Raw genomic sequence first — 230,019 nt, 5'->3', positions numbered from 1 at the left:
AGCGCCGCGGCCGGCGGCAGAGCGCGACATCTGCTCCAGCCAGGCAAAGCCTTCATCCGGCTTATTGTCGGCAAACATCAGCTTAGCCAGCGCGGTTTGCAGGGTGACGTTGCCCGGCGAGCGGGCGTTAATTTTTTTAAGCTGGCCGACGGCTTCGTTATGCCGGGCCGGCAGACGCGCCACCAGCGACCAGTATTCAATGGCAAGCGTTTCATCCGGCGGGGCGCCGCCGAACAGCTTTTCGAACGCGGCCACCCCCTCTTCGACATGCCCCGAGATGCCCAGCAGGCGCGCCTGCTGCAGCGCCTGACGCCCGTCGCCGGTGCTGAGGTTCATTTCGCTACGCGAGGATTTCAGAGCGATCGAATCCGGGGCCAGCTTCGCCAGGCGATCGAGCTGTTTCTTTGCCCCTTCGGTATCGCCCTGGCGCAGCAGATAGCGCATCCGCGCGGAGATAACGTCCGGATTGTTCGGGTCAATCAGCTCCAGCCGGTACAGCGATTGACGCACCAGATCTTCACGATTGCTCGCTTCCCCCAGCCGCACCTGTTCCAGCAGATGGTCCTGAGCAGGCGTGGTCTCCGCCTGGGCCAGCGGCAGGAGCGCAACTCCCAAGGTCAGGGTGATAAACGTTAGTGAGAACTTGCGCATTCCTGGTTCCAGTCAGGTTGTAATTCGCCATCGGCGGTAAAGCGAAAGCGATGTTGATCCCATCCCTGGCCAAAAAGGGTCAGGACCGCGTTGTAGTACGCGTCCGCGCCGGGATAGTTGTCGCTGACCCGCTGGCGCTGAACGGCCCGGGCATCCTCATTTTGTAAAAACGGCAGCAGCGAGGCCGAGAACCCCACCGGACCGTTGCCGGTAGTCTTCGCCGCGGCGATATTCACTTTTTCCGGCGGCAGGCCCTGGCGAATGGTCTGTTCCGCCATCGGTTTAAAATGCGCCAGCAGCCGCGCTTTCTGCTTATCGGCGTCATTGAGCATGCCGACCCACAGATAGACGCGGATCGCGTCATAGCTGCCGATAATCGGTTTATCCGCCTTCAGCTGCCAGCCCTTCTCTTTCTCGTAGCGTACCCAGTCCGGGGAGAAGCCCTTTGGCGCCGTCTCCAGCAGCAGGCGGATATTGCCGTCGCGCAGCTTCGGCCAGGGCGCGCCGTAGCGGACAAAATAGTTCGCCAGCTGCGGCGGAAGATAGCTGGGATTGAAGCGCCAGCCTTTATCGTCGGCAAAGCCGACCTTCCCCGGCAGCACCAGCGGCCCCAGCCCCGGCACGTCCGCCACCTCTTCATCGGCAATGCGCGACAGCAGCGCTTTCCCCACCTCAACGTACTGCGGCATCTGCCACAGGCGCCCGGCCTCCAGCAGCGACCAGGCTATCCACAGATCCGAGTCGGAGGCCGAGTTGCTGTCCAGCATCGTCCACTCGCTATCGCTCTTTTTGCCCCACAGCCAGCCGGGCAGATGCGCGCGCAGATCGCCCTCGGCGAGGTTGTTCTGCGTCCACTGCAGCAGCTGGCCGAACGCATCGCGATCGTTGGCCGCCAGGGCGAAGAACAGGCCATAGCTTTGCCCTTCAGAAGTGGTGATTTTCCGCGGATCGCTGGGATCAACCACGCGACCTTCGGCGCTGACGTACTCTTTCCTGAACTGATCCCAGGCCGGCCACCGGCAGGCGGCGCTGGCCTGCGCCGCCGCCAGCATCAACAGCGATATCACCGCTCCGCGTAGCGCATTCATCATGGTCTACTCATCATCCAGGTGCAGGCGACGACGGCTGACGATACGCAGCATGCGCCACAGTACCCACGCCAGCAGCACGATGCTGACCGCCGCCAGAATAGCCAGCAGCACCGGATGGTTGGAGAGCGCAAACCAGATGCGCTCAAACCACGGCAGATGCCCGACATAATAGACATCGCCCACCCGCAGGCTGTTGACGCCGGATTCACGAACGACCACCGCCGAACCAAACATCGCCGCTCGTTTCCCGCTGTCGTTCAGCGCGTCATTGAGCAGTTCGTTGCCGCGCGCGCTGTCCGCCAGCAGCGCCACGACGCTACGCTGGTCGTGATACGGCGACTGGAAGCCAATAATGGCCGCCATCGGGCCGGAAGAGGTGATGTCCGCGCGCGTATTCGGCGTCCGGGCTTCATCGTCAGGATAAATGCTCGGCAGCTCGTAGTGGCGCATCGGCATTTTCACCCAGCTTTTCGTCGCCTCAACCAGCAGGCTAATCTGCGTATCGTCCTTCAGCGCAGGCGGAATTGAGCCGATCAGCAGCAGGTCGGCGTCTTTGCCCTTAATCTGGCTCCCGTCATCGGTTAGCTGGATATTAATCGCCGCCAGGCCGGTCTGGGCGCTGATGCCGCCGACGGATTCCAGCAGCGTTGCGACCTGCCCTGGGGTCGGCGTTTTCGGCACCACCACCAGGGTTTCGGCGAGGTCGGCCATCCGGCTATACGGGAAGCCCGAGTTGGCAAAGACCCGCAGGTCCGGCATGGTGATAAAGTGGTAATACTTCGAGAAATCAATCGTCGAATCGTCGCCAATCACCACGTGGTTCTGTACCGGCTGGAAGGTAATACAGTTATCAATTGAGCCACCCGGCATCGGGTTCATGTACTGGAAATCAAAGCGCAGCTGGTTCATGGCCCCCAGGCGCAGCGCCGGGATAGTCACCGCGGTGTTACCGTCCAGCAGCCCCTGCAGCACCGGCAGGCGGAGTAGCAGCTTGTTGACGTCCTGAGAGCTGTTGAGGCTGAACGACTGCAGGAACTGGTCATTCAGGCTGATATCCATGCGCGAGCTATCTTTGACCGGCGGCATGGTGTAGCGATATTTCAGATCCATATCGATGCCGTTGGCGCGCAGCAGATAGAGATCCGGCGGCAGGTTGAGCGCCACGTTAATCGAGTCTGGCACCAGCCCGCTGGACTGCAGCTGCTGTTCGTAGGTTTTCAGTTCAGCAAAGGTCACCGCGCGGTCGGTCCGCACCCAGTTTGGCGCATCGTAAGGTTTACGCGCCTGCAGCTGCTTAACGTCGTCCACCACCACGCTGCTGCCGCGGAACAGGATATTGCCCTGCGCAATGCCCTTCGCCGCCAGCAGCAGATCTTTATCGTCACGGCCCAGCACCACCAGCAGCTTGACGTACGGGTTGTCCGGATGGTCAATCATTTCGATAGTCGGCGCGTTAACCGGCGGGCGCTCGCGCAGGAAATCCGGGCGTCTGTCGTTGGTGGCAAAAACGATGGCATTGCGATCCGGCAGATCGTTGAAATAGACCGGGAACTGCTGGCCGCGCCAGCCGGCCTTGCTGCCAAACCAGGAGGCGACAATCGCCGCCGCCTGCTGCTGCCGCACGTCCGGCGCAGAGGCGAAAACCATCGGTAAAGTCAGCGGGCGGTTATCCCGGGAGTCGTAGAATGGCACCGGGAAATGGGACAGATCGTTGCGGACCTTCAGCGACTGATAGGTCAGGTCCAGGTTGCTGTCGCGCCCGACGTCCAGCCACAGCGTGCTGCTGGCCGGGTTCTCACAAACGTCGCGATAGTGGCCGACAAACTCCAGACGAACGCGGTTAAAGTCGGTGATATACAGCGGATCGATGGGGATCTGCGCGTGGACCTTTTTACCCAACTGCTCTTTAGTGACCGGCAGGACGCCCATCAGCTCATCGTTGAGGTAGACCTTCAGCTGCGACTGTACCGGCAGCAGCGACGGCGACGGCGTATAGTCGAGATTGAGCAGCGCTTTTGCCACCACCTCGTCGCTACGCATGCCAAACTCTACCGAGCCATCGGGACGCGCGCCGCGCAGTACCATGCTGCCCGGCGCCGGAGCGATTTTGGCAAAGCTCAGCTTGACGTCGCGGGTCGGGATATTTTCCGCCACCACCACCGGCGCGGCCGGGTCAACGACGGTCGCCGTTGGCTGACCTTCCGCGAGGGTGGGCTCCGGGGTGGGGAGCGTCACGGCGGCGGTCGGCGCCGCCGTAGGTTCCGGATAAGACGCGAAGGGGTACCAGCCAGCCATTCCCACCGCCACTGCACAAATCAAGGAGAGTTTTCTTTTCATCGCATTATCATCATTGTTGAGCCATTTCTGGTTCCAAAGTTAGTATCGCCGCGGCGCGTTCGGGACGACGGGGAATAAACGAGACTATCCAGGCAACCAGCAGGGTGAGCGAGCGGAAAATAACCTTCACCGACGGCGGCGAGAACTCCGCCAGGTGACGATATCCACGGAACCCCAGTTTCAGGATATCCAGCAGGCTTTCCATCGGTTTATCTTCCGGGAAGCTATCCTGCCAAAGCGCCCACGTATCAGCGCGGGCAAACGTACACTGCACAAAATCGATATGCTGCTTATTGGTCAACGGCAGCAGCTGCAGGCCGACTTCACTGTCGTTCACGCGGGCTACCCGCGTCGGAAAGACGTACTCCTGCTGGCCGCGTTTGAGCAGCAGGTTGACCTTCTGCCCTTCGAGGACCTGCGCTTTACCGTGAATTTTGATCCCGATCCCGCCGTCAGAATAGTCGTGGACGGTGCAGGAGAAGAGGTGGCCATCTTCGCGGGCAATCGCCGCCGGCATGTTCATTTCCACGCGGTGCGAGCGGCGGACCTGCTTACTTTCTACCGATACCGCCACCGCGCCGCCGAGAATAATCAGGTTATAAAACACCCAGACGATGCTGACCCAAACGGTCAGTATTTCGTTTTCCGGGCCGTAGAAGTGGCGCCAGATGCCGACCCCGACGCCAACCAGGTTAAGCAGCACGAGGTAGATGTAGGGACGAGAGATAACCCAGTCGACGTACTCGTCCTCCACCAGACCGCCCTTCGCCGTGACGTTGAACTTGCCCTTATGCGGGTTAATCAGCGCGACGAAGGTCGGCGGCGCAATATACCAGGCCAGCACAGTCTCGTAGATTTCGCTCCAGAAAGAGTGGCGATATTTACCCTGAATCTTCGAGTTAGTCAGGCTGGCGTGAATCATATGCGGCAGCACAAACAGCGCGATCATCAGCGCGGGAGCATAGATGATATAGGCGTGCAGCAGTAAAAAGGCCAGCGGCGCGGTCAGGAAGATCAGCCGCGGAATACCGGACAGGAAGTGCATCATCGCATTGACGTAGCAGAGCCGCTGCGCCAGCTTGAGCCCTTTACCGAACAGCGGGTTGTCGAGACGGAAAATCTGCACCATCCCGCGCGCCCAGCGGATACGCTGGCCGATATGCGCCGACAGGCTTTCGGTCGCCAGCCCGGCGGCCTGCGGAATACGCATATAGGCGGAAGTATGGCCCCGGCGGTGCAGGCGCAGGGAGGTATGCGCATCTTCGGTCACCGTTTCGACGGCAATACCGCCGATTTCATCGAGCGGCCCGCGGCGAATCACCGCGCAGGAGCCGCAGAAGAAGGTGGCGTCCCACATATCGTTGCCGTCCTGCACGAGGCCATAAAACAGGGTGCCCTCGTTCGGGGTTTTACGAAAACGCCCGAGGTTGCGTTCAAACGGGTCCGGCGAGAAAAAGTGGTGCGGCGTCTGCATCATCGCCAGCTCTTTCTCTTTCAGGAACCAGCCCATCGTCATCTGCAGGAAAGAGCGCGTCGGGACGTGGTCGCAGTCGAAAATGGAGACGAACTCGCCGTTGGCATATTTCAGCGCATTGTTGATGTTCCCGGCCTTCGCGTGCTCGTGCGTCTCGCGGGCGATGTAGTGCACCCCGACGTCCCTGGCGAACTGGCGAAACTCTTCGCGCCCGCCGTCATCGAGGATCCAGATATTCAGCTTATCTTTCGGCCAGTCGATGCCCTGCGAAGCGTAAATGGTATTTTTCACCACGTTCAGGTCTTCGTTATAGGTGGGCACGAAAATATCGACCGTCGGCCACTCGGCCATATCTTTGGGCAGCGGCACCGGCTGACGGTTGAGCGGCCATATCACCTGGAAATACCCCAGCACCAGCACCAGCCAGGCGTAGGTTTCGGCGAACAGCAGCACCAGCCCGCACACCAGGCTAACGGGATCGTCCCAGTTCAGCGTCGAGGTATAGCGCCACCAGATATAGCGGCAGGAGACGGTGAGCGAGAGCACGATGAGCATCAGCGCCGAGAAGCGCCCCGGAATGCGCCGCACCATCAGCGCCACGCCCCACAGCAGCAGCAGGAAGATAAACTGCGAAATCGGGTTAAACGGCTGGGTGATGCAGAGTAGCGCGAGGATCAGCGAGAAAAAAACCACCACGCTGAGGATCGCCTTGCGCAGCTTAGGATTGAGGTGCGCAAGCTCTTTGTATTTATCCAGATGACCGGTGCGGGTGTTCACCCGTTCGGGGAAGGTGTCCAACCACTGCGCATAGCGGCCGTGCACGCCTTCGAGGGCCGCCAGCGAGCGCCAGTTGACCTTTTTCTCCGGCTCAGGCACCCGGGTCGTCAGCAGCCACACGGATTGCAGCAGGTAGCGGAGCGGATCGAGCGGCCGCGGCCGATGGGGATTAATATGCGGGAAATAGTCGCCGTGCCTGGCGAGGATCGCCTGCCAGCGCGGAGTTTCCAGCGGCATCAGCGCCCACGCCAGCGCCGCCCACAGGCAGCCCAGCGTAGCCGCGAGCCACGACGCGCCGTGCTGGCGATAGTCGCCGTAGCGTTCGCTCAGGCGTTCGGCGACCGGGGGAGCCAGCAGCAGCGTGCTCAGGCGCATTATTACGCCCCCTTGCCGGAGTAGTGCAGCAGGCACCAGTTGGCAAGCGTCAGGATCTCTTCCGCCGCCAGAGAGTCCTGCCGATACTCACCCAGCGGCTGCTTCGCCGCCAGGCACTCCGCCATCGCCTCATCACGATGAATGGCGATCGGCAGAATGCGCCGCTGGCTCTCCAGCCAGAGCTGATATAAATCTTCCTGCAGCTGGCTGCCAACCCGCAGATCGTTGATCAGAATATCGCGGTTCGCCGCCAGCGCCTGCTGATGCAGGCGAATATGGCTGTTGCCGTCCGGGTGCACCACCACCAGCGTACGGTTGCAGACGTCGAGCAGCGAGCGGGTCAGCGGGGAAAAATCCGCGGGTAAATCGAGCAGCAGCCAGCGACGATCGCCCTGCTGGCTGAGCTGCTGCACGATATCGGCCAGCGGCTCCAGCGTCGGGTAGAGTCTGTCGAGATGCTCTCTTTCGCCCGGCGTCAGCTGACCGAAGGGTAAAATATCAATATGGGAGGTATAGCGCATGCCGGCGTCGCGCCAGTCGCCGCCGTCAATTAAGGACCGCGCCCACCCTTCGCGATGGCCGGCATCGACGTTGAAAAAAAAGCGCAGCATATTATCCGGGCTGGCATCAACCACCAGAACCGTTTCACCCAGCTGCTGTAGCGCCCAGGCGAGCGACGCGGCAATCGACGTTGTGCCCACGCCGCCACGGATGCCCTGTAATCCAAGAATAGCCATCGACGGCGTCCTTACTTGTTACTTTTTCTCTGCTAATTCTGCCAGTAATGGCCAGCGTTTCAGCGCCGCAGCTAGCTGCTCGCGTCGGGAAATGTCGTGGTAATCAATTTCAGGCAGAGAAAATGCCCGGCTTAATGCCAGGAAATCATTTTGAAAGGTATAACCCAGCGTTGCATCTGAGGGCACTACAGGCTCTTTTCCTGACATTTCTCTGTCCATTCAAACAACACATAAATAATAACTGAAGTGTACAAGGCCATTCTTAAATGGCCCTATATGCTAAGACTGATGCTCTTTAATTTCAATGTTAGGTTTACTCTGCCGCTTTCGCTAGTAAACTAATTCAGTGTAAATCAGGGCTCGCGAGGGGCGTCGTGGATATCGTATATACTTTGGGTATTTCGTCATTATGGGACGAGGTTAGCCATATGCCCGTTGGCGGGGTATGGTGGCTCAACGTTGACCGCTATGTTGATGCGGTCAGTCTGCTCAACCATACGCTGGCCGCGCAGGCTAAAGATGGCAAGGTTGCAGCGATCGTAATGGGTGAGAACCCGAGTAAAATCATTTCATTAGATAATAACAGCGGCCCGGAAAAAATTATGTTATTTACCCTACCGAACCTGACGGAAGGGTTAGAAGAAATGCACCGTGATATACTCTGCTCGCTTGAACCTGGCAATTATCTATTTATTCTGCTATGCGCTGAAAATGCCTGGCAAAATATAAAAAGTGCACAATTATGCAATTGGGTGGAAAAGTCATCGCGGTGGACCAAATACCACAACTGCTCTTTATTAGTACTTAATTCTGGTAACAATAATGATAAGCAGCTTTCACCGTTATTATACCAGTATCGTTCTCTTTCCGGTCTCGCCAGTATCCGCTATGAGGGCGATAGTTTCCTGTTTGATATAGCCTGGTGGGGCAGTGAAAAAGGAATGAGCGCGCAGCAACAGCTGGTTGTTTTACAAGACGAAGCCGGATGGCGACTGGCGCAGGACGAAGAAACGATCGTTCAGCCGCGCAGCGACGAAAAGGCCGTATTAAGCAATTTACGCGTCCTCGAAGGCGCCCCGGCGCTGTCGGAATACTGGACGCTGTTTGATACCAACGACGCCGTGTTTAACGCCGCCAGAACGGCACAGGCGGCAACGGTGCTGTTCAGCGTAACCCAAAATGTACAGATAGAGCAGCTGGGGCGCTATATTCATACCCTGCGCCGCCAGCGCGGGAGTGCATTAAAAATCATTGTCCGCGAACAGACTCCCAGCCTGCGCGCCACCGATGAACGACTGCTGCTCAGCAGCGGCGCGAATATGGTCATCCCCTGCGGCGCGCCGCTTTCTCGCTGCCTGACGCTAATTGAAAGCGTTCAGAAACAGAAGTTTAGCCGCCATATTCCGGAAGATTTCGCCACCCTTATCGCCTGGAGCCAGCCGCTAAAACTGCGCGGCTATCAGCGATGGGATGACTTTTGTTCCGCGGTGTATAACATCATGGCCAACACCATGCTGCCTGCGGACAGCAAAGGCGTCATGGTCGCGCTACGTCCGGCGCCGGGCCTGCGCGTTGAGCAGGCGCTAACGCTCTGCAAGCCCAACCGCATGGGCGATATCATGACCATCGGCAACAACCGGCTGGTGCTGTTTCTGTCATTTTGCCGCGTGAACGATCTGGATACCGCGTTAAACCATATTTTCCCGCTTCCTACCGGCGACATTTTCTCTAACCGCATGATTTGGTTCGAAGATAAGCAAATTACGGCTGAAATTTTGCTGATGCGCGGCATCGCTGCGGATAAGTGGAACACGCCGCTGCCCATTACGGTAGGCAAAAACGAGACTATCAATGCCGCCCACGACGGACGCAGCTGGCGCCGGATACCTGAGCCGCACCGGCTGTCTGGCGACGGGGAGCAAAAGTCATGATGTCTCTCAGCGATATTATTCAGCTGGTGGTGCTCTGCGCGCTGCTGTTTTTCCCGTTGGGCTACCTTACGCGCCACTACCAGCGCCGTATCCGCACCACCTTACGATTGATGTTCTTTAAACCCCGTTATGTTAAACCGGCTGGCGTACTGCGCCGGGAAGCGACGGCTAAGCAAGGCAAAGTGAATAAATGACCAATCCCAAAACTACCGCAACGCCGCTTCCGCTCTGGCAATACTGGCGCGGCCTTGCCGGGTGGAATTTCTACTTTCTGGTGAAGTTTGCTCTGCTATGGGCGGGATATCTTAATTTTCACCCGCTGCTTAACCTGGTGTTTCTCGCCTTTTTACTGGTACCGCTGCCGAAATATAAGCTGCACCGCCTGCGCCACTGGATCGCTATTCCCGTCGGCATTGCGCTGTTCTGGCACGATACCTGGCTGCCCGGCCCGGAGAGTATTTTCAGCCAGGGCTCCCAGCTTGCCGGCTTTAGCGCGGATTATATCCGGGACCTGGTGACCCGCTTTATTAACTGGAATATGGTCGGCGCCTTCTTTGTGCTGCTGGTACTGTGGCTGTTTATCAGCCAGTGGCTGCGCGTCACGGTGTTGGTCTCGGCGATGATGGTGTGGCTCGCCGTCAGCCCGCTGCTCCCGTCCTTCACCCTGTGGCCTGCCGGCCAGCCGACGACGGCGGCGGCAACCACCGCGGTCATTGCCGCCACCAACGCCGGAGGAACGGCGGCGGGCACCGCTGCCGCTAGCGGCGATATTCCGGCCCAGACCGAAGCGCCCACTTCCGCCAACCTCACCAACTGGCTGAATGCGTTCTATGCCTCGGAGCAGAAGCGCAAAACGCCGTTCCCGCAACAGCTGCCGGCGGATGCCCAGCCGTTTGATCTGCTGGTGATTAATATCTGCTCCCTGTCATGGTCCGATATTGAAGCCGCCGGGCTGATGGATCATCCGCTGTGGAAGCACTTTGATATCGTGTTCAAAAACTTTAACTCGGCGACCTCCTACAGCGGCCCGGCGGCGGTTCGCCTGCTCCGTGCCAGCTGCGGCCAGCTGTCGCATGCCAATCTGTATCAGCCGTCAGGCAGCGAATGCTACCTGTTTGAAAACCTGGAGAAGCTCGGCTTCAAACAGCAGCTGATGCTCGGCCACAACGGCCTGTTTGGCGACTTCCTGAAAGAGGTGCGCAGCCTGGGCGGCATGCAGAGCCCGCTGATGGACCAAAAAGGTCTGCCGGTCAGCCTGCAGGCCTTCGACGGCTCGCCGGTTTATGACGATCTGGCGACCCTCAACCGCTGGCTGGAAACGGAAAATAAACAGGGCGATGCGCGCACCGCGACCTTCTACAACATCCTGCCGCTCCACGATGGCAACCACTTCCCTGGTCAGAGCAAAACGGCTGATTACAAGGTGCGGGCGCAGAAGCTCTTTGACGAACTGGACAGCTTCTTTACCGGGCTGGAGAAGTCAGGCCGCAAGGTTATGGTGGTCGTCGTACCGGAGCACGGCGGGGCGCTGAAGGGCGATAAAATGCAGGTCTCCGGCCTGCGCGATATCCCAAGCCCGTCGATCACTAACGTTCCGGCAGCGGTGAAGTTCTTCGGCATGAAGGCGCCGCGCCAGGGCGCGCCGCTGGTTATCGACCAGCCGAGCAGCTATCTGGCGGTCTCTGAACTGGTGGTTCGCGCCATTGATGGCAAGATGTTTACCCAGGATAGCGTGAACTGGCCGCAGTACACCGCCAACCTGCCGCAGAGCGCCGCGGTATCGGAGAACGCCAACGCCATCGTCATTCAGTATCAGGGCAAACCTTATGTACAGCTGAATGGCGGAAGCTGGGTACCGTATCCGCAGTAAAAACGAAAAAGGCCGCAGGGTTTTACCCCCGCGGCCCGTTCAGATGCCGGTCGTTGCTTACCGGCGGTCGTTATTCGCCAGCCAGACCAGCATCTTCAGGCTGGCAGAATAATAATCATCCTGCGCGCTAAGCTGCGGATCGTCCTGCGCTTCACCGGTGGTCAGGTCGCGAACGGCCAGCAGGCCGCCGGTCATAAACCACGGAGCCACGTCGTTGGTATTGACGTTGACCCACGCCGGAGTCTGCAGCCGCGGATAGCTCTGAAACCAGCTTTTCCACGGCGTCAGCAGGGCGCTATGCGGATCGGCCCAGTAGAGATAAAGCGGGATGCGAATCGCGTCGTAGCTCATCCGCGGCGGCCACTCCTTTGCCGGCTCCATCCTGCCGTCCGCCCTCAGCGCGACCCAATCGCTGGGCAGCTGCGCCTTACCCCACGCCATTTTACCCAGCAGCGCCTGCCCATCGCTCTGCAGCTTACGCCACGCGGTCAGGTGGGTACGCGCGGCAAAGGCCTGCCATGCGGGGAAAATAAAGTAGGAGGGATTCAGGTTGATATGATCGTTGCGGTTGAAGCCCCTGGCGCCGGGCAGCATCACCTGATGACCGGCAAAGGAGATCACCGTCGACTTCAGCAGCGACGCGGTGATGGCATCTGAAGCGATGCCGTAGGATTTCTCCCCCCACTGCTGCTGCGCGCGCAGCAGCGCCCACGCGATCAGGGTATCGCCGTCGGTCGCATCGTTTTTATCCGCAATAGGGTCCGGCGCGACGGGGTTGTAGCGCCAGTAAAAAAGCCCGTTGTCTTTATTACGTAGCGTTTTATCCGTCCACTGCCACAGCTTATCAAAGGCAGGGCGATCGTTTTTGGCGACCGCCAGCAGCATAGCAAACCCCTGCCCTTCGGTATGAGAAACGTTGCCGTTGCCGGTATCAACGATTCGCCCATCGGCCATCATAAAACGGGATTTATAGCTTTCCCAGGCGGTATCTGCCCACGCGCGGGGAAGCACCATCATCGTCGTCGTAACCATGACTGCGACTAAAGCACGCAAGGACATAAGTGCACTCGTTATGGATGAAAGTAGAGAAACTGAACGTCAGACACAGAAAACAGCCGCTCACGCTGTAAAACAACGTGCGCACCGCCGCCCTGTCCCCTCAGCCAGCGGGAATAAAGCCCTTCGAGTATGGCACAGAATGCATTACACCAGCGCACGCGACGCGCTTCATCGCGGCTGATCGGCAGCGCCCGATGGCGGAGCCGCAGCCCATCGTCGCCGACATCGACGGTGACCACTCCCCACTGAAAGCGGCTCAGCAGCTGGTTGATATTGGCCTCCAGCTGACCGACCGTCTCCGAATCCGGCAGAGGATAGCTGTCCGCCAGCGCCTCGCCCATCTGGCGCAGAAAGGGCTGGCTCTCCAGCTCGCCCGCGTTGTTGACCATGCCATCCACCATAATGATCAGCAGATCGAACCATCCGGCGGGCGTCTGCTGCTGCTGAAACCAGGTCAGCACCTCCGCGTTATTATTTTCCGTCATGATCAGTTATCTCCTAACATATAGCGGATATAAAGACCGGCGGTGCTTTCGTTATAATCGCCGAAGGTGTCATAGCCTACCTGGCCGCCAAGTGTCATCTGTTTGTTTACCTTGTAATCCGCGCCGGCACGCAGGGTGTAGCCGATGCCGCTCTTCGAGGTTGCCGAATAGTAAGCTTCTTTGGCAAACCCGTTCGCTACGGCGGTTTCCAGGGTCTGCTGCCACCCGGAGTTGGTCGGGAAGTAGGCGCTCTTATCCTGGCTATAGGATTGATAGCCCACCGAGCCGCCCAGCTTCATCGTCCAGTTATCGTATTTCTCCGTCAGGTTGACCGGCAGCGAGACGCTCACGTAGTTTTGCGGGCTGAAATATCCCCCCTGACCATAGGTGAAGTAGCTCAGGTTTTTCGAGTAGTCCATGTAGCTCATGCTCAGGCCGGTCTGCAGCTGACGGTACTCGTCGCGGTAAGGCCGCAGATAGACCCCGGCGTTGGCGTTAACGCTGGTGTTGCTGGCAACGTTGTCGCCAATATAGCTGTAGCCCCCGCCGCCGACGTAGAAACCGGCGTCGCCGTCATCGTAGCTCAGCTGCAGGGTTCCGCCGTTTTTCGTCACCTGGCCCCAGCTTTTACCCGAGTAGGAGTCTTTAAGGCCGACGTAGGAGAGCAGGCTGTCGGTCAGCGAGCGGCGTTCGCCGGTGAAAATCAGCGACAGATAGTTAGTCAGCTTCGGCGACCACTTCACGCCCCCGACGACGGTATTCAGATCCTGGCCCAGCGGGGTGCTGCCGATGTCCACGCGGTAATTATCCCCGCTCAGCGCCAGCGCCAGCTCAACGCCGTTGGCCTTCTGCGCGTCCGTCGAGCCGCTGGCCTGGTCGACGTTCGGCTTCAGGTTGGATGAGGCCAGATAGCTGGCAACCTGTCCGGAATCATAGGTTCCCAGCTTCGCCAGGTTCTCCATGCCGCTGCTGGTCGTGGCGTTAAAGTCTGAGGCGTTCAGCGTCCCCAGCGAGCTCAGCGCCTCTGCCCCAGGATTGCTGGCAAAGTACGTCGTCTGCTCGGTAGCCGTCATCGCCGCAATCGCCGCCTGCTCGCTGGTCGCGGTACTGATCATATTAGAGACCGCGTTAGAGAGCGGGTTCGCGCCGTAGCGCCGCCACGCATCGCCGGTGGCGGTGCCGGCATTCAGCGTGATCGGCGTCACCGTGAAATCAAAGCGCGAATCGCCAAACGGCGACGAGGACCAGGTCAGCGGCGTTTTCATTTCCGTCAGCTTGCTGGTACCGGATTCGCCATCACGTCCGCGCACCTCCATCCCGCCCTGCAGCCAGCTGCCGGTCTTTTCCTGCAGCGACTCCATCATGGTATCCACCTGACGCAGCATGCGGGTCTGCGCGGTTTCTACCGGCAGATCGGGACGCTGGATCCCCGGCAGCGAGGTCCCGGCGCCTGCCGACACCTGCGAGACCTGCCACGGCATATACTGCCCGTAGGTCGAGGCCGTCCGCGTCGCCGTCGGGGTACGGGAGACGCCCACGAAGGGGTTATCCGCCGCCAGCACGCCGCCAACGGTCGGCGTTTGCGCGCTGTTGCTGCTCTGTAAGCCCAGCAGCTTGCCGCGCGCGCTGCGCAGATAGGTCATCGCCTGCTGATGATGTCCCTGCGCCTCTTCCACCCGCGCCAGCAGCAGCAGGCGGTCCGCCGAATTGTCCTGACGCAGCCCGCCGGCGAGCTGCTCCGCGCGGTCGCTGTCGCCGGACGAAAGCGCAACATCAATCGCCCCGCTGCGCGCCGCCTGATCCGGCGTATCGCGGGTCATCAGATAGTCGTAAACCACCCCGGCTTCTTTGTTCATTTTGCCGCTCTGGTAGAGACGCGCCATCGCGAACATCAGGTCGGTATTTTGCGGGTCGCTTTGCATCGCGCCCATCAGCTTGTCATACGCCGCGGCGTAGTTTCCCTGCTCGCGCAGATGATCCGCTTCGTTGATCACATAGCCGTTGCGAATGCTCGCCAGCTGCGTCGGCGTACTGCTGGCCTGCAGCTGCGGGTTGGTCAGCAGGTTCTGCGCTTCACGGGTCAGGCCCGCCTGGTTAAGCACCGTCACCTGATCGGCATAATCGCCGGCATTGCCCGAGATCCCGCCGCTGATATTGTTGCGTACCAGCGAGACGGCGGTCGTGACATCGCCGCTCTGCGCCAGCAGTCGCGCCAGCTTGCCGACGTCCGCCGGCGATTTCGGCGGCGTGGCGGCCATCGCCCGCAGGGTGTTGGAGGCGGCAACCGTATTGCCCTGCGCCAGATAGTTTTGTGCCGTCACCAGCTGCAGGTTGTAGTTTACCCGCTGATGGAGATCGCGCATCTGGCTGGTCTGGCTGGCGGCGGGAATACGCCCCAGCAGCGTTTGCGCCTGCTGCCAGCCGCCGTTTTCGCTGGCATAAAGCGCCGCGGCGTACAGCGAGCTGCTGCTGGCGCCGGGACGCCAGGCCGCCGCCATCGTCGAGGCGGCTTCGCTCTCGTTGCCCGATTTTTGCAGCAGCCGGGCTAAATCAAGCCGCATCCAGGCATCATCCGGGTAGCGGGATACGCCCTGGCGCAGCAGCGCGATGGCGCCGCTAACGTTACCGCTGCTGGCCTGCTCCTGCGCCTGCCGGCGCAGCGAGTCGCCCGGCATGCCGGTCACGACCCGCGGCTGCAGTTTTTGCTGTAGGTTTTCCGGCAGCGTGCGCAGCATCGCCTGCGCCTCCGCCGTTTTATTCTGCTCGCGCAGCACGTAATAGAGGCTCTCCCGCGCCGGGCCGTTTTGCGGCTGCTCGTTGAGCAGCGAACGCAGCGTCTGCTCGGCCTGCGGCAGGTCTTTGTTATGTCGCAGAACGTCGGCACGGAACAGTTTTGCCGAGGTGCCCCGCGCCCCGCTCTGCTGGGCCAGCGGGGCGGAAAGCGCCAGCGCCTGGCTGATATTGCCCTGCTTATAGGCCTGCTGCGCCTGGGCCAACTGGCCGTAGAACAGCGCATCGGCAGCCTGCTGGCGCCGGGCGGCGGAATCATCGCCGCCGAGATCCGCCGCCCGGGTCAAATACTGTGATGCCGCCTGAAAATCACCGTTACGCTGGGCGATATAGCCCATGCCGGCCAGCGCATCCGCGTCCTGCGGGTTGGTTTGCAGCACCTGTTCAAACTGCTGCTTCGCGGCGGCGGTGTTGCCGCTGTTGAGGTTGGCGTACCCCTCCCCGCGCGCCTGGCCGCTTAGCCGCTGGCGATAATAGTTCTGCACCTCGGTGTCCTGCGGGTGGCGCTGCATCCAGGTGTCGTAAAACTGCTGGTCTCCGGACTGCGGCCCCAGCCACAGCAGCGCCTGGCGCAGTCCGCTATCGGCATCTTTACTGCCGCTGGCCATCGGCTCCAGCATCGCGATCCCTTCCCGACGGGTATCTTCGCGCCAGGTCAGCGCTTTCCCCAGCGCCACCCGCGGCGCGTTCTCCTGCGGATGCTGCGCCACGTACTGCCGCAGTTCGCTGAGCGCCTGCGGATAGAGCGATTTATCGCTGGCCATCGTCATGTAGTATTCGGCCGCCAGCCCCGCCGGCGGGGTATTGCCGTTAAACATGCTGCGCCAGGTGGCGAGCGCGGCGGGCACGTTGCCGCTACGCGCCTGCTGCCTCGCGAGGCTCAGCTGCCCCTGCGGCACCTGGGTCATTTTCCTGGCATTATCGAGCTCCTGCAGGCTGGCGCTGTTCGGCGAGGTTTTCGCCAGCCGTGCCCGCCACTGCGCCGCCGCCTGAAGATCGCCGCCCTGCTGTGCCCAGAGCGCCATCAGGTACAGCGCCTGGGTGTTGTTGGCATCAACCAGCAGCACCTTTTGCAGCGACTCCATCGCCAGCTCGTCGTGGGATTTTTCATGCCAGTAGTTGGCCTGGGCAAAAAGCGCCTGCAGCGCGGCATCGTTGCTCGCGGCCAGGGCATCGCCGAATGCGCCCAGCGTCAGCGCGCCAGACAGGCAGAAGGTTGATAATCTGTGGGTTGCCCTGCTATTCATTTTGATCGCTCTTTTCATTGGCCATCCCCCGAACTCAAACGCTTGCGAGCATGCCGTTTAAACATGGCGGTTAACGCCAGACCGACTATCGATGTCGCGATCAGCCCAAGGATCGCCAGCAGGCCGGAGTGCTGGTTGGCGTACCAGATAGCCATCATGTACCAGGGCATCTGGCCGCTTGGGAACGGCGTGCTAACCTGGAAGCTGCGTACGCCGTTATCGCTGGTGATCACCGCCGTATCGCCCCGGATGCCGGCGTTGATCCGCGGCGAGTCGAGGTCGCTTTTCAGCCTCGCGAGCTGATCGTCATTGCTGGCCATCGCCACCACCACCGTACGCTGTGAATTCCACGGCGAACGGTAGCTGATAAAGCCGCGCCAGGCGCTGCTGGAAGAGAAGTAGCGGTCGGCATCGACGCTCGCGGAGGTCCAGTCGCCGGTCAGCCAGCGCTGCACCTTCGCCCAGCTTCCTGATTCACGAACGCTGAGCTGGTTATCCACCGGACTGTAGGGAGAATTCGCCAGCAGGCTCTGGTTAAACGTTTTCTGATCAAGGGCGCTGACCGCCAGCACGTCGCGATCCCGCAGATACTGCAGGCCCGCGCCGCCTTCAGGGATCCCCAGCACCACCCGGTTGTTGGCCAGCGCCGTGCCGGTTGCATTACCCGAACGCGCGGCCAGGTTCAACAGGGTAGCCACCTGCGTTTCCGAAGGCTGCTCCGGCAACAGCAGCACGGTTTGCGAGTAGTCCGCCAGCCGCGAGAACGGGAACGAAGCGCCGACGAAATAGGAGAGGTTCGGCAGCAGCGAGAAGTGCCGCGTGTTGCTCAAATCGATCCATGAGTCATCGGTAATGCGGCTCTTGATGTTGTTATTCAACAGCACCGAGCAGGGAGCGCTATCCTTCGGAACAACGTTGAAGTAGAGCGAAAGCTGGTTATCCCCGTAGATCAGGTAAGGCGCCAGCGGGATGGTAAAGCGCTCCTGGCGAGCATCGCCGCCCAGGTGACGCCAAAGCTTCTCCAGCGGCCCCTGTTTGTTCATCGGCAGATTGTGCAGGAAGGTGTTGTTCAGCGTAACGCTAAGCAGCGACTTATCTTCGTTGATCCAGCTTTCTGACGGGAAGCGGTAGCTAATTTGCAGGGGAATGGTTTCGCCATCCCACAGATAGAGATCCGGCGCCGCGCGGAAAGCAACGCGCAGCGGTTCGTGCCACACGCCGCTCACCGTCGGGCTTTGATCTTTACGCAGCAGCTCGCTGATTTTTACCGGCCGATCGGTGGGGATCCAGCGCGGAGCGTCGTACGGTTTACCCAGCGGAATGGCCTGCGGGTCCACCGTCATGCTCGCGGTCTGCGGCGCAATATCGCCGCGGGTCAGCCGCCAGGCCGCCGCGCGCAGCGCCGCATCGTTCTGGCCGACGATCAGCAGCAGCTTATAGGTCGGGTTGCCAGGATTATCAACAACCTGCAGCAGCGGCTTGTCGGTTTGCGGCAGGGTCAAGCCGCCCACCTGGTCGCCCGGGTGGCCGATGATAATGCCGTGTCGCTCCGGCAAACGGTCGCGCAGGGCATTAAAAGCAATCCCGCGATAATCCGCCTGGATGCCCAGCCATGACGACACCAGCGCCGCCGTACTGAAGATATCCGCGCCCGATTTCTGCGGGTAGGCGATGGCGATATCCGCCGGGGTCATCTGCATGCTGTCGAAGAACGGCCGCGGGAAGTAGCTCAGGTCGTTGCTGATATTCAGCGGCTGGCTTTCCCAGCTAAAGCGCGAGGCGGGCAACACGGTGATGCCGGAGGTGTCGCGCGTATTGAGCTGACACTGCATGGCGTCGCCGTCGTTCACCTTAAAGCTTAAATTATTGCTCGAAACCATCAGCGCCGCCGGGATATCGAGCTGGAAGTGCGAAATATCGGCGCCGTCCGTACCCAGCGGTACCGTGCCCAGCGGCTGGCCGTTGAGCATCAGCTGCAGGGTGGCGTTGCGGGCCGCCATCTCCGGCGAAACCCGGACGTCCAGCATCAGCTCAGCGTGGGTGACCACCTGATCGGAAGGCAGCGTAAAGCTCGCGCCGCCCTGCAGCTGGCCGCCGCTCAGCATAATGCCGTCCGGCATCCCCATTTGCGCCAGATTCAGGCTGCCGCCGACGATCGGCGTTAGCGGCACGACGTCAGGAGCAGGGTTGCTCACCGGCGGCATCGCGGGCAGAGAAGCCGGCGCCTCTGTCGATTCGGCTTCCGCCGCCGTCGGAGCAGGCGCGGCGCCTTCATCCGGCGCGCTATCGGTAGCCGCGTCCGGCAGCGGGAAGTTCAGCTGCGCCGAGCGGTCGGCCGGCGTCTCTTCGCCATGCAGCGCGGGGGCGGAGAGGATCCCCGCCAGCAGCGCAAAAGTCGTTAATCGCTTCATAGGTGGCCATCCTCCTGCGCGGTCTGCGCAGCAGGACGTTGCCGACGCCGGTCGCGTCGCGTTTTCCACGTCAGCCAGAACAGCTCAAATACGCAGCGCAGAATGGTGGCGAAAGAGCGGAACGGCTTATCCTGCGGACGCGCCGGATTAATCCACGCGTCGGCGCGGGCCAGCACCACGCGCACCAGCTCGCGGCGCAGGGAGAGCGGGATATTTTCATCAAACTTGAGGCGAATAAAGCGCGCATCCGCGGTGACCTGCTCGGCGGGGATACAGATCGCCCCGGACTGCAGAATCAGCTCAATCTCTTCAATTTTATCCTGCAGGTGGCGATCGTCAGGCACGGCGATACGGCAGCCGCCCATCGACAGGTCGGCGGTATGGCTGCGGGAGACAATGCCGCTCGCATAGTGGATGAGCACCGGGATATCCACGTCAATACGAATCGTTTTACGCACCTGGCGGGTTTCCCGCGCCACCGCAATCGCCGCCAGGAGGAAGATCAGGCTGTAAATCCCCCACCCGACGTTCAGCGCGATAACGTTGGGATCGGAGCCGAAATAGTCATGGCCGATGGCGCGCACGAGACCAACCACGACGCCGACGCCCAGCAGGCAGGCCACCACCAGATGCGGTCTGACAACGGTAAAGTCGAAGTAGCCTACGTCCAGCAGGCCGCCTTTATCGGTCACGTTGAATTTGCCGCGTTTGGGGAAAATCATCGTCACCAGCGTCGGCAGTACCAGGTGGAATGCCAGGACGATGTCGTAAATTTCGCCCCAGAAGCTGTAGCGATAGCGGCCGTTCATCCTGGAGCCAACGTAGATGGCCAGGAACAGGTGCGGCAGAGCATACGAGACGATCAGGCTCGCCGAGGAGTAGATAATATTCAGGTTAAACAGCAGGTAGGCCAGCGGCGCGGTAACAAAAACCACGCGCGGCAGCGCAAACTGGTAGTAAAGCATGGCGCTGAGATAGCACAGACGCTGCTGGATGGTCAGCCCGCGGCCAAATAGCGGGTTATCGAGGCGGAAGATTTGCGTCATACCGCGCGCCCAGCGGGTTCGCTGAATGACGTGCACCACTAAACGTTCGGTGGCTAAGCCTGCCGCCAGCGGGATATCGAGGAACGCCGATTTCCAGCCCAGGCGCTGAAACTTGAGCGCGGTGTGCGCATCTTCGGTGACGGTTTCTACCGCAAAACCGCCAATCTGCTCCAGCGCTTTACGGCGAATAACGGCGCAGGAGCCGCAGAAGAAGGTCGCGTTCCAGTTGTCGTTACCCTGCTGGATTGGGCCATAAAACAGCATCCCTTCATTGGGGATATTGCGCCCGACGGAGAGGTTGCGTTCAAACGGGTCCGGCGAGTAGAAGTAGTGCGGCGTCTGCACCAGCGCCAGCATCGGGTCCTTGAGGAAGCCGCCCACCGTGGCCTGCAGGAAGACGCGGGTTGCGACGTGGTCGCAGTCAAACACGCAAATAAGCTCCCCCTGGGTCAGGGTCATCGCGTGGTTCAGGTTGCCCGCTTTGGCATGCTTGTTGTCGTTACGGGTGATATATCCCACCCCAACATCGGCGGCAAAGACCGCAAACTCGCTGCGCTTACCGTCGTCCAGCAGATAAATTTTCATCTTATCCGCTGGATAATCAATACACTGGGCGGCCAGCACCGTATCGCGGACCACTTCGAGCGGTTCGTTATAGCTGGGGATATAAATATCGACCGTCGGCCAGGTGCTCATATCATCCGGTAGCGGGACAATTTCGCGCTTCAGCGGCCAGACCGTTTGCAGATAGTTCAGCAGCAGCATCACCCAGATATAGACTTCCGCCAAAAATAGCCCCATCCCCAGAATCGTTTCTATTCCGGAGTTAAAATGCAGGGTCTGCGTCAGGCGGAAATACATGTAACGGGTCGACATCAGCAGCGAAGTTACGACCATAATGACGGAAACGCTGCGATTCTTGCTAAACCCCATTAAGAACAGAATGCCGATACTCAGCAGACCAAAAATATACTGCTTTTGGCTGTCCATCGGCGTGATAACGACCAACACGGCAACCGGAGACAGCAGCAGTACCAGCAACCAGAAAAGTGACTTTTTCATTCAGCAGCCCTGCAATAAGTTAAAGCCCTGACATACGAGGCTGGCTGTGCACCGTGCCGTCGCCAATATTGATACCCAACAGCGCAGAGATTTTTTTTGCAATGATTTCAATATCAAAGGCGGCTGAAGAGGAAGAACTAAAGTCGAGAATCGACTTTTGGGAAGCATTTGCCTCTACGACGCTCTCATCCCGGTGGATAATGCCCAGCAGGCGGTCGCTCAGCTTATCTTCCATTAACGCAACCACGTCGCGGCTCACCTGACGGCGATTATCGCTCTGATTTATCACGAAAAAATGTCCAAGCTTATGATTGAGCGCACCGCCGGTTAGCCGCTGTTTTTCCACATGCGATAGCGTTGACATCGAGGCGGTATCCGCCAGCAGCGGCACCAGATGCAGGTCCGCCAGCGGCGTTAACGCCGTCAGCGCCGGAGAGGGGCCAGGAGGAAGGTCAGCGATAATAATCAGTCCCGGGTAATTGAGCAGCGCCGACAGCCCGCGAGTCAGGAAATGCGGATCGCTGGCGAGCCGTACGTCAAACGCCTGATGCTGCTCTTCGGTCACGTCGCCATAGGGCAGCACGAAGATATTGCTGCCCGCGCTTAGCACGCACTGGCTCCAGTCGTGCAGCTCCAGTGACTTCGCCACGTACCCGCGCTCATCGCTAAGCGGGACGCCAAAATGCAGGCGCAGCGCGTTCTGGACGTCAAAATCTAATGCCAGAACTTTGCTACCCGCTCGCGCCAGCGAGTAGGCCAGATTTGCTGCGAGGGTCGTTTTTCCTACGCCGCCTTTTGGGGAACACACGCAGATCAACGGCATGTCGCAATCCTTTCTAAAAGAGATTTAAGCGGCTGATCTTTATCTTTAGCCGCAGGTTCAGCGACTTTCGTCGCAAATAAGTGCGCATAGCCTTCCGCAGCCGGCATCGGTGCCGGCTGCGGACGAGGCGCAGCGGGTGGCGGCGGGCTCATCACCGGCGCGGGGGCGGATACCGGCGCGGCTGCGGGGATCGCCTGCACCGGCTCCGCTGGGGCAGAGACTTCGGCAACCGGTGTCGGCGCGACGGCAGCTGGCATGACGACAGGAGCCGCTGCGGCCGGTTCTGGCGTCAGGATCTGCGGAGATGGCTCAGGAGCGGCCTGTACTGGCGCAGCCTCAACCCACAGAAACGTATCCGCGGGGACCTGCTGCGGCAGAGGTAACGATACCGACCCCCCCATTGCCAGCGAGGATTCTTTTTCCCCAGGAGCGAGCTGATTGAGAATGACCCAATCTCCCTGTTCCCGGGCGGCTGATTGTGATGAAAGGTCCTTGAAATGAAGACTTTGTGTACGAGTCTTTTCCTTGAAGCGCTGCAAATCATCATAATGGTTCATAGATAACCCCATGATTTTAAATTCATTATATTTTAGCTGTTTTTATTTAGACCCTATACCTAGAGCATAGTGTATTTTATTGTTTTTCATAAAGTTAAGTTGATCAGGACGATCGGCTATACGATAGCTTTTATCTGGGTATAGGTCAGAGTGGCTTTAATTCACTGATAGTTATGCGGTTACCCTATCAGTTCTTATCTGAAATGATAGCTCCATTTTTTAGGAGGTATCTTAATGTACATCTCAGATTCACTCTACCGCTAAAAATAACCAGTTTTTTATCCCAATAATTCATGCCTGATAAGCATAACCGGCATTAAATATAATCTATATTATATATTTTAGCCTTTTTATAACTTTGTATATATAGACCGAATTACTGATTTATTAAAAAAACAGAAGGCGCATTTTTCGGCGGGGGAAAAGGGGAAGCAGGTAAATACGCTGCGACCGAAAAGCATTCGCCCTTCGGCAGCAGCGGGATTATCAGGCGGGGCGTTTTTCCTGATTTTCGTCCTGGTCAACGGCAAAGCAGGCCACCAGCTGACCACCGTACTCCTTCAGCTGCGGCTGCAGCTGGGTGCACGGTCCGAAGCGACGGCGGCAGCGGGCGTTAAACGCACAGCCCGGCGGCGGATTCAGCGGGCTTGGCAGCTCGCCGGTCAGCTTAATGCGCTCCCGGCGATCGTCCGGATTCAGACGCGGGGTTGCCGACAGCAGCGCCTGGGTGTACGGATGCTGCGGGTTGCTGAAGATCTGCTCTTTCGAGCCTTTCTCTACGCAGCGCCCGAGATACATCACCATCACTTCATCGGCGATGTGCTCAACAACCGACAGGTCGTGGGAGATAAACACATACGACAGCCCCATATCCTGCTGCAGGTCCATCATCAGGTTCAGCACCTGCGCGCGCACCGACACGTCCAGGGCGGAGACCGGCTCATCGGCAATCACCACGTCCGGGTCCAGCATCAAACCACGAGCGATGGCAATACGCTGGCGCTGGCCGCCGGAGAACATATGCGGATAGCGATCGTAGTGCTCGGTTTTCAGCCCCACCTTCGCCATCATCGCCAGCGCTTTCTCGCGACGCTGCGCTTTGCTCAGCGACGTGTTGATCTGCAGCGGCTCTTCCAGAATCTGCCCCACTTTTTTACGCGGGTTCAGCGAACCATACGGGTTCTGGAACACAATCTGGATTTTCTGCCGACGCAGGCTCTGCGCCTGCGGATCGTGCTTCAGCAGATCCTGTCCCTGGTAGTACAGCTCGCCGCCGGTTGGGATTTCAATCATCGTCAGCAGGCGGCCGAGGGTTGACTTACCGCAGCCGGACTCCCCTACCACCGCCAGCGTTTTGCCGCGTTCGAGGGTAAAAGAGACGCCGTCCAGCGCCTTTACCAGCCTTTCAGGGGAAAATAGCCCCTTCTTCACCGGGTAGTATTTTTTCAGATCGATGGCCTGCAACAGGAGCTGTTGCGCGGTGGCCTGTTCAGTGCTCATAGGGTTGGCCTCCCGGCATCATCGAGTGGGAAGTGGCATTTGGACTGACGTCCGTGGTCCACAACGTTCAGTTCTGGCTCTTCGCTGCGGCAGCGGTCTGTCGCATACGGGCAGCGCGGGTTAAGCAGGCAGCCGTTCGGGCGGTCGTATTTACCGGGAACCACGCCCGGCAGCGACGCCAGCCGCGCTTTATCCTGCGCAAACTCCGGCAGCGCGCGCAGCAGCGCCTGAGTATACGGATGGCGCGGCGCGCGGAAGATATCCTTCGCGTCGCCGGCCTCCACAACCTGACCGGCGTACATCACAATAATTTTGTGCGCCGCTTCGGCCACCAGCGCCAGATCGTGAGTAATCAGGACCAGCGCCATATTCTCTTTCTGCTGCAGATCCAGCAGCAGCTCGATGATCTGCGCCTGGATGGTGACATCCAGCGCGGTGGTTGGCTCATCGGCAATCAGCAGCTTCGGCCGACAGGCAATCGCCATCGCAATCATTACGCGCTGGCTCATCCCGCCGGAGAGCTGGTGCGGATAGACGTCAAGCCGCGATGCCGGGTCGGGAATGCCCACCAGCGTCAGCAGGTCAATCGCCCGCTGAACGCGCGTTTTTTTATTGCCGCCCTGATGCACCTTGATGGCTTCCATAATCTGATAGCCCACGGTATAGCACGGGTTGAGGCTGGTCATCGGGTCCTGGAAGATCATCGCCACTTCGGCGCCCACCAGCTGGCGGCGCTCTTTTTCTGAAATACGCTTCAGATCGCGGCCGTTAAACTCCAGCTTGTCCGCCATGACGCGGCCGGGGTAATCAATCAGCCCCATAATCGCCAGCGAGCTAACCGATTTACCAGAGCCGGATTCACCGACAATGCCCACAACTTCGCCCTGATTCACGCTGTAGCTCACGCGATCTACGGCGCGGAACGGCGTCCCTTCGTCGCCGAAGTGCACCGATAATTTATCAACATTCAATAACGCCATCTCGAACCTCTTACTGCTTCAGTTTGGGATCGAGCGCGTCACGCAGACCGTCGCCCATCAGGTTAAATGCCAGCACCGTCAGCAGGATCGCGACACCCGGGAAGGTGACGACCCACCAGGCGCTTTGCGCGAACTGCAGCACATCGGAGAGCATGGTGCCCCACTCCGGTGTCGGCGGCTGCGCACCCATGCCAAGGAAGCCAAGAGCAGCCATATCGAGAATGGCGTTAGAGAAGCCCAGCGAGGCCTGGACAATCAGCGGCGCAAGGCAGTTAGGCAGAATATTGACGAACATCTGACGCAGCGCTCCGGCCCCCGCCACGCGCGAAGCGGTGACGTAGTCGCGGTTCACCTCAACCATCACCGCCGCGCGGGTCAGGCGCACGTAGTGCGGCAGGGCGACAAAGGTGAGCGCCAGCGAAGCGTTAACGATCGACGGGCCGAAGATCGCCACCAGCACCAGAGCCAGCAGCAGGCTAGGCAGCGCCAGCATGATGTCGACGATGCGCATGATGACAGAATCCGCAACCCCGCCAAAATAGCCCGCAACCAGGCCAAGCACCACGCCGAGGATCAGCGACAGCACCACCACCAGGCAGCCGACCAGCAGCGACAGGCGCGCGCCGTACATCAGGCGCGACAGGATATCGCGGCCTACGTCATCGGTACCCAGCAGATGCGCGAAGCTCCCGCCTTCCTGCCAGGCCGGCGGCGCCAGCAGCACGTCGCGGAACTGATCCGCCGGGTTATACGGCGCCAGGAAGTTGGCGAATACGGCGATGATAATCATGATCGCCACGTACACCAGACCAACAACCGCGCCCTTATTGCGTTTGAAATAGTGCCAGAACTCCTGCAGCGGGGTCATTGGCACCGGTGCGGCGACAACTTTATTTTCAGTAACTTGTGACATGATGGCCCCTTACTTCCTATGCCGAATACGCGGGTTCACCACGCCGTACAGCAGATCGACCAGCAGGTTGACGAGGATAATCATCGTCGCTACCAGCAGAACGCCGCCCTGCACTACCGGATAATCGCGGCGCTGCAGCGCGTCGATAAGCCAGCGCCCCAGGCCGGGCCAGGAGAAGATGGTTTCGGTCAGAATAGCGCCCGCCAGCAGCGTGCCCACCTGCAGACCGATGACCGTGACGACCGGCAGCATCGCGTTACGCAGGGCGTGGACCACAATGACGCGCATCCGGGTCAACCCTTTGGCGCGTGCGGTGCGGATATAGTCCTCGCCCAGCACTTCCAGCATCGACGAACGGGTCATACGCACTATCACCGCCAGCGGAATGGTGCCCAGCACCACGGCGGGCAGGATCATATGCATCACGGCGTCGATAAAGTCGCCCGGCTCGCCCCAGATAGCGGTGTCGATCAGCATAAAGCCGGTCAGCGGCAGGGTATCGTCAAGGAATACGGTATCGCTGATACGCCCGGAGACCGGCGTCAGGTTAAGCTGCACCGAGACCAGCATAATCAGCATCATGCCCCACCAGAAGATAGGCATGGAGTAGCCGGTCAGCGCGAGGCCTACGGAGGTGTGATCGAAGATAGAACCGCGCTTTACCGCAGCCAGTACGCCAACCGGAATACCGACGACGACGGCGAAAATCATCGCGCAGACGCCCAGCTCCATCGTGGCCTTAAAGCGCGGTACAAATTCTTCCCATACCGGAATACGGCTTTTCAGCGAGATGCCTAAATCGCCGTGCAGCACGCCCCAGATGTAGTGGACATACTGCTGCCACATCGGCTTATCGAGGCCCATTTCGGCCAGCAGCTGAGCGTGACGTTCAGGGGAAATACCACGTTCGCCCGCCATAATCATCACCGGGTCACCGGGGATCATATGCACAAAGGCAAAGGTGAGAAGGGTAATACCGATAAATGTCGGGATGACAAGTCCCAAACGTCGGAGGATGAACTGCAACATAACCCGGATTCTCTATAGTGACGTTCTGCCTGGTGACAGGGCGTCTGCATTGCTCACAAATGTCAATTCCCTCTCCCGGTGAAGGGAGAGGGGGACCACACTGTTTTTATTCGATTGAGACGTTTTCGAAGTGGTGTTTACCTAACGGATCGACCACATAGCCTTTGACTTCTTTACGCACCGGCTCAAACACGGTGGAGTGGGCAATAATCAGCGCCGGAGCCTGATCGTGCATCACCACCTGGGCCTGTTTGTACAGTTCAATACGCTTGTTATGGTCGTCGGTTGCGCGAGCCGGCTGAATCAGATCTTCAAACGGCTTGTAGCACCAGCGGGAGTAGTTGGAGCCATCTTTCGCCGCTGCGCAGCTGAACAGGGTGGCGAAGAAGTTATCCGGGTCCCCGTTATCACCGGTCCAGCCCATCATAACGGTCTGATGCTCGCCCGCTTTCGCGCGCTTGAGGTATTCGCCCCACTCATAGGTCACGATCTTGGCCTGGACGCCAACTTTAGCCCAGTCAGCCTGAATCATCTCGGCCATACGGCGCGCGTTCGGGTTGTACGGACGCTGTACCGGCATTGCCCACAGATCGATAGAGAAACCTTTTTCCATGCCGGCTTCTTTCAGCAGCGCTTTCGCTTTTTCCGGATCGTAGCTGTAGTCTTTAACGTCGTCGTTATAGCCCCACATGGTCGGCGGAATCAGGTTTTTCGCCGACTGGCCTGCGCCCTGGTAAACGGCTTTAATGATCGCTTCTTTGTTGACCGCATAGGTCAGCGCCTGGCGAACTTTCACATTATCCAGCGGTTTCTTCTCGGTGTTGAACGAGAGGTAGCCGACGTTCAGGCCCGGCTGCTCCAGCAGGGTAATGCTTTTATCTTCTTTCATGCGCGCGATGTCTGCCGGATTCGGGTACGGCATGATCTGGCACTCATTTTTCTGCAGTTTCGCGTAGCGCACGGAAGCATCAGGCGTGATAGAGAAGACCAGACGGTCGATCTTCGGCTTGGTGCCCCAGTAGCCCGGGAACGCTTTGTAGAGGATGCGCGAATCTTTCTGGTACTGCAGCAGCTGGAACGGGCCGGTACCGATCGGGTTCAGGTCCACTTTTTCCGGCGAGCCGGCTTTCAGCATGTTGTCAGCATACTCTTTTGACAGAATAGAGGCGAAGTCCATCGCCAGGTCGGCGAGGAACGGAGATTCAGGACGGGTCAGCACGAACTGGACGGTATTGTCGTCCACTTTCTTCACTTCGCTAATCAGGTCCGGCAGGCCCATACCTTCGAAGTATTCATAGCTGCCGCCAGACACTTTATGGTACGGGTTTTGCGCGTTTTTCTGACGATCGAACGAGAACACCACGTCGTCGGCATTGAAGTCACGGGTCGGTTTAAAGTCTTTATTGTCCTGCCACTTCACGCCCTTACGCAGGTGGAAGGTATAGGTTTTACCGTCCTCGCTCACGTCCCATTTTTCAGCCAGGCCAGGAATAACTTCCGTGGTCCCGGTTTTGAATTCAACCAGGCGGTTATAGATTGGCACTGAGCTGGCGTCATAGGTGGTACCAGAGGTGAATAGCTGTGGGTTAAAGCCTTCCGGCGAACCTTCAGAACAGTAAACCAGGGTCTTAGCTTGTACGCTTGCGGCAACGGTCAGAGCGACCAGGCTCAGGCCAAGCTTCAGCATCCCTGACTTTTTCAAGGAAATACTCATTATTCTGCTCCAGATGTGATGTTGTTTGCATATTTCCGCCAGACCTTTATTTATTTTTTACCCGGTCTGGTCGGTTGTGCCCGAGGGCGCTGAGAGAGATGGGGATTCCTTTCACAAAAACGACTGAGTTGCAGTGCGGATTCTCCATGAAATGCCCCTCATGCCCTACAATCTGTCAACAGAATGGGGAAACGTCAATACAGCCAACCTGGTTTTACATCCGGGGTGAGAATCAGCAGGCAAAGATTAAAAAAACTCCATGAGGCTATTTTCAGCAGAGAAATTTATGCTACCGGCCATGAGCCAGCATAAACGCCTTAATACCTTTCAACATGTAGTGATAAGCAATTCTGGCAAATGGCCAAAATTTATTACTATGTGACCAATATGTGAGCGATTAATAGCGCGAACGTTAAAACGCACAGCGGAAAATGCTGCAGTTATCCATAAGCTTCGCGAAAAAAGATCGGTTCATATATAAAAAAATACAATGGAAGATGTCACAAAACGATAAACAGGCGGGTAGAAATGGGGATCAGCGCCTTTTTAACGAGTCGGCTGGGATAACGCACCCGCCGCGGCCTCAGTAACGTCCCCGGCATCGTTGCGCTCGGCCGGGCTACCTAGAGGATGACTTCGCCACTGCGTGGCTCGCCCTGCGGGCCGTTGCTGAAGCAACGTTCTCTCGCTGCGCTCGGGTCGAACCTCTGCCCCCGGAGGTTCTCACCCTCGTCGGCCGCAGGCGTAAAAAAGCCCGCTCAGAGAGCGGGCTTTTAAATTTGGTCGGTGATAGAGGATGACTTCGCCACTGCGTGGCTCGCCCTGCGGGCCGTTGCTGAAGCAACGTTCTCTCGCTGCGCTCGGGTCGAACCTCTGCCCCCGGAGGTTCTCATCCTCGTCGGCCGCAGACGTAAAAAAGCCCGCTCAGAGAGCGGGCTTTTAAATTTGGTCGGTGATAGAGGATTCGAACCTCCGACCCCTTCGTCCCGAACGAAGTGCGCTACCAGGCTGCGCCAATCACCGAATGCGGGCGCATCTTACTGCTGAGACCCACACCCGTCAATGCCTTATTATGAAAAAATCACTCAAGCGGCGAGAAACTCATCACTCTCGTTATTCCTTCGCCGCTTTGCCCGCATCGGGAACGCGGCACCAGTTGTTGTTCTCGTTAATCCCGCCGTCCGGCGAGGTATAGCCGAGACAGCCCATAATGGTATCGTACAGCTCAACGTGACGACGCGGGACCTTCATCGCCGCCTGCTGCTTGAGTCGGGCAAAGGAGGCTGCGTGGTCAGGCGCTTCCAGATACTTATCCGACATCCACACCATCATCGGCACGCGGAACTGCTCCGGCGGCGCCATCTTGCGCGGCGTCCCGTGCAGGTGTTCGTGCTCGTTGATCGACTCACCATGATCGGAGGCATAGAAGACAATCGCTTTCTTATCCCGCAGCTGATCCAGCACGCTAACAATAAAGTGATCGACATAGGTCACGCTGTTGTCGTAGGAGTTAATCAGCTCTGCCTTCGAACATTTGCTGTCCACGCCCACGCATTCCGGCTTCCACTGGGCGAAGCTGCGCGGGTAGCGCTGCGTATAGTTGAAGTGTGACCCCTTGGTATGCAGGATAATCAGGTGCTTGCCGCGGGTATTCTTCAGCATCGAGCGCTTCACCTCATCGATAAGCAGCATGTCATCGACGCTCTTACCGCGGTTACGCGGCTCGGCGCCAATCTGCTCGCGATAGGCAATCGTGTTCGCCATCGTATTGCTGTAGAACCACATTTCGCTCTGCATGGCGTAGAGATCGCCGGTAAAGCCCAGCTGGTGCAGAACGGAAAACACGTTTTGCTCTTTCAGCGTTCGCTGGGGGTTATCTTCCGCCCCGCCCTCGCGGACGAACATGCAGCGCAGGGATAGCTTGGTCGCGGTATCGCAGGAGTAGCCGCGGAAGGCCACGAGATTTTTCTCCTCGGCCAGCTTCGGCGTGGTGTTGCGGCTATATCCCAGAATCCCCATGTGATCCCAACGGGTCGTCTCGCCGATGATAAACACCACGTAGGTGTCATCCAGCCCCTGCGGCGCAACGTAGGTGAATTTCTTCACCGGGTTGATCAGGGAGCCGTTATCGGAAGATTCATCGACCTGCGCCCAGGCGTACAGCCCCAGCGCGGAGAGCCAGTTCGAGGGCAGGTAGGAGTTAGCAATCACCCCGCCGTAGCTCGGCATATCCACTTCCGAATTCCGCTCCACGTTCTTCTGGCGGACCTCCAGCAGACGAATGGGTCCCCAGACCATCAGCCCCGCCAGCAGGACAATAGCAATATTCTTCACCCGCTGACCCGGCGTGCGGATCTGCCGCAGCAGGGTATCGCGGCAGCGGTTATTCCAGATAAACAGCAGCGGCGGCGCGCTAACCAGCACCAGCCAAAGAATCAAATGCCAGCCGATGACTTCCTGGGAAAGATCGATATCGGTGGTCATCACCGAGGCGATAATACCGTAGCCAATGACCACGTTGAGGAAAGTCATGTAGTAGCTGGCAGCCGCGGAGAACAGCACCACCAGAGTGGCTAATATTCGCCATAACCGCCGTCCCGTCAGCGACAGAATCCGCAGCAGGAAGAAGGTCACCAGCACGGTTGCAACCAGTTCCACAAGCCCGGAAAGTCCTTTCCAGAAGGTAAATTCCTGAGCATAACCGTCGAAGCGACGGATAAAAACGGCAACGTTCATAAACCAGCCGATGTACAGCGCCAGCCATATACTGAGCGTCTGCTGCGTCATCGTTCTAATATATTTCATGCAAGAAAACCTGGAAAAAGATGAGATAAAGCCCCCTCACTTACGCGATATAAGCAAGCAGGTTAATAGAGTGCGTCAAGGTTGGTTATGAGAAACCTCTACAAAGCGCGGTAAGTAGACCACAGAGGAAGGGAAAAGTATCAGGAGGGAATGTGATCCGACCAAATATTTACAAAATATCTGGTCGGATTGGCATTATTCGCTTAGTGAATTGATGGTCTGTCGCGCGGTCAGGCGTGTGCCGCGCTATAAACTTCGCTTTTTGGCTGGCGAATGGTCGTGGAAAGCGCCAGAGAAAGAATCAGCAGCGCGAAGATAACGCAGAAGGTGACGTAGAACCCCCCGAACAGTGAGGCAATCAGCGACCCGCAGATGCTGCCGATACCGAAGCCCAGATAAATCACCCCGTAGTTTTTCGCCAGGTTGTTCAGGCCGAAGAATTCACTGATCAGGGACGGAAACACGGTGATCGTACCGCCGAAGTTAAAGGCGACGCAGGCAATCGCGGCAAAGAAAGTCGTGGCATTGAGCGGGGCAAACAGCAGTGCCGCCATACCGACCAGCGAAACGACCTGACCAATAGTAATCACGCGGATACGGGAAATTTTATCCGACAGGATACCCAGCACCAGGCGTCCGCTCAGGTTGGCGATAGAAATAATGGTTACCGCATTTGCCGCCGTCGCCACGTCCAGGTGCACCATCCCTTGCGCAATATCCTTCGCCACGCCGATAACGTACAGGCCGCTCATGCAGGCGGTCAGGAACATCACCGCGAGCATCCAGTACTGCGGTTTACGCATCGACTGCGCCAGCGTGAAGTCATTCTCCACCACCCCATTACTGGTGCTGGCGGCATGGTTCGGCGCATCTTTCATCAGCGTTGCGCCAAAAACAATCATCACCAGCACAATCGCGCCCCAGATAATAAAGGTTTTCTCCAGACCAACGGTCGCCAGCAGATGGCTATCAATAAATTTAAACCCGAGGCTGCCGAGGCCATAGGAGCCAATGGAGAAGGCGGAAATCAGCCCTTTACGCTCAGGGAACCACTTCACGCAGTTGGACAGCGTCAGCAGATAGCCCGCGCCGTCAGCCAGACCGACCAGCAGACCGGCGCTCAGCCACAGCATCATCAGGCTATTGGCGTGGGCGGTGAGGAAAAAGCCGAGCCCGAGCAGTACGCCGGATGCCATCGTCACGCGTTTTACGCCAAAGCGTTCCTGCAATTTACCGGCGACGGAGGAGGATAACGCCAGACCAAGACTCAGCAGGCCGAAGGAGAAAGCCACCTGGCTTACCGGCTCATCCAGCTTTGCGGAAAGAGAACTATTGAACAAACTCCATGTATAAATCGATCCCAGCGCGAATTGTGTCACGATCGTGCCGAACAGCGTGAGCCAGCGGGTATATTGAGTATTGGTAGCGTTCATAGCGGATGTCCTGAAGTATTAACTGCCGCCACAATAGCGAAGTCCCCTGAAGCCCAGGGGAGAAAAGGCATGAAATGCCGTCAGCAGGGAATGAAATGCATGAATGCCGGAATGAATGACATTGAGAAACGGGCGCGCGCTCGATAGCAGGAAATAAGTTAGTACCTGCTATCTCACGAAGACGCGCCAGTTCTGTGATCGTGAAGTTAAATAGTCGTATTAAGCATGCTACATATGGGCGACATAATTCACATTACAGAAGCAAAATACCCACAGCGAGGCTGAACGCCCCGCCCGACGATCTTAGGCCAGCAGCGTGCGCGCAGATGGCCGCAAGCCGGTCGGAGAAACGGCTTAAAAATTGGCGCTGACCCCCATCAGGTACTGATAGTTTGCCCCGGTTGGCAGGTTATCCGCCTGCGAGAGCGCCGCCCAGGCCGCAAGGTGTGAATTGAGCGACATATCCGCTCCGAAGGTCACATCCCGCCAGCCGCCGTCCTGGGTACGGGTTGGCCAGGGCAGCTCTGAAGAAAGCGCCTGGTTGTAGCTCACCTGCGCCCAGGGGTGAATGCCCCACAGCTGCTGGTAATCCACGCGCCAGCCGAGCGTATTCACGTAGCTACTTTCCGTCGCGCGGCGAACGGGAGGCGGAAGCAGCAGATCGCTGCGTAAACTTGCCACTGGCCCTGAAGTCACGCCGTTGGCTAAGGTAAAGTTCCAGCCCACGCTCATACCGTGGCCGGTATCCGGCGGCGCTACCGCCTGGTTGAGGGCGAATCCGGAAGCGTCGCCGGTCGATGAATTGATGCGCTCAGCCAGAATGTCCTCATAGCGCGGTTGGTGATCGCTATCCCACGTATAGCGTTCGGGTGTATTACTTTTTGTATCGATAGCGATATATTCCTGTTGCCAGGCATTCGCCCCGCAGACGCACGATACCCATACGGATACGCATGCCGGGAGGAAGTATCCCCGCAAGCCATTGCATTTCTTTATTATCATTAAAGCGACTCCATAAAGAGCCAAACCGGAAGTATTGCTGTGTTTTTTATGGGATCTGATACCCCTGTATTTGGGAGTGGTATCCCTGTATTAACTATTATCTTTATCTTTCAGCCGTCAAGGTGAAAGGGTAAGTTTTATTGCTAAGGGAGAAAGACATGCAGCGTTGCGGATGGGTTAGCCAGGACCCTCTCTATATCCAGTATCACGATACCGAATGGGGCGTAGAGCAAAGAGACGCCCGGAAGCTGTTCGAAATGATCTGCCTTGAGGGCCAGCAGGCCGGGCTTTCATGGATTACGGTGCTAAAAAAACGTGAGAACTATCGCCGGGCGTTTCATCAGTTCGACCCGGTTCGCGTCGCCGCGATGGACGAGGCCGACGTTGAGCGCCTGGTGCTGGACGCCGGTATTATTCGCCATCGCGGTAAAATTCAGGCCATTATCGGCAACGCGCGGGCTTTTCTTGCGATGGAAGAAAAAGGCGACTCCTTCGCTGATTTCGTCTGGTCCTTTGTCGATAATCATCCGCAGATATCGCACGCCGCTACGCTGGCGGAAATCCCAACGACGACCCCCGCCTCCGATGCGCTGTCGAAAGCGCTGAAAAAACTCGGCTTCAAGTTTGTCGGTTCGACCATCTGTTACTCCTTTATGCAGGCCTGTGGGCTGGTGAACGATCACGTCACGGGCTGCTTCTGTTACCCCGGAGGTGCGGATGATCCGCAAGTGGGACGCTAAAGAGGTCCGCCCGCTGCTCGCGCTATGGCTGAAAAGCACGATTCATGCGCATCCGTTTATCAAAGAGGAGTACTGGCATGAAAGCATCGCGGTCGTACGCGACGTTTACCTTCCCGCCGCCAGTACCTGGGTATGGGAGGAAGGCGGTGAGATAAAAGGCTTTATCAGCGTTCTGGAATCACGCTTTCTCGGCGCGCTTTTCGTTGCGCCGGAGGCCATCCGCCGGGGGATCGGCAGCGCGCTGGTGAACGAGGTCAAACGGCACTATGCCTGGCTAAGCCTCGAGGTGTACCAAAAAAACGTACAGGCGGTGAATTTCTACCATGCGCAGGGCTTCCGGATAGAAGACTGCGCATGGCAGGACGATACCCTGCAGCCGACGTGGATTATGCGTTGGCCGGTGGATCAAACGCCGTTAACGTAAGCGCCGGGCCAGCGTATTTTTCCAGCCACGCCAGCGCCGTGTTTCCGGCGCAGCCGTTACCGAGACGCGAGGTCGGAATATCTTTGGTCAAAACGTTCACCGCGCCATTTTTACAGATCCCCGCCTGCGGGTCGATATCAGGCCAGGCCCCCTCATGCAGGCAGATAACCCCGGGCCGGATCCCTTCCGTTACCACCGCTCCGGCCAGAACCTGACCGCGCGAATTCCATACCCGAACCAGATCGCCGTCGGCAATCTGCCGCGCCTCGGCATCCAGCGGATGAATGGTTAACGGCTCGCGGCCGGCAACCGCGTACTGCTCCCGCAGCGTCGTGTGATTCAGCTGGCTGTGCAGGCGATGGGCCGGATGGGCGGAAAGCACCTGCAGCTGGCCCGGCTGCGCGTTGCCGTGCCATTCGTCCGGCGCCAGCCACATCGGGTGCGGCGGGCAGTCGGGATAGGCAAAACCGGCAATCGTCGGCGAGTGGATCTCAATTTTTCCGCTCGCCGTTTTCAGCGGATTAGCCTGCGGATCGGCGCGGAAAGCGGCAAAGCGAGCGAAACGGGCGTTGTCGGGGTTTTCCGGCATCTCAATGAGCTGATTATCCTGCCAGAACTGTTCGAACGACGGCAGCGTAATCTGCTGGCTCGCTCCGCGCTGAGCCGCAATGCGGTAGAAGCTTTCCAGCCACTGGATGTCGCTTTTACCCTCGGTAAAACGGGCGCGGCCTCCCTCTTCCCAGCGCTCGCTAAGATCGGCAAACACCTCAAAGTCATCCCGGGCCTCGTCGCGCGGAGCAACCACGCGTTTCATCGGCACCAGGTGCTGGTTGCTGTAATCGCCGGTCATGGTCATATCGTTGCGTTCAAATGAGGTCGTTGCCGGCAGGACGATATCGGCATGGCGGGCCGCGGCGGTCCAGAAGCACTCCGAAATGACGATAAGCTCCGGCTTCTGCCAGGCGCGGATCAGCCGGTTGGTATCCTGATGATGGGTAAAATTGGCGCCGCCCGCCCACCAGATAAAGCGAATATCCGGGAAGCATCGGTCCATGCCGTTATGCTGATACGCCGCGCCCGGGTTTTCCAGCGCTTCGACAATGCGCGCCACCGGAATTTTTTCTACCGCCTCAATACCGTCCGCCACGCAGCCCTGCATCGAGGCCAGCACCGCCGCCCGGCGGGTCGGGTTGCCGCCGTTGGCGAAGTGGTAGGAGAGGCCAAAACCGCCGCCGGGGGTGCCAATCTGCCCCAGCATCGCGGCCAGAGTGACCAGCATCCAGTGCTTCTGCTCGCCGAACTGCTGACGCTGCATGCCCCAGCCGGACATCAGCATGGTGGTATTTTCGTGGAAAATTTTCGCCAGTTCGCGGATTTTATCCGCACTTACGCCGCAAATCTCCGCAGCCCACTCGGCGGTCTTCGCCACGCCGTCGCTCTCGCCGGTCAGGTAGCGGGAGAAGATCTCATAGCCGCTGGTATAGCGCGCCAGAAACGCATCGTCCTGCCAGCCGTTTTCAACCAGGGTACAGGCGATACCCAGCATCATCGCCACGTCCGTTCCCATATGCGGGGCCACCCAGTCGATATCCTGCCCAAAGAAATCAACGGTTTCCGATCGCATAGGATCGATGCAGATCACCCGCTTGCCGCTCTTGCGCAGCCGATCGAACCATGTCATTCCCTGCTCATCGGAGGCGTTCCAGGCAATTTTTAGCGTATTCAGCGGATTAGCGCTCCACAGCACCACCACCTCGCTATGTTCCAGCACCATTGGCCAGCTGGTTTGCTGCTGATAAACCTCATTTCCGCCCACCACGTACGGCATGATCGCCTGCGCCGCGCCGGTGGAGTAATCCCCGAGGTGGCCGGTATAGCCGCCGGCCAGGCTCATATAGCGCTGCAGCAGCGTCGCCGCTTTATGCAGTACGCCGTTTGAACGCCAGCCGTAGGAACCGGCAAAGATGGACGTCGGGCCGTAGCTTTCCCGGATCCGCCGATGCTGAGCATGAATAAGATCCAGCGCCTGCTCCCAGCTCACCCGGACAAACTCATCCTGCCCGCGTACGCCCTGCGGGCTATCCGGCGAGGCCAGAAAACCTTTACGCACCATCGGATAACGCACGCGGGTCTTGCTATGAACCTGGTCCCGCACGGCGGTTTGCAAAGAGTTGGCGAAGGGGGTTTCCAGCGCGCCGCGGGAAGAGAAGACATTTTCACCATCGGTTTCAACCAGCATCGGTCCCCAATGGGCCGCGGTGAGGATGGTTTCAGTTGCAGATGAGGTTGGCAAAGCGAGCTCCTGGTCAGCGAATGCAGGTGTGGTGACGGCCTGTTATTCGGCCGTTCAAGGTTACTTACAAATAGAGACGTTATCCGGGGAATTTTCTCCACATCCGGGCGTCATAATCAACCGTCACGCGCGCTGTGACAAAGAATAAAATGGATTAAGGAAATAATATGAAAAAACGCGTACTGATGATTGCGGCTTTGGTTAGCGGCACCCTGGCCATTTCTGGCTGTACGACCAACCCCTATACCGGCGAACGTGAAGCAGGAAAATCCGGCGTCGGCGCCGGTATCGGCTCCCTGGTCGGCGCGGGCATTGGCGCGCTCTCCTCTTCCAAACACGACCGAGGCAAAGGGGCGCTGATCGGCGCGGCGGCGGGCGCGGCGCTTGGCGGCGGCATCGGCTACTACATGGACGTACAGGAAGCAAAACTGCGCGAGAAAATGCAGGGAACCGGGGTCAGCGTGACGCGCAATGGCGATAACATCGTGCTGAATATGCCCAATAACGTCACCTTTGACAGCAGCAGCGCCAATCTCAAACCGGCAGGAGCCAATACGCTCTCCGGGGTCGCGATGGTGCTGAAAGAGTATGAAAAGACGGCGGTTAACGTTGTCGGCTATACCGACAGCACCGGCGGCCAGGACCTGAACATGCGTCTTTCGCAGCAGCGCGCGGATAGCGTTGCCAGCGCCCTTATCACCCAGGGCGTCGCGGCAAACCGTATCCGCACCAGCGGAATGGGCCCGGCCAATCCGATTGCCAGCAACGGCACTGCGGAAGGCAAAGCGCAGAACCGCCGCGTGGAAATTACCCTCAGTCCGCTGCAGTAACCCCGCCATCCTCCGCCCGGTAAGAGGCGCTTACCGGGCAAAATGCTTGATATAGCGAATTTTCGCGCTAAGGTGTTCTCCAGATTTCAGCAAAGGAAGCCATCATGGCGAAAGCGGCGCGAGCAACCATTAGCGATGTGGCAAAAGCCGCAAAGACCGGTAAAACCAGCATTTCACGCTACCTCAACGGCGAAAAGCATCTGCTTTCCGATGACCTGCTGGCGCGCATTGAAAAGGCGATTGCCGAACTTAACTATCGCCCCAGCCTGATGGCCCGCGGCCTAAAGCACGGCCGTACCCGGCTGATTGGCCTGATCATCGCCGATATTACCAATCCCTACTCGGTTAACGTGCTTAGCGGCATCGAGGCCGCCTGCCGCGAGAAAGGCTTCACCCTGCTGGTATGTAATACCAACAACGAGCTGGATCAGGAGCTGCACTATCTCGACCTGCTGCGCAGCTATCAGGTTGAGGGGATTGTGGTCAACGCCGTCGGGATGCGGGAAGAGGGGCTCAATCGCCTGCAGCAGTCGGCGCTGCCGATGGTGCTGATCGACCGAAAAATTCCGGATTTTGCCTGCGACGTGGTCGGACTGGATAACGCCCAGGCCGCCACCACCGCCACCGAACACCTGGTGGAAAAAGGCTTCGAGGCGCTGCTGTTTCTGAGCGAACCATTAGGCTCCGTCAACACGCGACGCGAGCGGCTGAGCGCCTTTCGCACCACCATCCAGCGCCACGCCGGGATCGTCGCGGAAAATGCCGAAGTCCCGCTCAACGACGGCGCGATGCTGGACAGCGTGCTGCGCCAGTTTCACTCCGGCCATCGCGGAATGCGCAAAGCGGTTATCTCCGCCAACGGCGCTCTGACGCTGCAGGTCGCGCGATCGCTGAAGCGAGTTGACCTGATTTGGGGGAGCGATATCGGCCTGCTCGGGTTTGATGAGCTGGAGTGGGCGGAGCTCGCGGGAGTCGGGATTACCACCCTCAAGCAGCCGACGTGGCAAATAGGCTACGCCGCCGTTGAACAGGTGGTGCGCCGCATCGAAGGCAGCCATGAGCCGATCTGTGAGCGGGTATTTTCCGGGGAGCTGATCGTCCGCGGATCGACCTCCCGTTAGCTCTCCTTCGTGATGGTGATCATAAATTAGACATCCTCCCCTTTTCTTTGGAACCGGTACCATCTAGCGTAATAGAGAGATTCGCTACAGAACCACCGGGAGTTTGTCAGATGGCCAGAAAAATCATTGTCGTGACCGCCGCTTATGGCAACGATCGCGTTAGAGAGCTTGGCGGGCAGTCCGCCGTACTGCCGTTCATTGCCGGTTCCGGCGCCGACGGCGTGGAGATCCGCCGCGAGCTATTCAGCCCCGGCGAGCTGAGCCGGCTGCCCGCGCTCGCCGCGGAGATAGAAAGCCACAATCTGCTGGTCTGCTACTCCGCGCCGCAGGCCCTGTTTGCCGCCGACGGCTCGCTTAACCCGAACCTCGCGGCGCTGCTGCAGGAAGCGCAAACCCTCAACGCCTTATGGTTAAAACTCTCGCTCGGCCACTTCATCCATAACAACCAGCTGGAGACCCTGCGCCGCACGCTGCAGGAGAGCGGTATGGCGCTGGTGGTGGAAAATGACCAGACCGATTGCGGGCAGCTGGCGCCGATGCAGCGGTTTAAAGCCACCTGCCGGGTCAATAACCTGCCGGTGACGCTGACGTTTGATATGGGCAACTGGCTGTGGGTCGGCGATTCGCCGGAAGAGGCCGCCCGCCATCTTGCGCCCGCCGTCAGCTATATTCACGTTAAGGCGGCCCAGCCGCATCGCGAGCAGTACCGCGCCGTTCCTCCCGATGAGGCCGCTCCGCGCTGGATGGCGCTGCTTGATAACCTGCCCGCCGATGCCCCACGCGGAATCGAATTTCCGCTGCTCGGCCATGACCTGACGGCCGTTACCCGCCGCTATGTCAATCTTTTACGCGAGGATTAAGCCATGGAAAACAACCTGGATGTCATTACCATCGGCGAAGCGATGGCTATGTTTGTGGCGACCCAAACCGGGGATCTCGCGGAGGTTGAATGCTTTATCAAGCGCGTCGCCGGCGCGGAGTTGAACGTCGCCACCGGCCTTGCTCGTCTGGGGCTGAAGGTCGGCTGGGTCAGCCGCGTCGGCGAGGATAGCTTCGGTCGCTTTGTTCTTAATTCGCTGGCAAAAGAGGGGATTGACGCCCGCGGCGTGAGCCGCGACAAGCGCTACGCAACCGGCTTCCAGATGAAATCTAAAGTCGAAAATGGAACCGATCCCATTGTGGAGTATTTCCGCAAAGGCTCGGCAGCCAGCCACCTGTCGCCGGATGATTTCCACCCCGATTACTTCGCCAGCGCCCGCCACCTGCATTTAAGCGGTGTCGCCGCCGCGCTGTCGGAGAGTTCATATGCGCTGCTGGATCGCGCCGCCGGCACGATGAAGGCCGAGGGAAAAACGATCTCTTTCGACCCCAACCTGCGGCCGGTGCTGTGGAAAAGCGAAGGTGAGATGGTGGAAAAGCTCAACCATCTCGCTTTCCATGCCGACTGGGTTTTACCCGGTCTGAAGGAGGGGATGATCCTGACGGGTCAGCAAACGCCGGAGGCTATCGCTGACTTCTATCTCAACCGCGGCGTGCGCGCCGTAATCATCAAAACCGGCTCCGACGGCGCCTGGTATAAAACGACCGCGGGTGAGCAGGGTGCCGTCGCGGCGATAAAAGTCGATAACGTCGTCGATACCGTCGGCGCAGGCGATGGCTTTGCGGTCGGGGTTATTAGCGCCCTGCTGGAAGGCAAAGCGCTGGATCAGGCGGTACGGCGCGGGAATAAAATCGGCTCGCTGGCTATTCAGGTTCAGGGCGATAGCGAAGGATTACCGACGCGTGAAGCGCTGGGCGAATAACGTTTAATGCAACGATCGTAGCCACTCTGTACCCTACATACAGCGCGGCATAAGACACCTTCTATCGGTGAGTGTTACCTCACATACAGAGGCAAGCCTATGAACAGCTTAACCAATGCAACAAAACGCTGGTGGTACATCATGCCTATCGTGTTTATCACGTATAGCCTGGCGTATCTCGACCGCGCTAACTTCAGCTTCGCCTCCGCGGCGGGCATTACCGAAGATTTAGGGATCACCAAAGGGGTCTCATCGCTACTGGGCGCTCTTTTCTTCCTCGGGTACTTCTTCTTCCAGATCCCTGGGGCAATTTATGCTGAACGCCGCAGCGTGCGAAAACTTATTTTTATCTGCCTGATCCTGTGGGGCGCCTGCGCCTCGCTGACCGGCATGGTGCACAATATTCCGGCGCTGGCCGCTATCCGCTTTATTCTCGGCGTCGTCGAAGCCGCGGTGATGCCCGCGATGCTGATTTACATCAGCAACTGGTTTACTAAATCCGAACGCTCGCGCGCCAATACCTTTTTAATCCTCGGCAATCCGGTCACGGTGCTGTGGATGTCGGTGGTTTCCGGCTATCTGATCCAGTCCTTTGGCTGGCGCGAGATGTTCATCATTGAAGGCGTTCCGGCGGTGATCTGGGCCTTCTGCTGGTGGGTACTGGTAAAAGATAAGCCGTCGCAGGTGAACTGGCTGTCGGAGAGCGAAAAAGCCGCGCTGCAGGAGCAGCTGGAACGCGAGCAGCAGGGCATCAAAGCCGTACGTAACTACAGCGAGGCCTTCCGCTCACGTAACGTCGTTCTGCTGTGCATGCAGTATTTTGCCTGGAGTATCGGGGTATACGGCTTCGTGCTGTGGCTGCCGTCAATCATCCGCAGCGGCGGTGAAAATATGGGCATGGTCGAGGTTGGCTGGCTCTCCTCGGTACCTTACCTGGCGGCGACTATTGCGATGATCGTCGTCTCCTGGGCCTCGGACAAAATGCAGAACCGTAAGCTGTTCGTCTGGCCGCTGCTGCTGATTGGCGGGCTGGCCTTTATCGGCTCCTGGGCCGTCGGCGCGAACCACTTCTGGACTTCTTATACCCTGCTGGTGATTGCCGGCGCGGCGATGTACGCCCCCTATGGCCCCTTCTTCGCCATCATCCCGGAGATGCTGCCGCGCAACGTAGCCGGCGGCGCGATGGCGCTGATTAACAGCATGGGCGCGCTAGGCTCATTCTTTGGCTCGTGGTTCGTCGGCTACCTGAACGGTTCGACCGGCAGCCCGTCCGCCTCGTACATTTTCATGGGAGTGGCGCTTTTCGTCGCGGTATGGCTTACTTTGATTGTTAAGCCTGCTAATAATCAAAAAATTCCGCTTGGCGCTCGTCACGCCTGACCCCTAAATACTACGGAGATCCGCATGAAGCCGTCCGTTATTCTCTATAAAACGCTTCCCGACGACCTGCAGCAACGTCTGGAAAAACACTTTGCCGTCACCCGGGTGAAAAACCTGAGTGCCGAAACCATCGCGCAGCACGCCGAGGCGTTTGCCCAGGCCGAAGGCCTGCTGGGCTCCAGCGAAAAAGTTGATGCCGCGTTACTGGAGAAAATGCCCAATCTTCGTGCGGCCTCAACGGTCTCCGTGGGCTACGACAACTTCGACGTTGGAGCGCTAAACGCGCGCAGGGTCCTGCTGATGCATACGCCCACCGTGTTGACCGAAACCGTTGCCGATACGGTGATGGCGCTGGTACTCAGCACCTCGCGCCGGGTGGTGGAAGTGGCCAATCGCGTGAAGGCGGGTGAATGGACCAAAAGCATCGGGCCGGACTGGTTCGGCAGCGATGTGCACCACAAAACGCTGGGCATCGTTGGGATGGGGCGCATCGGCATGGCGCTGGCCCAGCGCGCGCATGCCGGCTTCGGGATGCCGATTCTCTATAATGCGCGTAGCCAGCACCCGCAGGCGGAAGAGCGCTTCAACGCCCGCTACTGCGATCTGGATACGCTGCTTGAGGAAGCCGATTTTGTCTGCCTGATCCTGCCGCTGACCGCTGAGACTCATCATCTTTTCAATGCGGAGAAGTTCGCCAAAATGAAGCCATCCGCCATCTTTATTAACGCCGGACGCGGTCCGGTCGTCGATGAGAAGGCATTGATTGCCGCGTTGCAGAATGGCGAAATCCATGCCGCCGGTCTCGACGTGTTTGAGCAGGAGCCGCTGGCGCAGGACTCCCCGCTGCTCAGCATGCCGAACGTCGTCGCGCTCCCGCATATTGGTTCCGCTACCCATGAAACGCGCTACAACATGGCGGCCTGTGCGGTGGATAATCTGATTGATGCGCTACAGGGCAACGTCGATAAGAACTGCGTGAACCCGCAGGTGAAATAGGAAGGAAAGGGGCATTCTCACCCGGCTGAGCGTAGCGTCAGCCGGGAAGAAACCCGGGTGATGGCGCGATAAACGCCTTCCCCAGGCTCGGGCAGCGGCTATCGCGTAGCGTTAACTGCTGCAGTCCACGCCTGATTGAACGCCTGGTGCTGAGCCGCCAGCGGGCCAATCAATGCGTTGTACTGGCTGGCCTGCTGCGAGGTCGGGAACTGAATCCCGTTCGCCACGAAGCTCACCTGCGTACTTTGCTGAGCAACAAAATCACCGACCTGCACCAGCTGCTGTGTAAAGACCTGCGCCGCAGGGATCAGCGGCTGCAGGGCATTTGCCGGAGCGGTAACCACTTTGTTGTAAACCTGGTCAAAGACCGGCTTCAGATCGTCGCCCTGCTTCAGCGCGCTATGCGCACCATCGGCCTGCATTTTCGCATTTTCCAGCTGCTGGCTCAGTACGCCCAGAGCGCCGTTTGCCTGACGCAGCGGTTCACGCTGAGTGATATAGTCCTGCGGGACGCGGATCGCGTTCACGCTGTCTACCACCGGGCGCAGGCCCGCGTCCATCGCCTGACTTACCTGCTGCGAATAGCCGTAAATCACCGCATAATCGGACACAAAAGGACCGAACTGTTTTTTCTGATCGGCGGTCAGCGTCGGCAGACGTTCGCCGCTCCGCATAGCCGTATTTTGCAGGAAGTCGATGAACGCTTTGCGCTGATCGCCTTCTTTATCAAAACACCCACTCAGGCTAACCACCATTAATAAGGCCGCAACAGCCGCAAACCAGCGAGAGCAGGACTTTCCTGTCGCCATTTTTTTACTCCTTTCAGCCAAAAAAAGCGCAAACAGACACACACGTGCCAGACGCTGACAAGGATAGTCCAGGTCGGCCTCACAGGATACTCTTTCCTGACAATCTTCCGCAGGAAATAGTCCTCTGGCGGCGTTTTATCGACAACCGGTATCGTCTGTTAAGCACATCACAATTACCGCCATAAGCAAAACGCCAAAATCAATATTCAACAAGTTGATTTGTTTGCATTTTAATTTCATCCATCGCGATTAAATCCCTAAAAAGAACGATAATCGCACGCTTCCTGGCCGACCCGCGTTGCCTGCAGTCGGGTTCAGTGTTTTGATTAATGAGCGATTAACGGCATTACGTTCGATTATCGCACAAATAATATTAACGACAGCGAGGGAGACGTAAACCGCCGTTTTCGTCCCCCGCTCTGCCTGCCAGGAATGCCGTATGAATAAGACAACCATCGATATTCAGGCTTTTATCAATGAACATCCCTTCACGAAGTACCAGTGGATGATTCTGGCCTTATGTTTTATCACCGTCGCTATGGACGGTTTCGATACCGCGATAATCGGTTTCATCGCCTCAGACCTGGTGCAGGAGTGGGGCGTAGAAAAGTCGGCATTAGGCCCGGTAATGAGCGCTGCGCTGGTCGGCCTGGCGGTGGGCGCCTTGACCGCGGGGCCGCTGGCCGACCGCATTGGCCGCAAGAAGGTCCTGCTGATGTCGATCGTGGTTTTTGGCAGCTTTAGCCTGCTTACCGCTTTTGCTACCAGCCTGAACCAGCTGACGCTACTGCGCTTCCTGACGGGGCTGGGGCTGGGGGCCGCGATGCCGAACGCCGCGACGCTGATGAGCGAATACGCGCCGGAGCGCCGCCGGGCCTTAATGGTCAACCTGATGTTTGTCGGCTTCCCGATGGGATCGTCGCTGGGGGGCTTTCTCTCCGCCTGGATGATCCCGCATTACGGCTGGCAAAGCGTGCTGGTACTGGGCGGCGTGATGCCTCTGCTGCTCGCCGTGGCGCTGATCTTCCTGCTGCCGGAATCGGTGCGCTACATGGTCGTTAAGCGCCAGCCTGCGCAGCGCATTGCGACAATTCTCCGCCGCATTGCGCCGCTGCCGCAAGAGGTGGAGTTTGAGCTGCGTGAGGCCGGCCAGGTAAAAGAGAAATCGGCTCTGGCCGTCATTTTCTCTCCACGCTATATCGTCGGAACCGTAATGCTGTGCCTGACCTACTTTATGGGCCTGCTGATCTTCTATTTACTGACCAGCTGGCTGCCGCTGCTGATTCGTGAAACCGGCGCATCGATGAGCCAGGCGTCGATTATCACCGCGCTGTTCCCGCTGGGCGGCGGTATTGGCGTGCTGATCCTCGGCGCGCTGATGGATAAGATCAACCCCAATAAGGTCGTCGCCGTCGGCTGGCTGCTAACCGGTATTTTCGTCTGTCTCGTGGGCTTCTCCACCGACAGCCTGGTGCTGATGGGGATCATGGTATTTATCGCCGGCAGCATTATGAACGGCGCGCAGTCTTCCATGCCGGCGCTGGCAGCCGGATTTTACCCCACGCAGGGCCGCGCAACCGGCGTCGCCTGGATGCTGGGTATCGGGCGCTTTGGCGGCATTCTTGGCGCCTTCAGCGGCGTATTCCTGATGCAGGCGCAGCTCTCTTTTGCGACCATTTTCACCCTGCTGGCCATCCCGGCGTTTTTATCCGCCATCGCCCTGCTGGTAAAATACAAAATGAGCCAGCGTCAGCCTGCTCCGCCTCAGGCCGACGCTGAAAATCTGCAGAAAGCCTGATCGCAAGGCCAGCGGGGAGCCGCTGGCCTCGGTTTTTCTGTGCCGTTTACAAAAATTTTCCAAACCCGCGCGTATGATGATTAATCATCGGCTTACCCCCAACTCCCGCCGGGCTGTTCGGTCTCAAAAGAAGGGCTGCCGGCATATAATCACCCCCGTTACCGTTCTGCGCGTTTTTTTCTGACTATTCTTAATAAGCATCCACCAAACCTACCCTTTACTGTGCAGCAGGAAGGAGCTCTCTATGGAATATAAAGATCCAATATTCGAATTGCTTAGCAGCCTGGAACAAATTGTTTTTAAAGACATTCCCCGAGCGACCGCCCCAACCCGCAAGCCAACCGCCTTCAGCGAATTCGACCGGCTCCGTAAAGGGACCGGGCTGAAAATTGACGATTTCGCCGATGCGATGGGCGTCAGCGTGGCGATGGTGCAGGAGTGGGAGTCGAGACGCGTCAAGCCCTCTTCGACTGAGCTCAAGTTGATGCGCCTGATCCAGGCTAACTCAAAGCTTTCAAGGCAAATTCACGAGTGAAGTTCTATAATGTTATTGGACACTGATTACGGTCCTGATTAGGGACCGTTTTAATTTCTATGAAAAAAAACGTTTGCTATCGCATCTCAAAAATGAGTTAATGCTCGCAGGTTTGATGTACAGACCACAGAGCATTAGTATAGAGTAGTCCTTGAGCGGTTATCCTAGATACCCCGGTAGTGAACTTTCCCTTTATAGCTTCAAATCTGTAGTCCAGACCGTATCGCCGAAAGGTTCATTAATTTTTTAAAGGTATTTCGCTATGTCCGGTAAAATGACTGGTATCGTAAAATGGTTCAACGCTGATAAAGGTTTCGGCTTCATTACTCCTGATGACGGTTCTAAAGATGTGTTCGTACACTTCTCCGCTATCATGAACGATGGCTACAAATCTCTGGATGAAGGTCAGAAAGTTTCCTTCACCATCGAAAGCGGCGCTAAAGGCCCGGCAGCTGGCAACGTTACCAGCCTGTAAGCTTAAATAAGCTCAGAATTCAAGATCCCTGCCTTACGGCGGGGATTTTTTTATCTGAACATCAGGAAACCGCCACTTCACATGGCGGTTTTTTTAGTTTTAGCTCGCCTCAAAATGCCAGCCGCCGTCCCGCCACTCTAAAACGTGGGTGAGCTTCAGCCCCTGCAGGAACGCCTCATCATGCGACACAACCAGCATCGCACCGGGAAATCCCGCTAGCGCCGCTTCAATGGCCTGAGCGGAGGCTAAATCAAGGTGGTTAGTCGGCTCATCGAGCAGCAGCAGCTGGGTGGCGTCCCGCCGCCACAGCACGCAGGCAAGCGCCGCCTTCAGTCGTTCGCCGCCGCTCAGCGCCGCCAAAGGTAGATTGATTTTATCCGCTCCCAGCTGCAGCTGTGCAAGCCGGCTGCGCAGCACGCCCTCCTCCAGCGGCGTATCGTCAAGATTAAGATGCGTTAAAACCGATAGCGACAGGTCCAGCTGCGTCAGGTGCTGATCCAGCCAGGCCGCATGTACCGATAGTCGGCACTCTCCGCTAACCGGCTGCTCGAGGCCTATCAGCGTTTTCAATAAGGTGGTTTTTCCACAGCCATTAGGACCACGCAGCGCGACGCGCATCGGCCCGTCAAGGCGCCAGCTAAGCGGCGGCGCCGCCGAGTGGACCAGCCGTAAGCCCTCCAGCTCCAGAACCTGCTTACCGGCGGCAATATGACTTCCCGGCAGAGTAAACATCACCGACGCTTCATCTTCTACCCGCTCGTACGCCTGGGCAACGGCGGCGTTGAGGGCGCTGTTTTGTTCCCGATGCTGCCGCAGGAGCGTTCCAGGGCGCTCCTTCGCCGCGCCTTTGTACTTCACGCGTTCAAACGAGGCAATATTCAGGGTATCGACAACCCGCAGCGTCTGCGCAGATCGCCGCTGGCTGGCATCATGTTCTTTGTGCATACGCGCCCGGGTGCGACGGCGTTCGGTCGCGGCATGCTCCAGCGCGGATCGCGCAGCCTGCTGCTCGGCATCGCGCTGCTGCCGGTAGTCGGCGTAGCTCCCGCCATAGCTTCGCAGCGCCGTCGGAGTGAGCTCAAGGATGCGCGGCATCCGCGCCAGCAGTTCACGATCGTGGCTGGCGATAATTCCCCCGCCACGCCAGCGCTCAAGCTGCTGGTACAGCCATTCGCGTCCCTGCCTGTCGAGGTGGTTTGTCGGCTCATCCAGCAGCAAATAGTCTGAGCCTGAGAGAAAGGCCCCGCACAGCAGCGCTTTCACCCGCTCGCCGCCGCTCAGCGACGACGCGAGTCGATCGGGAGCAAACGTCGGCAGGCCGGCATCTGCGAACGCCGCGCTCAGACGCTCGCGCAGATCCCAGAAACCTTCCAGGCTCTCAACGTCGTCAGCGAATCCTTCACCACACTCAAGCCGCCGCAGGGCGGAGAATACGCAGCCATAGCCCAGCAGATCGGCCAGCGTAGCGCAGGGAGTCATAGCCGGCTGTTGGGCAACATAGGCCAGAGAGGTAAACCGTTCGATATGTCCACCGGAGGGAGAGTCAACGCCCGCCAGCAGCCGAAGCAGACGAGTTTTGCCGACGCCATTACGGCCGACCAGGCCGCAGAACGACGTTTCCAACGATAAATTTAGCGGGCCGAACAGCGTGTCTCCTGTCGCAAACTGACAGGAGAGCTGATGCAAAATAAAAGCGGGGGACCGGGCACAATGGGCCATAAGCACTCCTGAATGAAATCGATACTTCCCCTGCCGCACGTGGCGCTGGCAAGGAGTGAATTCAGCAGGCGTGGTTATCCATTTTCAGTGTGCTCTCAGTAAGACGAGGGATTCGTCGGGGCACAGAATAGCCACACCGACACCCACATTTCAAGATTATTTTTTCAGCGCCCACGCAGAGACAGGCAAAAGTTAGCCGCGCCGCCGGGCTAACTGACGGGCTTATTTATCGCCAGTCATGACGATTAACGCCCCCATAGTTATCGATCAAATATTATTCTATTTTTTTGAACAAGATGCGCAAATTGTTCCGATTTTAATCACCAGACGATCGGCCTATTATTTATCACATCAGGGCACAACGCCCTATTACAGACAAACAACCTTAGGAATATGACCATGAAATCCATCAAAACTTTCGTTGCAGTTACCGCACTTTCCCTGATGTCCTTCGGCGCATTCGCTCAGAGCATCAGCACCACTGCCTCCACCCTGGATCGCGCAGAAGCCAAAATTGCCGCCCAGGCCGCTGAGCAAGGTGCGTCCTACAAAATTACCAGCGCCCAGTTCAACAACCGCGTTCATATGACCGCAGAGCTGACTAAATAAATATCGTTGATGGCTCTCTTAGAGAGTGCCGGCCGCCGGAACCAGCTACGCAGGCGACAACAACAGCACGATGAAAAGGAATATAAGATGAAAAATATCAGCGTGATGACCGCCCTGTTTCTGGCAGCCTCACTGTCAACCGGCGTCATGGCGGCAGAACGCCATGCCGTACAGCCGGAAGCAGGCTCCAGCATCGATACGTCGGTGCATCAAAACCGCATTAACGTCAGCCATGCTTTCGATAAAGAGAGCCTGACGGCAGGCAACCTGCAGTAATTAAGGGCCAGCCTGCGGGCGACGAGATTGCTCCATGAGCGTCTTCGCGCCATAAAAAAACCTGCCAGAAGGCAGGTTTTTTTGTTGCCAAAAGGCGCTTACTGCAGCAGAGAAATATCCGCTACCTGCAGGAAAAGCTCGCGCAGTTTAGACAGCAGCGTCAGGCGGTTAACACGCACGCTTTGATCTTCCGCGTTGACCATTACGTTCTCGAAGAACTCGTCAACCGGCTCGCGCAGCGACGCTAGCTCGATCAAGGCGTCCTGATAGCGGCCTTCGGCGAAGTACGGCTGCAGCTTGTCGCGCAGGACGACTAAATTGCTGGCCAGCTTAATTTCAGCCGCTTCTTTCAGCACGGAGGCGTGGACGATATCGTTCAGCACTTCGTCAGACTTAGCCAGAATGTTGGAGACGCGCTTATTCGCCGCCGCCAGCGCCGAGGACTCTTCCAGCGTGCGGAAGTGCGAAACCGCCTTCATGCGCGCATCGAAATCAGCCGGACGGGTTGGGCGACGAGCCAGTACCGCCTGAATAGTATCAACGCCGTAGCCTTCGTCCTGGTACCAGGCGCGGAAGCGACCGAGCATAAAGTCGATAACATCATCAACCACCTTCGCGTTAGTCAGCTTGTCGCCATACAGACGTACCGCTTCTTCGGTGAGGGTTTGCAGATCCAGATTCAGGTTCTTCTCAACGATGATACGCAGCACGCCCAGCGCGGCACGGCGCAGCGCGAACGGGTCTTTGTCCCCTTTCGGGTGCTGACCAATGCCGAAGATACCGGCAAGCGTATCCATCTTATCGGCAATCGCCACCGCGCAGGCAACCGGGTTAGACGGCAGATCGTCACCGGCAAAACGCGGCTGATACTGCTCGTTCAGCGCCACGGCAACGTCTTCCGCTTCGCCATCATGACGCGCGTAGTGCATGCCCATAACGCCCTGGGTATCGGTGAACTCGAAGACCATATTGGTCATCAGGTCACACTTCGACAGCAGGCCCGCACGGGTCGCGTGGTTAACGTCTGCGCCAATCTGGCCGGCAATCCAGCCGGCAAGGGCCTGAATACGGTCGGTTTTATCGCGCAGGGTGCCCAGCTGCTGCTGGAACAGGACGGTCTGCAGACGCGGCAGATTGTCTTCCAGGCGCTTTTTGCGGTCAGTATTGAAGAAGAATTCGGCATCCGCCAGACGCGGGCGCACAACCTTCTCGTTACCGGAGATGATCTGCTGCGGGTCTTTGGATTCGATGTTGGCGACGAAGATGAAGTTCGGCAGCAGTTTGCCGTCGTCGGCATAAACCGGGAAATACTTCTGATCGCCTTTCATGGTGTAAACCAGGGCTTCAGAAGGCACCGCGAGGAATTTTTCTTCGAATTTCGCCGTCAGCACCACCGGCCATTCCACCAGCGAAGTCACCTCTTCCAGCAGGCTTTCGCTCAGGTCAGCGTTGCCGCCAATCTTGCGGGCCGCTTCTTCGGCGCCGGCTTTAATGATCGCCTTACGCGCGGCGTAATCGGCAACAACCTTCCCGCGCTCCAGCAGAATCTGCGGATACTGTTCGGCGTTATCGATGGTGAATTCCGGCTCGCCCATAAAGCGATGGCCGCGGATCACACGATCGGAGTCGATACCGAGAATGGTCGCCGGAACGACTTTGTCGCCGAGCAGCAGGGTCACGGTGTGAACCGGGCGCACGAACTGCACGTCTGACGCGCCCCAGCGCATCAGTTTAGGGATAGGCAGTTTGGAAAGCGACGTCGCGACCATGTTCGGCAGCAGCGCTTCTGCGCTTTCGCCTTTCACGTGGGCGCGATACAGCAGCCATTCGCCTTTATCGGTCGCCAGACGTTCGGCCTGCTCGACGGTGATGCCGCAGCCGCGCGCCCAGCCTTCGGCCGCTTTGCTCGGTTTACCTTCGGCGTCAAACGCCGCTGAAACCGCCGGACCGCGTTTTTCGATTTCACGATCCGGCTGGGAAGCGGCCAGATTGGCCACCTTCAGCGCCAGACGACGCGGGGCGGCAAACCATTCAACGGTGCCGTGGGCGAGGCCGGCGCTATCCAGCTCCGCGGTAAAGTTCGCAGCAAAAGACTCAGCCAGGCTGCGCAGGGCTTTTGGTGGCAGCTCTTCGGTGCCGATCTCCACCAGGAAAGTTTTCTCAGACATGGCCGCCTCTTATTTGTTTTTGTTGCACATCGGGAAGCCAAGGGCCTCACGAGAAGCGTAGTAAGCTTCTGCCACCGCTTTCGTCAGGGTGCGGATGCGCAGAATATAGCGCTGACGCTCGGTGACGGAGATGGCCTTACGCGCATCCAGCAGGTTGAAGCTATGGGCGGCCTTCAGAATACGCTCGTAGGCAGGCAGCGGCAGCGGATTTTCCAGCGCCAGCAGCTGCTGCGCTTCTTTCTCATACTGCTCAAAGCAGGAGAACAGGAAGTCCACGTCGGCGTATTCAAAGTTGTAGGTTGATTGCTCGACTTCGTTCTGATGGAACACGTCGCCGTAGGTCGTTTTACCCAGCGGGCCGTCGCTCCATACCAGGTCGTAAACGCTGTCTACGCCCTGAATGTACATCGCCAGACGCTCCAGGCCGTAGGTGATCTCGCCGGTTACCGGCTTACATTCCAGACCACCAACCTGCTGGAAGTAAGTGAACTGAGTCACTTCCATACCATTCAGCCACACTTCCCAGCCCAGACCCCAGGCGCCCAGCGTTGGGTTTTCCCAGTTGTCTTCCACGAAGCGGATATCATGAATAGTCGGGTCCATACCCAGCTCTTTCAGAGACCCAAGGTACAGCTCCTGGATGTTGTCCGGCGATGGCTTAATGACCACCTGGAACTGATAGTAGTGCTGCAAGCGGTTCGGGTTTTCGCCATAGCGACCGTCGGTCGGACGACGCGAAGGCTGCACATAGGCAGTCGCCATCGGCTCTGGCCCCAGCGCGCGCAGGCAGGTCATTGGGTGGGAGGTGCCGGCGCCAACTTCCATGTCCAGTGGTTGAACAATGGTGCAGCCCTGACGAGCCCAGTAATCCTGTAAGGTCAGGATCAGGCCCTGGAAGGTCCTGGTATCAAACTTTTGCATATTATTTCGTGCTGGATACGTGTGGATTTAAAGGAAGGGATCAGTATACCCGCTGGCTGCGAGATATACAGTACGAAACGGCGTTGTTTAAGCAAAATTGGGGAAATTCACGCCATCATGCGGCAGCTGCGGGCATTTAGCGCATAGAAAGATGTAAAAACTGCCCGTCTGGATCGAAAGAACAGATAAAGCGCTCATTCTGCTCGGTATGGCCCGACAGCTCATAGCTTCCCTGGAACTGTTCAAAATGGCTGACGTCAACCAGCCGGGCCCCGGTGCTGTAGCGTCTTGCCGCCTTATCCTTACACAGCTGCTCCATGTTCAGGGTGATTTGCGGCGTAATTCGCGCTCTTTGCGCTTTTTGTAACGGCTGGGACGGCGTCTGGCTGCAGCCGGCAAGCACAAGCAGCAGCACTCCAGAAAAGAAATATTTCATCACCATTATCCTCAACCGCCTTGTTAGCAAATTGTTATCGTGCAGATTACGTGAAATCGCCCGGACATTGTGCGAATCTCTCCACATCTCTACAAGCATGCGGCGGAAAACTCAGAATATTCCATTGAGACACCGCCGTATCAGGGAAGTCAGACCCTGTTTAAGAAGGAACCACTGAGGTACTGATGCAGGAAAAAATAAACTGGATTACGAGTTTGCGCGGTATCGCATGCATGATGGTGGTGATGATCCACAGCACAACCTGGTACATCACCCATCCCCACGCCATCAGCCTGGTGGAATGGGATATGGCCAACCTGCTCAACTCCGCCTCTCGCGTCAGCGTCCCGCTCTTCTTCATGATGTCAGGGTATCTGTTTTTCGGCGAACGCAGCGCCCAACCGCGGCACTTTCTGCGCATCGTGCTGTGCGTACTGTTCTACAGCGCCGTGTCGCTGCTCTACATCTCCCTGTTTACCCATATCAACGTCGAGCTCTCGCTAAGAAACTTGCTGCAAAAGCCGGTGTTCTATCACCTGTGGTTTTTCTTCGCGATTATCGTCATCTACCTGCTCTCGCCGCTCATTCAGGTTAAGCAGGTCAGCGGGAAGATGCTGCTGGCGCTGATGCTGGTCATCGGCATTCTCGCCAATCCCAATATGGTGAGCGTAAAAGCGGGCGGTATCGAATGGCTGCCGATCAATCTCTATATCAGCGGCGATGCCTTTTACTACGTGCTGTACGGCGTGCTTGGCCGGGCGATTGGCATGATGGAGACGGATAAAAAATGGCTGACTCTGCTGTGCGCCGCGCTGTTTGCCAGCGCCGTCTGGGTGATATCACGCGGTACGCTGCACGAGCTAAAGTGGCGCGGCGACTTCGGCGATACCTGGTATTTATACTGCGGTCCGGCGGTGTTTGTTTGCGCGGTAGCCCTGCTGACGCTGGCGAAAAATACCCTCGACGGGCGTCAGATCCCCGGCATCGCGCTTATCGCCCGCCACTCTCTGGGGATCTACGGTTTTCATGCGCTGATTATCCACGCGCTGCGGGCCAGCGGCCTGGAGCTCACGCGCTGGCCGCTGCTGGATATTCTGTGGATATTTAGCGCCGCGCTGCTGGGCAGCCTGCTGCTGTCGGCGCTGGTGCAGCGCATCGACACGCGTCGGCTGGTGAGCTAGCGCAACGGTAAAACCCGCCCCCGCGGCGGGAGCGGGTCGCCGCTATGACATCAGCGGGAGGAGCTGCTGATAAATCTGGCGGAACGTTTCGCGACGCGGGGCATAGAGCGCGAAGCGTTCGCTATCCGGAAGGTGAGCCTGTTCCAGCGGCAGCTGAGGCAGCAGGTCTGAATACGACGCGCCTTTATGCAGCGCCAGCTGCGCTAATCTCGCGGCGCCTAACGCCGGCCCGACGTCGCCGCCGGTACGGTAATCCAGCTGCTGTCCGCTGATGTCGGCCAGCATCTGCCGCCACCAGGGGCTGCGAGCGCCTCCGCCAATCAGGGTAATGCTCTCAGGCTTAATGCCGCAGGCGTGGACCACATCCATACCGTCCGCCAGCGCATATCCCACCCCTTCCAGCACCGCACGCGCCAGCTCCGCCGGGCCATGCTGATGGGTCAGGCCGAAAAAGACGCCTTTCGCCTGCGGATTGTTATGCGGCGTACGCTCGCCGGAAAGATACGGCAGAAACCACACCGGGCCCGCGCTCTCATGCGCTGACCCGGCGGCGGCGATCAGCGCCGGAACCGAACCAAGGCCGGTCAGCTTCGCCGCCCAGTCGAGGCAGGATGCCGCGCTGAGCATGACCGACATCAAATGCCAGCGCCCGGGAAGCGCATGGCAGAAACTGTGCACCGCGCTTTCGGGTTTGCTGAGAAAGCCATCGCTGACGGCAAAGTAAACGCCGGAGGTGCCCAGCGATAGCATCGCCTGTCCCGCGTCCGCCATGCCGACGCCAACGGCCCCGGCGGCATTATCGCCGCCGCCGGCAACCACCAGCGCCTGGGGCATATTCCACGCCTCGGCGATAGCCGGACGCAGCGTTCCCGTCACCTCGCTGCCCTCAAATAGCGCAGGCATGTTATCGCGGCTCAGGCCGCAGGCGGCGAGCATCTCGTCGCTCCAGTCGCGTTTTGCCACGTCCATCCACATCGTCCCGGCAGCGTCAGACATATCGCTGGCAAACTCGCCGGTCATGCGTAAACGGAGATAATCTTTCGGCAGCAGGACCTTATCAACCTGGCTGAACACGTCCGGCTCGTGCCGCTCAACCCATAGCAGTTTCGGCGCCGTAAAGCCGGGCATCATCAGGTTGCCGGTGATCTGCCGCGACCGCTCCACCCGCTCTTCCAGCAGGGCGCACTCTTCGCCGCAGCGCCCGTCATTCCATAAAATGGCCGGGCGCAGCACCTTCTGCTGCTTATCCAGCAGCGTGGCGCCATGCATCTGCCCGGCGATACCGATAGCCTTCACGTCGCGCAGGGAGTGCCGCTCTGCCAACGCTTTGATCGCGCCATCCGTTGCCTGCCACCAGTGCTCGGGATCTTGTTCGGACCATAGGGGGTGCGGGCGCGATACGCTGAGCTTTTCAGTATGCGAAGCCAGTACCTCACCTTGCTCATTGAGCAAAATGGCCTTCACGCCCGAGGTACCTAAATCAATCCCGATGTACATACAGACTCTCCTTAACAGCGCGCCACGGCTGAGCGTGGCGCGAAAAAGCGTGCTAAATAGCCTATGCCCGGACGCGCCGGGCACTATCATCACTTATCGAAAAGATAATGATTCACCAGATTTTCCAGCTGCTCCTGGTGGCCGCTCTGATGCTGCGGCGTCAGATTATTCTGCGCGGCATGCTGAGCAATTTCCGTCAGCGTCATCTGCCCCTTGAGGATTTGCTGGCCCAGGTCGCCGTTCCAGCCGGCATAACGTTTTGCTACGCGCTTATCCAGCTCGCCATCTTCAATCATGCGCGCCGCCACTTTCAGCGACAGAGCCATCGTATCCATCGCCCCAATATGACCATAGAACAGATCATACTTATCGGTGCTTTGACGACGAACTTTGGCATCAAAATTCAGCCCGCCGGTAGTGAAACCGCCGGCTTTGAGAATTTCATACATCACCAGCGCGTTTTCTTCCACGCTATTCGGGAACTGATCGGTATCCCAGCCCAGCTGCGGGTCGCCGCGGTTGGCATCGACAGAACCAAACAGGCCCAGCGCGATGGCGGTGGCAATCTCGTGGTGGAAACTGTGGCCTGCCAGGGTCGCGTGGTTCGCTTCAATATTAAGCTTGATCTCTTTTTCCAGACCGAACTGCTTGAGGAAGCCATAAACGGTGGAGGCGTCGTAGTCGTACTGGTGCTTGGTCGGCTCCTGCGGCTTCGGCTCAATCAGCAGCGTCCCCTGGAAGCCAATTTTATGTTTGTGCTCAACGACCAGCTGCATAAACCGGCCAATCTGCTCGCGCTCCTGGCGCAAATCGGTATTGAGCAGAGTTTCATACCCTTCACGGCCGCCCCACAGGACGTAGTTTTCCCCGCCCAGCTTGTGGGTAGCATCCATCGCGGTAACGACCTGAGTCGCCGCCCAGCTGAACACTTCCGGGTCCGGGTTGGTTGCCGCACCTGCGCCGTATCGCGGGTTAGTGAAGCAGTTCGCGGTGCCCCACAGCAGCTTCACGCCGCTATGCTCCTGTTTTGCCGCCAGCACATCGACCATTTGCGCGAAATTGTTCAGATACTCCTTCAACGACGCGCCTTCCGGCGAGACGTCAACGTCGTGGAAGCAGTAGTAAGGGACGTTCAGCTTGTGGAAAAACTCAAAGGCGACGTCAGCTTTACGTTTTGCCATTTCCAGGGCGTCGCCCGGCTGCTGCCACGGGCGGTTGAAGGAACCGACGCCAAACATGTCGGCTCCGTTCCAGCAGAACGTGTGCCAGTAGCAGGCCGCAAACCGCAGGTGTTCTTCCATGCGTTTACCCAGCACCAGCTCATCCGGGTTATAGTGACGGAAAGCCAGCGGGTTAGTAGATTTAGGGCCTTCATAACGAACGCGATCGAGTTGATCGAAATAGGTCTGCATAATGAACTCCATATTCAGGGATGCGGCGGGTAATAAGTCATAAGCCAATATAGAATTGCTGTTTTACTTTCCTCAATTACGTTATTTCACACCGCGGTTGAGAGAATCCGCAAACGTGCGCCAGATCGCAAAAATAACGGTCTAATTCGCTATTTACGCAGTATCTCAATGAAAGATCGGGACAATCCCTGAGGCCCTGACGATTAAAATAAGATCGCGGTCATAAATCAGCAAATAAACTAAATTTCATAACGCCAAAATAAGCACAGGTAATTGCCAGCGCCCTTTTCCACGTTAAGAATCTTCAGCGTATCAGGCCGTCTGCTTTTACCGCTCGTTTTATCCTGCACTTTACAAAAAGGTATTATTATTATGAAGATAAAGAACCTTTGCCTCACGCTCTGCGCTTCACTCATTCTTACCAGCATGGCGGGTATTGCTAAAGAAGTTAAAATTGGTATGGCCATTGACGATCTTCGTCTGGAACGCTGGCAGAAAGACCGCGATATTTTTGTCAACAAGGCCGAATCATTAGGTGCAAAAGTATTTGTTCAGTCTGCCAACGGCAATGAAGAAACGCAAATGTCGCAAATTGAAAATATGATAAATCGCGGCGTTGACGTTCTGGTTATTATTCCTTACAACGGTCAGGTTTTAAGTAATGTTATTAAAGAAGCGAAGCAGGAAGGGATCAAAGTTCTCGCCTATGACCGTATGATTAATAACGCAGATATTGATTTCTATATTTCATTCGATAACGAAAAAGTCGGCGAAATGCAGGCCCAAAGCCTGGTCAATAAAGTGCCCCAGGGTAATTATTTCCTGATGGGCGGCTCGCCTGTTGATAATAACGCCAAACTCTTCCGTGCCGGGCAAATGAAGGTGCTTAAGCCTTATATCGATCAGGGCAAAATCAAAATTGTCGGCGATCAGTGGGTCGACGGCTGGCTGCCGGAAAACGCGTTAAAAATTATGGAGAATGCGCTTACCGCCAACAATAACAAAATTGATGCGGTAGTGGCCTCAAACGACGCCACCGCCGGCGGGGCAATCCAGGCGTTAAGCGCCCAAGGGCTGGCGGGGAAAGTGGCGATCTCGGGTCAGGATGCCGACCTTGCGGGAGTGAAGCGCATTATCTCTGGTACCCAGACGATGACGGTTTACAAACCCATCGTGACGCTTGCCACCACGGCGGCAGAAATTGCCGTCGAGCTCGGTAACGATAAGGCGCCGCACGCCGACGCGACCTTAAACAACGGGCTGAAGGACGTCCCGTCGCGGCTGCTGACGCCAATTGAAGTCAATAAAGACAATATTGAACAAACGGTTGTTAAAGACGGTTTCCACAAAAAGAGCGAACTGTAATCCCCGACGCCCCTTAACGGGGGCGTTATTCTCGTCCAGCCGGATATCGCTTATGCGGAGCATCTATGTCCTGGTTACTTGAAATGAAGAACATTACCAAATCTTTCGGTGCGGTGAAGGCCGTTGATAATGTCAGCCTGCGGCTTAACGCCGGGGAAGTTGTCTCATTGTGTGGCGAAAATGGTTCCGGCAAATCCACCTTGATGAAGGTGCTGTGCGGCATTTATCCGCACGGCAGCTATGAAGGCGAGATTATCTTCTCTGGCGAAACCCTGCAGGCCGCCCATATTCGCGATACCGAGCGTAAGGGCATCGCCATCATTCACCAGGAGCTCGCGCTGGTAAAACACTTAACGGTGCTGGAGAATATTTTCCTCGGCGCAGAAATTTCCCGCCACGGCCTGCTGGATTATGAAACCATGACCCTACGCAGCCAGAAGCTGCTGGCTCAGGTCAATTTAGCGATATCACCCGATACGCGCGTCGGGGATTTAGGTCTTGGCCAGCAGCAGCTGGTTGAAATTGCCAAAGCGCTCAACAAACAGGTGCGCTTACTGATTCTCGATGAGCCCACCGCTTCATTAACCGAACAAGAAACGGCAATCCTGCTGAACATTATTCGCGATCTGCAAAATCACGGCATCGCCTGTATTTACATCTCCCACAAGCTCAACGAAGTAAAAGCGATCTCCGACACCATCTGCGTGATTCGCGACGGCCAGCATATTGGCACCCGCGACGCCAGCGGCATGAACGAAGATGATGTCATTACCATGATGGTCGGCCGCGAGCTTACCGCCCTTTACCCCAGCGAACCGCATACCCGCGGCGACGAGATTTTGCGCGTCGAAAATCTAACCGCATGGCATCCGGTCAATCGCCATATCAAACGGGTGAACGATATCTCCTTCTCGCTGCATCGCGGCGAAATCCTCGGCATTGCCGGACTGGTCGGCGCCGGGCGCACCGAGGCGGTCCAGTGCCTGTTTGGCGTCTGGCCGGGTCGCTGGGAGGGGAAAATCTATATTGACGGTCAGCAGGTGGCGATTCATCACTGCCAGCAGGCGATTGCTCACGGTATCGCCATGGTGCCGGAGGATCGCAAAAAAGACGGCATCGTGCCGGTGATGGCGGTCGGTAAGAATATCACCCTGGCCGCGCTGGACCAGTTTAGCGGCCCGCTAAGCAGCCTCGATGACGCCGGGGAGCAGCTGTGCATTCAGCAGTCTATCCAGCGGCTGAAAATCAAAACCTCGTCGCCGGATCTGGCCATCGGCCGACTCAGCGGCGGTAATCAGCAGAAAGCGATCCTCGCCCGCTGCCTGCTGCTGAACCCGCGCATTTTAATCCTTGATGAGCCCACCCGCGGCATTGATATCGGCGCGAAATACGAAATCTACAAGCTGATTAATCAGCTGGTGCAGCAGGGGATCGCCGTTATCGTTATCTCGTCGGAGCTTCCGGAGGTGCTCGGACTCAGCGATCGGGTGCTGGTCATGCACGAAGGCAAACTGAAAGCGAACTTAATCAACCAGGGTCTGACCCAGGAACAGGTAATGGAAGCCGCACTGAGGAGCGAACACCATGTCGAAAAACACGTCGTCTGAGATAAAACTGGCCCCATCAGCCTCCGCCACCCTGCCCGGATTAAAGGGCCTGAATCTTCAGGTTTTCGTCATGATCGCCGCCATCGTGGTCATCATGCTGTTCTTTACCTGGGTTACCGATGGCGCCTACTTAAGCGCGCGCAATATTTCGAACCTGCTGCGGCAGACGGCCATCACCGGCATCCTCGCTGTGGGGATGGTCTTTGTGATCATTTCCGCCGAGATTGACCTCTCCGTCGGCTCAATGATGGGGCTTCTCGGCGGCGCGGCGGCCATCTTCGACGTCTGGCTCGGCTGGCCGCTGCCGCTCACCATCGTGGTGACGCTGGCGATGGGGCTGCTGCTGGGCGCCTGGAACGGATGGTGGGTCGCCTATCGCAAGGTGCCCTCGTTTATCGTCACCCTTGCCGGCATGCTGGCGTTCCGCGGCATTCTGATCGGCATCACCAACGGCACCACGGTCTCCCCGACCAGCCCGGCGATGTCGCAAATCGGGCAGAGCTACCTGCCGGACGGCATTGGCTTCGGTATCGGCGTCGTCGGCATGGCCGCTTTTATTATCTGGCAGTGGCGCGGCCGCCTGCGCCGCCAGGCGTTGGGGTTAACCACCTCCGCCTCAACCGCTACCGTCGGCCGCCAGACCCTTACCGCCGTTTTTGTTCTCGGCGCAATCTGGCTGTTGAACGACTATCGCGGCGTCCCTACGCCGGTGCTGCTCCTCGCCGCGCTGCTGCTGGCCGGAATGTTTATGGCCACCCGCACCGCCTTTGGTCGACGGATTTACGCCATCGGCGGCAACCTTGAAGCGGCCCGCCTGTCGGGTATCAGCGTAGAGCGGACTAAGCTGGCGGTGTTCGCCATCAACGGCCTGATGGTCGCCATTGCCGGGCTGATCCTCAGCTCGCGGCTGGGGGCCGGCTCGCCGTCCGCGGGCAACATCGCCGAACTGGACGCCATCGCCGCCTGCGTTATCGGCGGCACCAGCCTTGCCGGCGGCGTAGGCAGCGTGGCCGGCGCGGTAATGGGGGCCTTTATCATGTCCGCGCTGGATAACGGCATGAGCATGATGGACGTCGCCACCTTCTGGCAATACATCGTTAAAGGCGCCATTTTGCTGCTGGCCGTGTGGATGGATTCCGCCACCAAGCGGCGCGCCTGACGCTCCGGGCAACAGAATGCCCGAATTATTTGCGCTACCGCCAGATTTACGCATAAGTAGCTTGTAATAGTTCGGGCATTGGCCGGTATTGTATGGCCAGCAAGAGAGACCAGGGAACGAGATTATGTTTGAAAAGCGCCACCGTATTACGCTGTTATTCAACGCCAACAAAGCCTACGATCGGCAGGTTGTGGAAGGCGTTGGCGAATATTTACAGGCGTCGCAGCTGGAGTGGGACATCTTTATCGAAGAGGATTTCCGCGCCCGGATAGAGAACATCAGAGAGTGGCTGGGAGACGGGGTGATCGCCGATTATGACGACCCCGAAATTGAAAAGCTGCTGGCCGGCGTCGAAGTACCGATCGTCGGCGTCGGCGGCTCCTACTATCGCCCCGAGGATTACCCGCCGGTTCACTATATCGCCACCGATAACGCAGCCCTGGTTGAGAGCGCCTTTCTGCATCTTAAAGAGAAAGGGGTTCACCGTTTCGCCTTTTACGGGCTGCCCACCTCCAGCGGCAAGCGCTGGGCCGTTGAACGCGAGCACGCATTTTGCCAGCTGGTAGCAAAAGAGAAGTATCGCGGCGTGGTTTACCAGGGGCTGGAGACGGCGCCGGAAAACTGGCAGCACGCGCAGAACCGCCTGGCGGACTGGCTGCAAACGCTGCCGCCGCAAACGGGGATCATCGCCGTTACCGACGCCCGCGCGCGCCACGTTTTGCAGGCCTGCGAGCTGCTGCATATTCCGGTACCGGAAAAGCTCTGCGTCATCGGCATTGATAACGAAGAGCTGACCCGCTACCTGTCGCGCGTTGCGCTATCGTCGGTGGCGCAGGGCACCCGCCAGATGGGCTATCAGGCGGCAAAGCTGCTGCACCGCCTGCTGGATAAAGAAGCGCTGCCGCTGCAGCGCAGGCTGGTTCCCCCCATGCGCGTCATTGAGCGACGCTCGACGGACTACCGCTCCCTCTCCGACCCTTCGGTTATCCAGGCCATGCACTACATCCGCAATCACGCCTGCAAAGGCATAAAGGTCGAGCAGGTGCTGGACGCCGTCGGGATCTCGCGATCGAACCTCGAAAAGCGCTTTAAAGAGGAGGTGGGCGAAACCATTCATACGGTCATTCACAGCGAGAAGTTAGAAAAGGCGCGCAGCCTGCTGGTTTCGACGACGCTGTCGATTAATGAAATCTCGCAGATGTGCGGCTATCCGTCGCTGCAATATTTCTATTCCGTGTTTAAGAAAGAGTACGACGTCACGCCGAAGGAGTACCGCGACCGGCACAGCGAAGTAATGATGTAGCGGGAAAAGAGCGAAAAAAATGCCCGGGCATGCGCGCCGGGCATTTTTCATTATAGGATTTGCATTACATATGTGCGGCAATCAGACGCTGATTATCCTGATACATCGCGAAGAGATAGTTGTTATAGCTCGACCCTTTGGTCGAATAGCCCTTCAGCTTATGAATCATCGTGCTGGCGGTCACTTCCTGGTCCGTTTTACGCAGCTGCGCACGGGAGGTGCGGAAGGATTTATACGCCGGATGCGTGTTCAGGTTGGTCACATAGGCCTGCACCGACTGTTCTACAGAATCAAACTGAGAATAGCCTTTCATCGCACCGCTGCAGTTGCCGCCGCCGCACTTCATACCAAACAAATTGTTGTTCATGCGCGCCAGCTTCGACGTACCCCAGCCGCTTTCGGCCGCCGCCATTGTGGCAACCATGCTGTTAGGAATAATGTCGACGCGATCCATCAGCGTGTTCCACGGAATACGGCGCGTGTTGCCGGACCATTTCACCTTATAGCGCGACGTTATATCTTTCAGACGCGTACGCTCGCTCGGCGACCAGCGGGAATCATACTGCTTGGTAACAAGCCAGTCACGATCGGCAGTAATCACCTGATTCTGCTTGGTAATATAAGGCATCACTGTCCGGAGAAACGCTTTTTTCCTTGGTGTTCCGGAAGGGTATTTTCGCAAATCAGGAAGTGAACTGCTCTTTACACTATTGCGAGAATACTCTTGTTTACCGCTGACCTTAACACTACTGCTTTTCTTTACTATCGGGGCTTTATGACTCGTTGTTGCCGTGTGGGTTGTTGCCAACGCACTACCTGAAAATATGCAGGTAAGTAACATGAGTATCGCGGCCCCATATCGTCGAATGGGAATCGATATCATTAGATCTCCTGGTCGGATATATGCATTCCAACACCTTGTTTTATGCGAAAAAACGTTAATTGAATCGCGAATAGTATCAAAAATACCCAGTGAGAGCACTAACAGAAATAGTCCAATTCCTAAAAGCTGTCATCTGAAATCGGTTTCTGCCCGCTGGAAACGTCGTAAAAATGCTAGCGCAGTCTCATTTTTTGGCTATTTTTTGAACTGAATCACTCACCCCTTTTCATCATCCCTGCAAAAGCGCAGGTGGGATGAGTTCATCCTGCGGTCAGACGGGCAAACTGAACAAAAAACCGCTTACAGGACTTCGGCATGAAACTCGCTGCTCTCGCGTCGCTACTGTTGCCTGGGATGGCCTTCGCCGCCTGGACCACCGCTAACTTTCCCACCTTCACCGAAGAAGGCACCGGCCGATTTATTAGCCAAAATGAGGTGACGAAGGGTACACGTCCGCTGCAAATAAACTTTGACCAACAGTGCTGGCAGCCCGTCGGGACCATAAAACTTAACCAAATGCTCTCCATGGAGCCCTGCCGCGGCGCGCCTGCGCAGTGGCGAGTTTTCCGTGAAGGCCTGTACACCCTTGATGTCGATACCCGCTCCGGCACGCCGACGCTGATGATCTCCCTCAAAGAGAACGAAACGGCGTCAGCGGCGACGCCCCAGCTGCGTCAGTGCCCGAAATGGCAGGGCGAGCCGCTGACAATCGCCGTCGGCCAGACTTTTGCCGAAGGCAGCAAGGTACGTGATTTTTACAGCGGCAACACCGCGACGGTGAGCGGCGGCAAAGTCACCCTACAGCCGGCCCCCAACAGCAACGGCCTGCTGCTGCTCGAACGCGCGGAAACCGACGCCGCCGCGCCGTTTAGCTGGCATAACGCGACGGTCTATTTCGTTCTCACCGACCGCTTTGTTAACGGCAACCCCGCGAACGACAATAGCTACGGGCGGCACAAAGACGGTATGCAGGAGATCGGCACGTTTCACGGCGGCGACCTGCAGGGCCTGACCAGCCGGCTCGACTATCTCCAGCAGCTGGGCGTCAACGCGCTGTGGATCAGCTCTCCGCTGGAGCAAATTCACGGCTGGGTTGGCGGCGGAACCAAGGGAGACTTCCCCCATTACGCCTATCACGGCTACTACGCGCAGGACTGGACGAAGCTGGATGCCAACATGGGTACCGAAGCCGACCTGCGTCGTCTCGTCGATGAGGCCCATAAGCGCGGCATGCGCATCCTGTTTGATGTCGTGATGAACCACACCGGCTACGCGACGCTCGCCGATATGCAGGAGTTCAAATTTGGCTCTCTCTATCTGCAAGGCGATGAGCTGAAAAAGACGTTCGGCGAACGCTGGACCGACTGGAAACCCGGCCCGGGGCAGAGCTGGCACAGCTTTAACGATTACATCAACTTCAGCGATAAGGCCGGCTGGGAAAAATGGTGGGGGAAAAAGTGGATCCGTACCGATATCGGTGACTACGACAACCCCGGCTTTGACGATCTGACCATGTCCCTGGCCTTCCTGCCGGACCTGAAAACGGAATCGACAACGCCTTCCGGCCTGCCGAACTTCTATCATCTGAAAGCGGATACCGCAGCCAAAGAGATCCCCGGCTTCACGCCGCGCGATTACCTGACCCACTGGCTCAGTCAGTGGGTGCGTGATTACGGTATTGACGGTTTCCGGGTCGATACCGCCAAGCACGTCGAGCAGGCCGCCTGGCAGCAGTTGAAAACGCAGGCGACGGCGGCGCTGGCGGAGTGGAAAAAGGCCAACCCCGATAAGGCGCTGGATAGCGCGCCGTTCTGGATGACCGGCGAGGCCTGGGGCCACGGCGTCATGCAGAGCGATTACTATCGCCACGGTTTTGACGCGATGATTAACTTCGATTATCAGGATCAGGCGGCGAAAGCGGCGGATTGTCTGGCAAATATGGACCTCACCTGGCAGCAAATGGCGGACAAGCTGCAGCAGTTTAACGTCCTGAGCTACCTCTCATCGCACGATACGCGCCTGTTCCGCGAAGGCGGCAGCTCGGCGGCCGAACTGCTGCTGCTCGCCCCTGGCGCGGTGCAAATCTTCTACGGCGATGAGTCCTCGCGGCCCTTTGGCCCGACCGGCTCAGATCCGCTGCAGGGCACGCGTTCGGATATGAACTGGCAGGACGTCACGGGCAAAGCCGCGCTTAGCGTGACGCACTGGCAGAAGCTCGGTCAGTTCCGCGCCCGCCACTCCGCCATCGGTATGGGTAAGCAAACCACCCTTTCCCTGCCGCAGGGCTACGGTTTTGTGCGCGAAAACGGCGATGATAAGGTCATGGTCGTGTGGGCAGGCCAGCGCTAACCAGCGGATAAGCGACGCCCTCGGCAGCCGAGGGCGTCATAACAGAATAAATATCTATAAAAAACAAATATCTCAGCATAATAACAAAATCCTCTCCGCATCCGCAGATTTGCACCTCGCCAACGCTGGCGTTATGGTTACCCACTTTCCAGACATACCGACAGATTATCCGCGATGACATTTTCACTTTTCGGCGACAAATTCACCCGCCATTCGGGCATTACCCGTTTGATGGAAGACCTTAATGACGGCCTGCGTACGCCGGGAGCAATCATGCTGGGTGGCGGTAATCCCGCACAAATCCCGGAAATGAATGACTACTTCCACGGCCTGCTTGCCGACATGCTGGCTAACGGTAAAGCCCTTGATGCGCTTTGTAATTACGACGGCCCGCAGGGTAAAAGCGAACTGCTGAGCCTGCTGGCGCAGATGCTGCGTGACGAACTCGGCTGGGAGATTGAACCACAGAATATTGCACTGACAAATGGCAGTCAGAGTGCATTTTTCTACTTATTTAACCTCTTTGCCGGACGCCGTGCGGATGGCACGACCCGTAAAGTGCTGTTCCCGCTGACCCCGGAATATATCGGTTACGCCGATTCGGGTCTCGAAGAGGATCTGTTCGTCGCCACCCGCCCGAATATCGAACTGCTGCCGGAAGGCCAGTTTAAATATCATGTGGATTTCGAACACCTGCAGGTGACGGAAGAGACGGGCATGATTTGCGTCTCCCGCCCGACCAACCCCACCGGTAACGTGATTACCGACGAAGAGTTAATCAAGCTGGATGCGTTGGCCAATCAACACGGCGTGCCGCTGGTCATTGATAACGCGTACGGCGTTCCCTTCCCGGGGATTATTTTCAGCGACGCCAGGCCGCTATGGAACCCCAATATCGTTCTGTGCATGAGTCTCTCCAAGCTGGGTCTGCCGGGCAGCCGCTGCGGAATTATCATCGCCAATGAGAAGATCGTTACCGCCATCAGCAATATGAACGGCATTATCAGCCTTGCTCCCGGCGGTATGGGCCCGGCGATGATGTGCGAAATGATTAAACGCAACGACCTGCTGCGCCTGTCGGAAACGGTTATTAAGCCGTTCTATTACCAGCGGGTTCAGGAAACCATCGCCATTATTCGCCGCTATCTGCCGGCAGAGCGCTGCCTGATCCATAAGCCGGAAGGCGCCATTTTCCTCTGGCTGTGGTTTAAGGATCTGCCTATTTCCACCGAGCTGCTCTATCAGCGCCTGAAGAAACGCGGCGTGCTGATGGTGCCGGGCGACTACTTCTTCCCGGGCCTTGATAAGCCCTGGCCGCACACCCACCAGTGCATGCGCATGAACTACGTACCGGACCCGGAGAAAATTGAAGCGGGCGTGAAGATTCTCGCCGAAGAGGTTGAACGCGCCTGGGGTGAACAGGGCGCGTAATCGCGCGTTTTGTCGCCCGCCTAAATCGCCAGCGCCGTCCGCCGACGGCGCTCGCCGCTTAATCTCTCCAGCCCCGCCGACGTCATGCAGTACAGCGCCTGGGTCGGACAGGCCGCCACGCAGGCCGGGCCGTCTTCGCGATGGCCGCACAAATCGCATTTCAACGCCTGTACGCCATCGTCGGTCATCATCACGGACATCGCGCCGTACGGACAGGCCAGCATGCAGCTTTTGCAGCCAATACAAAGGGATTGTTCAACGTACACCGCGCCGCTGACCCGGCTAATCGCCCCCACCGGGCAGACGTTGGCGCAGGGCGCATCTTCGCAATGATGGCAGGTCACGGCGGTTGTAAAAGACCCGCTCTTCACCACCCAAATGCGGGCGCTGAAGGCTTTTGGAGAAAGTGCGGCGCAATCCTGATTTGCCTGGTGTGACACCACGCAGGCGACTTCGCAGGTACGACAGCCAATGCATTTAGCCGAATCCGCAATGATAAAACGGTTCATTTTCCACCCCGCCTGACGTTGATTAGCGTCAGAGTGCCAGAAAACGAACCGCCTTCGCTTTGATCCTGGCGGGGATTGTTGCCAGATCTGTCATCTGCCTAACCGCATCTGGCTTTTTGCCTACACGCGTAAGGTAAATCCCAGTTCGTTAGAGATGGCCTGTGCCGTGTCGCGCAGTGGCTTGAGCAGATTTTTCTCACCAATCTGTTTCAGACGTGACGTCGAGAGTGAGATGGAGATGGCATACGGCACACGGTGTTGAATATCAAACACCGGAACGGCAATGCAGGAAACGCCAAGCTCATTCTCTTCGCGGTCCATCGCCATCACGCTTTCACGAATTTGCGCCAGCTCATCGTACATCGCAGGTAGCCCCGTAATGGTGTTGCGCGTCAGAGGCTGAATCTGCTCCTGATGCGTCTCCCAGTACTCTTTCACATATTCCTGCTGACCAAACGCCATGTAAATCTTACCCATTGCCGAACAGTACAGCGGCATATGTTGGCCGATATAAGCGCGGGTACGCAGCATCCCGGTCGTCGGTTCCAGCTTATAAATCAGAATGGCGTGATCGTCCTCACGGCTGGAGAAGTTGATGGTTTCCCCGGTAGAGAGGTTTAGCGCTTCCAGATGCGGCGCCGCCACGTGGATAATATTCAGCGACGTCAGGGCTTTTTGACCGACGGCGATAAATTTCGTGGTTAAACGGTAACTCCCGGCGGCGGGCGCGGGAGTGACGTAGCCACAGGATTGCAGCCCTTGTAGTAATCGGTGCACGGTGCTTTTGTTCAGCCCGGCCAGTTCTGAAAGATGCGCCAGCGGGCAACCGTTGGGGTAATTGCTTAAGATTTCTATCAACATCAAACCGCGAAACAAGCTTTGGCTTCCAGCCGGCCGCTCTTTCTCCTGCGTGTTTTCACTCTCTTTTGTGTTCATCGCTTCCGCTCTCCATTCTGTGGCGACCTGATGGTAGCGCAAAGTGTGTTTCACTTCACGATCTGAACAGAAATTTTGTAATTAACTGATTTTATTGAATTTCAAAAACATCCTCCCCGATTGCTTTGTGAAATCATGATCGATATATTTGAAATCAGATTTCGCATAGTGAAATTTATAGATTGTAAAACGTTCTTATTCCCTCAGCGGGAGGTCACCTTAAATGGCAGAAGCAGCAGTGTTGTCTCCGTTGTTATCCATGCGCCACATTATCAAGCGCTTTGGTGGAAATGTGGCGGTCAATAACGTCAGTCTGGATATTTATCCGGGCCAGGTTGTGGCGCTGCTGGGAGAAAACGGTGCCGGCAAATCGACGTTGATTAAGGTGCTGGCTGGCGTCTATTCCCGTGATGGTGGCGAGATCCTGTTTCGCGGTCAGCCGGTGGATTCTGCCGCCGCGTTACGTCAGGGCAACGAACAGCCTATCGCCTTTATTCATCAGGATTTAGGCCTGGTAGAGTGGATGACCATCGCCGAAAACATGGCTCTGGTGATGGGGTTTCCCCGTCGCTTCGGCCTGATTGACTGGGCGGCCACCAAACGCCAGGCGCAAAAAGCGCTGGAAGATATCGGCATTCAGCTCGACCCGGATGACCGCGTGTTTGACCTTTCCCGCACCGAAAAATCCCTGCTGGCGATTGCCCGCGCGGTGGCAGTTGACGCCTCGGTGCTGGTGCTCGATGAACCGACAGCCTCGCTGCCTGCCGACGATGTACGCCACCTGTTCCGCGTCATGAACATCCTGCGCGAGAAGCAGGTAGGCATGATTTACATCACCCACCGCCTGGATGAGGTGATGGAGATGGCTGATACCGTTTGCGCCATGCGCGACGGCTGCTACGCCGGGGGCGGCGATATCGGCCGCTACAGCCTGCGTGGTCTGGTCGAACTGATTGTGGGCGAAAGCCTGCGCGATGACCAGCGTCAGGCCTTACCCGATGCCAGCGCCCCGGTGCTGTTGAAAATGGACCACGTCAAAGTGGGCGATACCGGGCCGGTCTCCTTCGAGCTGCATGCCGGTGAGATGGTGGCACTCGCCGGTCTGCGTGGCGCCGGCCAGGAAGAGATTGGACGTTTACTGTTTGCCTGCCGGACGCAGGAAAGTGGACAAATCACTTTAAACGGCGTGCCGTTTACGGCGACAACACCAGGGGAGGCGATGTCCGCAGGCGTCTCTTTTGTCGCAGGCGACCGTCTTCATGAAAGTCTGATCCCGGGCATGATGGTGCGTGAAAACCTGTTTATGAACCCCTGTAAACACGGTCATGCGCTGCTTTCCCGCTATAACGAAAAAAGCGAAGCGCCGCTGAGCCGGGAGAAAATCCGCCAGTTCGACGTGCGCCCTTCGCAGATAAATATTGAAATCAGTGCACTGTCGGGCGGCAACCAGCAAAAAGTGGTAATGGCACGCTGGCTTTCGCTCAATGCCCCTCTGCTCATCCTGGAAGATCCTTCTGCTGGCGTCGACGTGGGCGCACGCGCAGAAATTTACGATTTACTCAATCAGGCGCTGCAAAACGGCGTTGCCATTCTGGTCATCTCCAACGACCTGGAAGAGGTGGCGCACATCTGTAACCGGGCGCTGGTGTTTAACCGCGGGCAGATCGTCGGCGAACTTCTCAACCAGGATGTCACCTTTGCCAGATTGCTTGAGCTGGCATCGGGCAGCGGCACCATACATTAAGTCGGAGTGCGTTATGGCTAAAACATCAATGAAATCGACGGCCCTGGAATCACGCGTATCACTTCATGAACACGGTGCGGCCACCTGGCTTGGACAATTGACCACCCGTTACGGTTTACCCGCGATCTGCGTGGTGCTGGTTATCGTTTTTTCACTGACAACGCCTTCGTTTGCCTCCCTGTTGACGTTGCAGGCGATTCTCGACAGCAAATCGAAAATCGCCCTGCTGGCGCTGGCAGCAACCATTCCGATGATTGTCGGCAAAATCGACCTGAACGTCGGCTTCGGCATCGTACTCTGGCACATCCTCGCCATCACTTTGCAGGTTGAATATGGTTTCTCCTGGCCCGCCGCGGTGGCGATCGTGCTGGTGCTCTCCGCGCTCTACGGGTTGCTGAACGGTATTCTGGTGGCGCTGGCGGATATCGACAGCTTTGTTGCGACCCTGGGTTCCGGTACGGTGCTGTACGCCGTCGCGCTCTGGCACTCTGGCGGTCGGCAGATCGTCGGTGACCTACCGGACGCCTTTATCGCCCTGCATCACTCCGACCTGTTCGGCATTCCGGTGGTGGCCTTCTACGTCCTTTTTGCCGCCGTGGTGCTGTGGATTATCACCGAACATACCCCGATTGGTCGCTGCATGTATGCGGTGGGCGGTAACCCGGTCGCCGCAGCGCTCAACGGCATTTCCGTTAATCGGTACATCATCGGGGCATTTATTACTTCCAGCACCTTAACCGGCTTTACCGGGGTGATCATCGCCGCCGAGCAGGGCGTGGGCCAGGCCAGCGTCGGTATGGATTATCTGCTCCCGGCTCTGGTGGGCGCGTTCCTCGGCAGCACCACCATTCGTCCCGGCCGGGTGAACGTCTGGGGCACGGTGGTAGGTATTGCGGTGCTGGCGATTGGTATTGCGGGCATCCAGCAGTTCGGCGGCGCGTTTTGGGTCGAACCGCTGTTTAACGGCGCGACGCTGCTGCTTTCGATTACCCTGGCAGGCTACGCCCAACGCCGTCGGGCATTAAATAAGAAACTGGTGCAGCGGGCACAATCGCCAGCATCAGGCTCCTCCGTTACCCAATGACTCTCGCGTAAGGAACTGAAAATGAATAACAAAATAGTTCAATACTGTCTGGCTGCCGGGTTGATGATGGCAAGTGGTTTCAGCCTCGCCGACGATACCTTTGTTCAGCAGGCGAAAACGGCGATTGCCAAAGCGACCGCGCCAGTCACCGCATGGGACGGCCCAACCCAGGGCCCGGTGCTGCAGCCTAATAAGAAGATCATTTTCATCGCCTCGGACATGAAAAACGGCGGCGTGCTGGGCGTTAAAGAGGGTCTGGAAGAAGCGGCGAAAACCGCAGGCTGGCAGCTGGATGTGCTGGATGGCGCAGGTTCGGTGAAAGATCAACTGGCGGCACTAAACCAGGCGATCGCCCGCAAACCGGACGGTATCGTCATTGGCGGCTGGAACCCGAACGTCGCCAAAATTCCGCTGAAAAAAGCGGTGAAAGAGGGCATCGTGCTGACCGCATGGCACGCGGTTCCCGCGCCTGGCCCGGTTCCAGCTTACAACATTTTCTACAACGTGACCTCCGACTCGAACGAAGTCTCGCGCATGGCGGCGCTGTATGCGGTGGCGAAATCCAACGGCACCGCCAAAGTGCTTATTTTCACCGACTCGCTGTACCAAATCGCGCTGGATAAAGCCAACGCGATGAAGAAGGTGATTGAGCAGTGCAGCGGCTGCCAGGTGGTGGAGTTTATCGATACCCCGCTTGCCGACACCTCCAACCGCATGCCGGGCATGACCTACAGCCTGATCCAAAAATATGGCGACAGGTTCGAATACTCGCTGGCGATTAACGACCTGTACTTCGACTTTATGGCCCCAGCCCTGCAAACCGCGGGCAAAGGCACCGGAGATAAACCGCCGTACAACATCTCCGCTGGCGATGGTTCCGTCACCGCCTACCAGCGCGTGCGTGAAGGCAAAGCGCAGATCGCAACCGTACCAGAGCCGTTGAAACTGCACGGCTGGCAGCTGCTGGATGAATTTAACCGCGCCTTCGCGGGCAAAGAGCCGTCTGGTTATGTCACCCCGGCACATCTGGTGACCAAAGAGAACATCGGCGCCGACGGCGGCCAGAACAACGAATTCGATCCGGACAACCATTATCGCGATCGCTACAAAGCCATCTGGGGCGTGAAGTGAGATGTTAGCCGTTACGGGAAGTTTTGAACGCCTGTGCTCACCGGCGATCTGGGCGGAAGGCCCGGTGTGGCTGGCAGACCAGCAGTGTCTGATTTTCAGCGATGTGAAGGGCAACAGGATGTTCCGTTGGGATGCGCAAAATGGAGTCAGCGTGTTTCGTGCCGAATCCCACTACGCCAACGGCAACGCGCTGGACAAGCAAGGGCGTTTGTTGACCTGCGAGCACGGTCGGCGCGGTATCAGCCGTACCGACGCCGCGGGCAATCACACCCTGCTGGTGGATAAAGTCGACGGGCTGCGTTTTAACTCCCCCAACGATATCGCGGTGCGCCAGGACGGGTCGATTTGGTTTACCGATCCGCCCTACGGCATCGTCGGTGACGAAGAGGGCTATCGCGCCGCAAGCCAGGTAATTGGCTGCTACGTCTACCGATTTAATGAAGCGCGTAACCAGGTCGCTATTGCCATCAGCGATACCCAGCGCCCCAACGGGCTGGCCTTTTCGCCGGATGATAACTGGCTATACGTGGCAGATATGTCGGTTATTGATTTTCCGAGCCAGGGCCGCCGGGAAATTCGCGCTTACCGTCTTGAAGGCGATAACGCGTTATTTTCCCACGTCGTAACCCAGGTCAAACCGGGTATTCCGGACGGATTCTGCGTCGACCAGGACGGGAATATTTACTGCAGCTGCGAGACAGGGATTTTGATTTTCTCCGCCGCAGGCGAATTACTGGAAACCATTGCGGTCCCCGAGCGCGTCTCTAACTGCACCTTTGGCGGCCCCGACGGGAATACGCTTTTTATTACGGCGACGACATCGCTGTACCGGGTGAGCCTCGCCCCATCCCGCCTTCAGGGATAAACCGGAGTAACACCGAAACGCACCGGTCCTGCCGGCGCGGTTTTGCAACCCAATACTATTTAGTGGAATAACATTCCACTATGTGAAATAAAAAGATGTAATGGAGAAAGCGTATGTTATTGAGTTTTTCTGACCTTAAAAATGAGTTTAACCGTGTCCTGCTGGCACGCGGCGTGGCGGCTGAAACCGCCGATGCCTGCGCGGAAATGTTCGCCCGCACCACCGAGTCAGGGGTCTATTCACACGGCGTAAACCGTTTCCCGCGCTTTATTCAGCAGCTGGAAAACGGCGATATCATCCCGGAGGCCCTGCCAAAACGCACCGCTTCGCTGGGGGCGATTGAACAGTGGGATGCCCGGCGATCCATCGGCAACCTGACCGCCAAAAAAATGATGGACCGGGCAATTGAACTGGCTTCTGACCACGGTATTGGCCTGGTTGCTGTGCGAAACGCCAACCACTGGATGCGCGGCGGCAGCTACGGCTGGCAGGCGGCGGAAAAAGGCTACATCGGCATCTGCTGGACCAACTCCATTGCCGTAATGCCGCCGTGGGGCGCCAAAGAGTGCCGCATCGGGACTAATCCGCTGATCGTCGCCATTCCGTCTACGCCGATCACCATGGTGGACATGTCCATGTCGATGTTCTCCTACGGCATGCTGGAAGTGAACCGTCTGGCAGGCCGCCAGCTGCCGGTTGACGGCGGCTTCGATGACGAAGGCAACCTGACCAAAGACCCGGCCCCCATCGAGAAAAACCGCCGTATTCTGCCGATGGGCTACTGGAAAGGTTCGGGCCTCTCCATTGTGCTGGATATGATCGCCACCCTGCTCTCCGATGGCTCTTCCGTTGCTGCGGTAACTGAAGACAACAGCGACGAGTTCAACATTTCGCAAGTCTTTATTGCTATCGAAGTGGACAAGCTGATCGACGGTGCCACCCGCGACGCCAAGCTGCAACGCATCATGGATTACATCACCAGCGCCGAACGTGCCGACGAAAACGTGCCGGTCCGTCTGCCCGGTCATGAGTTTTCCCGTCTGCTGGAAGAGAACCGCCGCAACGGAATCACCGTTGATGACAGCGTGTGGGCAAAAATCAAAGCGCTGTAAGGAATATCATCATGATTTATGGACATATTTCTCAACCCAACGCCTGCCGGTATCCGGCAGCGATTGAAAAAGCACTGGAATTTTTGCGCACCACGGACTTCAGCAATCTGGAGACCGGGGTGGTCGAAATTGAGGGGCGCACGATCTTCGCGCAGATCCTCGACCTGACCACCCGTCCGCACGATGAGCTGCGCCCGGAAGTGCACCGCCGCTACCTGGATATCCAGTTTTTATATTCCGGTGAAGAGCAGATCGGTGTCGCTATCGATACCGGCAATAATGCAGTAAGTGAAGAATTACTTGAGCAGCGGGATATTATTTTCTATCACGACAGCGAAAACGAATCGTTAATAGAAATGAGGCCGGGGAACTACGCCATATTTTTCCCGCAGGACGTTCACCGCCCCGCCTGTAATAAACACCGGGAAACGGCAATCAGGAAAATAGTGGTTAAAGTTGCTATTTCCGCTTTAGATTAATCCGTAATTTATTTGTCGAACACCGATAAATAAAAGGAGTGAAAAATGGAAAGAAATGACGCCGGTTATATCATCGGCGCATACCCTTGCGCGCCCTCATTTCACCAAAAGAGCGAACAGGAAGAGACGGAATTCTGGCGCTTACTCGCGGACACGCCCCACATCCGTGGCCTGGAGCAGCCATGCCATGAAAACTTTCACCCCTATGGCGATAAGTGGTTGCTCCAGCATACGCCGCAGGAGTGGAAGATGGTGGTGACTGCCATCCCGGAAACCATGCGTCGCCGTGGCGGCGGCAACACGGCTTTCGGCCTGGCCTCCAGCGATGAAGAACAGCGCCTGGCGTGCGTCGAATTCCATCGTCATTTACGCAACAAAATCAATGCGCTAAACAAACGCTTTGCCGGCAAGGTCATCTCCCTTGAACTGCAGGCGGCACCGCTTGCGGGCAATGCGAACGTAGAGCAGGCAGCCGATGCCTTCGCGCGCTCAATCAAAGAGATTGCGGGTTGGGACTGGTCATGCTCACTCGTACTGGAACATTGTGATGCCATGAACCAGCCCGCGCCACGCAAAGGCTTTCTGCCGCTGGAAAACGTGCTGGAGATCCTGGCAGGTTACAGCATTGATATCTGTATCAACTGGGCGCGTTCGGCGATTGAAGGGCGTAACGCCGCCCTGCCGCTGACGCACGCTCAGGCGGTACATGCCGCAGGCAAACTGGGGGCGCTGATGTTCTCTGGCACCGCGACCGAAGGGCCGTACGGCGAATGGACTGACCTGCACGCACCGTTCGCACCGTTCTGCCCGCAAAGCCTGTTAACGGCGGCTCACGCAAAAGAATTATTTAATGTGGCTGATTCAGCAAATTTACAGTTTTCCGGTATTAAGTTACTGGAAATTGATGAGAATGCTGATGCGAATCATCGCATAGCCATATTACGCGATGGCATTAACGCGTTAAACATAGCCCAACAATAAATATAAAGCGTCAATTTAATCGCAAGGTCAGTTAATTTAAACAAGAGATTAATATGAACACTTCCTCTTACGCTACAACCGCGGATATTCCGCGCCAACGCTGGTTAAGAATTATTCCTCCTATTCTTATCGCGTGTATTATTTCTTATATGGACCGCGTGAATATTGCCTTTGCCATGCCCGGCGGGATGGATCAGGATTTAGGCATCACCGCGACTATGGCAGGCCTGGCTGGCGGTATTTTCTTCCTCGGCTATCTATTCTTACAGGTGCCAGGCGGAAAAATCGCCGTTCACGGCAGCGGCAAAAAATTCATCGGCTGGTCGCTGGTCGCGTGGGCGGTGATTTCCGTGTTCACCGGGCTTGTTACCAACCACTACCAGCTGCTGGCACTGCGCTTCCTGCTGGGTGTGGCGGAAGGCGGCATGCTGCCTGTGGTACTCACCATGATCAGTAACTGGTTCCCGGATGCCGAGCGCGGTCGCGCTAACGCCATCGTCATCATGTTCGTGCCGATCGCCGGGATCATCACCGCCCCACTCTCTGGCTGGATCATCACCGCCCTCGACTGGCGCTGGCTGTTCATCATCGAAGGCCTGCTCTCCCTCGTCGTGCTGGTGATGTGGGCGCTGACTGTTTACGACCGCCCGCAGGAAGCCCGCTGGATTTCCGACGCAGAGAAAAAGTACCTGGTGGAAACCCTGGCCGCTGAACAGCGCGCCATTGCCGGTAAAACCACGGTAAATGCCTCTCTGGGCGCCGTGCTGTCTGACCGCACTATGTGGCAGCTGATTGCCCTGAACTTCTTCTACCAGACCGGGATTTACGGCTACACCCTGTGGCTCCCGACCATCCTGAAAGAGCTGACCCACACCAGTATGGGTCAGGTCGGGATGCTCGCCATTCTGCCGTACGTGGGTGCGATTGCCGGGATGTTCCTGTTCTCTTCCCTGTCTGACCGCACCGGCAAACGCAAGCTGTTCGTCTCCCTACCGCTGATTGGTTTCGCCACCTGCATGTTCCTTTCCGTTGTGCTGAAAGAGAGCGTCTGGCTGTCGTACACCGCGCTGGTCGGCTGTGGCTTCTTCCTGCAGTCCGCTGCCGGGGTGTTCTGGACCATTCCTGCGCGTCTGTTCAGCGCCGAAATGGCCGGCGGCGCACGCGGTGTGATCAACGCCCTCGGCAACCTCGGCGGCTTCTGCGGCCCGTATGCCGTGGGCGTGCTGATCACTCTTTACAGCAAAGATGCGGGCGTTTACTGCCTGGCGATTTCACTGGCGATTGCCGCGCTGATGGCGCTGCTGCTGCCGTCCAGGTGCGACGCCAACAGTTCGTCTATCGGTACGGTAAACGCACCGAAACGCGCGATCTGACGCCTTCACCCCAACCCTCTCCCACCGGGAGAGGGTGCAAACCAGGAAAAAAAGATGAGTGAAAAAGAGACCTTCTGGCTGGGTATCGATTGTGGCGGTACTTATCTGAAAGCAGGCCTGTACAACAGCCAGGGTAAAGAATTCGATATTGAACGCCAGTCCGTTCACACCCTCAGCCCGCAGCCCGGTTGGGCGGAGCGCGACATGGCGGCATTGTGGCAGCACTGCGCGGCAACCATTTCCCGTCTGCTGCAGCGCACCGGCATTCGCGGTGAACAAATCAAGGGCGTCGGTATTTCCGCTCAGGGCAAAGGACTGTTTTTACTGGATAAAAATGACCAGCCGCTGGGCACCGCGATCCTCTCTTCCGATCGCCGCGCGATGGAGATCGTCAAACGCTGGCAGCAGGACGGCATTCCACAAAAGCTCTATCCGTTAACGCGCCAGACCTTATGGACCGGGCACCCGGCTTCACTGCTGCGCTGGGTGAAAGAGCACGAGCCGCAGCGTTACGCGCAAATTGGCTGCGTGATGATGGGCCACGATTATCTGCGCTGGTGTCTCACCGGCGTGAAGGGATGCGAAGAGAGCAATATCTCTGAATCCAACCTCTACCATATGACCTCCGGGCAGTACGATCCCTGCCTGACGCAGTGGCTTGGCATCAGCGAAATCGACGCTGCGCTGCCGCCCATTGTCGGTTCATCCCAAATCAGCGGTGAAATCACCTCTCAGGCAGCCGCCATTACCGGTCTCGCGGCGGGAACTCCCGTCGTGGGCGGTCTGTTTGATGTGGTTTCTACCGCTCTCTGCGCCGGGCTGGATGACGAGTACACGCTGAACGCCGTAATGGGAACCTGGGCGGTCACCAGCGGCATCGCCGAAGGGCTGCGCGATAACGAAGCGCACCCCTTCGTCTACGGACGCTACGTCAACGATGGCCAGTACATCGTCCACGAAGCCAGTCCCACCTCCTCCGGCAACCTCGAATGGCTGACCGCACAATTTGGCGACATCAGCTTTGATGAAATCAACAAGCTCGTCGACAGCCTGCCGAAAGCCACCAGCGATGTCTTCTTCCTGCCCTTCCTGTACGGCAGTAACGCCGGGCTTGATATGACCAGCGGCTTTTATGGCATGCAGGCGCTGCACACCCGCGCGCACCTGTTACAGGCGGTCTATGAAGGGGTAGTGTTTAGCCACATGACGCACCTCAACCGCATGCGCGAACGCTTTACCGAGGTACGTTCCCTGCGCGTCACCGGCGGCCCGGCGCACTCTCCCGTATGGATGCAGATGCTGGCGGACGTCAGCGGCCTGCCCGTTGAACTGCCGCAGGTGGAAGAGACCGGCTGCTTTGGTGCCGCCATTGCAGCCCTCGTCGGCACCGGCGTTTACGCAAACTTCACCAACGCCCAGCAGACCCTCAGCTACGAAATGCGCACCCTGACGCCGGACATGAACGCCCACGCGGCCTACCAGCGCAAATACCGCCGTTACCAGATTTTAATTGAAGCACTTCAGGGCTTTCACGCCCGTATTAAGGAGCACTCTCTATGAGCCGACCATTACTGCAGCTGGCGCTCGATCACACCGACCTTGCCGCCGCCCAGCGCGATGTTGCGTTGTTAAAAGACCGCGTGGATATCGTAGAGGCAGGCACCATTCTCTGCCTGAGCGAGGGGCTAAATGCCATTCGCGCCCTGCGCGCCCAATGCCCGGAAAAACTGATCGTCGCCGACTGGAAAGTCGCTGACGCCGGGGAAACCCTGGCCCAGCAGGCGCTGGAAGCGGGGGCCAACTGGATGACCATCATCTGTGCCGCACCGCTGGCCACCATCGAGAAAGGTCACGCCGTTGCTGCTGCGCGCGGAGGCGAAATCCAAATCGAGCTGTTTGGTAACTGGACCTTCGACGATGCCCGCGACTGGTACAGCGCCGGCGTGCGTCAGGCGATTTATCACCGTGGGCGCGACGCCCAGGCGAGCGGCCAGCAGTGGGGCGAAGTGGATCTGGCGCGCATGAAAGCGCTGTCGGATATCGGCCTGGAGCTCTCCGTCACGGGGGGCATCACCCCTGCCGACCTGCCGCTGTTCAAAGAGATTAACGTGAAGGCCTTTATTGCCGGACGCGCCCTTTCCAGCGCCGCCGATCCGCAGCAGGTGGCTGAAGAGTTCCACGCCCGCATTCGCGACATCTGGAGAGCGTAATTATGCGTAACCATCCATTAGGTATTTATGAAAAAGCGTTATCGAAAGACTTATCCTGGCCGGAGCGTCTGGTTCTGGCTAAAAGCTGCGGATTCGACTTCGTGGAAATGTCCGTCGACGAAACCGACGAGCGCCTGTCGCGACTCGAATGGACCACCGCCCAGCGCGCCTCGTTAGTGGAAGCGATGCTGGAAACCAATGTGTCGATTCCTTCGATGTGCCTTTCCGCGCATCGCCGTTTTCCGTTCGGCAGCCGCGACGAAGCCGTGCGTGAGCGTGCCAGAGACATCATGACCAAAGCCATCAAGCTGGCGCGCGATTTGGGCATCCGCACCATCCAGCTCGCCGGTTACGACGTCTATTACGAAGAGCATGACGCGGGCACTCAGCAGCGCTTCGCCGAAGGGCTGGCGTGGGCCGTTGAGCAGGCCGCAGGGGCTCAGGTGATGTTGGCGGTGGAGATCATGGACACCGCGTTTATGAACTCCATCACCAAGTGGAAAAGATGGGACCAACTGCTCGCCTCGCCGTGGTTCACCGTCTACCCGGACGTGGGCAACCTCAGCGCCTGGGGTAATGACGTCCCGGCAGAGCTGGCTCTGGGCATCGACCGCATCGCCGCTATTCATCTGAAAGACACGCAGCCGGTCACCGACACCAGCCCAGGCCAGTTCCGTGATGTGCCGTTTGGTGAAGGATGCGTCGATTTCGTCAATGTCTTCAGCACATTACAAAACCTGAACTATCGCGGTGCATTTCTGATTGAGATGTGGACCGAAAAAGCCAAAGAGCCGGTACTGGAAATCATTCAGGCCCGTCGCTGGATTGAAGCCCGTATGGAGGAAGGAGGATTCGTATGTTAGAGCAACTGAAAGCCGAGGTGCTGGCGGCAAACCTGGCGCTGCCCGCTCACGGGCTTGTCACCTTCACCTGGGGTAACGTCAGCGCGGTGGATGCAACCGGCAAACTGATGGTGATTAAGCCTTCTGGCGTGGAGTACGCCGTGATGAAAGCCGAAGATATGGTGGTGGTGGATATCGCCAGCGGCAAAGTGGTGGACGGCAGCAAGAAACCCTCTTCCGATACGCCAACGCACCTGGCGCTATATCGTCGCTTCCCGGAGATCGGCGGCATTGTGCATACTCACTCCCGCCACGCCACCATCTGGTCACAGGCCGGACTGGACCTGCCCGCCTGGGGCACCACCCACGCGGACTATTTCTACGGGACGATCCCGTGCACTCGCCTGATGACCTCTGAAGAGATCGGCGGCGAGTACGAGTACGAAACCGGCGAAGTGATCATCAAAACGTTTGAGGAGCGCGCCCTGAACCCGATGCAGGTTCCGGCGGTACTGGTGCACTCCCACGGCCCGTTTGCCTGGGGTAAAAATGCCCATGACGCGGTGCACAATGCGGTAGTGCTGGAAGAGTGCGCCTATATGGGCCTGTTCTCGCGCCAGCTGGCCCCACAGCTGCCGGATATGCAGGATGAATTGCTGGATAAACACTACCTGCGTAAGCACGGAGCGAATGCCTATTACGGGCAGTGAGCGCGTCCTCTGCGGCCCCCTGGCGATCTTCCTGTAGGAGAGCGCCAGGGGTCAGGGCATCAGACCGCGCAATGCTAAAGCCTCATCCCGAATTAATATGCTCCTTACAATACCGCCGCTTCCATGCGGCGGGCGTTATGCCGGTATGCTTGCGGAAAATCTGCCGAAAATAGCCGACATCGTGAAAACCGCACTGCTCCGCCACCTCTTTTAGCGACAGCGAATCGCTGATCAGCAGCTTCTCCGCTGCCCGAACACGCTGGCGGTGAATGGCTTCGGTTAACGTCAGACGAAAGGCCCGTCGGTAAACCCGGCCTAAATAGTCCACATTGCAGTGCAACTCTTTCGCCAGCAGCGACGCCGAAATGGGCAGATGAAAGTGCGTACCGATCATCTGACGGGCTTTCCAGGCCAGCGCAATGCCCGGGTTATTCCCCGCCCTTTCGCTTAAAGCGGAGGCTGATATCTGCTGCAAAATCAGCAGCAAAATACATTCCAGCGCTACGCTTCGGTGCACATTTTCCTGCTCATTTAAGAATTGTCGAAATAACCCGGTCATATATTGTGGGTCACTTAACGTTGTGTGCTGCGGTAACATCAACACCGATTGATGCGCTTTTTTTTCCACCGTCGGAGTTAATTCAAAATGCAGCCAGTAGAACTTTAAATCTGCCGGAAATTCCCCCACGCCGACATGACGGCGTTGCGGCCAGAGTAATAAACTTTCGCCTGAATTTACCGTGAAAACCTTATCCTCTTCACGGATCGTTAATATCCCCTTTTCAACAAAAATAACTTCCCAGGAATGCAGGGTACGCGACGGGTGGCTCCCCACGCCGCGAGAAATAAATAACCCTCCGTTTTGCACCCGGATCGGAAGTGCTATGGATAATTCGAGCATAACTATGTCAACTCTCGCTATTACGTGATGAAAATAACCACCTTATTATTGATTATTAACGAAAACAGAATAACTGAGCAGATCGAAATCACATTTTCTCAATCAGGTCGGAATCATCACCTTTTTGTACTTTTCCCTTCCCTTGTTGTGTGGTGAATTCAATGCAAAATAAAAAGGTACTTTGCAAACTACACAACAAGAGCCACAACCAGGCGGCTTATTTTCTGGAAACAAAATCTCCGAATACGTGAGGCGTTCTCCATGACTTCGACATTAATTTCCACTACCGATTCGGCGCCAAAAGCGCTGGACGATAAATTATCCGTACGTGAAAAAGTAGGCTATGGGCTGGGGGATGCAGGCGGAACGGTCATTACCTGCCTGATCATGAACTTTTTAACTTTTTTCTATACCGATGTCTTTGGGCTGACGCCCGCGCTGGTCGGGACCCTGTTCCTGGCCCTGCGCGTTTTCGACGCGATTTCCGACCCAATCATGGGCGTTCTGGCCGACCGAACTCAAAGCCGCTGGGGGCGTTTTCGTCCCTGGCAGCTGTGGATTGCCGTGCCGATCGGCATCATCGGCGTACTGACGTTTACCGTACCTGATGCCAGCATGGGGGTAAAAATCGCCTGGGCATTCGGCACCTATCTGCTGCTGTCGATGAGCTACACCGCGATTAACGTGCCGTACTGCGCGCTGATCAACACCATGACCACTCGCCATAGCGAGGTTATCTCGTGCCAGGCCTGGCGCTTTGTCCTGTGCGGCGTAGCGGGTTTTTTGGTCTCCGTCGGGCTGCCGTGGCTGGTAAAAGCGCTCGGTCAGGGCAACACAGCCCAAGGCTATCAGTATGGCGTCGGCATACTCTGCGCCATTGCGGTGGTGATGTTCCTGTGCTGCTTCTTCTGGGTACGCGAACGCGTCTCGCTGGACATGATGGGTAAATTTACACTGCGGGAGCATATCGCCGGTCTGCGTAAAAACGACCAGCTGCTGCTGATGCTGGTGATGTCGTTCCTGCTGATCAACGTCTTTAATATCCGCGGCGGCGGCTACATGTACTTCATCACCTACGTCCTTGAGGGGTCCACCGGCTACACCTCGCTATTTTTCACCATGGTGACCTTCGCGTCGATTTTCGGCTCCGTCATCATCAACCTGCTTTCACGCCGCTTCGATACCGTCAGGCTCTACTACTACACCAACCTGGTGCTGGCCGCCCTGGCCATCGCGATGTGGTTTTTACCGACCGGCCAGGCATACCAGACCCTGTGGCTGGTGGCGATCCTCGGCAACGGCATTATTCTCGGCTTCACCCTGCCGCTGCACTTCTCGTTGATGGCCTTCTCTGACGACTACGGCGAATGGAAAACCGGCGTGCGTTCTTCCGGTATGAACTTTGCCTTCAACCTGTTCTTCATCAAGCTGGCATGGGCCTCCAGCGCCGGAATTATCAGCCTGATTTTTATCTACGTGGCCTATCAGCCGGGCGCCGGCAACCAAACGGCCCTGTCGCTGTCCGGGATCGCCTCAATGGAAACCCTGCTGCCCGCCCTGTTCCACCTGCTGCTGGCCTTTTCGATCCGCGCCTGCAAGCTCAATAATCCGATGATGGCGCGCATTGCCACCGACCTGCGCGCGCGTCACGTTCAGCCTTAAGGAGTCCGTCATGTCTGTAATGGAAGTCAATCTACGCAAACTGAAAATCAGCGACCCGTTCCTCGGCCAGTACCAGCAGCTGGTGCGCGATGTGGTGATTCCCTACCAATGGGATGCACTTAACGATCGCATCGACGAGGCCGATCCGAGCCATGCGATCGAAAACTTCCGCATCGCAGCAGGGCTGCAGGAAGGGGAGTTTTACGGGATGGTATTTCAGGACAGCGATGTGGCGAAATGGCTGGAAGCCGTGGCCTGGTCGCTGTGCCAGAAGCCGGACGCCGGGCTGGAAAAAACCGCCGATGAGGTGATTGAACTGGTGGCCGCCGCCCAGTGTGAAGATGGCTATCTGAACACTTACTTCACGGTCAAAGCGCCAGCAGAACGCTGGACTAACCTTGCCGAGTGCCACGAACTATACTGCGCCGGGCACATGATTGAAGCGGGCGTCGCCTTCTTCCAGGCGACCGGTAAGCGTCGGTTGCTGGAGGTGGTTTGCCGCCTCGCCGACCATATCGACAGCGTGTTTGGCCCCGGAGAACATCAGCTGCACGGCTATCCTGGGCACCCGGAGATCGAGCTGGCGTTAATGCGCCTGTATGACGTGACCCAGGAGCCGCGCTATCTGGCATTGACGAACTATTTCGTCGAGGAGCGCGGAGCGCAGCCGCATTTTTACGATATCGAATATGCGAAACGCGGCAAAACGTCCTACTGGAATACCTACGGCCCGGCGTGGATGGTGATGGATAAGCCCTACAGCCAGGCGCACCAGCCGATTTCTGAACAGCCCGTCGCCATCGGTCATGCGGTTCGCTTTGTTTACCTGATGACCGGCATCGCCCATCTCGCCCGCTTGAGCCAGGACGAAGGCAAACGTCAGGACTGCCTGCGCCTGTGGAACAATATGGCCCAGCGTCAGCTGTATATTACCGGCGGCATTGGTTCGCAGAGCAGCGGTGAGGCCTTCAGCAGCGACTATGACCTGCCAAACGACACGGTCTATGCCGAAAGCTGCGCATCCATCGGTTTAATGATGTTTGCTCGCCGAATGCTGGAAATGGAGGCCGACAGCCAGTACGCCGACGTGATGGAACGCGCGCTGTATAACACCGTGCTGGGAGGAATGGCGCTGGATGGCAAGCACTTCTTCTACGTTAACCCGCTGGAAGTGCACCCGAAGTCGTTAAAATTCAATCATATTTATGACCACGTGAAGCCCCTTCGTCAGCGTTGGTTCGGCTGCGCCTGCTGCCCGCCGAATATCGCCCGCGTACTCACGTCTCTGGGGCACTATATCTATACGCCGCGTGAAGAAGCGCTCTACATCAATCTGTATGTCGGCAACAGCGCGGAGATCCCGGTTGGCGATAAGACCTTGCGGCTGCGTATCAGCGGTAACTATCCGTGGCAGGAGCAGGTGAAAATAGCAATCGACTCGCCCATACCAATCGACCATAGCCTGGCGTTACGCCTCCCGGACTGGTGCGACAAGCCACAGGTGACGCTGAACGGTGTGCCCGTTCCACAGGATGTGCGCAAAGGCTATCTGCACATCAGCCGTCGCTGGCAGGAAGGCGACATTATCCTGCTAACGCTACCTATGCCGGTGCGTCGCGTTTATGGTCATTCGCTGGTGCGCCATCAGGCCGGCCAGGTCGCCGTACAGCGAGGCCCGCTGGTTTATTGTCTGGAGCAGGCGGACAACGGCGAGCAATTGCATAACCTACAGCTGCCGCGTCACGCACGGTTCAGCGCTTTTGAAGGCAAAGGGATTTTTGCTCACAAGATACTTCTCCAGGCGCCGGGCTATAAGCAAACGGCGGAGAATGCCGAAAGCCAGGCGCTGTGGAATTACGACCGTGCGCCGGCCGCGCGCCGGCCGCAGACCTTAACCTTTATTCCGTGGTTTAGCTGGGCCAATCGCGGCGAAGGAGAGATGCGCATCTGGGTGAAAGAAGCGGACGAATAAACACGCAGGACCTGGCTATCTCCCCTGCGCTTAGCGGGGCGACAACCTGCCGCCAGTGGGTAGCCCGGACGGGCGCGTTAAGCGCCTTCTCCGGGAATGACCCTATGATGCTTACAGAAACAGCGCTTTATCGCGCAGAATATGATCGTTTCCGCGCCGGCGGGTGAAGCCAATACGGTCGAAATACTCGAGGATTTGGATCGCCAGCTTTCTGCCGACGTTCAGCTTATCGCGAAAATCAGCGGCACAGGTCGATCCCCTTTCGAGATCCAGCTCGCGGATCAGCCCGGCGAATTCGACAATCCGATCGTTGCGGTAATAGCGATCCTTCACGATCGCGGTAATCATTCCCTGCTGTGCCGCCTGGCGCAGCACCGCGCGCATTAAGGGCTCTTCGACGCGGCTCTCTTTTGCCAGGTCGCGCACCCACCAGGGCTCATCGGCAAACAGGTCAACCACCCGTAGCCAGATGGCCTGCTGCTCATCGGTAAACCCCGCTTTGTGTTCCGGCAGAAGCAGCCAGCCGTGGTGGCTGTGGAGAACCCCGCTTTCGCGCATTTGCTCAATCAGCAGCAGCACCAGCGCTTCGTCTTCCATCGGCAGCGCGATGCGCCGCAGGCGTTCGCGTCCCGTACCCGGCTCATCGCGATGCTGATCGTGATAGCGCGTCAGCGCGTCGACTAATTTCGTCTGCCAGCGCGCCGCCAGCGGGGCGCTTAGCAGGCTGTTGCCCGCCTGCAGATTGCCGGGTTGGCCCATCAGCGCGGCCAGGCCGGTTTCGCTAAGCTGCCGGGCCCAGGCAAAATCATCGAGACGCACCGCATCACGCTGGAGATGAACCTCCAGCGCCCGGGCGTCGTCGGCGGCGGTCGCCAGCGTATGCAGCCACTGCAGGTATTCCGGCTTACGCTTGCCGCGGCGCGGCGGATTCAGCGTCACCACTCTGGCGCCTGCCAGCGTGGTGCGGGCGGAGATATCGCGCAGCACCAGGCGATCGTTATCCGCCAGCCACAAAGGGTTATCAAGCACCAGCTCGGCCAGCGCCCCCTCCAGCAGCGACACGCGTCCGGTAATATGGCGGGCAGCATGATGGATATGTAATGACTGCCACTGGGTTAGCGGCGAGTGGCACTGCAGCTCGACTATCACCCGCCCGGCCGGTTCGGGAGGCTGAACCGACAGCAGCCAGTCGCCGCGGTTTAGCGCCTCTTTTTGCGCATCGCCGACGATATTCAGCGCGATTCGCTGACCCGCCCGCGCCTGCCCGACCGGCTGATTTTGCGCGTGCAGGCCGCGCACGCGCACGGGCTTACCAACGCCGGTAAGCCACAGCGTATCGCCGACCTTAACTTCACCGCTGAGCGCCGTACCGGTGACAACCAGCCCCGCGCCCTTAACGGTAAAGGCGCGATCGATCGCCAGGCGAAAGCGCTGATGCTGCGGATGCCCGCGCTCGGAGAGCTGCAGCAGGTGCTCGCGCAGCTCGCTTATCCCACGACCGACCGGTGCGGCGGTGGCGAATAGCGCCGCGTGCGCAAACCCAAACTCTGCCAGCACCGCTTCTACGTCGGCGCGCACCTCGTCAACGCGCTGCGCCTCGACGCGATCGGCCTTCGTTAGCGCAACCGTCAACGACGGTTTTCCGGTCAGCTGCAGGATCGCCAGATGCTCGCGGGTTTGCGCCATCACGCCATCATCACAGGCCACCACCAGCAGCGCGTGGTCAATACCGCCCACCCCCGCCAGCATATTGGACAAAAACTTTTCATGGCCCGGCACGTCGATAAAGCCCAGCACCCGGCCGTCAGGCTGCGGCCAGTAGGCATAGCCCAGATCGATTGTCATCCCGCGGGATTTCTCTTCCGGCAGGCGATCGGCGTTGACGCCGGTAATCGCCTGCAGCAGCGTGGTTTTGCCGTGGTCAACGTGTCCGGCGGTGGCAATAATCATGGTAATAACATCTCCATAAACCTCGATTCATCTTCGAGGCAGCGCAAATCCAGCCACAGGCGGCCATCGCTAACCCGCCCAATCACCGGCACCGCCAGCGCCCGCCAGCGGGCGGCCAGCGCCTCCAGCCGGCTGCCCCGGCCGTCGCGCGGGGTGAAGGTCAGCGCGGCGCCGGGCAAACGGTCCACCGGCAGCGAGCCGCTGCCGATTTGCGACAGGCAGGGCTCTATCCGCACCTCAAAGTCAGCGTAGTGCGCGGCAAGCTGCGGCTGCAGGCGCGCCGCCTGGGTATGGATCTCCTCGGCGGTGCGGGTCAGCAGGCGCAGGGTTGGCAGGCGCCCGGCGAGGGTTTCCGGATGCAGGTAGAGGCGCAGGGTGGCCTCCAGCGCGGCAAGGGTTATTTTATCGGCGCGCAGCGCGCGCTTGAGCGGGTGCTGCTGCAGGCGGGCAATCATCGCCTTTTTACCGACGATAATCCCCGCCTGCGGGCCGCCCAGCAGCTTATCGCCGGAGAAGCTCACCAGGCTGACGCCGGCGGCGATCGCCTCCTGCGGCATCGGCTCCTTCGGCAGGCCGTATTCGCTCAGGTCCACCAGCGAACCGCTGCCCAGATCGACCACCACCGGAATATCCAGCTCGCGGCCCATCGCCGCCAGCTCCGCCTCATCAACGGTTTTAGTAAAACCGGCAATGCTGTAATTGCTGGTATGCACCTTCATCAGCAGGCCGGTATTCTCACCCACGGCCTGGCGATAATCTTTAGCGTGGGTGCGGTTGGTGGTACCCACCTCATGTAAAATGCAGCCCGCCTGACGCATCACGTCAGGGATACGAAACGCGCCGCCAATCTCCACCAGCTCGCCGCGCGAGAGAACGACCTCTTTGCCGCTAGCCGTTGCCGCCAGCATCAGCAGCACCGCCGCGGCGTTGTTATTGACGATACAGGCGTCTTCCGCGCCGGTCAGGCGGCACAGCAGATCCGCCAGCGCGCGGTCGCGGTGGCCGCGTCCGCCGTCGTCGAGGCTATATTCAAGGGTAACCGGCGCCCGCATCGCCTGCGCAACCGCCTCCACCGCGGCCTCGGCCTGAATCGCGCGGCCTAAATTGGTGTGCAGGACCGTTCCCGTCAGGTTGAAAACCGGGCGCAGCGCGCTTTCCGTTGTTTGCGCCAGCCGCCGTTCGGCCTCCCGCGCCCAGTCGCCGCACCAGTCGGGCAGCGCCAGGCTCAGGCGAATGTGCTCTCGCGCCTGCTCCAGCATCTGGCGCAGCAGGGCGACAACCTGGACATGGCCATATCGGGCCAGCACGGACGAAAAAGCGGGATCGCGGAGCAGACGGTCGGTGGCCGGAAGCTGGGTGTAAAGCGCACGAGTATCGATAGTCATGAATGAGCCTGGCGATAGGTTATTTTCCCCCTCCCGACGGGAGAGGGAGTCAACAATTGAGCAGCAATTGTAACGCCTGCGCGCAGAAACTGTTACCTGCCTGGGTCAAGTCCTTGGCGGTTCCGTGCGGGCAAAACTGGCGCGCTGAAAGAGTGCCTCAACCAGCGCAATCAGCCGAGGCCGCGTTGCGCACCAGCCCGGCGCCACGCGGCGGAAGTTAAGATAGGCAATGGCGCAGGCGGCAGATATGGACGCCAGATTGATCTCATCGCCGCGCAGGCTGCCGTCGGCCGCGTAGGCCTCCAGCGCATCGAGGCCGCGAGCCACCTTCTCTCGCTGGCGCAGCAGTTCCGTTTCCGACTGCTGGGCCGGCGGACGCGCCTTTTCACGCACCAGCGCCTGGGCCGCTTCCATCACGCCGTCAGCCAGCGCCTCCAGCTGGCGTATTTTCAGCGCCGCCTTCGGGTCGGTCGGGAGCATATCTGGCATCACGCCGAGCAGCTCCAGATATTGCGCAATAATCGGCGAGTCGAACCAGCACTCGCCGTCGTCGGTGACCAGCGCCGGGACCTTGCCTAACGGATTATATTTTGCGACGCCGCTGGCTTCGCTGTAGGGGAATTCATTGACGAACTCGAAGGGGATATCTTTTTCCAGCAGTATGACGGAGATTTTGCGCACAAAGGGACTGGTGTAGCTGCCGATCAGTTTCATAGCCTGCTCCTTTCGCCAACAAAAATCTAAGTATGGTTCAGGAGCAGGCAAAAGGCAGGAAGACTTAGCGTCGGCCTGCCGGTACCCGCCTTAATGATCCAGATAGAGATAGTGCATCCAGCTGGTCATACGCAGCAGGACTTTTCGCATCACCGAAACGTGGGTGAAATGGTCAGAATAGACCGCAACCTGAGCAAAAATACCGTCCGGGAGCGCCTCCACGTCGGCATTCGGATCCAGCTCAATGGTTGCCAGAACGCCATCGGAGCCCGGCGTCATGGTCAGCGACTGCAGCGCGCCCTGCGCCTGATAGCTCCCGCCGGGCACCACCGGTAAAATAGCGGTCAGCCTGCCGTGAAAGACCTGCCCGGGCAGGGCGCTAAAGACCACCTCCGCGTCATCGCCGTTTTTCAGCCGCAGCAGCGAGTTTTGCCGGAACTGCGCCACGATCAGCCGCTTCTGTTCGGGGATAAACACCATCACCGGGCGCAGCGGTAGCGAAGCCGCGTAGGTTCCGGGACGAATCAATACCTGCGTGATGTAGCCATCGCTCGGCGCGCGAACGACGGTCTGATCGAGGTTATATTTTGCCTCGGCCAGCTGCGCACGCAGGCTGACGACCTGCGACTGCTCTCCGCCGACCATACTGTCCAGCTGGCTTTGTATCTGCGCCTGTTCCGCCACCGAGGCTTTCACCATCGCATCCTGGGCGAGGTAGTTTTGTCGGGCGTTATCAATATCGCTTTCAGAAAACGGATTAACCCGCGCCTGGCTGCCTTTCAGGTAGCGCTGATAGTCTTTATAGAGCCGGTCACGTTCTGCGGAAACGCGGACGGTATTGGCCTGCGCTTCCGAGAGCTGCGCCTTCAGGGTATTAATGCTGTGCAGCGCGGTCACCAGATCGGCCTGCAGCCTGTCCACCCTTGCCTGATAGCGCACGGGGTCGATGGTAAAGAGCACCTCGCCTTTACTCACCCGCTGATTCGCTTTATCCGTCACGCTGCTGACCACGCCAGTAACCTGAGGCGTAATGGGAATAGAGATAACCGCCTTCTGCGCGGTAAAAGTATAGGGATGGTTGTAGTTCATTAATAAGATTAGCGCACTAACAATAAATATACCGCCTAGCGCGGCGGTGGGTACCGTCCATTTATTTACCGGGATTTTAAATATTTTAAATATCGACCAGGCAAGAGCCACGTAAGTTAAAATAATCAGCAGATCCATGGTTATTTCTCCGGGGATCGGGCGGAAGCGTGGCGCTGAGCCACTCTTTTCTCAAGGTCGGCAATGCGCTGCCGGAGCTGCGCCAGATCCTGCTCTTCTGTCGCGTCTGCCAGGCCCCCGTCCGGCCGATGCTGCATGCCCCAGCCGCGCTCAGGCTGATAGAGCGTGGCCCAGATCCAGAGGAATGGCCAAATAACATGTAGAGTAAACAGACTGACCCATCCAGCGACGTGAATGGCATCTGCATGTGGGTGGTTACGCTTCTTCGCGATCAGGTAAGGAATATCATGCAGGATGATGATTCCATAAAAGATAACCAGAAAAACGAAGATCAGAACGCCCAGCGCAAAATAATTGAGAAACATATTTTCCTCGAATTTACGCTAATAATTTATATCAGGATGTAGACAGTCAAATAGAATCCCGACTGATGATTTGAGCATAATTCACGCATCTCATTTTTACCATCTGGCGAGAAAAAACGATCGTCAGCGCGACGCGCGTCGCCGTTACATCCCGGCGTATGAAACGGCGGGGAATCTGTCTGAGATCACAGGCGCTAAAAACAAGTCACGATATTTTGTGATTAACATCACATATAAATAATTATTCACAGATTCAAAATTGAGATATGCATCACATTAAAGCGCATTTTCGGCACCAAATTATCCCTCAGCCGCTTTTTTGCACAGCCATTATGTGACACATATCACTATATACACCTCACGATCGCCTATATTCACGTGATGCAGATCACATAAAGACCCGGTCACTGGACAGTTCTACGATTCAGTGCCAGATTTCGCTTTATCAATCAGGGTCCGGCTTCCTCTGCCGCCACATTAACAACAAGCCTCAGGCTTTTAGCCTACGCGATAAGCAAAACAGAAAAAGGGGTGTTTTATGTCATCCGATATCAAGATCAAGGTGCAAAGCTTTGGTCGTTTCCTTAGCAATATGGTGATGCCAAACATCGGCGCGTTTATCGCGTGGGGTATCATCACCGCACTATTCATTCCGACAGGATGGCTGCCAAGCGAGACGCTGGCGAAGCTGGTCGGCCCGATGATTACCTACCTGCTGCCGCTGCTGATCGGTTACACCGGTGGTAAGCTGATTGGCGGCGAGCGCGGCGGCGTGGTCGGCGCGATTACGACTATGGGCGTGATCGTCGGCGCGGATATGCCGATGTTCCTCGGCGCGATGATTGCCGGTCCGCTGGGCGGCTGGGCGATTAAACATTTTGACAGCTGGGTAGACGGTAAGATTAAGTCCGGCTTCGAGATGCTGGTGAATAACTTCTCCGCCGGCATCATCGGGATGATCCTGGCGATTCTGGCGTTTCTCGGCATTGGCCCTGCGGTTGAAGTCCTGTCCAAAATTCTGGCGGCGGGCGTTAACTTCATGGTTGTGCATGACATGCTGCCGCTGGCGTCTATCTTCGTAGAACCGGCGAAAATCCTGTTCCTGAATAACGCCATCAACCACGGCATCTTCTCGCCGCTGGGTATTCAGCAGTCCCACGAACTGGGCAAATCAATCTTCTTCCTGATTGAAGCGAACCCGGGTCCGGGGATGGGCGTGCTGCTGGCGTACATGTTCTTTGGTCGCGGCAATGCTAAGCAGTCTGCAGGCGGCGCGGCAATCATCCACTTCCTCGGCGGTATTCACGAAATCTACTTCCCGTACGTGCTGATGAACCCGCGTCTGATCCTGGCCGTTATCCTCGGCGGTATGACCGGCGTATTCACCCTGACAATCCTCAACGGTGGCCTGGTGTCCCCGGCTTCTCCGGGCTCCATCCTGGCGGTACTGGCAATGACTCCGAAAGGCGCCTATTTTGCTAACATCGCTGCGATTATCGCCGCTATGGCCGTCTCCTTCGTGGTCTCCGCCATTCTGCTGAAAACCAGCAAAGTGAAAGAAGAAGAGGATATCGATGCGGCAACCCGCCGTATGCAGGATATGAAGTCAGCCTCCAAAGGCGCGGCGACTCCGCTGGCCGCAGGCGATGTCGCTAACGACCTGAGCCACGTGCGCAAAATCATCGTTGCCTGTGACGCCGGTATGGGTTCCAGCGCAATGGGCGCAGGCGTGCTGCGTAAGAAAGTACAGGATGCGGGACTGAGCAATATCTCCGTCACCAACTGTGCGATTAACAACCTGCCGCCGGACGTCGACCTGGTGATTACCCACCGCGACCTGACCGAACGCGCCATGCGCCAGGTACCGCAGGCTCAGCATATTTCGCTGACCAACTTCCTCGATAGCGGCCTGTACACCAGCCTGACCGAACGTCTGGTCGCGGCGCAGCGTCATACCGACAATGAAGAGAAAGTTCGCGGTAGCCTGAAGGACAGCTTTGACGCTGCCGATACTCACCTGTTCAGGCTCGGGGCGGAAAATATCTTCCTCGGTCGTCACGCGGCGACCAAAGAAGAAGCCATTCTCTTTGCCGGCGAGCAGCTGGTCAAAGGCGGCTACGTTGAACCGGAATACGTGCAGGCGATGCTGGATCGCGAAAAGCTGACCTCAACCTATCTGGGTGAGTCCATCGCGGTACCGCACGGCACTATCGAAGCGAAAGATCGCGTCCTGAAAACCGGCGTGGTGTTCTGTCAGTACCCGCAGGGCGTTCGTTTTGGCGAAGAGGAAGATGACATTGCCCGTCTGGTCATCGGCATCGCCGCCCGCAACAACGAGCACATTCAGGTCATCACCAGCCTGACCAATGCGCTGGACGATGAGAAAGTGATTGAGCGCCTGACGCACACCACCAGCGTGGAAGAAGTGCTGGCGCTGCTGAACAAAGCGTAGCCTGCTGCCCGGATAAGGCGCCTGCGCCGACGTCCGGGCCGTTCTCCGCCGACGCCGCAACGCGCCCCGGAGCGACGAGAAAGACACCAGCCTCTCTCCACATGCTGGAGAGAGGGTTAGGGTAAGGGACAAGCCTCACCCCAGCCCTCTCAGGTAAAAACATTAATTGAAGGTTAATACTATGAAAGCATTACATTTTGGCGCAGGTAATATCGGGCGTGGCTTTATCGGTAAACTGCTGGCCGACGCGGGAATCACCTTAACGTTTGCCGATGTGAATCAGGTCGTTCTGGATGCCCTGAACGCCCGTCATAGCTATCAGGTTCATGTTGTCGGCGAAAATGAGCAGGTGGATACCGTATCCGGCGTCAATGCCGTGAGCAGCATCGGCGATGAGGTCGTTGAGCTGATTGCCAGCGTTGACCTCATCACCACCGCCGTCGGCCCGGTCGTGCTGGAGCGCATCGCCCCGGCCATTGCCAAAGGCCTGGTAAAGCGTAAGGCGCAAGGGCTTGAAGCCCCGCTGAACATCATTGCCTGCGAGAACATGGTGCGCGGAACCACGCAGCTGAAGGGCCACGTGTTTAACGCGCTGGCCGAAGAAGACAAGGCCTGGGTAGAAGCCCACGTCGGCTTCGTCGATTCCGCCGTCGACCGTATTGTGCCGCCGTCCGCGTCCGCAACCCACGACCCGCTGGAAGTCACCGTGGAGACCTTCAGCGAATGGATTGTCGATAAAACCCAGTTTAAGGGCGTCCTGCCCGCTATCCCAGGCATGGAATTAACCGACAACCTGATGGCATTTGTCGAACGTAAGCTATTCACCTTAAACACCGGACATGCTATAACCGCCTACCTCGGAAAACTGGCGGGCCACCAGACCATTCGCGACGCGATCCTCGATGAGAAAATTCGCGCCGTAGTCAAAGGGGCCATGGAAGAGAGCGGCGCGGTACTGATCAAACGCTACGGCTTTGATGCCCGGAAGCACGCCGCCTATATCCAGAAGATTCTTGGTCGTTTCGAGAACCCGTATTTGAAAGATGACGTTGAGCGCGTTGGCCGCCAGCCGTTGCGTAAACTCAGCGCGGGCGATCGGCTGGTTAAGCCGCTGCTCGGCACGCTGGAATACGCCCTGCCGCACCAGAACCTGGTGCAAGGGATCGCCGCAGCAATGCATTTCCGCTGCGCTGAAGACCCGCAGGCGCAGGAGCTGGCCGCGCTGATCGCTGAGAAAGGGCCGCAGGCCGCGCTGGCACAGATTTCCGGTCTGGATGCCGCAAGCGACGTGGTGCTGGAGACCGTTAACGACTATAACGCCATCAAATGAGGCACGAACAGGCGCGGCACGAACCGCGCCCACTACTACTCCTGTCAGATATGCAGGCAATAATGGAAGAAACACAGGCATTTGAAAACCGTGTGCTTGAGCGTCTGAATGCTGGCAAAACCGTACGAAGCTTCCTGATCGCCGCCGTCGAGCTACTCACTGAGGCGGTTAATATCCTGGTGCTTCAGGTATTCCGCAAAGATGATTACGCGGTGAAATACGCAGTGGAACCGTTGCTGGACGGCGACGGGCCGCTGGGCGACCTTTCCGTACGCCTGAAGCTGATTTACGGCCTTGGGGTGATTAGTCGCGCCGAATACGAAGACGCCGAGCTGCTTATGGCCCTGCGCGAAGAGCTCAACCACGACGGCAACGAGTACGGCTTTACTGACGATGAGATCCTCGGGCCTTTTGGCGAACTGCACTGCGTCAGCGCGCTGCCGCCTCTGCCGCTGTTTGATGATAGCGATGCGGAACTGCTGGCAATGCAGAAGCTGCGCTACCAGCAGGTTGTACGCTCAACGATGATGCTGTCTCTGACCGAGCTGATTTCCCGAATCAGCTTAAAAAAAGCTTTTCAGAAACTAACGCTCTGACTCCCGCTCATGCTCATCGCATGCTGGCCGATACAGCTGCCTGTAATACTCCAGACGACTGAGAAACAGCTCCTCTTTATTCTGCGGAATCTCGCTCGGCACGTGCTGCAAACGCGGGGATTTCTTCAAATACTCCATAAAAGCCTGGCTTGAAGCCATAAAATCAACCGTCTTATCGATAATAAGCGGTACGCCGTCGCCAATTTTCGCCATTATGACCTCCTCTTCTTAAGGATACTCTTATTAAGAATTAGCTAAAAAAGGGGGCGCGGTTAAGGAAAACGTGCTTAAGTTTCGTCAAGCTTCACAGAATCGAAATTCAGCGTTATTTTAGTAAAAATAATTTTAGTATTCAATTGATTAGAATTTACACTGAATGATGCTTCGCCGGGCAAAGCCGCGAGATTTCGATAAATAACTACCCACAACAGAACTCACAGCCCATACTATATGGCGTTGAACCCCCTTTATTAATAGATTAAATCACCATGAAAGAAGTCGAAAAGAATGAAATCAAGCGCTTGAGCGACCGTCTCGACGCCATCCGCCATCAGCAGGCCGATATGTCGCTGGTTGAAGCCGCGGACAAATACGCCGAGCTGGAAAAAGAAAAAGAGACCATTGAAGCGGAAATCGTGCGCCTGCGCGACGTTCAGGGTCAGAAGCTGAGCAAAGAAGCGCAAAAGCTTATGAGCCTGCCGCACCGCCGCGCGATCACTAAAAAAGAGCAGGCCGATATGGGCAAGCTGAAAAAAAGCGTGCGTGGCCTGGTTATCGTTCACCCGATGACCGCTCTGGGGCGTGAAATGAAGCTCACAGAAATGACCGGTTTCTCTAAAATCGCATTCTGATCCCCCTTCCCTCTCCGCCCGGAGAGGGGATTCTCCATTCTCAAAACGCTTCCCCCTTAATTCCGCCCCAATTGGCCCAACCAATTATTTCTTAAACCGTCCAATAGTTCACATATCCATCATTTTTAGTCACAACTATATTGCTCACTAATAACATTTGGTTAACCATTCGTTGTCGTTAACCCTACAACTACCTTTTGGCTGGGCCAGTTTTACAAATGGTGTGACCTGCAAAGAGCGCAGACTCAGCACAGCATCGTGGTGGCCCGATGGAGACCTGCATGAATCTCTGGCAACAAAATTACGATCCGGCCGGTAATATCTGGCTCTCAAGCTTTATCGCATCGCTACCGATTCTGTTTTTCTTTTTTGCCCTGATTAAGCTCAAGCTCAAGGGGTACATTGCCGCCACCTGGACCGTCGCGATCGCGCTGTCGGTGGCGCTGCTGTTCTATAAAATGCCGGTCGATCGCGCGCTGACTTCGGTGGTCTACGGCTTCTTCTACGGCCTGTGGCCCATCGCCTGGATTATTATTGCCGCCGTATTCGTCTACAAAATCTCGGTGAAAACCGGGCAGTTCGAGATTATCCGCTCGTCCATTCTCTCCATTACCCCCGACCAGCGCCTGCAGATGCTGATCGTCGGCTTCTCCTTCGGCGCCTTCCTCGAAGGGGCGGCGGGCTTTGGTGCTCCGGTGGCGATTACCGCCGCGCTGCTGGTTGGCCTCGGCTTTAACCCCCTGTACGCTGCGGGCCTGTGCCTGATAGTAAACACCGCGCCGGTTGCCTTCGGGGCGATGGGGATCCCCATTCTGGTCGCCGGCCAGGTCACCGGTATCGACAGCTTTGCCATCGGCCAGATGGTCGGACGCCAGCTGCCGTTCCTGACGATCATCGTGCTGTTCTGGATTATGGCGATTATGGACGGCTGGCGCGGCGTCAAAGAGACCTGGCCTGCGGTCATGGTCGCCGGCGGCTCCTTTGCGATTGCACAATACCTCAGCTCAAACTTCCTTGGCCCGGAGCTGCCGGACATTATCTCCTCGCTGGTGTCGCTGGTCTGTCTGACCCTGTTCCTCAAGCGCTGGCAGCCGGTGCGCATCTTCCGCTTTGGCGATATGGGCGCCGCGCAGGTCGATCAAACCCTGGCGCGCACGCATTACACCGCCGGACAGGTCATTCGCGCCTGGTCGCCGTTCCTGTTCCTGACCGCCACCGTCACGCTGTGGAGCATCCCGCCGTTTAAGGCCCTGTTTGCTCCGGGCGGCGCGATGTACGACTTCGTGATTAATATCTCCGTGCCGTTCCTCGATAAGATGGTCGCCCGCATGCCGCCGGTGGTCAGCGCCGCGACGCCTTACGCCGCGGTGTATAAATTCGACTGGCTGTCGGCCACCGGTACGGCGATTCTGTTCGCGGCTATACTTTCCGTGGTCTGGCTGCGCATGAAGCCGAAAGACGCGCTGATCACCTTTGGCAGCACGCTCAAGGAGCTGGCGCTGCCGATTTACTCAATCGGCATGGTTCTGGCGTTCGCGTTTATCTCGAACTACTCCGGACTGTCGTCAACGCTGGCTCTCGCTCTGGCGCATACCGGCCATGCGTTTACCTTCTTCTCGCCGTTCCTCGGCTGGCTGGGGGTGTTCCTGACCGGTTCAGATACCTCGTCGAACGCGCTGTTCGCCGCGCTACAGGCCACGGCGGCGCAGCAAATTGGCGTTTCCGATATCCTGCTGGTTGCCGCCAACACTACCGGCGGAGTTACCGGGAAGATGATCTCCCCGCAGTCCATCGCCATCGCCTGTGCGGCGGTAGGCCTGGTGGGCAGGGAGTCCGATCTGTTCCGCTTTACCGTAAAACATAGCCTGATCTTTACCTGTATGGTCGGCGTCATCACCACGCTGCAGGCCTACGTCTTAACCTGGATGATCCCGTGATAGTTATGCCTAAGCGCCTCGCAGACGACGTCGCCCGTCGCGTGCGGGAGCTGATTGAAGAACAAAACCTGGAGGCGGGCATGCGACTGCCCGCCGAACGGCAGCTGGCCGCTCTGCTTGGCGTGTCGCGTAACTCGCTGCGCGAGGCGCTGGCGATGCTGGTGAACGAAGGTCTCCTGCTGAGCCGACGCGGCGGCGGAACCTTTGTCCGCTGGCAGCACGAGGCGTGGTCGGAACAGAATATCGTTCAGCCGCTGAAAACGCTGCTCGCCGACGACCCCGACTACAGCTTTGATATTCTGGAAGCCCGCCACGCCATCGAGGCCAGTACCGCCTGGCATGCCGCGATGCGGGCTACCGATGCCGAAAAAGAGAAAATCCGCCTGTGCTTTGAAGCCACCCAGAGCGAAGATCCGGATCTGGCCTCCCAGGCCGACGTCCGCTTCCACCTGGCGATTGCCGAAGCGTCGCACAACGTCGTGCTGCTGCAAACCATGCGCGGTTTTTTCGACCTCCTGCAATCGTCGGTCAAGGAGAGCCGCCAGCGGATGTACCTTGTTCCGCCGGTTTTCGCCCGCCTGACCGAACAGCACCAGGCCGTTATGGACGCCATTTTTGCCGCTGACGCCGAGGGCGCGCGTCAGGCGATGATGGCCCATTTAGGCTTTGTGCACGCCACGATTAAACATTTTGATGAAGACCAGGCCCGCCAGGCGCGCATTACCCGCCTGCCCGGTGACCACAATGAGAATTCCAGGGAGAACTCGTGATGATTATTTCAGCCGCCAGCGACTACCGCGCCGCCGCCCAGCGTATCCTGCCGCCGTTCCTGTTCCACTATATCGACGGCGGTGCCTACGCCGAGCACACGCTGCGCCGCAACGTTGAAGACCTCTCCGACGTGGCGCTGCGCCAGCGGGTGCTGAAAAATATGTCGGACCTGAGTCTGGAAACCACGCTGTTCAAAGAAAAGCTCTCCATGCCGGTGGCGCTGGCTCCGGTCGGGCTGTGCGGAATGTATGCCCGTCGCGGCGAAGTGCAGGCGGCGGGAGCGGCGGATGATAAAGGCATTCCGTTTACCCTCTCCACGGTTTCCGTATGCCCGATTGAAGAAGTGGCCCCGACCATCAAGCGCCCGATGTGGTTCCAGCTGTACGTCCTGCGCGACCGCGGCTTTATGCGCAATGCGCTGGAGCGCGCCAAGGCGGCGGGCTGTTCAACTCTGGTGTTTACCGTTGATATGCCGACGCCGGGCGCCCGTTATCGCGACGCCCATTCCGGCATGAGCGGCCCGAATGCGGCGCTGCGCCGCTACTGGCAGGCGATGACCCACCCGCAGTGGGCATGGGACGTTGGCTTAAACGGCCGCCCGCATGACCTCGGCAATATTTCCGCCTATCTCGGCAAGCCAACCGGTCTTGAAGACTATATCGGCTGGCTGGCCAATAACTTCGATCCGTCTATTTCCTGGAAAGACCTTGAGTGGATCCGCGAATTCTGGGACGGCCCGATGGTGATCAAGGGGATCCTCGATCCGCAGGATGCACGGGATGCGGTGCGCTTCGGCGCCGACGGGATCGTGGTTTCCAACCACGGCGGCCGCCAGCTCGACGGCGTCCTCTCCTCCGCCCGCGCGCTGCCCGCTATCGCCGATGCGGTGAAGGGCGATATCGCTATTCTTGCCGATAGCGGAATTCGCAACGGCCTCGACGTGGTGCGGATGATTGCGCTGGGCGCCGACAGCGTGCTGCTCGGCCGCGCCTATCTGTACGCCCTGGCGACGCACGGTAAGCAAGGGGTAGCGAATTTGCTGAACCTGATTGAGAAAGAGATGAAGGTGGCGATGACCCTGACCGGAACCAAAACCATCGGCGAAATCAGCCGCGACTCGCTGGTGCAAAACGCCGAAGCGCTGCAGACCTTCAGCGCGCTGAAGCAGGGTAACGCCGCGTAATCCGCTCCCCCGGCTCTCTCCCGCAGGGATGAGGGCCGGGGAAATATCTGCTATTCTGCCCCCCGCACTCAAGAGCCTAATGAGACAGGGCAGCATGCTGAACATTGTACTATTCGAACCAGAGATCCCGCCGAACACCGGCAATATTATCCGCCTGTGCGCCAACACCGGCTTTAGCCTGCATATCATCGAGCCGATGGGCTTCGCATGGGACGATAAGCGCCTGCGTCGGGCCGGGCTGGATTATCACGAGTTTACCGCCGTTCAGCGACATCACGATTATGCGGCTTTTGTCGCAAGCGCCAGCCCGCAGCGCCTGTTTGCGCTCACCACCAAAGGCACGCCCGCCCACAGCGCGGTGAGCTATCAGGACGGTGATTTTTTGCTGTTTGGCCCGGAAACGCGCGGTTTGCCTGCCGATATTCTTGACGCGCTGCCGGCACAGCAGAAAATCCGTATTCCGATGATGCCGGACAGCCGCAGCATGAACCTGTCAAACGCGGTGTCGGTGGTGGTGTATGAGGCCTGGCGCCAGCTGGGATATCCCGGCGCGGTATTGCGTAGTTAAGGCGCTACCCGCGATTTGGGCATTTTCGGCGCAGTCTGGAATGGACTGCGCGCAGCGCGTGAGGACGGCCAGCGCGGCCCGACGCCAGGCCGGCCGCTAAGATTGCCCGATTCTAGATCCCGTCGCCGTACTCAAACGTATGGTGGATGCCGTTAAAGTGCTGATCCATATCCATCGCCGGCTTATCGCTCTCCGGCTTGCCGACGATGCGCGCCGGAACGCCTGCGGCGGTGGTATGCGGCGGAACGGGCTGCAGCACCACGGAGCCGGCGCCGATTTTGGCTCCGCGTCCCACTTCGATATTGCCGAGGATCTTCGCCCCGGCGCCAATCATCACGCCTTCGCGGATTTTCGGATGGCGATCGCCGCTGGTTTTACCGGTGCCGCCGAGGGTGACGGACTGCAGAATAGAGACATCGTTCTCGATCACCGCCGTTTCGCCAACCACAATGCCGGTCGCGTGGTCGAGCATTATTCCCCGGCCAATATTCGCCGCCGGGTGAATATCGACCTGGAAGGAGACGGAAACCTGGTTTTGCAGGAAAATCGCCAGCGCGCGCCGGCCCTGATTCCACAGCCAGTGCCCGATGCGGTAGGCCTGCAGCGCATGAAATCCTTTGAGGTACAGCAGCGGCGTGGAGTATTTATCGACCGCCGGGTCGCGGGTACGCACGGCCTGAATATCACAGGCGGCGGCGGCGATCATTTCCGGGTCGGCGGCATAGGCCTCTTCCACCACTTCACGAATCGCGATGGCGGGCATAATCGGCGAGGCCAGCTTGTTAGCCAGCATATAGCTCAGCGCGCTGCCCAGGTTTTCGTGCTTCAGCAGCGTGGCGTGGTAGAAACTGGCGAGCATCGGCTCACAGTCAGCTAAAGCCCGGGCTTCGGCTTTAATATTATTCCAGACGATATCCAGTTCTTCACACGGCATTGCTGACTCCAGGCGATAGCATAATGACCGGCCAGTTCTACGCTGACCGGGTCATCGAGGTGACAAAGGTTCCTTTAAGGTTAATTGCTGCGCTCGTCCTTGCGTGCGCGACCTAACAAGGTCAATGCTGCCTCGCGCGCAATTTTTCCGCAATACAATACCTGATAAATTTGCTCGGTTATTGGCATTTCTACGCCTAAACGCTGTGCCAGAACGCGGACTTCCTTGGTATTGCGGTAGCCTTCAACCACCTGACCAATCTTATCCTGCGCGCTTTGCACATCCATGCCCTCACCGAGCATCATGCCGAAGCGGCGGTTACGCGATTGGTTGTCGGTACAGGTCAGCACCAAATCTCCCAGACCCGCCATCCCCATAAAGGTTTCCGGATCGGCGCCCAGCGCCGCGCCCAGGCGAGACATCTCGACCAGACCACGGGTAATCAGCGCGGTGCGCGCATTGGCGCCAAAGCCGATACCGTCGGACATCCCGGCCCCAATGGCGATAACGTTTTTCACCGCGCCGCCAAGCTGGACGCCAATGAAGTCCGGATTGATATAGACGCGGAAGCTTTTACCGCAGTGCAGCAGGTGCTGCAGATCGTCCGCAAACTGCGGGTCCGTCGAGGCCAGGGAGATGGCCGTCGGCAGCCCTGCGGCCAGCTCTTTCGCAAAGGTCGGGCCGGAGATCACCGCCAGCGGAATATCATCCCCCAGCGCTTCCCGCGCCACGTCCTGCAGCAGGCGGCCGGTTTCGGCCTCAAGGCCTTTCGTGGCCCAGACCAGGCGCGCGTCGGAACGCATTAGCGGCTTAATCTGACGCAGAACCTGGCCGAAGACGTGGCTCGGGACCACAACCAGGATATCACGACTGGCGGCCAGGGCGGCCGACAGGTCGCTCTCCAGATGCAGCGTGTCAGGGAAGGGAACGTCGGGAAGAAAAGCGGCGTTGCAGCGATCGTTTTGCAGCGTCGCGATGTGCTTAGGGTCATGGCCCCAAAGCACAACGTGATGGCCATTTCTTGCCAGGGTGATGGCAAGAGCGGTGCCGTACGAGCCGGCACCGATCACAGTCATTGCAGCATTAAGTTCGTTCATCAGGCATCCTGATGCTGTTCGGCACCTTCGCCAGCCTGCTGCTGCAGATAGTTCATAAACAGCGCATCGAAGTTCACTGGCGCAAGGTTCAGTTGCGGGAAGGTACCGCGAGAAACCAGGCTGGTGATGCACTCACGCGCATACGGGAACAGGATGTTCGGGCAGTATGCACCGAGGCAATGCGCCATCTGGTTGCCGTCAATGCCTTCGATGGAGAAGATGCCGCCCTGCTGTACTTCGCACAGGAATGCGGTTTCTTCGCCCAGCGCGGCGGTTACGGTCACACGCAGCACCACTTCATAGACGCCTTCAGCCAGCTGGCTGGAAGCGGTATCCAGATCAAGTTTAACCTCTGGCTGCCAGTCTTTCTGGAAAACTTGCGGAGCATTCGGCGCTTCGAAGGAGATATCCTTGGTATAAATACGCTGGATCTGGAAAGTCATTTCGGTGCTGTTTTGTTCTGACATAGTAAAACCCTTTCGTGTTGTCCTTAAATACGCCTACCCGGCCTGGGTGGACGCAAAATTAGCGCAGCAGGGGATCAAGTCCACCACGTGAATCAAGCGCATACAAGTCGTCACAGCCGCCAATGTGCTGTTCATCAATAAAAATCTGCGGAACCGTCGTCCGACCGCTGCGTTGGATCATCTCTTCACGCTTCGTCGCGTTGCCATCGATCGGCAGTTCGTTGAACGTTACGCCTTTGCTGTTCAGCAGCGCTTTAGCACGCACGCAGAACGGGCAGGTCGCTTTGGTATAGATATCAATATTGGCCATGACTTCACTCCTGTTTTTACCCTGGGGATTTTAGGCCGCAAACAAGGCGCTCCCCCAGCGGATAGCCGCAATGAGGGAACCCTGCTACGTCATAAAGGCGTGGGGTAAATTATTTGCCGCGTACCAGCGGAAGGTTTTCGCCACTCCAGCCGGCAATGCCTTCTTTCAGTACAAAGACCTTCTCGAATCCGGCTTTATTCAGCGCGCTCGCAGGCTCTTGTGCCTGCATACCGGAACCGTCTACCACTATAATGGGTTGTGCTTTGTGCTTTTCCAACTCACCAACGTTATTTGCCTTGATATCGCTCGGCAGCAGGTTGAGAGAACCAGCAATGTGGCCTTTACGGAAATCGTCACGCTGACGCAGGTCGACAACCACCGCATCTTCTTTGTTAATCAGACGCGTCGCTTCACCACGGGTAATGACTTTAATTTTCGACGTCAGCCCTTTAAAGGTGGTGAACAGCACCGCACCCAGCAGCGCGATCCACGCGATGCTCAGGACGGGATGACGGCCGACGAATTGCATAATTTCTTGCATGGGGGGTTACAACTCCCGACTAAGTGATAAAAAAACCAGGCAAGGAGTATACCTGTGCATTGCGGCAAATACAGCCAGTGAGCGTTATGTAATGCATTTTCTGCGGCACGCCGCGAAAAAAACTCCCCCTTGCCGCTCCCCTTCGCCCCGGGTGCTCCCTTTCTTTGATCTTTAACGGTGATTTGATCGATTCAGCTGTAGTAAAATTACGCAAATTTTCTGTCTTTGAGCATGAGGTTGTCGCAATGTCGGTTTCTAAAAAACCTATGGTACTGGTCATTCTGGATGGCTATGGCTACCGTGAAGACCAGCAGGATAACGCTATTTATAGCGCAAAAACCCCCGTCATGGACGCGCTGTGGGCGAAACGTCCCCATCTGCTGATTGACGCTTCAGGCCTGGAAGTGGGCCTGCCGGATCGCCAGATGGGCAACTCCGAAGTGGGCCACGTTAACCTTGGCGCCGGTCGTATCGTTTACCAGGACCTGACCCGTCTTGATGTTGAAATCAAAGAGCGGACGTTCTTTGCTAACCCGGTACTGACTGCGGCGGTAGACAAAGCGGTTGCCGCAGGTAAAGCGGTACACATCATGGGCCTGATGTCTCCTGGCGGCGTTCACAGCCACGAAGACCACATCATGGCGATGGTTGAACTGGCGGCAGAGCGCGGCGCGGAAAAAATCTACCTGCACGCGTTCCTCGACGGCCGCGATACTCCGCCGCGCAGTGCGGAAAGCACGCTGGCGAAGTTCGAAGACAAATTTGCCACCCTCGGTAAAGGCCGCGTGGCCTCGATTATCGGTCGCTACTACGCCATGGATCGCGACAACCGCTGGGATCGCGTGGAGCAGGCGTATAACCTGATGACCCTGGCGCAGGGCGAGTTCCAGGCCGATACTGCCGTTGCGGGTCTGCAGGCCGCCTACGCCCGTGATGAAAACGACGAATTCGTCAAAGCCACCGTGATTCGCGCCGCGGGCCAGGCCGATGCGGCAATGGAAGACGGCGACGCGCTGATTTTCATGAACTTCCGCGCCGACCGCGCCCGTGAAATCACCCGCGCCTTCGTGAACGCCGATTTCGACGGCTTTGCGCGTAAAAAAGCGGTTAACCTTGATTTCGTCATGCTGACCGAATACGCCGCTGATATCAAAGTCGCCTGCGCCTACCCGCCGGCTTCGCTCGCGAACACCTTCGGCGAGTGGATAGCGAAAAACGATAAAACGCAGCTGCGTATCTCCGAAACGGAAAAATACGCGCACGTCACCTTCTTCTTTAACGGCGGCGTCGAAGAGCCGTTTAAAGGCGAAGAGCGTATTTTGATCAACTCTCCGAAAGTCGCGACCTACGATCTGCAGCCGGAAATGAGCTCTGCCGAGCTGACTGAAAAACTGGTTGCGGCCATCAAAGGCGGCGAGTACGACACCATTATCTGCAACTATCCAAACGGCGATATGGTCGGCCACACCGGGGTCATGGAAGCGGCGATTAAAGCCGTTGAAACGCTGGATAACTGTGTCGATCAGGTGGTTAACGCGGTCGAAGCCGTCGGCGGCCAGCTGCTGATCACCGCCGATCACGGCAACGCTGAGCAGATGCGCGATCCCTCCACCGGCCAGGCTCATACTGCCCACACCAACCTGCCGGTACCGCTGATCTACGTCGGTGATAAAACCGTGAAAGCAGCCGCAGATGGCAAACTTTCCGATATCGCTCCGACCATGCTGTCGCTGATGGGAATGGAAATCCCGCAAGAGATGACTGGCAAGCCGCTGTTCATCGTGGAATAATCCTTCCCCATGAGGGGAAAGGCGACTTATTCAAATACATGGATCGCAACGACAGTACGATCCGTTCTTTACGCCAGCGCGTTCAGCGCTGGCGTATTGCTGTGCGCCGTACCTGCCCATGCGGACGATCGCGATCAGCTAAAATCCATTCAGGCCGATATTGCCGCTAAACAGCGTGCGATACAGCAGCAGCAGCAGCAGCGCTCTTCCCTGCTCGCTCAGCTAAAGACGCAGGAAGAAGCGATCTCTGCCGCCGCCCGCAAGCTGCGTGAAACCCAGGCCACCCTGACCCAGCTGAACAAGCAGATTGACGAGATGAACGCCTCTATCGCCAAACTGGAGCGCCAGCGCGCCTCGCAGGAGCGCAGCCTGTCCGCCCAGCTGGACGCCGCGTTTCGTCAGGGGCCGCACACCGGCATGCAGATGATCCTCAGCGGCGAAGAGGGCCAGCGCAACCAGCGTATCCAGGCCTACTACGGTTATCTCAACCAGGCCCGCCAGGAGACTATCGCCCAGCTGAAGCAGACGCGTGAAGAGGTCACCGCGCAAAAGGCCGAGCTGGAAGAGAAGCAGAGCCAGCAGCAAACGCTGGTCTACGAGCAGCGCGCGCAGCAGGCTAAGCTTGAGCAGGCGCGCAACGAGCGTAAAAAGACGCTTTCAGGCCTCGAATCCTCTATCCAGCAGGGTCAACAGCAGCTGAGCGAAATGCGGGCCAACGAATCGCGTCTGCGCGGTCGCGTTGCCCAGGCAGAAGCGGCGGCTAAGGCTCGCGCGGAGCGCGAAGCCCGCGAGGCGCAGGCGGTTCGCGATCGCCAGCAGGATGCATCCCGCAAAGGCACCACCTATAAACCATCCGAAAGCGAACGTTCCCTGATGTCCCGCACCGGCGGACTGGGTTCGCCGCGCGGCCAGGCCTACTGGCCGGTTCGCGGCACGCTGCTTCACCGCTATGGCGAACAGCTGCAAGGTGAACTACGTTGGAAGGGGATGGTTATCGCCGCGTCTGAAGGCACCGAGGTCAAAGCGATAGCCGATGGCCGGGTGATCCTCGCCGACTGGCTGCAGGGCTACGGCCTGGTGGTGGTCGTGGAGCACGGTAAAGGCGATATGAGCCTCTACGGCTATAATCAAAGCGCGCTGGTCAGCGTCGGGACTCAGGTCCGCGCAGGCCAGGCGATTGCCCTCGTCGGCAGCAGCGGCGGTCAAGGCCGTCCGTCGCTCTATTTCGAAATTCGTCGCCAGGGTCAGGCGGTCAATCCACAGCCGTGGTTGGGAAGATAAGTTTTGCTTCAATTTCGCAGAATTGCACTCGCGGTAGCCGGTACGCTGGCTTTCGCCGCGCCGGCTTTTGCTGGCAAACTCTCCATTGTTATCGACGACTTTGGCTATCGTCCACAGACGGAAAACCAGGTGCTGGCGCTGCCGGCCACGATCTCCGTCGCCGTATTACCGAATGCACCGCACGCCCGTGAAATGGCGACCAAAGCGCACGGCCTCGGCCATGAGGTGCTCATTCACCTGCCGATGGCGCCGCTCAGCAAGCAACCGCTGGAAAAAGACACCCTGCGTCCGGACATGAGCAGCGCCGAGATCGAGCGCATCATCCGTGAAGCCTACGGCAAAGTGCCGTACGCCGTGGGTCTGAACAACCATATGGGCAGCGCGATGACCTCCAGCCTGTTCGGGATGCAGAAGGTGATGCAGGCGCTGGAGCGCTACAATCTCTACTTCCTCGACAGCGTGACCATTGGCAACACCCAGGCGATGCGAGCCGCACAGGGCACCGGGGTGAAGGTGATTAAGCGCAAGGTGTTCCTCGACGATACGCAAAACGAAGCGGATATCCGCACCCAGTTCAACCGGGCGATCGCCCTGGCGCGGCGTAACGGTTCGGCGATTGCTATCGGCCACCCGCACCCCACCACGGTGCGTGTGCTGCAGCAAATGGTCTATAGCCTGCCGTCGGACATTACCCTCGTGCGCCCGAGCAGCCTGCTAAACGAGCCGCAGGTGGATACCTCCACGCCAAATAGCGCACCGCCGTCGCAGACCGTGCCGCCAACGAAGCCGCGTAACCCGTTCCGCGGCGTGAAATACTGCAAGCCGCAGCGTCCGCCTGAGCCGGTGAACGCCAGCCGGTTCTTTACTATTCTGAGCGAAAGCATTAGTCAGAGCGCACTGGTGCAGTATTACCAGCTGAAATGGCAGGGCTGGGATAATCCGACAAACTAGGGGGAGCGGGAATCCGGGCGCTTTTCGGCCGCAGGTTCCCGTTTATCTCCTTCGGCATACCAGGCTTTAAAATATTTCAGGAAGCTGTACAACGTTGCGTACAGCCCGGTCACGACCCCGACCTTTCCGCTACGCCACGCCCCGCTGAACAGATACCACTTAAAAAACGCGCCAGCCGCGCCGATCGCTCCCCGGCTCAGTGACGGCCTGATCTTCTGGTGTTTAACCAGCCGGGTGGTATAGCTATTGAGCTTATTAAAAACTTCATGCAGCGAGTAGAAGGTATCGTGACGTACGCGGCCGGGCAGCTTGATTGAGCGGCTGTGGCCGACGACGCGATCGTCCACCGGGCGGTCGTTAAAGGCCGCCACGGTACGATTGAACAAGCGAACCGGGTAATCAGGCGATGAAACGGGATAAATGGTTCTGACGGACTCCCCCAGCACGTACCAGTAACGCGGCAGGCGCCACGCGCAGGTCGGATCGATCTCCGGCCCGGCTTTAAGCCTTAGAATGGCGGCGACAACTTCGCTATCGAGGATTTCGTCACTGTCCATACACAGCACCCAGTCATGGCTGACCAGCGCCGTGGCGTAGTTCATCTGCGCTCCGTGGGCGGTATAGGCGTGGTGATGAACCTGCAACCCGAACTGCTGGCAGATATCCAGCGTCGCATCCGTGCTCCCGGAATCAACGACAATACACTCATCCGCCACTTTTAAAAGCGGGGGCAGAACGTCGCGCAGCAGGCGGGCGGAGTCACAGGTTAGCAGGCAGACGGTGAGTTTAGGCATAGCGTTTATAAGGTTAAAACATGGGTAAACAAACTGTATAAACGACCTGGCAAAAAATCGATTTAGAAATAGTGCGTTTGCAATGAAGTATGTTTGAAATGTTATCCACATCCCAATAAAAAAGCGCCCGCAGGCGCTCAGAATATGCGCCAGCAAACGGATTTCCATCTGCTGGCGCGGCGGATAACGGAGGTTTAATCCCAGCTCAGAATCACTTTACCCGACTGGCCGGAGCGCATCGCGTCAAAGCCCTGCTGGAAATCATCAATGCCGAAACGGTGGGTGATAATCGGCGACAGATCTAAACCAGACTGGATCAGGGCCGCCATCTTGTACCAGGTCTCAAACATTTCACGACCGTAAATCCCTTTGATGAACAGCCCCTTAAAGATGACTTTGGTCCAGTCGATGGACATATCGGACGGCGGAATACCCAGCATCGCAATACGGCCACCGTGATTCATGGTGTCCAGCATGGTGCGAAACGCCGGCGGCGCGCCGGACATCTCCAGACCCACATCAAACCCTTCGGTCATGCCGAGCTCGGCCATCACGTCGGCAAGGCTCTCCTGCGCAACGTTAACCGCGCGGGTCACGCCCATCTTGCGCGCCAGGCCCAGACGGTACTCGTTCACGTCGGTGATCACCACGTTGCGCGCGCCGACGTGCTTAGCGACCGCCGCCGCCATGATGCCAATCGGACCGGCGCCGGAAACCAGCACATCTTCGCCGACGAGGTCGAAGGAGAGCGCGGTGTGTACGGCGTTGCCAAAGGGGTCAAAAATCGACGCCAGATCGTCAGAAATGTTGTCCGGAATTTTGAAGGCATTGAAGGCCGGGATCACCAGATATTCGGCAAAACAGCCGGGGCGGTTAACGCCAACCCCAATGGTGTTGCGGCACAGATGCGTGCGCCCGGCGCGGCAGTTACGACAGTGGCCGCAGGTAATATGACCTTCGCCAGAAACGCGATCGCCCAGCTTAAAGCCGCGAACTTCCTGACCGATACCCACCACTTCACCCACGTATTCGTGCCCTACCACCATCGGCACCGGGATGGTCTTCTGCGACCATTCGTCCCAGTTATAGATGTGTACGTCGGTACCGCAAATTGCGGTCTTACGGATTTTAATCAGCAGATCGTTGTGGCCGACTTCCGGTTCCGGTACGTCGGTCATCCAGATGCCTTCTTCCGCTTTCAGTTTGGATAACGCTTTCATCTCACACCCTCAGGCAATGACGCCCAGTTGTTTACCGATGCGGGTAAAGGCTTCCACCGCACGTTCAATTTGTTCAGGGGTATGCGCCGCAGACATCTGGGTGCGAATACGCGCCTGGCCTTTTGGTACCACCGGATAGAAGAAACCGGTGACGTAAATACCTTCTTTTTGCAGCTCGCGCGCAAAATTCTGCGCCACGGTCGCTTCGCCGAGCATCACCGGGATAATGGCGTGATCGGTGCCCGCCAGGGTAAAGCCCGCAGCGGTCATTTTTTCGCGGAACAGGCGCGCGTTGGACCACAGACGGTCGCGCAGCTCGGCGCCGGATTCCACCATCTCCAGCACTTTGATGGAGGCGGCGACGATTGCCGGAGCCAGCGAGTTGGAGAACAGATACGGACGCGAGCGCTGGCGCAGCCACTCAACCACCTCTTTGCGCGCCGCGGTATAGCCGCCGGAGGCGCCGCCCAGCGCTTTACCGAGGGTGCCGGTGATGATATCCACCCGCCCCATCACCTCGCAGTACTCGTGGGAGCCGCGGCCGTTTTCGCCGACAAAGCCGACGGCGTGAGAGTCGTCGACCATGACCAGCGCGTCGTATTTATCCGCGAGGTCGCAGACGCCTCGCAGGTTGGCAATCACGCCGTCCATGGAGAACACGCCGTCGGTGGCGATCAGCACGTGCCGCGCACCGGCCTCACGCGCCTCTTTCAGCCGCGCTTCCAGCTCCTGCATGTCGTTGTTGGCGTAGCGGAAACGCTGCGCTTTACACAGGCGCACGCCGTCGATGATCGACGCGTGGTTCAGGGCGTCGGAGATAATGGCGTCTTCCGCGCCCAGCAGGGTTTCGAACAGGCCGCCGTTGGCGTCAAAGCAGGAGGAGTAGAGAATCGCATCTTCCATGCCGAGGAACTCGGCCAGCTTCTTCTCAAGCGCTTTGTGGCTGTCCTGGGTCCCGCAAATAAAACGCACAGAGGCCATACCGAAGCCGTGACTGTCCATGCCGGCTTTCGCCGCGGCAATCAGCTCCGGGTGGTTGGCGAGGCCGAGATAGTTATTGGCGCAGAAGTTAATCACGCTATTGCCGCCGACGGTAATATCCGCCTGCTGCGCCGATGTGATAATGCGTTCTTCTTTAAACAACCCCTCCGCGCGAGCGGTATCCAGGCTATTGGTTAACTGTTGATAAAAATCACCACGCATTGCAACTCTCCAGATTCGGCAAAATTTGGCACATATTACCCAAAGCTATACGCTGATACGAGATGATGCATGCCTGAATGAATTATTTGCAGCATAAATCACGCACGCCCGGCACCTTTTCTGCGAAGGGCTGAAGCCTGTCTCATGTGGTGATATGATAGAAGCATTCATGTCCGGATTATCTCTGGACTCCATACTTCAAAGGTTACTGTTATGATCATCGTTACCGGCGGCGCAGGGTTTATCGGCAGCAATATCGTCAAGGCCCTGAATGACAAAGGCATTACCGACATTTTGGTCGTAGATAATCTGAAAGATGGCACCAAGTTTGTGAACCTGGTTGACCTGAACATCGCTGATTACATGGATAAAGAAGACTTCCTGATCCAGGTTATGGCGGGCGAAGAGTTCGGCGAAGAAATTGAAGCGGTATTCCATGAAGGCGCCTGCTCCTCCACCACGGAGTGGGACGGCAAGTACATGATGGATAACAACTATCAGTACTCTAAAGAGCTTCTTCACTACTGCCTGGAGCGCGAGATCCCGTTCCTGTACGCCTCTTCCGCAGCCACCTACGGCGGCCGTACCAGCGACTTTATCGAATCCCGCGAATACGAGCAGCCGCTCAACGTCTACGGCTACTCCAAGTTCCTGTTTGACGAATACGTGCGCCAGATCCTGCCGGAAGTCGATTCGCAGATCGTCGGCTTCCGCTATTTCAACGTCTACGGGCCGCGCGAAGGCCATAAAGGCAGCATGGCAAGCGTGGCGTTCCACCTCAATACCCAGCTGAATAATGGCGAAAGTCCGAAACTGTTCGAAGGCAGCGACGGCTTCAAGCGCGACTTCGTCTACGTCGGCGACGTGGCGGCGGTCAACCTGTGGTTCTGGGAGAACGGCGCGTCCGGTATTTTCAATCTCGGCACCGGCCGGGCGGAATCCTTCCAGGCGGTAGCCGACGCCACTCTGGCATTCCACCAGAAGGGCAGCATCGAATATATCCCGTTCCCGGACAAGCTGAAGGGCCGCTACCAGGCGTTTACGCAGGCAGATCTCACCAACCTGCGTGCGGCAGGCTATGATAAGCCTTTCAAAACCGTGGCCGAAGGCGTCACCGAGTACATGCATTGGCTGAACCGCGACAGCGATACAAATTCACAAAATCATTCGGGCAGCTAAGTGAATCTCCGGGAGCTTACAAAAGCAAGTGACCGGAGTGAACGCAGGTAGCCAACGCAGAGACCGTTTGAAGGATGAAGTGAATGAAAATACTGGTGATCGGCCCGTCATGGGTGGGCGACATGATGATGTCGCAAAGTCTCTATCGCACGCTCAAGGCGCGCTATCCCCAGGCAATCATCGACGTGATGGCGCCCGCGTGGTGCCGTCCGCTGCTGTCACGGATGCCGGAAGTCAACGAAGCCATTCCCATGCCGCTCGGCCACGGCGCGCTGGAGATCGGCGAACGGCGCAAGCTCGGGCTCAGCCTGCGCGAACGTCGCTACGATCGCGCCTACGTGCTGCCGAACTCGTTTAAATCGGCGCTGGTTCCTTTCTTCGCCAACATCCCACACCGCACCGGCTGGCGCGGCGAGATGCGCTACGGCCTGCTGAACGACGCCAGAACGCTGGATAAAGACGCGTGGCCGCTGATGGTTGAGCGCTACGTGGCTTTAGCCTACGACAAAGGCGTTATGCGCGGCGCGAAAGATCTGCCTCAGCCCCTGCTCTGGCCGCAGCTGCAGGTGCATGAAGGGGAAAAATCGCAGGTCTGCAACGCCTTCAATATTTCCGCCCATCGCCCCATTATCGGCTTCTGCCCCGGGGCTGAGTTCGGTCCGGCCAAGCGCTGGCCGCACTACCACTATGCCGAACTAGCCAAACGGCTGATCGATGAAGGCTATCAGGTGCTGCTTTTCGGTTCGGCCAAGGACCATGAAGCGGGCAACGATATTCTGGCCGCTCTCAGCACCCAGCAGCAGGCATGGTGTCGTAACCTGGCCGGTGAAACCCAGCTTGAACAGGCGGTGGTACTGATTGCCGCCTGCAAAGCGGTTGTCAGCAACGACTCCGGGCTGATGCACGTCGCCGCCGCGCTCAATCGTCCGCTGGTCGCGCTGTACGGCCCGAGCAGCCCAGACTTTACGCCACCGCTGTCGCATAAGGCGCGGACGATCCGCCTGATCAGCGGCTACCACAAGGTGCGGAAAGGAGATGCGGCTGAAGGATATCATCAGAGCCTGATCGATATTACGCCGCAGCGCGTACTGGAAGAGCTGAACCCGCTGCTGCAGGACGAACCGGAAAAAGAGGAAGCGTAGCGGATGCGGGTATTGATCGTTAAAACCTCGTCCATGGGCGACGTTCTGCACACGCTGCCCGCGCTGACCGACGCCGCGCAGGCCTTTCCCGGGATTCGTTTCGACTGGGTGGTCGAGGAGGGCTTCGCCCAGATCCCCTCCTGGCACCAAAGCGTTGACCGCGTGATTCCGGTGGCCATTCGCCGCTGGCGCAAGGCCTGGTTTTCCGCGCCGGTTAAGGCCGAGCGTAAAGCCTTCCGCCAGGCGCTGCGGGCGGAGAAGTACGACGCAATCATTGACGCCCAGGGTCTGGTGAAAAGCGCCGCCCTGGTCACCCGGCTGGCGCACGGCGTGAAGCACGGTATGGACTGGCAAACTGCCCGCGAGCCGCTGGCCTGCCTGTTCTACAACCGTCGCCACCACATTGCCAGGCAGCAGCACGCCGTTGAGCGTACCCGCGAGCTGTTTGCCAAAAGCCTCGGCTATGCCAAACCAGAGACTCAGGGCGATTACGCGATTGCCCGCCACTTTCTGCGCCAGGAAGAGGCCGGTGCCGCGCCGTACCTGGTCTTCCTGCACGCCACCACCCGCGATGATAAACACTGGCCGGAAGAGAACTGGCAGGCGCTTATCGCGCTGCTGGCCGACAGCGGCCTGCGGATTAAGCTGCCGTGGGGCGCGCCGCACGAAGAGGCGCGGGCCGGGCGGCTGGCGCAGGGGCACGATTTCGTCGAGGTGCTGCCGCGCATGAGCCTGGAGCAGGTCGCCCAGGTTCTGGCCGGCGCCCGCGGCGTGGTTTCCGTCGATACCGGCCTGAGTCATTTAACCGCCGCGCTCGATAAGCCTAATTTTACCCTCTACGGCCCGACCGATCCGGGTCTTATCGGCGGCTATGGGCAAAACCAGTACGTCGTGCGTCCGGAAAACGGCAGCAGCACGGGGGATATTAGCGCCTCACGGGTTCTGCAATTGTTGACCTCCCAGGGACTGGCCTGATGGGCTCATTGTTTAAGCAAATCTATCGCTACACGCATCCGCGTGCCTTTCGCCATAATGAAAACCTGTGGCCGTGGGCAAAGATAACCCGCGCAGCGTCGGGTGAGATTTGTTCACTAATTTACAAAGGCAAAACGGTACCGCTGTGCAGCCTGAGCGAGCTGAAAAATAGCTTTTCCGGACCACTGCTACTGACCGCCACGGGGCCATCGGTTAAAGATATTGATTTTTCCGTTACCCCTCGTACCGTACCGGTAATGGGCGTGAATGGTGCCTTCTCACTGGAAGGAAAACTCAGTTTCTCCTTATACCTTATCGTGGATATGGAATTTTTCGACCGCAAGCCGGACATCATTTCCGCTATTGTCAGCAATCCGCAGATTCTATTTTTCACAACCGCCCACGGTATTGCCAAAATTATCGATCGCACAGGCATGGAGAATATCCGCTGCCGACTGGCGCTGATTGAAGATGCCTGCTACAAAATTTATCAACCTCGGGTAGTCAGCAAAGATATTCGCGCCCGGTTTACCGACTTTGACACGGTAATATTGCACGAGCGTATTGATAACATTGCTTTTTCTATCGATATTCGTCAAGGGATATTCGATGCAGGCACCGTAGCCTACTGGGCGCTGCAAATTATTGCCTACCTTGGGTTTGATAAAGTTATCATCGCTGGTCTGGATATGAATAATTTCAATCGGCCACGATTTTATGAAAATGATGCAAATAAGCTGCCTTCTTATCTCGAAAGCAAGGTTACTGCGCTGATTTTCCCTGCGCTTGCACTGGCCAGCCGCTATATGCAAAGCTCCGGAATCAACATTATCAATACCTCAATAAATAGCGCGGTTCCTGTCGATATATTCAGTAAAGTGCCGTTCAGCCAAATTGTGAAAGAAGTGACCGAACAGGCCACCTCTTTCACCTGATCATGCTCGCGCTTGTTTGGCTCCCGATAGGCCCGCGAAAATAATGAGACCGGTGATGAGCATGACAATAAATCGGTCATGAATAAAAAGCGAATCCACCGAGCCGAACAAGATAACCGGCGCACATAAAAAAGCGGTGCCGCACGACAATATCCCTTTTCTACGAACATAGAAAACCATTGCCGTGTACAGGCACAGTAAGATGATTCCACCGATAACGCCTTGTAATGACATCGTCTCAATGAGGTCGTTGTGCAAATGGTAAACCATGTTACGCATTCCCTCCGGATTACCATGCTCTTTCTCTTGCATTAACTGCGACAGAATTTCATAGCGGTCCTGAGAGCTGACCCCTGAAGGATGGTGGTATATCTCATAGACCCCCGTATGCCACATACTTAATCTGGCACCCAGCGAGGTATTGTTATCGTTTTGATATTCAGACAGTTCGCTAACGGCCGCCACCGCCCGCACCTTGATGGTCGGAAAAGCAAACTCAATCATCACCAGTGAGGCTAATAAAGACGCCACACACAGCGCTATAAATTTTGCCCTGGACAGCATTTTGCTTTTCAGCAAACAATATAACAAAATTGCCGGGTAAAAAATTAACACTGACCGGGTTTGCGTCAAAAATATAATCCATAACGATAAAACAACAACTGTAATAATTATCGGAGCACGGTAGCGAATTTTCACACATGATAAAGCGTAAAGCGTAATCATGGTATAGAACGCATAAATATAGGCACTTAACGTTGCTGAACTATCTATTCTCAGACGATCATCAGAAATAAAGAAGTGGAAATGCAGTGCATATAATGTTAAATAGGCGAAACCTAATAGCAGCATGTAGTTAATAAACTGCCCTGGATACGGTTTAATTAGGCGTAGCACTGCTGAAATCAGCAGCATCACTACTGAACCAATAATCAAATAGGCACCCGTTCGTGCATAGCTAAGATCAGCCATATAAACTTCGGTAGCATTAGCAGGGAATCTATATGTCCACAGCAACTGTGAAACTCCCATCAAAAAAAGAGTAGCTGCCAGCACAACTTCTTCAGTTTTGAAACGCAGTGCTTTAAAGTTTATTGCTGCATAACTAACGGTAATCATTGAGGAAAGGTAAAAAAGGTTTCTCCCCATTATTTTTTCTGGGGTTACTACCGCGCAAGATAATATTGCCGCCAGCAATATTATTAACGGAAACTTATCTCTGATCATGTCTGATTAGCTTTTCACAAATGGGGGTACCCATACTTCACCGCAATCCCACGGTCTTGGTTTTCCATGGAAGCATACAATTCGAGTTCCGACAGGCACGGAACCGTTTCCGATCGCATGCTCATTTTTCTTCTTACTAATGACATGCTTTTTATAGCTGACAATTTGTCCAGGCAATATTTCCTGCCAGATCGACGCTTGAGGATATATTTTACTAATAAACTCCTGATCCCCACCGCTCTGATAACGCGTCATAAACAACTGTGGATAGCGTCTGAAAGCTTCCCATACTTTAAATTTCTCTTCATGCGGGATACGCATTATTGCCGAGTTTTTAGTTTTCTGCGGAAAGAAGAAATCGCTTAACATAGTCAGGCGGGTATTTTGCAAAATATCCGTAATGTCACCTACGACAACCACATCTAAATCTATATAGAAAATATCATCGTCGACTTTTTGCGGATCAAATATTTCAATTTTTGACCACCAGCCGGGAAGATTTTCAGTCAGTTTAATCGTCTGAACGCCCGGAATGATGAGGTCAGTAAAGCAAATCTTCTCGATATTATCCGGTAATTGCTTATACAACCACTGAACATGATCATGATTATAATCACCACCAGAACGCAATACCGTTACTATCTTCATGAATACCTCAGAAAATGAAAACACACCGTACAGAAAGAACCCGAAAGCTCAATATATAAACGCGGATAATGTTACACCAGAAAGGTCAGATATCTCTATGATACCTGACCTTTTTAGGTAGGATTTCTCCGGAAGGCAGAGTACTCCGCCAACGTCATCCCTTTGACCTGCGGCGCCAGCCAGCTGAAGAAGCTTTCGAGATCCGCATACAAACGTTCGATATCCTGCTCGTTTTTAAACGTCGGGCTGCCGCCGGGCATGTACTCAGAAGAGTGGAGCATATATTCGACGTAGTCATTACCCTGAGTCAACGTCTGTTCGACGACCTTTTTCATCGTCTCAACGTTACCGCCCATCGGCCGCAGCCAGTGAACCGACGGCGAGCGCACCTTGCCGCGCAGGCGGTCATAGCCCTGCTTAATGCCGTTCATCAGAGCGCTGTGTTTGTACTGGATGCTCATCGGCACCTCCAGCAGCGAAGAACGCCCTTCCCGGCTGATATCGTTCTCGTCGAGGAAATAGGCGTGCTGCGGGAAGCGGCGATAATCGGTGCCGCCATCGCCCTGCGGGGCGCCTTTCGCCGTTTTCCAGTTGACCCGCGGCGTCACCGAGCAGTCGACCTGATAGCCATGCTCCACCAGCAGGCGCGCATAGCGCTCATCAAACGCCCAGCGTCCGGCGCGATGGCTGACCATTTTGGTCTGGAAGGTCTCTTCCAGCAGATGGGTCATATAAGCGACTTTTTCACGCATCGCCGCATCGCTGTATTCGATAAGATAGGGCTTATGTCGCCAGTCATCGGCGGTCAGCGGGTCGGTCGGCGGGCTGTTCCAGGCATGCAGGTGCATGCCGATTTCGGCGGTGCCGCGGGCAATCACATCTTTGGCGAATTCGATATAGAATGGATCTATCGCCATCTCGTAGTTGGTTAAATAGACCGGCTTAAAGCCATACTTTTCGCAAAGCTGCTGAAAACGCGGTAAATAACGCGCATTCTCGGTGGTAATACTGTCATGTTTTTGCCAGAGGTTATCACCCTCGGTATCAATCGTGATGAGAAATGCGGGATTGTGCACGAAAACGTCCTCAGACCATACGTATCGGGTCATGGTAGAGCAAGACAACGCTTCTCTCAATCTATCTGATCCCCTAGAATCGGAACCCTGATACTGAATGAAGAACAGAGAATGACGCCTGAAACCCGCTCTCCCGGTCCCGTGAACCCGGCGCGCATCCTGGTCATCAAGCTGCGCCATCATGGCGATATGCTGCTGATCACGCCGCTCGTTCACGTCCTCAAACGGCAGTATCCCGCGGCCAGCGTTGATGTGCTGCTTTATGAAGAGACCCGGGATATGCTCGCGGCGAACGCGGATATTAACCAGATTTACGCGATTGACCGCCGCTGGAAAAAACAGGGAACCGTCCATCAGCTCAAAATGGAGCTGCGGCTGATCCGCACGCTTCGCCAGCAGCGCTACGATCTGGTGCTCAACCTTGCCGATCAGTGGCCCAGCGCCATTATTACCCGCTTAACCGGCGCCGCCACGCGCATCGGCTTTGATTTCCCGAAACGCCGCCATACGGCCTGGCGCTTCTGCCATACCGCCCTGGCCTCCACCCAGCAACATCAAAACCTGCATACGGTGCGGCAGAACCTCTCCATTCTGGCTCCCCTCGGGCTGGCCGTTAATGACGCCCCGGCGCGCATGGGCTACAGCGAACAGGACTGGGACAGCAGCCGAGCGCTGCTGCCGGAGGGGTTTGAGGATAACTATATCGTCATTCAGCCCACCTCCCGCTGGTTCTTTAAATGCTGGCGGGAAGAGCGGATGAGCACGCTGATTAACGCGCTCTCCGCGGCGGGACATGCCGTGGTGCTAACGTCGGGGCCCGACGCGAAAGAGAAGCGCATGGTGGAGACCATTATCGCCGGCTGCCCGGACGCCCGCCTGCACTCCCTTGCCGGCCAGCTGACCCTGCGCCAGCTGGCGGCGGTCATCGGCCACGCCCGCTTATTTATCGGCGTTGATTCCGTACCCATGCATATGGCTGCCGCCCTCGGCACGCCGCTGGTCGCGCTGTTCGGCCCATCAAAGCTAACCTTCTGGAGCCCGTGGCAGGCGAAGGGCGAAGTCATCTGGGCCGGAGACTTTGGTCCTCTGCCCGACCCTGACGACATTGATACCGGTACAGAAGAACGCTATCTCGATTTAATTCCCGCCGACGTCGTTATTGCGGCGGCAAAAAAGGTGCTGGCATGAGCAAATTCAGGCTCGCCCTGGTGCGTCAGAAATATCGCCCCGACGGCGGTGCGGAGCGTTTCGTTTCCCGCGCGCTGGAGGCCCTCGATAGCAGTAATCTTGAACTGAACGTCATTACCCGCGAATGGCAGGGGCCGGTGAAGCCCGAGTGGAATATTCGCATCTGCAACCCGCGCAAATGGGGACGCATCAGCCGTGAACGCGGCTTTGCCGACGCCGCGCGCCGGCTGTGGCAGGCCGAAAACTTCGACCTGGTTCAGAGCCATGAGCGCATCCCGGGTTGCGATTTGTATCGCGCCGGCGACGGCGTGCATCGCCGCTGGCTGCAGCAGCGCTCGCGCATACTGCCCGGCTGGAAAAGCCGCCTGCTGTTTGCCGATCGCTACCACCGCTACGTCATGCGGGCCGAATGCGAGATGTATCACGACCCGCACCTGCGCGGGGTCATCTGCAACGCGGAGATGATTAAACAGGAAATTATTGAAGACTTCGGCCTACCGGCGGAGAAGATCCGCGTTATCTATAATGCGATTGATAACCAGCGCTTCCTGCCGCCAACGGAAGAAGCCTTTATCGCGCTGCGTGACCAATGGAACCTGCCGCGCCAGGCAACCTGCCTGATCTACGTGGGCTCCGGCTTTGAACGCAAGGGGCTGGAGGCGGCGATTCGCGCCATCGCCCCCACCGATCGCTATCTGCTGGTCGTGGGCAAAGACAAAGAACAGAGCCGCTATCAGGCGCTGGCTAAAACGCTGAACTGCGCAGAGCGGGTACGCTTCTTCGGCATGCAGTCAGAGACCCTGCCCTTCTACCAGATGGCCGACGGGCTGCTGCTGCCTACGCTGTACGATCCGTTCCCTAACGTTATCCTTGAAGCGATGGCCTGCGGCCTGCCGACGATCACCACCACCGGCTGCGGCGGATCGGAGTTTATTATTCAGGGCCGCAACGGTTTTGTTTGCGACGCGCTGGATATTTCGGCGCTGCAGCAGGCGGTAGCCGCGCTCCCCGCCCGCGCCTTAGGTTCAGCGGAAGGCATCCGGGCGCGCGAACGCATTATGACCTGCACCAGCGAGCGGCTATCGGCGCAGCTGCTCTCTTTCTATCAGGACCTGGTAAAATAGCTATGCGCATACTGTTTGTCATCGACGGCCTGCCCGGCGGCGGAGCGGAAAAAGTGGTGCTCACGCTGGCGGAACATTTTTTGCGCCAGGGAGAGCGCGTCTCGCTGTTTTCACTGCGCGACGTTTGCGACTACCCGCTGCCGGAAGGGCTGGATTACCGGGTGATTACTGACCGCTGCCGAAAACCGTGGCGCAAGCTGACCGAGCTGTCGCGCCGTGCGGGCCAGCTTGACGCGGCCATCGCCGAGTCTGAGCAGCAGGGCAGTTTCGATCTGGTGCTCTCCAATCTGCACAAAACCGACCGCATCGTCGCCCGCAGCCGCGCGCTCGCGCAGCGTAACGTCTGGTTCTGCCTGCACGGCGTCTTCTCTACGTCGTATCTCGGCCACCGCACCGGCTTTGACCGCTGGATGAAACAGCAGAAAATCAAACGCGTCTATCAGGGACGCAATGTGGTAACCGTCTCCGATGCGGTCGGGGAGGATCTGGTCAGGCAGTTCGCCATTCGCCCGGCGCAGCTGAAAACGATTTATAACCCGTTCGATATTGCCGCCCTGCGGGCCGGCGCGGAGATGCCGGGCGAGCAGCCAACCGGCGACTATATTATCCACGTCGGGCGTTTCCACCCCGGGAAGCGCCACGATCGGCTGATTGAAGCCTATGCCCAAAGCGGTATCCAGGCGCCGCTGGTTCTGCTGGGACAGGGCAAGCCGGAGCAGGAACAGCGCCTGCGCCAGCTGGCAGAGCGGCTACAGGTCGGCGATCGCGTGCTGTTTAAAGGCTTTCAGAAAAACCCGCTGCCGTGGATTAAACACGCGAAGATGCTGGTGCTCAGCTCGGATAGCGAAGGCTTTGGCAACGTGATCGTGGAGGCGCTGCTGCTGAATACGCCGGTTGCCAGCACCCGCTGCCCGGGCGGGGTAACGGAGATTCTCACCGGCGAATTAGCCCGCGGCCTGGCCGAGCTCGACGGCCCGGCGCTGGCTCAGACGATGCAAAGCATTTACCATAACCCGCCTGTCATCGAACAATCCGCGCTGGAAAAGTTCAGCGTCGATACGATTTGTCAGCAGTACCGTCAGCTGCGCCGCGCCTGACGCCGTTATTTAACCAGGATCGAATGATTTATGAGTCAAACGCCTTTACTGAGCATCGTGGCCGCCGTCTATAACGGCGAAAAATTCCTTGCGCAATTCTTTGAATGCCTTGAGCAACAGCAGCTGGAAAGCTATGAACTGATCCTGGTGAACGACGGCTCAACGGACGGTAGCCTCGCGGTTATCGATGCGTGGAAAGCGCGGCTACAAAACGTGAGGGTGCTGGAGCAGGAAAACCAGGGAGTTTCGGTCGCGCGCAACACCGGGCTGGCGGTAGCCACCGGTAAATACCTGGCGTTACCGGATATCGACGACAAGCTTTACCCCGGCATGTACCGCACGCTGCTGGCGATGGCGGAGCAGGGCAATCTCGATATCGCCACCTGCAACGGCCGCTACGTGTACGAGAGCAAAAATGATATTCACCCGATCCTGCCTCCGGACCGGCTGCCGTCTACCGGCGTGCTGCCGGGCCACGTGTGGCTAAAACAGGCGCTGGATTCGCGTAAGTTCTTGCACGTGACCTGGCTGAATATCTACCGCCGCGAATTTATCATGCAGCATCGCTTTCACTTCGAGCCAGGCCTGCGCCATCAGGATATTCCCTGGACCACCGAGGCGCTGCTGGCGGCCGAGCGCGTGCAGTACACCAGCGAACAGTTTTACGATTACTATATCCATTCAGAATCGGTATCGCATAAGCCGGATAACGACGACACGCTGATGCGCTCAGCCCGCCACTATATGAAGATTCTGGAGATGCTCGACGCCATTAACCAACGCTATCCTGATAAGGTGCGTCATATTTCCGCCTGTCGCTGGCAGATTGCGAAAGAGGGTCTGGGAATTATTCATACCTTCGATAGCATGAAAGATGAATCAAAAAAGCATATTATCATTACCGAGTTCTTCGACCGCGGCATCTGGCACCTGATCTGGAAAAATGCCCGAACGTTCCGCTTACGCTGGCGCCTTGGACGGCGCTACCTGCGTATTAAGCGCTATCGCAACGCGGCCTGACGCTGAATCCCTTTGTTTCCGCCAAAGGGATAGCTTTACACGGGCTAAATGCTTAGAATTTGCCCGCTAAAACATAAAACGGATAAATCGCTTGGAATTGCTTTATACCACCCTACTCTATCTTATTCAGCCGCTGGTATGGCTGCGACTGCTGCTGCGCAGCCGTAAGGCCCCCGCCTACCGCAAACGCTGGGCTGAACGTTATGGCTTCTGTCAGAACAAGGTAGCGCCGGATGGGATTCTGCTGCATTCCGTTTCCGTGGGTGAGACGCTTGCTGCCATCCCGCTGGTACGCGCCCTGCGCCACCGCTATCCTTCGCTGCCTATTACCGTCACCACCATGACGCCCACCGGCTCCGAGCGCGCGATGTCCGCATTCGGCAAAGACGTGCACCACGTCTACCTGCCTTACGATCTCCCCTGCGCGATGAACCGCTTCCTCAACACCGTGCAGCCGAAGCTGGTTATCGTGATGGAAACCGAGCTGTGGCCAAATATGGTCGCCGCGTTGCACAAGCGTAAAATTCCGCTGGTTATCGCTAACGCCCGCCTGTCAGAACGCTCGGCGAAGGGTTATGCCAAACTGGGCAAATTTATGCGCCGTCTGCTGAGCCGCATTACGCTTATCGCCGCGCAGAACGAAGAAGACGCCAGCCGCTTTATCGCCCTCGGGCTGAAGCGCAACCAGCTGGCGGTCACCGGTAGCCTGAAGTTTGATATTTCCGTCACGCCCGAGCTGGCCGCCCGCGCCATCACCCTGCGCCGCCAGTGGGCGCCGCACCGCAAGGTGTGGATCGCCACCAGCACCCATGACGGCGAAGAGCAAATCATTCTGCAAGCGCATAAAAAGCTGCTGGAAACCTTCCCCGACCTGCTGCTGATCCTCGTCCCTCGCCACCCTGAACGCTTCGGCGACGCGCGGGAGATGGTGCAGAAAGCGGGGATGAGCTTTACCCTGCGCAGCACCGGCGAGATCCCCTCCAATAGCACACAGGTGGTGATTGGCGATACTATGGGTGAGCTGATGCTGCTGTACGGCATTGCCGATCTTGCCTTTGTCGGCGGCAGCCTGGTCGAGCGCGGCGGTCATAACCCGCTGGAGCCAGCGGCGCACGCCATCCCGGTCCTGATGGGCCCGCATACCTTCAACTTTAAAGATATTTGCGCCAAGCTGCAGCAGGATGATGGCCTGATCACCGTGACCGACCTGAACTCACTGGTCACGCAGGTTTCTAATCTGCTGACCGACGAAGATTACCGCCTGTGGTACGGCCGTCACGCGGTGGAAGTGCTTCACCAAAACCAGGGCGCACTCTCCCGTCTGCTACAGTTACTGCAACCCTATCTGCCACAGCGGAGCCACTAATGTCGATCCGACTGTCCGTCGTGATGATCGCCAAAAACGCGGCGGATCTGCTGCCGGACTGTCTGGCGTCGGTAAGCTGGGCCGATGAGATCGTGCTGCTGGATTCCGGCAGCAGCGACGGCACCGTCGAGCTGGCGCGCAGCCTGGGTGCTCAGGTTTTTATCAACACCGACTGGCAGGGCTACGGCATTCAGCGCCAGCGCGCCCAGGATTACGCCACCGGCGACTATGTGCTGATGATTGATACCGACGAACGCGTCACCCCGGAACTGGCACAGTCCCTTCGTCAGGCGCTGACCGCGCCAAAAGAGGGCGCTATCTACAGCATTGCCCGGCGTAACTATTTCCTTGGCCGCTTTATGCGCCATAGCGGCTGGTACCCCGATCGCGTGATGCGCTTGTACCCGCGCCATAGTTACCGCTATAACAATAATCTGGTGCACGAATCGCTCGATGCCAAAGGCGCGCAGATTATCGAACTTGCCGGCGATCTGCTGCATCTGACCTGCCGCGACTTCTCCGGCTTTCAGCAAAAGCAGCTGGCCTACGCCACCGCCTGGGCGCAGGAACGCCATCAGAAGGGGAAAAAAACCTCTCTGCTGAGTATCTTCGGCCATACGCTGGGGGCATTTGTCAAAACGCTGCTGCTACGCGGCGGCGTGCTGGATGGTAAACAGGGCTGGCTGCTCGCCGTGGTCAACGCGCAGTATACGTTTAATAAATACACCGAGCTGTGGGCGCTGAGCCGCGGCTACTCGGAGAGAGTGTAATTATGAGCACAAAAGCGATTTATCCGGGTACCTTCGACCCTATCACCAACGGTCATATCGATATCGTCACCCGCGCGGCCAGCATGTTTGACAAAGTGCTGCTGGCGGTTGCCGCCAGCCCGAGCAAGAAGCCGATGTTCAGCCTCGACGAACGCATTGCGCTGGCGCAGCAGTCAACCGCGCACCTGGTCAACGTTGAGGTCATCGGCTTTAGCGATTTAATGGCCAATTTCGCCCGCGCGCAGCAGGCCAACATTTTGATTCGCGGCCTGCGGGCGGTAGCGGATTTCGAATACGAGATGCAGCTGGCGCATATGAACCGCCACCTGATGCCGACCCTCGAAAGCGTCTTCCTGATGCCGTGCAAAGAGTGGTCGTTTATCTCGTCATCGCTGGTCAAGGAGGTCGCGCGCCATCAGGGCGACGTTTCCCACTTCCTGCCGGCTAACGTGCACCAGGCGCTGCTGAAAAAGCTCTAATCTTTACGCCTTCGGGGACGCGGCCCTACTTCTGACACTGGCGACAATAAAACGTCGCCCGCTGGGCGTGCTTGCCGGCGATAATCGGCGTACCGCAGGTGCGGCAAGGCTCGCCCTTGCGCCCGTAGACCTGCAGCTCCTGGGCAAAATATCCCGGCTTACCGTCGCTTTGCAGGAAATCCTTCAGCGTTGTCCCGCCCTGCTCAATCGAGCGGAGCAGCACGGCTTTAATCACCTTAACCAGCCGCTCGCACTCTTCATACGATAGCGACGATGCCAGCCGATCCGGATGGATCCCGGCGGAAAACAGCGATTCGCTGGCGTAGATATTCCCGACCCCCACCACCAGCTTGTTATCCATCAGCCAGGGCTTAATGGCGGTTTTCTTTTTCGCGCACCTCAGCTGCAGGTAGGCGCTGTTGAAATCATCGCTCAGCGGCTCCGGACCGAGATGCGCCAGCGCAGGATGCCCTTCCAGCTCTTTGGTCCACAGCCAGGCACCAAAGCGTCGAGGGTCGGTATAGCGCAGCACCTTGCCGTTGCTCATCACCAGGTCGACATGGTCATGCTTCTCTGCGGGCAGCTCTTCGCTCAGAATGCGCAGGCTTCCTGACATTCCCAGGTGAATGATAATCCAGCCGCCAGGCAGCTCCAGCAGCAGGTATTTGGCGCGTCGACGCACGCTGAGCACCGGCACGTCGCTCAGACGATAGATCTCTTCAGAAACCGGCCAGCGCAGGCGTCCATTGCGAATAGCGGCGTGCAGAATGGTTGCGCCAACCAGATGCGGTTCAATCCCGCGTCGGCTGGTTTCCACCTCAGGTAATTCAGGCATAGCGTCTCCGGCTGTATTGCAGATGTCTTTATTATGGGGATGGCCAGAAAACAAAAAACCCCGCCAGGGCGGGGTTTTTTTTACATCGAATCTAAAATTATTTGATTTTAGCTTCTTTGTATAAAACGTGCTGACGGACAACTGGATCGAACTTTTTCAGTTCCAGTTTTTCCGGCTTAGTACGCTTGTTCTTCGTGGTGGTATAGAAGTGACCAGTACCAGCAGAAGAAACCAGCTTGATTTTCTCACGAATACCTTTAGCCATGATTTATTTCCTCTTAGTACTTAGTACTTTTCGCCACGGGCACGCAGTTCGGACAGAACTGTATCGATGCCTTTCTTATCAATAACACGCATACCTTTAGCAGATACGCGCAGGGTGACAAAACGCTTTTCGCTCTCAACCCAGAAACGGTGAGAGTGCAGGTTCGGCAGGAAACGGCGTTTGGTCGCGTTCAGTGCGTGGGAACGGTTGTTACCGGTCACCGGACGCTTGCCAGTAACTTGGCAGACTCGGGACATGTCTATTCTCCAAAAATCAAATTAGCTCGAGCTTCGTATGGGGTATTGGCGCCTCGTCAGGCTTTACAGCCCGGTCATCGCAGTTCTACACGTCATCCTTCAGGCCGCCTTGATGCAACCTGAATGATTGGGTGTCTAAGTGAACCATCGATTGCCAGGCCCAAATGCCAAACCCGAGATTCTCAAAGGTGGCGTAGTATACGCTGACTCGGCGATGTGCTCAAGTCCCGAACAGACAAAGATCCCGCAGGATCGCGTGATCGGGGCTAAATCCAGCCGCGCTCGGCAAAAGATACGTACGCACCGCGGCCAATAACAAGGTGATCGAGCACGCGTATCTCCATGAAACCACAACACTTTATCACTCTTTCGGTAATCAACCTGTCGGCCTTACTCGGCTCGGGGCTACCGGATGGATGATTATGTGCCAGGATCACCGCAGCGGCGTTCACTTTGATGGCTTCGCGTACAATTTCTCGCGGATGCACCTCAACGTGGCTAAGAGTACCAGAAAAAAGCCGGCTATGTTTCAATACCCGATTCTGATTATCTAAAAAGATCACCATAAAGATCTCCCGCTCCTCGTCCATCAGCTGGCTTTGCAAAAACTCCCGCGTCATCAGCGGCGTCACCAGAGAAGGCTCCTCAACCAGCCGCCGGCTAAAATAGCGCCGCGCCAGCTCAGCGACGCCTTTTAGCTGGGCGTATTTCGCCAGTCCAATCCCGTCGATCTCGTCGAACTGCGCCTTGTCCGCCGATAGCAGACCGTATAGCGAGCCAAAGCGCGCGAGCAGGTCGTGCGAAAACGTCATCACGTCCCGCTCCCGCGTGCCGGTACGTAAAAACAGCGCCAGCAGCTCAACGTCCGACAGCACTTCGATACCGTAGAGCAGCATTTTTTCCCTTGGCAGCAGGGGTTCCAGTAAATCCATCGCAGCCTCTCCTTTCCAGTGCGCCCCACATCCTGGCATAGCCTCTCGCCGCTGCCGACGGTCGCCTTTTACCCTTGCGTAGCGACTCGCAAAGTCAATTCCAGGCAGGCGCACGACGCCGACGGGATTGTGGTAAGATGCGCGAATTCTGGTGTACTCCAACAGGAAAGAATCATGATGAGTCTGGCTGGTAAAAAGATCGTTCTCGGCGTGAGCGGCGGCATTGCTGCCTACAAAACGCCTGAACTGGTACGCCGCCTGCGCGACCGCGGCGCCGATGTACGGGTCGCCATGACGGAAGCCGCGAAAGCCTTCATTACGCCACTCAGCCTGCAGGCGGTATCAGGTTATCCGGTTTCCGATAGCCTGCTCGACCCGGCAGCAGAAGCCGCGATGGGCCACATTGAGCTGGGAAAATGGGCCGACCTGGTTATCCTCGCCCCCGCAACCGCCGATCTGATCGCCCGCGTTGCGGCCGGCATGGCGAACGACCTGGTCTCCACTATCTGCCTCGCGACGCCGTCTCCGGTCGCGGTGGTGCCCGCAATGAACCAGCAGATGTATCGCGCCGCCGCGACGCAGCATAATCTTGAGGTCATCGCCTCACGCGGCCTGCTGGTCTGGGGCCCGGACAGCGGAAGCCAGGCCTGCGGCGATATCGGCCCGGGCCGAATGCTTGACCCGTTGACCCTCGTCGATATGGCGGCCGCGCATTTTTCGCCTGTCAAAGATTTGCAACATCTCAACATCATGATTACCGCGGGTCCCACCCGCGAGCCGCTGGATCCGGTACGCTATATCAGCAATCAAAGCTCCGGTAAGATGGGCTTCGCTATTGCCGCCGCTGCGGCAAACCGCGGCGCCAACGTCACGCTGGTCAGCGGCCCGGTTTCGCTACCGACGCCGCCGTTTGTACAGCGGGTTGATGTCACTACCGCTTTGGAAATGCAGGCCGCGGTCGACAGCGGCGTCCGACAACAGCATATTTTTATTGGCTGTGCGGCCGTCGCCGACTACCGCGCCATCACCGTTGCTGAGAAAAAAATCAAAAAGCAAGATGATGAATTAACAATAAAAATGGTCAAAAACCCGGATATCGTTGCCGGGGTCGCTGCGCTAACGGATAGCCGACCTTATGTCGTTGGGTTTGCTGCCGAAACGAATAATGTGGAAGAATACGCGAGGCAAAAACGCGCTCGCAAAAATCTCGACCTGATCTGCGCCAATGATGTATCTAAGCCAAATCAGGGATTTAACAGCGACAGCAACGCATTACACCTTTTCTGGCAGGATGGAGATAAGCGCTTGCCACACGAGCGCAAGGAACTCCTCGGCCAATTATTACTCGACGAGATCGTGACCCGTTATGATGAAAAAAATCGACGTTAAGCTTCTGGACCCGCGCGTTGGCAAGCAGTTTCCGCTGCCAACCTATGCCACCTCCGGCTCTGCCGGACTTGACCTGCGGGCCTGTCTCGACGCCGCCGTAGAGCTTGCTCCGGGCGCAACAACCCTGCTGCCAACCGGCCTGGCTATTCATATCGCCGATCCGTCTCTGGCGGCGGTCATTCTGCCGCGCTCCGGGCTGGGCCATAAGCACGGCATCGTGCTGGGCAACCTGGTGGGTCTTATCGATTCCGACTATCAGGGGCAGCTGATGGTTTCCGTCTGGAACCGCGGCCAGCAGAGCTTTACTATTGAACCCGGCGAGCGTATCGCTCAAATGGTATTTGTACCCGTCGTACAGGCGGAATTTAACCTGGTGGAAGATTTTGACACCACCGAACGTGGCGAAGGTGGCTTTGGTCACTCAGGGCGCGCATAGGCCCGGCCACACAAAACCTGCATCCCAAAGCGCAATAATGCAATAACATCGCCGCAAATGACCATTTGCGGCCGCTTTGTGGATGTCTGCCTGACAAGTGCTTATTTTCAGGGGTATTTTAAAACATGGCAGAAAAACAAACTGCGAAAAGGAATCGTCGCGAGGAAATACTTCAATCTCTGGCGCTAATGCTTGAATCCAGCGATGGTAGTCAACGTATTACCACGGCGAAACTGGCGGCGTCCGTCGGCGTGTCCGAAGCGGCGCTGTACCGTCATTTCCCCAGCAAAACCCGCATGTTCGATAGCCTGATTGAGTTTATCGAAGACAGTCTGATTACGCGCATCAATTTGATTTTAAAAGATGAAAAAGACACATCCGCGCGCCTGCGCCTGATTGTGCTGCTGATTCTTGGGTTTGGTGAGCGTAATCCTGGGCTGACGCGAATTCTGACCGGCCATGCGCTGATGTTTGAACAGGACCGTCTGCAGGACCGGATCAACCAGCTGTTTGAACGTATTGAAGTTCAGCTACGTCAGGTCATGCGCGAGAAGAAAATGCGCGAAGGCGAAGGTTTCGTCACCGATGAATCTTTGCTGGCCAGCCAGCTGCTGGCGTTCTGCGAAGGCATGCTGTCGCGCTTTGTTCGCAGCGAGTTTAAATATCGTCCGACGGACGATTTTGACGCCCGCTGGCCGCTGGTCGCCGCACAGCTGCAATAATCCTAAGCCCGGAGGCATAACGCCCCGGGCTTTGTTACCTATACGCCAAACTCTTCGCGATACGCCCGTACCGACGCCAGATGCCCGGCCATCTCCGGCTTCTCTTCCAGATAGCTAATCAGGTCCTTGAGGGTGACGATAGAAATCACCTTGCAGCCGTAATCGCGTTCAACTTCCTGAATCGCGGAAATTTCGCCGCGACCGCGCTCCTGGCGATCCAGCGAGATCAGCACGCCGGCGAGCTCGGCGCCGTTGGCCTGGATAATCTCCATCGATTCGCGAATAGCGGTACCTGCGGTTATCACATCGTCGACCAGCATGACGCGACCCTGCAGGGCGCTCCCAACCAGATTGCCGCCTTCGCCGTGCGTTTTGGCTTCTTTACGGTTAAAGCAGTAGGGTAAATCCCGGTCGTGATGTTCGGCCAGCGCAACCGCCGTGGTGGTAGCGATGGGAATGCCTTTGTAGGCCGGGCCAAACAGCAGGTCAAAATCGATTCCGGAGTCGACCAGCGCTTCTGCATAGAAACGGCCCAACAGTGCCAGATCGCGCCCGGTGTTAAACAGGCCGGCGTTGAAGAAATAGGGGCTCTTGCGCCCGGATTTCAGCGTAAACTCGCCAAACTTAAGAACCTGTTTGTTAAGCGCAAACTCAATAAACTGGCGCTGATATGGTTTCATGGATTCGCTCCTCATCATGCTTTCTATGGATCTACGGACAAAAAAAAGGCGACTTCTCAGTCGCCTTAAAAACTAGTTTTCTAACGCCGCCTTCTGCGTCGCGACAATGGATTCGATACCCCCTCGGGCCAATGCCAGGAGGGTCAGGAGCTCTTCATGGGTAAACGGCTCGCCTTCCGCCGTGCCCTGCACCTCGATGATGCGGCCGTCTTCGGTCATCACCACGTTCATATCGGTTTCCGCTGCGGAATCTTCCACGTACTCCAGATCGCAAAGCGCTTCGCCGTTAACGATACCGACGGAAACGGCAGCAACCATTCCTTTCATCGGGTTAGTTTTCAGCTTGCCGGCGGCGACCAGCTTGTTCAGAGCGTCGGCCAGCGCCACGCAGGCGCCGGTGATTGATGCGGTACGGGTACCGCCATCGGCCTGCAGCACATCGCAATCGAGGGTAATGGTGAACTCGCCAAGCGCCTTCAGGTCTACCGCAGCGCGCAGCGCGCGGGCGATAAGACGCTGGATTTCCATGGTACGACCGCCCTGCTTACCTTTGGCGGCTTCACGCGCGTTACGGGTGTGCGTAGCGCGCGGCAGCATGCCGTATTCTGCGGTGATCCACCCCTGGCCCTGGCCTTTCAGAAAGCGCGGTACGCCTTCATCGATCGACGCGGTGCACAGCACTTTGGTGTCACCAAATTCGACCAGAACAGAGCCTTCAGCGTGTATGGTATAGTTACGGGTCAGGGTTACGGGACGCACCTGATTAGCGCTACGGCCTGCTGGACGCATGATGTTCTCTCCGGCTTGAAACGAATATGGCTGCGCATTATACGGATAATGGTTGCTTATTCCTATCCTGATAAGGCCCTGAAAGCTATAATCCCCCCCACTCTCCTTTAAAAACAGGAACGTCTATGATCCGCAGTATGACCGCCTATGCCCGTCGTGAAATCAAGGGCGAATGGGGCAGCGCCGCGTGGGAACTGCGCTCGGTAAACCAGCGCTACCTGGAAACCTATTTCCGTCTGCCGGAGCAGTTCCGTAGCCTGGAGCCCGTCGTGCGCGAGCGTATTCGCGCGCGTCTGACCCGCGGCAAAATCGAATGTACCCTGCGTTTTGAACAGGATCCCAGCGCTCAGGGTGAGCTGATTCTGAACGAAAACCTGGCAAAGCAGCTGGTCAACGCCGCCAACTGGGTAAAAATGCAGAGCGATGAAGGGGAAATCAACCCGGTTGATATCCTGCGCTGGCCCGGCGTAATGGCCGCTCAGGAGCAGGATCTCGACGCCATTGCCTCCGATATTCTCACCGCACTGAACGGCGCGCTGGACGACTTTATCGTCGCTCGCGAGACCGAAGGCCAGGCGCTGAAGACGCTTATCGAACAGCGCCTGGAAGGCGTCAGCAGCGAAGTCGGCAAAGTTCGCGGCCATATGCCGGAAATCCTGCAGTGGCAGCGCGAGCGCCTGGTATCCAAGCTGGAAGACGCGGAAGTTCAGCTGGAAAATAACCGTCTCGAACAAGAGCTGGTGCTGATGGCGCAGCGCATCGACGTTTCCGAAGAGCTGGACCGTCTGGAAGCGCATGTCAAAGAGACCTACAACATTCTGAAGAAAAAAGAAGCCGTTGGCCGTCGCCTTGACTTTATGATGCAGGAGTTCAACCGCGAGTCGAACACCCTGGCGTCAAAATCGATTAATGCGGAAGTCACCAATTCTGCCATTGAGCTGAAAGTGCTGATTGAGCAGATGCGCGAGCAGATCCAGAACATCGAGTAACCGCAGGCACATCGATTAAAGGCTGGTTTTACCAGCCTTTTTTTATCTCTTCAATTCAGAATCTGTACTTTCCGTCCAGTATCCGACAGGTCATAAACGCGCCCGCAGCGCACAGCAGCGTGGGGGCCAGATAGCTATGGTCCATATGGGTAAACTCCATCACCAGCGCAACCGCCGTCAGCGGCATCTGCATTGACGCCGCCAGAAAAGCCGCGGCCCCAACCAGCGCAAAGCTGCTGGCGTCGCCGCCGGGCACCAGCTGCTGCCAAAGCATACTCAGCAGCAGGCTCATCAGGCTTCCCACCGCCAGGCCAGGGGTCAGCAGCCCTCCTTCCGCACCGCCGCGCAGCACCGCCAGAATAACGATCGCTTTCAGGACCAGAAGTACCAGCGCGCTATGAAATCCCAGCCCGTCGCCGATCGCAAGCTGCAGTGGGCCTTTGCCATTGCCGGGTAGCTGAGGAAAATAGAGGCTCAGCCCGGCAAGAAGGGCAAACGCCAGCAGGCAAAATAGCGGCATCTGCCAGTTCGCCCTGACCCGCGCCCGCGCGGCGCTGGTAGCCTGACGAAACAGCCACGCCGACGCCCCAAGCAGCGGACTGACGATTATCGCCCACCACATAAACGAGCCCGGGAGCGCCCCGGAGATAAAGTGATACTGAGACTCATCCCCCAGCCCCAGAGCTGCCGTCCAGGCGGCAACGGCGGACGTCACAACGGCCGCCAGGGTCTTCTCCCAGCTAAACGACAGCAGCATCACTTCGAGGCTAAACAGGGCACCGGCCAGCGGCACGTTATATACCGCCGCCAGCCCGGCACCGGCGCCGCAGGCAATCAGCGTGCGGGTTTCATCTTCATGCAGGCCCATTCTGCGCGCCACGATACCGGCCCCCAGCGCCCCCATCTCTCGCGGCGCAACCTCCCGACCGAGCGGGGAGCCCAGCGCCACGGTGACGATCTGCAGCAAGGCGTGCAGGGTTGTCGTGCCAGCGGGCATCGGCACCGCGGGCGTGGCGACGGCGGCGGAAATAGATACCCGCTTCTGGCCGTAGCGGCCCAGCAGCCACCAGCCAAACCCGGCGATCGCTCCGCCGACCGCGATGGCCGTGAAGCGTCGAGGCCAGGAGGCGTCCGTTACGCCCTGCAAAAATGACTCCGTGCCGATAATACGATCGAGGCTGTATCCAAAAGCAACGTGTTGAATAGCGTGCAAAATCATCGCCAGAACCATTCCCGACAGGCCGGCCAGGACGCCGGTCAGAACAACGGCAGCCAGGCGGAGCAGGTAGTTTTTCTCGCCGGTCACTCCGGTCATATTCACAAGCCTCGGAAAGAGGAAAATAAAATGATAAAGGTCGTGAGTTAAATATTAAGTATTTATCGCGTATTTTCCTTACCGGCTGCGCCCGGAGCTTATTCATTACTTTTTCTAATCCAATCAATGAGACAAAAAAACCGCACAACCCCATAAATACCGGAGACAGACAAAATAAAGCATTATTTTTTCAAGGCATAAACGGTTCACCTTAGAAAATCTCAGTCGTGATCCTGCGCACAAATCGCTAACCTGCCGGCTCTCATCGTGGGGGAACTATGCTGCTTCATATTCTGTATTTGATTGGTATTACCGCGGAGGCGATGACCGGCGCGCTGGCGGCCGGACGCCGTCGTATGGATACCTTTGGCGTTATCATTATTGCGACCGCCACCGCGCTGGGCGGCGGGTCGGTGCGGGATATTCTGCTCGGCCACTATCCCCTCGGCTGGGTCAAGAACCCGGAATACGTCATCATTGTTGCCGTCGCCGCGGTGCTCACCACGATTGCCGCTCCGGTTATGCCCCACCTGCGCCGGCTGTTTTTGGTCCTGGATGCCCTCGGCCTGGTGGTATTTTCTATCATCGGCGCGCAGATTGCCCTCGATATGGGAGAAGGCCCGGTTATCGCCTCTATCGCGGCGGTCATCACCGGCGTCTTCGGCGGCGTGCTGCGGGATATGTTCTGTAAGCGCATCCCGCTGGTGTTCCAGAAAGAGCTGTATGCCGGGATCTCTTTTGCCGCCGCCATTCTGTATATCGCCCTGCAGCACTATGTCAGCAGCCACGACGTAGTGGTCATCGCCACCCTGCTGTTCGGCTTCACCGCCCGCATGCTGGCCCTGCGCTGGAAGCTAGGTTTGCCTGTCTTCCACTACAATCACAGCGCGCACTGAGCGGGTTAAAACCCGGAGATGCCCTGGCCGCGGAGCCACTGCGCCAGCGCGGCAACGTCCGGATGCCGAAGAAAGGCCACCAGCTGACGCGCTTTTTCATCCCCCACTCCCGGCAGGCGTCGCCACTGCTCTGCGTTTCGCGCCAGCAGGCGCGGCCAGCTATCTCCGGCCAGGCCCGCCAGCGCCGCCTGCGGCAACGGCACTCCCAGGGCCTGCACCCAGCGCAGAAAGGGCTGCCGGCGGGCGAGGTTAAACTGGTGCCAGAGCCGCTGCCCGCGTAGCGCAGAGATCCCCGGGACTGACTGCAGCTGCTGAGGGGTAAACGACAGCCACGAAAAAAGATGCTCCATACGGAGAGACTGATAGACGGTGCGCCACGCGGACTCACCGACGCTGTCCAGGTCCAGTACGGATTTTGACGATAGCCAGACCAGCCTTGAAACAAACTGCCCGGCGCACTTGGGGGAGGAAAAATAGCAGGTCAGCGCGTTAAAATGCGCCGGAGGTGGTTGCGGCTTCTGACGCTGGGCCGTTCGCCACACTACGCCGTCTATCCGCGGTATTCCCTGTCCCGCCAGGCTAATTTGCAGCTGATCGCCAATAGCAATATCCAGACTTTGCCAGCGGGCCACCGACCCGACGTTCACGCGTTTTACCTGCTTATCATCCAGCCGCTGCGGTTCAAGCCCTGCCACCACGGCAATTTTCCCGCTACGCCCGACGTAAAAGCGGATGTCGCGCACCTCCATGATGCGGATAGCCGGAGGGTACTTCCACGCGGCGACCCAATCACCCTGCCCCGGCGACCAGAAGCGCCCGGCTGGTTCTCTCCCAAGACGCACAACGACGCCATCGGTAGCAAAAGGCAGCGCTGACGTTAGCCAACGTTCGCGCCAGCGCGCAACCTCCGCCACGTCCGATACCGGCTGAGAAAAGCCCGCGCTGTCGCTAAACCCGGCCTTCTGCAGCAGAGCCAGGCGTTGACGCATCTCGCCGGGCCCATCCGGCCATGCCCAGATAAAGACGCCCAGATCCGCTAACGATGTCGGCATATCCCGCCGCATCATGGCGCCGGCCGCTTTCGCCCGGGCATTCACTCCCCCCATCCGCTTCTGGATATGTCCGGCGCGGCGGAGAAACAGCTCCCCTTGCAGCACGCTATTTGCCAGCGCGCCCTTCGTGGCCCTCGGCACGCCGGAAATCTGCCGCACTTTTGCCGTCCAGTCCTCGCCGGCTCGGCCATCTCCCCGGCTGATTGCCTGTACCAGCCGCCCGCGGCGGTAAACCAGCGTCACCGCAACGCCATCCACCTTTGGCTGCACCCACAGATCGGTTTTGCCCCGCATCCAGCGCGCAACGTCGGTTTTTTCCGCCAGCTTGCGCACTCCGGTGTGGGCAACCGGATGCCGGACCTCGCCGCGGGGCGGCGGTAAATCATCGATTACCGGCGCTTTGATGGCAAAACAGCGCCGCCACTCGATTAACCGAGCTAAAAGCCGATCGTAGACGTCATCAGCGACTTCGCTGCTGCCGCGCAGCCAGTAGTCGTTTTTCCACCCGGCAATCTGCTGACTCAGGCGGCTGACCTCCTGTTCAGCCCGCGCCTGCGTCCAGGTGGGACAGGCCGACTGACAGTATCCCGCCGTCATCCACACTCCTATCGCCCAAAGCAATTTTTGCACAACGCTACCCTCCTTTTTTGCCCACCGGCATTCTGCCGCCGACGGGGCCTCATCGGCGATAAGGGCTTTTCCGCGCCGCGAGCCGGCTTCCAGGGTTTGTACGTCATTGCGGCAATTCACAGAGAAATCAGGGAAACAGCAGGCAAAATGAAAGAAACAGAGGTAAAAAGTGTGACAGGGACTACGTCACAGCGCGGCGGCGTGTATAATAGGCTCGTATGTAGTTTCTCTTTCGACCATCACATACAAAAGACTCTCATGGCTCAAGGCACGCTTTATATTGTTTCCGCCCCAAGTGGCGCGGGTAAATCCAGCCTGATTCAGGCTTTATTAAAAACCCAACCGCTGTACGACTCCCAGGTCTCTGTTTCGCATACCACGCGCGCACCGCGTCCTGGCGAAGTGCACGGTGAACACTATTTCTTTGTTAATCACGACGATTTCAGAGCGATGATTGGCAGAGACGCATTTCTTGAGCACGCAGAAGTTTTTGGCAACTATTACGGCACCTCGCGCGAAGCCATCGAGCAGGTACTGGCAACCGGCGTTGATGTCTTCCTCGATATCGACTGGCAGGGCGCTCAGCAAATCCGTCATAAAATGCCGGGCGCGCGCAGCATTTTTGTTCTGCCGCCGTCCAAAGATGAGCTTGACCGTCGCCTGCGTGGCCGCGGCCAGGACAGCGAAGAGGTGATCGCAAAACGTATGGCGCAGGCTGTTGCAGAAATGAGCCATTACGCGGAATATGATTACCTTATTGTGAATGATGATTTTGATACCGCCCTCGGCGATCTGAAAAACATCATCCGCGCCGAACGCCTGCGCATGAGCCGCCAAAAGCAGCGACATGGCGCTTTAATCACCAAACTGTTGGCAGACTGAACCGACATTCAGTATCATGCCCAGTCCTTTCTTCATCTGTGGAGCATTTTAAGTATGGCACGCGTAACTGTTCAGGACGCTGTAGAGAAAATTGGTAACCGTTTTGACCTGGTACTGGTCGCCGCGCGTCGCGCTCGTCAGATGCAGGTTGGCGGAAAAGATCCGCTGGTAGCGGAAGAAAACGATAAAACTACCGTTATCGCACTGCGCGAAATCGAAGAAGGTCTGATCAACAACCAGATCCTCGACGTGCGCGATCGTCAGGAACAGCAAGAGCAGGAAGCCGCTGAATTACAAGCAGTTACCGCTATTGCTGAAGGTCGTCGTTAATAACGCAGTGGGTCGCCCTTGTATCTGTTTGAAAGCCTGAATCAGCTGATTCAAAACTACCTGCCGGAAGAGCAAATCAAGCGTCTTCGGCAGGCGTATCTCGTTGCACGTGACGCTCACGAGGGGCAGACACGTTCAAGCGGTGAACCCTATATTACGCACCCGGTTGCGGTAGCCTGCATTCTGGCCGAGATGAAACTCGACCACGAAACGCTGATGGCTGCCCTGCTGCATGACGTGATTGAAGATACCCCTGCCACCTACCAGGATATGGAGCAGCTCTTTGGTAAAAGCGTTGCCGAGCTGGTAGAAGGGGTATCAAAACTTGATAAGCTCAAGTTCCGCGATAAGAAAGAGGCGCAGGCCGAAAACTTTCGCAAGATGATTATGGCGATGGTGCAGGATATCCGCGTCATCCTCATCAAACTTGCCGACCGCACCCACAACATGCGCACGCTGGGCTCATTACGCCCGGATAAACGCCGCCGTATCGCCCGCGAAACGCTGGAAATCTACAGCCCGCTGGCCCACCGTTTAGGTATCCACCACATTAAAACCGAGCTCGAAGAGCTGGGCTTTGAAGCGCTGTATCCCAATCGTTATCGCGTCATTAAAGAAGTCGTTAAAGCGGCGCGCGGCAACCGTAAAGAGATGATCCAAAAGATCCTCTCCGAAATCGAAGGGCGTTTACAGGAAGCGGGGATCCCCTGTCGCGTTAGCGGTCGCGAGAAGCATTTGTACTCCATCTACTGCAAAATGGTGCTTAAAGAGCAGCGTTTTCACTCGATCATGGATATCTACGCGTTCCGCGTAATCGTGCATGATGCCGACACCTGCTACCGCGTGCTTGGCCAGATGCACAGCCTCTACAAGCCGCGTCCAGGGCGGATGAAAGACTACATCGCCATTCCGAAAGCGAACGGCTATCAATCTTTGCATACCTCGATGATCGGCCCGCACGGCGTCCCGGTTGAGGTACAGATTCGTACCGAAGACATGGACCAGATGGCGGAAATGGGGGTTGCGGCGCACTGGGCTTATAAAGAGCACGGCGGCGAGAGCAGCACCACGGCGCAGATCCGCGCCCAGCGCTGGATGCAGAGCCTGCTGGAACTGCAGCAGAGCGCGGGCAGCTCGTTTGAATTTATCGAGAGCGTCAAATCCGATCTGTTCCCGGATGAGATTTACGTTTTCACCCCGGAAGGGCGCATTGTCGAACTTCCCGCCGGCGCGACGCCGGTGGACTTTGCCTACGCGGTGCATACGGATATCGGCCATGCCTGCGTTGGCGCACGCGTTGACCGCCAGCCGTATCCGCTGTCGCAGCCGCTCTCCAGCGGCCAGACGGTAGAGATCATCACCGCACCGGGCGCGCGTCCGAACGCCGCATGGCTGAACTTTGTCGTCAGCTCGAAAGCGCGCGCGAAGATCCGCCAGCTGTTGAAAAACCTCAAGCGCGATGACTCCGTCAGCCTTGGCCGCCGGTTGCTCAACCACGCCCTCGGCGGCAGCCGTAAGCTGGCTGAAATCCCGCCAGAGAACGTTCAGCGCGAGCTTGATCGCATGAAGCTGGCAACGCTGGACGATCTGCTGGCAGAAATCGGCCTCGGCAACGCGATGAGCGTGGTGGTGGCGAAAAACCTGCAGCAGGGTGAAACCGTCACCGCACCGGCGCAAAGCGCCTCTTCAGGCCACGGCCATCTGCCGATTAAAGGCGCCGACGGCGTGCTGATTACCTTTGCCAAGTGCTGCCGCCCGATTCCCGGCGACCCGATTATCGCCCACGTCAGCCCCGGCAAAGGCCTGGTCATTCACCATGAGTCCTGTCGTAACATTCGCGGCTACCAGAAAGAGCCCGAGAAGTTTATGGCCGTCGAATGGGATAAAGAGACCGCCCAGGAATTTATCACCGAAATTAAGGTGGATATGTTTAACCACCAGGGCGCGCTGGCGAACCTCACGGCCGCGATCAATACCGCCGCTTCCAATATTCAAAGCCTGAATACGGAAGAAAAAGATGGCCGCGTCTACAGCGCCTTTATTCGCCTTACGGCGCGCGACCGCGTGCATCTGGCGAATATAATGCGCAAAATTCGCGTGATGCCGGACGTGATAAAAGTCACCCGTAACCGGAATTAGTTTTCAACACAACAGCATTCGGGTTGCATCACAAAATACTTTAGCGTTTTGCACAGCGTTTACGCTGGCCCGTAAGGGCGAGGCTCATGGATGAGCCGAGTAATCAGAAGCCAACGCCGAGGCAATTTGAAGGATGAAGTGGTTATGAATTCGCAGCGTTATGCGCGTATCTGTGAGATGCTCGCCAGGCGTCAGCCTGACCTGACGGTCTGCATGGAGCAGGTCCACAAACCTCATAACGTCTCTGCGGTGATTCGTACCGCAGATGCCGTTGGCGTGCACGAAGTGCACGCTATCTGGCCCAGCAGCCGCATGCGCACGATGGCTTCCGCCGCCGCGGGCAGCAACAGCTGGGTCCAGGTCAAAACACACCGTACCATTGGCGATGCCGTCGGCCACTTAAAGAGTCAGGGCATGCAGATCCTCGCCACCCATCTTTCTGATAAAGCCGTCGACTTTCGTGAAATCGACTACACCCGGCCCACCTGTATCCTGATGGGCCAGGAAAAAACAGGCATCACCGCGGAAGCGCTAGCGCTGGCAGACCAGGACATCATTATTCCGATGACGGGCATGGTGCAGTCGCTAAACGTCTCCGTTGCCTCCGCCTTAATTCTGTATGAAGCACAGCGCCAGCGGCAGAACGCGGGCATGTATAAACGCGAAAACAGTACGCTGCCGGAAGAAGAACAGCAGCGCCTGCTGTTTGAGGGCGGTTATCCGGTGCTGGCGAGGGTGGCAAAACAAAAAGGCCTGCCCTATCCCCACGTCAACGGCCAGGGCGAAGTTGAAGCCGACGCCGCGTGGTGGGCCACGATGCAGGCAGCGAGGTAAACCGATGCAAAGCCGTCTGCTGGATGCTGTCCCGCTCAACACGTTAACCGGCGTTGGCGCAGCGCAGAGCAGCAAGCTGGCGAAAATCGGCCTGCACACCGTGCAGGATCTTCTGCTGCATCTGCCGCTACGCTACGAAGACCGTACCCATCTTTATCAAATCGGCGAACTGCTTCCTGGCGTCTACGCCACCGTTGAAGGCGAAGTTCTCAACAGCAATATCACCTTCGGCGGCCGCCGGATGATGACCTGTCAGATAAGCGATGGCTCCGGTATTCTCACCATGCGCTTCTTCAACTTCAACGCCGCGATGAAAAACAGCCTTGCCGCCGGCCGCCGGGTGCTGGCCTACGGTGAAGCGAAGCGCGGCAAATACGGCGCGGAAATGATCCACCCGGAATACCGCGTGCAGGGCGATATGAGCACGCCCGACCTGCAGGAGACCCTCACTCCGGTCTACCCCACCACCGAAGGTATCAAACAGGCCACGCTGCGTAAGCTGACCGATCAGGCGCTGGAGCTGCTGGAGACCTGCGCTATCACCGAGCTGCTGCCGCCCGAGCTGGCGCAGGGGATGATGAGTCTCCCGGAGGCGCTGCGCACGCTGCATCGCCCGCCGCCGTCGCTCCAGCTCAGCGAGCTGGAAACCGGTAAGCACCCGGCCCAGCAGCGCTTAATTCTGGAAGAGCTGCTGGCGCATAACCTGAGCATGCTGGCGGTTCGCGCTGGCGCCCAGCGTTTCCACGCCCTGCCGCTCAGCGCGAACGACGCTCTGAAAAACAAGCTGTTGGCTTCTCTGCCCTTTAAACCTACCGGCGCGCAGGAGCGGGTTACCGCTGAAATCGAGCGGGATATGGCGCTCGATGTACCGATGATGCGCCTGGTACAGGGCGATGTCGGCTCCGGTAAAACGCTGGTTGCCGCCTTCGCGGCGCTGCGGGCCATCGCCCACGGCAGGCAGGTGGCGCTGATGGCGCCGACGGAGCTGCTGGCGGAGCAGCACGCCGCCAACTTCCGCAGCTGGTTTGCACCGCTGGGCGTTGAGGTCGGCTGGCTGGCCGGCAAACAAAAAGGCAAAGCGCGTCAGGCGCAGCAGGATGCCATCGCCAGCGGGCAGGTGCAGATGATTGTCGGCACCCACGCTATTTTTCAGGAGCAGGTCCAGTTTAGCGGCCTGGCGCTGGTGATTATCGATGAACAGCACCGCTTCGGGGTGCATCAGCGCCTCGCGTTATGGGAAAAGGGCCAGCAGCAGGGCTTCCATCCACATCAGCTGATCATGACCGCAACCCCCATTCCGCGCACCCTGGCGATGACCGCTTACGCCGACCTCGACACCTCGACGATCGACGAGCTGCCGCCGGGCCGTACGCCGGTCACCACGGTGGCTATCCCGGACACCCGCCGCAGCGATATTATCGACCGCGTGCGCAACGCCTGTATCCAGGAAGGGCGTCAGGCCTATTGGGTCTGTACGCTGATTGAAGAGTCGGACCTGCTGGAAGCCCAGGCGGCAGAAGCCACCTGGGAAGAGCTGAAGCTGGCGCTGCCGGAGCTGAATATCGGCCTGGTGCACGGCCGGATGAAGCCGGCGGACAAGCAGGCGGTTATGCAGGCCTTTAAGCAGGGCGAGCTGCATCTGCTTATCGCCACCACGGTTATCGAGGTCGGGGTGGACGTGCCTAACGCCAGCCTGATGATTATCGAAAACCCGGAGCGCCTGGGGCTGGCGCAGCTGCATCAGCTCAGAGGCCGCGTCGGGCGCGGCGCGGTGGCCTCCCACTGCGTGCTGCTCTATAAATCGCCGCTGTCGAAAACGGCCCAGCTGCGCCTGCAGGTCCTGCGCGATAGCAACGACGGTTTCGTCATCGCGCAAAAGGACCTCGAGATCCGCGGCCCAGGCGAGCTGCTCGGCACCCGACAGACCGGCACCGCCGAGTTTAAAGTCGCCGACTTACTGCGCGATAAGGCAATGATCCCGGACGTTCAGCGCATTGCCCGCCATATTCATCAACGTTACCCACAGCAGGCTCAGGCGCTTATCGAGCGCTGGATGCCGGAAACCGAACGCTATTCCAACGCCTGACGCGTCTGTTCCCGCAGGAGCAGACGGCGCCGCGCGCAATTTTCCTTCAGAACGAGTGAATTATGAAACGAGAACTGGCCATCGAATTTTCGCGTGTTACCGAAGCCGCCGCGCTGGCGGGCTATAAGTGGCTGGGCCGCGGTGATAAAAACACCGCCGACGGCGCCGCGGTTAACGCCATGCGTATTATGCTCAACCTGATTAATATCGACGGCACTATCGTCATCGGCGAAGGTGAAATCGATGAAGCACCGATGCTCTATATCGGCGAAAAGGTCGGCACCGGCAGCGGCGACGCGGTGGATATCGCCGTCGACCCGATCGAGGGCACGCGGATGACGGCGATGGGCCAGGCGAACGCGCTGGCCGTCATGGCGGTTGGCGATAAGGGCTGCTTCCTGAATGCGCCGGACATGTACATGGAAAAGCTGATTGTCGGCCCGGGGGCTAAAGGGGCGATTGACCTGAATCTGCCGCTGGCTGAGAACCTGCGTAACGTGGCGAGCGCGCTGAATAAGCCGCTCAGCGAGCTGACGGTGACCGTGCTCGCCAAGCCGCGCCATGATGCCGTGATTGCCGAACTGCAGCAGCTGGGCGTTCGCGTCTTCGCCATTCCCGACGGCGACGTGGCGGCCTCTATTCTGACCTGCATGCCGGATAGCGAAGTTGACGTCCTGTACGGCATTGGCGGCGCCCCGGAAGGCGTGGTTTCCGCCGCGGTTATCCGGGCGCTGGACGGCGATATGCAGGGCCGCCTGCTGGCCCGCCACCACGTCAAGGGCGACAGCGAAGAGAATCGCCGTATCGGTGAGAACGAGCTGGCGCGCTGTAAAGAGATGGGTATTGAAGCCGGTATCGTGCTGCGCCTCGACGAGATGGCGCGCAGCGATAACGTGGTCTTTTCCGCCACCGGGATCACCAAAGGCGACCTGCTGGACGGCATCACCCGCAAGGGCAATATGGCCACCACCGAGACGCTGCTGATCCGCGGAAAATCACGCACCATCCGCCGTATCCAGTCCATTCACTATCTCGATCGTAAAGATCCGGATATCCAGCTGCATATCCTGTAAGCCCTTCGGCCTGCGGGCAGGCTGAAGCGGCGCTAATATTTGATCAATAGAGCTTTCCGGCCCCGTTGGGCTGGAAATCTTTGTCGTCTGCAACGAAGATAGGGCAACGCTTCGCAACGGGAGAAGATCATGGCGGACTGGATTAGCGGCAAAGTAACAAAAGTAGAATACTGGACCGATGCGCTGTTTAGTTTGCACGTACGGGCCCCTGTTCATCCGTTTACCGCCGGGCAGTTTGCCAAACTGGGCCTGGATGTTGACGGCGAGCGCGTGCAGCGCGCCTACTCCTACGTTAACGCCCCGAGCAATCCCGATCTTGAATTCTACCTGGTGACGGTTCCGGAGGGCAAACTCAGCCCACGGCTGGCCGCGCTGCAGCCGGGCGATGACGTGCAGATCGTCAGCGAGGCCGCCGGTTTCTTCGTGCTCGAAGAAGTGCCGGATTGCGACACCCTGTGGATGCTGGCCACCGGCACGGCAATTGGCCCGTACCTGTCGATTCTGGAAGAAGGCAAGGACCTGGAGCGCTTTAAAAACCTGGTGCTGGTCCACGCCGCGCGCTATGCCGCCGATCTTAGCTATCTGCCGCAAATGCAGGCGCTGGAGGAACGCTATAAGGGCAAGCTGCGCATCCAGTCGGTGGTCAGTCGGGAAACCGTACCGGGCATGCTAACGGGGCGTATTCCGTTCCTGATCGAAACCGGCGCTCTGGAAGAGGCCGTTGGCCTGCCGATGAACGCTGACAATAGCCACGTGATGCTCTGCGGCAACCCGCAGATGGTGCGGGATACCCAGCAGCTGCTGAAGGAAACCCGGCAGATGAGCAAACATCTGCGCCGCCGGCCGGGCCATATGACAGCCGAACACTACTGGTGATCAGGACTCCGCCTTCCAGCGAACGTCCTGCGTCTCTTTACCAAATTTATTTTCGCCCTGGGTGCCGACGAATGCCCCCAGGTCGATCAGCATCATCACCATAATCAGCGTCGGCACAAAGCGGCCGACAACCCACTGCCAGGCCCCCGGGAGCACCGCCCAGTTCCCCGCCAGCAGCATCCACGCCAGAACCATCAGCAGCGCCCAGATACCCGACCTGCCGCGATCGTGCAGCCGTTTGATGGTCACCGCCGCCGTTGGCCAGAGCAGGCAAACCAGCATAAAGGCCGCGGTCTGTAGATTAAGCAAATTTGACCCGGCCAGGGTGAACAGCGCGCTCATGGTCAATATCCAGATAACAATCCAAATCCAGAAATCACGGCGTCCAATACGCCCTTTAATTGAGAACATCCACTGCTGTAGGGTCATGTTTTATTCCTTATCATCATCATTCGCGTAGTTTACCCTGAAGCGGTGACTTTTTGACAAGCGCGACGGTTCCCGTTTTAATCGTCAGCAGGCAAAAAAAGGAAGGACGGGTATGAAGAAGTGGGCAACCTTATGTTTGATTGGGCTGACAGCGTTATCTGTCGGCCATAAGGCGCTGTCCGCCGAGCCAGAATCATCCTCCGCGGCGCCCTATCTGCTCTCCGGCGCGCCGGTCTTTGATATCTCCATCAGCGAGTTTCGGGAAAAATTCAACGCCGATAACCCCAAACTGCAGCTCAACGAATTTCGCGCGATTGCCTCCAGCCGCGATCGGGCTAACCTGACCCGGGCGGCCAGCAAGATTAACGAAAACCTGTACGCCTCCACCGCCCTGGAGCGCGGCACGCTCAAAATCAAATCGATGCAGATTACCTGGCTGCCCGTTCAGGGGCCGGAGCAGAAAGCGGCAAAGGCGAAAGCACAGGAGTATATGAGCGCCGTTCTGCGCGTTTTCGTCCCGATATTAAGCCCGGCGCAAAGCGGGCAAAAGCTGCAAAAACTGCTCGCCGCAGGTAAAGGGAAACGCTACTTCGCCGAAACCGAAGGCGCTATCCGCTATGTGATAGCAGACAACGGCGAAAAGGGGCTTACCTTCGCTGTTGAACCGATTAAGCTAGCGCTATCTGAAACGCTGGAGAGCAATAATAAATGACAAAAAGCAAAGCCTTTCCAACGACGAAACTCTATACTGTTTGACAGACCATGCTGCCCCCAGGGGCGGCTATATTCCTTAATTCGCTTATGTAGCGTGGAGAATTAAAATGCGACATCCTTTAGTGATGGGTAACTGGAAACTGAACGGCAGCCGCCACATGGTAAACGAACTGGTGGCTAACCTGCGTACCGAGCTGGCCGGCGTGACCGGCTGTGCTGTTGCTATCGCTCCGCCGGAAATGTATATCGATCTGGCTAAGCATGCGGCAGAAGGCAGCCATATTCACCTGGGCGCGCAGAACGTTGACCTGAACCAGTCCGGCGCATTCACCGGTGAAACCTCTGCCCAGATGCTGAAAGATGTCGGCGCTGAATACATCATCATCGGCCACTCTGAGCGTCGTACTTACCACAAAGAGTCTGACGAATTTATCGCTAAGAAATTCGCCGTGCTGAAAGAGCAGGGCCTGATCCCGGTTCTGTGCATCGGTGAAACTGAAGCTGAAAACGAAGCGGGCAAAACGGAAGAAGTTTGCGCACGCCAGATCGACGCCGTGCTGAAAACTCAGGGCGCAGCGGCATTCGAAGGCGTGGTTATCGCTTACGAACCCGTATGGGCTATCGGTACCGGCAAATCCGCTACCCCGGCTCAGGCTCAGGCCGTGCACAAATTTATCCGTGACCACATTGCTAAAGTGGACGCCAAAGTGGCCGAGCAGGTCATCATTCAGTACGGCGGTTCCGTTAACGCATCTAACGCCGCAGAGCTGTTCACCCAGCCGGACATCGACGGCGCGCTGGTTGGCGGCGCATCGCTGAAAGCAGACGCTTTCGCGGTCATCGTTAAAGCAGCAGAAGCAGCGAAAAAAGCGTAATTCAATACGCCGGTAACCCGGCGAGATGAATCCGCAGCCCGGCTTAGCGTAGCGCTAGCCGGGTTTTTTTATAGTTTCCCCAGCAGCTGATACCACGCGTAATTCAACGGCAGCAGCAGCAGATAGCTGACAGCCGCCAGCGCAATGCACAGCAGCATCCCCGAACGAGCCGGAACTTTTCCCAGCGCCATCGCCACCACGATAGGCGATGCTTGATACGGCAGCAGCGGCGTCGAATAGCCCAGAACCTGAATCATGATCACGCTCAGCAGCGGAAAGCCGGTGGCGTCAGCAAAGCTCTGCGCAAAGGTGGTGTACAGCGCGGGTACGCCGTTGGCGGTCATAATAAAGTTCAGGGCGCTGGTGATCCCCGTCAGGGCGAGAAAGCTGGTAAAAGGGCTCTCTTTGTCGAGCGGCATAACGTGCAGCAAAGCGTTGCCGACCACGCCGCCAATCCCCGTTTGCGTGACGGTAATCGCCAGCCCTAAGATCCCGGCGACGTAAATGCAGGTGCGAATATTCACCCCGCTGGAGAACTCTTCCCCGCTGATAAATCCCACCCGCGGCAGCAGCGTAATCACCGCCGCCGCCAGCCCCGTCCAGGCGGGACCAATCCCGTGCCAGCTCTCGCTCACCCAAAGGGTCAATACCACCGCCAGCAGCCAGGAGAGGCGCTTCTCATCCCGGCTCATCGGCGGCAGCGGCACCCGCTCCCGCGGCGGATGCGGCCTGCCGGGGAACAGCCAGCAAATCAGCGCGATCAGCGCCGCGCCTTTCAGCCAGCCCAGCACCGGCGTGTGCAGCAGCAAATACGGCAGGTAGTTGAGGTGAATACCGTACGATCCCTCCGCCGCGCCGCTCATCACTAAATTCGGCACGTTGGCGGGCAGGATCGTCGCCGATAGCTGGAAGGTCCCGAAGCCGACCGCCAGCGCCAGCCCGTACCAGGCGCGGGTTCCGTCCTCAATCCCGGCGCGCTTCGCCATCGCCGCGACGATCGGCATCAGCAGCGCGATACGCCCCATATTGGAGGGCATAACGAAGGCCAGGGCATAGCTGAACAGCACCACGCTGCCCACCATCAGCGGCCAGGAGTCCGTCAGCCTGGCCGATAGCGCCTGCGCCGTCCTGTCCGCCAGCCCGGTTTTACGGATCGCGATACCGAGGACAAAGCCGCTGAACACCAGCCAGAACGCCGATGACGCAAAGCCGCCAAAGATAACCTCCGGCGGCGCGATTTTCGCCATCATCGCCACGGCAAAAAACAGCAGCGCGGTAATAAACTCCGGCAGCAGCGAGGTCGCCCACAGCAGGATGGTAATACCGACAATCAGGGCGGGAAGGAACAGAGGGTGAGAAAGCCAGAGCGACATACCTGTCTCCTGTCGTTTTTTTCAGCAAGAATACGACGCCGGGTCGGACAGGTAAATGCCAGATATGGTGGGGTCATTGCAGAATTGCGCAGCTATGGTCCTGAATCTCTTCCGCAGACGCGCGGTTCAGAGTCAGCAAATTGCGTTCCGTTGCCAGCAGCACCAGCGAACCGTCGCTCTGTTCGGCCATCGCCAGCGCGAAGCGTCCCATATGTTCACGCGCCTCGGGCACCTCTTCCGCCAGCATCAGGAAGGGGCTGCGCTGGGCAAGTTCCGCTTCGGTCACCCTGCGCGCCAGATATTCATGGCCGAGCAAACCGCCCGGCAGCGGCAGCCAGCGGCTGCTAATCGTGGAGGCCTCGCGGTCCAGCTGGGCACGAACGTCCTGGCGCAGGCAGGAAATATGAATATGGAGGTGGTTCTGCGTGCGGCCGCTGCGGGAGTTAATCGTCAGCGCAACCGCGTTATCGGGTACCGGCGAACCGTGTCGTTCGCTCATAATTTCCCGCCCCTGCCAGGCCTGCCAGAAGAAGTTTGCCGTCAACGGGTTGAGCAGGAGCGGGCTCTCGGTGCCGTTAATCCGGTACGTCGGCATCAGCAAATACTGCAGCGGCCCGTTGCGGTCTTTAAACAGGACATAGCCGCCTTTCAGATTTACCTCGGCGCAGGGGGCCGGGTTTTTCTGCTGCTGCTGATTGACCACGCACTGCTGCAAAACAATACGTCGCAACGCATCCGGGTTACCGGAGTGCAGCCAGTACCAGCCGCCTGCCGCTGCCGCCGCAACCACCACCAGCAGTCCCAATAAAAGGTATCGTACTCTTCGCATTATGTTTTCCCGTCTCAGCCAGAAACGGAAGAGTAGCGTAATTTGATGACCAAATGAAAACGCCCGGTCATTTAACCGGGCGTTGAGGGGGAGAGATTAACGCTGACTAATTTGGTCGAAGGTGCCGCCGTTAGAGAAGTGCTCCTTCTGGGCTTTGGTCCAGCCGCCGAACTCCTGGTCGATAGTAAACAGCTTCAGCTTCGGGAACTCGCTGGCATATTTGCTGGCAACGGCCGGATCGCGTGGACGATAGTAGTTCTTCGCCGCAATCTCCTGACCTTCCGGGGAGTAGAGATACTTCAGGTAGGCTTCTGCCACCTGGCGAGTCCCTTTTTTATCGACCACTTTATCCACTACCGAAACGGTCGGCTCGGCCAGAATCGATTCGCTCGGGGTGACGATTTCAAACTTGTCTTTACCCAGCTCGTTTGCCGCCAGCAGGGCTTCGTTTTCCCAGGCAATCAGCACATCGCCAATCCCACGTTCGACGAAGGTATTCGTTGAGCCACGAGCGCCGGAATCCAGCACTTCGACGTTTTTAAACAGCGCTTTCACGAACTCCTGAGCTTTCGCCTGGTCGCCGTGATTCTGGTGCAGGGCGTAGCCCCAGGCTGCCAGATAGTTCCAGCGCGCGCCGCCGGAGCTTTTCGGGTTCGGCGTAATGACCGACACGCCCGGTTTAATCAGGTCGTTCCAGTCATGAATCTGCTTCGGGTTGCCCTTGCGCACGAGGAACACGATGGTTGAAGTATAAGGAGCAGAGTTATCCGGCAGGCGTTTCAGCCAGTTTTTATCAATGCGGCCGCGCTCGGCAATCGCATCGACGTCATAGGCCAGCGCCAGGGTAACGACGTCGGCTTCAATGCCGTTAATGACCGATGTCGCCTGCTTGCCGGAACCGCCGTGAGACTGACGAATCACTACATTGTCGCCGGTTTCCTGCTTCCAGTGCGCGCTGAACGCTTTGTTGTACTGTTCGTACAGCTCGCGCGTCGGATCGTAAGATACGTTTAATAGCTGAATGTCTTTTGCCAGAACGCTGGCGGATGCCAGCAACAGAGTTAACCCCACGCCCCACTTATTCATCGCACCGCTCTCTATATGTCGTGTTGTGATGGGTTAAGCGTGCCAGAAAGCGAAACAATGATTAAAGAATAAAAAAAGATTGGCTATAACTTGAGGGAATATACGAAGGAGTAAAGCTGACCCCCTCCCGAGCGGGAGAGGGTGAGGACGAGAGGATTACACTTCTTCCATGCGGCCCAGCAGCGCCTGCAGACGGTCCTGCCAGCCCTGCTGCTGCTCTCTCAGCTGACCGTTTTCACGCTCCAGCTCTTCACGACTGTGCTGAGCGCCCTGAACTTCCTGCGCCAGCGTGTTGTTCTTTTCTTTCAGCTCTTCGATTTCCATCTGCAACAGCGTGATGGTATCAATCGCCTGCTGTACTTTTGACTCTAATTTCTCAAACACTTCTAATGACATCGTCATACCTCTCCTGAACTTGCAAGGCGTTGATAGAAACCGTCCGTTTCGTATACGCGTTGACGCCTTAACGAAAATAAGCGCACTACAGTGGTCATGCTGTCGATTGTATGAATCCCCGCCTTCCCTGTCCAGCGACAACCCGCGCAGATTGCGGTTGGCAACACTTTTCAGCCTTTACCTGGCTCATTCGGCGCCTGTCCCCGGAACTTCTCCGGCAATTGTTAATCATTGGGTTAGCGGAACGCGTCCGTAAACGCTCTTTAATGTGCTACAACACGCGTTTATGGCGCGAAAACGCTCATTTTCTTGACCTGGCACACACATTTCGAGTTCGATATTTCTCGTTTTTGTTCGTTAACGATAAATTAACACTATGCCTACATGGCAGCGTGGTCGACGACGACCTTCATACTTACAATAATCACCACTTTGTTTCAGGATTCGATTATGAGCCAAACATCAACACTAAAAGGCCAGTGCATCGCAGAGTTCCTCGGTACCGGGTTGTTGATCTTCTTCGGCGTTGGGTGCGTCGCTGCGCTCAAAGTCGCGGGAGCCAGCTTCGGTCAATGGGAAATCAGCATCATCTGGGGTCTGGGGGTCGCGATGGCGATTTACCTGACCGCAGGCGTTTCCGGTGCTCACCTTAACCCGGCGGTTACCATCTCGCTGTGGCTGTTCGCCTGCTTTGACGGACGTAAAGTTGTTCCTTTTATCGTTGCGCAATTCGCTGGCGCCTTTTGCGCTGCGGCATTAGTTTACGGGCTTTATTACAATCTTTTCCTCGATTTCGAACACTCCCATAATATGGTGCGCGGTAGCGTAGAGAGCCTTGAACTGGCGGGCATCTTCTCGACTTATCCGAACCCGCATATCAATTTTGTGCAGGCCTTCGCGGTAGAGATGGTGATTACCGCTATCCTGATGGGCGTGATTCTGGCGTTAACCGATGACGGTAACGGCGTGCCTCGCGGCCCGCTGGCTCCGCTGCTGATCGGCCTGCTTATCGCCGTGATCGGCGCATCGATGGGCCCGCTGACCGGCTTCGCCATGAACCCGGCTCGCGACCTCGGACCGAAAACCTTCGCCTGGCTTGCCGGCTGGGGCGACGTCGCCTTCACCGGCGGCAAAGATATTCCCTATTTCCTGGTGCCGCTGTGCGCACCGGTGGTCGGTGCCGCTCTGGGTGCGTTCAGCTACCGCAAGCTGATTGGCCGCCACCTGCCCTGCGACATCTGCGAAGTTGAGGAGCAGGACACAACCTCCGCCTCTACGACGCAACACAAAGCTTCGCTGTAATCTGACTACGAGACTCATACTATGACCGACAAAAAATATATCGTTGCGCTCGACCAGGGCACCACCAGCTCCCGGGCCGTAGTGATGGATCACAATGCCAATATCGTCAGCGTTTCTCAGCGTGAATTTGAGCAAATTTATCCCCGGCCGGGCTGGGTTGAACACGACCCGATGGAGATTTGGGCCTCGCAAAGCTCCACGCTGGTAGAAGTGCTGGCGAAAGCGGATATCAGCTCCGATGAGATCGCCGGCATCGGCATCACCAACCAGCGTGAAACCGCCATCGTCTGGGAACGTGAAACCGGCAAACCGATTTATAACGCCATCGTCTGGCAGTGCCGCCGCACCGCCGAGATCTGCGAGCAGCTCAAGCGTGACGGCATGGAAGAGTACATCCGTCAGGCCACCGGCCTGGTCGTGGACCCGTACTTCTCGGGCACCAAAGTGAAGTGGATCCTCGATCACGTCGAGGGCGCGCGCGAACGCGCTAAGCGCGGCGAGCTGCTGTTCGGGACCGTTGATACCTGGCTGGTGTGGAAAATGACCCAGGGCCGCGTGCACGTGACCGACTACACCAACGCCTCGCGTACCATGCTGTTCAATATCCACGACCTGGACTGGGACGACAAAATGCTCGACGCGCTGGATATTCCGCGCGCCATGCTGCCGGAAGTGCGCAAGTCCTCCGAGATATACGGCCAGACCAACATCGGCGGTAAAGGCGGCACGCGTATTCCTATCGCGGGTATTGCCGGCGACCAGCAGGCGGCGCTGTTCGGCCAGCTGTGCGTCAAAGAGGGGATGGCGAAAAATACCTACGGTACCGGCTGCTTTATGCTGATGAATACCGGCGAGAAAGCGGTTGCCTCCACCCACGGCCTGCTGACCACCATCGCCTGCGGCCCGCGCGGAGAAGTTAACTATGCCCTTGAGGGCGCGGTATTTATGGCCGGCGCCTCTATTCAGTGGCTGCGCGACGAGATGAAGCTTATCAACGACGCGTTCGATTCCGAATATTTCGCCACCAAGGTGAAGGATACCAACGGCGTATACGTGGTTCCGGCGTTTACCGGCCTCGGCGCACCGTACTGGGACCCGTATGCTCGCGGCGCGATCTTTGGCCTTACCCGCGGCGTAAATGCTAACCACATTATCCGCGCAACCCTGGAATCTATCGCCTATCAGACCCGGGACGTGCTGGAGGCGATGCAGGCTGACTCCGGCATTCGTCTGCACGCGCTGCGCGTCGACGGCGGCGCGGTCGCCAACAACTTCCTGATGCAGTTCCAGTCCGATATTCTCGGCACCCGCGTCGAGCGCCCGGAAGTCCGTGAAGTCACGGCGCTGGGTGCGGCTTACCTGGCCGGTCTGGCGGTTGGCTTCTGGCAGAACCTGGACGAGCTGCAGGAGAAAGCGGTGATCGAGCGCGAATTCCGTCCGGGGATCGAAACCACCGAACGTAACTACCGCTACAGCGGCTGGAAAAAAGCGGTGAAACGCGCCCTGGCGTGGGAAGAGCACGAAGAGTAATCCCGCCGAAACCGTCCCGGTAGCGCAGCGCTTACCGGGACGACGGCTTCATGCGCAACGTTTTTTCTTCGCCCGGATAAGGTGCCCGGCACCGGCTCCGGGCTTCTTTTTCGTCCCGCCATGCGAATGCCTTTTCCCCACACCTTTTCGGCGGAATTATTTTTCCCCAAACGCTGGCAAACGTTTGCTTTTGCACTACAGTCCGATAAAATTCCCGCTTTGCCACCTTGGGATTGCTTGTGATGTCCGTGAATACCGCCGAGCCAGAAAATGCGCAACCGGTTGCGCATAAACAAACTAGCGAATTAATCTACCGCCTCGAAGACCGCCCCCCGCTTCCACAAACGCTGTTCGCCGCCTTCCAGCACCTGCTGGCGATGTTTGTTGCGGTGATCACGCCGGCGCTATTAATTTGTCAGGCTCTGGGTCTTCCCGCCCAGGATACGCAGCACATCATCAGCATGTCGCTGTTTGCTTCCGGCGTGGCATCCATTATTCAGATTAAGGCCTGGGGACCGGTCGGCTCCGGGCTACTCTCCATTCAGGGCACCAGCTTTAACTTCGTCGCCCCGCTGATTATGGGCGGTACCGCGCTAAAAACCGGCGGCGCCGACGTGCCGACGATGATGGCCGCGCTGTTCGGCACCCTGATGCTGGCCAGCTGCACGGAAATGGTCCTCTCCCGCGTACTGCATCTTGCACGACGCGTTATTACCCCGCTGGTCTCCGGCGTGGTGGTGATGATTATCGGCCTGTCCCTGATTCAGGTTGGCCTGACCTCCATCGGCGGCGGCTACTCGGCGATGGCCGACCACACCTTCGGCGCGCCGAAAAACCTGCTGCTGGCGGGTATCGTGCTGGGGCTGATCATTATTCTTAACCGCCAGCGCAACCCGTACCTGCGCATCGCTTCGCTGGTTATCGCGATGGCGGCCGGCTACCTGGCGGCCTGGCTGCTCGATATGCTCCCCGCCAATACCGCGGCAACCGACAGCAGCCTGATTATGGTGCCCACCCCGCTCTATTACGGTCTGGGGATTGACTGGAACCTGCTGCTGCCGCTGATGCTGGTGTTTATGATCACCTCCCTGGAAACGATCGGCGATATCACCGCCACTTCCGACGTTTCCGAGCAGCCGGTTTCCGGCCCGCTGTATATGAAGCGTCTGAAGGGCGGCGTGTTGGCCAACGGCCTGAACTCGTTTGTCTCCGCGGTATTTAATACCTTCCCAAACTCCTGCTTCGGTCAGAATAACGGCGTGATTCAGCTCACCGGCGTTGCCAGCCGCTACGTCGGTTTTGTGGTGGCGCTGATGCTTATCGTGCTCGGGCTGTTCCCGGCGGTAAGCGGCTTTGTGCAGCATATCCCTGAGCCGGTGCTCGGCGGCGCGACGCTGGTGATGTTCGGTACCATCGCCGCATCCGGCGTGCGCATTGTCTCCCGCGAGCCGCTGAACCGCCGGGCGATCCTGATTATCGCCCTGTCGCTGGCGGTCGGTCTCGGCGTTTCCCAGCAGCCGATGATCCTGCAGTTCGCCCCTGACTGGCTGAAGAACCTGCTCTCCTCCGGTATCGCCGCCGGCGGTATTACGGCGATTGTGCTGAATTTGGTCTTCCCGCCAGAGAAAAACTGATCCCGCCTTGCTCCCCGGCCGCGCACGGCGGCCGGGGCAGCCCGCAGTTTGCCCTTTTTAGCCCCCTCACATCATCTGATTACACAATTCCTGTCTTGAGGATTGCGCATAATTCGGGCATAACAGCCTTATGTGCCTCGCTCAGGATGTAAGACCATGAAATTTCCTGGAAAGTTGATTCTCTGGCTGCTGGCCGTTCTGCTGGTCGCGATCGTTGCCGTCTGGTTCCTGCTACAGACCCACTGGGGCTCGCGTCAGGCCAGCGCCTGGCTGAGCGACGGCACCGGCTGGCAGGTCTCCTTCGATGCGATGGATCACGACTTCTCTGCGCCTCTCCACCTGCAGCTGCAAAACGTGACGTTCGGTCGCGACGGCAAACCCCCGACGCTGGTTGCCAAAACGGTGGATATCGGTTTCAGCACGCGCCAGTTCAGCGATCCGCTGCATGCCGATGAGATTGTGCTCAGCGACGGGACGTTAAACCTCTCCCCCTCCTCCGCCTCTTTGCCCTTTGCCGCCGACCGCCTGCAGCTGCGCAATATGGCGTTTAACAGCCCGGAAACCGGCTGGGACCTGAGCGCGCAGCGGGTGACCGGCGGCGTCAGCCCGTGGGCGCCGGAAGCGGGCAACGTGCTGGGCAAAAAAACGCAGATTCAGATGAGCGCGGGCTCGCTGACTCTTAACGGGGTTGAGGCCAGCAACGTCCTGATTCAGGGAAGTATTGATAATGGCGAAGTCACGCTGTCCACTCTCGGCGCCGATATTGCCCGCGGAACGCTAACCGGCAACGCTAAACGCGGCGCCGACGGCAGCTGGCTGGTTGATAATCTGCAGCTTAATGAAACCCGCCTGCAGAGCGATAAAGCGCTGGCTGACTTCTTCGCCCCGCTGACCACCGTCCCTTCGCTGCAAATTGGCCGCCTCGATGTGACCGATGCCAGCCTGCAGGGAACCGACTGGGCGGTCACCGGCCTGGACCTCAGCCTGCGCAATCTGACCTTAAGCCACGGCGACTGGCAGAGCGAGGACGGTACCCTGTCGATGAACGCCAGCGAATTCATTAACGGCTCGCTGCACTTCCTCGATCCAATCCTTAATGCCGAATTCTCGCCGCAGGGTATCGCCCTGCGTCAGTTTACCTCGCGCTGGGAAGGCGGGATGGTGCGCACCTCCGGCCGCTGGCTGCGCGACGGCAAGGCGCTGGTGCTGGATGACACCGCCTTTGCCGGGCTGGAATATACTCTGCCGGAAAACTGGAAACAGCTGTGGATGGAGCCGCTGCCGGCCTGGTTACAGAGCCTGACGCTGAAGAAATTCGGCGCCAGCCGCAACCTGGTTATCGATATCGATCCGCAGTTCCCCTGGCAGGTCACCGCCCTCGATGGCTACGGCGGCGAGCTGCAGCTGGTGAAGGATCGGCGCTGGGGCGTATGGAACGGCAGCGCGACGCTCAACGCCGCCGCCGCGACCTTTAACCGCGTTGACGTCCGGCGCCCGTCGCTTAAGCTGAGCGCCAACGCCTCAACGGTCAATATCAACGAGCTTAGCGCCTTTACCGAGCGCGGTATTTTACAGGCCACCGCCGCGGTGTCGCAGCTTCCCCAGCGCCAGGTTAACCTCAGCCTGAGCGGGCGCGGCGTACCGCTGAACGTTCTGCAGGCGTGGGGCTGGCCCGCGCTGCCGGTTTCCGGTGACGGCAATTTCCAGCTAACCGCCAGCGGCAGCGTGCTGGCCGATGCGCCGCTCAGGCCGACGGTGAACGGCCAGCTCAGCGCGACCAATATGGAAAAACAGCAGGTTGCGCAGGTGATGCGCAGCGGCGAGGTAAGCGGCGCCCAGCCCGCGCCCGTCGCGCCTTAATTTCCTCGTCCTCCAGCCTTCTCCCTGCCGGGAGAAGGCCTCCTGATATTTCCCGCCCCCGAAACCTGTTGCCATTTTGCGGCTGTTTGTGCCTATTTCCCGCAACCTGTTCCTTTCAAATAGCAGAATTGCTATAACCAAAATACTGGAAGTCAAAAAAATAATTAAAGTCCCTGTAGCTACAAAAATAAAAGGAACAACTATGTCCGCAATACGTCAACATGCGCTGGAGAATATGCAAAAATTCTCCAGAGCGATGATCGGTGCTGTATTGTTCTTGCCGGTCATCGGTTTAATTCTGGCACTCAGTTCTGTCTTAACTAACCCAACATTAATTTCTGAAACCAGTTTTTTACATCAGCTTGGTCAACTGCTCGGCGATACCTTCTGGCCATTATTCGGCAATCTCGGATTACTGTTTTGCGTTGGTATTAGCTACGGCCTGGCAAAAGATAAAAAAACGGAAGTGGCGCTGGTTTCGGTAATGTGTTTTATCATGTTCCTGGGGGCCAACCACTCGTGGCTGGAGCATACTCACGGGATTGCCGAAAAAATTAACGGCGAATATTACGGTACCGGCCAGACGCAGATCTTAGGGTTCGTGGTGGTCGATATGGGGGTATTCCTCGGCATTATTCTCGGCTGCACCATCGCCTGGGTACATAATAAAGTCTCGACCATTGAGCTGCCCGGCGCGCTGTCGATGTACGGCGGCGCGAAGCTGACCCTGGTGGCAATGACGCCCGTTATCATCTTCTATGCGATCGCCTTCACCTGGATCTGGCCGTTTATGACCCACGGCATCGCGGCGTTAACCGGGTTTATGAAAAACGCCGGCGTCGCGGGCGTCTTCGTCTACGGCTTCTTTGAAAAATTTCTTATCCCCACCGGCCTGCATCATTTCGTGTGGTCGCCGTTCCAGCTGACGCAGATCGGCGGCACGCTGAACGTTGACGGTCAGGTCGTTTCCGGCACCCAGGCCATTTTCCTCGCCTATATGCGCCATCCGGATCTCACCCCGGTGATGAACGAAGCCCTACGCTTCTCGCAGCAGGGAATGACCACGATTTTCGGCCTGGCCGGCGCCTCGCTGGCGTTTTACCACACCGCGAAGCCTGAGAAGAAAATGCTGGCCAAAGCGATTCTGCTGCCCGCCATTATCACCTCGATGCTGACCGGTATTACCGAGCCCATTGAGTTCACCTTCCTGTTTGTTTCGCCGCTGCTGTGGGTGATCCACGCGACGTTAACCGCCGCCTCGCAGGCCATTTGCGACATCTTCACCGTTCGTCCGTGGGGCGCATCCGGGCTGATCGAATTCCTGATTTATAACCTGCCGCTGCCGGTTTCACTTACGCGCTGGCCCGGCTATGTGCTTATCGGTATCGGTCAGTTTGCCGTCTACTACGTTATTTTCCGCACCCTGGTGGTAAAACTGAATTTGAAAACGCCGGGCCGCGAAGACGATGAAAATGTGAAGCTATATAGCAAAGCGGATTATCGCAAAAAGATGAGCGATAAGTCGGCGGTCACCGATGAAATTATTAATGGCTTAGGCGGTAAGGATAATATTATTTCCGTTGATAACTGCTTCACCCGCCTGCGGGTCGCTATTAAAAATATGCAACTGGTTGACGATGATATATTGAAAAGCACCGGCGCCAATGGCGTGGTGCGCAACAGAAATGAAGTACAGGTTATTTATGGCGTCAAGGTGGGACAGGTTCGTTCCCGGGTTGATAGCTGGCTAGCAGAACATTAATCAGGAGTTATTTATGAAATTAACCGTATTAGGCGGGGGCGGCGTTCGCTCCGCGTTCCTGGCAAAATCACTGGCTTATAACGCGCACCGCATTGGTTTAACGGAAGTGGTATTTCTCGACAGCTCCGCTGATAATCTGGCCATCTTTGGCGAGATCGCCCGCTACGTCTTTCAGGCTATCCGCCCGGATATTGAGTTTAGCGTTACCCGCGATCCGGTTGCGGCGCTGACCCGGACCAACTACGTCATTACCACCCTGCGGGTTGGCGGCGATGAGAGTCGTATTCGCGACGAGCGCATTGCGCTTGAGCATAATACTTTAGGCCAGGAGACCACCGGCGCCGGTGGTTTTGCTATGGCGATGCGTTCAATACCGGCGATTCTGGACTACTGCCGCCTCATCGAAGAGCACGCCGCCGAGGACGCGATCCTGTTTAACTTCACCAATCCGTCGGGGCTGGTGACCGAGGCGATTATCAAGTCCGGCTTTAAGCGCCGGGTGTACGGTATCTGCGATGCGCCGTCGGAGCTGATTCGCGAGCTGCCGGAGATCCTCGGCTGCGACGAGCGTGACCTTGGCGTCGAGTGCTACGGCCTGAACCACTTCTCCTGGTTTACCCACTTCACGGTGCGCGGAGAAGACGTGACCGAACGCCTGATCGCCAGCCCGGATCTGTATCGTAAAACGGCGATGCAGTATTTCTCACCCGAGCTGGTTCAACTGTGCGACAAGCAGCTGCTGAACGAATATCTCTACTATTACTACTACCGCGAGGTGGCGTTAAAAGCGATTCAGGAAGCGCCGGAAACCCGCGGGGAGCAGATCGCCCGCATCAACCGCGATATGCGCGATGAGCTGGATACAGTTGATGTACACGCCAACCCGGAAGCGGCGTTCAATATCTGGATGAAGCACTACCTGCGCCGGGAAAACAGCTATATGCAGAATGAGTCGCAGCAGGAGAAGTTCCATACCCGCGAGCCGCTCACCCTGCAGCAGTTTATCGAAGAGCCGGATACCGGCGGCTACGCGGGCGTGGCGCTGGATATCCTGGAGGCGGTCAACAGCACCACCACCAAGCGTATCGTGGTGTCGATATCCAATAACGACACTCTCGATTTCCTGCGCCCGGATGATGTGATTGAGATTAGCTGCGATCTGAGCAAGGACGGCCTGAAGCCGGTCACCCCGGCGCACGTGCCGACGGCGCAGAAGAACATGATCGCCAGCGTCAAAGAGTATGAACGCCTGGCGGTGGCGGCGATCCTGCAGCGGGATAAGTCGCTGGCGATACGGGCGCTGATGGCTCATCCGCTGGTCGGCTCCTGGTCGCTGGCGCAGAAGCTGGTTAACGCCTACCTCGATGATAAGCTGGTTGCCGACTGGCGGTAATCACCCCCAGCCTCTGGGCTGCAGCCTCAACGCCGCAGCCCGGAAGCGCTGCGGCGCCGCGTCTAGAGGGCGTCGCCCGCCCTGCCTTTTGCGGTCTGAATAAACCACATCTTCAGAAAGCGCTCAAAGCCCAATATGCAGTAGCCGAAAAACGGGTTGCTCCAGTAAATATCGTCATCAAACTTCTGCGGGTCATGAATAATAAACGCGGTATCCGCCGCCTGAGCCAGCGGGCTTTGATAGTCGCCGGTAAAGCAGACCAGGTTAATCTCTTTCCCCTCCAGCGCCTTTACCCAGTTTAGCGCCGAGCTGCTGCGCCCGGATTTAGAAATTATCCAGATCGAGTCAAATTTGGCGGCGTTTTTCTGTTCGAGAATTTCATAATCCGGCCACAGCGCGAGGCTGGCGTTTACGCCGGTCACCAGAAACTTATTATAAATATATTGCGCAATCAGCTGCGAGAAGCCGCTGCCGTGGACCAGGATGCGGTGCTGCTGCAGGCTTTCCAGCAGCGGGGTGACCTGCTCCGCCGGCAGAATGCTCATATAGTCGATGTCGTTGGTGACATCGAGCTTAGGCATGGTGATATTGAATTTAATAAAATAGACCAGCTCCAGCCAGCCGCTGAACTTGAGCTTCTTTGCCAGACGCACCAGTGAGGAAGGATTGCTGTAACAGCGCTCGGCGACGGCGCGGATCCCCTCCCGCACGCAGCGTTCGGGATCGTGCTGAATAGAGCGCAGGACGGTCATTTCCGTTTTACTCAGCTTAACGTCACGAAAGATGTTTTCTAAATCCATTCCTGGCTCCTCTCAGCGGCAGATTACGCTATCACCGAACGGCGATAGTGTCTGTGGGGTGAGTCACCGCAATGAAACAGATATTACTTTTTGCTAATAAATAGAATAAAAAAACCCTTTCATCGCTGCAATATCGGGGGCGGTCAGAAGGAAAAACGGCGAAGTCGGCCACCCAACGGAGCGGCGCTTCAGGCTTTTCTGAACGCCAGCGGCATCATGCACAGCATCTTTTCGGGCTTTTTTAGCGGGCGACCCGGCACAGGGACCCCTTCGCGGACGATATTGCGCTAGCGCGCGAGAATGTAAAAAAGTGTAAGCCACGGATTTTGAAAGGGTTTGACCAGGAGTGTTCTGTAAAGTCCAGTTTTAACAGTAAAAAAGTGCGTTTAGGTATGTGGTAAATGACTGAAAGTAGCTATAATGCGCCCCGCCTCCATGTAGCAATCGAGGCGCGGAAGATCGTCATCTCCGGTGAGGTGGCTGGACTTCAAATCCAGTTGGGGCCGCCAGCGGTCCCGGGCAGGTTCAACTCCTGTGATCTTCCGCCAGTTGCTCTCCTCTACACCATTTGATGGTGAATTCTGTGCCAGGCGCGGGTAATCACTCTTTCAGTCCGTCATTAAAATCGATTCTGCATTCAGCATATTTTCGACCTTTTCGCTTTCTCCCATCCAGGCGTAGAATTTAACCTTTAGCTTTCAGCGCCATGCATGACCGTTTGGCAAATGGCTCCGGATGTTGCGCGAGGAAAACCAGAGCCTGCCCTGGCCGGTAAAAACAGCAGGAGCCTCCCTGCCCCACCTCATCAGAAGTAGTAGCCAATATTGACGTTAGTGCGGAAATACCATTTGCCGCTGCCCTCGGATTCGGTGCTGGTCCAGCCCGTGGCGTTCAGCGCGCCGCCCCAGGGATTGGCATTCTTCGCCCAGCTGAGGTCGAGCCACAGCATCACCGGCAGGGCGAATACCTGTACCCCCACGGTATTCATCTGCGAATCCTGCCAGCCGCTTTTATCTTTCCACAGCACGCTGTAGTCGTTATAGAAACGCAGCTTTGATACCGCTCCCCACTTCACATCGACGTCGCGAGCGAGGTTTAGCGACGCGGTGGTGCCCTTAGCCGGAATAAGATAGGCCGGCGTCAGGCCGTTTCCGCCCATCAGGATCGTATCGTCGCTGATGCCCGCCGGGTTCTTAGGATCGTACTGATAGCGAATCACCTGCGACGTGAGCTGCCACGGCCCGTTGTGCACCATTCCGTGCAGGCCTGCCGCCCAGAAGGTGCCGTCATCGTCCGTTTCGCGATTGTGCAGACGCGCCAGCGCCAGGGAGCCGCCCAGCTCGTTACTCCAGCCTCCGCCGTGAAAATCCCTGGCGATGCGGACGTTAACCTGATCGCGCTTCTCGTTACGCTGCTGATGCTGGCTCGGGTAAATGGTGTTCTTCAGGCGGCTGTAGTCGCCCACCTCCGGCGCATAGCGCAGATTTTCCGGCTCCATCCACGGAAAATAGGCCATATCCAGCGACCAGTTATTATCATGATATTGATAGTTCACCCCGCTGCCGGCATTGACGCCAAAGCCTAAATAAAAGGGAATGCCGTAGGACCAGCCGAATTGCGGATAGGGTTCAAGGCCAAAAGGTTTACCCGGAATACCGAGCGTAATATTGTTATTATCGTTTAAACGATAGCCCACATAGGCCCGGTCGATGGCATATTTATGGTGATCCTGAAACCAGAAGCCGGCGTCAAAGAAATAGTTATTATAAAACCCGCTGCTGTCGATACGAAAGGTATCAAAACGCAGATGCGGCGGGTGGCGATAATTACTGCCGTGCCAGTCTTCATAGCGGTAGTTTGCCCGCAGGGCGCCGCCGAAATCCACGCCGGCAAGATTATCGGCGCTGCGCCAGCCGAGATGCGGAAACGGCTTTCCTTGCTCCGCATGCGCGAAGCCTCCAGTACACGCGCCCAGCAGCAGCGTGATGATAATTTTACGCATAGCACATGCCTCACTTTATATTTTAATAAGCAACAGAAGTCCGCCGCCGCTAAATAGCGGCGTTTTTAATTAATTTGTCTCAGCGGTGAAACAATCAGCTAAATATCGCGATAATGATATTTTTGTCTCAAATATGAAACTCTGTTTATTATTTGATATAAAGAAAGTCGCATGCAGCGTGGCGTGAGTCAAGGCGTAAACTTTGCGCTATAACGCAATATTATTATTCATTACTTCAGGAATTAATATTTTTGAAGTCTACGCAAAATTATTCTCAAATATGAAACTGCGGGGGCCGGACTGTCCGATCCTTGTCGGGTAAGCGATTTTCTCTTTTTGAATATAACTCTTATCGCCGCCGGGCCGTTTTTCCCCGGCCGACGGAGGTCTATCCTCGACGCATTCAACCGATGAACCTATTCACAAACCGGAGAGTATATGAAAGCAATCGCGATTACCCACGCAGCGGCAGAAGGCCGCAATATCCCCTTTTTAAGCGCCATCGAGCTGCCGGTTCCTACCGCCGAGGGCCATGACCTGCTGGTTGAGGTAAAGGCCATTTCCGTTAACCCGGTGGACACCAAGGTGCGCGCCGGATTCTCTGCCGATACGCCTCGGGTGCTGGGCTGGGATGCGGTTGGCACGGTAAAAGCCGTTGGCGAGGCGGTCACCCTGTTCGCACCGGGCGATGAGGTCTGGTACGCCGGCGCGCTGGGCCGCCCGGGAAGCAATCAGGAATTTCAGCTGGTGGACGAACGGATCGTCGCCCTGAAGCCTCGCTCGCTGGATAACGCTTCCGCGGCCGCCCTGCCGCTCACCGCTATTACCGCCTGGGAATTGTTATTCGATCGCCTGGGCGTCCAGGAGGGCGGCAACGCCGGCGACACGCTGCTGATCGTCGGCGCGGCGGGCGGCGTCGGCTCAATCCTTACCCAGCTGGCTCGCAGACTGACCGGGATGACGGTGATCGGGACGGCATCGCGCCCGGAGAGCCAGAAATGGGTGCTGGACGCCGGCGCGCATCAGGTTATTGACCACAGTAAGCGGCTGAGCGAAGAGCTGGCCCGTATCGGAGTGAAGGAAGTGACCCACGTCGCCAGCCTGAACAACACCGAACAGCACTATTCACAGCTGATTGATGCCCTCGCGCCGCAGGGTAAACTGGCGCTGATCGACGATCCGCAAACCCTCGACGCCCGGCCGCTGAAGGCCAAAAGCATCTCGCTGCACTGGGAGTTTATGTTTACCCGCTCAATGTTTGAAACGTCGGATATCATTGCCCAGCATCGGCTGCTGACCCGCGTCGCCGCGCTGATTGATGATAAAACGATTAAAACCACGCTCGGCGCACACTACGGCGCGATCACCGCGGAGAATCTGCAGAAAGCCCACGTTCAGCTCGAAACCGGACGCGCGGTGGGCAAAATCGTGCTGGAAGGGTTCTAAGATGACGGCGGAAGCAATCTCTATCATTGCGGTACTGAAAGCGCAGCCAGGAAAAACCGAGACGCTGCGCCAGGCCCTGCGGGCGCTGCTGCTGCCTACCCGCCAGGAGCCGGGTAACGTCGATTACTCCCTGTTCCAGCTTCGCGACACGCCGGACACCTTCTACATGCGCGAGTCCTGGCGCGGCCAGGCGGCGCTGGAGGAGCATATCGCCCTGCCGCATTTCCAGGCGTTTATCGCGCAGATGGACGACCTGCTGGCCGAGCCGCTACGCCTGGATTATCTGACGGCCGTTGAGCCCTAATGTGGCCCCAGCTCCCCCGCCTGCCGGGGGATCGTCCGCCCTTTTTTAACCCTTTGAGCTAATCCCCTCCCGCCCGGCGCTGGCCAGGCTACGCTTAGCGTTGCCGCGCAAAAAACACGCATCTCCCTCCGCCCTATTCAGCACGTTTATTCAGAAGAGGTTTCGCTATGCAGATCAACGCTATTGGTACTAACTCCGCCAGCCAGCCGCTGGCCGCGATGGCCATCTCCCGCCGCGAGCCGGGGCCGCACGATGTGCAGATCGCCATCGACTACTGCGGCGTCTGTCACTCCGACCTGCACCAGGCCCGCTCCGAATGGGCCGGGACGATCTACCCCTGCGTGCCGGGGCATGAAATCGTTGGCCGGGTCACCGCCGTCGGCGAGCACGTCTCCGGCTATGCCGCAGGCGACCTGGTGGGCGTCGGCTGTATGGTCGACAGCTGTAAGCAGTGCGAAGAGTGCGAGGAAGGACTGGAAAACTACTGCGACCACATGGTGCTCACCTATAACGGCCCCACTCAGGATGCTCCCGGCCATACGCTGGGCGGCTACTCTCAGCAAATCGTCGTTCACGAGCGTTACGTGCTGCGCGTGCGCCACCCGCAGGAGCAACTGGCCGCCGTAGCGCCGCTGCTGTGCGCCGGTATCACCACGTACTCGCCGCTGCGCCACTGGAACGTCGGGCCGGGCAAAAAAGTGGGCATCGTCGGCATCGGCGGACTGGGGCACATGGGGATCAAGTTGGCCCATGCCATGGGCGCTCACGTGGTGGCCTTTACCACCTCGGAATCCAAGCGTGAAGCGGCCAGAGAGCTGGGGGCGGACGAAGTGGTGGTGTCGCGCAACGAGGCGGAGATGGCGGCGCACGTCAAAAGCTTCGACTTTATTCTTAACACCGTGGCGGCCCCACACAATCTCGATGCCTTCACCACGCTGCTTAAACGCGACGGTACCCTGACCCTGGTGGGCGCGCCGGCAACTCCGCACCCGTCGCCGGAAGTGTTTAACCTGATATTTCGTCGTCGGTCGATTGCCGGGTCGATGATTGGCGGGATCCCGGAAACCCAGGAGATGCTCGATTTCTGCGCCGAACACGGCATCGTCGCCGATATTGAGCTGATCCGCGGGGATCAGATCAACGAAGCGTGGGAAAGAATGGTCAAAGGCGACGTCAAATATCGCTTCGTGATCGACAGCGCGACCCTCGCCGGCTAAGCCCCGCGGCGAAAGGTCCGCCGCCACTCCGCCGGGCTGACGCCAAAGCGGGACTTAAACTGCTGGCGCCAGGTGACGGCGGAGCGAAATCCAACCATTTCCGCCACCTGCTCAACGGGCATCTCGCCCGCTTCGAGCAGGATCTGGCTGCGCCGCAGCCGCTCGGCGGTGAGCCAGTCGGCAATGCTCATCCCGGTGGCCTTTGCAAAATGACGGGTCAGGGTGCGGCGGCTCATCGCCACCACCTGCGCCAGCGAATCGAGGTTGTGCGCTTCGTGAATATGCTGCTGGAGATACTCAAGCAGGCAGTTAATGCGCGCATCGCGGGTGCTTTTCGGCACCGGCTGGGCGATAAACTGCGCCTGGCCGCCTTCGCGATGGGGCGGAACGATCATCCGCCGGGCAATCTGGTTGGCCGCCAGGCTGCCGAAACGCTGGCGAATAATATACAGGCAGCAGTCGAGCGCCGCCGCGGTGCCCGCCGAGGTGATTATCCGCCGGTCATCGACGTACAGCGCGTTGATATCCAGCTGCACCTGCGGAAAAAGACGCTGAAAATCCTGCTCAAACTCCCAGTGGGTCGCCGCTCGCCTGCCGTCCAGCAGCCCGGCGTAGCCCAGCACAAATGCCCCCAGACAGAGACCAACAATTTCGGCGCCGTTATCCCGCGCCCGCACCAGGCTATCGAGCAGGGCCTGCGGCGGGCGCTGATTCACCGCCCCCCAGTAGGGCACCACCACAATATCCGCCCGCTCAAGGGCGGTAAAATCATCCCGGGCGTGGAGCGCGAAGCCGTCGCGGGCGGCCAGCAGCCCCGGCCGCTCGGCGCACAGATGGAGATTAAAACGCTTCGTTTCTGACACGCTGTCGCCAAACAGCATGCAGGGAACGGAGTAGTGAAACGGGCTAAACCCTTCCACCGCGACAATCGCCACTTCGGTTAATTTCATCGCTGCCTCCCCTCCCGGCCAGGAGCTTAAAATACCACGCTTTCCCCATCCTGCGGGATGCTGACCACCCCGGCAATCTGGTTATCAGCCACGTACTCACTCAGCTCCCGGCGGCTCAGCAGGCAGTGGTTCACCGCTTCCATATGGCCGACGACGATCTGCGCCTCCGGCAGAGTAAAGTGCGTTTTCAGCACGTCCTCTTTGCCCATGATGATCGGCCCAAAGCCGATGACGTGGGCATATCCGGCATTCAGCACCACCACATCGGGGCGCAGGCGGATCATGTCGGCTTCGATTTCATCGCGCCAGATGGTGTCCCCCACCAGCCACAGCGTTTTCTCCTGCGGATGACGCAGCACCACGCCGCAGGCTTCGCCCAGGCGCTCCGCCATCGCCGGCACGGCGTAGGTGCGATCGCTCCCGTGCTGCCCGGAGGTGGTTTTCCGCAGGCTCACGCCTTCAAATTCGCTGCTCTCAGACAGCAGGCGAATATCGCTAAATCCCTGGCCCCGCAGCAGCCGGGCATCGGCCTCATGCTGGACAAAAACCGGCAGCGCCTTGGGGATCGCGGCGATCGCCGCCGCGTCCCAGTGATCCTCATGGGTATGGGTCACAATCACGGCGTCGACATCAATAATGACAGAGAGCGGTAAAGGCAGCGCCACCAGCGGGTTACGCAGCTCGCTGCGGGCGGTGCCGGCAAATCCCGGCCAGGCGGCCCTATCCGCCAGCATCGGGTCGATGAGGAATTTCTTACCTGCGTATTCAATAAGTTGGGTCGCGTTACGGATGTGGGTGATGTTCATGATGCTCGTTCCTCTTCGGGGTAATCTGGCGAACATCGTACGTCCCACAAGCCTGGCGCAATATGGGCATTCGGGCAATGATCGATGAGATTGGGCCAACTTTCCCCGCTTGCCAGCGGCCACCGGCTATGCTGTGCTGAACGCTCAATTTTCTGAAGAAGTGGCCCCGATGAAAAAGAGACTGACCGCCGCCGATATGCACGACGCCGAAGTGATTGCCCATACCCCGTGGTTCAGTATGCGCAAGGTGGCTATCGACATCACCGCCAGCGAACGCCGCGACTTTTACGCCATCCACTACCCGCGCCCGGCGGTAGGCATTGTGGCAATGCAGCATAATAAAGTGCTGCTGATCCGCCACTACCGCTATCTGATTGACCAGGTGGTGTGGGCCATCCCGTCAGGCGGCGTCGATGAAGGCGAAGAGCCGCGCGCGGCCGCCCTGCGTGAGCTGCGCGAGGAGACCGGCTGGCAGGCCAAAAACGCCGAAGAGATAATCCGCTATAACCCCTCCTACGGCAGCAGCGACCAGCTGTTCATCACCTGGCTTGCCCGCGATCTGGAGTACGTCGGAATGGATGCCGATCAGGATGAGGTGATGGAAACGGGGTGGTTTACCTTCGAAGAGATCCGGGAGCTGATCGCCCGCGGCGAGATGCCGGACGGGCTATCGCTGGTGCCGCTGCTGCACCTGATGGCGCAGCAGCACGGTGGTTTAGCGTAGCGGCTTAAGCATGCGCCAGCGGAACCACAGCTGGGCAACGAGGATCAGCACGCCGCCGATAATCTTCTGCAGCGGCAGCTGTTCGTGATACCACAGGGCGGCGGCAATCACCGTCAGCAGCGGTTCCAGCACCATAATAATCGCCGCGCTGGCAACCGCCGCGTACTTCTGCCCCTTCATCTGCAGGCCGAAGCGCAGGCTGGTGGCGATAACGATACTGGCGAGCAGCCAGCCGAAAGTGGGCAGGGTAAACGGCCGATCCCAGCTTTCAACCGCCGCGGAGATCGCCAGCCCCACCAGCCCGGTGATCCCCAGCTGCACGGCAGTCAGCGGGATCAGCGGCACCTCGCGGGCGCAGCGGCTGGTGTAGCAGAACCAGATTGACTGCACCAGCGCGGTAAGCAGAAACCAGCCCTGGCTGGGGTGGAAGGCAATCGGCATATGCAGGCTCAGCAGGCCAAGACCAACGATCGCCAGCGGCAGGCACTCCCAGTATGCGCGCGCCGGACGCGTTTTCATCATCGCCCACGCGGTCAGCGGTACAAACAGCATCGACAGGCTCATGATAAACGCCCCCTCGCCCAGCGACGGCGTGGTCGATACCGCGTAAATCCACAGGCACAGGTTTAGCGCAAACCACAGGCCGCTGATGAGTATCGGCGGCCACTGCCGTTTCTCGACGCGAAAACCGCGGCAGAAAGGCAGCAGCAGCAGCGCGGCGAAAAAGAAGCGCAGGCCGAGGAAGGCAAAAACCGGCATCCCGGCGATGGCTTCACGCGAAAATATCCACCCGCACGCGGCGATGACCGTGGCGGCGACCAGCAGCACATCCGCCTGACGTTGCCGAATCATATACACCTCTCCCAGTGTCAGTCATTACCAGCCCGGCACCGCGCCGCCGTTGAAGATCGTCTCCGCCGCCTTCGCCACTTCCGGCGACTGGTAGGACTGCATGAACTCCTTCACGTTCTGCGCATCTTTATTGTCTTCGCGGGTGACGATGATGTTCACGTAGGGCGAGTTTTTATCCTCGATAAAAATGCCGTCGCGCACCGGAGAGAGCCCGGTTTGCTGGAGATAGGTGGTGCTGATGATCGCCACATCGACCTTGGGATCGTCGATCACCCGCGGCAGCTGCGCGCCTTCGAGCTCCATAATTTTCAGGCTATGCGGGTTGGCGGTGATATCGATTGCTGTCGGCAGCAGCCCGGTGCCCTCTTTGAGGGTAATCAGCTTCTGCTGCTGCAGCAGAAGCAGCGCGCGGCCGAGGTTGGTAGGATCGTTAGGAATGGCGATGGTCGCCCCGTCCTTGAGGTCAGCGACCGATTTAATCTTGCGCGAGTAGCCCGCCATCGGGAACACGAAGGTGTTACCGACCGCCACCAGATGATAGCCGTGGGCTTTATTATCCTGTTCGAGGAACGGCCGGTGCTGGAAGACGTTGGCATCCAGATCCCCGGCGTTAGTCGACTCGTTCGGCAGCAGGGAGCCGCTAAAACCAACCAGCTCAACGTCGAGGCCATACTTCTCTTTCGCCACCTTCTTCGCCACTTCCGCCACATCCTGTTCAGCGCCGTTAATAACGCCAACTTTAATGTGTTTTGCATCGCCGTCTTGCCGATCGCAACCCGCCAGCAGCAGGCCCGCCAGCACCACCGCGGCGGCTGTCCGTAAACGCAATTTCATTATCATCACCCTGTTAGTCCATTAGAAAGTCATTATTATTTTCGTACGAAACTATAACGGCTTTATGGTCGGCTTTTAAACATCAAAAGCAGCAACAGGAAATAAAATCATCTGCTGAATTTAGCCTCATGGGCCAGCAGCCACTCTTTGCGCGCCAGGCCGCCGCCGTAGCCGGTGAGTGAGCCATCTTTGCCGATAATTCGGTGGCAGGGAATAATAATCGCCAGCCGGTTGGCGCCGTTGGCGTTGGCCACCGCCCGCACCGCCCCCGCGTTGCCCATCAGCGCGGCAAGCCCTTGATAATGTTCGGTCGTGCCGTAAGGTACCGCCCGCAGCTGTTGCCAGACCGCCTGCTGAAAATCGCTGCCCGGCGCGTCAAGAGTCAGGGAGAAGCGCTGCCGCTGGCCGGCAAAGTACTCCCCTATCTCCGCCACAGCCTGGCGCGTATGGGCGTTTTCCCCGGCAATAATATTGGCCGCCAGCAGGCGCTGAAGGTCGCGAAATTCGCTTTCCAGCATCCGCCGGTCGACAAACTCCAGCAGGCAAACTCCGCGCTCGGTGGCGCAAACAAACATCGGCCCGATGGGGGTGGTAAAGCGGTGGATCAGGATCACCCGCCCCGCTTTGCTCGGCGCCCGGCCGGTGAGCTTTTTGCAGGTATAGCCGAAGCCGCTGAGCGAATCGTAGCCGCTGTCAAACGCCACGTCAGTCGCGCTGCGCCCGCCCTGTAGCTCCTGCAGGGCGGTATTGACCCGCAGCATCCGCTGGAAGGCCTGAAAGGTCATGCCGTAGTTCTGGCTAAACCAGCGCCGCATGCGCTCCGGGCTGATGTGCTGCTGGCGCAGCTGGTCATCGGTGATCCGCACCTTCGGCGCGGCGCGCAGCTGCTGCATCACCTGCTCCACCATCGGCGGCGCGGAGCTGGCGTTTTCCGTCGGCCGACAAATCTTACACGGGCGAAAGCCGGCGCTGAGCGCGGCTTTAAAATCGCTATAAAACTCCACGTTTTCCCGCTTTGGCTTGCGGGCGCGGCAGGTGGCGATGCAGAACACGCCGGTGGTTTTCACGCCGACGTAAAAAAGCCCGGCGTATTGGGATGAGCGGGCCACCAGCGCCTCATACCAGGTATCGCATAACCCTTTATCAGTCACCTGCATTGCGGAATACCCCTTTAAACGATTGCTGCTGCCGCACGTTATGTAGCAGAGAGCGCAGATACCCCTGCAGGGCGCTATGCAGCGCGTTGCCCATAGAAATCCGCTTCACTCCGAGACGAGTCAGCTGGTCAATATCGGGCAGCGCGGGCAGCGCCATGACGTTCAGCGGCAGAGCAACCGCCGCCGCTATCGCCGCAATATCCGCCGCCTCGGTAACACAAGGGACAAACAGGCCGTCAGCCCCATTTCGCGCATACAGCTGACCTCGGGCAACCGTCTCAGCCAGCGCCTGCGGTCGGTTAAGCAAAAACGGATCGGTACGAATATTAAGAAACAACGCGACGCCCGCCTGCTCCAGTCCGGTTTTGACCGCCCGCAGGCGGTGGGCATAGGTTTCAGCATCCACCAGGCGCCGCTCACCGTCGGCCACCAGGCTGTCCTCGAGATTAACGCCTGCCACGCCGGTTTGCGCCAGCGCGTGCAGATTATCTACCACCTCTGCGACGCTGGCGCCATACCCGAACTCCATATCCACGCTCAGCGGCAGCGCAACCTGCTCGCGGATACGCGTGACGAGCAAGAGCAGCTCAGCAAACGAGAGCTCTTCACCATCGTTATAGCCAAAGGTGTTGGCAATCGCGGTGCTGGAAGTGCCCAGAGCCGAATAGCCCGCTGCAGCAGCTGCTCTGGCGCTGGGGACATCCCAGACGTTAGCCAGCAGCACCGGCGTGGCCTGGTGATGTTGTTGTGCGAAATCCATATGTCCTCCGGTTTTGTTGTTATGCGCAGGATTCTGGGGCTTCTGCCCTAAAGACGACAACCGAAAACCGGACGACTATTTTCTCCTGAACCGGCGTCACCACTCGCCGGACACCATTCTGTTCACCAACATGGTGAACCGGGTTAACGATACGGTTGTCGATTTCCCGCAAGCCGATTAACCCGTAAGTTAACGCCTGCTTTACAGCCCCAGAGAGCTAAGCCCCGGATGGTCATCAGGGCGGCGGCCTTGGGGCCAGTGAAACAGGCGTTCGTTTTCGGCGATCGGCAGATCGTTGATGCAGGCGTAGCGCGTGCGCATCAGGCCGTGCTCATCAAACTCCCAGTTTTCATTGCCGTACGAGCGGAACCAGTTGCCGCTGTCGTCATGCCACTCGTAGGCAAAGCGCACCGCAATGCGGTTATCGCTCCACGCCCACAGCTCCTTAATCAGCCGATACTCCTGCTCTTTGCGCCACTTGCGCTGCAGGAAGCCGACGATTTCCGCGCGCCCGTGCACAAACTCGCTGCGGTTGCGCCATTCGCTATCGGGGGTATAGGCCAGCGCCACCTTCTGCGCATCGCAGCTGTTCCAGCCGTCTTCGGCGGCACGTACTTTTTGCGCCGCGCTTTCGCGGGTAAACGGCGGCAGAGGCGGGCGTTGTTCAGTCATGATCTTCTCCTGTGCGGGTTAACTGCTGCAGGCGCTGATTCTCCTGCTCAAGGTCGTGAATACGCTGCTGCAGCGTCTGGCTATATTCCGCCACCTGCTGAGCGCTATAGCGCGGCGTAATATGCTGCGGGCAGTTCCAGTCGAACGCCTGCAGATGAAAGCGAAAAATACGCTCAACGCTGCCGCGGTAATTTTCCGGCTTAACCCGGGCCAGCAGCGCGGGGTCGTCATCCGCCGCCAGCACCTCAACGGTGGCGTAGATTTTCAGCCTGGCACGGCGCGGGTAATCCATCAAAAACAGGCACGCCCTGGCGCTCCCCCGCAGATTGCCGGTGCTGATGTACTGCCGGTTGCCGCTAAAATCAGCCATTGCCAGGGTCGTCTCATCCAGCAGATGCAGAAAGCCGGGCGGCCCGCCGCGATGCTGGATATAGGGCCAGCCGGTTTGCGAAACCGTCGCCAGATAAAAGCTGTCCCGGGTGGTAATCATCGCTTCCTCGCTGGCGGTAAAGCGGTTCGCCTGACGGTGGCCGTGGGGCGATTGCCACAGCCCGTCGCTGCCCATTTCATGCTGGACATCCATCACATCCGGGGTGATGGCAATACCAAGAAAGTCACCGGCCATAGATCCTCCGCATCTCGTATCACTGCCCACAGCATGGACTCTACTGTGACAAATGATAATACTGGAGATCTGGCAATCATCTTTCCGTAGAGCGGGATAATAATGGACCGATTAAGCGCGATGGCGCTGCTGGTGAAGGTTACCGAACTGGGCAGTATGTCGGCGGCGGCACGCGCGCTGAACACGCCGCTGACCACCGTCAGCCGCAACATTGCCGAGCTGGAAAGCGCGCTCGGCGCGCGCCTGCTGACCCGCACCACCCGCCGGCTTACGCTAACCGATGCCGGCGTGGAGTATGTCGCTGCCGCGCGGCGGATCCTGGAAGAGGTGGAGAACGCCGAGCGGCAGGCGGCGGGCGAGTATCTGCAGCCCAAGGGCGAGCTGGTGATCGCCGCGCCGACGATGTTCGGTCGGGTGCACGTTTTGCCGGTGGTGAGCGATTTTCTCGCCCGCTACCCGCAAATTAACGTTCGTTTGCTGCTCAGCGACCGTAACGTTGACCTGATAGACGACCACGTCGATCTGGCGGTGCGCATCGGCACTCTGCCGGATAGCGGTATGGTGGCTACCCGCCTCGGGGAGATGCGCATTGTTACCTGCGCCCAGCCGCTGCTGCTGGCAAAGCACGGCGTGCCGCAGCGCCCCCGCGAGCTGGCCGGGTTGCCGATTATTGCTATTGAATCGCCGATGCCCTACAGCGGCTGGCGGTTTCGCGCCGCCGAAGCGGCTGATCGGCTGGTAACCCTGCGCGCCGTGCTGTCGGTCACCACCCCGGAAAGCGCCGCTGACGCCGCCCGGCTCGGGGTCGGCGTGGCGCGACTGCTGCACTATCAGGCCATCGACGGCCTGACCCGCGGCGAGCTGCAGCTCATTCTGGAATCGGTCGAACCCGAGCCGACGCCGGTGCACCTGCTGTATACCAGCCGGGAGCTGGCCCCGCTCAAGCTGCGCAAGTTCCTCAGCTTCGCCGCGCCGGCGCTGCGCCGGGCGCTGCTGCGCATCGCCGGAACCGCCTAGCGTGCCGCCTTTTTCAGCGGCACCTCTTTCAGCAACCACGAGAGCACAAAGGCAACGGCCATAATGCAGGCGGCCATCAGGAAGGCGGCGTGAATGGCCGCGCCGAAGGCGTCGAGATAATCAAGGCGGATCGCCGTCGGCAGGTTCTGTACCGCCTCCGGGTTTAGCGCCCTGGGCAGCTCGGCGCCTTCCGGCAGCAGGCGCTGCAGGTTATTTTGCAGCACGTGGGTAAATACCGCGCCGAACAGCGCCACGCCGATCGATCCGCCAATCGAGCGAAACAGCGTCACCCCCGAGGTAGCCACGCCGTACATCTGGGCCGGCATCGCGTTCTGCACCGCCAGCACCAGCACCTGCATCACCAGCCCCAGGCCCGCCCCCAGCACGCCGGTAAACAGATACAGCTGCCACATCGGCGAATGGATCGTAATGCGGGTCAGCAGCACCATCCCCGCCACGCCCAGCAGGGTGCCGAGGATCGGGAACAGGCGGTATTTACCGGTGCGGCTGATAATGCGCCCGCTGACGATCGACGTCAGCAGCAGGCCGCCCATCAGCGGGATCAGCTGCAGCCCGGCTTCGGTCGGGGTCGCCGCCTTCACCACCTGCAGATAGAGCGGCAGGAAAGTCACCGAGCCAAATAGCGCCATCCCGATAACAAAACCAATCATGCTGCACAGCAGAAAGCTGCGGTTACGGAACAGCGAGAGCGGAATAATCGGCTCAACGGCCACCCGTTCCTCATAAATAAAGCCAATCATCCCCACCACGCCAAAGGCCAGAATGCACCACAGCTGCGGGTCATTCCACGCCCGTACGCTGCCGCCTTCGGTGGTAAAGAGGATAATGCACACCAGCGCCATGCTCAGATAAAACGCCCCCAGCCAGTCGATCTGGTGCGCGCTGCGCTTATTGCTGCTGTGGAACACCGCGCCAATAACCAGCAGGGCAAACAGCCCCAGAGGCAGGTTGATATAAAAAATCCAGCGCCAGGAGGCGTGCTGCACCAGAAAACCGCCGATAAGCGGCCCGATGACCGTCGCCAGGCCAAACACTCCGCCGAATAGCCCCTGGTAGCGACCGCGGTTTGCCGGAGGGATCACATCGGCGACCGCCGCCATGCTGATCACCATCAGTCCGCCGCCGCCCAGCCCCTGCAGCGCGCGCATCAGCACCAGCTGCGTCATATTCTGCGCCAGGCCACACAGCGCGGAGCCGACGAGGAACAGAACAATCGCCACCTGGAGCACAATTTTTCGCCCGAACAGATCGCCGAATTTACCGTACAGCGGCACCACAATGGTTGAGCTCAGGATATAGGCCGTGACCACCCACGAGAGCTTATCCAGCCCGCCGAGTTCGCCGACGATGGTCGGCAGCGCGGTCGATACGATGGTCTGGTCCAGCGCCGACAGCAGCATAACCAGCAGGAGCGCGCTGAACAGCAGGCGGATCGACGGCGCCGGCTGAGCGGCGATTTCAGATGTCATAGCAACACTCGCTTGAAATTAATTAAATGCATAATTAATATTTAGGGAAATGATGAATCTGGTCAAGAGACAGTGAAGAAATGACGGCACAAAAAGACAATGATGCGCCTCGCCGTCCGGGTCGTCCGCGCGGCAAAAAACCGGGCACCGCTAACCGTGAACAGCTGATGGATATCGCGCTGGCGCTGTTTGCCCGCCAGGGCATCGCCCGGACGTCGCTGAACGCCATCGCTAAAGAGGCCGGGGTCACGCCGGCGATGCTGCATTACTATTTCGACTCGCGGGAGATATTAGTCGACCAGCTGCTGGAAGAGCGCTTTATGCCGCTGCGCAGCGATATCAGCAAGATTTTTATCGACCATCCGCAAGATCCGCTGACCGCGTTTACCCTGCTGATTGAAACTCTCGCCGTGCTGGCGGAACAAAACGACTGGTTTGCGCCGCTGTGGATGCAGGAGATGATTGGCGAAATGCCGGTGCTGCGCCAGCATATGCACGCCCGCTTTGGCGACGATAAGTATCACCGGATGCTGGAGACCATAAGCCGCTGGCAGCAGGAGGGAAAACTCAACCCGGCCCTGTCGCCGGAGCTGCTGTTCACCAGCCTGATTAGCCTGGTGCTGGTGCCCTATTCGCGCATTCGCACCGACGCGCGGCTAAAAGCGATATCCCGGGAAACCATCGTCAGCCACGCGCTGGCGATGATCCAGCAGGGGATTGGCGGCTAATATCCGCGTCGGTGGCGGCCTTATAGCGCCTTCGAGAGATAATGACGTTCCATGCCAGGGTGCGGGAAATCAGGCAGCGACATCTGCAGCCGGTAGCCCTGTTTTTGATAAAACGGCAGGGCCTGGAAGCTGAAGGTGTCCACCAGCACGTGGTTACACCCCTCTTCGCGCGCCTGCTTTTCCGCCGCACGCATCAGCTCGCCGCCCAGCCCGCTACCGCGCGAGGCTTCGCTGACCCACAGGTACTCAATACACAGCCAGTTCGCCTTTCTTTTGGCGATCAGACCGCCCTGCATCTCCCCCGCCCGATCGCGGAGATAGATCCCCAGTTCACCAAACTGCGTCGGGTCCAGGTAGCGCAGGTTGTATTCCCGTAGACCCGCCAGCAGCTCATCACGATCCGCGGGATTAATGCTGGTTGTCATTATTAAAGCCATTAATGCCTCCAGATTAAATTATGTAAGAGTATTATTGGTTCTTACTTTCACAAAAAATTCTTATTTCCTCCATTATTTTTTGCCTTAATTTTCACGATTCAAATTTAGACAAAAAAACCTTTTCATTACCCGGTTGAGACGTATAATGAGCAAAAACGAGAATGATCATTCTCACCAGAAAGGCCAGGAGGGAAGCCATCTCTGCCGCAGAGAAGCCAAAGAATGACCGCTCCGCCGGCCATCGTCGAATAACAACATACAGGAACGCCTGAGTTCCTTTTTTGTCATTTTCGTTTACCCGAAGATGCCTCAGCGCCCAACCCATCACCTCACTATTTAATTAGCGGGGCGGACGTCGTTTATCCTGAGAAAATATAATGAAATACACCATCATACCCATCGCAATAGCATTATTTCTGGTGGCCGGATGCGATAATTCGCAAACATCTGCCCCGCCGCAAATGACGCCGGAAGTCGGCGTTGTCACCCTGAAAGGTCAGTCCGTTTCCGTTATCAGCGAACTGACCGGCCGCACCACCGCGTCGCTCAGCGCCGAAGTGCGCCCGCAGGTGGGCGGGATCGTTCAAAAGCGCCTGTTTACCGAAGGCGATATGGTGAAAGCGGGACAGGCGCTGTATCAAATTGACCCGGCCAGCTATCGCGCCGCCTATAACGAAGCCGCGGCCGCCCTGAAACAGGCGCAATCGCTGACGGTTGCCGACTGCCAGAAAGCCCGGCGCTATACGCAACTGGTAAAAGACAACGGCGTTTCGCTGCAGGATGCCGATGACGCGCAGTCTACCTGTAACCAGGACAAGGCCAGCGTCGAGTCGAAAAAGGCCGCGCTGGAGAGCGCCCGCATCAACCTGAACTGGACCACCGTCAGCGCGCCGATTGCCGGACGGATTGGCATCTCCTCCGTAACCCCAGGAGCGCTGGTCTCTGCCGATCAGGATACGGCCCTGGCGACGATCCGCGGGCTGGAGACGATTTACGTCGATCTCACGCGATCGAGCGTTGATCTGCTGCGCTTACGCCGGCAAACGCTGGCAACCAACGCCGATACCCTTAGCGTCACCCTGAGCCTCGAAGACGGCAGCACCTATAGCGAGAAGGGCCGCCTGGCGCTGACCGAAGTGGCGGTGGACGAATCAACCGGCTCGGTCACGCTGCGCGCGGTGTTCCCCAACCCACAGCACGTCCTGCTGCCGGGAATGTTCGTACGCGCCCGCGTCGATGAAGGCGTAATGGACGATGCGATCCTCGCCCCGCAGCAGGGCATCACCCGCGACGCCAAAGGTAACGCCACCGCGCTGGTGGTCGACGCCAACGGCAAAGTCGCCCAGCGTGACGTCGAAACCGGCGAAGCCTACGGCGATAAATGGCTGGTAGAGAGCGGCCTGAAGAGCGGAGACAGGCTGATCGTTGAAGGAACCAGCAAGGTTGCCGCCGGGCAGCAAGTTAAAGCCGTTGAAATGAAAAACAGCGGAGGCAACGCCTGATGTTCTCCCGCTTCTTCGTCCGGCGCCCGGTGTTCGCCTGGGTCATCGCCATCCTGATTATGCTCGCCGGGATCCTCGCCATCCGCACGCTGCCGGTCGCCCAGTACCCGGACGTCGCCCCGCCGTCGGTGAAAATTTCCGCCACCTACACCGGCGCCTCTGCCGAAACCCTGGAAAACAGCGTGACCCAGGTTATCGAACAACAGCTTACCGGGCTGGATAACCTGCTCTACTTCAGCTCCACCAGCAGCTCCGACGGCTCGGTCAGCATTAACGTGACCTTCGAGCAGGGGACCGATCCGGACACCGCGCAGGTGCAGGTGCAAAACAAGGTCCAGCAGGCCGAATCGCGGCTGCCCAGCGAAGTGCAGCAGTCCGGCGTGACGGTGGTGAAATCGCAGAGCAGCTTCCTGCTGATCCTCGCGGTGTACGATAAAACCGACAAGGCCACCAGCTCCGATATCGCCGACTGGCTGGTGAGTAACATGCAGGACCCGCTGGCGCGCGTCGAAGGCGTCGGCAGCCTGCAGGTATTTGGCGCTGAATATGCGATGCGCATCTGGATGGACCCGACAAAGCTGGCCTCCTATGCGCTGATGCCTTCCGATGTCGAAACGGCAATCGAAGCGCAGAACGTGCAGATCTCGGCGGGTAAAATCGGCGCGCTGCCGTCCTCTAACGCCCAGCAGCTTACCGCCACCGTGCGCGCTCAGTCGCGCCTGCAAACCGTCGATCAGTTCAAAAACATCATTGTGAAGAGCAAGACCGACGGCTCGGTCGTCCGCCTGAGCGACGTCGCCCGGGTTGAAATGGGCAGCGAAGATTACACCGCTTCGGCGAACCTCAACGGCCACCCTGCCGCCGGCATCGCCGTCATGATGGCGCCGGGCGCCAACGCGCTGGATACCGCGACGCGCGTGAAGGATAAGATTGCCGAGTATCAGCGCCAGATGCCGCAGGGCTACGATATCGCCTATCCGAAGGACAGCACCGAGTTTATTAAAATATCGGTTGAGGATGTGATTCAAACGCTGTTTGAAGCCATCGCGCTGGTGGTCTGCGTGATGTATCTGTTCCTGCAGAACTTCCGCGCTACGCTGATCCCGGCGGTGGCGGTTCCGGTGGTGCTGCTTGGCACCTTCGGCGTGCTGGCGCTGTTTGGCTACTCTATCAATACCCTGACGCTGTTTGCGATGGTGCTGGCGATCGGCCTGCTGGTGGATGACGCCATCGTGGTGGTGGAAAACGTCGAGCGAATTATGCGCGATGAGGGGCTGTCCGCCCGTGAAGCCACCGAGAAGTCGATGGGCGAAATTTCCGGGGCGCTGATCGCCATTGCCCTGGTGCTGTCGGCGGTGTTCCTGCCGATGGCCTTCTTCGGCGGCTCAACCGGCGTTATCTATCGCCAGTTCTCGGTCACCATCATCTCGGCGATGATGCTCTCCGTGGTGGTGGCGCTGACCTTAACCCCGGCGCTGTGCGGCGCGCTGCTTAGCCACTCGAAGCCCCATACCACCGGCTTCTTCGGGGCGTTCAACCGCCTGTGGGGGCGCACGGAACAGGGCTATCAACACCGCGTGCTGGGCGGCCTGCGCCGCTCGGCGACGATGATGGGCGCCTTCGCCTTGATTTGCTCCGTCATGGCGCTGGCGATGTGGAAGCTGCCGGGCAGCTTCCTGCCGGCGGAGGACCAGGGCGAAATCATGGTTCAGTACACCCTGCCGGCAGGCGCGACCGCCGTGCGCACCGCCGAGGTTCGCCGCCAGGTAACCGACTGGTTCCTGACCAAAGAGAAGGCCAATACCAGCGCTATCTTTACCGTCGACGGTTTCAGCTTCAGCGGCAGCGGACAGAACGCCGGGATGGCTTTTGTGTCGTTGAAAAACTGGTCCCAGCGCAAGGGCGAAGCCAACACCGCGCAGGCCATTGCCCTGCGCGCCACCAAAGAGCTCGGCAGCATCCGCGACGCCTCGCTGTTTGCGATGACGCCCCCTTCGGTGGACGGCCTCGGGCAGAGCAACGGCTTTACCTTTGAGCTGCTGGCCAGCGGCGGCACCGATCGCGACAGCCTGATGAAAATGCGCAGCCAGCTGCTGGCGGCGGCCAATCAGAGCCCGCAGCTGCAGTCGGTGCGCGCCAACGACCTGCCGCAGATGCCGCAGCTGCAGGTGGATATCGACAACAACAAAGCGGTGGCGCTGGGGCTATCGTTGAGCGACGTCACCGACACCCTCTCCAGCGCCTGGGGCGGCACCTACGTCAACGACTTTATCGATCGCGGGCGGGTGAAAAAGGTCTATATCCAGGGCGATAGCGATTCTCGCGCCGTCCCCGCCGATCTCGGGAAATGGTTCGTGCGCGGCAGCGATGACGGCATGACGCCATTCTCCGCCTTCGCCACCACGCGCTGGCAGTACGGTCCGGAAAGCCTGGTGCGCTACAACGGTTCCGCCGCATTTGAAATCCAGGGCGAAAACGCCGCCGGCTTCAGCTCCGGCGCGGCGATGGACAAGATGGAAGCCCTGGCCAACAGCCTGCCGGCGGGCACCACCTGGGCATGGAGCGGCATGTCGCTGCAGGAAAAACTGGCCAGCGGCCAGGCCATGAGCCTGTACGCCATCTCAATTCTGGTGGTGTTCCTGTGCCTCGCGGCGCTGTATGAGAGCTGGTCGGTACCGTTCTCGGTCATCATGGTGATCCCGCTCGGCCTGATCGGCGCGGCGCTGGCGGCCTGGCTACGCGATCTGAATAACGACGTCTACTTCCAGGTTGCGCTGTTGACCACCATCGGCCTGTCGTCGAAGAACGCCATTCTGATCGTTGAGTTTGCCGAATCGGCGGTGGATGAAGGCTATTCGCTTTCGCGGGCGGCCATACGCGCCGCGCAAACCCGTTTGCGCCCTATCGTGATGACTTCACTGGCGTTTATCGCCGGGGTGCTGCCGCTGGCGGTGGCGACCGGCGCGGGGGCCAACAGTCGCGTGGCGATCGGCAGCGGGATCATCGGCGGCACGCTGACCGCCACGCTGCTGGCTGTCTTCTTCGTTCCCCTGTTCTTTGTGCTGGTGAAACGGTTCTTCACCCGCCAGCGTCCTTCTCAGGAGTAGGTTATGTTTCGTTTTACTTTCGTTTTTATCGCGCTCCTGAGCGCAGGCTGCGTCTCGCTTGACCCACACTATGAGCGCCCGGCGGCGCCGGTCCCCTCCACGCTGCCCGGCGCCCACGGCGAAGCGACGACGGTCGTCAGCCAGTGGCAGCAGGTGGTGAACGACGCGCGGCTCAAAAAAGTGGTGACCATCGCGCTGAACAGCAACCGCGATGTGCAAAAAGCGCTGGCCGATATCGAGGCCGCGCGCGCCCAGTTTGGCGAAACCCGCGCGGCGTTGTTCCCCACCGTTGACGCCGAGCTGAGCCATACCCGCAGCAAAACGGTGGCCAGCGGCCTCACCTCATCATCGGAGGCCGACGGTACGGTCTCCAGCTTCGAGCTGGACCTGTTCGGCAAGAACCAGAGCCTGACGCGCGCGGCGCGGGAAACCTGGCTCGCCAGCGAATTCACCGCCCAGAATACGCGTCTGACGATGATCGCCGACCTGACCACCGCCTGGATCACTCTCGCGGCGGATAACAGCAGCCTGGCGCTGGCCGAAGAAACGATGACCAGCGCCGAAAACTCGCGCAAAATCGTCGCCCGCCAGATGGCGGTCGGTACCGCTTCGGCCAGCGATCTGAGCGATGCAGAAGGCGTCTACCAGCAGGCGCGCGCCAGCGTCGCCAGCTATCGTACCCAGGTCGCGCAGGATAAAAACGCGCTCAACCTGCTGGCCGGTGAAACCGTCCCTGAGAGCCTGCTGCCCGGCACGCTGCAAAGCCTCAGCGACAACAGCATCGCCCTGATCCCCGCCGGCGTCTCTTCGTCGGTCCTGCTGCGCCGCCCGGATATTCAGGAGGCGGAGCATAACCTCAAGAGCGCCAACGCCGATATCGGCGCCGCGCGCGCCAACTTCTTCCCGAGCATTTCGCTAACCGCCAGCGCCGGGGTCGGCAGCGATTCTCTCTCTTCGCTGTTCAGTCACGGGATGCAGGTGTGGTCGTTCGCGCCATCAATCAGCCTGCCGCTGTTTACCGGCGGCAGCAACCTGGCGCAGCTTCGCTATGCCGAAGCGGAGAAAAAGGGGCTGATCGCCACCTACGAGAAAAGTATTCAGAGCGCTTTCAAAGATGTCGCCGACGCGCTGGCGCGCCGGGAAACGCTGGGCGAGCAGCTGGATGCCCAGCAGCAGTACGTCGCCGCCGAGCAGAAATCGCTGGATATCGCCACCCGCAGCTATCAGGCAGGGATCGGCAACTATCTGTCGGTGCTTACCGCTCAGCGTACGCTGTGGTCGGCGCAGGCCACGCTGATTACCCTCCAGCAAACCGATCTGCAAAACCGCATTACGCTCTGGCAATCGCTGGGAGGCGGTGCCAGCTGATCTGCTCAAGCCGGGCCGCCGCGCCCGGCATCTTCATAAGGACCTGATATGCCGCGTATTTCTCTTTCATGGGTCATTATTCTCGGGCTGCTCTCGGGCATCGGCCCGCTCTGTACCGACTTCTATCTACCGGCGCTGCCGGATATCACCCGCCAGCTGAATGCGACCAGCACGCAAACCCAGCTCTCGCTGACCGCCGCGCTGCTCGGGTTGGGTCTCGGCCAGCTGTTTTTTGGCCCGCTAAGCGACCGCATCGGCCGCCGTAAGCCGCTGATTCTCTCGCTGCTGCTGTTTATCGTCTCCTCGGTCATGTGCGCCCTGACGCAGGATATCCATCTGCTGATTGTATGGCGCTTTTTGCAGGGCTTCGCCGGTGCGGGCGGCTCGGTGCTGTCGCGCTCGATTGCCCGCGATCGCTATCAGGGCGCGCTGCTGACCCAGTTCTTTGCCCTGCTGATGACCGTCAACGGCATTGCTCCGGTTCTGTCGCCGGTGCTTGGCGGCTACATTATCACCGCCTTCGACTGGCGCGTGCTGTTCTGGGCGATGGCGGCGATCGGCGGCGTACTGCTGCTGTTAAGCCTGGCGATCCTCCACGAAACCCTGCCGCCAAAAGGCGCCGCAGCCTCGCATAAAGCGAGCGGCTCGCCGGTGCTGAAAAATCGCCGCTTTATGCGCTACTGCCTGATTCAGGCCTTTATGATGGCCGGCCTGTTCTCCTATATCGGCTCGTCGTCCTTCGTGATGCAGAGCGAATTTGCCATGAGCGCCATGCAGTTCAGCCTGCTGTTCGGCCTGAACGGGATCGGGCTGATTATTGCCGCGCTTATCTTCTCCCGCCTGACGCGCCGCTTTTCGGCAGAATCTCTGCTGCGCACGGGGCTAATGCTGGCAGTGCTGTGCGCCGCCGGCATGCTGCTGTTCGCCTGGCTGCGGCTGCCGTTGCCGGCGTTGATCGGCCTGTTTTTCACCGTGTCGTTTATGAGCGGCATCAGCACCGTGGCCGGGGCCGAAGCGATGAATGCCGTTGATGCCGGACAGTCGGGCACCGCGTCCGCGCTGTTAGGTACGCTGATGTTCGTCTTTGGCGGCATCGCCGCTCCGCTCGCCGGACTCGGCGGTGAAACTATGCTGAAAATGAGCCTGGCAATGGCGATAAGCTATTCTCTGGCCCTGCTGTTGAGCCTGAAAAAGCCCGCAGCGGTACGCTAGCCCACCCTGCGGTAATAAAATATTCCATTTTTATTACCGCACAATCCCCCGCCATATCTACAAATATCTTATTATCTGCCGTACGCTAATCGTGATAACCTTCACATGAATGGAATAATTAATTCCTTAGAATACCTGCCATTGTGAATAATGAGGTTTTGTTATGAGTATCGACCTGAGCAAACTGCTGACCGAGCGGCGCAACGCGAATAGCGCCAATATTGACACCCTGTCTACCGTTGAGATGCTGACGGTGATTAACCAGGAAGATCGGCTGGTGGCCGAGGCAATTACCCCCTATTTGCCGCAGATCGCTCAGGTTGTCGACAAGGTCGCCGCGGCGCTGCAGGCGGGCGGGCGCCTGATTTACATCGGTGCAGGCACCTCCGGTCGTCTGGGGATCCTCGACGCCAGCGAATGTCCGCCAACCTTCGGCACGCGTCCGGAGCAGGTCGTAGGGGTTATCGCCGGCGGGCATAAAGCCATTCTTAGCGCGGTGGAAAACGTCGAAGACAATAAAGCGCAGGGCGCAATGGACCTGCAGAACCTCAATTTCAGCAACCGCGACGTGCTGGTTGGCCTCGCCGCCAGCGGGCGGACGCCGTACGTCATCGGCGCGATGGAGTATGCCCATAGCCAGAACGCGTTTGTCGCCATCGTCAGCTGCAATCCGCACGGCGAGATGGCCCGGCTGGCGGACGTCGCCATCACTCCGGTCGTCGGCCCGGAAGTAGTGACCGGTTCGACCCGCCTGAAAGCCGGCACCGCGCAAAAGCTGGTGCTGAATATGATTTCGACCGGGGCAATGATCCGCGTCGGGAAGGTTTACAGCAACCTGATGGTTGACGTTGAAGCCACCAACGCGAAGCTTATCGAGCGTCAGGTCTCCATCGTTATGGAAGCGACCGATTGCGATCGCCCCGCCGCCCAGCGCGCGCTGGACGCCTGCGGTCGTCACTGCAAAACGGCAATTGTGATGGTGCTTGCCGATCTTAGCGCCGAAGAAGCGCAGTCGCTGCTGGCCAAAAATAGCGGCTATATCCGCAAAGCGCTGGGCAACGCCTGAGCGCCAACAGACAGGTAACCTGCAATGGCAAAAATAAATAAAGAGATGATAGCGCGGATCCTTGCCCACGTCGGCGGAGCCGGAAACGTGGCGCAGGCCGGTAACTGCATGACCCGCCTGCGCCTGACGCTGCGCGACGAAGCGCTGGCCGATAGCGCCGCAATCCGTCAGGTTGAAGGCGTGATGGGGGTTATCGTCAGCGATGAGCAGTTCCAGGTCGTACTTGGCCCGGGAAAAGCGCAAACCGCGGCGGAAATGATGAACGCCATGCTGGAGGATGCGCCGCAGGGCGCCCCGTCGCTGGCCGATGCCGCCGCCGAGAAGAAACAGGCGCTGAAGAGCAAGCAAACCAGCGGGGTGCAGAAGTTTCTCGCCAAATTCGCCACTATTTTTACGCCGCTGATCCCCGGCTTTATCGCCGTCGGCCTGCTGCTCGGCTTCGCCACCCTGGCAGAGCAAATCTTCGTCCTGGAGAGTGCGCACCCTAACGCCAGCCTGGTGGCGCTGATCGGCTATATGAAGATATTCAGCAAAGGGATGTTTACCTTCCTGAGCATCTTAATCGGTTATAACGCCCAGAAGGCGTTTGGCGGATCCGGGGTCAACGGGGCGATTATCGCCTCGCTGTTCGTCCTCGGCTACAACCCCGAAGCGACCAGCGGATTTTACGCCGGGATCACCACCTTCTTCGGCCACGGCATCGACCCGCGCGGCAATATTATCGGCGTCCTGATCGCCTCGATTATCGGCGCATGGGTGGAAAAACAGGTGCGGCGTATCATGCCGGCCAACCTTGATATGATCCTTACCTCGGCGGTCACGCTGCTGATTATGGGCGCGGTCACCTTTACGGTGATCATGCCGATTGGCGGCTGGCTGTTTACCGGAATGTCGTGGCTGTTCCTGCACCTCAACGGTAACCCGTTCGGCTCCGCGGTGCTGGCGGGGCTGTTCCTGCTGGCGGTGATGTTTGGCGTCCATCAGGGCTTTGTCCCGGTCTATTTCGCGCTGGTGGATGCGCAGGGCTTTAACTCGCTGTTCCCGATTCTGGCGATGGCCGGCGCCGGGCAGGTGGGCGCGGCGCTGGCCCTGTACTGGCGGGCGAAGCACGGCTCTCTGCTGCGCACCCAGATCAAAGGGGCGATTATCCCCGGCTTTCTCGGCATCGGCGAACCGCTGATTTATGGCGTCACCCTGCCGCGAATGAAGCCGTTTATCACCGCCTGCATGGGCGGCGCCTGCGGCGGCTTCTTCCTCGGCCTGATCGCGTGGCTAGGCCTGCCGATAGGGCTGAATACGGTCTTCGGTCCGTCCGGCGTGGTGGCGCTGCCGCTGATGACCTCCGGCAGCGGAATTTACGCCGGGATGGCGGTCTACGCGGCGGGACTGGTCGTGTCCTGGCTGTGCGGCTTTGCGCTAACCTGGCTGTTCGGCAGTAAAAACGTCGATTTGAGTTAAGGCGCAGCGCTTATCCGGACGGCGACTACCATTTCCTTCCCCGCCGTCCGAACGCGCCCATGCTATGATTCCCTTTTCGCGATATACCACCTGAGGGAAAGATGGGCTCCAGTAAAAAAGGGATGCTAAATGTACTCATAGCCGCCGTGCTATGGGGTAGTTCCGGCGTCTGCGCGCAGTACATTATGCAGCAAAGCCAGATGTCATCGCCGTTTCTGACCATGACGCGCCTGCTGTTCGCCGGCCTGATTCTGCTGATGCTCTCTTTCGTCCACGGCGATAAAATTTTCCGCGTCCTGCAGAACCGCAAGGATGCCATCAGCCTGCTGATTTTCTCGCTGTTTGGGGCGCTGACCGTACAGTACACCTTCCTGATGACCATCGAAAAATCAAACGCCGCTACCGCGACGGTGCTGCAGTTCCTGTCGCCGACGATTATCGTCGCCTGGTTCGCGCTGGCCCGCAAAACGCGCCCTCGCCCGCTGGTGCTGGCGGCAATCGGCACTTCGCTGGTCGGCACATTTCTGCTGGTGACCCACGGCAATCCGACAACGCTGTCCATTTCACCCGCGGCGCTATTCTGGGGGGTGGCTTCGGCCTTTGCCGCCGCCTTCTACACCACCTATCCGTCAACGCTTATCGCCCGCTACGGCACCCTGCCGATCGTCGGCTGGAGCATGCTGCTCGGCGGGGCGATGCTGCTGCCGTTCTACGGCGGTCAGGGCAGCAACTTTGTGGTCAACGGCCGCCTGCTGCTGGCCTTCTTCTATCTGGTGGTGATCGGCACTTCGCTGACCTTCAGCCTTTATCTGAACGGCGCGCAGATGATTGGCGGCGCGAAAGCGGGCATTCTCAGCTGCGCCGAGCCGCTGAGCAGCGCCCTGCTCTCGCTGCTGCTGCTGGGCATCACCTTTACGCTGCCGGACTGGCTCGGCACGCTGCTGATCCTGTCGTCGGTCGTGCTGATAGCCGTGGATTCACGGCGGCGGGTTCGGGCGGCATAGAAAAGCAATCTACTGATTTTAAACAATTTAAAGTCTGGATGATTTGCGTGTTTTCCACGCTATGCATATAGTTTGGTATCACCCTTTAAGGAGAAGCGCCATGAAAGCGTGTTGGATGTTGTGCCTGGTCAGCGCCCTCAGCGCCACGGCCGCGCGGGCCGAATCGCCGCTACAAAGCCTGCAGTTCGAGCAGCAAAAACAGCGGGTATTAAAAGCGGTGAAGGAAAAATGCGCCCCAGCGGCAACCATAAGCGATAACGACTTTGCCAATCAGGTGCTCGCCTCAAAAGAGAATCAAACCTACGTCCGCGAGGCAACCCTGGCGAAAGAGCGTAATAACCAGCAGAACTACCGGGCGGCGATCGACAAAATTACCTGCCCGGCGAAGTGATCGCGCTCGCGACGCGCCCAGCAGGCTGCCCGCCGCGCGAAGGAAGATACCTGTCAGTTACGCCGCTGGCAGGTATTTTTGGTGTTAATCGCCGCTTTATGCGCCCGCGCGCAGGCCACCTCAGATTTTCGGAATAATAAGATCCCCACGCAGCATGCTGCCACCGAGCATTTGCGTCTTTTCCGTCAGCCAGTTGACGATCCGCATCGCCATCACATCCATCGAATACTCAATCGCCGGTATGGTCGGAATACCGGGCAGCTGTAACGATCCCGCCAGGCTAAAAACCATCACTTTTTCCGGCACCGCGCGACTGAACGCCTGCAGCTGCGGGACAACCCGCTGCGCCTGCTGCTCATCCGCAACCAGCAGCGCATTGAAATTCAACGTCGTCGCGTTGCTCACCAGCTCCTGCACCGCCACCGAAGGCGAAGTGCTGTCGAGGAACACCAGGTTACGATTAAACGGCAGGAAGTTTTTCTCCAGCGCATGCTTGTAGCCCAGCAGCACCTGATCGGCAAAGCCGCTCCCCTCGGGATGGATAAGCGCAATCTGGCGTCGACCTTGGCTAATCAAATAGTTACAGGCGGTTTCCGCGGCAAAGGCGTGGTCAAACTGAATGCTGTTTGCCCCTTCGCTCTCGAGGCAGTCAATCAGCGCCACGTCCGGCCTGTCGATATTCAATGGAAAGCGGGCGCCGATAATCAGGATATCGTCGCACAGGCCGCAGCTGAGCTCTTCGAGCGAGTTCATCACCCCGTCGCGGGTGTTCGCAAAGCGCAGCAGGAGATGCTTTTGATGCTGGCTGAGCTGTTTTTCCAGGGCATATAGATAGCTGGTGGTTTGGTTGATATTATCCTGCGCGCAAATCACCCCGATGCAGCCCGTGCTCTGGCTGAACAATGATTGGGCAATCATATTTGGCCGGTAATTGAGTTCTTCAGCCGCCTGCAGTACCGCCTGACGACTGGCCTCTTTGACTCCGCGAGAACCGCTCAATACGCGTGAAACCGTGGCCTTAGAGACGCCAGCCAGCCGTGATACATCGTTGATTGTAGACATCATTCTCCCCTGACAGGGTCGGGCCGATCCCTGTAAATCTTAAAACCTGAATCGCTTCAATAGTAACCAACGGCAGTATATCCGTTTCCTTTTTTATTTGGAAACCGATTTTCCGTTTCATGGAAAATCATCGCAGAAACCACGGAATTATGTGAGCAAAATCTAATTAATCAGCCCTTCCCCCGTTAGTTCTTGACGGTTATCACAGTTCTGTTTTTTATAAATGGAAACCGGTTTCCGTCTGATATCAAATCATCCACGCAATAACTTTTTACATTTTGAGGATGAGTGCCGATGTACAAGATTATGCTGTGCTGCTCTGCGGGGATGTCCACCAGTCTGCTGGTCAGGAAGATGGTCGATGAGGCGAAGGAACGTAACCTGCCGGTGCAGATAGACGCCTACGGCGTTTCCGAATTTGACATGCAGTTTCCGCAATACCAGGTGGTGCTGCTCGGGCCCCAGGTAAAATACATGCTGAAAACATTATCTGAGAAAGCCGCTTCCCTGAATATTCCGGTCCAGCCGATAAACGCTATGGACTACGGAATGCAGCGGGGAGATAACGTCCTGGATTATGCTCTGTCGCTGATAGCAGCGGCGCATTAAGAGGTGTGCAAATGAGTTCTCTGTATCAGTCCATGATTGCCGTGATCGAGCAATCTATTACTCCGCTGGCAGGACGCCTTGGGCAGCAGAAATACGTTATCGCCATCCGCGATGGCTTCACTGCCGCATTGCCGTTTATGATCATCGGCTCTTTCATGCTGGTATTTATCTTTCCTCCTTTTTCACCCGACACCACCAACGGTTTTGCCCGCGGCTGGCTGGATTTCTCACAGCAGTATCGTGAACAGCTGATGCTGCCGTTTAACCTGAGCATGGGGGTCATGACCTTCTTTATTTCCGTCGGCATTGGCGCCAGCCTCGGCCGCCAGTTTCAGCTCGACCCGGTGATGTCCGGCCTGCTGGCCTTTATGGCCTTCCTGCTGGTCGCGGCGCCCTACGCTGACGGCAAAATTTCCACCCAGTATCTGTCCGGCCAGGGGATCTTCACCGCTTTAATTACCGCCATCTACTCCACCCGTATTTACGCATGGCTGAAGCGGAATAATATTACTATTCGCCTGCCCAAAGAGGTGCCTACCGGCGTCGCGCGCTCGTTCGAAATTCTGATCCCGGTGCTGGTGGTGATCGGTACGCTGCACCCGCTGAACCTGTTTATCGAAGCGCAGACCGGTATGATCCTGCCGCAGGCGATTATGCATCTGCTGGAACCGCTGGTGTCGGCCTCCGATTCCCTGCCGGCGATTCTGCTCTCCGTGCTGATGTGCCAGATTTTCTGGTTCGCCGGGATCCACGGCTCGCTGATTGTGACCGGGATTATGAACCCGTTCTGGATGGCGAACCTGTCGGCAAACCAGGCGGCGCTGGCCGCTGGCGCCGCGCTGCCGCACGTTTATCTGCAGGGCTTCTGGGACCACTATCTGCTGATTGGCGGCGTGGGCTCGACGCTACCGCTGGCTTTCCTGCTGTTGCGCAGCCGCGTGGCGCACCTGCGGACTATCGGCAAAATGGGCATCGTGCCAAGCTTCTTCAACATTAATGAGCCGATCCTGTTCGGGGCGCCGATTATCATGAACCCGATGATGTTTATCCCGTTCGTGTTCGTGCCGATGATCAACGCGGTGCTGGCCTACGGCGCAACGCGTCTCGGCTGGCTGACTCAGGTGGTCTCGCTGACGCCGTGGACCACGCCGGCCCCCATCGGCGCCTCCTGGGCCGCCAACTGGACCCTGAGCCCGGTAGTGATGTGCGTCATTTGCATGGTGATGTCTGCCGTAATTTACCTGCCATTCCTCCGCGCCTATGAACGCTCATTAATGAAAACCGAAGTCGAAAAAGCCAAAGGCGCCGTTCCGGTTGCTGAAACCGTAAGCCAGTAATAGTCGGGAAATACGCTCTCAGCGGTATTTCCCGGAGCGTCCGATAAAAATAACACCGTCATCAGGAATTATGCGGAAAAGGGATTTTCGCCGTACGCTTTAAATAATAAAGTTAATGCCCTCAGGAAATATTATGATCGAATTAGAAGACGCGGTAATGGAAATTATCGTGAATGCGGGACAGTCACGCTCATTATGTTTCGAAGCGCTTCACGCTGCCCGCCACGGTAATATTGATGAAGCCAAACTGCTCCTTAATGAAGCCGATGGCTACGCCCGCCGGGCGCACCAGATGCAGACCCGGCTGATCGAGCAGGATGCAGGCGAGGCGCGCCAGCCGATGACGCTGATTATGGTTCACGCTCAGGACCATCTGATGAGCTCGCTGCTGGCTCGCGAATTTTCACAGGAAATTATTCACTTATACCAACGTTAATATATATCCGTCATCCTGCCGCTTTCCCTGTCTATTAACCGGGGCGGGATGGTTATTATCTTAATATATAAATTATTACACGCGAGATAATTATGAATAATGTAAAAATGCTGCCATTAGCAATGGCGGTCGTTGCCGCGCTGTGCCCAGTTTCTGTATTAGCGCAAGATTTTACTCAGCAACAAATAGACGCCATTGTGGCGAAAGCCGTTGATAAAGCGCTGGCCGACCGTCAGGCCAAAATCGATGCCGCCGCCGATAAAAAGGTGGACGTCATTACCAACCCTCAGACCACCGCGGCCTCGCCGGATATGGCTATCCCGTTCGGCCTCAAGTTTAGCGGCTACGCCCGCTACGGCGCCCAGTTCCAGACCGGCGATCAGAAGTTCGTCGGCGTCGACGGCTCCTATAACGGCGCGTCGGCTATCGGCCGTCTGGGCAACGAAGGCAACGGCGGCGAATTCCAGATAACCAAGGCCTTTAAGAGCAGCCAGGGCGCTATCTGGGATATTAACGTCATGTTCGACCACTGGAGCGATGAAGTTAACCTGAAAAAAGCCTACGTCGGCGTCACTAACGTCCTGGAATCAAACCCTAACGCCTATATTTGGGCCGGTCGCGACTTCCACCAGCGGCCGCAACAGGGGATCAACGATTACTTCTGGATGAACCACGACGGCCAGGGCGCCGGGGTGAAAAACTTTGATATCGGCGGCGTGCAGTTCGACGTGGCGGGGGTCTCACAGGTTGAGTCCTGCAGCCCGGAGGTGATGGCCGATGAATCCAACCCGTCGCGCATCACCTGTACCGGCGGCTCCGGCACCGGCGATAACGGCCACTATGCGCTGACGTCAAAAATCCACAATATCAAGGCTGGGCCAATCGACGTTGAGGTGTACGCCAACTACGGCTTTGATTCAAAAGCGGTGGATAACGACGCGCAGCTCGATGCCTGGCAGGGCGGCCTGGTGCTGAGCCATACCAACGACGGCGGGGTCAACAAAGTAATCCTGCGCTATTCAGATAACTCGGATAACAGCGTATACAACAAAACCGACGATCTGACGGCGATTTACGCCAGCTTTGAGGGCAGCCACAAGTTTACCCAACAGGCGCAGGTGGAGTATCTGCTGGCCTTCCATGATTACGATAACGGCAAGGACAATACCGATAACCGTAAAAACTACGGCGCGATTATCCGTCCGATGTATTTCTGGAACGATGTGCATTCAACCTGGCTGGAGGCCGGCTATCAGCGCGTTGACTACGATCGGAGCGGCGACAACAAGGGCTGGAAGCTGACGCTGTCGCAGAACATCTCTATCGGGATGGGGCCGGAATTCCGGCCGATGCTGCGCTTCTACGTCACCGGCGGCCAGGTGGATAATCAGCATACCGCCAGGGTCAAGGGCACCAGCAGTGAGCAGCTTGACTCGTTGAACGTCGGCGGCATGTTCGAGGCCTGGTTCTAAGCGCAGAAACGGTCCCGGGTCGCGGCGTGAATGCCCGGCCCGGGTTCGCTCGGCGTAGCGCCTCGGGGCGACAGCGATTATATCCGCACCTTCGTGGTGACCAGCAGTCCGGTCAGCAGCATCAGGGCGCCCGAGATCACCAGCGGCGATAGCAGGCCCAGGTGGTCCAACGCCACGCCGCCAACGGCGGCCCCGCAGGTGTTCGCCAGCTGAATCACCGCGACCTGGATCGAACCGGCTTTTTCCGCCTGGTCTGACAGCGAACGGGTGATCCACGTTGACCAGCCCACCGGGATCAGGGCGAAGGCGAAGCCCCAGATAATCGCCACCGCGGAGGCCACGGCCTGGCTTTCCCCCCACAGCACCAGCACCGCCGCGCAGACCGCCAGTGCCAGAGGCGCAACCGCTAAGGCGGTTTTCACCGAGCGTTTCAGGAGCATCGACGACAGCGAGGTCCCGACAAAGCTGGCAATACCAAAGCTCAGCAGCACCAGCGTCAGGCCATCAACGTCAAAGCCCGCGAGGGTCATATATACCGGGCGAATGTAGGTAAAGAAGGCAAACTGTCCGGCAAAGGCCATGAAAATCGCGCACATACCGGCCATCACGCCGGGACGCCTCAGCAGGCCCAGCATGTTTTGCTGTTGCTGCGACGCTTCGCCAGGCAGCGAAGGCAGCGCCTTCAGCACCCAAATCGTACACAGCACGCCCATCACCGCCGCCGCGTTAAAAACGTTGCGCCAGCCGATAATGCCCCCAAGGAAACTCCCCAGCGGCGCGGCAATCACCAGCGCAATCGACACCGCCCCGAAGATCACCGACAGCGCCTTTGGCACCACCCGCGTCGGAACCAGGCGCATCGTCAGCGACGCGGACATCGCCCAAAATCCCCCTAGCGCCATCCCCAGGCAGGCACGCCCCACCAGCAGCAGCCAAAAGCTGTTGGCAAAGGAGACCAGCAGGCAGGAGAGCGTCAGCAGCACAGAAAACAGTATCACCACGTAGCGGCGATCGGTGGTGCGGATAATGGACGTAATAAACAGGCTGGCAAACATTGCCACAAATGCGGTCGTGGTGACCGACTGTCCGGCCATCCCTTCGGAGATACCTAAATCCTGCGCCATCGGCGTCAGCAGGCTCACCGGCAGGAACTCAACGGTTATCAGGCAGGCCACGCAAAAGGCCACCGCAAAGACCGCCGACCAGTTTGGCCGCGCTGGCTGGCTGGCGTGTGACGTGGATGCATTCGAAGGAGTCATTAGTTACCTGCATGGTTGAACACGGGGAAGCCGCGCAGTGTACCATTTTAAATGTGACGAATTTAACGTTTTGACGACTTTTCAGGCTTTACAAGACCTGCGCAGCGGATCGTATCACCGGAAAATCGTGCTAACGGGAAAGCGGGGCAACACGCCCGGTAGGCTGGCGCGGAAGTGACTCAACCTCGTGCAAAACACGGGTAAGAGGGGCTGGTGTCAAGGAGCATCGCCCGCTGCGCCGGCGGCGGGCGGCTATCGGTCATCGCGCCTTACGTGCCGCCGTTACCAGGCCGCAAATCCACTCCTGATGTCCGTTAATCATCGGATTCGGCACGCTCGCCGCCAGCGTCTGCGCCGGAACGCCCTTCTGCGACTCCTGGGTCAGGATACGCACGCGGCCGCCGGGTAAATCCTCGAACAGCCAGGCATGAATGACGTCAAGACGCGTGGTTTCGTCGCCCTCCGCCCAGCCGTGCCAGGCAACGCGCGCGGCCTGTCCGACGGCCGGCGGAACGTATTCAACGATCTGCGCCTCAATCGGAAAGCCGAAGGTTGAGAAACGAAAGCGCGCATTCGCGCTCAGCAGCGGGCCGCTGTCGGCATCAACGTGGATATCCGCAACGTTGCTGTAGTAGGTCGGCCAGCGCGTCGTATCGTCGAGCTGGGCCCAGATTTCCGCCGCCGTCAAACCGCTGACGATGATTTCGTTGGAGGCAAAATTGTCGGTAGTTCCCGGCAGATACGCTTCCGGCCAGACGATGGCGCTTTGTTGGGTGGGCTGGTGCATCATTAACCTCGTGAGTGAACAGACTTTACGAGGTCAATGATGCGTCGGGGGATGATATAAATCGAATCACCATTTCGGATAAACATCATCACCGATAGTGATATCAGTGCAGCCAGTGAACGCCATCTTCCGGTAAAAACAGGGCGTTATAGCGCTGCTGCAGGGCGATAATTTCGCTCAACTCCGGCTCCAGCTCGCGGAGAAACCCCTGCGCCAGGCGGATCTGCGCATCGGTAATCGGCGCCGCCAGACGAGACTTTTGCATCAAACGATACCAGTAGTGCAGGTTCTGCTCGCTGCTATCGACGACGCCGACCTGCCAGATAAGCAGAACCTGAGCCGCGTTTTGCAGATGCGCTTCGTTGGGCCGCTCAAGGTAGCGCAGGTACTCGCTTCCGGCGGTTTTTCCCAGCTGATCGATCATCGATTCCAGCGGGACGGGAGTAATACCCAGCCGTTCGCTCAGACGACGAATCGCACGACGAGAATCAGAGGTAAGTACCCGAAATCCTACAACAAATACTACCACCAGCGTGGCCAGTCCTAACCAGATCATGCTTCCTCTCACTCTATCGCAGCCCCACTATCATAATGGGAATTTGCGCGCTGTCGACTCCCGGGCGTACCATAATGTGACTTATCGCGGCTGCGGAAAGCTATCATGAAATCTGATATCAGAAACCTCGATCTTAATCTGCTGAAAACGCTGGATGCGCTGCTCGATGAACGCAGCGTCACCCGCGCAGCCCAGCGGCTGGCGCTGACGCAGCCGGCGGTGAGCGGCATGCTTACGCGGCTGCGCGATGCGTTTAACGATCCGCTGTTTATCCGCGCTCCGCATGGCATGATCCCGACCCTGCGCGCGCAGGCGCTGGCTTCGCCGGTAAAGCAGCTGCTGACCGATGCCGAAGCCCTGCTGCAGCCCGCCGTTTTCGAACCGCTTAACGCCGATTTCACCTGGACTATCGCCGCTACCGACTATGCGCTGAAAGCGGTGATCGTGCCGTTTATTGCCGCCCTGAAGCCGCTGGCGCCGGGGATCCGCGTGCGCATTATTCCGGAGTCTCCGTCCACGCTGCTGGCTCAGGCCGAACGCGGAGAGGTTGATATTGCGCTCCTCACGCCCCCTTCAACGCCGCCCGAACTCCACGGCCGGGCGCTGTACCACGAAGAGTACGTCTGTCTGCTGCGCGCCGACCATCCCCAGGCCGGCGCGCCGCTAACGCTCGACCAATTCTGCGCGCTGGAACATATGCTGGTGTCCTGGGAGGGTGACAGCTTTCGCGGGGTGACCGACGAGGCGCTGGCGGCAATCGGCCGTAGCCGGCGGGTCGGATTATCGGTGAGCAGCTTTTTGGTGCTCCCGGAAATACTGGCGGTAAGCGACATGATAGCGGTGGTGCCGCGCCGGCTGGCGACGGTCGCGTCAGGAATGCTCATTGTGCCGCCGCCGCTGACGATCCCGGGGTTTACCAAAAGCATGGCCTGGCACGAGCGCAACCATCGCGATCCGGCTCAGCAGTGGCTGCGGGAGCTGCTCTGGCAGGTGAGCCAGCCTGAAACAAGCCCTGGCCCTGCGGCATAAAAAAGCCCGGCGGGAAGGCCGGGCAACGTTACCAATACCTGATGCCTCAGGCGGTCTGCAAACTTTGTTTCTTCTTCTCGCGGCGAATTTTACGTTCTTCAAATACCGCCACGATGGCCATCAGGCAGATACAGCCGATTGCCGCCGCGTCCAGCGCGGCAAAGGTGCCCGCCCAGCCGGTGAGGCCGAAGATCGGCGTGCCGTCGGCAATCATCCCCAGGCCCAGCTTGGCGAAGCTGTCGCCAATCAGATAGGCGAAGGTGCCTTTGATGCCGTCAGCCGCGCCGATGGCTTTTTTCGGCACAAAACCAACGGCCGCGACGCCAATCAGCAGCTGCGGGCCAAAGACTAAAAAGCCGAGGGCAAACAGCGACATCAGATAGACATACTGATTACTGGCATGCTGATAAACGCCGAGAGTCGCAATGATCAGCGCCAGCGCGACGCAGGCTACCAGCGCCCGGCGACCGTTGGCCAGATCCGACAGCCAGCCCCACATCAGGGTGCCGACCAGCGCGCCGACTTCAAACAGGGTAAAGCCCTGAATCGCCACCTCTTTTGACAGCTTAAGCTCCTGGAAAGCGTAGACGGTCGACCACTGGTCGATACCGATGCGCACCACGTAGAGGAAAATATTGGAGAAGCACAGCAGCCAGATGACTTTGTTTTTCAGCACGTACTCCACGAAGATCTGCCATTTGGTCATCGCGCTATCTTCGGTTTCTTTATCTTCTTCGCTGATCTCTTCCCCGAACAGCTCTTCCGCATTGCCGAGGCCGTAGGATTCAGGGGAGTCGCTGCCAAAACGCAGGCCGATAAAACCTACGATCAGCGCGATAATCGACGGGAAGATAAACATCCCGATGACGTGGCCGTCGAACAGATAGTTGGCGCCAAACAGCGCTACCCCTGCCGCGCCCGCGCCGCCGAGATTGTGGGAGATATTCCACATCCCGAGGTACGATCCGCGCTTGCGTCGCGGCGTCCATTTGGTAATCGTCGAGTAGCTGCACGAGCCGCCGGTGCTCTGGAAGAAGCCGCTCAGCGCATAGAAGGCGATCATCAGGAACAGGCTGGTCGACCCGGCGCCCATGCTGGCGCTGAAGCCGAGCATGCAGATGGCGGAGAGGATCAGCATAAACGGCAGGAACTGCTTGGTGTTCTTACCATCCGCGTAGTAGGAAACCAGCGTTTTACCCACGCCGTAGGTGATCGAGAAGCCCAGGCCAATCATCCCCAGCTGGGTCATGCTCAACCCGTAGGTGGAGATCATGTCGTTCTGGGCAATGTTAAAGTTCTTGCGGATCAGGTACATAGTCAGGTAGCCGATAAAGACCACCAGATAGGACTGCATGAACGGTTTAAACCACATCTTGCGCCGCACGTCGAGCGGCAGATCCAGGGTCGGCTTGCGCACCTGGTTTAGAAAGGCCAGCATAGGACACACTCCCGGTTTTCCTTTCATACTTCAAGCCCCAGGCGCATTGGCGGCTCTCGTTTGCCGCCTTCCTGCAACTTAAACTATTTTGGGAAAATGATATTGAATGGCCGCTATTGTAAAAACTGGTCATGCGGCTGGCCTGAGACAGCGTCCAGGTGATACCGGGAAAATTTCTTAGTTTTTCCCGTATTGATGAAAAAAGGTGAGGTGCATCACGCTTCGCTGGCGGTTCTCGGCGCCTGGGCGTTTAAAAATGGCAGCAGCAGCAGCGCCGAAATGCCGGCGGCGATGGTAATCACCACAAAAAAGCCGCTCCAGTGCCAGACGTCCATCACCTGCGCCAGCGGCCAGCCGGAGAGCGACGCCCCCAGATAGGCAAACAGCCCGACAAACCCGGTTGCCGCGCCCGCCGCGTCCCGATGCGAGCACTCCGCCGCCGCCATGCCGATGAGCATCTGCGGGCCGAAGACAAAGAAGCCGGTGGTAAAGAAGCAGGCCGCCTGCATCACGTAGCTGGCAAACGGCATCAGCCACAGGCCGCCCACCGACAGCACGATCCCGGCGGCAAAAATCAGGTTCATCGGCCCCCGGTTGCCGTTAAACAGCTTATCCGAGCCCCAGCCGGCCACCAGCGCGCCGATAAACCCGCCCAGCTCAAACATGGTCACCGCCGAGTTGGCGGTCACCAGATTGACCCCCAGGGTCTCCGACATGTAGAGATTGCCCCAGTCGTTAATCGCCGCCCGCACCACGTAAACCAGCACGTAGCAGAGCGACAGCAGCCAGATATAGGGGTTCGTTAATACGTACTTGTAGAGGATCTCCCTGCGCGTCAGGCCCTGCCCCTCCTGCTGCTGGGCGATCTCCAGCTCATCGTGACGCCAGTCGCCTACCGCGGGCAGCCCCACCGCCTGCGGCCGGTCGCGCAGCCGCCAGCAGAGAAACAGCCCGGCGAGGATCGCCAGCATCCCGGCAATCATCATCCCGGCGCGCCAGCCGTAGTGCAGCGCCGCGGCGCCGATGACCATCGGGATCAGCGCGCCGCCCACGTTATGGGCGGTGTTCCACAGCGCCCACCAGCCACCGCGCTCGGTACGGGAATACCAGGCCGTCAGCAGACGGGCGCATACCGGCGAGCCCCAGCCCTGGAAAAAGGCGTTCAGCGCCCACAGCAGCGCAAAGGCCCAGAGTGAAGTAGAAAAACCGAACAGGATATTGACCACGCCGGTCGCAATCAGGCCGAGGCCCATAAAGTAGCGGGCGTTGGAGCGGTCGCTGACGATGCCGGATAAAAATTTAGACAGCCCGTAGGTGATGTAAAACAGCGTCGCCAGCAGGCCGATATCGCTGCGGGTCAGCACGTTGCTGGCGAGAATCTCCGGCACCGCGGCGTTGAAGCTTTTGCGCGTGAAGTAGAACAGCGCGTAGCCCAGCCAGATGGTCAGCAGAATATGGCGCCGCCAGTAGCGATAGCGTTCGTCGAGGGCCTGCTTATCGGCTATCGGCGCGGCGTCAGGGGGGGATTTCATAAAGGTAAACATCATCGCTCCTCAGGCGTAGCGCAGCGGCAGGCTGACGCAGACGCGCGTGCCGTGGGTGCAGGAAATGGTTAAGGTCCCGCCCAGCGCCGTCACGCGCTCGCGCATGCCGATCAGGCCAAAGCCCTGCCGTCCGGTGCCCGGCGGCAGCCCGCTGCCGTCATCCTCAAGCACCAGCATCAGCCGCTCATCCTGCTGCCAGCCCTGCAGCGTGACCGCGCTGGCGCTGGCGTGCTTGACGATATTATTCAGCCCTTCCTGACAGACGCGAAACAGGGTGACGCGCTGGTTTTCACTCAGCATAGATTCATCGATGCGCCAGTCGAGGTGGCTGACCATCCCGCGATCTTCGAGCTCCATTTCACGCATCAGAGAACGTACCGCCTGTTCAAGGGTCAGATCGTCCAGCTGCCGCGGGCGCAGGCGCCCCAGCAGGCGGCGCACCGAGTCATACACGCCCAGGGAGAGCTGCTCAATCAGCTGGCTGCTCTGCCTGACGCCGCCGTTCTCCGGCGCCAGGCGCTGGACGATCCCGGCCTGGGTGCGGATGGCGGTGATGGTCTGACCGATATCGTCATGCAGTTCGCGCGCCACGTCGCGGCGCACGCTCTCTTCGGTTTCCAGCAGGCGTTCCGCCAGCCGCCGGTTGCGCGCCAGCTCGCTTTGCAGCGACTGGTTCAGCTCACGCAGGCGCTGAATTCCGGCCCCCAGCAGCAGCCCGGTCAGGCTTTGCGCCAGCAGGGAGAGCAGCAAATCAACCGGATGGTCGTGCCAGGTCTGGCTGGCGATGAGGGCAATCGCGTTCATCAGGGCGGCAATCAGCGCCCCCTGCCAGCCGTAGTGCCAGGCCAGGGCGATAATCGGCAGCGCCAGGCAAAACGGCGTAAAGCGGGAGAGCTCGGCGGGCAGCCCCAGCTGCAGCCACAGGCTGACCATAAACAGCAGCAGATACCAGATCAGATGCCGCCCGCGCCAGTTCACCGGCTGCGAAACCAGCGCGGGCCCCAGCGGACGCCAGACGGTGCTGGTGAGGTAGTGCCAGATGACCAGGCAGGTCGGCGCCAGCGTCAGGCCGCCGGTCAACGTCAGCAGCAGGGCGTTGAGGCCGTCGCTGCCTTCACCGAGCCACGGCAGCGATTGCAGCAGCGCGGCGGCGATCAGCGCGCCGCCCTGGCGCAGCAGGGTCAGCCAGTCGCGCTGCTGGCGATAGCGCGAAATCAGCGCCACCGGCAGCAGGGTCAGCAGACTGCCGATCATCAATATTATCGGATGGGCCAGCGCCACTTCCTGCGCCAGCCAGAAGATCAGCAGCCATTCCGCTCCCAGCAGCACCGGCCAGTAGCCGCGCGGGCATTGCAGCATCAGGCCAAGGCGTAGACCGAAGGGAAACAGCAGTACCGCGAGATCCGGGCGCGCAACCACATGCAGGCTGATGCTCCACAGGCAGAACCACGCGGCGGAGAAGATAAAGAAGCAGCCGACGACCGAGAGCAGCCGCGAGAACAGCGCTTTCACTGCCAGCTATCGAACATGCGCCGCGCCAGCTCAACGTCGTTGCTGACGCCCAGCTTTTCCAGCAGGTTAGCGCGATGAACGTGGACGGTCTTTGGCGATAGCCCAAGCTCGGCGGCAATCTCTTTCACCGCCATCCCCTGGGCCAGCTTTTCCGCCACCTGCCGTTCGCGTTTGGTGAGCGGGTCCTGGCGACCGGCCGCCAGCTTCATGGCGATATCCGGCGTCAGGTAACAGCCGCCGGTCGCCACCGTACGGACGGCAGCAATCAGCTCATCCGGACTGCAGCGTTTGGAAAGAAAGCCGCGGGCGCCAGCGTTCAGCGCCTGCTCCACCAGCGCCGGGCTGTCGTGGACCGAGAGCATAATGGTCGCGATGCCTTTGGGCAGCTGGCTCAGCAGCTCGAGGCCCGATATATCCGGCATCGAAATATCGCAAATACAGACCTGCACGCCGCGGCCCGGCAGACCTGCCAGCGCCTCGCGGCCGGAGCCAAACTCCGCCACCACCTGGAAATCGGTTTCCAGCCCCAGCAGCTGCGCAAAACCGGAGCGGACGATAAGATGATCGTCAATAAGGGCAATGGAGGTCATGGCGTTTCCTGGCGGATAAAAAAAACGCGCTTACCTTAACGATAAGCGCGCTGCTGTTCAAGCCTTGAGCATTATTATACCCATCAGCCGCCGATGCCGGTGGTTACGCTGAAGGTGCGGGTCTCCTGCGGAGCCAGCGAGATCAGGCTGCCGTTACGCTGCGCCGCCAGGAATCCTTCGGGACGACAGGTGGCCGGTAGCGCAAAAGCCGCCACCTGCTGATCGCCATTATAGAGGATCCAGCGGGTCACATAGTTCAGCTCCGCGCTGGAGAAGCGGGTGATGAACGTGGTGCCATCCGGAGCCGTCATGCGAAATTCAGGCCTGTCGGTGTAGCGATCCAGCCTGTCGGCAAAAAAGACGATTTCCGGATCGTAATAGTGCGGCTCGTTCAGTACGTCCAGCGAAGCCTCCCCTTGCAGAATGCGCCGGTTGAACGCCAGCCACTGCTCGGTCGGATGCACGTGGCCCGGTATCGACTCACGCAGCGCGAGCGCATCGTCGGGGACATTCTGGCTGAAGCTGGCCCCGGCCACATAGGCATAGTTCATATGGCACATATACTGGAGCGGCATCGCGACGGAGGCGAGGTTGGTGACCGCCATGTGAATATCAAAGAGCGCGCTCTCTTTATGCAGTACCACCGCGGGCTGCGCCTGATAGCGATGGCCGAAGCCCATCACGTATTCATAGCGTCCCGTCACCCGCAGGCTCTCCCCCTCCAACTCCAGCCAGGCTTCATCCATCGCGGCGCAGGCCATTTCGCCATGCAGCGGATGCACGTCCTCCGGCGAAGGGCAGCCGTTCGCCAGCAGCCCGGAGTGGAAGGCGAAGCAGCCGTAGGTGGCCACCACTTCCGTCGCCGGCTTCGGCTCGCGGAACATATTGCGCATCGTCAGATCGTGACCATCGAACTCCGCGTCCCAGATCATTTGCCCCAGCCAGGGCAGAATGACCAGGTGGCCGCGCGAGTTCTCTACCCGCAGGCCCTCTACGCCGCTGGCGTAGCGGAACGCGGTCACCGTAAAGGCATCGTTTGCCAGCAGTACCCGAGGATGCTCGGTAAACAGCTGACGCCATAGGGTTAATCGTGTCGTCATGATGATTCTCCTCAGGAGGCCGTCGCTTCGGTCAGCGCACGGCGCGCTTTGCACTCACGCCAGAAGTAGACGCCCACGTAGATGAAGCACAGCATCGGCACCAGGAACGACACCTGCAGGGAGTGGAACATGTCCGCAACGTAGCCCTGAATCGCCGGCACCACCGCCGCGCCGATAATCGCCATCACAATCACCGCTCCGGCCATTTCGGTATGCTCGTTATCAACCGTATCGAGGGTCCCGGCATAGATGGTCGCCCAGCAGGGTCCAAACAGGACGCTCACCAGCACCGCCACGTATACCGCGCTGAAGCTCGGCGCCAGCGCCACGTAGGCAAGGAACAACGCGCCGATCGCCGAGTAGATAATCAGCACTTTTTCCGGCGTGAAGCGCGTCATCAGGATGTTGGCGATAAACTTGCCGATGAAGAAGCAGGCGAAGCTGTAGACCATAAAGGTTGAGGCATCGCGCTCGTTGATATCCCCCAGCTCCAGCGCCAGGCGGATCGTGAACGACCAGACGGTGACCTGCATCCCGACGTAGAGGAACTGGGCGATAATCCCGCGACGAAAGCGTGCGTTTTTCGCCAGGTAGCGCAGGGTATCCAGCGCCGACGGACGCTTATGGTTCGCCGTCTGCGCAACTTTGCAGGTCGGGAAGCGGGTCAGCAGGAACAGCACCATTACCACCACCAGTACCATAATCATGTACTTGTAGGGCTCAAGGGTGTTTTCCAGCATCAGGATTTTAAAGTTATGGATCTGCTCGGCGTTCATGCCCGCCATCTGTTTTTCCAGACTTTCACCATCGGAAAAGACCAGATATTTGCCCAGCAGGATGCCGGCCGCCGCGCCAATCGGATAGAACGTCTGGCTGATATTGAGGCGTAGCGTCGCCTGCGCTTTTGGACCAATCATTGAGCTGTAGGTGTTCGCCGCCGTCTCAAGGAAGCTCAGGCCGATAGCGATGGCGAAAATCGCGGCCAGGAACATGGTGTAGGTTGCCATGTGCGAGGCCGGGAAAAAGAGCGTACAGCCGACGATATAAAGCGTCAGGCCGGTTAAAATCGCCACTTTATAGCTGGTTTTTTTAATCACTAACGAGGCCGGAATGGCAATTAAAAAATAACCGCCATAAAAAGCGCTTTGTACCAGCGCCGAGGCAAAGTTACTCAGCGCAAATACGCTTTTAAACTGAGTAATTAAAATATCATTTAATGCCGCAGCGCATCCCCATAACGGGAATAAACAGGATAACAAAATAAACTGGAACAGAGGGGTTTTATTCAGATAGCCATCGGCCATCTGAACGATATTTTTATCGTTCATAGTGCTACCTTTTACAGTGCAGAGGGTTATTCGTTTAACGCCAGATACTCATTGAATTGCTCAATGCTGGGATAAGACGATTGGGTACCTTTGCCGGTGACGCTGAAGGCGGCAAAGAGCGAGGCTTTTTTCATCGCGGCTTCAACATCTCCGCTCTGGACGTAGTAATGCGCAAAACAGCCGATAAAGGCGTCGCCGGCGCCGCTGGTATCAACCGCGCTGACTTTAAACGCCGGGACGTGAACGTCCCGATCGCGCGTCATCCATAGCGCACCTTTCTCACCCATAGTGACAATAATATTGTTGAGCCCTTTTTCTACGAGGCTACGGGCGGCAGCACGAATATTATCGTAAGTATCAACGGGCAATCCGGTTAATATTTCCAGCTCAGTTTCATTAGGGACGAAAAAGTCACATTTGCAGGCGTAGGACATATCTAATTCACGCAGCGCCGGCGCCGGATTTAATAACACTTCAATTCCGTGTTTTTTACCAAATTCAATGGCGTGATAAACCGTTTCCAGCTGAACTTCAAGCTGTAAAACAATCAGCTGACACTTTTTTAAATCTTCGGCAGCGCGATCGATATCCTCCGGGGAGAGAAACTTATTGGCGCCTTTAATAATCAGAATACTGTTGCTGGAGTTGGCGTTAACAAAAATCGGCGCCACGCCGCTGCTGGTGCAGGGGACTTTTTCAACATAGGTCGTATTAATGCCCCAGGATTCCAGATTGCGAATCGTGTTATCCGCAAAGATGTCGTCCCCGACCTTGGTCAGCATCAGAACTTTGGAGTTAAGCTTGGCTGCCGCGACGGCCTGGTTGGCGCCTTTACCGCCGCAGCCAATTTTAAAAGAGGGCGCCTCGAGAGTTTCCCCCTCTTTTGGCATCTGATTGGTATAGGTGATCAGATCCACCATATTTGAGCCGATAACCGCGATATCCATTTTACTACCTCTTAGAAACAATCACATAACAATGATATGATAGTAACATTATCATGTTACTTCCGTATCATTTGTGACCATGATCGCGATTGCAGAATCACAGGCTGTTTATTTAACAGCCACCTCTGTTCAACCTCTCGGCATGCCCGTAAAACAACAAGTACGAGCAATAAACATAAGATACTGAAAATAAAATACTTATAATTTAACAGGCGCGATCTTACCCGCTTTTAATTCTTGATAGCCCACAGTATAGTAGTGTGAATGCAGAATGTTTCGACGAACGAAAAATGTTACTAAAGGAACATTTTCGCCCAAACTTGCGGAGAAGGTGAATGGAAACAAAGCAAAAAGAACGTATCCGGCGTCTGATGGAGCTGCTCAAGAAAACCGACCGCATCCATCTCAAAGAAGCCGCACGGATGCTGGAAGTTTCGGTGATGACCATTCGTCGGGATCTCAGCCTCGAGAATGACGAACCGCTGCCGCTGACTCTTCTGGGCGGGTACGTGGTGATGGTGAACAAACCCTCATCGCCCTCGGTCAGCGCTCCGCCGGCGGGCAAAAGCCCCCACCACCGGGACGATTTGTCCGTCGCCATCCTCGCCGCCGGGCTGGTAAGCGAAAACGACCTCGTCTTTTTCGATAACGGCAGCGAGATGCCGCTGGTGATCGGCATGATCCCGGATGACATTACCTTTACCGGAATTTGCTACTCGCACCGGGTGTTTATGGCGCTGAATGAAAAGCCTAACGCCACCGCCATCCTCTGCGGCGGCACCTACCGGGCCAAGAGCGATGCGTTTTATGATGCCAGCAACCCCTCGGCTCTTGATTCGCTGAATCCGCGGAAGGTGTTTATCTCCGCCAGCGGCGTGCACGAACATTTTGGCGTTAGCTGGTTTAACCCCGACGATCTCACCACTAAACGCAAGGCGCTGGATCGCGGGTTACGCAAAATCCTGCTCGCCCGCTCCGGGCTGTTCGATGACGTCGCGCCCGCCAGCATCGCCCCGCTATCGGCCTTTGATGTCCTGATCAGCGATCGTCCCCTACCGGCAGACTACGCGCTGCACTGCCGGAACGGGTCGGTAAAAGTCATCACGCCGGATTCGACGAGCGACTAGCTCACTCGAAAAAGACGGCGATTTTATTGAACATGGAAGGATCGGACTGATTGCGCGTCACCTTCTCGACATCTTCCAGCTTATCGATTTGGCTGATCATCTGCTCGAGACGCTGGTCGTTATTGACCAGCAGCCAGATGCGGCTCTGATTGCTGTTTTGAATCGGCAGGCAGAGGATGCCTTCCACGTTGAAGGCGCGACGGGCGAACAGGCCGCAAACGTGGGTCATGACCCCAGGGTGGTTGCGTACGGTGAGTTCCAGAATAACGTTGTCATGAGTCTGCTGTTGCATGGTTTATTCCCCCACCATTTCTGTATTTGCCGCACCCGGCGGTACCATCGGATAGACTTTTTCTTCGGCATCGATTCGCACATGAATCAGCGCCGGGCCAGGGCGGTCAATAATCGCCTGCAGCGCCGCCTGCGGATCGGCTTCATGATTTAAGTCGCAGGTTTGCAGGCCGAAGCCGGCGGCAATCTGCATAAAATTAATCATCCCCGGGTAGGTGGCGGCAAACACCCCTTGCGGATAGAACAGGCTCTGCTGTTGATACACCAGACCCAGCGCTTCGTTGTTCATCAGAATAATTTTTACATCCAGCTGATTTTCAGCGGCGGTGGCCATTTCCTGAATGTTCATCATCAGACTGCCGTCGCCGGAGAAGCAGATAACCTTCCGCTGCGGGTTCGCCAGGGCTGCGCCAACGGCCGCCGGCAGGCCAAAGCCCATAGTGCCCAGGCCACCGGAGGTCAGCCACTGGCGAGGGCGATTCAGCGGATAGGCCTGCGCGGTCCACATCTGATGCTGGCCCACGTCGGTGGTAATAATCGCTTCATCATCCACGCAGGCGGCTACGGCATTGATCAAACCATAATGAGAAAGCGGGTCCTGCTGCTGAGGGATGGTGCACGGGAATTCGCGCTGCAGGTCGGCGACCAGCTGGCGCCACTCATCCCGCGGCTGTGCTGCAACCTGCGGGATCAGCTGCGTCAGAACCTCGGCGACATCGCCCTGGATAGCCACGTGCGGCTGCTTGATTTTACCCAGCTCGGAGCGATCGATATCGACGTGAATGATCTGCGCATTCGGGCAGAACTGTTCGGTTTTACCAATCGCCCGGTCATCAAAACGCGCGCCTAAAACAATCAGTAAATCAGCTTCTTGCAGCGTAAAGTTGGTGCTACGCGCGCCGTGCATGCCCAGCATTCCCAGCGACAGCGGGTGCGCCTTCGGCAGCATGCCCAGCGCCATCAGGGTCATGGTGGTCGGCAGGTTGGCTTTTTCCGCCAGCTGGCGAACCTGCTCCGGAGCATTAATCACGCCGCCGCCCAGATAGAGCACCGGGCGCTTAGCGGCATTAATCATGGCCGCCGCTTCGCGTACGCTGGCGCCGTCAAACTCAGGCGCCGCCGCGCGAACGCCGGGCTCTGGTAACGCCTCCAGTTCGATGGTCGCGCTCTGCACGTCCTTAGGAATATCTATCCACACCGGCCCCGGACGCCCGGACTGCGCAATGCGAAAAGCGTCGCTCATCACCTGCGGCAGCTCGGCAATGTCGCGAACCAGATAGTTGTGTTTAGTGATGGGGATAGAGATGCCGTAGGTATCGACTTCCTGGAATGCATCGGTGCCAATCATTGAGGCCGGCACCTGGCCGGTAATACAGACCAGCGGGATCGAGTCCAGACGCGCGTCGGCGATGGCGGTGATCAGGTTTGTCGCCCCCGGGCCGCTGCAGGCCATACAAACCGCCGGCTTGCCCTCGGTTCGCGCCATGCCCTGGGCGATAAACCCGGCCCCCTGCTCGTGACGCGCCAGAATATGGCGAATCTGCTTACTTTGGCTTAATGCGTCGTAGACCGGCAGAATTGAGCCGCCCGGGATACCCGTTACCGTGGTGATCCCCTGACGTTCCAGTAAATGAACAACTAACTGCGCGCCGGTGAAGCGCATTTTTTGTGATGATGTGCCCGAACTTGCCATGCTCCAGTCCTTTTATTCTGAGCCGACCTACCGGGCGAGGGTCGAAAAAAAACCCCGCTCGGTTTGCGCCGGCGGGGTTTGGAATCGTGTTGTTCCGGACCCTACGGCGCATTGCCGACGACGACCACCACACGCACGACGACCACCGCGGCAGGCGCGGTTTTTAGTAGGGTCGAAGTCAGCATGGAAGCGTTCATTAGGGGCCTTTATGTCGAAAAATTAACTGAATTTATACAAACACAGCTGCGGCCATTAAACAATGGATTTATTTTCAACCACGGAAATTTGCGCAGAGGATCACAATTTTTTAACCCGGCGACAAAAAGCAAAAAACCCCGCCGCAGCGAGGTTTTTTCAGCATTTTTACGGCTGGTAACCGCAAGCACACTGTATTACGTCAACGCCAAAAGTATACGCGTTCGCGGAAGTTCACGCAATTTTAGCCACGGATTTTCATAAAATAGAGTATGGATCGGCGGCAAATTTTTGTCGAGAAAATACTGTTTATTTATACAGTGAATGCTTATACTGAAAGCGTTCACTCTGTGCCATTCGGGGGCCGCATGTTTACCGGCGCAATCAAGTCCTGGCTGAAACGGGTGGTGCCGTCAGCGCCTTAACCCTGAAAGAGCACACTGTGTTACGTCAACAAATACGCTATCTTCCGGGCACGGCAACGTGTTCAGGCGGGCGGCGTATACCCTGGCTGGCAACAGGCGGCGGAAAGGTACGCCAGCCGGCTGTGCTCCTTTACCGAGGAGACGCGTATGGGCACGATGGATATTATCGTTCTTATCCTGAAACTCATGGTTGCCGCGTTGCAACTGCTTGATGCTGTCCTGAAACAGTTCCGCTGATTCAGGTTCAGGTCGCACCTGGGAGGGGCGGGAAACCGCCCCTCTACAGGCGGTCTCCCTTCACCTGCGCCGACTGATGGAGAAATTTATGCCACCGCTGCTGATTGCTGCGACCACGCCGGATGACGCCGGGTTTCTCGCCCTGCGTAGCGAAAGCCTCGCGCAGCACTTTAATATGCTGCGCCGCCTGGCAGAGAACTGGCAAAGCGGGGAAAACCGCTTTAACGCGCCGGGAGAAAAGCTGCTTGGGGCCTTCTGCGGAGGAGCGCTGGTGGGCGTTTGCGGGCTGAACGTTGACGCCTACAGCCAGCAGCCGCGGGCCGGGCGCATTCGCCATCTGTACATCGGCGACCGCTACCGTCGCCAGGGCATCGGGCAGCAGCTGCTGGTGGCGGTGATCGCCCATTCCGGCACCTGGTTCGATTTCCTCAATACCCATGCGCCGTCGTCGGCCTGGCCGTTTTATGAAAGTCTGGGATTTCGTCCGGTTTATGATGAGCCGCGGGTGACGCATCGCCTGTTCTGCTCGCTGTAACCGCCTCTGGCTGGGTGAAAAAGCGCATGTTACAGTTTCACTACCTTGTCCCCACTGTGCCCCACCCTGATGACGATAAACGTTTTCTGCATTCTGCTGTTCGCCGCCCTGCTGCACGCTAGCTGGAATGCGATCGTCAAAGCGAGCGGCGATAAGATGTACGCGGCAATTAGCGTCAGCGGTTCGGCGGCGGTCATCGCCCTGCTGCTGCTGCCTTTCGCGCCGCAGCCGTCCCTCGCCAGCGCGCCGTATCTGCTGCTTTCCAGCGCCCTGCAGGTGGTTTACACGGTACTGGTAGCAAAAACCTACCAGGTGTCGGACATGAGCCAGACCTATCCGCTGATGCGCGGTACGGCGCCGCTGCTGGTGGCGATAATTAGCGTCGTGTTTCTCGGCGATCGCCTCTCCCCTCTGGCATGGTCTGGCATTGGGGTGATCTGTCTGGCGATCCTGGCGATGGCCTACAACGGGCGGGCCAGCTCGCGGCGCGGCGTCGTACTGGCGCTGATTAACGCCTGCTTTATTGCCGGCTATACGCTGGTTGATGGTACCGGCGTAAGGCTGTCCGGCTCCGCGCTGGGCTACACGCTGTGGTCCTTTTTGATGAACGGTTGCTGCCTGCTGGTCTGGTCGATGGTCACCCGTCGCCGGGAGGTCAGCCGCTATCTGCGCCAGCACTGGCACAAGGGGCTGCTCGGGGGCATCAGTACGATGGGCTCCTACGGCCTCGCGCTGTGGGCCATGACCCAGGCGCCGCTGGCGGTCGTTGCCGCGCTGCGTGAAACCTCAATTCTGTTCGGCGCGCTCATCGCCTTCGTCCTGCTTAAAGAGCGGGTTATGGCCCTGCGAATTGTTGCCGCCTGCGGCATCGCGGCCGGCGCGATCCTGCTGCGCCTCTCTTAGCGCATCATGGCAACATTAGTTGCCGATTATTGTTTACAAAACCTGCCTTTAATTCCCTGACAATCACCGCCGGGTGGTTGTTCTGTCATTTTTATGTGGTAGATTCCTCCATCGTTTACGGGATGTGCCAGTCACATGTTCTTCATTTACCTCTACTCACAAAGTATTCATCGACATGAAACGGCATAAGAACTTCAATTTGTTGTTGATGCTGGTCGTGCTGGTGGCCGTTGGCCAGATGGCGCAGACCATATATATTCCGGCCATTGCCGACATGGCTATCTCGCTCAACGCCCGCGAGGGCGCCGTGCAGAGCGTGATGGCGGCCTATTTACTGACCTACGGCGTATCGCAGCTCTTTTACGGGCCGCTGTCCGATCGCGTGGGGAGACGCCCGGTGATTCTGGTCGGGATGTCTATCTTTATGCTGGCGACGCTGGTTGCCATCACCACCCATAGCCTGACGGTGCTGATTATCGCCAGCGCGATTCAGGGAATGGGCACCGGCGTCGGCGGCGTCATGGCGCGTACTCTGCCGCGCGATCTGTATGAAGGCGCGCAGCTAAGACATGCCAACAGCCTGTTGAATATGGGTATTCTGGTCAGCCCGCTGCTGGCGCCGCTGCTTGGCGGGGTCCTCAATACGCTGTGGAGCTGGCGCGCCTGCTACGTTTTCCTGCTGGTGCTTTGCGCCGTGGTGACCTTTAGCATGGCGCGCTGGATGCCGGAAACCCGCCCGGCCGCCGCGCCGCGAACCCGCCTCACCACCAGCTACAGAACGCTTTTCGGCAACGGCGCGTTCAACTGCTACCTGCTGATGCTGGTTGGCGGCCTCGCGGGAATTGCCGTTTTTGAGGCCTGCTCCGGCGTGCTGATGGGCGCCGTGCTGGGCTTGAGCAGCATGGCGGTCAGTATCCTGTTTATTTTACCGATCCCGGCGGCCTTCTTCGGCGCCTGGTTCGCCGGGCGTCCGAACAAGCGTTTCCCGACGCTGATGTGGCAATCGGTGATTTGCTGCCTGCTGGCGGGAATTATGATGTGGCTTCCAGGGCTGATGGGCGTCATGACCGTCTGGACGCTGCTGGTGCCCGCCGCGCTGTTCTTCTTCGGCGCCGGAATGCTGTTTCCGCTGGCAACCAGCGGCGCAATGGAGCCGTTCCCGTTCCTCGCCGGTACCGCCGGCGCGCTGGTTGGCGGCCTGCAGAATATCGGTTCCGGCGTCCTGGCCTGGCTATCGGCCATGATGCCGCAGACCGGTCAAGGCAGCCTCGGGCTGCTGATGATGCTGATGGGGCTGCTGATTATGCTGTGCTGGCTGCCGCTGGCCTCGCGCTTTAGCCGCCATCAGCAGCCGGTTTAGGGCTTCCGTAGTTCTCCCCGGGCCGCGACGCGAAGCGTCCTGCCCGGGCGCACGATTCAGCTCGTGGCCATTATGATTGCACCCGGCTCTGCAGCCAGTTGATAAAGGCGTCGATTTTTGGCCACTGGCGCCCCGGCAGCGTGGTCACATAGTAGTGCTGATGGCATTTCAACGTCATCTCGCCAAACGGAGCGATCAGCTCCCCGCTCTCCAGCCGCTTTTGCACCAGCCTTTTTCGCCCCATCGCCACGCCGACGTGATTCATCGCCGCTATCACCGCTAAATCGGAACGATCGAAGCCAATCCCCGACGATTGCGGCATATTAATCCCAAACTGCTGCGCCCAGCTAAACCACTCGTCGGTGCCGGAGTCGTTGCTCCAGGCCTGGCGATCGTGCAGTAGCGTGCAGTGCTGGAGGTTATCGGGATTCTGCCGCAGCTGGTGCCGGCGGGCATAATCCGGGCTGCATACCGGCACAATCTCCTCGTCCATCAGGAAGTGGTGGCTGAGCTGCGAGGAGGGCAAATCGTCAAAGTAGATAGCCAGGTCGATGCCGGCGCGCTGCATATTGACGTTATCGTTGCCGGTCAGCACGGTCAGCGAGATCGACGGGTAGCGGCGGGTAAAGTCGCCCAGCGCCGGAACCAGCCAGCACTGGGCGATCGACGGCCGCGAGTAGACCGTCAGGGTCCCGGACAGCTCCTGGTTTTTGATATCCAGAATCTCCTGATTCAGGCTATCGAGGGATGACTTCAGCGCCCAGTACACCCGCCTGCCTTCATGGGTGAGTTCCACCTTGCGGTGCGAGCGGACAAACAGCTGAATACCCAGCTCCTCTTCGAGCTGGTTCATGCGGTGGCTCACCGCGCTGGGCGTCAACGACAGCTCTTCCGCCGCCAGGGCAAAAGACTCGTGCCGCGCGGCCACCTCAAAGGTATAGAGCTTTGACAACTGCCAGCCGTTGAGGAGCCGGTTACCGACCTCTTTTAGCGCATCCATCTTTTGCCTCCCCCGTTTCATGTCCGCTGATTGTAAAGAAAAGAGCCGCTGCCCGTCGCCTTAAAGATGAATAAAAGTGACCCATAACGCAAAATACCGCCAGTTTTAGACGTTAATCACTACTTTGATTCAATCTGATTCACCTGAAGAGCCAATTATATCGTTTGTCAGCCGGTGGCGTTTTTCTGTTCAATAGGCGCAGATTATTTACAGGCGAGGTGGGGTATGGAATCGCAGATTTGGGTTGTGAGCACGCTGCTGATAAGCATCGTGCTGATCGTGTTAACTATCGTCAAACTGAAGTTTCACCCCTTCCTGGCGCTGCTGTTAGCCAGCTTTTTTGTCGGCGCAATGATGGGGATGAGCCCGCTGGATATGGTTAACGCCATTGAAAGCGGGATTGGCGGAACGCTGGGCTTCCTCGCGGCTGTTATCGGCCTCGGTACCATTCTGGGTAAAATGATGGAGGTCTCCGGCGCCGCAGAGCGTATCGGCCTGACGCTCCAGCGCTGCCGCTGGCTATCGGTTGACGTCATTATGGTGCTGGTCGGCCTGATTTGCGGGATTACGCTGTTTGTGGAAGTTGGCGTCGTGCTGCTGATCCCGCTGGCATTCTCCATCGCCAAAAAGACCCACACCTCGCTTCTGAAGCTGGCGATTCCGCTGTGCACCGCATTGATGGCCGTCCACTGCGTGGTTCCGCCTCATCCGGCCGCGCTGTTCGTTGCCAATAAGCTCGGCGCCGATATCGGGACGGTCATCGTCTACGGCCTGCTGGTCGGGCTGATAGCCTCGCTGGTTGGCGGCCCGTTGTTCCTCAAACTTCTCGGCGACCGCCTGCCGTTTAAACCGGTTCCCGCCGAGTTTTCCAACCTGGAAGTCCGTAAGGAAGAGACGCTGCCGTCGCTCGGCGCTACGCTCTTTACTATCCTGCTGCCTATCGCGCTGATGCTGGTAAAAACCGTTGCCGAGCTGAATATGGCCAAGGGCGGCACGCTGTACATGCTGCTGGAGTTCATCGGTAACCCGATCACCGCCATGTTTATTGCCGTCTTCGTGGCTTACTACATTCTCGGCATCCGCCAGAACCTTGGGATGAGCGTGCTGCTGACTCATACTGAGAATGGCTTTGGCTCGATTGCCAATATCCTGCTGATTATCGGCGCCGGCGGGGCATTCAACGCCATTCTGAAAAGCAGCGGGCTGGCCGATTCTCTGGCAGTGATTCTGTCGAACATGCATATGCACCCCATCCTGCTGGCCTGGCTGGTGGCGCTGATTCTGCACGCTGCGGTCGGCTCCGCTACCGTCGCGATGATGGGCGCAACCGCCATCGTTGCCCCGATGCTGCCGCTTTATCCCGACGTGAGTCCGGAGATCATCGCCATTGCTATCGGTTCAGGCGCAATTGGCTGCACGATCGTTACCGACTCCCTGTTCTGGCTGGTAAAACAATACTGCGGAGCGAGTCTGAGCGAGACGTTTAAATACTATACAACGGCCACATTTATCGCATCCTTACTTGCGCTGGCCTGCACGTTCCTGCTTTCTTTCATCATCTGAGCGCCAAGAGACGTAATATGAAAAACGCTGACATGACCACTTTAATCGCACAGTTCCCGCTGCTGAAGGAGCTGATTGCCCTGAAAGAAACCGCCTGGTTTAACCCGGCGACCACCTCTCTGGCCGAGGGTTTGCCCTACGTCGGCTTGACCAGCGAAGACGTCCAGGACGCCCGCGCCCGCCTCGATCGCTTTGCCCCGTATCTGGCGCAGGCCTTCCCGGAAACCGCGGCCACCGGCGGGATTATCGAATCCGAGCTGGTGGCGATTCCGGCCATGAAAGCGCGGCTGGAACAGGAATTTGCGCAGCCGGTTGCGGGTGAGCTGCTGTTGAAAAAGGACAGCCATCTGCCGATCTCCGGCTCAATTAAAGCGCGAGGCGGCATTTATGAGGTGCTGACCCACGCGGAAAAACTGGCGCTGGAAGCCGGACTGCTCACCACCGCGGATGACTACAGCAGGCTGCTGACGCCTGAATTTAAACAGTTCTTCAGCCAGTACAGCATCGCCGTGGGCTCCACCGGAAACCTCGGAATGTCGATTGGCATCATGAGCGCGCGCATCGGCTTTAAGGTCACCGTGCATATGTCCGCCGACGCCCGGGCGTGGAAAAAAGCGAAGCTGCGCAGCCACGGCGTGACGGTGGTGGAGTACGAACAGGATTACGGCGTGGCGGTTGAGCAGGGGCGTAAAGCCGCCGAATCAGACCCTAACTGCTTCTTTATCGACGACGAAAACTCGCGCACGCTGTTCCTCGGCTACGCCGTTGCCGGCGAGCGTCTGAAGGCCCAGTTTGCTCAGCAGGGCCGCGCGGTCGATGCCGACCATCCGCTGTTCGTCTATCTGCCGTGCGGCGTTGGCGGGGGCCCTGGCGGAGTGGCATTTGGCCTCAAGCTGGCCTTCGGCGACCACGTGCGCTGCTTCTTCGCGGAACCAACCCACTCGCCCTGTATGCTGCTGGGGATTTATACCGGACTGCACGACGCGATTGCGGTCCAGGATTTAGGTATTGATAACCTGACGGCCGCCGACGGGCTCGCCGTTGGCCGGGCGTCGGGATTTGTCGGCCGGGCGATGGAGCGTCTGCTGGATGGCCTGTATACCCTCGATGACCAGACGATGTACGACATGCTGGGCTGGCTGGCGCAGGCTGAAAATATCCGCCTTGAGCCTTCGGCACTGGCGGGCATGGCCGGACCGCAGCATATTTGCGCAAGCGAGACCTACCGGCAAATGCACGGCTTTAGCCCGGAGCAGATGCAGAATGCCACGCACCTGGTGTGGGCCACCGGCGGCGGCATGGTGCCGGAAGAAGAAATGGCGCAGTATCTGGCGAAGGGCCGCTAGCCCGCCGTTAGCGCAGCAGCGGCATCAGCTCGGCGGGCGACCGCTGCTGGTTTTGTAGATCACGCATGACGCGCATATAGGGCGCGCTCATGCTGTAAAACTGGCGATAACCCGCGCACAGCGGGTTTTGCCCCTTTTGCGCATCCGCTGGCGGGCAATCACCGCCGCATAACCTCAGCCACGGGCAGTCGCGACAATCTGGCGTAACCGGCGCGTCGGCGGGACGTACCGCTTCACCACACCAGCCGCGCAGAGCGCTCTCAAAGGGCAACACCAGGATCCGGCCGATATCCTCGCGTACCCAGATAGCAAAAACCGCGCACAGGAACTCCCCCCAGGCCTCGGCATCTTCCGGCTGAAGCTGCGGAACAAAGCGGATCGCTGAAACGCCCTGCTGGCGTAGCTGGTGATAATATTGCCGCGGGCTCTGGCAGTGATGGCGATAAATATTGACGTCCAGTACCTTCAGCTCTCTCTCTGCGGCACTCCTGCTGTGGCAACGTCCTGTCATGTCACATCCTTAATGAATAAAACAATCTGCCGTAGATGAGTTACAGCAAACATTAACGCCAGCGAAAGCACTGCGAGGGAGATCAAAAATTTGTCACGTATCGCCCGGGATTGTGCGAAATCGCTCTCGCTGATATCCATCAGGTTGCGGCTGCGGGTATAGCGCCAGAGAATAATGGCAACGGCAGCCAGCACGCCAATCGACAGCCAGAACATCGCGCCCGCGCTGTGCCAGTTGTGTTTGACTGCCAGCGCCATCAGCGCCCCGTAGCCCAGCAGCGTTCGGAACCAGGCCAGCGACGTGCGCTCCGGCTGCAGGCCCGGATCGCTCTCCCGCCGCATCCGACGCCTATCCACCGTAGAGCACCAGTCCCGTCACCACCACGACCACAATCATCAGCAGAATACTGATCGCCAGCAGCGTTCGGGTATAGGGCAAGTCCTGTTTCAGGCGCATCGCCTTTTCATTACTCAGCCAGCGCAGATAGCCGTAAATGGCCAGGCCGCCGGCAAACAGGCACAGCAGCAGCGCCAGCGCTTCGCGAATCAGCGGCGTGGCAAAGTCGGGCGCCAGCTGATCGAGGCCGACGCCGGCGGCGAGAAAGCCCAGCGCCGTGCGGATCCAGGCGAGAAAAGTACGTTCATTGGCGAGTGAAAAGCGGTAATCCGGCGCTTCGCCGACGCGGGAGATTTTCATCAGGGTTCCTTGTTCGTGCCACGGCCAGGCTCCAGCATAGCCTAATTCATCACGAACGGGGGAAGAGGGAAGAACCGGCACCCGTTGGGTGCCGGTGAGAGGGAGAGATTAGTGCAGTTCTGGCCAGTACTCTTTATTGGCCGCGATCAGGTCATCAAGGATCGCCCTGGCGACAGAGGCGCTCGGCACGGTTTTCGACAGCGTAATCGCCTGCCACAGCTTGTGGTAGGAGCGATGTTCCCAGGCATCGACCACCAGTTTTTCGACCGCCACCTGCTGGCCCATCATCCCTTTCTGGAAGTTCGGGATATCGCCAACCGTTAGCGGCTCCGGCCCGTTATGGCCAACCAGGCACGGAATTTCGACCATCGCATCGGCGTCAAAGTTATGGATAGCGCCATTATTAGGCACAATCAGCAGCATGCGTTCCTGGGTGTTGAAGGCAATCGCCGCCGCGAGGTCAACGATGTACGAGGCGTGCTCGTCGATCTCCAAATCACCTGCAGATGATTTGCCGGCGGCAATAATGGCCCGGCAGGCGCTGAAGACGTTTTTCTCGCGATGATCCATGACCTCGTTTGCGCGGGTGCGCTCAGGGTTGGAGTGCGCAACCACATAATCCGGGAACAGATAGTACTTCAGGTAGGTGTTCGGCATGGTATCCGGATCCAGCGCCTGCACATCTTTTGCCTTCGCAAAGGTATCGTTCCAGCTCGCTTCGGTATGCGGGTCGTTAGATGGCGGAACATAGCCATATTTAGCGACATACTCACGCAATTTTGGCATCAGGTCGTTACCCTGCAGATCCTCAATCGACGTCCACCAGCCGAAGTGGTTAAGGCCGTAGTAGCGCACGCGCATCTGCTTGCGGTCTTTCAGGCCGACGATTTGCGCCATCCGCCCTTCGATACCGATCGGCATATCGCAAATGTTGAGGATTTTCGCGTTCGGACGCAGGCGGCGGGTCGCTTCTGCCACAATGGCCGCCGGGTTGGAGTAGTTAAGCATCCACGCGTTCGGCGAATATTTTTGCATATAGTCCACCAGCTCCAGCACGCCGCCGATCGAGCGCATACCGTAGGCAATACCGCCAGGTCCGCAGGTTTCCTGGCCCAGCACGCCGTGGCGCAGGGGGATTTTTTCATCTTTTTCACGCATCGGATATTTACCGACGCGAATATGTGCCATCACGAAATCAACGTCGGTAAACGCCGCCTGCGGGTCGGTGGTGTAGCTGAACTCAATATCCGGCGCCTGCTCTTTGAGAATGACTTTACACGCTTCGGCGATAGTCTCCTGCCGCGCACCGTCGTTGTCATAAAATTTCAGTGCCCGCAGCGGGAAACGGTCCTGGTTAGCTAACAGCATTAATACGATGCCCGGGGTAAAGGTACTGCCGCCGCCTGCGATAACAACTGAGAATTTTTTCATGATACTGCCTCCGTCATGGTGTTTTGTTCGGTCTGTAGAGAATCTTTGATTAAGGTTTCAAGCTGGTCGCGAACCTGAGGAACGTGCAGGCCGACGATGACCTGAATCCCGTTGCCGCGTCGCACAACCCCGTGGGCGCCCAGCGCTTTAAAGACGTCGTCACTTTGCGTTTTCGCCATATCCACCAGCGTGATACGCAGGCGGGTGGCGCAGTTATTGATGTTCTCGATATTGCTTGCCCCGCCGAGCGCCTGCAGGAAACCTGCGGCCTGGCCGAGCCTGGTGTCCGTCGCCCCGGCGGCGCTGGTTTTGCCGCGCGCCGCCTGGTAGTCGGCCTTGCTGTAGAGCTTGATTTCACTCTCTTCGCGTCCAGGCGTTTTCAGGTTGAGACGCAGGATCAGGGTGCGGAAGATAACGAAGTAGATGCCGGTGAAGCACGCCCCGATGCCGATCTGGATAAACATCATCGACGCGTGGTTATGGAACATCGGGATCCAGTTTTGCGGCAGGAACTGATCCAGCAAACCGCCGCCAAAATTGCCCACCACGCCGCACATATACATCACCGTCGCCATCGTCGCCGCCAGCACGGCGTGCACGGCGAACAGCAGCGGAGAGATAAACAAGAAGGTGAACTCCAGCGGTTCGGTGATGCCGACCAGCATGGCGGTCAGGGTGGCCGGTATCAGCAGGCCGGCGACCTTGACGCGGTTTTCCGGGGCGGCGGTGAAGTAGAGCGCCAGCGCAATACCCACGGAGCCAAAGACTTTCGAGTTTCCGTGCAGGGCGAAGCCGCCTTCCGGGAACAGAGCCTTCAGCGGCTCGGTGCTCTGACTAAACTCCTGCAGATGCTGCGCCCAGTACACCTGAATGCCGCCTTCCACCACTGCCGGGCCAAAGATAAACGGGCCGTAGACAAAATGGTGTAAACCGGTTGGGATCAGGATCCGCTCAAGGAAAATATAAACCCAGACCCCGAGCGCCCCGGCTGAGCGTAAAAACGCCTGCAGAGATTCAATACCCATCTGTACTTTCGGCCAGCCGAGTAGCGTGAGCCAGGCGCAGGGGATCATTGCCAGGAATGCAACGATAACGACAAATGAGGACCCCTGGAAAATACCGAGGAAAACCGGCAGCGGTTTGTCAAAATAGCGGTTATGCAGCGCGGTCACGAGACCGGAAATAACAATCGCGCCGATGATGCTGGTATCCAGCGTTTTAATCCCGGCGATCATCGCCAGGCCGCTGCCGGCCGTAGGTTCAGCGGAAAAGTCGACGCCGAAGAAGTGGCCCCAGGTCATCCCCATCGCGTTGATGAAGTAGTTCCAGGTCAGAAAGCTTACCAGCACCGCCAGGCAGGCCCGGCCCTGCGCCTGTTTAGCGAGGCCAATCGGCAGGCCGACGGCGAAAATCAGCGGCATATTACGAAATACCGTCCAGCCGCCTTCTTCAATAATGTGAACGATTTGTGCAAATAAATTATCGGGGGCCGTAAGCGCTTCGCCGACAAACATCGGGTTGCGTAACATAATGGCAATTCCGACCACGATCCCGGCAAAGGGAAACAGCAAAACCGGGGTAAACATGGCACCGCCGAAACGTTGTATTTGACTGAGCATTTTAAAATCCTCATTTAACAACCAGTAGGGTTAGTGGCCTTATTTGTCTTGAGTATCGGCCTAAAGCGAGAATAGGAATTTACCCGTCATCCAACATGCAATGTCGTTGCGATTCGTGATCGCTTTCATGGTTTTAATTACAGCAATGTTGTCTACTTTTTTAATAAAACATAGACAACAACAAAATCCCCAGACCTTAGCCTGCAAAAACATCGGCGTATACGCATGTAATTTAATGATTTTTAATACGAAACAGGGGTTTGATAATCACCTCTGTCACTGGAATAGAGGTCTACTGGTGATCTACAAATCTATTGCTGAAAGATTGCGTCTGCGGCTCAACTCATCGGATTTCAACATCGGCAGCCCGCTGCCGGGAGAGAAAAAGCTGGCGCAGGAGTTTGGCGTCGCGCGGATGACCATTCGCAAAGCCATCGACCTGCTGGTGAACTGGGGGCTGGTGGTTCGTCGGCACGGTAGCGGCACCTACGTCGCACGCAAAGACGTGCACCACGAAACCACCAATCTTACCGGCCTGGCCGAAGTGCTGCGCCAGCAGGGGAAAGAGGTGGTCAGCCAGGTGCTGATTTTCGAGGTGATGCCCGCGCCTCCCGCTATTGCCAGCCAGCTGCGGATTCAGATTAACGAGCGGATCTATTTCTCACGACGCGTGCGCTACGTGGACGGAAAGTCCCTGATGCTGGAAGACAGCTATATGCCGGTAAAACTGTTTCGTAATCTGTCGCTGGTGCATCTGGAGGGGTCAAAATTTGACTACATCGAGAAAGAGTGTGGGCTAACGATTAGCGGTAACTACGAGAGCCTCTCCCCGGTGCTGGCGGACAAGCAGCTGGCAAAGTCGATGAACGTGCCGGAGCAGACGCCGCTGCTGCGTATCACCTCGCTCTCCTACAGCGACAGCGGCGAATTTCTCAATTATTCCGTTATGTTTCGCAACGCCAGCGAGTATCAGGTGGACTACCATTTACGCCGCGTCCACCTCGATAGCCCGTTAGCTCATCCCCCAGAACAACACGGCGAGGAGCTGGGGCGTGATGATGCGTAAAAACATCACCAGCGGGTAGACCGTGGCATACGACAGCGCCGCCGCCCCGCTGGTGGCGTGCAGGTTGTTGGCGAAGGCCAGCGCCGGGGGATCGGTCATTGAACCGGCCAGCATGCCGCACAGGGTCAGATAGTTCATCTTCAGCAGCATTCTCGCCAGAATACCGACCGTCAGCAGCGGAATGCCGGTAATGAAAATACCGTAGACTATCCAGTTCAGGCCGTCGCCGTGGGTCAGCGTGAGGATAAAATCACCGCCCGACTTCAGGCCGACAACCGCCAAAAACAGGACGATCCCGAGCTCGCGCAGCGCAAGGTTGGCGCTGGGCGGCATAAACCAGTACAGCTTGCCGATGCTGCCGATTCGCCCGAGGATCAGCGCCATAATCAGCGGCCCGCCGGCCAGCCCCAGCTTAAGCGCGACGGGAAAACCGGGAATAAACAGCGGAATAGAGCCCAGCAGCACCCCTAAACCAATGCCGATAAATACCGGCAGCATCTGGACCTGCTGCAATTTTTGCTGCGCGTTACCCAGCTCAGCGGCAACCGCGTCAATCGCCTCCGGGCGCCCGACCAGGTTAAGAATGTCACCAAACTGCAGGCTGGCATGGCTGCTGGCCACCAGCTCCACGCCGGCGCGATTAAGCCGCGAGATCACGACGTCATAGCGCTGCTTAAAATTGAGATCGCGGATTTTCTTGCCGAGGATCTTCTCGCTGGTCACCACCACCCGCTCAACTTTCAGATCGGTACCGCGGGTGGAAAGCGAGGTGGAAACCTCCTTGCCGATCACCAGCTGCGCATTGTGTAAATCCTCCGGACGCCCCACCAGATGCAGAAGGTCGCCGGTCTGGATCAGCGTGCCCGGAGCCGGGACCATCAGCAGCTCATCCCGCTTAAGGCGCGAACAGATCAGCCTGTCGCTGTTGAGCATCGGTACATCCTGAATCGCCATATTATTCAGGTTAGGGTTTTCAACGCGGACGTTAATCGTCTGCAGCAGCGCATGGCCATTACCGCTGCTCTCATCAAACTGCTGGGCCTCTTTTTCGACGTTGACGCGAAAGAACAGGCGCACCAGCCACATGGTGAGCAAAATGCCGCAAATACCAAACGGATAGGCCATGGCATAGCTCATCCCCATCTGGTCTACGACATCGAGCGGCACGCCAATGTCGCGAAGGATCTGCTGCCCGGCCCCCAGCGCCGGGGTATTGGTCACCGCCCCGGAGAAAATACCGAGGACTATCGGCAGCGGGATATTAAAAAGCTTATGCAGCACCGCGGTCACCAGACCGCCGAGGATCACGATGAGGATGGCAAAGAGGTTAAGCCGCAGCCCTGAAACGCGCAGAGAGGCGAAGAACCCCGGCCCGACCTGGATACCGATGGTATAAACGAAGAGAATCAGGCCAAATTCCTGAATAAAGTGCAGCATGGGTCCGCTGAGGGTAATGCCCGCCTGATCGACAAAGTGGCCGACGATAATACCGCCAAACAGCACGCCGCCAATGCCAAAACCCACACCGCGAATTTTGACATTGCCGATCCACAATCCGACAACCGCAACCAGCGCCAAAACGCTGACGGTCAATGCTATATCACTCATCGTGTTTTCCCTGTGAATAACATTAGTAATAACCGGGATTATGGCCCAACCCTCGGGGCCTGTATGCAGCCTGGCGCACAATAATCAGCGGGTCATCGGAACCGCGTACAGGGTGCTTCCGCCGGTCATTTCAGCGCCCGAGGCCAAAAAAAAAGCCCCGAAAGGTCGGGGCTTTGATGATCTTGTCAGATTAGCTGTCGAGCGCCGGACGCTCGCTAATCGCGATCCGCTGCGGGATAACCGCTTCCGGTTCATTGCGGGTGAGATCGATATGCAACAAACCGTTGTTGAAGGTGGCTCCGGAGACTTCCATATTTTCGGCAAGAGTGAAGCTGAGGCTAAAGGCCTGGCTTACCAGCCCCTGATGCAGCCACTTCGTCTCTTTTTCCGCCTGCTGCGGCGTACCTTTCACGCTCAGGCGCGTCCCCTCCAGCTGAATGTCCAGATCTTCCTGACGGAAACCGGCCAGCGCAAGGGTAATGCGATAGTGGTTATCGTCGCTTTTTTCGATGTTATAAGGTGGGAAGCTCTGGCTTTCACCGGCGGTTTGCAGAGCATTGGCCAGTTTGTCAAAACCGATCCATTGACGCAGCAGTGGGGATAAATCGTAGTTACGCATAATGTGTTTCTCCTTCTAAGAAGCGAGTGAATACCGCAGGTTTGATAACCCGCATCTGCCCCCTGACGGCGAGCAAGTTTCAATATCGGGCCGCGCGGGCGACCCAACGGGATTAGTTGATTTCGATACGGCGCGGTTTATCCGCTTCCGGGATCACGCGTTCCAGTTCGATATACAGCAGACCGTTCACCAGGTTAGCCCCGCGGATGTGGATGTTCTCCGCAATCTGGAATTTGCGCTCAAAGTTGCGCTCGGCAATGCCCTGATAGAGGTAAGTACGCTCTTTCGGCTCACCGGCATGGGCACCTTTGACGATCAGCAGATTATCCTGGGCGGTGATCTCCAGTTCGCTTTCGGCAAAGCCGGCAACGGCGATCGCAATGCGATAATGGTTTTCGTCTACCAGCTCGACGTTGTACGGAGGGTAGCCGCCATTACTTTGGCTCTGATTGTTTTCTAACAGATTAAAAAGGCGGTCAAAACCAATAGCAGAACGATACAGCGGAGAGAGATCGAAATTACGCATAATAAATAGCTCCTGAAATCAGCGAGAATTTTATGACCTTCCATCATGGACAGGTCGTTATTACCCGGAATACCCCGCAGGCGTATTCTCATTGGGCCACGTTTCTAAAATGGGTTTCCCACCGCGTTTTTCAAGACGAATGCAGCAATTTTTTTTGCAGTTTGCCGACGATTGCTTAGACTGGGGGTAGCACAAAAGGCAAAATGCGATGCCTGCCACAGTGCAGCGTAATAACGCTATGCATTCAGAGGATGGCTCGATATAACCGATAAATGGTTATCTCAATGCCCGAAACAATAATGGAAGAATGATGAAAAGCGGTTTGTTAAAGCTGGTCCTGTTCGGCGGAATGGTAGGCTTGAGCGGTTGCTCCAGCGTGATGTCTCATACCGGTGGCAAGGAAGGAACCTACCCGGGAACGCGTGCCAGCGCGCAGATGCTGGGCGATAGCGATGCCAACTGGGGAACAAAATCCCTGGTGGCGATAGATATGCCTCTCACCGCGGTGATGGATACGCTGCTGCTGCCGTGGGATATGTTCCGTACCGATAGCTCGATAAAATCGCGCGTTGAAAAAAGCGAAAAAGAGTCGCTGGCGACCAATTCGGTTATCCCGCCAGCGTCAATGACAACCCCTTGATTTAACGCGTAACCTCGGTGGTCCACAGCTGACGATAGCCGCCCACCTCCGCCATCCATGCCAGATATTTGCCATCCGGCGAAAAGACGATCGCGTCCGCTGAAGGCGAGCTTTCCCCCTCGGCAGTCAAAAACGTCACCGCACCAGATCGAGCGTGGCAAAGCGCAATCCGATTCTCCAGCACAAATCCCAGCCATTCGCCCGACGGGTGCCAGTTAAACGCCGACTGAATATCCGAGCGATTAGCGGTTAGCTGCCGCAGGCGGCTACCCTGCGGCGAAATCAGCCACAGCTGAACCACGCCGGCATCATCGCGCATCAGAAACGCAATCTCCGTCGCCTGCGGGTTAGCCCGTACCCAGTGGCGCGGCGCGGTGGTTAATCCGGGATAGCGGCGGTCGTGAGTAAAGGTCAGGCGCCGCTGCATCACCCCGGCCGGCGGCGCGGGGAGCGTAGTATCGGTCCCCGCCAGCGGCGCGTCGCCCTGCTGCTTCCAGCCTTGTTCGCTATCCGGCAAGGCGACGATAAACAGCTCGGGAACCTTTTCACCTTCTGCCGATAGCGTGTCGCCAATAAAAGCCAAAGCATGGTTACCGACCCAGCCCTCTTCATAAGCGCGGTTGATTTCATCGCTGCCCGGCGTCGGCTCAGGCGTCGTCCGGCTGACCAGCACGCACCAGTGGCTACCGCCATATTCACGCGGATGCTGCCCGCGCGGTACTACCGGGCCATAGGGCGCGGCCACCCCAACGTTGCGCAGATCCAGCGCGGGCGAGCGCTCATGCAGCACGTGATCGTTATAGGTAAAGCTGACCAGCTGACCATCAGGGCTATAAACATGGACGTGGCTACCGCCGCGCAGCGCGCCGGCGGTATAAGGAGCGGTGATATCCATCGCATCAAGGTTACGGCACTCGCCCTGAAACGACACCACGCCGCGACGGTGGTGGAAATCATAATGCCATCTTTCATCCGGGTGCTCGGGGCCGTGAATAAAAACGTAGGCATCTTTCGTTGGATGAACGGTCACCACGCCAACGTGAGCGCCCTGCTGCGCGCGATAGATAGTCTCTACCGCCCCGGTGTGGACGTTGACCCGCTCAATCGTCTCCCCGGTGAAGGAGGCCCCGGACGGGCGGACGTCAAAAACCAGCCACTGGCTATCCGCAGTCCAGACGCGAGTATTGGTCAACTGATGATGACGAGGGGCAAAAGTGATTTGTTTCATAGGACTACCCTGATGCACGGCGTTCGCATCAGGGTATAGTATCGGCAAGAATTAGCCTACACGTTTAATATCGCCCACCAGCACAATGTAGGAAAGCGCGCCAATCAGAGCCACGACGGCAATATAAACCAGAGCAGGAGCAAAACCATATCCCTGCGCCAGGTAGCCAATGACCAGCGGAACGGTGATCCCGCCCAGACCGCCGACAAAGTTAAACACCCCGCCGGTCAGCCCAATCAGGCGCATCGGCGCAAGCGATGACACCAGTGACCAGGTGATAGAAGCAAAGCCGTTGCCGAAGAACGCGATGGCCATCAGGGTCATAATCCATACCGGATCGTTGGTGTAATTCGCGCCGATAATACAGGTCGATATCAGCAGCCCGCAGATAATAGGCGTTTTACGCGCGGCGCCCAGCGACACGCCTTTTCGCACCAGCTTGTCCGCCAGCCAGCCCGAGAGCAGCACGCCAACAAACGCGGCAAGGAACGGAACCGTGGTCATAAAGCCCGCTTTTAGCGCGGTAATCCCCTTTTCCTGAGTCAGGTAGTTGGGGAACCAGGTCAGGAAAAACCACAGCGTGGAGGTGACGGCAAACTGCCCGAGGTAGACGCCGACCAGCTTACGATGGAATACCAGCTTCCAGTCGGCTTTGGTCATCGGCTGCCGCGCCTCTTTTTTGACCGGCGCATCGCCATCCACCAGACCGCCGCCGTCGCGAATATAGTCCAGCTCGGCTTTGCTGATGCTTTTAGTCAGGCGCGGAGGCTGGTAGACCTTGAACCAAACTAACGACCAGACAATACCGATAGCGCCGGTGACGATGAATACCCAATGCCAGCTCAGCAGCTCCTGAATCCAGATCAGCAGCGGCGTAAGGAATGCCAGCCCCACAAACTGACCGGAGGTGTAGAAGCCGACCGCCGATGCGCGTTCATGCTCCGGGAACCAGCTGGTCACCATGCGATTATTGGTCGGGAAAGCCGGGGCTTCAAAAATGCCCGTAATCGCTCGCAGACCAATGAGCGACATCAGCCCCGTGGCAAAGCCCTGAAACAGCGTCGCCACCGACCAGCCAAAAATGGCAATAAAGTAGGTCATTCGCGAACCTACGCGGTCGAGGAACCAACCGCCGGGGATTTGACACAGCGTATAAAGCCAGGCAAAAGCAGAAAAAATATAGCCCATTTCCGTTTTGCTAATACCAAACTCTTCCTGAATATGCGCTGACGCGACGGCAAGATTAGCCCGATCAACGTAGCAAATAACAACGGTAATAAAGATCATAACCAGCGTCAGATAACGACGACGCCCGGGTTTTGCAGCTGTCACTGAAATATCCATAGCAATCTGTCTCCAGATTTTGGGCATAGCGAAGCCGCTCACCATGCCCGGTAAATTACAGAGGGTTTATTTGAATTTTTTATTAATAACTTAACCGTAATGCGCTAAATAATTTGTGCCGGGGAAAGGTGGCATATTTTCGCATTCCCAGGAGCATACATTAGTATGTGACTGGGGTAAGAAAATGCAGCCAACGCATCACCAGTGCAAAGTATGACGCACATTACCATTCGGCGACGGAACCATCCTCATGACGCCACAATGGATTACGCCAGTCCGGCGCATTTTTACTGAGTTCAATCACTCTGGCTTCATCAATTTCCACTCCCAGCCCAGGCTTCATTAACGGTTTAAAGAAGCCGCCTTCCATACTGAAGTCTTCTTTATTTTTCACAAAGTCGAGCAGCTCCGCGCCCTTGTTGTAGTGAATGCCCATGCTTTGTTCCTGGAGGACCGCATTGCGCGCGACGAAATCGACGTGCAGGCAGGCGGCCAGGGCGATCGGGCCCAGCGGGCAGTGCGGCGCCAGCGCCACGTCATAAGCCTCAGCCATTCCGGCGATTTTATAGCATTCGGTGATCCCTCCGGCGTGCGACAGATCCGGCTGCAAAATGGCCAGGCCGCCCGCTTCCAATACTCGCTTGAATTCGAAGCGCGAGAACATACGTTCACCCGCCGCTAGCGGAATATGGGTCTGCGCCGCCAGTTTTGGATAATATTCCGCCTGCTCCGCCAGCACCGGCTCCTCAATAAATAGCGGGCGATACGGTTCCAGCTCTTTAATCAGCACTTTAGCCATCGGCGCGCTGACGCGGCCGTGGAAATCAAGACCAAACTCAATTTCATTGCCGAAGGCTTCGCGGATTTGCGCCACGGTATTGACCGCTGCGTCTACCGCACGGGAATTATCAATAACCCCCATCTCTTCGCAGCCGTTTAATTTGAAGGTATCAAAGCCAATCCCGCGCAGCTTTTTAATACCATCGATAACTTCCGCCGGGCGATCGCCGCCAACCCAGCTGTAGGCTTTAATTTTGTCCCGCACCAGGCCGCCCATCAGCTGCCATACCGGAGCATTCAGCACTTTGCCTTTGATATCCCACAGCGCCTGATCGATACCGGCAATGGCGCTCATCAAAATAGGGCCGCCGCGATAAAAACCGGCGCGGTACATCACCTGCCACAGGTCGTTAATACGCGCCGGGTCCTGGCCAATCAGATATTCCCCCAGCTCATGCACCGCCGCTTCGACGGTGCGCGCGCGCCCTTCAATCACCGGCTCGCCCCAGCCAACAACGCCTTCATCGGTTTCAATTTTCAAAAACATCCACCGCGGAGGTAAACGGTAAGTAGTCAGTTTGGTTATTTTCATTGCACAGCCTCTCGATATGCTTTAACAAATGCGGCAGCCTGCCGGGCGGTGCGTTCAACGGACTGTCCGGCACGATAAAGATCGCTCCCCAGCCCGGCACCGATACAGCCGGCATCAATCCATTGCGCCAGGTTCTCCGGCGTTACGCCACCGACGGCGAAGACGGGGACCTCTGGCGGTAAAACGGCTTTCAGCGCCTTGATATAATCCGGGCCAAAAGCGGAGGACGGGAACACTTTCAGCGCGCCGGCACCCGCATCGAGCGCGGTGAAAGCCTCAGTAGCCGTAGCGCATCCGGGACAGACGGTCATCCCGTAGCCCACCGCACGGCGAATCACTTCACTTTGAACGTTTGGCGTAACGATAAGCCGACAGCCCATCTTCGCCAGCTCGTCAACCTGCTCCGGCTGCAGCACGGTACCTGCGCCAATCAGCGCCCGATCGCCAAACGCCTCGACGATGGCCGGAATGCTTTGCTGCCAGCGGGGCGAGTTCAGCGGGATTTCGACGGCATCAAATCCCGCATCGATAACGGCGCCCACGTGCGCCAGCGCCTCTTCCGGCGTTATGCCGCGCAGAATTGCGACCAGCGGAAGCCTGGTTTGCCACTGCATATGCGATGCTCCTTATTTAGACAAAATCATTCAGAATGCGTCGGGACAACGAGCCCGGTCGCTGGCTAAATTCAGCGAGCAGGCGCGGCCAGTAAGGAGGCCGATTGAATGATGAACCGTATACCCGCCTGGAAAGCCGTATCGCCGGAAATAACCGTCGCCTGACGGCCAAATGCAACCAGCGCCTGCTGATAGCGGTTCGCCAACGCCTCTCCGGCAACGATAGTAATCTGCTGGTCAATCACGCTTTCGCTCATGGTGGCAACCTCGGCG

209 protein-coding genes, 2 tRNA genes, 2 other RNA genes, 2 pseudogenes and 1 other annotated feature (2 of these 216 running past the window's edge) are annotated in these 230,019 nt (G+C 58.0%); of the genes and pseudogenes, 109 read left to right on the top strand and 106 right to left on the bottom strand.

Annotated elements, in window-relative coordinates:
- The 6 genes in view from bcsC to bcsR are tightly spaced (at most 18 nt apart) and all read right to left on the bottom strand, a layout consistent with a single transcriptional unit that may run on beyond the window.
- Window positions 1-651, bottom strand: the 5' portion of a protein-coding gene (bcsC, locus tag NWP14_RS16680; RefSeq protein WP_375215685.1) for a cellulose synthase complex outer membrane protein BcsC. The gene continues 2,829 nt to the left of window position 1, outside the view; only the first 651 of its 3,480 coding nucleotides appear in the window; its start codon is at window positions 649-651; its stop codon lies off the left edge, out of view.
- Window positions 633-1,742: a cellulose synthase complex periplasmic endoglucanase BcsZ gene (gene bcsZ, locus NWP14_RS16675; protein ID WP_331835105.1), complete on the bottom strand. Its 1,110-nt coding sequence runs from the start codon at window positions 1,740-1,742 to the stop codon at window positions 633-635. The genes bcsC and bcsZ overlap by 19 nt, the downstream gene beginning before the upstream one ends.
- A gap of 3 nt (window positions 1,743-1,745) precedes the next feature.
- Window positions 1,746-4,079: a cellulose biosynthesis cyclic di-GMP-binding regulatory protein BcsB gene (gene bcsB / locus NWP14_RS16670; RefSeq protein WP_375215684.1), complete on the bottom strand. Its 2,334-nt coding sequence runs from the start codon at window positions 4,077-4,079 to the stop codon at window positions 1,746-1,748.
- A gap of 10 nt (window positions 4,080-4,089) precedes the next feature.
- Entirely contained in the window at window positions 4,090-6,708 is a 2,619-nt protein-coding gene (bcsA, locus tag NWP14_RS16665; protein WP_375215748.1) for a UDP-forming cellulose synthase catalytic subunit, read from the bottom strand.
- Window positions 6,708-7,442 carry a cellulose biosynthesis protein BcsQ gene (gene bcsQ / locus NWP14_RS16660; protein ID WP_095102812.1) on the bottom strand — a complete coding sequence of 245 codons (735 nt, stop codon included), beginning with the start codon at window positions 7,440-7,442 and terminating at the stop codon, window positions 6,708-6,710. The genes bcsA (NWP14_RS16665) and bcsQ overlap by 1 nt, the downstream gene beginning before the upstream one ends.
- An 18-nt stretch (window positions 7,443-7,460) precedes the next feature.
- Window positions 7,461-7,649: a cellulose biosynthesis protein BcsR gene (bcsR, locus tag NWP14_RS16655; protein WP_095102810.1), complete on the bottom strand. Its 189-nt coding sequence runs from the start codon at window positions 7,647-7,649 to the stop codon at window positions 7,461-7,463.
- A 167-nt stretch (window positions 7,650-7,816) separates the two neighbouring features.
- Here bcsR and bcsE point away from each other — a divergent pair, with 167 nt between their 5' ends.
- The 3 genes from bcsE to bcsG are packed head-to-tail and all read left to right on the top strand — an operon-like array spanning window position 7,817 to window position 11,243.
- Window positions 7,817-9,373 (top strand): cellulose biosynthesis protein BcsE, encoded by a 1,557-nt coding sequence (gene bcsE, locus NWP14_RS16650; protein WP_375215683.1) that lies wholly within the window; start codon window positions 7,817-7,819, stop codon window positions 9,371-9,373.
- A complete protein-coding gene (bcsF, locus tag NWP14_RS16645) occupies window positions 9,370-9,567 on the top strand; it encodes a cellulose biosynthesis protein BcsF (protein ID WP_088912221.1) in 198 nt (65 codons plus the stop codon). The genes bcsE and bcsF overlap by 4 nt, the downstream gene beginning before the upstream one ends.
- A complete protein-coding gene (gene bcsG, locus NWP14_RS16640; protein ID WP_088912220.1) occupies window positions 9,564-11,243 on the top strand; it encodes a cellulose biosynthesis protein BcsG in 1,680 nt (559 codons plus the stop codon). Before bcsF ends, bcsG begins: the two co-directional genes overlap by 4 nt.
- Before the next feature lie 57 nt (window positions 11,244-11,300).
- Here the strand turns inward: bcsG and NWP14_RS16635 are convergent, their stop codons facing one another.
- From NWP14_RS16635 to NWP14_RS16550, 18 genes and pseudogenes are all read right to left on the bottom strand, one after another.
- Window positions 11,301-12,302 carry a glycosyl hydrolase family 8 gene (locus tag NWP14_RS16635; RefSeq protein ID WP_095102804.1) on the bottom strand — a complete coding sequence of 334 codons (1,002 nt, stop codon included), beginning with the start codon at window positions 12,300-12,302 and terminating at the stop codon, window positions 11,301-11,303.
- Window positions 12,303-12,313: 11 nt separating this feature from the next.
- Window positions 12,314-12,790, bottom strand: a complete 477-nt coding sequence (gene bcsD, locus NWP14_RS16630) for a cellulose biosynthesis protein BcsD (RefSeq protein WP_181964696.1) — start codon at window positions 12,788-12,790, stop codon at window positions 12,314-12,316.
- The gene (locus NWP14_RS16625; RefSeq protein WP_095102802.1) at window positions 12,790-16,842 is read right to left on the bottom strand and encodes a cellulose biosynthesis protein BcsC; all 4,053 of its coding nucleotides are present in this window, start codon (window positions 16,840-16,842) and stop codon (window positions 12,790-12,792) included. The genes bcsD and NWP14_RS16625 overlap by 1 nt, the downstream gene beginning before the upstream one ends.
- Entirely contained in the window at window positions 16,839-19,235 is a 2,397-nt protein-coding gene (bcsB, locus tag NWP14_RS16620; RefSeq protein ID WP_375215682.1) for a cellulose biosynthesis cyclic di-GMP-binding regulatory protein BcsB, read from the bottom strand. Before bcsB (NWP14_RS16620) ends, NWP14_RS16625 begins: the two co-directional genes overlap by 4 nt.
- Complete coding sequence (gene bcsA / locus NWP14_RS16615) at window positions 19,232-21,343, bottom strand: UDP-forming cellulose synthase catalytic subunit (RefSeq protein WP_088912215.1); 2,112 nt, start codon at window positions 21,341-21,343, stop codon at window positions 19,232-19,234. The genes bcsB (NWP14_RS16620) and bcsA (NWP14_RS16615) overlap by 4 nt, the downstream gene beginning before the upstream one ends.
- Before the next feature lie 19 nt (window positions 21,344-21,362).
- A pseudogene (locus NWP14_RS16610) lies at window positions 21,363-22,155 on the bottom strand (cellulose synthase operon protein YhjQ/BcsQ).
- 1 nt (window position 22,156) lies between these two features.
- Window positions 22,157-22,723, bottom strand: coding sequence for a cellulose biosynthesis protein BcsO (locus NWP14_RS16605; RefSeq protein WP_088912222.1), 567 nt, complete (start codon window positions 22,721-22,723; stop codon window positions 22,157-22,159).
- A gap of 486 nt (window positions 22,724-23,209) precedes the next feature.
- A complete protein-coding gene (gene dppF, locus NWP14_RS16600; RefSeq protein WP_095102796.1) occupies window positions 23,210-24,223 on the bottom strand; it encodes a dipeptide ABC transporter ATP-binding subunit DppF in 1,014 nt (337 codons plus the stop codon).
- A complete protein-coding gene (dppD, locus tag NWP14_RS16595; RefSeq protein ID WP_095102794.1) occupies window positions 24,220-25,203 on the bottom strand; it encodes a dipeptide ABC transporter ATP-binding protein in 984 nt (327 codons plus the stop codon). The genes dppF and dppD overlap by 4 nt, the downstream gene beginning before the upstream one ends.
- Window positions 25,204-25,213: 10 nt before the next feature.
- Window positions 25,214-26,116 (bottom strand): dipeptide ABC transporter permease DppC, encoded by a 903-nt coding sequence (gene dppC / locus NWP14_RS16590; RefSeq protein WP_095102792.1) that lies wholly within the window; start codon window positions 26,114-26,116, stop codon window positions 25,214-25,216.
- Window positions 26,117-26,125: 9 nt separating this feature from the next.
- Window positions 26,126-27,145, bottom strand: coding sequence for a dipeptide ABC transporter permease DppB (dppB, locus tag NWP14_RS16585; RefSeq protein WP_041143140.1), 1,020 nt, complete (start codon window positions 27,143-27,145; stop codon window positions 26,126-26,128).
- A gap of 106 nt (window positions 27,146-27,251) precedes the next feature.
- A complete protein-coding gene (dppA, locus tag NWP14_RS16580) occupies window positions 27,252-28,859 on the bottom strand; it encodes a dipeptide ABC transporter periplasmic-binding protein DppA (protein ID WP_095102790.1) in 1,608 nt (535 codons plus the stop codon).
- Between the two features lie 626 nt (window positions 28,860-29,485).
- A non-coding RNA gene (locus NWP14_RS16575) (RtT sRNA) lies at window positions 29,486-29,590 on the bottom strand.
- Window positions 29,591-29,639: 49 nt separating this feature from the next.
- A non-coding RNA gene (locus tag NWP14_RS16570) (RtT sRNA) lies at window positions 29,640-29,772 on the bottom strand.
- Between the two features lie 33 nt (window positions 29,773-29,805).
- Window positions 29,806-29,882: transfer RNA gene (locus NWP14_RS16565), tRNA-Pro, on the bottom strand.
- A 90-nt stretch (window positions 29,883-29,972) separates the two neighbouring features.
- On the bottom strand, window positions 29,973-31,664 hold the full coding sequence (eptB, locus tag NWP14_RS16560) for a kdo(2)-lipid A phosphoethanolamine 7''-transferase (protein WP_331835097.1): 1,692 nt from the start codon (window positions 31,662-31,664) through the stop codon (window positions 29,973-29,975).
- A 230-nt stretch (window positions 31,665-31,894) separates the two neighbouring features.
- Window positions 31,895-33,097: an MFS transporter gene (locus NWP14_RS16555; protein WP_375215681.1), complete on the bottom strand. Its 1,203-nt coding sequence runs from the start codon at window positions 33,095-33,097 to the stop codon at window positions 31,895-31,897.
- Between the two features lie 354 nt (window positions 33,098-33,451).
- Window positions 33,452-34,099 carry an autotransporter outer membrane beta-barrel domain-containing protein gene (locus NWP14_RS16550; protein WP_331835095.1) on the bottom strand — a complete coding sequence of 216 codons (648 nt, stop codon included), beginning with the start codon at window positions 34,097-34,099 and terminating at the stop codon, window positions 33,452-33,454.
- A 158-nt stretch (window positions 34,100-34,257) separates the two neighbouring features.
- Between NWP14_RS16550 and tag the strand changes: the two genes are divergently transcribed.
- Window positions 34,258-34,839, top strand: coding sequence for a DNA-3-methyladenine glycosylase I (tag, locus tag NWP14_RS16545; RefSeq protein WP_095102783.1), 582 nt, complete (start codon window positions 34,258-34,260; stop codon window positions 34,837-34,839).
- Window positions 34,817-35,263 carry an N-acetyltransferase gene (locus tag NWP14_RS16540; RefSeq protein ID WP_095102782.1) on the top strand — a complete coding sequence of 149 codons (447 nt, stop codon included), beginning with the start codon at window positions 34,817-34,819 and terminating at the stop codon, window positions 35,261-35,263. The genes tag and NWP14_RS16540 overlap by 23 nt, the downstream gene beginning before the upstream one ends.
- Here NWP14_RS16540 and NWP14_RS16535 read toward each other — a convergent pair.
- Window positions 35,226-37,556 carry a molybdopterin guanine dinucleotide-containing S/N-oxide reductase gene (locus NWP14_RS16535; protein ID WP_331835093.1) on the bottom strand — a complete coding sequence of 777 codons (2,331 nt, stop codon included), beginning with the start codon at window positions 37,554-37,556 and terminating at the stop codon, window positions 35,226-35,228. The genes NWP14_RS16540 and NWP14_RS16535 overlap by 38 nt on opposite strands.
- A 167-nt stretch (window positions 37,557-37,723) precedes the next feature.
- On the opposite strand from NWP14_RS16535, the gene NWP14_RS16530 reads away from it, so the two are divergent.
- The 6 genes from NWP14_RS16530 to ghrB all read left to right on the top strand — a co-directional run bounded on the left by NWP14_RS16530 (window position 37,724) and on the right by ghrB (window position 43,685).
- Window positions 37,724-38,386 carry an OmpA family lipoprotein gene (locus NWP14_RS16530; protein WP_095102778.1) on the top strand — a complete coding sequence of 221 codons (663 nt, stop codon included), beginning with the start codon at window positions 37,724-37,726 and terminating at the stop codon, window positions 38,384-38,386.
- A 104-nt stretch (window positions 38,387-38,490) separates the two neighbouring features.
- A complete protein-coding gene (locus NWP14_RS16525; RefSeq protein WP_095102776.1) occupies window positions 38,491-39,507 on the top strand; it encodes a LacI family DNA-binding transcriptional regulator in 1,017 nt (338 codons plus the stop codon).
- Between the two features lie 110 nt (window positions 39,508-39,617).
- On the top strand, window positions 39,618-40,367 hold the full coding sequence (locus NWP14_RS16520) for a sugar phosphate isomerase/epimerase family protein (protein WP_375215680.1): 750 nt from the start codon (window positions 39,618-39,620) through the stop codon (window positions 40,365-40,367).
- Window positions 40,368-40,370: 3 nt separating this feature from the next.
- Complete coding sequence (locus NWP14_RS16515) at window positions 40,371-41,309, top strand: sugar kinase (RefSeq protein WP_375215679.1); 939 nt, start codon at window positions 40,371-40,373, stop codon at window positions 41,307-41,309.
- 99 nt (window positions 41,310-41,408) lie between these two features.
- The gene (locus tag NWP14_RS16510; RefSeq protein ID WP_095102770.1) at window positions 41,409-42,689 is read left to right on the top strand and encodes an MFS transporter; all 1,281 of its coding nucleotides are present in this window, start codon (window positions 41,409-41,411) and stop codon (window positions 42,687-42,689) included.
- Between the two features lie 24 nt (window positions 42,690-42,713).
- Complete coding sequence (gene ghrB, locus NWP14_RS16505; protein WP_331835090.1) at window positions 42,714-43,685, top strand: glyoxylate/hydroxypyruvate reductase GhrB; 972 nt, start codon at window positions 42,714-42,716, stop codon at window positions 43,683-43,685.
- A 98-nt stretch (window positions 43,686-43,783) separates the two neighbouring features.
- Here the strand turns inward: ghrB and NWP14_RS16500 are convergent, their stop codons facing one another.
- The gene (locus tag NWP14_RS16500) at window positions 43,784-44,494 is read right to left on the bottom strand and encodes a DUF3053 domain-containing protein (protein WP_095102766.1); all 711 of its coding nucleotides are present in this window, start codon (window positions 44,492-44,494) and stop codon (window positions 43,784-43,786) included.
- 439 nt (window positions 44,495-44,933) lie between these two features.
- Here NWP14_RS16500 and NWP14_RS16495 point away from each other — a divergent pair, with 439 nt between their 5' ends.
- The 3 genes from NWP14_RS16495 (at window position 44,934) to cspA (ending at window position 47,302) form a co-directional block, all read left to right on the top strand.
- Window positions 44,934-46,292 (top strand): aromatic acid/H+ symport family MFS transporter, encoded by a 1,359-nt coding sequence (locus tag NWP14_RS16495; protein WP_095102764.1) that lies wholly within the window; start codon window positions 44,934-44,936, stop codon window positions 46,290-46,292.
- A 244-nt stretch (window positions 46,293-46,536) separates the two neighbouring features.
- A complete protein-coding gene (locus NWP14_RS16490) occupies window positions 46,537-46,827 on the top strand; it encodes an HTH-type transcriptional regulator (RefSeq protein WP_095102762.1) in 291 nt (96 codons plus the stop codon).
- Between the two features lie 262 nt (window positions 46,828-47,089).
- Window positions 47,090-47,302 carry an RNA chaperone/antiterminator CspA gene (gene cspA, locus NWP14_RS16485; protein WP_004868803.1) on the top strand — a complete coding sequence of 71 codons (213 nt, stop codon included), beginning with the start codon at window positions 47,090-47,092 and terminating at the stop codon, window positions 47,300-47,302.
- A gap of 99 nt (window positions 47,303-47,401) precedes the next feature.
- Here cspA and NWP14_RS16480 read toward each other — a convergent pair whose 3' ends face one another.
- Window positions 47,402-49,021 (bottom strand): ABC-F family ATP-binding cassette domain-containing protein, encoded by a 1,620-nt coding sequence (locus NWP14_RS16480; RefSeq protein ID WP_375215678.1) that lies wholly within the window; start codon window positions 49,019-49,021, stop codon window positions 47,402-47,404.
- 399 nt (window positions 49,022-49,420) lie between these two features.
- On the opposite strand from NWP14_RS16480, the gene NWP14_RS16475 reads away from it, so the two are divergent.
- The gene (locus NWP14_RS16475) at window positions 49,421-49,630 is read left to right on the top strand and encodes a YdgH/BhsA/McbA-like domain containing protein (RefSeq protein ID WP_041143158.1); all 210 of its coding nucleotides are present in this window, start codon (window positions 49,421-49,423) and stop codon (window positions 49,628-49,630) included.
- Between the two features lie 87 nt (window positions 49,631-49,717).
- Entirely contained in the window at window positions 49,718-49,906 is a 189-nt protein-coding gene (locus NWP14_RS16470) for a hypothetical protein (RefSeq protein ID WP_375215677.1), read from the top strand.
- Window positions 49,907-50,004: 98 nt separating this feature from the next.
- On the opposite strand, the gene glyS is transcribed toward NWP14_RS16470, so the two are convergent.
- From glyS to NWP14_RS16455, 3 genes are all read right to left on the bottom strand, one after another.
- Window positions 50,005-52,074 carry a glycine--tRNA ligase subunit beta gene (glyS, locus tag NWP14_RS16465; protein ID WP_331835087.1) on the bottom strand — a complete coding sequence of 690 codons (2,070 nt, stop codon included), beginning with the start codon at window positions 52,072-52,074 and terminating at the stop codon, window positions 50,005-50,007.
- Window positions 52,075-52,083: 9 nt separating this feature from the next.
- On the bottom strand, window positions 52,084-52,995 hold the full coding sequence (gene glyQ, locus NWP14_RS16460; RefSeq protein ID WP_004126458.1) for a glycine--tRNA ligase subunit alpha: 912 nt from the start codon (window positions 52,993-52,995) through the stop codon (window positions 52,084-52,086).
- Between the two features lie 136 nt (window positions 52,996-53,131).
- A complete protein-coding gene (locus tag NWP14_RS16455) occupies window positions 53,132-53,437 on the bottom strand; it encodes a YsaB family lipoprotein (protein ID WP_095102755.1) in 306 nt (101 codons plus the stop codon).
- A 179-nt stretch (window positions 53,438-53,616) separates the two neighbouring features.
- Here NWP14_RS16455 and NWP14_RS16450 point away from each other — a divergent pair, with 179 nt between their 5' ends.
- Window positions 53,617-54,612, top strand: coding sequence for an acyltransferase (locus NWP14_RS16450; protein WP_331835086.1), 996 nt, complete (start codon window positions 53,617-53,619; stop codon window positions 54,610-54,612).
- 42 nt (window positions 54,613-54,654) lie between these two features.
- On the opposite strand, the gene xylB is transcribed toward NWP14_RS16450, so the two are convergent.
- The gene (gene xylB / locus NWP14_RS16445; protein ID WP_095102753.1) at window positions 54,655-56,109 is read right to left on the bottom strand and encodes a xylulokinase; all 1,455 of its coding nucleotides are present in this window, start codon (window positions 56,107-56,109) and stop codon (window positions 54,655-54,657) included.
- 89 nt (window positions 56,110-56,198) lie between these two features.
- Window positions 56,199-57,521: a xylose isomerase gene (gene xylA / locus NWP14_RS16440; protein WP_095102751.1), complete on the bottom strand. Its 1,323-nt coding sequence runs from the start codon at window positions 57,519-57,521 to the stop codon at window positions 56,199-56,201.
- A 372-nt stretch (window positions 57,522-57,893) separates the two neighbouring features.
- Here xylA and xylF point away from each other — a divergent pair, with 372 nt between their 5' ends.
- From xylF to xylR, 4 genes are all read left to right on the top strand, one after another.
- Window positions 57,894-58,886, top strand: a complete 993-nt coding sequence (gene xylF / locus NWP14_RS16435; RefSeq protein WP_331835084.1) for a D-xylose ABC transporter substrate-binding protein — start codon at window positions 57,894-57,896, stop codon at window positions 58,884-58,886.
- Between the two features lie 65 nt (window positions 58,887-58,951).
- Entirely contained in the window at window positions 58,952-60,493 is a 1,542-nt protein-coding gene (locus tag NWP14_RS16430) for a xylose ABC transporter ATP-binding protein (protein ID WP_375215676.1), read from the top strand.
- Window positions 60,471-61,652: a xylose ABC transporter permease XylH gene (xylH, locus tag NWP14_RS16425; protein WP_095102747.1), complete on the top strand. Its 1,182-nt coding sequence runs from the start codon at window positions 60,471-60,473 to the stop codon at window positions 61,650-61,652. The genes NWP14_RS16430 and xylH overlap by 23 nt, the downstream gene beginning before the upstream one ends.
- Before the next feature lie 124 nt (window positions 61,653-61,776).
- Complete coding sequence (xylR, locus tag NWP14_RS16420; protein WP_041143169.1) at window positions 61,777-62,955, top strand: D-xylose utilization transcriptional activator XylR; 1,179 nt, start codon at window positions 61,777-61,779, stop codon at window positions 62,953-62,955.
- A gap of 64 nt (window positions 62,956-63,019) precedes the next feature.
- Here the strand turns inward: xylR and NWP14_RS16415 are convergent, their stop codons facing one another.
- Window positions 63,020-63,838, bottom strand: a complete 819-nt coding sequence (locus NWP14_RS16415) for a protein bax (protein WP_095102988.1) — start codon at window positions 63,836-63,838, stop codon at window positions 63,020-63,022.
- Window positions 63,839-64,153: 315 nt separating this feature from the next.
- On the opposite strand from NWP14_RS16415, the gene NWP14_RS16410 reads away from it, so the two are divergent.
- Both NWP14_RS16410 and avtA read left to right on the top strand, forming a co-directional pair.
- Entirely contained in the window at window positions 64,154-66,187 is a 2,034-nt protein-coding gene (locus NWP14_RS16410) for an alpha-amylase (RefSeq protein ID WP_375215675.1), read from the top strand.
- A gap of 174 nt (window positions 66,188-66,361) precedes the next feature.
- Window positions 66,362-67,618: a valine--pyruvate transaminase gene (avtA, locus tag NWP14_RS16405; protein ID WP_095102743.1), complete on the top strand. Its 1,257-nt coding sequence runs from the start codon at window positions 66,362-66,364 to the stop codon at window positions 67,616-67,618.
- 20 nt (window positions 67,619-67,638) lie between these two features.
- Here avtA and NWP14_RS16400 read toward each other — a convergent pair whose 3' ends face one another.
- Both NWP14_RS16400 and yiaJ read right to left on the bottom strand, forming a co-directional pair.
- A complete protein-coding gene (locus NWP14_RS16400; protein ID WP_375215674.1) occupies window positions 67,639-68,127 on the bottom strand; it encodes a 4Fe-4S dicluster domain-containing protein in 489 nt (162 codons plus the stop codon).
- A 120-nt stretch (window positions 68,128-68,247) separates the two neighbouring features.
- Window positions 68,248-69,063 (bottom strand): IclR family transcriptional regulator YiaJ, encoded by an 816-nt coding sequence (gene yiaJ / locus NWP14_RS16395; protein ID WP_375215673.1) that lies wholly within the window; start codon window positions 69,061-69,063, stop codon window positions 68,248-68,250.
- A 223-nt stretch (window positions 69,064-69,286) separates the two neighbouring features.
- Here yiaJ and NWP14_RS16390 point away from each other — a divergent pair, with 223 nt between their 5' ends.
- From NWP14_RS16390 to araD, 12 genes are all read left to right on the top strand, one after another.
- Window positions 69,287-70,807 carry a sugar ABC transporter ATP-binding protein gene (locus NWP14_RS16390; RefSeq protein WP_375215672.1) on the top strand — a complete coding sequence of 507 codons (1,521 nt, stop codon included), beginning with the start codon at window positions 69,287-69,289 and terminating at the stop codon, window positions 70,805-70,807.
- Window positions 70,808-70,820: 13 nt separating this feature from the next.
- A complete protein-coding gene (locus NWP14_RS16385; protein ID WP_331835079.1) occupies window positions 70,821-71,891 on the top strand; it encodes an ABC transporter permease in 1,071 nt (356 codons plus the stop codon).
- 63 nt (window positions 71,892-71,954) lie between these two features.
- On the top strand, window positions 71,955-73,022 hold the full coding sequence (locus NWP14_RS16380) for a substrate-binding domain-containing protein (RefSeq protein ID WP_223261800.1): 1,068 nt from the start codon (window positions 71,955-71,957) through the stop codon (window positions 73,020-73,022).
- A gap of 1 nt (window position 73,023) precedes the next feature.
- Window positions 73,024-73,887: an SMP-30/gluconolactonase/LRE family protein gene (locus NWP14_RS16375; RefSeq protein WP_375215671.1), complete on the top strand. Its 864-nt coding sequence runs from the start codon at window positions 73,024-73,026 to the stop codon at window positions 73,885-73,887.
- A gap of 113 nt (window positions 73,888-74,000) precedes the next feature.
- On the top strand, window positions 74,001-74,999 hold the full coding sequence (gene yiaK, locus NWP14_RS16370; protein ID WP_047663579.1) for a 3-dehydro-L-gulonate 2-dehydrogenase: 999 nt from the start codon (window positions 74,001-74,003) through the stop codon (window positions 74,997-74,999).
- 11 nt (window positions 75,000-75,010) lie between these two features.
- A complete protein-coding gene (locus NWP14_RS16365; protein ID WP_375215747.1) occupies window positions 75,011-75,478 on the top strand; it encodes a YhcH/YjgK/YiaL family protein in 468 nt (155 codons plus the stop codon).
- A 45-nt stretch (window positions 75,479-75,523) separates the two neighbouring features.
- Complete coding sequence (locus NWP14_RS16360; protein ID WP_375215670.1) at window positions 75,524-76,459, top strand: DUF4862 family protein; 936 nt, start codon at window positions 75,524-75,526, stop codon at window positions 76,457-76,459.
- A 53-nt stretch (window positions 76,460-76,512) separates the two neighbouring features.
- Window positions 76,513-77,832, top strand: coding sequence for an MFS transporter (locus NWP14_RS16355; protein WP_095102734.1), 1,320 nt, complete (start codon window positions 76,513-76,515; stop codon window positions 77,830-77,832).
- 54 nt (window positions 77,833-77,886) lie between these two features.
- The gene (locus tag NWP14_RS16350; protein WP_375215669.1) at window positions 77,887-79,392 is read left to right on the top strand and encodes an FGGY-family carbohydrate kinase; all 1,506 of its coding nucleotides are present in this window, start codon (window positions 77,887-77,889) and stop codon (window positions 79,390-79,392) included.
- Complete coding sequence (gene ulaD, locus NWP14_RS16345; protein WP_095102730.1) at window positions 79,389-80,042, top strand: 3-keto-L-gulonate-6-phosphate decarboxylase UlaD; 654 nt, start codon at window positions 79,389-79,391, stop codon at window positions 80,040-80,042. Before NWP14_RS16350 ends, ulaD begins: the two co-directional genes overlap by 4 nt.
- A 2-nt stretch (window positions 80,043-80,044) precedes the next feature.
- Complete coding sequence (locus tag NWP14_RS16340) at window positions 80,045-80,905, top strand: L-ribulose-5-phosphate 3-epimerase (RefSeq protein ID WP_375215668.1); 861 nt, start codon at window positions 80,045-80,047, stop codon at window positions 80,903-80,905.
- Complete coding sequence (araD, locus tag NWP14_RS16335) at window positions 80,899-81,594, top strand: L-ribulose-5-phosphate 4-epimerase (RefSeq protein ID WP_047663585.1); 696 nt, start codon at window positions 80,899-80,901, stop codon at window positions 81,592-81,594. Before NWP14_RS16340 ends, araD begins: the two co-directional genes overlap by 7 nt.
- Before the next feature lie 82 nt (window positions 81,595-81,676).
- Here the strand turns inward: araD and NWP14_RS16330 are convergent, their stop codons facing one another.
- Window positions 81,677-82,495 (bottom strand): AraC family transcriptional regulator, encoded by an 819-nt coding sequence (locus tag NWP14_RS16330; protein ID WP_095102726.1) that lies wholly within the window; start codon window positions 82,493-82,495, stop codon window positions 81,677-81,679.
- 261 nt (window positions 82,496-82,756) lie between these two features.
- On the opposite strand from NWP14_RS16330, the gene NWP14_RS16325 reads away from it, so the two are divergent.
- Complete coding sequence (locus NWP14_RS16325; RefSeq protein ID WP_331835071.1) at window positions 82,757-84,157, top strand: MFS transporter; 1,401 nt, start codon at window positions 82,757-82,759, stop codon at window positions 84,155-84,157.
- Between the two features lie 10 nt (window positions 84,158-84,167).
- Window positions 84,168-86,129 carry a glycoside hydrolase family 127 protein gene (locus NWP14_RS16320; RefSeq protein WP_375215667.1) on the top strand — a complete coding sequence of 654 codons (1,962 nt, stop codon included), beginning with the start codon at window positions 84,168-84,170 and terminating at the stop codon, window positions 86,127-86,129.
- Between the two features lie 111 nt (window positions 86,130-86,240).
- Here the strand turns inward: NWP14_RS16320 and selB are convergent, their stop codons facing one another.
- The 5 genes from selB to NWP14_RS16295 form a co-directional block, all read right to left on the bottom strand.
- Window positions 86,241-88,079 carry a selenocysteine-specific translation elongation factor gene (gene selB, locus NWP14_RS16315; protein WP_375215666.1) on the bottom strand — a complete coding sequence of 613 codons (1,839 nt, stop codon included), beginning with the start codon at window positions 88,077-88,079 and terminating at the stop codon, window positions 86,241-86,243.
- A complete protein-coding gene (selA, locus tag NWP14_RS16310) occupies window positions 88,076-89,464 on the bottom strand; it encodes an L-seryl-tRNA(Sec) selenium transferase (RefSeq protein ID WP_375215665.1) in 1,389 nt (462 codons plus the stop codon). The genes selB and selA overlap by 4 nt, the downstream gene beginning before the upstream one ends.
- 105 nt (window positions 89,465-89,569) lie before the next feature.
- Entirely contained in the window at window positions 89,570-90,178 is a 609-nt protein-coding gene (locus NWP14_RS16305; protein ID WP_095102708.1) for a glutathione S-transferase, read from the bottom strand.
- Between the two features lie 90 nt (window positions 90,179-90,268).
- Entirely contained in the window at window positions 90,269-91,405 is a 1,137-nt protein-coding gene (locus NWP14_RS16300) for an HlyD family secretion protein (protein ID WP_375215664.1), read from the bottom strand.
- A 2-nt stretch (window positions 91,406-91,407) separates the two neighbouring features.
- Window positions 91,408-91,770, bottom strand: a complete 363-nt coding sequence (locus tag NWP14_RS16295; protein WP_095102703.1) for a DUF3302 domain-containing protein — start codon at window positions 91,768-91,770, stop codon at window positions 91,408-91,410.
- A gap of 538 nt (window positions 91,771-92,308) precedes the next feature.
- On the opposite strand from NWP14_RS16295, the gene NWP14_RS16290 reads away from it, so the two are divergent.
- From NWP14_RS16290 to mtlR, 3 genes are all read left to right on the top strand, one after another.
- Complete coding sequence (locus tag NWP14_RS16290; RefSeq protein ID WP_095102701.1) at window positions 92,309-94,222, top strand: PTS mannitol transporter subunit IICBA; 1,914 nt, start codon at window positions 92,309-92,311, stop codon at window positions 94,220-94,222.
- A gap of 181 nt (window positions 94,223-94,403) precedes the next feature.
- Complete coding sequence (gene mtlD / locus NWP14_RS16285) at window positions 94,404-95,552, top strand: mannitol-1-phosphate 5-dehydrogenase (RefSeq protein WP_375215663.1); 1,149 nt, start codon at window positions 94,404-94,406, stop codon at window positions 95,550-95,552.
- Window positions 95,549-96,148 (top strand): mannitol operon repressor MtlR, encoded by a 600-nt coding sequence (gene mtlR, locus NWP14_RS16280; RefSeq protein WP_095102697.1) that lies wholly within the window; start codon window positions 95,549-95,551, stop codon window positions 96,146-96,148. Before mtlD ends, mtlR begins: the two co-directional genes overlap by 4 nt.
- Here the strand turns inward: mtlR and NWP14_RS16275 are convergent.
- On the bottom strand, window positions 96,137-96,361 hold the full coding sequence (locus NWP14_RS16275) for a hypothetical protein (RefSeq protein ID WP_331835067.1): 225 nt from the start codon (window positions 96,359-96,361) through the stop codon (window positions 96,137-96,139). The two genes, mtlR and NWP14_RS16275, sit on opposite strands and share 12 nt — an antisense overlap.
- A 275-nt stretch (window positions 96,362-96,636) precedes the next feature.
- Between NWP14_RS16275 and NWP14_RS16270 the strand changes: the two genes are divergently transcribed.
- From NWP14_RS16270 to trmL, 5 genes are all read left to right on the top strand, one after another.
- Window positions 96,637-96,999, top strand: coding sequence for a YibL family ribosome-associated protein (locus NWP14_RS16270; protein WP_095102693.1), 363 nt, complete (start codon window positions 96,637-96,639; stop codon window positions 96,997-96,999).
- A 281-nt stretch (window positions 97,000-97,280) separates the two neighbouring features.
- Window positions 97,281-98,936, top strand: a complete 1,656-nt coding sequence (gene lldP / locus NWP14_RS16265; protein WP_095102690.1) for an L-lactate permease — start codon at window positions 97,281-97,283, stop codon at window positions 98,934-98,936.
- Complete coding sequence (lldR, locus tag NWP14_RS16260; RefSeq protein ID WP_095102688.1) at window positions 98,933-99,706, top strand: transcriptional regulator LldR; 774 nt, start codon at window positions 98,933-98,935, stop codon at window positions 99,704-99,706. Before lldP ends, lldR begins: the two co-directional genes overlap by 4 nt.
- Window positions 99,706-100,890, top strand: a complete 1,185-nt coding sequence (gene lldD, locus NWP14_RS16255) for an FMN-dependent L-lactate dehydrogenase LldD (RefSeq protein ID WP_095102686.1) — start codon at window positions 99,706-99,708, stop codon at window positions 100,888-100,890. Before lldR ends, lldD begins: the two co-directional genes overlap by 1 nt.
- 94 nt (window positions 100,891-100,984) lie before the next feature.
- Complete coding sequence (gene trmL, locus NWP14_RS16250; protein ID WP_095102683.1) at window positions 100,985-101,458, top strand: tRNA (uridine(34)/cytosine(34)/5-carboxymethylaminomethyluridine(34)-2'-O)-methyltransferase TrmL; 474 nt, start codon at window positions 100,985-100,987, stop codon at window positions 101,456-101,458.
- Window positions 101,459-101,570: 112 nt separating this feature from the next.
- Here trmL and cysE read toward each other — a convergent pair whose 3' ends face one another.
- The 5 genes from cysE to NWP14_RS16225 form a co-directional block, all read right to left on the bottom strand.
- A complete protein-coding gene (cysE, locus tag NWP14_RS16245) occupies window positions 101,571-102,392 on the bottom strand; it encodes a serine O-acetyltransferase (RefSeq protein ID WP_041143199.1) in 822 nt (273 codons plus the stop codon).
- 80 nt (window positions 102,393-102,472) lie between these two features.
- Window positions 102,473-103,489 carry an NAD(P)H-dependent glycerol-3-phosphate dehydrogenase gene (gene gpsA / locus NWP14_RS16240; protein ID WP_095102680.1) on the bottom strand — a complete coding sequence of 339 codons (1,017 nt, stop codon included), beginning with the start codon at window positions 103,487-103,489 and terminating at the stop codon, window positions 102,473-102,475.
- On the bottom strand, window positions 103,489-103,956 hold the full coding sequence (gene secB / locus NWP14_RS16235) for a protein-export chaperone SecB (RefSeq protein WP_041143201.1): 468 nt from the start codon (window positions 103,954-103,956) through the stop codon (window positions 103,489-103,491). The genes gpsA and secB overlap by 1 nt, the downstream gene beginning before the upstream one ends.
- 58 nt (window positions 103,957-104,014) lie before the next feature.
- Window positions 104,015-104,266 carry a glutaredoxin 3 gene (grxC, locus tag NWP14_RS16230; protein ID WP_041143202.1) on the bottom strand — a complete coding sequence of 84 codons (252 nt, stop codon included), beginning with the start codon at window positions 104,264-104,266 and terminating at the stop codon, window positions 104,015-104,017.
- A 109-nt stretch (window positions 104,267-104,375) separates the two neighbouring features.
- Complete coding sequence (locus tag NWP14_RS16225; RefSeq protein ID WP_095102677.1) at window positions 104,376-104,807, bottom strand: rhodanese-like domain-containing protein; 432 nt, start codon at window positions 104,805-104,807, stop codon at window positions 104,376-104,378.
- Between the two features lie 245 nt (window positions 104,808-105,052).
- Between NWP14_RS16225 and gpmM the strand changes: the two genes are divergently transcribed.
- Genes gpmM through NWP14_RS16210 form a run of 3 tightly spaced genes read left to right on the top strand, consistent with a single transcriptional unit; the run spans window position 105,053 to window position 108,829 of the window.
- Window positions 105,053-106,597, top strand: a complete 1,545-nt coding sequence (gene gpmM, locus NWP14_RS16220; RefSeq protein ID WP_375215662.1) for a 2,3-bisphosphoglycerate-independent phosphoglycerate mutase — start codon at window positions 105,053-105,055, stop codon at window positions 106,595-106,597.
- A gap of 9 nt (window positions 106,598-106,606) precedes the next feature.
- A complete protein-coding gene (gene envC, locus NWP14_RS16215) occupies window positions 106,607-107,878 on the top strand; it encodes a murein hydrolase activator EnvC (RefSeq protein ID WP_375215661.1) in 1,272 nt (423 codons plus the stop codon).
- Window positions 107,879-107,881: 3 nt separating this feature from the next.
- The gene (locus tag NWP14_RS16210) at window positions 107,882-108,829 is read left to right on the top strand and encodes a divergent polysaccharide deacetylase family protein (protein WP_095102671.1); all 948 of its coding nucleotides are present in this window, start codon (window positions 107,882-107,884) and stop codon (window positions 108,827-108,829) included.
- Here the strand turns inward: NWP14_RS16210 and NWP14_RS16205 are convergent.
- From NWP14_RS16205 to kbl, 3 genes are all read right to left on the bottom strand, one after another.
- On the bottom strand, window positions 108,826-109,623 hold the full coding sequence (locus NWP14_RS16205; RefSeq protein ID WP_375215660.1) for a glycosyltransferase family 2 protein: 798 nt from the start codon (window positions 109,621-109,623) through the stop codon (window positions 108,826-108,828). The two genes, NWP14_RS16210 and NWP14_RS16205, sit on opposite strands and share 4 nt — an antisense overlap.
- A gap of 194 nt (window positions 109,624-109,817) precedes the next feature.
- A complete protein-coding gene (tdh, locus tag NWP14_RS16200) occupies window positions 109,818-110,843 on the bottom strand; it encodes an L-threonine 3-dehydrogenase (protein ID WP_041143208.1) in 1,026 nt (341 codons plus the stop codon).
- A 9-nt stretch (window positions 110,844-110,852) separates the two neighbouring features.
- A complete protein-coding gene (gene kbl, locus NWP14_RS16195) occupies window positions 110,853-112,046 on the bottom strand; it encodes a glycine C-acetyltransferase (RefSeq protein WP_375215659.1) in 1,194 nt (397 codons plus the stop codon).
- Window positions 112,047-112,259: 213 nt separating this feature from the next.
- Here kbl and rfaD point away from each other — a divergent pair, with 213 nt between their 5' ends.
- From rfaD to NWP14_RS16175, 4 genes are all read left to right on the top strand, one after another.
- Window positions 112,260-113,225, top strand: coding sequence for an ADP-glyceromanno-heptose 6-epimerase (rfaD, locus tag NWP14_RS16190; RefSeq protein ID WP_095102665.1), 966 nt, complete (start codon window positions 112,260-112,262; stop codon window positions 113,223-113,225).
- Window positions 113,226-113,308: 83 nt separating this feature from the next.
- Window positions 113,309-114,367, top strand: coding sequence for an ADP-heptose--LPS heptosyltransferase RfaF (gene rfaF, locus NWP14_RS16185; RefSeq protein ID WP_375215658.1), 1,059 nt, complete (start codon window positions 113,309-113,311; stop codon window positions 114,365-114,367).
- Between the two features lie 3 nt (window positions 114,368-114,370).
- Window positions 114,371-115,342, top strand: a complete 972-nt coding sequence (gene rfaC, locus NWP14_RS16180; protein ID WP_331835063.1) for a lipopolysaccharide heptosyltransferase RfaC — start codon at window positions 114,371-114,373, stop codon at window positions 115,340-115,342.
- Window positions 115,342-116,277 (top strand): sugar glycosyltransferase, encoded by a 936-nt coding sequence (locus NWP14_RS16175; protein WP_095102657.1) that lies wholly within the window; start codon window positions 115,342-115,344, stop codon window positions 116,275-116,277. The genes rfaC and NWP14_RS16175 overlap by 1 nt, the downstream gene beginning before the upstream one ends.
- Here the strand turns inward: NWP14_RS16175 and NWP14_RS16170 are convergent, their stop codons facing one another.
- The 3 genes from NWP14_RS16170 to NWP14_RS16160 form a co-directional block, all read right to left on the bottom strand.
- A complete protein-coding gene (locus NWP14_RS16170; RefSeq protein WP_375215657.1) occupies window positions 116,278-117,504 on the bottom strand; it encodes an O-antigen ligase family protein in 1,227 nt (408 codons plus the stop codon).
- 6 nt (window positions 117,505-117,510) lie between these two features.
- Window positions 117,511-118,152 carry a hypothetical protein gene (locus NWP14_RS16165; RefSeq protein ID WP_375215656.1) on the bottom strand — a complete coding sequence of 214 codons (642 nt, stop codon included), beginning with the start codon at window positions 118,150-118,152 and terminating at the stop codon, window positions 117,511-117,513.
- Window positions 118,153-118,265: 113 nt separating this feature from the next.
- Window positions 118,266-119,228 (bottom strand): polysaccharide deacetylase family protein, encoded by a 963-nt coding sequence (locus tag NWP14_RS16160; protein ID WP_095102651.1) that lies wholly within the window; start codon window positions 119,226-119,228, stop codon window positions 118,266-118,268.
- Window positions 119,229-119,339: 111 nt separating this feature from the next.
- Between NWP14_RS16160 and rfaQ the strand changes: the two genes are divergently transcribed.
- The 7 genes from rfaQ (at window position 119,340) to coaD (ending at window position 126,272) form a co-directional block, all read left to right on the top strand.
- Complete coding sequence (rfaQ, locus tag NWP14_RS16155; RefSeq protein ID WP_375215655.1) at window positions 119,340-120,416, top strand: putative lipopolysaccharide heptosyltransferase III; 1,077 nt, start codon at window positions 119,340-119,342, stop codon at window positions 120,414-120,416.
- A complete protein-coding gene (locus tag NWP14_RS16150; protein WP_375215654.1) occupies window positions 120,413-121,540 on the top strand; it encodes a glycosyltransferase family 4 protein in 1,128 nt (375 codons plus the stop codon). Before rfaQ ends, NWP14_RS16150 begins: the two co-directional genes overlap by 4 nt.
- Before the next feature lie 2 nt (window positions 121,541-121,542).
- Window positions 121,543-122,637, top strand: a complete 1,095-nt coding sequence (locus NWP14_RS16145) for a glycosyltransferase (protein WP_095102644.1) — start codon at window positions 121,543-121,545, stop codon at window positions 122,635-122,637.
- A 30-nt stretch (window positions 122,638-122,667) separates the two neighbouring features.
- Window positions 122,668-123,657, top strand: coding sequence for a glycosyltransferase (locus NWP14_RS16140; protein WP_375215653.1), 990 nt, complete (start codon window positions 122,668-122,670; stop codon window positions 123,655-123,657).
- 91 nt (window positions 123,658-123,748) lie between these two features.
- A complete protein-coding gene (waaA, locus tag NWP14_RS16135; RefSeq protein WP_095102640.1) occupies window positions 123,749-125,023 on the top strand; it encodes a lipid IV(A) 3-deoxy-D-manno-octulosonic acid transferase in 1,275 nt (424 codons plus the stop codon).
- The gene (locus NWP14_RS16130; protein WP_095102638.1) at window positions 125,023-125,793 is read left to right on the top strand and encodes a glycosyltransferase family 2 protein; all 771 of its coding nucleotides are present in this window, start codon (window positions 125,023-125,025) and stop codon (window positions 125,791-125,793) included. The genes waaA and NWP14_RS16130 overlap by 1 nt, the downstream gene beginning before the upstream one ends.
- 2 nt (window positions 125,794-125,795) lie before the next feature.
- Window positions 125,796-126,272, top strand: a complete 477-nt coding sequence (coaD, locus tag NWP14_RS16125) for a pantetheine-phosphate adenylyltransferase (protein ID WP_095102636.1) — start codon at window positions 125,796-125,798, stop codon at window positions 126,270-126,272.
- Between the two features lie 25 nt (window positions 126,273-126,297).
- Here the strand turns inward: coaD and mutM are convergent, their stop codons facing one another.
- From mutM to radC, 4 genes are all read right to left on the bottom strand, one after another.
- A complete protein-coding gene (gene mutM, locus NWP14_RS16120; RefSeq protein ID WP_095102634.1) occupies window positions 126,298-127,107 on the bottom strand; it encodes a bifunctional DNA-formamidopyrimidine glycosylase/DNA-(apurinic or apyrimidinic site) lyase in 810 nt (269 codons plus the stop codon).
- Window positions 127,108-127,204: 97 nt separating this feature from the next.
- Window positions 127,205-127,372 carry a 50S ribosomal protein L33 gene (rpmG, locus tag NWP14_RS16115; protein WP_003024094.1) on the bottom strand — a complete coding sequence of 56 codons (168 nt, stop codon included), beginning with the start codon at window positions 127,370-127,372 and terminating at the stop codon, window positions 127,205-127,207.
- 20 nt (window positions 127,373-127,392) lie between these two features.
- Entirely contained in the window at window positions 127,393-127,629 is a 237-nt protein-coding gene (rpmB, locus tag NWP14_RS16110) for a 50S ribosomal protein L28 (protein ID WP_002436699.1), read from the bottom strand.
- 266 nt (window positions 127,630-127,895) lie between these two features.
- On the bottom strand, window positions 127,896-128,561 hold the full coding sequence (gene radC, locus NWP14_RS16105; RefSeq protein ID WP_375215652.1) for a DNA repair protein RadC: 666 nt from the start codon (window positions 128,559-128,561) through the stop codon (window positions 127,896-127,898).
- Window positions 128,562-128,738: 177 nt separating this feature from the next.
- Here radC and coaBC point away from each other — a divergent pair, with 177 nt between their 5' ends.
- The 3 genes from coaBC (at window position 128,739) to slmA (ending at window position 131,108) form a co-directional block, all read left to right on the top strand.
- The gene (gene coaBC, locus NWP14_RS16100; RefSeq protein WP_095102985.1) at window positions 128,739-129,950 is read left to right on the top strand and encodes a bifunctional phosphopantothenoylcysteine decarboxylase/phosphopantothenate--cysteine ligase CoaBC; all 1,212 of its coding nucleotides are present in this window, start codon (window positions 128,739-128,741) and stop codon (window positions 129,948-129,950) included.
- On the top strand, window positions 129,928-130,386 hold the full coding sequence (gene dut / locus NWP14_RS16095) for a dUTP diphosphatase (RefSeq protein WP_189339894.1): 459 nt from the start codon (window positions 129,928-129,930) through the stop codon (window positions 130,384-130,386). The genes coaBC and dut overlap by 23 nt, the downstream gene beginning before the upstream one ends.
- Window positions 130,387-130,511: 125 nt before the next feature.
- A complete protein-coding gene (slmA, locus tag NWP14_RS16090; RefSeq protein ID WP_095102630.1) occupies window positions 130,512-131,108 on the top strand; it encodes a nucleoid occlusion factor SlmA in 597 nt (198 codons plus the stop codon).
- A 38-nt stretch (window positions 131,109-131,146) separates the two neighbouring features.
- Here slmA and pyrE read toward each other — a convergent pair whose 3' ends face one another.
- On the bottom strand, window positions 131,147-131,788 hold the full coding sequence (pyrE, locus tag NWP14_RS16085) for an orotate phosphoribosyltransferase (RefSeq protein ID WP_331835056.1): 642 nt from the start codon (window positions 131,786-131,788) through the stop codon (window positions 131,147-131,149).
- 72 nt (window positions 131,789-131,860) lie between these two features.
- Entirely contained in the window at window positions 131,861-132,577 is a 717-nt protein-coding gene (gene rph, locus NWP14_RS16080; protein WP_032690259.1) for a ribonuclease PH, read from the bottom strand.
- 125 nt (window positions 132,578-132,702) lie between these two features.
- Between rph and NWP14_RS16075 the strand changes: the two genes are divergently transcribed.
- On the top strand, window positions 132,703-133,566 hold the full coding sequence (locus NWP14_RS16075) for a YicC/YloC family endoribonuclease (protein WP_095102626.1): 864 nt from the start codon (window positions 132,703-132,705) through the stop codon (window positions 133,564-133,566).
- A gap of 55 nt (window positions 133,567-133,621) precedes the next feature.
- Here the strand turns inward: NWP14_RS16075 and NWP14_RS16070 are convergent, their stop codons facing one another.
- Entirely contained in the window at window positions 133,622-134,881 is a 1,260-nt protein-coding gene (locus tag NWP14_RS16070; protein ID WP_095102624.1) for a chloride channel protein, read from the bottom strand.
- A gap of 278 nt (window positions 134,882-135,159) precedes the next feature.
- Between NWP14_RS16070 and NWP14_RS16065 the strand changes: the two genes are divergently transcribed.
- The gene (locus NWP14_RS16065) at window positions 135,160-135,777 is read left to right on the top strand and encodes a trimeric intracellular cation channel family protein (protein WP_045853830.1); all 618 of its coding nucleotides are present in this window, start codon (window positions 135,160-135,162) and stop codon (window positions 135,775-135,777) included.
- A gap of 5 nt (window positions 135,778-135,782) precedes the next feature.
- Here the strand turns inward: NWP14_RS16065 and ligB are convergent, their stop codons facing one another.
- On the bottom strand, window positions 135,783-137,459 hold the full coding sequence (ligB, locus tag NWP14_RS16060) for an NAD-dependent DNA ligase LigB (protein WP_375215651.1): 1,677 nt from the start codon (window positions 137,457-137,459) through the stop codon (window positions 135,783-135,785).
- A gap of 258 nt (window positions 137,460-137,717) precedes the next feature.
- On the opposite strand from ligB, the gene gmk reads away from it, so the two are divergent.
- From gmk to fpr, 7 genes are all read left to right on the top strand, one after another.
- Entirely contained in the window at window positions 137,718-138,341 is a 624-nt protein-coding gene (gmk, locus tag NWP14_RS16055; protein ID WP_095102619.1) for a guanylate kinase, read from the top strand.
- 54 nt (window positions 138,342-138,395) lie between these two features.
- Entirely contained in the window at window positions 138,396-138,671 is a 276-nt protein-coding gene (gene rpoZ, locus NWP14_RS16050; RefSeq protein ID WP_006817787.1) for a DNA-directed RNA polymerase subunit omega, read from the top strand.
- A gap of 18 nt (window positions 138,672-138,689) precedes the next feature.
- Window positions 138,690-140,810: a bifunctional GTP diphosphokinase/guanosine-3',5'-bis pyrophosphate 3'-pyrophosphohydrolase gene (gene spoT / locus NWP14_RS16045; RefSeq protein ID WP_095102616.1), complete on the top strand. Its 2,121-nt coding sequence runs from the start codon at window positions 138,690-138,692 to the stop codon at window positions 140,808-140,810.
- A gap of 144 nt (window positions 140,811-140,954) precedes the next feature.
- Window positions 140,955-141,644: a tRNA (guanosine(18)-2'-O)-methyltransferase TrmH gene (trmH, locus tag NWP14_RS16040; RefSeq protein WP_095102614.1), complete on the top strand. Its 690-nt coding sequence runs from the start codon at window positions 140,955-140,957 to the stop codon at window positions 141,642-141,644.
- 4 nt (window positions 141,645-141,648) lie between these two features.
- The gene (recG, locus tag NWP14_RS16035; protein WP_375215650.1) at window positions 141,649-143,730 is read left to right on the top strand and encodes an ATP-dependent DNA helicase RecG; all 2,082 of its coding nucleotides are present in this window, start codon (window positions 141,649-141,651) and stop codon (window positions 143,728-143,730) included.
- 62 nt (window positions 143,731-143,792) lie between these two features.
- Window positions 143,793-144,803, top strand: a complete 1,011-nt coding sequence (gene glpX / locus NWP14_RS16030; protein WP_095102610.1) for a class II fructose-bisphosphatase — start codon at window positions 143,793-143,795, stop codon at window positions 144,801-144,803.
- 129 nt (window positions 144,804-144,932) lie between these two features.
- Window positions 144,933-145,679: a ferredoxin--NADP(+) reductase gene (gene fpr / locus NWP14_RS16025; protein ID WP_095102608.1), complete on the top strand. Its 747-nt coding sequence runs from the start codon at window positions 144,933-144,935 to the stop codon at window positions 145,677-145,679.
- Here the strand turns inward: fpr and NWP14_RS16020 are convergent, their stop codons facing one another.
- On the bottom strand, window positions 145,680-146,108 hold the full coding sequence (locus NWP14_RS16020) for a DUF805 domain-containing protein (protein WP_095102606.1): 429 nt from the start codon (window positions 146,106-146,108) through the stop codon (window positions 145,680-145,682).
- Window positions 146,109-146,220: 112 nt separating this feature from the next.
- Here NWP14_RS16020 and NWP14_RS16015 point away from each other — a divergent pair, with 112 nt between their 5' ends.
- Together NWP14_RS16015 and tpiA are read left to right on the top strand one after the other, a co-directional pair.
- Window positions 146,221-146,820 carry a DUF1454 family protein gene (locus NWP14_RS16015; protein ID WP_095102603.1) on the top strand — a complete coding sequence of 200 codons (600 nt, stop codon included), beginning with the start codon at window positions 146,221-146,223 and terminating at the stop codon, window positions 146,818-146,820.
- A 109-nt stretch (window positions 146,821-146,929) separates the two neighbouring features.
- Window positions 146,930-147,697, top strand: coding sequence for a triose-phosphate isomerase (gene tpiA, locus NWP14_RS16010; RefSeq protein ID WP_095102601.1), 768 nt, complete (start codon window positions 146,930-146,932; stop codon window positions 147,695-147,697).
- Window positions 147,698-147,765: 68 nt separating this feature from the next.
- Here the strand turns inward: tpiA and NWP14_RS16005 are convergent, their stop codons facing one another.
- The 4 genes from NWP14_RS16005 to zapB form a co-directional block, all read right to left on the bottom strand.
- Complete coding sequence (locus tag NWP14_RS16005; RefSeq protein ID WP_331835052.1) at window positions 147,766-149,070, bottom strand: SLC13 family permease; 1,305 nt, start codon at window positions 149,068-149,070, stop codon at window positions 147,766-147,768.
- Between the two features lie 73 nt (window positions 149,071-149,143).
- On the bottom strand, window positions 149,144-149,899 hold the full coding sequence (locus NWP14_RS16000) for a CDP-diacylglycerol diphosphatase (RefSeq protein ID WP_375215649.1): 756 nt from the start codon (window positions 149,897-149,899) through the stop codon (window positions 149,144-149,146).
- A 96-nt stretch (window positions 149,900-149,995) separates the two neighbouring features.
- A complete protein-coding gene (locus NWP14_RS15995) occupies window positions 149,996-150,985 on the bottom strand; it encodes a sulfate ABC transporter substrate-binding protein (RefSeq protein WP_045853817.1) in 990 nt (329 codons plus the stop codon).
- Window positions 150,986-151,141: 156 nt separating this feature from the next.
- On the bottom strand, window positions 151,142-151,387 hold the full coding sequence (zapB, locus tag NWP14_RS15990; protein WP_095102595.1) for a septal ring assembly protein ZapB: 246 nt from the start codon (window positions 151,385-151,387) through the stop codon (window positions 151,142-151,144).
- A gap of 444 nt (window positions 151,388-151,831) precedes the next feature.
- Here zapB and NWP14_RS15985 point away from each other — a divergent pair, with 444 nt between their 5' ends.
- The 6 genes from NWP14_RS15985 (at window position 151,832) to NWP14_RS15960 (ending at window position 160,862) form a co-directional block, all read left to right on the top strand.
- A complete protein-coding gene (locus NWP14_RS15985) occupies window positions 151,832-152,683 on the top strand; it encodes an MIP/aquaporin family protein (RefSeq protein ID WP_095102592.1) in 852 nt (283 codons plus the stop codon).
- A gap of 21 nt (window positions 152,684-152,704) precedes the next feature.
- Window positions 152,705-154,213 carry a glycerol kinase GlpK gene (gene glpK / locus NWP14_RS15980; RefSeq protein WP_095102590.1) on the top strand — a complete coding sequence of 503 codons (1,509 nt, stop codon included), beginning with the start codon at window positions 152,705-152,707 and terminating at the stop codon, window positions 154,211-154,213.
- Window positions 154,214-154,455: 242 nt separating this feature from the next.
- Complete coding sequence (locus NWP14_RS15975) at window positions 154,456-155,847, top strand: uracil-xanthine permease family protein (protein ID WP_331835050.1); 1,392 nt, start codon at window positions 154,456-154,458, stop codon at window positions 155,845-155,847.
- Window positions 155,848-156,003: 156 nt separating this feature from the next.
- Entirely contained in the window at window positions 156,004-157,707 is a 1,704-nt protein-coding gene (locus tag NWP14_RS15970; protein ID WP_375215648.1) for an AsmA family protein, read from the top strand.
- 202 nt (window positions 157,708-157,909) lie between these two features.
- The gene (locus NWP14_RS15965) at window positions 157,910-159,469 is read left to right on the top strand and encodes a PTS transporter subunit EIIC (RefSeq protein WP_375215647.1); all 1,560 of its coding nucleotides are present in this window, start codon (window positions 157,910-157,912) and stop codon (window positions 159,467-159,469) included.
- A 13-nt stretch (window positions 159,470-159,482) separates the two neighbouring features.
- Window positions 159,483-160,862 carry a glycoside hydrolase gene (locus NWP14_RS15960; RefSeq protein ID WP_375215646.1) on the top strand — a complete coding sequence of 460 codons (1,380 nt, stop codon included), beginning with the start codon at window positions 159,483-159,485 and terminating at the stop codon, window positions 160,860-160,862.
- Window positions 160,863-160,924: 62 nt separating this feature from the next.
- On the opposite strand, the gene NWP14_RS15955 is transcribed toward NWP14_RS15960, so the two are convergent.
- On the bottom strand, window positions 160,925-161,662 hold the full coding sequence (locus tag NWP14_RS15955) for a MurR/RpiR family transcriptional regulator (RefSeq protein ID WP_132512534.1): 738 nt from the start codon (window positions 161,660-161,662) through the stop codon (window positions 160,925-160,927).
- Between the two features lie 453 nt (window positions 161,663-162,115).
- Here NWP14_RS15955 and NWP14_RS15950 point away from each other — a divergent pair.
- Window positions 162,116-162,210 (top strand) — tRNA-Sec (locus tag NWP14_RS15950).
- A 257-nt stretch (window positions 162,211-162,467) separates the two neighbouring features.
- Here NWP14_RS15950 and NWP14_RS15945 read toward each other — a convergent pair.
- Window positions 162,468-163,664, bottom strand: a complete 1,197-nt coding sequence (locus NWP14_RS15945) for a hypothetical protein (RefSeq protein WP_375215645.1) — start codon at window positions 163,662-163,664, stop codon at window positions 162,468-162,470.
- Between the two features lie 438 nt (window positions 163,665-164,102).
- On the opposite strand from NWP14_RS15945, the gene NWP14_RS15940 reads away from it, so the two are divergent.
- The 3 genes from NWP14_RS15940 (at window position 164,103) to NWP14_RS15930 (ending at window position 166,631) form a co-directional block, all read left to right on the top strand.
- Window positions 164,103-165,110, top strand: a complete 1,008-nt coding sequence (locus tag NWP14_RS15940; protein ID WP_375215644.1) for a zinc-binding alcohol dehydrogenase family protein — start codon at window positions 164,103-164,105, stop codon at window positions 165,108-165,110.
- Between the two features lies 1 nt (window position 165,111).
- A complete protein-coding gene (locus tag NWP14_RS15935) occupies window positions 165,112-165,414 on the top strand; it encodes a putative quinol monooxygenase (RefSeq protein ID WP_095102567.1) in 303 nt (100 codons plus the stop codon).
- 167 nt (window positions 165,415-165,581) lie between these two features.
- Complete coding sequence (locus tag NWP14_RS15930) at window positions 165,582-166,631, top strand: NAD(P)-dependent alcohol dehydrogenase (protein ID WP_375215643.1); 1,050 nt, start codon at window positions 165,582-165,584, stop codon at window positions 166,629-166,631.
- Here NWP14_RS15930 and NWP14_RS15925 read toward each other — a convergent pair.
- Window positions 166,628-167,581, bottom strand: a complete 954-nt coding sequence (locus NWP14_RS15925) for a GlxA family transcriptional regulator (RefSeq protein ID WP_241782668.1) — start codon at window positions 167,579-167,581, stop codon at window positions 166,628-166,630. The two genes, NWP14_RS15930 and NWP14_RS15925, sit on opposite strands and share 4 nt — an antisense overlap.
- Before the next feature lie 26 nt (window positions 167,582-167,607).
- Window positions 167,608-168,387, bottom strand: coding sequence for an MBL fold metallo-hydrolase (locus NWP14_RS15920; protein WP_375215642.1), 780 nt, complete (start codon window positions 168,385-168,387; stop codon window positions 167,608-167,610).
- A 169-nt stretch (window positions 168,388-168,556) separates the two neighbouring features.
- Here NWP14_RS15920 and NWP14_RS15915 point away from each other — a divergent pair, with 169 nt between their 5' ends.
- Window positions 168,557-169,111: an NUDIX hydrolase gene (locus tag NWP14_RS15915; RefSeq protein ID WP_095102557.1), complete on the top strand. Its 555-nt coding sequence runs from the start codon at window positions 168,557-168,559 to the stop codon at window positions 169,109-169,111.
- On the opposite strand, the gene NWP14_RS15910 is transcribed toward NWP14_RS15915, so the two are convergent.
- The 4 genes from NWP14_RS15910 to NWP14_RS15895 form a co-directional block, all read right to left on the bottom strand.
- Window positions 169,103-169,963 carry a DMT family transporter gene (locus tag NWP14_RS15910; protein WP_095102554.1) on the bottom strand — a complete coding sequence of 287 codons (861 nt, stop codon included), beginning with the start codon at window positions 169,961-169,963 and terminating at the stop codon, window positions 169,103-169,105. The genes NWP14_RS15915 and NWP14_RS15910 overlap by 9 nt on opposite strands.
- Before the next feature lie 24 nt (window positions 169,964-169,987).
- The gene (nlpA, locus tag NWP14_RS15905) at window positions 169,988-170,797 is read right to left on the bottom strand and encodes a lipoprotein NlpA (RefSeq protein ID WP_095102549.1); all 810 of its coding nucleotides are present in this window, start codon (window positions 170,795-170,797) and stop codon (window positions 169,988-169,990) included.
- A 107-nt stretch (window positions 170,798-170,904) separates the two neighbouring features.
- Window positions 170,905-171,954 (bottom strand): bifunctional transcriptional activator/DNA repair enzyme AdaA, encoded by a 1,050-nt coding sequence (locus tag NWP14_RS15900; RefSeq protein WP_095102546.1) that lies wholly within the window; start codon window positions 171,952-171,954, stop codon window positions 170,905-170,907.
- Entirely contained in the window at window positions 171,941-172,714 is a 774-nt protein-coding gene (locus NWP14_RS15895) for an isocitrate lyase/phosphoenolpyruvate mutase family protein (RefSeq protein WP_095102543.1), read from the bottom strand. Before NWP14_RS15895 ends, NWP14_RS15900 begins: the two co-directional genes overlap by 14 nt.
- A gap of 115 nt (window positions 172,715-172,829) precedes the next feature.
- Here NWP14_RS15895 and NWP14_RS15890 point away from each other — a divergent pair.
- Window positions 172,830-172,895 (top strand): annotated as a pseudogene (locus tag NWP14_RS15890) (carboxymuconolactone decarboxylase family protein); the annotation flags it as partial.
- Window positions 172,896-172,915: 20 nt separating this feature from the next.
- Here NWP14_RS15890 and NWP14_RS15885 read toward each other — a convergent pair.
- Entirely contained in the window at window positions 172,916-173,386 is a 471-nt protein-coding gene (locus tag NWP14_RS15885; protein WP_095102539.1) for a nuclear transport factor 2 family protein, read from the bottom strand.
- Window positions 173,379-174,011, bottom strand: a complete 633-nt coding sequence (locus NWP14_RS15880) for a pyridoxamine 5'-phosphate oxidase family protein (protein WP_375215641.1) — start codon at window positions 174,009-174,011, stop codon at window positions 173,379-173,381. Before NWP14_RS15880 ends, NWP14_RS15885 begins: the two co-directional genes overlap by 8 nt.
- Before the next feature lie 102 nt (window positions 174,012-174,113).
- Between NWP14_RS15880 and NWP14_RS15875 the strand changes: the two genes are divergently transcribed.
- Window positions 174,114-175,028 carry a LysR substrate-binding domain-containing protein gene (locus NWP14_RS15875; RefSeq protein ID WP_375215640.1) on the top strand — a complete coding sequence of 305 codons (915 nt, stop codon included), beginning with the start codon at window positions 174,114-174,116 and terminating at the stop codon, window positions 175,026-175,028.
- Here NWP14_RS15875 and NWP14_RS15870 read toward each other — a convergent pair.
- On the bottom strand, window positions 175,025-176,518 hold the full coding sequence (locus NWP14_RS15870) for an MDR family MFS transporter (protein ID WP_375215639.1): 1,494 nt from the start codon (window positions 176,516-176,518) through the stop codon (window positions 175,025-175,027). The genes NWP14_RS15875 and NWP14_RS15870 overlap by 4 nt on opposite strands.
- Window positions 176,519-176,598: 80 nt before the next feature.
- Between NWP14_RS15870 and NWP14_RS15865 the strand changes: the two genes are divergently transcribed.
- On the top strand, window positions 176,599-177,246 hold the full coding sequence (locus tag NWP14_RS15865) for a TetR/AcrR family transcriptional regulator (protein ID WP_375215638.1): 648 nt from the start codon (window positions 176,599-176,601) through the stop codon (window positions 177,244-177,246).
- A 20-nt stretch (window positions 177,247-177,266) separates the two neighbouring features.
- Here NWP14_RS15865 and NWP14_RS15860 read toward each other — a convergent pair whose 3' ends face one another.
- A complete protein-coding gene (locus NWP14_RS15860; RefSeq protein WP_045853790.1) occupies window positions 177,267-177,683 on the bottom strand; it encodes a GNAT family N-acetyltransferase in 417 nt (138 codons plus the stop codon).
- Window positions 177,684-178,060: 377 nt separating this feature from the next.
- Here NWP14_RS15860 and NWP14_RS15855 point away from each other — a divergent pair, with 377 nt between their 5' ends.
- The 8 genes from NWP14_RS15855 (at window position 178,061) to NWP14_RS15820 (ending at window position 188,791) form a co-directional block, all read left to right on the top strand.
- On the top strand, window positions 178,061-179,185 hold the full coding sequence (locus NWP14_RS15855) for an efflux RND transporter periplasmic adaptor subunit (RefSeq protein ID WP_375215637.1): 1,125 nt from the start codon (window positions 178,061-178,063) through the stop codon (window positions 179,183-179,185).
- Window positions 179,185-182,292 (top strand): efflux RND transporter permease subunit, encoded by a 3,108-nt coding sequence (locus NWP14_RS15850; protein ID WP_375215636.1) that lies wholly within the window; start codon window positions 179,185-179,187, stop codon window positions 182,290-182,292. Before NWP14_RS15855 ends, NWP14_RS15850 begins: the two co-directional genes overlap by 1 nt.
- 3 nt (window positions 182,293-182,295) lie before the next feature.
- Complete coding sequence (locus NWP14_RS15845) at window positions 182,296-183,660, top strand: efflux transporter outer membrane subunit (RefSeq protein ID WP_375215635.1); 1,365 nt, start codon at window positions 182,296-182,298, stop codon at window positions 183,658-183,660.
- Window positions 183,661-183,708: 48 nt separating this feature from the next.
- Window positions 183,709-184,872 carry a multidrug effflux MFS transporter gene (locus NWP14_RS15840; protein ID WP_375215634.1) on the top strand — a complete coding sequence of 388 codons (1,164 nt, stop codon included), beginning with the start codon at window positions 183,709-183,711 and terminating at the stop codon, window positions 184,870-184,872.
- Window positions 184,873-185,035: 163 nt separating this feature from the next.
- Entirely contained in the window at window positions 185,036-185,938 is a 903-nt protein-coding gene (gene murQ / locus NWP14_RS15835; RefSeq protein WP_375215633.1) for an N-acetylmuramic acid 6-phosphate etherase, read from the top strand.
- A gap of 24 nt (window positions 185,939-185,962) precedes the next feature.
- Window positions 185,963-187,396 carry a PTS N-acetylmuramic acid transporter subunit IIBC gene (gene murP, locus NWP14_RS15830; protein ID WP_095102509.1) on the top strand — a complete coding sequence of 478 codons (1,434 nt, stop codon included), beginning with the start codon at window positions 185,963-185,965 and terminating at the stop codon, window positions 187,394-187,396.
- A 101-nt stretch (window positions 187,397-187,497) separates the two neighbouring features.
- Complete coding sequence (locus NWP14_RS15825; protein ID WP_189339893.1) at window positions 187,498-188,400, top strand: carboxylate/amino acid/amine transporter; 903 nt, start codon at window positions 187,498-187,500, stop codon at window positions 188,398-188,400.
- 100 nt (window positions 188,401-188,500) lie between these two features.
- On the top strand, window positions 188,501-188,791 hold the full coding sequence (locus NWP14_RS15820; RefSeq protein WP_375215632.1) for a YicS family protein: 291 nt from the start codon (window positions 188,501-188,503) through the stop codon (window positions 188,789-188,791).
- A gap of 120 nt (window positions 188,792-188,911) precedes the next feature.
- Here NWP14_RS15820 and NWP14_RS15815 read toward each other — a convergent pair whose 3' ends face one another.
- Complete coding sequence (locus NWP14_RS15815) at window positions 188,912-189,853, bottom strand: LacI family DNA-binding transcriptional regulator (protein WP_095102504.1); 942 nt, start codon at window positions 189,851-189,853, stop codon at window positions 188,912-188,914.
- Between the two features lie 294 nt (window positions 189,854-190,147).
- Here NWP14_RS15815 and NWP14_RS15810 point away from each other — a divergent pair, with 294 nt between their 5' ends.
- The 4 genes from NWP14_RS15810 (at window position 190,148) to NWP14_RS15795 (ending at window position 193,707) form a co-directional block, all read left to right on the top strand.
- Entirely contained in the window at window positions 190,148-190,462 is a 315-nt protein-coding gene (locus NWP14_RS15810) for a PTS sugar transporter subunit IIB (RefSeq protein ID WP_041143294.1), read from the top strand.
- A gap of 11 nt (window positions 190,463-190,473) precedes the next feature.
- Window positions 190,474-191,799 (top strand): PTS sugar transporter subunit IIC, encoded by a 1,326-nt coding sequence (locus NWP14_RS15805; RefSeq protein WP_095102502.1) that lies wholly within the window; start codon window positions 190,474-190,476, stop codon window positions 191,797-191,799.
- Between the two features lie 133 nt (window positions 191,800-191,932).
- Window positions 191,933-192,235: a PTS lactose/cellobiose transporter subunit IIA gene (locus NWP14_RS15800; protein WP_095102499.1), complete on the top strand. Its 303-nt coding sequence runs from the start codon at window positions 191,933-191,935 to the stop codon at window positions 192,233-192,235.
- 92 nt (window positions 192,236-192,327) lie between these two features.
- On the top strand, window positions 192,328-193,707 hold the full coding sequence (locus NWP14_RS15795; RefSeq protein WP_375215631.1) for a carbohydrate porin: 1,380 nt from the start codon (window positions 192,328-192,330) through the stop codon (window positions 193,705-193,707).
- A 77-nt stretch (window positions 193,708-193,784) separates the two neighbouring features.
- On the opposite strand, the gene nepI is transcribed toward NWP14_RS15795, so the two are convergent.
- From nepI to NWP14_RS15780, 3 genes are all read right to left on the bottom strand, one after another.
- Entirely contained in the window at window positions 193,785-194,966 is a 1,182-nt protein-coding gene (gene nepI / locus NWP14_RS15790; RefSeq protein ID WP_095102493.1) for a purine ribonucleoside efflux pump NepI, read from the bottom strand.
- A gap of 259 nt (window positions 194,967-195,225) precedes the next feature.
- Window positions 195,226-195,753: a polyketide cyclase gene (locus NWP14_RS15785; protein ID WP_095102490.1), complete on the bottom strand. Its 528-nt coding sequence runs from the start codon at window positions 195,751-195,753 to the stop codon at window positions 195,226-195,228.
- A 103-nt stretch (window positions 195,754-195,856) separates the two neighbouring features.
- Entirely contained in the window at window positions 195,857-196,309 is a 453-nt protein-coding gene (locus tag NWP14_RS15780; RefSeq protein WP_095102487.1) for a DUF1198 family protein, read from the bottom strand.
- 105 nt (window positions 196,310-196,414) lie between these two features.
- On the opposite strand from NWP14_RS15780, the gene NWP14_RS15775 reads away from it, so the two are divergent.
- Entirely contained in the window at window positions 196,415-197,338 is a 924-nt protein-coding gene (locus NWP14_RS15775) for a LysR family transcriptional regulator (protein WP_375215630.1), read from the top strand.
- Between the two features lie 46 nt (window positions 197,339-197,384).
- On the opposite strand, the gene uhpT is transcribed toward NWP14_RS15775, so the two are convergent.
- The 7 genes from uhpT to rbsK form a co-directional block, all read right to left on the bottom strand.
- Entirely contained in the window at window positions 197,385-198,776 is a 1,392-nt protein-coding gene (gene uhpT, locus NWP14_RS15770; protein WP_331835021.1) for a hexose-6-phosphate:phosphate antiporter, read from the bottom strand.
- Between the two features lie 215 nt (window positions 198,777-198,991).
- A complete protein-coding gene (locus NWP14_RS15765; RefSeq protein ID WP_375215629.1) occupies window positions 198,992-200,320 on the bottom strand; it encodes an MFS transporter in 1,329 nt (442 codons plus the stop codon).
- A gap of 9 nt (window positions 200,321-200,329) precedes the next feature.
- Window positions 200,330-201,811 carry a signal transduction histidine-protein kinase/phosphatase UhpB gene (gene uhpB / locus NWP14_RS15760; protein ID WP_375215746.1) on the bottom strand — a complete coding sequence of 494 codons (1,482 nt, stop codon included), beginning with the start codon at window positions 201,809-201,811 and terminating at the stop codon, window positions 200,330-200,332.
- 17 nt (window positions 201,812-201,828) lie between these two features.
- Complete coding sequence (uhpA, locus tag NWP14_RS15755; protein WP_375215628.1) at window positions 201,829-202,422, bottom strand: transcriptional regulator UhpA; 594 nt, start codon at window positions 202,420-202,422, stop codon at window positions 201,829-201,831.
- An 83-nt stretch (window positions 202,423-202,505) separates the two neighbouring features.
- Complete coding sequence (locus NWP14_RS15750; protein WP_375215627.1) at window positions 202,506-203,522, bottom strand: aldose 1-epimerase family protein; 1,017 nt, start codon at window positions 203,520-203,522, stop codon at window positions 202,506-202,508.
- Between the two features lie 11 nt (window positions 203,523-203,533).
- Window positions 203,534-204,850, bottom strand: a complete 1,317-nt coding sequence (fucP, locus tag NWP14_RS15745) for an L-fucose:H+ symporter permease (protein ID WP_159236666.1) — start codon at window positions 204,848-204,850, stop codon at window positions 203,534-203,536.
- 26 nt (window positions 204,851-204,876) lie between these two features.
- Window positions 204,877-205,797: a ribokinase gene (gene rbsK, locus NWP14_RS15740; RefSeq protein ID WP_041143306.1), complete on the bottom strand. Its 921-nt coding sequence runs from the start codon at window positions 205,795-205,797 to the stop codon at window positions 204,877-204,879.
- Window positions 205,798-206,132: 335 nt separating this feature from the next.
- On the opposite strand from rbsK, the gene NWP14_RS15735 reads away from it, so the two are divergent.
- Window positions 206,133-206,924 (top strand): DeoR family transcriptional regulator, encoded by a 792-nt coding sequence (locus tag NWP14_RS15735; protein WP_375215626.1) that lies wholly within the window; start codon window positions 206,133-206,135, stop codon window positions 206,922-206,924.
- A gap of 1 nt (window position 206,925) precedes the next feature.
- On the opposite strand, the gene ilvN is transcribed toward NWP14_RS15735, so the two are convergent.
- From ilvN to ivbL, 3 genes are all read right to left on the bottom strand, one after another.
- A complete protein-coding gene (gene ilvN, locus NWP14_RS15730; RefSeq protein ID WP_095102467.1) occupies window positions 206,926-207,216 on the bottom strand; it encodes an acetolactate synthase small subunit in 291 nt (96 codons plus the stop codon).
- Between the two features lie 3 nt (window positions 207,217-207,219).
- Entirely contained in the window at window positions 207,220-208,908 is a 1,689-nt protein-coding gene (gene ilvB / locus NWP14_RS15725) for an acetolactate synthase large subunit (protein WP_095102464.1), read from the bottom strand.
- A gap of 101 nt (window positions 208,909-209,009) precedes the next feature.
- Window positions 209,010-209,105: an ilvB operon leader peptide IvbL gene (ivbL, locus tag NWP14_RS15720; protein WP_071844866.1), complete on the bottom strand. Its 96-nt coding sequence runs from the start codon at window positions 209,103-209,105 to the stop codon at window positions 209,010-209,012.
- A gap of 570 nt (window positions 209,106-209,675) precedes the next feature.
- Between ivbL and tisB the strand changes: the two genes are divergently transcribed.
- From tisB to emrD, 4 genes are all read left to right on the top strand, one after another.
- A complete protein-coding gene (gene tisB / locus NWP14_RS15715; protein ID WP_095102458.1) occupies window positions 209,676-209,765 on the top strand; it encodes a type I toxin-antitoxin system toxin TisB in 90 nt (29 codons plus the stop codon).
- 88 nt (window positions 209,766-209,853) lie between these two features.
- On the top strand, window positions 209,854-210,300 hold the full coding sequence (locus NWP14_RS15710) for a GNAT family N-acetyltransferase (RefSeq protein WP_095102978.1): 447 nt from the start codon (window positions 209,854-209,856) through the stop codon (window positions 210,298-210,300).
- Window positions 210,301-210,369: 69 nt separating this feature from the next.
- On the top strand, window positions 210,370-211,203 hold the full coding sequence (locus NWP14_RS15705) for a DMT family transporter (protein ID WP_095102455.1): 834 nt from the start codon (window positions 210,370-210,372) through the stop codon (window positions 211,201-211,203).
- Window positions 211,204-211,378: 175 nt separating this feature from the next.
- A complete protein-coding gene (emrD, locus tag NWP14_RS15700) occupies window positions 211,379-212,563 on the top strand; it encodes a multidrug efflux MFS transporter EmrD (RefSeq protein WP_375215625.1) in 1,185 nt (394 codons plus the stop codon).
- A 70-nt stretch (window positions 212,564-212,633) separates the two neighbouring features.
- On the opposite strand, the gene dsdC is transcribed toward emrD, so the two are convergent.
- Window positions 212,634-213,563: a DNA-binding transcriptional regulator DsdC gene (dsdC, locus tag NWP14_RS15695; RefSeq protein ID WP_095102450.1), complete on the bottom strand. Its 930-nt coding sequence runs from the start codon at window positions 213,561-213,563 to the stop codon at window positions 212,634-212,636.
- Window positions 213,564-213,788: 225 nt separating this feature from the next.
- Here dsdC and dsdX point away from each other — a divergent pair, with 225 nt between their 5' ends.
- Both dsdX and dsdA read left to right on the top strand, forming a co-directional pair.
- Window positions 213,789-215,126: a D-serine transporter DsdX gene (dsdX, locus tag NWP14_RS15690; RefSeq protein WP_095102447.1), complete on the top strand. Its 1,338-nt coding sequence runs from the start codon at window positions 213,789-213,791 to the stop codon at window positions 215,124-215,126.
- A 17-nt stretch (window positions 215,127-215,143) separates the two neighbouring features.
- Window positions 215,144-216,472: a D-serine ammonia-lyase gene (dsdA, locus tag NWP14_RS15685; RefSeq protein WP_095102444.1), complete on the top strand. Its 1,329-nt coding sequence runs from the start codon at window positions 215,144-215,146 to the stop codon at window positions 216,470-216,472.
- Window positions 216,473-216,479: 7 nt separating this feature from the next.
- Here dsdA and NWP14_RS15680 read toward each other — a convergent pair whose 3' ends face one another.
- The 5 genes from NWP14_RS15680 to NWP14_RS15660 form a co-directional block, all read right to left on the bottom strand.
- Complete coding sequence (locus NWP14_RS15680) at window positions 216,480-216,920, bottom strand: regulator (protein ID WP_189339899.1); 441 nt, start codon at window positions 216,918-216,920, stop codon at window positions 216,480-216,482.
- A 59-nt stretch (window positions 216,921-216,979) separates the two neighbouring features.
- Window positions 216,980-217,324: a DUF202 domain-containing protein gene (locus NWP14_RS15675; protein WP_375215745.1), complete on the bottom strand. Its 345-nt coding sequence runs from the start codon at window positions 217,322-217,324 to the stop codon at window positions 216,980-216,982.
- Between the two features lie 7 nt (window positions 217,325-217,331).
- Window positions 217,332-217,679 carry a YidH family protein gene (locus tag NWP14_RS15670; RefSeq protein WP_095102437.1) on the bottom strand — a complete coding sequence of 116 codons (348 nt, stop codon included), beginning with the start codon at window positions 217,677-217,679 and terminating at the stop codon, window positions 217,332-217,334.
- A gap of 108 nt (window positions 217,680-217,787) precedes the next feature.
- Entirely contained in the window at window positions 217,788-219,110 is a 1,323-nt protein-coding gene (locus tag NWP14_RS15665) for a 6-phospho-alpha-glucosidase (RefSeq protein WP_095102434.1), read from the bottom strand.
- Complete coding sequence (locus NWP14_RS15660; RefSeq protein ID WP_095102432.1) at window positions 219,107-220,729, bottom strand: alpha-glucoside-specific PTS transporter subunit IIBC; 1,623 nt, start codon at window positions 220,727-220,729, stop codon at window positions 219,107-219,109. The genes NWP14_RS15665 and NWP14_RS15660 overlap by 4 nt, the downstream gene beginning before the upstream one ends.
- A 298-nt stretch (window positions 220,730-221,027) precedes the next feature.
- Between NWP14_RS15660 and NWP14_RS15655 the strand changes: the two genes are divergently transcribed.
- Window positions 221,028-221,795, top strand: a complete 768-nt coding sequence (locus NWP14_RS15655) for a GntR family transcriptional regulator (RefSeq protein WP_095102976.1) — start codon at window positions 221,028-221,030, stop codon at window positions 221,793-221,795.
- Here the strand turns inward: NWP14_RS15655 and NWP14_RS15650 are convergent.
- From NWP14_RS15650 to ibpA, 3 genes are all read right to left on the bottom strand, one after another.
- The gene (locus tag NWP14_RS15650) at window positions 221,742-223,403 is read right to left on the bottom strand and encodes a putative transporter (RefSeq protein ID WP_375215624.1); all 1,662 of its coding nucleotides are present in this window, start codon (window positions 223,401-223,403) and stop codon (window positions 221,742-221,744) included. The two genes, NWP14_RS15655 and NWP14_RS15650, sit on opposite strands and share 54 nt — an antisense overlap.
- Window positions 223,404-223,593: 190 nt before the next feature.
- On the bottom strand, window positions 223,594-224,022 hold the full coding sequence (ibpB, locus tag NWP14_RS15645; protein ID WP_095102428.1) for a small heat shock chaperone IbpB: 429 nt from the start codon (window positions 224,020-224,022) through the stop codon (window positions 223,594-223,596).
- Between the two features lie 112 nt (window positions 224,023-224,134).
- A complete protein-coding gene (gene ibpA / locus NWP14_RS15640) occupies window positions 224,135-224,548 on the bottom strand; it encodes a small heat shock chaperone IbpA (RefSeq protein ID WP_095102425.1) in 414 nt (137 codons plus the stop codon).
- Window positions 224,542-224,616 (bottom strand) — a sequence feature (ROSE (Repression Of Heat Shock gene Expression) occurs in the 5'-region of heat shock genes and acts as an RNA thermometer to modulate expression.). Its footprint overlaps the gene before it by 7 nt.
- A gap of 239 nt (window positions 224,617-224,855) precedes the next feature.
- Between ibpA and NWP14_RS15635 the strand changes: the two genes are divergently transcribed.
- Entirely contained in the window at window positions 224,856-225,188 is a 333-nt protein-coding gene (locus tag NWP14_RS15635) for a YceK/YidQ family lipoprotein (protein ID WP_375215623.1), read from the top strand.
- Between the two features lies 1 nt (window position 225,189).
- Here the strand turns inward: NWP14_RS15635 and NWP14_RS15630 are convergent, their stop codons facing one another.
- The 5 genes from NWP14_RS15630 to NWP14_RS15610 form a co-directional block, all read right to left on the bottom strand.
- A complete protein-coding gene (locus NWP14_RS15630; protein ID WP_375215622.1) occupies window positions 225,190-226,416 on the bottom strand; it encodes a DUF3748 domain-containing protein in 1,227 nt (408 codons plus the stop codon).
- A gap of 51 nt (window positions 226,417-226,467) precedes the next feature.
- Window positions 226,468-227,805 (bottom strand): MFS transporter, encoded by a 1,338-nt coding sequence (locus NWP14_RS15625; protein WP_375215621.1) that lies wholly within the window; start codon window positions 227,803-227,805, stop codon window positions 226,468-226,470.
- Between the two features lie 178 nt (window positions 227,806-227,983).
- Complete coding sequence (gene dgoD, locus NWP14_RS15620) at window positions 227,984-229,132, bottom strand: galactonate dehydratase (RefSeq protein WP_095102411.1); 1,149 nt, start codon at window positions 229,130-229,132, stop codon at window positions 227,984-227,986.
- Window positions 229,129-229,746 carry a 2-dehydro-3-deoxy-6-phosphogalactonate aldolase gene (locus NWP14_RS15615; RefSeq protein ID WP_375215620.1) on the bottom strand — a complete coding sequence of 206 codons (618 nt, stop codon included), beginning with the start codon at window positions 229,744-229,746 and terminating at the stop codon, window positions 229,129-229,131. The genes dgoD and NWP14_RS15615 overlap by 4 nt, the downstream gene beginning before the upstream one ends.
- A 71-nt stretch (window positions 229,747-229,817) precedes the next feature.
- Window positions 229,818-230,019, bottom strand: the final stretch of a protein-coding gene (locus tag NWP14_RS15610; RefSeq protein ID WP_375215619.1) for a 2-dehydro-3-deoxygalactonokinase. It continues 692 nt past the right edge of the window; only the last 202 of its 894 coding nucleotides appear in the window; its start codon lies off the right edge, out of view; its stop codon occupies window positions 229,818-229,820.

This window comes from Klebsiella sp. C349492 (assembly GCF_042055345.1).
Lineage (GTDB): Bacteria > Pseudomonadota > Gammaproteobacteria > Enterobacterales > Enterobacteriaceae > Klebsiella > Klebsiella scottii.
Note: the sequence above shows the minus strand (reverse complement) of the source record. Positions and strands in the feature narration are given on the sequence as shown.

Bases quoted from the DNA above. Each gene is read 5' to 3' on its own strand.
- bcsZ (WP_331835105.1), bottom strand. From the start codon at position 1,742: ATGATGAATGCGCTACGCGGAGCGGTGATATCGCTGTTGATGCTGGCG.
- bcsB (WP_375215684.1), bottom strand. From the start codon at position 4,079: ATGAAAAGAAAACTCTCCTTGATTTGTGCAGTGGCGGTGGGAATGGCT.
- bcsQ (WP_095102812.1), bottom strand. From the start codon at position 7,442: ATGGCTATTCTTGGATTACAGGGCATCCGTGGCGGCGTGGGCACAACG.
- bcsR (WP_095102810.1), bottom strand. From the start codon at position 7,649: ATGTCAGGAAAAGAGCCTGTAGTGCCCTCAGATGCAACGCTGGGTTAT.
- bcsF (WP_088912221.1), top strand. From the start codon at position 9,370: ATGATGTCTCTCAGCGATATTATTCAGCTGGTGGTGCTCTGCGCGCTG.
- bcsG (WP_088912220.1), top strand. From the start codon at position 9,564: ATGACCAATCCCAAAACTACCGCAACGCCGCTTCCGCTCTGGCAATAC.
- NWP14_RS16635 (WP_095102804.1), bottom strand. From the start codon at position 12,302: ATGTCCTTGCGTGCTTTAGTCGCAGTCATGGTTACGACGACGATGATG.
- NWP14_RS16625 (WP_095102802.1), bottom strand. From the start codon at position 16,842: ATGAAAAGAGCGATCAAAATGAATAGCAGGGCAACCCACAGATTATCA.
- bcsB (WP_375215682.1), bottom strand. From the start codon at position 19,235: ATGAAGCGATTAACGACTTTTGCGCTGCTGGCGGGGATCCTCTCCGCC.
- bcsA (WP_088912215.1), bottom strand. From the start codon at position 21,343: ATGAAAAAGTCACTTTTCTGGTTGCTGGTACTGCTGCTGTCTCCGGTT.
- NWP14_RS16605 (WP_088912222.1), bottom strand. From the start codon at position 22,723: ATGAACCATTATGATGATTTGCAGCGCTTCAAGGAAAAGACTCGTACA.
- dppF (WP_095102796.1), bottom strand. From the start codon at position 24,223: ATGAGCACTGAACAGGCCACCGCGCAACAGCTCCTGTTGCAGGCCATC.
- dppD (WP_095102794.1), bottom strand. From the start codon at position 25,203: ATGGCGTTATTGAATGTTGATAAATTATCGGTGCACTTCGGCGACGAA.
- dppC (WP_095102792.1), bottom strand. From the start codon at position 26,116: ATGTCACAAGTTACTGAAAATAAAGTTGTCGCCGCACCGGTGCCAATG.
- dppB (WP_041143140.1), bottom strand. From the start codon at position 27,145: ATGTTGCAGTTCATCCTCCGACGTTTGGGACTTGTCATCCCGACATTT.
- dppA (WP_095102790.1), bottom strand. From the start codon at position 28,859: ATGAGTATTTCCTTGAAAAAGTCAGGGATGCTGAAGCTTGGCCTGAGC.
- eptB (WP_331835097.1), bottom strand. From the start codon at position 31,664: ATGAAATATATTAGAACGATGACGCAGCAGACGCTCAGTATATGGCTG.
- NWP14_RS16555 (WP_375215681.1), bottom strand. From the start codon at position 33,097: ATGAACGCTACCAATACTCAATATACCCGCTGGCTCACGCTGTTCGGC.
- NWP14_RS16550 (WP_331835095.1), bottom strand. From the start codon at position 34,099: ATGATAATAAAGAAATGCAATGGCTTGCGGGGATACTTCCTCCCGGCA.
- tag (WP_095102783.1), top strand. From the start codon at position 34,258: ATGCAGCGTTGCGGATGGGTTAGCCAGGACCCTCTCTATATCCAGTAT.
- NWP14_RS16540 (WP_095102782.1), top strand. From the start codon at position 34,817: ATGATCCGCAAGTGGGACGCTAAAGAGGTCCGCCCGCTGCTCGCGCTA.
- NWP14_RS16530 (WP_095102778.1), top strand. From the start codon at position 37,724: ATGAAAAAACGCGTACTGATGATTGCGGCTTTGGTTAGCGGCACCCTG.
- NWP14_RS16525 (WP_095102776.1), top strand. From the start codon at position 38,491: ATGGCGAAAGCGGCGCGAGCAACCATTAGCGATGTGGCAAAAGCCGCA.
- NWP14_RS16520 (WP_375215680.1), top strand. From the start codon at position 39,618: ATGGCCAGAAAAATCATTGTCGTGACCGCCGCTTATGGCAACGATCGC.
- NWP14_RS16515 (WP_375215679.1), top strand. From the start codon at position 40,371: ATGGAAAACAACCTGGATGTCATTACCATCGGCGAAGCGATGGCTATG.
- NWP14_RS16510 (WP_095102770.1), top strand. From the start codon at position 41,409: ATGAACAGCTTAACCAATGCAACAAAACGCTGGTGGTACATCATGCCT.
- ghrB (WP_331835090.1), top strand. From the start codon at position 42,714: ATGAAGCCGTCCGTTATTCTCTATAAAACGCTTCCCGACGACCTGCAG.
- NWP14_RS16500 (WP_095102766.1), bottom strand. From the start codon at position 44,494: ATGGCGACAGGAAAGTCCTGCTCTCGCTGGTTTGCGGCTGTTGCGGCC.
- NWP14_RS16495 (WP_095102764.1), top strand. From the start codon at position 44,934: ATGAATAAGACAACCATCGATATTCAGGCTTTTATCAATGAACATCCC.
- NWP14_RS16490 (WP_095102762.1), top strand. From the start codon at position 46,537: ATGGAATATAAAGATCCAATATTCGAATTGCTTAGCAGCCTGGAACAA.
- cspA (WP_004868803.1), top strand. From the start codon at position 47,090: ATGTCCGGTAAAATGACTGGTATCGTAAAATGGTTCAACGCTGATAAA.
- NWP14_RS16480 (WP_375215678.1), bottom strand. From the start codon at position 49,021: ATGGCCCATTGTGCCCGGTCCCCCGCTTTTATTTTGCATCAGCTCTCC.
- NWP14_RS16475 (WP_041143158.1), top strand. From the start codon at position 49,421: ATGAAATCCATCAAAACTTTCGTTGCAGTTACCGCACTTTCCCTGATG.
- NWP14_RS16470 (WP_375215677.1), top strand. From the start codon at position 49,718: ATGAAAAATATCAGCGTGATGACCGCCCTGTTTCTGGCAGCCTCACTG.
- glyS (WP_331835087.1), bottom strand. From the start codon at position 52,074: ATGTCTGAGAAAACTTTCCTGGTGGAGATCGGCACCGAAGAGCTGCCA.
- glyQ (WP_004126458.1), bottom strand. From the start codon at position 52,995: ATGCAAAAGTTTGATACCAGGACCTTCCAGGGCCTGATCCTGACCTTA.
- NWP14_RS16455 (WP_095102755.1), bottom strand. From the start codon at position 53,437: ATGGTGATGAAATATTTCTTTTCTGGAGTGCTGCTGCTTGTGCTTGCC.
- NWP14_RS16450 (WP_331835086.1), top strand. From the start codon at position 53,617: ATGCAGGAAAAAATAAACTGGATTACGAGTTTGCGCGGTATCGCATGC.
- xylB (WP_095102753.1), bottom strand. From the start codon at position 56,109: ATGTACATCGGGATTGATTTAGGTACCTCGGGCGTGAAGGCCATTTTG.
- xylA (WP_095102751.1), bottom strand. From the start codon at position 57,521: ATGCAGACCTATTTCGATCAACTCGATCGCGTTCGTTATGAAGGCCCT.
- xylF (WP_331835084.1), top strand. From the start codon at position 57,894: ATGAAGATAAAGAACCTTTGCCTCACGCTCTGCGCTTCACTCATTCTT.
- NWP14_RS16430 (WP_375215676.1), top strand. From the start codon at position 58,952: ATGTCCTGGTTACTTGAAATGAAGAACATTACCAAATCTTTCGGTGCG.
- xylH (WP_095102747.1), top strand. From the start codon at position 60,471: ATGTCGAAAAACACGTCGTCTGAGATAAAACTGGCCCCATCAGCCTCC.
- xylR (WP_041143169.1), top strand. From the start codon at position 61,777: ATGTTTGAAAAGCGCCACCGTATTACGCTGTTATTCAACGCCAACAAA.
- NWP14_RS16415 (WP_095102988.1), bottom strand. From the start codon at position 63,838: ATGATATCGATTCCCATTCGACGATATGGGGCCGCGATACTCATGTTA.
- NWP14_RS16410 (WP_375215675.1), top strand. From the start codon at position 64,154: ATGAAACTCGCTGCTCTCGCGTCGCTACTGTTGCCTGGGATGGCCTTC.
- avtA (WP_095102743.1), top strand. From the start codon at position 66,362: ATGACATTTTCACTTTTCGGCGACAAATTCACCCGCCATTCGGGCATT.
- NWP14_RS16400 (WP_375215674.1), bottom strand. From the start codon at position 68,127: ATGAACCGTTTTATCATTGCGGATTCGGCTAAATGCATTGGCTGTCGT.
- yiaJ (WP_375215673.1), bottom strand. From the start codon at position 69,063: ATGAACACAAAAGAGAGTGAAAACACGCAGGAGAAAGAGCGGCCGGCT.
- NWP14_RS16390 (WP_375215672.1), top strand. From the start codon at position 69,287: ATGGCAGAAGCAGCAGTGTTGTCTCCGTTGTTATCCATGCGCCACATT.
- NWP14_RS16385 (WP_331835079.1), top strand. From the start codon at position 70,821: ATGGCTAAAACATCAATGAAATCGACGGCCCTGGAATCACGCGTATCA.
- NWP14_RS16380 (WP_223261800.1), top strand. From the start codon at position 71,955: ATGATGGCAAGTGGTTTCAGCCTCGCCGACGATACCTTTGTTCAGCAG.
- NWP14_RS16375 (WP_375215671.1), top strand. From the start codon at position 73,024: ATGTTAGCCGTTACGGGAAGTTTTGAACGCCTGTGCTCACCGGCGATC.
- yiaK (WP_047663579.1), top strand. From the start codon at position 74,001: ATGTTATTGAGTTTTTCTGACCTTAAAAATGAGTTTAACCGTGTCCTG.
- NWP14_RS16365 (WP_375215747.1), top strand. From the start codon at position 75,011: ATGATTTATGGACATATTTCTCAACCCAACGCCTGCCGGTATCCGGCA.
- NWP14_RS16360 (WP_375215670.1), top strand. From the start codon at position 75,524: ATGGAAAGAAATGACGCCGGTTATATCATCGGCGCATACCCTTGCGCG.
- NWP14_RS16355 (WP_095102734.1), top strand. From the start codon at position 76,513: ATGAACACTTCCTCTTACGCTACAACCGCGGATATTCCGCGCCAACGC.
- NWP14_RS16350 (WP_375215669.1), top strand. From the start codon at position 77,887: ATGAGTGAAAAAGAGACCTTCTGGCTGGGTATCGATTGTGGCGGTACT.
- ulaD (WP_095102730.1), top strand. From the start codon at position 79,389: ATGAGCCGACCATTACTGCAGCTGGCGCTCGATCACACCGACCTTGCC.
- NWP14_RS16340 (WP_375215668.1), top strand. From the start codon at position 80,045: ATGCGTAACCATCCATTAGGTATTTATGAAAAAGCGTTATCGAAAGAC.
- araD (WP_047663585.1), top strand. From the start codon at position 80,899: ATGTTAGAGCAACTGAAAGCCGAGGTGCTGGCGGCAAACCTGGCGCTG.
- NWP14_RS16330 (WP_095102726.1), bottom strand. From the start codon at position 82,495: ATGCTCGAATTATCCATAGCACTTCCGATCCGGGTGCAAAACGGAGGG.
- NWP14_RS16325 (WP_331835071.1), top strand. From the start codon at position 82,757: ATGACTTCGACATTAATTTCCACTACCGATTCGGCGCCAAAAGCGCTG.
- NWP14_RS16320 (WP_375215667.1), top strand. From the start codon at position 84,168: ATGTCTGTAATGGAAGTCAATCTACGCAAACTGAAAATCAGCGACCCG.
- selB (WP_375215666.1), bottom strand. From the start codon at position 88,079: ATGATTATTGCCACCGCCGGACACGTTGACCACGGCAAAACCACGCTG.
- selA (WP_375215665.1), bottom strand. From the start codon at position 89,464: ATGACTATCGATACTCGTGCGCTTTACACCCAGCTTCCGGCCACCGAC.
- NWP14_RS16305 (WP_095102708.1), bottom strand. From the start codon at position 90,178: ATGAAACTGATCGGCAGCTACACCAGTCCCTTTGTGCGCAAAATCTCC.
- NWP14_RS16300 (WP_375215664.1), bottom strand. From the start codon at position 91,405: ATGGATCTGCTGATTATTTTAACTTACGTGGCTCTTGCCTGGTCGATA.
- NWP14_RS16295 (WP_095102703.1), bottom strand. From the start codon at position 91,770: ATGTTTCTCAATTATTTTGCGCTGGGCGTTCTGATCTTCGTTTTTCTG.
- NWP14_RS16290 (WP_095102701.1), top strand. From the start codon at position 92,309: ATGTCATCCGATATCAAGATCAAGGTGCAAAGCTTTGGTCGTTTCCTT.
- mtlD (WP_375215663.1), top strand. From the start codon at position 94,404: ATGAAAGCATTACATTTTGGCGCAGGTAATATCGGGCGTGGCTTTATC.
- mtlR (WP_095102697.1), top strand. From the start codon at position 95,549: ATGAGGCACGAACAGGCGCGGCACGAACCGCGCCCACTACTACTCCTG.
- NWP14_RS16275 (WP_331835067.1), bottom strand. From the start codon at position 96,361: ATGGCGAAAATTGGCGACGGCGTACCGCTTATTATCGATAAGACGGTT.
- NWP14_RS16270 (WP_095102693.1), top strand. From the start codon at position 96,637: ATGAAAGAAGTCGAAAAGAATGAAATCAAGCGCTTGAGCGACCGTCTC.
- lldP (WP_095102690.1), top strand. From the start codon at position 97,281: ATGAATCTCTGGCAACAAAATTACGATCCGGCCGGTAATATCTGGCTC.
- lldD (WP_095102686.1), top strand. From the start codon at position 99,706: ATGATTATTTCAGCCGCCAGCGACTACCGCGCCGCCGCCCAGCGTATC.
- trmL (WP_095102683.1), top strand. From the start codon at position 100,985: ATGCTGAACATTGTACTATTCGAACCAGAGATCCCGCCGAACACCGGC.
- cysE (WP_041143199.1), bottom strand. From the start codon at position 102,392: ATGCCGTGTGAAGAACTGGATATCGTCTGGAATAATATTAAAGCCGAA.
- gpsA (WP_095102680.1), bottom strand. From the start codon at position 103,489: ATGAACGAACTTAATGCTGCAATGACTGTGATCGGTGCCGGCTCGTAC.
- secB (WP_041143201.1), bottom strand. From the start codon at position 103,956: ATGTCAGAACAAAACAGCACCGAAATGACTTTCCAGATCCAGCGTATT.
- grxC (WP_041143202.1), bottom strand. From the start codon at position 104,266: ATGGCCAATATTGATATCTATACCAAAGCGACCTGCCCGTTCTGCGTG.
- NWP14_RS16225 (WP_095102677.1), bottom strand. From the start codon at position 104,807: ATGCAAGAAATTATGCAATTCGTCGGCCGTCATCCCGTCCTGAGCATC.
- gpmM (WP_375215662.1), top strand. From the start codon at position 105,053: ATGTCGGTTTCTAAAAAACCTATGGTACTGGTCATTCTGGATGGCTAT.
- envC (WP_375215661.1), top strand. From the start codon at position 106,607: ATGAGGGGAAAGGCGACTTATTCAAATACATGGATCGCAACGACAGTA.
- NWP14_RS16205 (WP_375215660.1), bottom strand. From the start codon at position 109,623: ATGCCTAAACTCACCGTCTGCCTGCTAACCTGTGACTCCGCCCGCCTG.
- tdh (WP_041143208.1), bottom strand. From the start codon at position 110,843: ATGAAAGCGTTATCCAAACTGAAAGCGGAAGAAGGCATCTGGATGACC.
- kbl (WP_375215659.1), bottom strand. From the start codon at position 112,046: ATGCGTGGTGATTTTTATCAACAGTTAACCAATAGCCTGGATACCGCT.
- rfaD (WP_095102665.1), top strand. From the start codon at position 112,260: ATGATCATCGTTACCGGCGGCGCAGGGTTTATCGGCAGCAATATCGTC.
- rfaF (WP_375215658.1), top strand. From the start codon at position 113,309: ATGAAAATACTGGTGATCGGCCCGTCATGGGTGGGCGACATGATGATG.
- rfaC (WP_331835063.1), top strand. From the start codon at position 114,371: ATGCGGGTATTGATCGTTAAAACCTCGTCCATGGGCGACGTTCTGCAC.
- NWP14_RS16175 (WP_095102657.1), top strand. From the start codon at position 115,342: ATGGGCTCATTGTTTAAGCAAATCTATCGCTACACGCATCCGCGTGCC.
- NWP14_RS16170 (WP_375215657.1), bottom strand. From the start codon at position 117,504: ATGATCAGAGATAAGTTTCCGTTAATAATATTGCTGGCGGCAATATTA.
- NWP14_RS16165 (WP_375215656.1), bottom strand. From the start codon at position 118,152: ATGAAGATAGTAACGGTATTGCGTTCTGGTGGTGATTATAATCATGAT.
- rfaQ (WP_375215655.1), top strand. From the start codon at position 119,340: ATGACGCCTGAAACCCGCTCTCCCGGTCCCGTGAACCCGGCGCGCATC.
- NWP14_RS16150 (WP_375215654.1), top strand. From the start codon at position 120,413: ATGAGCAAATTCAGGCTCGCCCTGGTGCGTCAGAAATATCGCCCCGAC.
- NWP14_RS16145 (WP_095102644.1), top strand. From the start codon at position 121,543: ATGCGCATACTGTTTGTCATCGACGGCCTGCCCGGCGGCGGAGCGGAA.
- NWP14_RS16140 (WP_375215653.1), top strand. From the start codon at position 122,668: ATGAGTCAAACGCCTTTACTGAGCATCGTGGCCGCCGTCTATAACGGC.
- NWP14_RS16130 (WP_095102638.1), top strand. From the start codon at position 125,023: ATGTCGATCCGACTGTCCGTCGTGATGATCGCCAAAAACGCGGCGGAT.
- coaD (WP_095102636.1), top strand. From the start codon at position 125,796: ATGAGCACAAAAGCGATTTATCCGGGTACCTTCGACCCTATCACCAAC.
- mutM (WP_095102634.1), bottom strand. From the start codon at position 127,107: ATGCCTGAATTACCTGAGGTGGAAACCAGCCGACGCGGGATTGAACCG.
- rpmG (WP_003024094.1), bottom strand. From the start codon at position 127,372: ATGGCTAAAGGTATTCGTGAGAAAATCAAGCTGGTTTCTTCTGCTGGT.
- rpmB (WP_002436699.1), bottom strand. From the start codon at position 127,629: ATGTCCCGAGTCTGCCAAGTTACTGGCAAGCGTCCGGTGACCGGTAAC.
- radC (WP_375215652.1), bottom strand. From the start codon at position 128,561: ATGGATTTACTGGAACCCCTGCTGCCAAGGGAAAAAATGCTGCTCTAC.
- coaBC (WP_095102985.1), top strand. From the start codon at position 128,739: ATGAGTCTGGCTGGTAAAAAGATCGTTCTCGGCGTGAGCGGCGGCATT.
- dut (WP_189339894.1), top strand. From the start codon at position 129,928: ATGATGAAAAAAATCGACGTTAAGCTTCTGGACCCGCGCGTTGGCAAG.
- slmA (WP_095102630.1), top strand. From the start codon at position 130,512: ATGGCAGAAAAACAAACTGCGAAAAGGAATCGTCGCGAGGAAATACTT.
- pyrE (WP_331835056.1), bottom strand. From the start codon at position 131,788: ATGAAACCATATCAGCGCCAGTTTATTGAGTTTGCGCTTAACAAACAG.
- rph (WP_032690259.1), bottom strand. From the start codon at position 132,577: ATGCGTCCAGCAGGCCGTAGCGCTAATCAGGTGCGTCCCGTAACCCTG.
- NWP14_RS16075 (WP_095102626.1), top strand. From the start codon at position 132,703: ATGATCCGCAGTATGACCGCCTATGCCCGTCGTGAAATCAAGGGCGAA.
- NWP14_RS16070 (WP_095102624.1), bottom strand. From the start codon at position 134,881: ATGACCGGAGTGACCGGCGAGAAAAACTACCTGCTCCGCCTGGCTGCC.
- NWP14_RS16065 (WP_045853830.1), top strand. From the start codon at position 135,160: ATGCTGCTTCATATTCTGTATTTGATTGGTATTACCGCGGAGGCGATG.
- gmk (WP_095102619.1), top strand. From the start codon at position 137,718: ATGGCTCAAGGCACGCTTTATATTGTTTCCGCCCCAAGTGGCGCGGGT.
- rpoZ (WP_006817787.1), top strand. From the start codon at position 138,396: ATGGCACGCGTAACTGTTCAGGACGCTGTAGAGAAAATTGGTAACCGT.
- trmH (WP_095102614.1), top strand. From the start codon at position 140,955: ATGAATTCGCAGCGTTATGCGCGTATCTGTGAGATGCTCGCCAGGCGT.
- recG (WP_375215650.1), top strand. From the start codon at position 141,649: ATGCAAAGCCGTCTGCTGGATGCTGTCCCGCTCAACACGTTAACCGGC.
- glpX (WP_095102610.1), top strand. From the start codon at position 143,793: ATGAAACGAGAACTGGCCATCGAATTTTCGCGTGTTACCGAAGCCGCC.
- fpr (WP_095102608.1), top strand. From the start codon at position 144,933: ATGGCGGACTGGATTAGCGGCAAAGTAACAAAAGTAGAATACTGGACC.
- NWP14_RS16020 (WP_095102606.1), bottom strand. From the start codon at position 146,108: ATGACCCTACAGCAGTGGATGTTCTCAATTAAAGGGCGTATTGGACGC.
- NWP14_RS16015 (WP_095102603.1), top strand. From the start codon at position 146,221: ATGAAGAAGTGGGCAACCTTATGTTTGATTGGGCTGACAGCGTTATCT.
- tpiA (WP_095102601.1), top strand. From the start codon at position 146,930: ATGCGACATCCTTTAGTGATGGGTAACTGGAAACTGAACGGCAGCCGC.
- NWP14_RS16005 (WP_331835052.1), bottom strand. From the start codon at position 149,070: ATGTCGCTCTGGCTTTCTCACCCTCTGTTCCTTCCCGCCCTGATTGTC.
- NWP14_RS16000 (WP_375215649.1), bottom strand. From the start codon at position 149,899: ATGCGAAGAGTACGATACCTTTTATTGGGACTGCTGGTGGTGGTTGCG.
- NWP14_RS15995 (WP_045853817.1), bottom strand. From the start codon at position 150,985: ATGAATAAGTGGGGCGTGGGGTTAACTCTGTTGCTGGCATCCGCCAGC.
- zapB (WP_095102595.1), bottom strand. From the start codon at position 151,387: ATGACGATGTCATTAGAAGTGTTTGAGAAATTAGAGTCAAAAGTACAG.
- NWP14_RS15985 (WP_095102592.1), top strand. From the start codon at position 151,832: ATGAGCCAAACATCAACACTAAAAGGCCAGTGCATCGCAGAGTTCCTC.
- glpK (WP_095102590.1), top strand. From the start codon at position 152,705: ATGACCGACAAAAAATATATCGTTGCGCTCGACCAGGGCACCACCAGC.
- NWP14_RS15975 (WP_331835050.1), top strand. From the start codon at position 154,456: ATGTCCGTGAATACCGCCGAGCCAGAAAATGCGCAACCGGTTGCGCAT.
- NWP14_RS15970 (WP_375215648.1), top strand. From the start codon at position 156,004: ATGAAATTTCCTGGAAAGTTGATTCTCTGGCTGCTGGCCGTTCTGCTG.
- NWP14_RS15965 (WP_375215647.1), top strand. From the start codon at position 157,910: ATGTCCGCAATACGTCAACATGCGCTGGAGAATATGCAAAAATTCTCC.
- NWP14_RS15960 (WP_375215646.1), top strand. From the start codon at position 159,483: ATGAAATTAACCGTATTAGGCGGGGGCGGCGTTCGCTCCGCGTTCCTG.
- NWP14_RS15955 (WP_132512534.1), bottom strand. From the start codon at position 161,662: ATGGATTTAGAAAACATCTTTCGTGACGTTAAGCTGAGTAAAACGGAA.
- NWP14_RS15945 (WP_375215645.1), bottom strand. From the start codon at position 163,664: ATGCGTAAAATTATCATCACGCTGCTGCTGGGCGCGTGTACTGGAGGC.
- NWP14_RS15940 (WP_375215644.1), top strand. From the start codon at position 164,103: ATGAAAGCAATCGCGATTACCCACGCAGCGGCAGAAGGCCGCAATATC.
- NWP14_RS15935 (WP_095102567.1), top strand. From the start codon at position 165,112: ATGACGGCGGAAGCAATCTCTATCATTGCGGTACTGAAAGCGCAGCCA.
- NWP14_RS15930 (WP_375215643.1), top strand. From the start codon at position 165,582: ATGCAGATCAACGCTATTGGTACTAACTCCGCCAGCCAGCCGCTGGCC.
- NWP14_RS15925 (WP_241782668.1), bottom strand. From the start codon at position 167,581: ATGAAATTAACCGAAGTGGCGATTGTCGCGGTGGAAGGGTTTAGCCCG.
- NWP14_RS15920 (WP_375215642.1), bottom strand. From the start codon at position 168,387: ATGAACATCACCCACATCCGTAACGCGACCCAACTTATTGAATACGCA.
- NWP14_RS15915 (WP_095102557.1), top strand. From the start codon at position 168,557: ATGAAAAAGAGACTGACCGCCGCCGATATGCACGACGCCGAAGTGATT.
- NWP14_RS15910 (WP_095102554.1), bottom strand. From the start codon at position 169,963: ATGATTCGGCAACGTCAGGCGGATGTGCTGCTGGTCGCCGCCACGGTC.
- nlpA (WP_095102549.1), bottom strand. From the start codon at position 170,797: ATGAAATTGCGTTTACGGACAGCCGCCGCGGTGGTGCTGGCGGGCCTG.
- NWP14_RS15900 (WP_095102546.1), bottom strand. From the start codon at position 171,954: ATGCAGGTGACTGATAAAGGGTTATGCGATACCTGGTATGAGGCGCTG.
- NWP14_RS15895 (WP_095102543.1), bottom strand. From the start codon at position 172,714: ATGGATTTCGCACAACAACATCACCAGGCCACGCCGGTGCTGCTGGCT.
- NWP14_RS15885 (WP_095102539.1), bottom strand. From the start codon at position 173,386: ATGACTGAACAACGCCCGCCTCTGCCGCCGTTTACCCGCGAAAGCGCG.
- NWP14_RS15880 (WP_375215641.1), bottom strand. From the start codon at position 174,011: ATGGCCGGTGACTTTCTTGGTATTGCCATCACCCCGGATGTGATGGAT.
- NWP14_RS15875 (WP_375215640.1), top strand. From the start codon at position 174,114: ATGGACCGATTAAGCGCGATGGCGCTGCTGGTGAAGGTTACCGAACTG.
- NWP14_RS15870 (WP_375215639.1), bottom strand. From the start codon at position 176,518: ATGACATCTGAAATCGCCGCTCAGCCGGCGCCGTCGATCCGCCTGCTG.
- NWP14_RS15865 (WP_375215638.1), top strand. From the start codon at position 176,599: ATGACGGCACAAAAAGACAATGATGCGCCTCGCCGTCCGGGTCGTCCG.
- NWP14_RS15860 (WP_045853790.1), bottom strand. From the start codon at position 177,683: ATGGCTTTAATAATGACAACCAGCATTAATCCCGCGGATCGTGATGAG.
- NWP14_RS15855 (WP_375215637.1), top strand. From the start codon at position 178,061: ATGAAATACACCATCATACCCATCGCAATAGCATTATTTCTGGTGGCC.
- NWP14_RS15850 (WP_375215636.1), top strand. From the start codon at position 179,185: ATGTTCTCCCGCTTCTTCGTCCGGCGCCCGGTGTTCGCCTGGGTCATC.
- NWP14_RS15845 (WP_375215635.1), top strand. From the start codon at position 182,296: ATGTTTCGTTTTACTTTCGTTTTTATCGCGCTCCTGAGCGCAGGCTGC.
- NWP14_RS15840 (WP_375215634.1), top strand. From the start codon at position 183,709: ATGCCGCGTATTTCTCTTTCATGGGTCATTATTCTCGGGCTGCTCTCG.
- murQ (WP_375215633.1), top strand. From the start codon at position 185,036: ATGAGTATCGACCTGAGCAAACTGCTGACCGAGCGGCGCAACGCGAAT.
- murP (WP_095102509.1), top strand. From the start codon at position 185,963: ATGGCAAAAATAAATAAAGAGATGATAGCGCGGATCCTTGCCCACGTC.
- NWP14_RS15825 (WP_189339893.1), top strand. From the start codon at position 187,498: ATGGGCTCCAGTAAAAAAGGGATGCTAAATGTACTCATAGCCGCCGTG.
- NWP14_RS15820 (WP_375215632.1), top strand. From the start codon at position 188,501: ATGAAAGCGTGTTGGATGTTGTGCCTGGTCAGCGCCCTCAGCGCCACG.
- NWP14_RS15815 (WP_095102504.1), bottom strand. From the start codon at position 189,853: ATGTCTACAATCAACGATGTATCACGGCTGGCTGGCGTCTCTAAGGCC.
- NWP14_RS15810 (WP_041143294.1), top strand. From the start codon at position 190,148: ATGTACAAGATTATGCTGTGCTGCTCTGCGGGGATGTCCACCAGTCTG.
- NWP14_RS15805 (WP_095102502.1), top strand. From the start codon at position 190,474: ATGAGTTCTCTGTATCAGTCCATGATTGCCGTGATCGAGCAATCTATT.
- NWP14_RS15800 (WP_095102499.1), top strand. From the start codon at position 191,933: ATGATCGAATTAGAAGACGCGGTAATGGAAATTATCGTGAATGCGGGA.
- NWP14_RS15795 (WP_375215631.1), top strand. From the start codon at position 192,328: ATGAATAATGTAAAAATGCTGCCATTAGCAATGGCGGTCGTTGCCGCG.
- nepI (WP_095102493.1), bottom strand. From the start codon at position 194,966: ATGACTCCTTCGAATGCATCCACGTCACACGCCAGCCAGCCAGCGCGG.
- NWP14_RS15785 (WP_095102490.1), bottom strand. From the start codon at position 195,753: ATGCACCAGCCCACCCAACAAAGCGCCATCGTCTGGCCGGAAGCGTAT.
- NWP14_RS15780 (WP_095102487.1), bottom strand. From the start codon at position 196,309: ATGATCTGGTTAGGACTGGCCACGCTGGTGGTAGTATTTGTTGTAGGA.
- NWP14_RS15775 (WP_375215630.1), top strand. From the start codon at position 196,415: ATGAAATCTGATATCAGAAACCTCGATCTTAATCTGCTGAAAACGCTG.
- uhpT (WP_331835021.1), bottom strand. From the start codon at position 198,776: ATGCTGGCCTTTCTAAACCAGGTGCGCAAGCCGACCCTGGATCTGCCG.
- NWP14_RS15765 (WP_375215629.1), bottom strand. From the start codon at position 200,320: ATGTTTACCTTTATGAAATCCCCCCCTGACGCCGCGCCGATAGCCGAT.
- uhpA (WP_375215628.1), bottom strand. From the start codon at position 202,422: ATGACCTCCATTGCCCTTATTGACGATCATCTTATCGTCCGCTCCGGT.
- NWP14_RS15750 (WP_375215627.1), bottom strand. From the start codon at position 203,522: ATGACGACACGATTAACCCTATGGCGTCAGCTGTTTACCGAGCATCCT.
- fucP (WP_159236666.1), bottom strand. From the start codon at position 204,850: ATGAACGATAAAAATATCGTTCAGATGGCCGATGGCTATCTGAATAAA.
- rbsK (WP_041143306.1), bottom strand. From the start codon at position 205,797: ATGGATATCGCGGTTATCGGCTCAAATATGGTGGATCTGATCACCTAT.
- NWP14_RS15735 (WP_375215626.1), top strand. From the start codon at position 206,133: ATGGAAACAAAGCAAAAAGAACGTATCCGGCGTCTGATGGAGCTGCTC.
- ilvN (WP_095102467.1), bottom strand. From the start codon at position 207,216: ATGCAACAGCAGACTCATGACAACGTTATTCTGGAACTCACCGTACGC.
- ilvB (WP_095102464.1), bottom strand. From the start codon at position 208,908: ATGGCAAGTTCGGGCACATCATCACAAAAAATGCGCTTCACCGGCGCG.
- ivbL (WP_071844866.1), bottom strand. From the start codon at position 209,105: ATGAACGCTTCCATGCTGACTTCGACCCTACTAAAAACCGCGCCTGCC.
- tisB (WP_095102458.1), top strand. From the start codon at position 209,676: ATGGGCACGATGGATATTATCGTTCTTATCCTGAAACTCATGGTTGCC.
- NWP14_RS15710 (WP_095102978.1), top strand. From the start codon at position 209,854: ATGCCACCGCTGCTGATTGCTGCGACCACGCCGGATGACGCCGGGTTT.
- NWP14_RS15705 (WP_095102455.1), top strand. From the start codon at position 210,370: ATGACGATAAACGTTTTCTGCATTCTGCTGTTCGCCGCCCTGCTGCAC.
- emrD (WP_375215625.1), top strand. From the start codon at position 211,379: ATGAAACGGCATAAGAACTTCAATTTGTTGTTGATGCTGGTCGTGCTG.
- dsdC (WP_095102450.1), bottom strand. From the start codon at position 213,563: ATGGATGCGCTAAAAGAGGTCGGTAACCGGCTCCTCAACGGCTGGCAG.
- dsdX (WP_095102447.1), top strand. From the start codon at position 213,789: ATGGAATCGCAGATTTGGGTTGTGAGCACGCTGCTGATAAGCATCGTG.
- dsdA (WP_095102444.1), top strand. From the start codon at position 215,144: ATGAAAAACGCTGACATGACCACTTTAATCGCACAGTTCCCGCTGCTG.
- NWP14_RS15675 (WP_375215745.1), bottom strand. From the start codon at position 217,324: ATGCGGCGGGAGAGCGATCCGGGCCTGCAGCCGGAGCGCACGTCGCTG.
- NWP14_RS15670 (WP_095102437.1), bottom strand. From the start codon at position 217,679: ATGAAAATCTCCCGCGTCGGCGAAGCGCCGGATTACCGCTTTTCACTC.
- NWP14_RS15665 (WP_095102434.1), bottom strand. From the start codon at position 219,110: ATGAAAAAATTCTCAGTTGTTATCGCAGGCGGCGGCAGTACCTTTACC.
- NWP14_RS15660 (WP_095102432.1), bottom strand. From the start codon at position 220,729: ATGCTCAGTCAAATACAACGTTTCGGCGGTGCCATGTTTACCCCGGTT.
- NWP14_RS15650 (WP_375215624.1), bottom strand. From the start codon at position 223,403: ATGAGTGATATAGCATTGACCGTCAGCGTTTTGGCGCTGGTTGCGGTT.
- ibpB (WP_095102428.1), bottom strand. From the start codon at position 224,022: ATGCGTAACTACGATTTATCCCCACTGCTGCGTCAATGGATCGGTTTT.
- ibpA (WP_095102425.1), bottom strand. From the start codon at position 224,548: ATGCGTAATTTCGATCTCTCTCCGCTGTATCGTTCTGCTATTGGTTTT.
- NWP14_RS15635 (WP_375215623.1), top strand. From the start codon at position 224,856: ATGATGAAAAGCGGTTTGTTAAAGCTGGTCCTGTTCGGCGGAATGGTA.
- NWP14_RS15630 (WP_375215622.1), bottom strand. From the start codon at position 226,416: ATGAAACAAATCACTTTTGCCCCTCGTCATCATCAGTTGACCAATACT.
- NWP14_RS15625 (WP_375215621.1), bottom strand. From the start codon at position 227,805: ATGGTGAGCGGCTTCGCTATGCCCAAAATCTGGAGACAGATTGCTATG.
- dgoD (WP_095102411.1), bottom strand. From the start codon at position 229,132: ATGAAAATAACCAAACTGACTACTTACCGTTTACCTCCGCGGTGGATG.
- NWP14_RS15615 (WP_375215620.1), bottom strand. From the start codon at position 229,746: ATGCAGTGGCAAACCAGGCTTCCGCTGGTCGCAATTCTGCGCGGCATA.